Below are 230,686 nucleotides of genomic sequence, written 5' to 3'. Positions count from 1 at the left end.
TCACCGCACGGATACGCGCCAGCAACTCGCGCGCCGAAAACGGCTTGACCACGTAGTCGTCGACGCCTGCTTCCAACCCGCCGACACGGTCGTTTTCTTCGCCACGCGCGGTCAGCATGATGATCGGAATCTCGCGCGTCAGCTGTTCCTTGCGCCAGCGCCGCGCCAGATCCAGCCCGCTGGTGCCCGGCAGCATCCAGTCCAGCAGGATCAGGTCGGGGACGCGGTCGGCAATGGCGGTCTGTGCTTCGCGCGCGTCGCCGGCATGGATGGGCTCGAACTCGCCTTTGCGCAGCGCGAACGCCACCATGTCGCGGATCGCGGGTTCGTCATCGACGATTAGAATGCGTTTTTGCACGCGGGGCTTACCGTCTGGCTTTGGTGATCGCCAGTAGACTACGGTTTTGTGACTCTAATGTGACATCGCTGGCGCTGCTTGTAGACAGGCTGCCATTTTGCGAAGCGGGCTGAGCCGTTGCGAGCGGCTCCAGGCCCGGGCGCCGCATGCCGCCGTCGGCGCCAATGCGGTGCCAGCTGTCAACGCGTGGAAAGGTCCGGGTCGCGAATGCCCTGGCGACGCAGCTCCAGCACGGTGGGCGTAATCGCAGCGATGCGCGCATCCACACGCGCCCGCGTCACATAATCCAGATCCTTCTTTTTCAGTGCTTCCAGCTGGATCAGGGCCTGCTCCGGGCGCCCGTTTAACGATGCCGATTCGGCATAGGCTTCGCTGGCGCGCAGATGGTCGCCAGCGAGTTCGCAGGCGCGGGCGTAGGTCTGCTGCAGCAACGGGTCTTCGCCGTTGCGGTAGAGCAGGGGTTCCAGCACCTGGCGCGCGCGCTGACCGGATTCCTTGCTGGCTTGTTCGTTGAGCGCGCCGGCATAGGTCAACGCCACCGCACGGTTGTTCGGCAGCCGCTTGAGTAGCGCATCGAAGCGCGCATTGGCCGCCTCGCGCTGCCCCACGCGCGCCTGCGCCTCGCTCAGGCCCAACGCCAGCCACAAGTTGTCCGGATGCGCCTCCAGCAGGCCGGCCAGCTCGGCCACCGGCTCGCTCGGCCGGCTTCCGCTGTTGCGCAGCTGTGCCAGCGCCAGCCCGTAACGCTGCGCATCGGTCAGGCCTTGCTTGGCACTGCGGCGCAGGTTTTCGTATTCGCGAATGGCCGCATCGGGCGTGCTCGCACTGAGCACGCGCAGACGTTCCTTGGCCCAGTCGAAACTCTGTTGATCCCCGCCACGGCTCAACGCATCCACCGGCAGCCGCAGCGCATACGGCAGCAGCGCGTTGCCATTGCGGCTCAATGGTTCCGACAACGACGGGTCGGCCGGGTCCACGCGCTCCTGGCGCGTTCCGCCCGGCACAGAGGTGGTCAACACCACGGTGTTCTTCTTCATCTGCTCGGCGCGCGCCTTGGCCTCGCTGATGCGCGTGGTGGTGACCGGGTGGGTCTGCAGGAAGTCCGGCGCGCTATAGCCGCCCTCGTTGGCGCGCATCGCCACCGACATGCGCTCGAAGAAGCCGGCCATCGCGTCCACGTCGTAGCCGCTGCGCACCAGCGTACGGATGCCCAGTCGGTCGGCTTCGGATTCGTTGGAGCGGGTGTAGTCGATCTGGCGTTGCTGCATCAGCCCCATCGCACTGGTGATGGTGGCCATGGTGGCATCGCCTTTGGAATTGCCACCGGCCTGCTGCGCCGCCACCACCGCCGCCAGCATGCCGAGCAAGATCGGAATCTGGTCGCGCTGCGCCCGCTCCACTCCGCGCAGCACGTGCTGCTGGGTGACGTGGGCGATTTCGTGCGAGAGCACCGCCGCCACTTCATCCTCGCGCTCGGCGGTCAGCACCAGCCCGGCGTTGACCGCGATATAGCCGCCCAGCGTGGCGAACGCGTTGATCTGGCGGTCGCGCAGCATGAAAAAGGTAAATGGCTGCTGCGGTTGGTCGCTGTTGGCGCCCAGGCGGGTGCCCATGGTCTGCAGCCAGTCGCCGATCAACGGGTCGTCCAGCACGTAGTCGTAGTTGCGCAACTCGGCCAGCATCATCTTGCCGTACTCGGCCTGACGGGCCGGGGTCAGCAGCTCGCCCGCCGACGAGCCGATATCGGGCAGGCGGCTTTCCTGGGCAGGTGCCACGCCCATGGCAAGGGCCAGGGTGAGGGCGGTGGCGAGCGGAAGCAGGCGCAAGTGAAACTCCCAGGTGGTGCGCGGAGCATGCGGGCAGCGCAGCGCAGCGGTGTGAATCGGCAATTAATCCACAGTGTTGCGGTGACGACATGGAAATTCCAGTCGCCCGCTACCATGTATCAAACCTCAGACCCACCACGGAGTTTCCTGTGAGCCAAGACCACACCGGGCAGGACGCGGCCACCGGCCCGCAGATCACCCTGTATTCCACCGCCATCTGCCCTTACTGCGTGGCGGCCAAGAACTTCCTCAAGAGCAAGGGCCAGACCTGGACCGAGGTGCGGATCGACCTCGACCCGGTCGAGCGCGACAAAATGGTCGCCCTGGCGCGACGCACCAGCGTGCCGCAGATCTTCGTTGGCGACACCCACGTGGGCGGCTACGACGACATGATGGCCATGCACCGCGCGGGCAAACTCGAACCGCTGTTCTCCGCTGCGGGCGGCCAGGCATGAGTGGTTCCGACGACGGCAGCGCCGATCGCCTGCGCGAGTTCACCGACTTCCGCCAGCGCATGAACCAGCGAATCCTGGCCGAGCCCAATCAGGTCGTGCGGCGCTTTTTCGCGCTGGATACCCAGACCTACCAGGCCGGCGCGCTGGATGTGAAAACCAAGGAGCTGCTCGGCCTGGTCGCCTCGATGGTGCTGCGTTGCGACGACTGCATCAGCTACCACGTGGCGCAATGCAAGGAGGCCGGCGTCACCCGCGAAGAGTTCTTCGAGACCTTCTCGGTTGGCCTGGTGGTCGGTGGCTCCATCGTGATCCCGCATCTGCGCCGCGCGGTGGATTTCCTCGACCAGCTCGAAGGCGGCGCGCCTGCGCCGGCCGAACACAGCCACGGCTGATCCACCGCTGCTGTGGCTTCAGTGCGCCGCCCACCGAGGCGGCGCGCTGCGTTTTTGGGCCTGGTGGCCATCCGGCGCATGGGATCTGGTTCGCGCTGCCGCGCGGGCTGTCGTGGAGAGCCTGCAGGGGTTGGGAGGACACGCACCGGTTCGGCATCCGTCCGGGGCCACGTGCGCTGCGGCCGCTGCCCCTGTTGCCGGCCCCTTAGACGATGGTCGGTTTGGGCGCGGTCACCGGCATCGGGCATAATTGCCGGTGAAACCTCCTTGCGCCGCTCTGCCGGGTTTGACGGCTGGCGCTCCCCCCTTCAAGTTCGGAACCCCAACCTTATGACGCAGACAATCACGGTCATCCGCGGCGACGGTATTGGCCCGGAGATCATGGATGCCACGCTGTTCGTGCTCGACGCGCTGCAAGCTGGCCTGACCTACGAGTACGCCGACGCTGGCCTGGTCGCGCTGGAAAAGCACGGCGATCTGCTGCCCGAGTCCACCCTGGCCTCGATCACCAAGAACAAAGTGGCGTTGAAAAGCCCGCTGACCACGCCGGTTGGCGAAGGTTTCAGCTCGATCAACGTCGCCATGCGTCGCAAGTTCGACCTGTACGCCAACGTGCGTCCGGCCAAGTCGTTCCCCAACACCAAATCGCGTTTCGCCGATGGCGTTGACCTGATCACGGTGCGCGAAAACACCGAAGGCGCGTATCTGAGCGAAGGCCAGACCGTGTCCGAGGATGGCGAGACCGCATTCTCCGGCGCCCGCGTCACCCGCAAGGGCTCCGAGCGCATCGTGCGCTACGCCTTCGACCTGGCGCGCGCCACCGGCCGCAAGAAGGTCACCGCGGTGCATAAGGCCAACATCATCAAGTCGACCTCGGGCCTGTTCCTGAAAGTCGCCCGTGACGTCGCCACGCAGTACCCGGAAATCGAATTCCAGGAAATGATCGTCGACAACACCTGCATGCAGCTGGTGATGCGTCCGGAACAGTTCGACATCATCGTGACCACCAACCTGTTCGGCGACATCATCTCCGACCTGTGCGCCGGTCTGGTCGGTGGCCTGGGTCTGGCCCCGGGTGCCAACATCGGCCTGGATGCGGCGATCTTCGAGGCCGTGCATGGCTCGGCACCGGACATCGCAGGGCAGGGCAAGGCCAATCCATGCGCGCTGCTGCTTGGCGCCGCGCAGATGCTGGACCACATCGGTCAGCCGCAGAACGCCGAGCGCCTGCGCGAAGCGATTGTCGCCACGCTGGAAGCCAAGGACTCGCTGACCCCCGACCTGGGCGGCACCGGCAACACCATGGGCTTCGCCAAGGCCATCGCCAGCCGCCTCTGAGCGCGCGGGTAGATCGCACAAAAAGAAAGGGCGCCTAGGCGCCCTTTCTTTTTGGTGGAAGCGGATTGCTTAACGTCGGTGTCAAACCATCAGGCCAAGCGATCGCTGTTGCGATTCCCCAATCCCGATTCCCCGTTTAATTGCGCGACTGCAGCTTCGACAGCAGGCGCAAAAACTCGATGTATAGCCACACCAGCGTCACCATCAGGCCGAACGCGCCGTACCACTCCATGTGCTTGGGTGCACCCTGCTCGACGCCGCTTTCGATGAAGTCGAAGTCCAGCACCAGATTCAGTGCTGCCACCACCACCACGAACAGACTGAAGCCGATGCCGATCAGGCCCGAGTCGTGGATGAAGGGAATGCGCACACCGAAGAAGCCCAGCACGATGGTGGCCAGATACACCAGTGCGATGCCGCCGGTGGCCGCGACCACACCCAGCTTGAAGTTCTCGGTGGCCTTGATCAAGCCGCTGCGATACGCGAACAACAGCGCGAACATGGTGCCGAAGGTCAGCAGCACCGCCTGGAACACGATGCCGTTGAAACGTGCCTCGTACACGGCCGAGATCGAGCCCAGGAAAAAGCCTTCAATCAGCGCGTACAGCGGCGCGGTGACCGGTGCCCAGGTCGGCTTGAAGCTGGTCGCCAGTGCAAACACCAGCCCGCCGATCGCACCGGCGATCATGTACAGGCGTGCTGCCGGCAGCGGCGCGCCGTCCGCGCCGATCGATTGCGACCAGGCAAACGCAGCGGTGGCGACGGCCATCAGCAACAGCAGGCCGGTCTTGTTGACGGTGCCGTTGAGTGTCATTGCCTGACCGTCGCGGGTGACCACCGAGCCGGAGCCGAGGTCGAGGAACGTGGATTCCCGAAGAGCCGGGTTACCGCTGCGCATGCGTGTTCTCCATGAAAGTGGTGCTCGCCGTACCGGTGAGCGTTGCTGCGAGGATACCGGATCGCCGAATTTACACAGAGTGATTGACAGCGAGGCCAATCGTTCCCAAAATAGCCGACCTTTCCAGCCTTCGGGATGGAAAGGTCCCGCCGGGGTATAGCGCAGTCTGGTAGCGCGCCTGCTTTGGGAGCAGGATGTCGGGGGTTCGAATCCCTCTACCCCGACCATTCCGAGCTCTTGACGGCGTGGGAATGCGAAGTTCGGTCCGGGCGCCCGTAGCTCAACCGGATAGAGCACCGGCCTTCTAAGCCGGCGGTTACAGGTTCGAGTCCTGTCGGGCGCGCCATCGGCGGTGCGGTAGGAAGTAGGTTTTCAGTGGTGGCTGTAGCTCAGCTGGTTAGAGTACTGGATTGTGATTCCAGATGTCGGGGGTTCGAGTCCCCTCAGCCACCCCACTGATTGCAGGAAAGTTCGACCCGATGCATCGCGGGGTGTTGCAACGAAGCAAAAATGCACATACAATGTGCGACCAGTTTCAGGGCCGTTAGCTCAGTTGGTAGAGCAGTTGACTCTTAATCAATAGGTCCAAGGTTCGAATCCTTGACGGCCCACCAGACAGGCAGCCACTCAGCGTAAGTTGAGTGGCTGTTTTTCTTTGTGCCGATGTCTGGTCCGGGCGCACTGCATTCCCAGCATCGCTGCGTAGCCATCTACGCGTTCATCGCAACGCTTGGTGCCCAAGTCGGTGCGCGAAGTCGATCGGATCGCCACTTCGTCATCTTGGAGATGACGAAGTGGCGATCCGAAGGCGGCGACAATGCTCCGCGTACCGCCTGATGCGTTGTCGCCTCGCCTCGCAGCGATGCATCACGCGCCCTGGCTTTAGCGCTGCTTGTCCAGCAGTTGCTGGCGCACGGCGATCATGCAGCTCTCCTTGATGATCAGGTGCTCCAGAGCGCTGTTGTCGTCGCTGTTGCCGCTTCCCAGATCCAGCACCGAAACCTGCGTACTGCCGTGTCGCCTGAAGCTGTCGATGGCGGTGGTGGCGTTCTTCAGTGGCACGGTGGCGTCATTGGACGAGCCGCACAGCAGCGTGCGTGTGTGTGGCGTCCAGTCCAGTAGATCGTTGCGCGCCAGATCCTTGCGGAACGGGTTGTTCGGATTGCGTGGCACGTCCTTGTAGAAACTCGGCTGGAAATAGCTGCCGATCTTGTCGATGCCCGGCAGCGCGTCGCCGATCGCAAGATCGGTCAGCTCATCCTTACCCGGAAAGTAACCCTCGACCTTGCTCGCCCACGGGTCCTGAAAGACCTGCGACGGAGCGAGATAGATGTTGTGATAAGCATGCTGCATGCCGACCAGCGCGTAAGTGGCCAGCACCAGGCCGAAGGTGCTTTCGCCAACCGCATTGGTTCCGCTCCAGCTGTCCAGGAAGGTCTGACTCAGCGCATACGGCCCGGAGATCGGCGCGCTGGCAACCAGATTGAATTCCTTGGAATCGTGCGCCTCGATCTCGCGCTGGGTCGCCATCGCGGCATGCCCGCCTTGCGAATATCCCGACAGCATGACCTTGCTCGATAGTGGCGTGTGCAAACGTGCCAGAACCTGGCGTGCGGCGCGCATCGCGTCGATGCTCGCACTGGCCTCGGTGGCCGCGTGCAGATAAGGATGGAACGGATACTGCGACTTGCCCAATCCCAGATAATCGGTGCTGACCACCACATAGCCCTTGCCTGCCAATCGAGTGACAAGCGGGTCGTCGCCCTTTGCATCGCGGATGTCCTTCGCCTGTTCCGCAGTACGTTTGGGTTGGGTGCCCTGGTTCCAGCTCAGCAACGGGTATGGGCCTGTGCAGCGTGTGCCGCCCGGCACCAGCAGAACGCCCGACGCGGTGGTCGGCTCTCCCTGGACACCGATCGTGGCGTAGGTGAACTCGGCCACGCGAACATCGCATGTCGGAAGGTCGCTGGCCTTGTCGTCGGGCAGCAAGGCGGCAAGTGCCGAGCGGGTATAGCTGGTCAGGAAGTTACTGTTGAGCAGGGTGCCGCGCGCAGGCGATGCCATTGCGATCATCGGCAGAAAAGCCAGTGCAGTGCCAATGGCAGTGAACAGGCGTGACGCATTGCGATTCCGTATCTGGACCATGGAGTGGTGTCTCATGTGTAGTTACCCGAGAAGTGCGGATTGCGTGGGGAGCGACCGGGAACTCGAAAGCTTCCGCTGCGACGCAATCCCTTGCTGGCGTTGGTGCAAGTTTTGTATCCGATAACGACGTGCAGTCGGGTGCGTATCGGCCAGTGGGCTTTCAAAAAAAGCGGCACGCGATATGCCGACAATGCGAGTGCGAGTTAACAGCGCCAGATGATGTGCTTGTGGGGCAGGCCAGGATTTCCCAACAACGAAGCCCGCACTCCCAGCGCGAACGCGCGCGGTCTGACGCGATTAATCGCCGCTCCGCGTTTATCGGGTGTTTGACGCAATAGATTCGCAGAGTGATGGAAGGTGGCAGAGAGGTGCGCGACGCCTGGTTCCCTGCTTGTAACTCACTATGGCGGCGACTGCATGCAGTCGCCCGGTAGGCAGCGCGACATATCTATGTCGGAACGACCTGCATGGGCATTAAGTAAGAAGTATCGAATACCGAATGGATGCTGCTGCATCACTGGATCAGCAGGCTACCAACTGCCGCCTTAGATATTCGAAACTTCCCTTTACCTCGATTAAGGCAAGGGTGTTGCCGATATGTTGCAGGCAGTGGTGAAAGAAGTCTGCAATTACAACGCCGCGTGCAATCGACGCAATTAGCGATTTACGTCAATTTACCTGCACCGCGCGCGCATGCAGCCGTGCATGTCTGCATTCGCCAACCGAGTGTTACGCCTGGTCCACGCGCGGAAACGCAAGCAGGAAACGCGCGCCCTTGCCCGGTGCCGATGTCACGTCGATAAAGCCGCCTGCCTGGCGCACCGCGCTGTAAACCTGCGCCAGGCCCAGCCCGGCTCCCTTGTCTGCGCTCTTGGTGGTGAAGTACGCCTCGAATAGACGCGACTGCACATGGCTGTCCATGCCATGCCCGTCATCGGCAACCGCGATGGTGGCGAACTCGCCAGCGGGTTTGGTCAAGGTTGCATCGGCCTTGGCGACCTGCGTTTGGCCGGTCTCCACACGGATGACGCCACCGCTTGCGCAGGCATCGCGTGCATTGATGACCAGGTTCAAGATCGCGCGTTCCACCGTATGCCGGTCGACCATGGCGCAGCATCCGCCCGCAGCAGTGTTCACCTGCAAGCGCAGGTCTGTGCCGATGACCTGTTCCAGCAACGGATTGAGCTGGTCGGCTAGTGCGGCAAGGTCAACAGGTTCGGGGCTATACGGATACTGGCGCGAAAATCCAACCAGGCGCTGCGCCATGACCGAGCCATGTTGAAGCGCGGCATCGGCCACGCCGAGCAGTTTGGTGTCCTGTGCGTCGATCTGCCCACGCTGGACCACCAGGTCGATCGCCGAGGTGGCGGCTTGCAGCACATTGTTCAGATCGTGCACCACGCCGGCCAGCAGTTGCCCGACCGCCTCGCCTTTCTGTGCCTGTTCGGAAATTCGTTCGGCAGCACCTTGTGCGGCGCGCGCAATGTCCAGATCGTCCTCGATGCGCTCTTGCAGATCGCGCAGGCTGTGCAGCTCGGTCGATAGAGAATTCTCGCGCGTGCGTGCCAGCATCAATGCGCCCGTGGAGAACTCGCGCTCTGCCTTCAAGGTACGATCCAGTGTATGGAAGGCAGCTTCCAACGCACGGCGGTCGGAAATGTTCTTGCTGACCGCCAGGATCGCCTCGACGTTGCCGTCTGCGTCGAACAACGGACTGGTGACCACCTGCCAGGTCTGGCGCACGCCAACGAAGTTGACGCAGCTGGCCTCGAACTCGTGCACCGCGCCCGCGAGCGATGCAGTAAGTGCCGTATCGATCAAGCCGACGGCTCCCGCAGGCCAGAAGTCCCGCCACGGGCGAGAAAGCAACTGCTCGGGGCGACTGGCGCCCAAGACTGTCAGTCCATTGGCATTGATCGCCGTGATCCGCCCGTCGAGGTCGATCTCTTTGATGCAGTCTCGCGACAGTGCCACGATCTGACGGTATCGGTCTCTCATTGCGACGGCGCGCTCTCTCGACTTGGGCTTAACGGAATTTTCGCAAATATTGACGCAGTCATGTACACGCAAAAGCATCAGGTTTGGGCTGGGATCAGGCTGTGGGGTGAATCGTTCACTTGAGTTCGGTTGGCGGGCACCTCCGGAGCGCCGATTTGGCAGGTGCATGCCTGCCATGCCTGCCTGAACCCGGCGCGCGGCCTTGGCAGCCCGTTCGCGGCGCTTTTTCTTTGCCGGCATCCCTGCAACAATGCGCACGCACCTGCGACATCGCGAAAGTGGCGGAATTGGTAGACGCACCAGATTTAGGTTCTGACGCCGCAAGGCGTGGGGGTTCGAGTCCCCCCTTTCGCACCAATGCAGTGCGGCCGTGAGTGCTCCGGCCGCTGCCGCTCCGGCAAAACCGTCTTTTCCGCTGCAAACGCCAGTGCGCTCGTTCCGCTGGCAGCCGTCGCCGTTATCGGCGAAACTACAAGGCTCGGCGGCATTCTCGCCATCCGTCAACCCGTCTCTTCCATCTCGTGCCGACGCTTGTGCTGTCGGTGGCAGGAGTCAACATGCAAGCATCGATCGAATCCACCGGCAATCTGGAACGCCGCCTGACCTTCACCCTGCCGCAGGAGCGTCTGGAGACCCACGTCGGTGGCCGCCTGCGCGAACTGGCGCGGACCACGCGCATCAAGGGCTTCCGTCCCGGCAAGGTGCCGACCAAGGTCATCGAGCAGCGCTTCGGTCAGCAGGTGCGTGCCGAGGCGATGGAAGGCCTGCTGCGTGAAACCTTCGACTCGGCCGTGCGCGAGCACTCGCTGCGTCTGGCCGGCAACCCGCGCATCGATCAGGGCGAAAGCGATTTCGACTTCGTCGCCACCTTCGAAGTGGTGCCGGACTTCGGCGATATCGATGTGGCCAAGCTGTCAGTGGTGCGTCACACCGCCGACGTGACCGACGCCGACATCGACCAGATGATCGAAAATCTGCGTCTGCAGCGCCGTACCTGGAACCCGGTCGTGCGCGGCGCGCAGGTTGGCGATCTGGTGGCGCTGGAGACCTGGTCGCAGGCCGGCGACGAGCGTCTGCCCGCCGAAGGCGTGGAAACCGGCAGCAGCGTGTTGGGCTCGGGCGTGATGTTCGACCAGATCGAAAAGGGCCTGGAAGGCCTGGCCAAGGGTGAAGACAAGGCCCTGACTATCGATTTCCCGGCCGAGTGGCGCGTGCCGCAGCTGGCTGGCAAGACCGTGCAGGTGCATGTCAAAGCAGTTGAAGTGTCCGAGCCGGTGCTGCCGGTGGTGGACAAGGAGTTCATCAAGAGCTTCGGCGTCAAGAGCGGCGATGCCGAGCAGTTCCGCGCCGACATCCGTACCAACCTGGAGCGCGAGCTCAAGGGTGCGCTGATGAACCGCCTGCGTCGCGAAGTGGGTGAGCAGCTGATCGCCGCCTACGCGCACGTCGAGATGCCGCCCCGTCTGGTCGAGAACGAGGCCCGTTCGATGCTGGCCCAGCAGGTCGAGCAGGTGCGCCGCAGCGGTCGCGATCCAGGCCAGGTGCCGGACGATGCACACCAGGGTTTCATGGATGCCGCCGCCAAGCGCGTGCTGGTCGGTCTGCTGGTCGGTGAAGTGGCACGCCGCAACGAACTGCGGCTGGAGTCCAAGCGCGTCAGCGAAACGCTGCGTCTGATCGCCTCGACCTACGAAGAGCCGGAACAGGTCATTGAGATGTACCGCAACGATCCCCAACTGATGGGTGGGCTGCAGAGCCGTGTGATGGAGGAGCAGGTGATCGACTGGATCGCCGAGCGCGCCCAGCACACCGAGCAGCCGCTGTCGTTCCAGGACGCGATCCGCGTCTAAAAGCGGCGGTGTGACACCAACCCGCATCCCGCTGGCTGGGATGCGGACGTCAAACCCGGTTATCGGCGCAAGCTGGTGCCACAACAGGAAGACCGATGAGCATTGTGACCAAAGCCCTGAATCTGGTGCCGATGGTGGTCGAACAGACCAGCCGTGGCGAGCGTGCGTATGACATCTACTCGCGTCTGCTCAAGGAGCGTCTGATCTTCCTGGTCGGTCCGATCGACGACCATATGGCCAACGTGATCGTGGCTCAGTTGCTGTTTCTGGAAGCGGATAATCCGGAAAAGGACATCAGCATCTACATCAATTCGCCCGGTGGCGTGGTCACCGCCGGCATGGCGATCTACGACACCATGCAGTACATCAAGCCGGACGTGGCCACCATCTGCGTCGGCCAGGCCGCCTCGATGGGCGCGCTGCTGCTGGCATCGGGCGCGGCCGGCAAGCGCTATGCGCTGCCGAATTCGCGCGTGATGATCCATCAGCCGCTGGGCGGTTTCCAGGGCCAGGCGACCGATATCGACATCCATGCGCGCGAGATCCTGACCCTGCGTTCGCGCCTGAACGAGATCCTCGCCAAGCACACTGGCCAGTCGTTGGAGACCATTGCGCGCGACACCGAACGCGACAACTTCAAGAGCGCGGTCGATGCACAGGCCTATGGTCTGGTGGATCAGGTGCTGGAGCGTCGTCCGGAAGAGTCGATCCAGCCGTCTTGATCGCCAGGTCGCTGAAATTGCAGGAAAAACCGGCAGGGTCGGGCGGGGCGAACGTCCTCCCGACCCTGTGCTATTCTCGAAATCGAACCCCCGTGCATCGGGTGGGGTAACTGGGTAACAGAAGCATGAGCGAAGACCGCCAAGGTCGTTCCGGCGACAGCAACAAGATTCTCTACTGCTCGTTCTGCGGTAAGAGTCAGCATGAAGTCCGCAAGCTGATTGCCGGTCCCAGCGTATTCATCTGCGATGAATGCGTTGAGCTGTGCAACGACATCATCCGTGAGGAACTCGAAGAGAAGGCGCAATCGGCACGTTCCAGTCTGCCCAAGCCGCGCGAGATCCTCGAAGTGCTGGATCAATACGTGATCGGGCAGCTGCGCGCCAAGCGCACGCTCGCCGTGGCGGTGTACAACCACTACAAGCGTATCGAGAGCCGCAGCAAGAACGACGAAGTCGAACTCGCCAAATCCAACATACTGCTGGTCGGTCCGACCGGTTCGGGTAAGACGCTGCTGGCCGAAACGCTGGCGCGCCTGCTCAATGTGCCGTTCACGATCGCCGATGCCACCACGCTGACCGAGGCCGGCTATGTCGGCGAGGACGTGGAAAACATCATCCAGAAGCTGCTGCAGAAGTGCGACTACGACGTCGAAAAAGCGCAGCAGGGCATCGTCTATATCGACGAAATCGACAAGATCTCGCGCAAGAGCGAGAACCCGTCGATCACCCGCGATGTGTCCGGCGAAGGTGTGCAGCAGGCGCTGCTGAAGCTGATCGAAGGCACGGTTGCCTCGGTGCCGCCGCAGGGTGGGCGTAAGCATCCGCAGCAGGAATTCCTGCAGGTCGACACCAAGAACATCCTGTTCATCTGCGGCGGCGCGTTCGCCGGTCTGGATAAGGTCATCCAGGCGCGCTCTAACGACGCTGGCGGCATCGGCTTCGGTGCCAAGGTCAAGAGCAGCGAGCGCAAGCAGGAAGTCGGCAAGATCCTGGCAGAGGTCGAGCCGGAAGATTTGATCAAGTTCGGTCTGATTCCCGAGTTCGTGGGCCGCCTGCCGGTGGTCGCCACGCTTGAGGAGCTGGACGAGCCGGCACTGATCAAGATTCTGACCGAGCCCAAGAACGCCATTACCAAGCAGTTCAAGAAGCTGTTCGACATGGAAGGCGTGGAACTTGAGTTCCGCCCGGACGCACTGTCTGCGATCGCCAAGAAGGCGCTCAAGCGCAAGACCGGCGCGCGTGGTCTGCGCACCATCGTCGAATCGGTGCTGCTGGATACGATGTACGAGCTGCCTTCGCAGGAAAATGTGAGCAAGGTCGTGGTGGACGAGTCGGTGATCGAGCACAAATCCGAGCCGTATCTGATCTACCAGGCGCAACCGGCCCCGGCCAAGGCTGCGTCCGGCGATTGAGCTCCGCATTCGCGTTGCCAGGCCTTGGCCCCGCTCGCGGATAAAGGGTTTCCGACAGCTACTTGCAACACCTCGCCGATGGCCCCATAACGGGGCCATCGGCTTTTTTTACGCCCTAATTTCCCCGATTCCTGCGGAGCGCCCCATGGCCCAGTCCCAACCAGAAGTTCTCGATCTGCCGGTGTTGCCGCTGCGCGACGTGGTGGTGTTTCCGCACATGGTGATCCCGCTGTTCGTCGGACGTGACAAGTCGATGCGCGCGCTGGAAAAGGCCATGGAGGCGGACAAGCGCATCCTGCTGGTGGCGCAGAAGTCGGCTGAAACCGACGACCCGGCGGCCGGCGATCTGTACACCGTCGGCACCCTGGCGCAGGTGCTGCAACTGCTCAAATTGCCCGATGGCACCATCAAGGTGCTGGTCGAGGGCTTGTCGCGGGTCACCGTCGACAAGGTCGTCGAACTGGACGGCGCACTGCAGGGGCAGGGCACCGAAGTGGAGGCCAGCGATGGCCGTGAGCCGCGCGAAGTCGAAGCGATCGCACGCTCGCTGATGTCCCTGTTCGAGCAGTACGTCAAGACCAACCGCAAGCTGCCGCCGGAGTTGCTGCAGACCCTGGCCGGCATCGACGAGCCGGGCCGTCTGGCCGACACCATCGCCGCCCATATCGGTGTGCGTCTGGCCGACAAGCAGCGCCTGCTGGAGATCACCGAGATCGGTGAACGCCTGGAGCTGCTGGTTGGGCTGGTGGATGGCGAAATCGACGTGCAGCAGCTGGAAAAGCGCATTCGCGGCCGCGTGAAGTCGCAGATGGAAAAGAGCCAGCGCGAGTATTACCTCAACGAACAGATGAAGGCGATCCAGAAGGAGCTGGGCGATCTGGACGATGCGCCGGGCGAACTGGAAGAGCTTGCGCGCAAGATCGCCGAGTCCGGCATGCCCAAGCCGGTCGAGACCAAGGCCAAGGCCGAGCTCAACAAGCTCAAGCAGATGTCGCCGATGTCTGCCGAGGCGGCGGTGGTACGCAACTATCTGGACTGGTTGCTGGGCGTGCCGTGGAAGAAGCGCACCAAGGTCCGCAAGGATCTGAAGGTTGCCGAAGACACGCTGGACGCCGATCACTACGGCCTGGACAAAGTCAAGGAGCGCATCCTCGAGTACTTGGCAGTGCAGTCGCGGGTGAAGCAGATGAAGGGTCCGATCCTGTGCCTGGTCGGCCCGCCTGGCGTGGGCAAGACCTCGCTCGGCCAGTCGATCGCCAAGGCGACCAACCGCAAGTTCGTGCGCATGAGCCTGGGCGGCATCCGTGACGAGGCCGAGATCCGTGGCCATCGCCGGACCTACGTCGGCTCGATGCCGGGTCGCCTAGTGCAGAACCTCAACAAGGTCGGCAGCAAGAACCCGCTGTTCCTGCTGGACGAGATCGACAAGATGTCGATGGACTTCCGCGGCGACCCGTCGTCGGCGTTGCTGGAAGTGCTCGATCCCGAGCAGAACCATTCCTTCAACGACCATTATCTGGAAGTGGATCTGGACCTGTCGGAAGTGATGTTCGTCGCCACCTCCAACTCGCTCAATATCCCTGGCCCGCTGCTGGACCGCATGGAAGTGATCCGCATCCCCGGCTACACCGAGGATGAAAAGCTCAACATCGCGATGCGTTACCTGGTGCCCAAGCAGATCAAGGCCAACGGCCTGAAGCCGGAAGAGATCGAAATCGGCAGCGACGCCATCCAGGATGTGGTGCGCTATTACACCCGCGAATCCGGCGTGCGTAATCTGGAGCGCGAAATCGCCAAGATCTGCCGCAAGGTGGTCAAGGAAATCGCGCTTGCCGGCCCGCAGCCGGCAGCGAAGAAAGTGGTCGCCAAGAAGGGCAAGCCGAAGGCGTTGATGACGGTCGGCTCGAAGAATCTCGACAAGTACCTGGGCGTGCGTCGCTTCGACTTCGGTCGCGCCGAAGAAGAAAACGAAATCGGTCTGGTCACCGGTCTGGCCTGGACCGAAGTCGGCGGCGAGTTGTTGCAGGTCGAATCGACGTTGGTGCCGGGCAAGGGCAACCTGATCCTGACCGGTCAGCTTGGTAACGTCATGAAGGAGTCTGCATCGGCTGCGCTGTCGGTGGTACGTTCGCGCGCCGAGCGTCTGGGCATCGATGTGGATTTCCTGCAGAAACAGGACGTACATGTGCACGTGCCCGATGGCGCCACACCGAAGGACGGCCCCAGCGCAGGTATCGCGATGGTGACGTCGTTGGTATCGGTATTGACCAAGGTGCCGATCCGCGCCGATGTGGCGATGACCGGCGAGATCACGCTGCGCGGTCGTGTGTCGGCAATCGGCGGCTTGAAGGAGAAATTGCTGGCGGCACTGCGCGGTGGCATCCGCACCGTGTTGATCCCGGACGAGAACCGCAAGGACCTGGCCGATATCCCGGCCAACGTCACGCGCGATTTGAAGATCGTGCCGGTCAAGTGGATCGACGAAGTGCTGGATCTCGCCCTGGAGCGTCCGCTCGCACCGAAGAAGGCAGGCAAGGAAAAGGCCCGCAAGACTGCGTCGCGCGTTGCCGTGCGCGGCAAGTCGCGTACTACCCCGGGTACCCGCGTCAAGCACTAACGTGCGCTGTCTAAGACGTCCCGAAACAAGCCAAAACCCGCGTCGTTATTGGGTTTTGGCTTGCGCGCTGTTGGGGGCGCTGGTATAAATGCACGACTCGTGGGCGCGGCAAAATGTGATGCGTCACGCGATACCACTTGTGTCGGGTTCTTCGCTAACGGCAAGAGCGCCGATTGTCGATTCCGCGGCATCTGCCGCAAAGGGAGTTTCAAGAATGAATAAAACCGAATTGATCGATGGCGTTGCCGCTGCCGCTGACATCTCCAAGGCTGAAGCTGGCCGTGCTGTCGACGCGGTTGTGAGCGAAATCACCAAGGCGCTGAAGAAGGGCGACGCTGTCACCCTCGTTGGCTTCGGCACCTTCCAGGTCCGCGAGCGCGCTGAGCGTACCGGCCGCAATCCGAAGACGGGCGACAGCATCAAGATCGCTGCTTCGAAGAATCCTGCATTCAAGGCTGGCAAAGCCCTGAAGGATGCAGTAAACTAATCGACTCGCTAGGGTGCTTAGCTCAGCGGTAGAGCGTCTCCCTTACACGGAGAGGGTCGGGGGTTCGAAACCCTCAGCACCCACCACTAAGCACCAAGCAAAGTTTTAAGCGCGGAGCGGTAGTTCAGCTGGTTAGAATGCTGGCCTGTCACGCCGGAGGTCGCGGGTTCGAGTCCCGTCCGCTCCGCCAGTTACACCGAAGCCCCTGAGCGATTGGGGGCTTCGTTTTCTCCACAGCATTTGCAATGCGAATGCCGTGGGGTAGATGTCTAAGTTTAAAGCGGAGCGGTAGTTCAGCTGGTTAGAATGCTGGCCTGTCACGCCGGAGGTCGCGGGTTCGAGTCCCGTCCGCTCCGCCAGTTACACCGAAGCCCTCGGCCTTGTGCCGGGGGCTTTTTTTTGGAGCGTTTGAACCTTGTCCCATGACGCGATAGCGCATGGGTCTGCGGTGAATGGAGCGCAGGCTGTGCGCGGCGGTAAGTCAATGCGCCGACTCCATGGCGCCTGTGAGGTGCGGCGATCTTCACGTCTCTTCCATTCACGACTGCACTTTTCTGCATCTTGACCCGCGCCTGACGGGCGTCGGGCTGGGTGCATGGCGTCAAGCGGGTTACACTGCCCGGCTCGCCCACAGGCCGTGATTTGCCAATGCTGCAGAAACTTCGCGACAAGACGTCAGGCTGGATCGCTACCGCCATCCTGGGGTTGCTGATGATTCCGTTCCTGTTCGTCATCGACAACAGCTACCTGGGCGGCATTGGCGCCAACAATGTGGCCAAGGTGCAGGCGCCGCCGACGTGGTGGAAATCCGCGCCGACCTGGTGGCCGATCTCGCTGCTGTGGCAGCACCACGAAATCAGCACGCAGGATTTCCGCGCACGCTTCGAACAGGCGCGCATGCAGGAGCGCCAGCGTCAGGGCGAGAACTTCGACCCGCGCACGTTCGAATCCCGCGAAAACAAGCTACAGGTGCTCGACCAGCTGGTGGACGAGCAAGTGATTCGCCTGGGTGCCGAAGATGCCGGTATCGTGATCGGCGACGCCACGGTGCGCGATTACATCACCAATATTCAGGCGTTCCAGGTCGATGGCAAGTTCAGCCCTGACCAGTACCGCGCCGCACTCGCACAAGGCACACCGCCGCGCACGCCGGCGCAGTTCGATGCGCTTGTGCGCGACAGCTTGCAGCAGTCGGTGATCCCGCAGGCCGTCGCCGAATCGGGTTTTGCAACCAAGGCCGAGTTCGAGCGCCTGCTCAAGCTGATGGGCGAAACGCGCGATGTGGAGTTGGCGATGTTGCCGGCGCCGGCCGCCGATACCGCGCCGGTCAACGATGCGCAGATCAAGCAGTGGTATGACGCGCATACACAGGATTTCCGTCAGCCGGAGACCGTGAGCATCGAATACGTCGAGCTCAATGCCGCCACGATGCCGCCGGCCACGGCAGCTGACGAGGCGACGTTGCGTAAGCGCTATGAAGAAGAAAAGGCGCGCTTTGTCGAGCCGGATCAACGGTTGGCGTCGCACATTCTGATCAGCGCCGGTAGCGATGCTGCTGCGCAAAAGGCTGCCGAAGCCAAGGCGGCCAAGCTCGCGACGGAGGCCAAGCAGCCAGGTGCCGATTTCGCAGCGCTGGCCAAGGCCAATTCGCAGGATCCGGGCTCCAAGGATGCCGGTGGCGATCTGGGTTGGGTCGAGAAGGGCACCATGGTCAAGCCGTTCGAAGACGCGCTGTTTTCGATGAAGGCTGGCGATGTGGTCGGGCCGATCAAGACCGAGTTCGGCTATCACGTGATCCAGCTGCGTGAGGTCAAGGGCGGGCAGGGCAAGTCGTTCGAGCAGGTGCGCGACCAGCTTGCTGCCGAGCAGCTCAAGGCCGATGCCGACAAGGCGTATGCCGATATCAGCGGCAAGCTGGTGGACCAGGTCTACAAGAATCCGACTGCGCTGGAGCCGGCGGCCAAGCAGGTCGGTCTGCCGGTGCAGACCCTCGGCCCGTTCTCGCGCACCAACGCCAGCGGTATTGCGGCCAATCCGGCGGTGCTGCGTTCGGCGTTCTCCGAAACGTTGGTGCAGGACGGCACGGTGAGCGACCCGATCACCATCGCTCCGAACCACAGTGTGATGTTGCGCGTGACCAACCACACCGCCGAGCAGGCGTTGCCGTTGGACAAGGTGCGCGACAAGGTGATTGCGGCGGTACATGCCGACCGTACCGAGAAGGCTGCAGCCGCGGCCGCCGATGCGCTGCTGGCACGCGTGCAGAAGGGTGAAACCCTGCAGGCGCTGGCGGCGAGCGAGAAGCTGCAGGTGCAGCCGATCCCGGGCCTGCCGCGCACTGCGCCGATTCCGACGCCGGCCGCAAATCGGACAATCTTCAGCGCGCCGCGTCCGACCGAGGGCAAGCCGTCGGTGGGTAAGGTGGAGCTGGATGGCGGCCGCTTTGCGGTGTTCGTGATCAGCAAGGCCACGCCGGGCGACCTGAAGCAGATGCCGGCCGAGCAGCAGACGATGCTGCGCGAGCAGCTGAGCCAGATCGACGGCAACAACGCCGCGCAGTCCTACGTCAAGGAGATGCGCAAGCGTTACAAGATTCAGATCGAAGAAACACAGCTGTAACGGCGTGTTGTCGACGGATGAAAAGAGCGAGCCCGGGCGACCGGGCTTTTTCTTTGGGGCTGTTTACGGTGTGCAGCGGAGTGGCGCTCGTGTTGTGCCATCGATGCGACGTGGGACGTAGTCGAAGCTCACGCAATCTGCGATTGGGTATGCACTGCGCGGTAAGAGCGGCTAATAAACCACCGCGTAGCCGCCAGACGGGCACGGCCTGTATGCGGTGCGGCATGTTCCGCTCCTAGGCTCCGGTTCCGAGTGCTCCGTCTACGCCCTCCTGACGATTACGCGCTACGTTCCTTTAGCCGCTCTTAGCGGTAAAGAGACGCGTTGCTTTCGTCGTGGACATGCGGCTTGGATGTTGGCCGCGAAGATGCGGCCAGCGCTGCTCCAGCCGCTCTTGGACCATGCGGGCGCCTCGTTCTCAAGTTCGGGCAGCTGAAATCAGTGCAGGAAGCTGAAGTCCGATGACTTGTTCACCGATGCACTACGTTGCTGTGTCGACCAGCGCGCTATCAAAGCGCACGCGATGCCATGCAATGCAGAGGTCAAAGCGCTCTCGAGGCCTGGATGTGTTCTTAAACGACAGTTATCGAGACAGCGAAGCTCGTGATAAGCAGCCGCTGGCGCGGCTGATCAAGCGGCTTGCTCAGGGAGTGTCGTTGAACGACAGCACCATGCCCGGCTTCAACACGGCCTGCTTGTCCAGGCCGTTGCTGGCGAGCAGGGTGGCGACCGTGATGCCGTAGCGCCGTGCGATGGCCCATGCAGACTCGCCGTTGCGTACGGTGTGAGTGGTGCGGGCGGGCGAAGAGCGGGATGCCTTGGTAGGTGTGATGGTGGCGACCGCTGTTGAACGGCCAGCCGTGTCGGCGTCCATGTTCACGGAGGTGAGCGCGACCACTGCACCGCTGGAACCAGGTTGGGCCGCCGCGACAGGGGCCAACACGTGGACACCCTTGGGTGCCGCGCGGGCGCCTGCCACTGCAGGATTCAGGCGCGCTAACAGTTGCGGCTCGATCGCACGCTGCCCGGCCCACGTATTGAGGCTGGTGCCGGCCGGAAGTGCATGTTCGGTCAGTACCGGGACTGGGCGATCCAGCGATGTCAGCAGCGTGCCCTGTTGCTGCGCATGATCGAGCACGCAGGCCAGTGCATGCAGCTTTTCGACATAGTCGTAAGTGACCTTGGACATGCCCGGTAGCTCAGACGGACGCGCGTTCTGCGCGTTCATGCCGGCACTGCGCATTGCCTGCAGGACGCGGTACTCGCCGGCGTTGTAGGCCATCAGCGCCAGGCGCCAGTCGCCGCCGAACATGCCGTACAGCGTTTTGAGATAACGCACCGCTGCGGTGGTGGAATCCACTGCCGACAGGCGGCCGTCGTACTGCGCGCCGACCGGCACGTGGTGGTTGCGCGCGGTGGTGGCGATGAACTGCCAAAGGCCAGCCGGGCCGCTGCCGTTGCGCGCGCCAGGGCGATAGCCGCTCTCGACAAACGGAATCAGCGCAAATTCGGTCGGCATGTCGGCAGCACGCAGTTCGTCGACCACATACCCGAACAGCGGCAGGACATCCTGCGCGTCATCGGCTAGGCGGGCCGGAGCGCGCGAGAAATGCTGTTCCCAGCGGGTATCGCTGTGTTCGCTGTCGCAGCCCGGGTCGGCACGGCCTTCCAGGAACGACGAAAAGATCTCACGTCCATTGCGCATGCTGGGAGCGTTGGACGCGACAGCGGTGCTGTCGACGGATGTAAGGCGGCTTGCGTCGTTGGACGAGGCGGCTGCCGGTGCGATGGCCGCGCAGGCGGCCAACACTGCCAGAACCAGGCGCCTCATGCGCGAAATTCGTCTTTCCAGCGCCGAAGTTCGGCGAAAACATCTACGTCAGAGGAAAGTGCGCCGGCTGCGCGCGGTGCGACTGCGGCGCGAATTTCGGAACGGCTGGTACGTAAGAACGGATTGGTGGCCAGTTCACTCTTGAGCGAAATCGGCAGGGTAGGACGGGCTGCTTGACGCATGGCCTGGGCTTCCTGTTGACGGCGCTGCAAGGCAGCGTTGGTGGGATCGACGTGCAGCGCAAAGGCCGCGTTGGCCAGGGTGTATTCGTGGCCGCAGCACACAAGCGTTTCGCCGGGCAGAGAGGCCAGGCGCTGCAACGAGTCGAACATCTGAGGAGCGGTACCTTCGAACATCCGCCCACAGCCTAGGCTGAACAGGGTATCACCACTAAACAGGTGGCGGTCTGTCACAAAGGCGATGTGGCTGCGGGTGTGGCCGGGCACCTCCAGCACATCGAAGCGGGTGTCCAGCAGTCGCAAGCGCTCGCCCTGGCCGACGCGGCGGGCGTCTGCGGGGATGCGCTCGTCGTCCGGGCCGAACAGTTCAAGCTCGGGCCAACGCTGCTGCAGCGCTGCCACGCCGCCGATATGGTCGGCATGATGATGGGTGAGCAGCACCGCGCTGGGCGTCCAGCCTTCGCGCGCGGCGGCGGCGATCACCGGCTCGGCCTGGCCCGGGTCGACAATGACGGCACGGCCCTCTGCGGCGACCAGTGCCCAGATGTAGTTATCGTCGAATGCGGGCAGGGCGGTCAGTCGCATAGAATTGGGACCATGCCTGCCGCCCCATTCTCCCGTCAAGCTGGCGTCTCATCCTGGTTTGATACGGATGCGGGGCGCAGCCTGCTCCAGTCCGAGCGCCGCCTGGCGTTGGAGGCGCTGCAGACGCGGCCATCCCAGCCCTGGTTGTGGGTGGCGCCGACCAAGGAGTTGCCGCCACGCGAGTTGCTCGATGGCCGCGGGCTGCGCCTGTTTCGCAGTGCCGGACGCTTTGCCGGCGATGCCCGGTGCGCGATGCCGTTTCCGTTGCCCACCGAAAGCCTGCAGGCCATCGTGGTGCAGCATGCGGTGGTTGGCGGTGCGGCGGAGTTTCTGGCCGAATGCGAGCGGCTGTTGATGCCAGGCGGGCGGCTGTGGTTGTTCACGCTCAATCCGCTGAGCCCGTACCGGTTTCATTGGGCGCGCCGCGGCCCGGTGGCATTGCGCCCGGATCGCTGGCGATCGCTGGCGCAGCAGGCCGGCTTGCAGTGCGTGGAAACCGAGCGCTACCTCGGGCCGATCTGGCGGACCGGGCGCGGTTCCTCCGATCCTGGCCGTGCCCCATGGCGCGCGGTGTATTTACTCGAAGTGGAAAAACGCGCCTCCGCACCGATTGCGCCGACACCGATTGCGCGGCCAACGCGCTGGCCGCAACCGGTGGCTACGATCTGACCTTAGTACGCGACAACTCTGGAAGCTGATGAAATCAATTGAAGTGCATACCGATGGCTCGTGCCTCGGCAATCCGGGGCCGGGCGGTTGGGCGGCCCTGCTGCGTTACAACGGCCGCGAAAAGGAATTGGCTGGCGGTGAAACGCTGTCCACCAACAACCGCATGGAATTGATGGCCGCGATCATGGCGCTGGAAACGCTCACCGAGCCGTGCCAGATCGTGCTGCATACCGATTCGCAGTACGTGCGCCAGGGCATCACCGAGTGGATGTCCGGCTGGGTGCGACGCGGCTGGAAAACCGCTGGCGGCGACCCGGTCAAGAATCGCGAACTGTGGGAGCGGCTGCACGCGGCCACCCAGCGCCACACCATCGATTGGCGCTGGGTGAAAGGCCACAATGGCGACCCGGACAACGAGCGCGTCGACGTGCTTGCCCGTCATCAGGCCACCATCGCCCAGCGCGGCGGCGCTGCAACTGCGTAAGAGGATTCATGCGTCAGATCATTCTCGATACAGAAACCACCGGCCTGGAATGGCGCAAAGGCAACCGCGTTGTCGAAATCGGTGCGGTAGAGCTGCTGGAGCGGCGCCCGAGCGGCCACAATTTTCATCGCTATCTGAAGCCGGATTGCGATTTCGAGCCGGGTGCGCAGGAAGTCACCGGGCTGACCCTGGAATTTCTGGCCGACAAACCGTTATTCGGCGATGTGGTCGAGGAATTCCTCGCCTATATCGACGGCGCGGAATTGATCATCCACAACGCTGCGTTCGATCTGGGTTTTCTAGATAACGAACTGTCGCTGCTGGGCAATGGCTACGGCCGCATCATCGACCGCGCCACCGTGGTCGATACCTTGATGATGGCGCGCGAGCGTTACCCGGGGCAGCGCAATTCGCTCGATGCCCTGTGCAAACGCTTGGGCGTGGACAACGCGCATCGCCAGTTGCACGGGGCCTTGCTCGATGCGCAGATCCTGGCCGATGTGTATATCGCGCTGACGTCGGGTCAGGAAGAGATCGGCTTTGCCAGCGCCGATGCCGGCCAGAACAGCAATGAGGGCAACGGCATGATCGCGTTCGATCCCGCGTTGCTGCTGCCGCGCCCGCGCGTGGTGGTGACCGCGTCGGAATCGCAGGCCCACGAGGCGCGGTTGGCGCAGTTGCGAAAGAAGGCCGGCCGCGCGCTGTGGGATGCGCCTGTCGAAGAGAGTGCAGTCGCCGGCTAGGTCGGCGGTGGCGGCGCTGCCGCCCGTTGCTTGCAGCACATGCCATCGACGGCATGTGCCGCGCTTGGTCAGGGCGCCAGCAGGTCTGCGGCGGACTCGAAGGCTGACATCCGACATCGACGCTGCGCAGCCTTGCTCAGTAGCTGCGCACCAGGATCGCGGTGATGTTATCCGAGCCGCCGCCATCCAGTGCCGCGGCGACCAGGCATTCCACGCATTCCTGTGCGCTGCAATCGGCCTGCGACAGGGTCGCCGCAATCGTCGCATCGTCCACTTCTTCGGTCAGCCCGTCGCTGCACAGCAACAGCTGCATACCGGATTTGAGCTCGCCCTGCATGGTGGCGACGTTGAGGTGCGCCGGGTCGGTGACGCCCAGTGCCTGGGTGACCACGTTGCGATGCGGATGCGCGCGCGCTTGCTCGCTGGTGAGCGTGCCTTGGGCGATGAGTTCCTGCACGTAACTATGGTCCTGGCTCAGTTGCGCCAGCCGCCCGTCGCGCCACAGATACGCACGGCTGTCGCCGACCCAGGCCACTTCGAAACGCTGGCCCAGCACGCGTGCCGCGACCACGGTGGTGCCCATCGGCAAGGTGTCGTTGCAGCGGCGCGAGGTCTTGATGATCTCTTCGTCGGCGATGCGCACCGCCTGCGCGAGCGGGGTGCCGGCGCGGACTTCGCGCACGATGGTTTCGCGTGCCAGCGCGCTGGCCACCTCGCCGCAGGCGTGCCCCCCCATGCCGTCGGCCACCAGCCACAGCCCCAGTTCGCTATCGCCGTAATAGGTGTCCTCGTTGAGGTCACGGCGCAGGCCGACGTGGGTGAGGTGTCCGAATTCGAGCATGGGGCCGGGTCGCCAGGGAGAAGATGCGTGCCCATCATCGCGGCCCGACCGGCCGGCAGCAACACGGCGATCGCGCCAGTCGCAGTGCCGGTTCACGCCGGGCCGGCGGCCGGGCCGCCCGGCGCTGGCCCAGGCCGCTTGTGGCCTGGCGCGTGTGCCCGTATGATGCACGGCCCCAGGACACTGGGGACCATCTGGAGAGGTGGCAGAGCGGTTGAATGTACCTGACTCGAAATCAGGCAGGCGTTTATAGCGCCTCGGGGGTTCGAATCCCCCCCTCTCCGCCAGATTGAGGCGACAAGGTGTGCCAGTGCCGCGTGAGTTTTGCCGGCGTCATTGGGGGGTGAAAAGCCCCGGATTCGACAGACAGCATCGCTGTCTGCACGGCGAAGCCGCCCGCAGGGCGAAGGCACGTAGTGCCGAGTGAATCTTCCCTCTTCGCCAGATTCGCATCAGCCCCCGCAAGGGGGCTTTTGTTTATGTGTCGCAGTCGGTTGTCGTTGCGATGACTACAATCCGTTCGATCCCCGTTGGAGGCTTGTCATGTCCGAGATCCTGGTGCCCGTGTCCTTTGGTGAGCTGCTCGACAAGATCGCGATCCTGCAGATCAAGTCCGAGCGCATGCGCGATGCGGCCAAGCTGGCCAATGTGCGTAACGAGTTGTCTGCGCTGGAAACCAGCTGGATGGCGCATCCGGCTGCCGGCCACGACATCGTGCGGCTGCGTGCCGAGCTCAAGGCCGTCAACGAGCGGCTGTGGGTGATCGAAGACGACATCCGGCTCAAGGAGCAGGCGCAAACCTTCGACGACAGCTTCGTGCAGCTGGCGCGCAGCGTCTACATCGAAAACGACGAGCGCGCGCGGATCAAGAAGGACATCAACCTGGCGCTGGGGTCTTCGTACGTGGAAGAGAAGTCCTACCAGGACTATCGCGCGACTGGCGCCTGAGCGGAGTGATGGGCCGAGTGCGCCAGTACCAGTACCAGTCGGCGCACGGATGCGAGGGCCGTCTTTCATCGCGATAGACGGCTTGCGCAATGCAGGTTGCATCGGCCTGAGGGTTTGCTGCCAAGTCACTCAGTCTTTGCGCGGACGAAGAACGGCGCGACGCGTCATTCGCCAGACGGATCCGGCCATCATTTGGATAGATCCAGTCGCCGGCCGTTAGCGTAGATGATCTGCCCGATAGCGCTCGAACGCAGCAATCGCGTCGTCGACGGTAATCAGCGTCATCACATCGTCGAACTCGATCTTGGTGCCCCAGCTGAGCTGATCGGCCGGCTTGTGCAGAAACTTGCGCGCCGCCGTGTCGTAACGGTCCACGCAATAGCGCACGTCCGAATACGGGCCGCTGCGTCGTGGATTGCTGGCCGCGTGCAACCCCAGCACCTTGCTGCCCATCGCGTTGGCGATATGCATTGGTCCCGAATCCGGCGTGACCACGAGGTTGGCGCGGGCGAGCAGCGCAGGCAGCTGCTTGAGGGTGTCTTTGCCGACCAGATCCAGCACCGGGGCATGCGCAGTCGCCACGATGGCATCGGCGGTGCTGCGTTCCAGTTCGCTGCGGCCGCCGCACAGCACCACGCGCCAGCCCTGCGCCGCCGCATGGTCGGCAAGCGCGGCGTGGCGGTCGGGATACCAGTTGCGCCGCACGTGACTGGAGCACGGGGAAATCATCAGTACCGGGCGGCCATCGTCGTCCCATTGCGCGTTCGCCCAGGCGTGCGCAGCGTCGGGCACCGGCAGGTCCCAGCGCACCTGGGTCTGGCGCAGGCCCAGCGGCTCGGCGAAGCTGCCGATGGCGTCGAGCACGTGGATGCCGGGGCGGTCGGCAATGCGTTCGTTGACGAACAGGCCGTGCAGATCCTTGGAGCGGCTGCGGTCGTAGCCGATGCGGCGGCGCGCCGGCACGAATGCCGACAGCACATTGGCGCGCAACGCCACCTGCATCTGCAACAAGGCGTCAAAGCGTCCCAGCGGTGCCAGTGCCTGGCGCAGCGCGCGCATGCCGGCCACGCCGCTGCGTTTGTCGTAGGCATGGAAGTGCACGCCGGGCAGGCCGTCGAGCAGCTTCAGGCCGGCATTGTCGATGATCCAATGCAGCTGCTTCTGCGGGAAACCCGCCTGCAGCGTGCGCACCAGCGGCACCACATGGGTCACGTCGCCCAGGGCGGACAAGCGCAGCAAACACAGCGATGCAGGCGTTACAGCCATGGTGTTGTTAGACTCGATAGATGGTTTCTTTCGACGCCACCGAAGCGCTGACGCCGTACCGCGAGGGCCGCGGCTATGGCGCCATTCTGTTCGACCGCGAACGGCTGCGGCAAGCCGACGCCGAGCTGTTTTCGCCGCAACACTGGGGCGACAGGGCGCGGCCGGTCGACGAAGGTGGGCGCGGCGGTGCCTGGTTTGTGGATGCGCCGTTCGGCCGCAGTGTGTTGCGGCAGTATCTGCGCGGCGGCATGGTCGCGCGCGTCAGCCGCGACCGGTATGTGTGGAAAGGCGCGGGGCGCACACGCAGTTTTGCCGAGTTCCGGCTGATGCGCGAACTGATCACACGCAAGCTGCCAGTGCCACGTCCACTGGCGGCCTGCTATCTGCGCGAAGGCCTGGGCTATCGCGCGGCACTGTTGATGGAGCGGCTGGAAGACGTGCGCTCGCTGGCCGACCATGCACAGGTGGCTGGGCGTGGCGCGCCGTGGGAAGCGACCGGGCAGTTGATTGCGCGTTTCCATCGCGCCGGCCTGGATCACGCCGATCTCAATGCGCACAACATCCTGTTCGATGCCGGCGGGCATGGTTGGCTGATCGATTTCGACCGTGGCGTGCTGCGCATTCCGGCCACGCGCTGGCGCGAGCGCAACCTCAAGCGGCTGCATCGCTCGCTGTTGAAGCTGCGCGGCAATCGCAGCCGCGAAGAGGTCGACAAGGATTACGAGCGGCTGCATCGCGCTTACGAGCTGGCCTGGGGCCGGGGCTACTGATGCAGTGGGCGTTGCGCGTGCAGGGGGTCGGCAATGCGTCGGCAGTGGCGCTTGGTTCGCCGATGGCCACGCTCGAGCGTGCTGGCGCGCCGTGGCTGACCATCGATTGCGGCAGCGAGGGGTTGACCGCCTATCAAGCGCATTACGGCCACCTGCCTCAGGCCATTTTCATCACCCATGTGCATCTGGACCATGTTGGCGGGCTGGAGCGAGTCTTCGTCGACAGCTATTTCTCCGAGCGACGCGGGCGCACGCGCCTGTATGTGCCGGCGCCGGTAGTGCCGCTGCTGCAGCGGCGCATCGCCGACTACCCCAACGTGCTGGCTGAGGGCGGGGCGAACTTCTGGGATGCGTTCCAGCTGGTGCCGGTCGGCGATGCCTTCTGGCACGACGGGGTGCGGCTGGAGGTGTTCCCGGTGCGCCACCACTGGCCGGAGACGGCCTATGGACTGCGTCTGAAAGGGGCGCTGGTGTGGACCGGCGACACCCGGCCGATCCCGGAAATGCTGAAGCGTTATGCGGACGACAACGAGCTCATCGCGCATGACTGCGGTGTTCACGGCAACCCGTCGCATACTGGCGTGGATGATCTGGAGCGGGAATACCCGCAGGACCTGTTGAGCCGCATGCTGCTGTACCACTACGCCAGCGACGCCGACGGCGACGTGCTGCGTGCACGCGGCCATCGCGTCGCCGTGCCTGGGCAACACCTGACGCTGGCGGACCCGACCGCCGAAACGGTGCGCTGATGGGCGCCTTGTCGCTGCCGACCCTGACCGGTGCCCCGATGCAGGACCGCTACGGTCGCCCGCTGCGCGATCTGCGCCTGTCGGTGATCGAAGCCTGCAATTTCCGCTGCGGTTATTGCATGCCGGCCGACCGCGTGCCCGACGATTACGGCTTCGATGCGCAACAGCGGTTGAGCTTCGATCAGCTGGAAACGCTGGTGCGGGCGTTCGTGTCGGTGGGTGTCACCAAGGTGCGCCTGACCGGTGGCGAGCCGTTGCTGCGTCGCGATTTGCCGATCTTGATTGCGCGACTCACTGCCATCGACGGCATCGAGGATCTGGCGCTGACCACCAATGGCACCTTGCTCGCGCGCCAGGCCAACGCGCTGCGCCAGGCTGGGTTGCGCCGTATCACGGTGAGCATGGACGCGCTCGAGCCGGCGCTGTTCAAGCGCATGAGCGGCGACCGTGGCGACATCGCGCAGGTACTGGCCGGCATTGCCGCCGCCGAACAGGCCGGCTTCAAACGGTTGAAGATCAATTGCGTGGTCCAGCGTGGCGTCAACGAAGATCAGGTGCTGCCGCTGGTGGAGCACTTCCGCGGCACCGGGCATGTGTTGCGCTTCATCGAATTCATGGACGTGGGCAGTTGCAACGGCTGGACGCCGGATGCGGTGGTGAGCTCTGCGCAGTTGCACGCGCGCATTCACGCACGCTGGCCGTTGATGGCACTGGACGCCAATTACACCGGCGAAGTCGCGCAACGCCACGCGTTTGTCGACGGCGCGGGCGAGGTGGGATTTGTCAGTTCGGTCAGCGTGCCGTTTTGCGGCGACTGCCAACGCGCGCGCGTGTCGGCCGACGGGCATCTGTACACCTGCCTGTTCGCCAGCCAGGGTCACGATCTGAAGCCGGCGTTGGCCGACGGCGAGCAAGGGTTGGCGACACACTTGCGTCAACGCTGGAGCATGCGTGGCGACCGCTACAGTGAAGTACGTGCATCAGCGGAGCCGCGTCGCGGCAAGCCGGTCGAGATGTTTTTGATCGGCGGATGAGTGAGCGCACGCTTCTGCGGCAGGTGCGTGCTGGAGCCGTGCTTGCTCGATCTATAGGTACGAGACGACAGGAACGCGCTAGAAGCACGGTTCTATCCTGAATTTTTGAATTCCTGAAGTCCGCCGCGTCCGCGCGCCACTGCACGCGGCGCGACGTCATCGCCGCGCCGCGTTCCAGTGCCGCTGTTGGCGGTTGCCACGCAGATGCCTTCGCGTGCGTGCTGCAGGCGCCGGATCTCGCGCAGCTGCGGTGCCCCACGGTCGATGGTAGCGGTGGGCTCGAACGGCATGCGTTGCGCAGCTCGTTATGGCGCAGGGGCCCGGATGATCACGGCGGCTGTTTCATCAAGGCACCCCATTCACCGACAATGCCGCATCCTGATCGCCTATCACCATGTCGTTTCCCATGCCTGCCAAGTCCCGTTCCACGCGCCTGACCCACCTGGATGATGCCGGGCTGCCCACGATGGTGGATGTCTCGGACAAGGCGGTCACCGCACGCAGCGCCACGGCGATCAGCCGGGTGCGGTTTCCGGCGTCCGTCGCCGCGCAGTTGCGCGCCAACGGCCTGCGCAGCGCCAAGGGCGGCATCGTCGAGACGGCGGTGATCGCCGGCACCATGGCCGTCAAACGCACGCACGAGCTGATTCCGTTCTGCCATCCCTTGCCGATCGATGGCTGTCGTTTCGAGATCGACTGGGCAGGCGAGCAGGTGCTGGAGATTCACTGCACCGTGCGCTGTGTGCATCGCACCGGTGTGGAGATGGAGGCGCTCACCGGCGCCAGCGTGGCGGCGCTGACGGTCTACGACATGTGCAAGGCGTTATCGCACGGCATGACGATCGGGCCGACCAAATTGGTGTCCAAGCGCGGCGGCAAGCGCGATATCGGAGTGGCGCAATGACTGCAACGGTGACGGTGTTGTATTTCGCCAGTCTGCGCGAAGCGGCCGGGATCGCCGATGAGCATGTGCAATCCAGCGCGCCGGATCTGCGTGGCCTGTATGCCGAACTCGACGCGCGGCACGGCCTGCGCTGGGCGCCTGCGCAGTTGCGCGTTGCCGTCGACGGCGCCTTCGCGCGCTGGGACGATGCGCTGCGCGATGGCAGCGAAGTGGTGTTTATTCCGCCAGTGTCGGGAGGTTGAGCGTGAGCGATGACATCGTGTCCATCTTTGCGCTTTCCGATCTGCCATTGCCGGTGGAGCAGTTGCGTTCCGGTGCCGCGCATCCGCATGCCGGTGCGTTTGCCAGTTTCGAAGGCTGGGTGCGCAATCACAACGAAGGCCGTGGCGTTGCCGGGTTGCGCTACGAAGCCTACGCCGCGCTGGCGCAGGCCGAAGGTCAGCGCGTGCTCGACGAAGCGACGCGCCAGTTCCCCATCGTGCATGCGCACTGTGTGCATCGGGTGGGCGAGCTGCAGATCGGCGACATGGCGGTCTGGGTGGGCGTCAGTGCGGCGCACCGCGGCGCCGCGTTCGACGCATGCCGCTACATCATCGACGAGGTCAAGGCGCGCGTGCCGATCTGGAAGCACGAGCATTACCTGGAAGGCGACGCGGGCTGGTTGCATCCTGAGTCGCAGTGACGTCCTCAACCGCGTGTGTGCGGTGGCGCGATGAACTGCTGGGGCTGCCGGTTTGGCGGGCGCCATCGTGTTCGATCATGCCGCGCCAAAAGTTAGCTGGTGTGGCCTAAGACGCTGCCGCAGCTACGCTGAAGCGCGCACCGCAATGGTCCGCGCGCTGAGGCATGCAGGAAGGTTAGGAAAGGCTCCGACGGTTGACCTCGGCGCCCGCATCGATCAATGCGTGTCGAGCATGGTGTTCCCGTTGCGGAGATGTCTGGCGCTGTCGTTACGGGCGTCAGTAATGCAAGCGAAGATCTTGGGCGTGGCGTGGCGTGGCGCACAGCACGCTCCGTGACGGATGCGGCTGAGTGCAGGCAACGGCATGCGCCTGTGGCATCGACCAGGTCGATCCAGCGCGTGCACAGACAAGTAGGGTGGTGTCCCCGCCGGTTGACCTCGGCGCCCGCATCAATCGATACCGTTGCTGCCTTCCGGCCCTGGCGGGATTTTCGATCTAGCGTCGCGAGGGACCGACGGGGCCACCATAAGACGTGGGCCACTGGCATGGCCCTGCGATTTGCGACGTTGGTGTCATTGCGCAAATCATGAAACTGGCGGAGAGAGGGGGATTCGAACCCCCGAAGCGCGGTTTAGACGCTTACACACTTTCCAGGCGTGCTCCTTCAACCACTCGGACACCTCTCCGTACCTGTACGACCGGGGTCTAACAGGGCCGCAAATTCTAGCGGTCGCCGGCCCGTACCACAAGCTGAATCTTTCCGGCGCAGTCGGTGAGACGGGCCGTGGCACAATATCGGCTCAGAACAAGCTGGTTGCCCGATGTCTTATCTCGTTCTTGCCCGCAAGTGGCGCCCGAAGCGTTTTGCCGAACTCGTGGGCCAGGAACACGTGGTCCGCGCGCTCACCAACGCGCTCGACAGCGGGCGCGTGCACCACGCGTTTTTGTTCACCGGCACGCGTGGCGTGGGCAAGACCACCATTGCGCGCATTTTCGCCAAGTCGCTGAACTGCGAGACCGGCACCAGTGCCGACCCGTGCGGCACCTGTCCGGCCTGCCTGGACATCGATGCCGGCCGCTATATCGACCTGCTGGAAATCGACGCCGCCTCCAACACCGGCGTGGACGATGTGCGCGAAGTGATCGAGAACGCGCAGTACATGCCCTCGCGCGGCAAGTTCAAGGTCTACCTGATCGACGAAGTGCACATGCTCTCCAAGGCGGCGTTCAACGCGCTGCTCAAAACCCTGGAAGAGCCGCCGGAACACGTGAAATTCTTGCTCGCCACCACCGACCCGCAAAAACTGCCGGTGACGGTGTTGTCGCGCTGCCTGCAGTTCAACCTCAAGCGCTTGGACGAGGACCAGATTCAGGGGCAGATGACCCGCATCCTGGCCGCCGAGGAGATCGAATCGGATCCGTCGGCGATCGTGCAGCTGTCCAAGGCGGCCGATGGCTCCCTGCGCGATGGCTTGTCGTTGCTGGATCAGGCGATCGCCTATGCCGGCGGTGCGCTGCGTGAGGATGTGGTGCGCACGATGCTGGGCACGGTGGACCGCACCCAGGTCGGGGCGATGCTGCAGTCGCTGGCCGACGGCGATGGCGCGCGCCTGCTGCAGGTGGTCGCCGCACTTGCGGAATTTTCGCCGGACTGGAGCGGCGTGCTGGAAGCCCTTGCCGAGGCTTTGCACCGCGTGCAGGTGCAGCAGCTGGTGCCGTCGGTAGCGTTCGTCGGCGACGGTATCGACCCGACCCCATTCGCCGCGCAGCTGCGGCCGGAAGTGGTGCAGCTGTGGTACCAGATGGCGCTCAACGGGCGCCGCGATCTGTATCTGGCGCCGAGCCCGCGCGCCGGCTTCGAGATGGCCGTGCTGCGCATGCTGGCGTTCCGCCCCGCTGCGGCGGTGCCGGCCGGAAGCAGCGACGATGGCCGCGGTGCCAGTGCGGGTGGCGGCGCACGCGCGTCCGCTGCGGGCGTACAGACGGCTGCACCGGTGACAGCGGCGGCTGCAGTGCCTGTCAGGCCGGTCGAGGTGGTTGAAGCGGCGTCGGGCGTGGGTGTTGCTACGGCGCCGGTAGCCACGGCAACGTCGGCTTCAACATCGGCACCAATAGCAACATCGGCACCGACACAAACACCACCGACACCAACGGCAACACCAGCCGACGCAGCCTCGGCGCCGGTTGTGGTGCTTCCTGCAGCAGAGCCGTCGCTCGATGGTCGCTCGTCCTCTGCTGCGCGCACTGACGACACGCCGCCGTGGGCGGTGGACGATGCGCCGGTGCGCACGCATGCTGCGCCAGCGTCCGTGTCCGACACGGCGGTTGTGCTGGCACCCGAATCTGCAATGGCGCTGCCGCCGGAAGCTGCTATTGCGGCGCCGATCATGGCGGTGCCCGAACTTGTGCCTGCGCTTGCTGCCGCCGCTGCTCCCGTGCCGACAGAGACGGCTGCAGATGCGCTCTCTGCTGGTCCTGCGTCTGCCGAAGCTTCGCCAGCTTCAGCATCGCTATCCGCATCGGCGCCCAGCAACGATGCGAGCACGCTGATCGAAGACAGCCGCATTGCCGACGCCGAACAGTGGCTCGAGTTGGTCACGCGTAGCGGGTTGAATGGCCCGTCGCGTCAGCTCGCGGCCAATGCGGCGTTTATCGGCCATCGCGATGGCGTGCTGCGGCTGGCGCTGGCGCCGGGCTTCGAATATCTCAACTCCGAGCGCTCCATCGCCAACCTGGCGCAGGCGTTGGCGCCAGTCCTCGGAGACACGCCGCGCATCGTGATCGAAACCGGCAGCGCCGATGTCGAGACCTTGCATGAGCGCGCCAACCGGCAGAAAGGCGAGCGCCAGAGCGCAGCCGAAACCGCTTTCATGAACGACCCGAATGTGCAGCAGCTGATCCAGCAGCAGGGCGCGCGGGTCGTTCCCGATTCCATCCGCCCTTACGACGAGTAACGACCATGCGTGGAAACATTGCCCAATTGATGCAGCAGGCGCAGAAGATGCAGGAAAACCTGCAGCGCGCCCAGGAAGAACTGGCCAAGCTGGAAGTCACCGGCACTGCCGGCGGCGGCATGGTCAGCGTGACGCTGACCGGCGCCAAGGAGTGCCGCAAGGTGCGGATCGACCCCAGCATCCTCTCCGACCAGGAAATGGCCGAGGACCTGATCGCCGCCGCCTTCAACGACGCCTCCAACAAGATCGATGCCGAATCCAAGGACCGCATGGGTTCGGCTACCGCCGGCATGCAGCTGCCGCCGGGCATGAAGTTGCCGTTCTAAGAATCAGGGATTGGGCATTCGGGATTGGAGATTGGCAAAAGCGAGATGGCTTTTGCCTTTGCGTATCCCGAGTCTCCATTCCCGAATCCCGGCCACGCGATGTCCTCCTTACTCGAACAATTGATCGAAGCCTTCCGGGTGTTACCGGGCGTGGGCCAGAAATCGGCGCAGCGCATGGCCTATCACGTGCTCGAGCGCGAGCGCGAGGGTGGGCGGCGGCTGGCGACGGCGCTTGCCAGTGCGGTGGAAAAGGTCGGCCATTGCGTGCAATGCCGCGACTTCACCGAGGCGGAAATCTGCCCGATCTGTGCCAATGCCAGCCGCGACCGGCAGCAGCTGTGCGTGGTGGAATCGCCAGCTGATCGTTTGGCGATCGAGCACGCTACCGGCTACCGCGGGGTGTATTTCATTCTGCAGGGACGGCTGTCGCCGCTGGATGGTATCGGCCCGCGCGAGCTGGGGTTGGACCAACTCGGCGAACGTCTGGCTGCCGGTGAAATCACCGAAATGATCATCGCCACCAACGCCACGGTGGAAGGCGAGGCCACCGCGCATTACCTGGCGCAGTTGGCGCGCCAGCATGGCGTGCGCCCCAGCCGGCTCGCGCAAGGCATGCCGCTGGGTGGCGAGCTGGAGTATGTGGATCGCGGGACGCTATCGCACGCCTTCGGTACCCGCAGTGAGGTGGTTTGAGCGCGGGGATTGGGGAGTCGGGATTTGGGATTGGTCAAAGCGGCCTGGCTGCGCGCTTCAGATTCTACGAAGCCCGAATCACCAATCCCGAATCTCGAATCACCAGCCGGCTGACCGCTGGGAGCATCCAGCTACCGCGTTGACAAAAACGGCGGAGGCGCCGGCCCTCTAAAAGAGGTGATTGCTGCTGGGCACGGATCGAGGATGCACAAAAGCTGCCAGACCACGCGCGCGGTAAGCTCTTATCAATCCCAAATGACCAATCCCTAATCTCCGCCATGTCCGACACCATCTTCAGCAAGATCATCCGTCGCGAAATCCCGGCCACCATCGTTTACGAAGACGGCGAGGTGCTGGGCTTTGAAGACATCGCGCCGCAGGCGCCGGTGCATGTGCTCTTCATTCCCAAGCTGCACGCCATTCCCACCCTGGACGACGTCCCGCCGGAGCAAGCGTTGCTGGTCGGCAAGTTGGCGCTCGCCGCTGCCGCGTACGCACGTGAGCAGGGCCTGGCGCAGGACGGCTACCGCATCGTGATGAATTGCCGCGAGCATGCCGGGCAGACGGTGTTTCATATCCATCTGCATCTGCTGGCCGGTGCACCGCTGGGCCGCTTCGGCACGCCTTGACGGAAGCGCTGGGCCTTGCCACCGATGTGACCAAACAGGTTCTCGAGCGGAAAGGGCAGGCCAGAGTTGAGCATCGCTGATTGCCAGTTCTGCGGTTGCGAGCCGATGTACACAAGCCGGCGCTCACAGCATCCGCGCAGTCGCGGTTCCAGCAGGGCTTGTTGCGCCCGCGCAGCGCCGGGCTGGCGAAATGGCGAAATAAGAATCCAGCAAAAACGCGCTAATGCCGGCGGCTTGCCCGCACAAACAAAAACGCCGCTCCTTCAAGAACGGCGTTTTGCATCACAGTTGACTCAGCAGTCGATTACCACCAGCCGCGGCCCCAGCCCCAACCGCCGCCCCAGCGCGGACCCCACGGGTCGCCCCAGGGGCTGTACGGGTACGCCTGAATCACGTCGACGTCGCGCACTTCCGGCCACAGGTAGACCACATCCGCCGCCACCTTGGGCAGCTTGTAGTCGTACTCGCCGATCTTGGTGGTCTCATAGCCTTCGATCTTGCCGATGAAGGTGACTTCGCGGCCGGGTTCGAACACCGCCGGGTCATAGAAGCCCGAGCGGCAGGCCAGGAAGCGGCCATCGCTGGCATCCACGGCATTGCGGTCCGGGCGGCCGCTGGCGTTGAGCGGGCGCGAGATCAACTCGAAGCAGGTCTGGCCCTGGCTCGGCTTGGTCTGGATGATCTTGCCGCCCCAGCGCACCGAAGTGCCGAGCTGCGCGCTGGCAGTGGAATCGCTCGGGCTGACCGTGGGGAACTGGCCCTGCAGCGGCTTGGGCGCGGTGGCGCAGGCTGCGAGCCCGAGCACGGCGACAATGGGAAAAAGAAAGCGGGTACTCATGAGGAAACTCCGGTTCGCGGGCGATGCTGCTGCAGATCTTTGAGGAGTGAGGCGCTGTCCGAATCAGCGCCAGCGTAGCGCGCGGCAGCGAAACGTTGGCTGAGTGCCAACAGTGTGGTGTCGGGGTGGGTGCGGGCGACGCGTTGCGCCCAGGCGATGGCCGGTTCGTGCAGTTCGCGAGCAAGACCCAGCTTGCCGTAGCGCCGGCTCAGCCGGTGCCAGGCGCGCAGCAGCGGGTCGCGTTCGCGTTCGCCGCGCGCCAGCAACCAGCTCATCCACGCCAGTGCGCTGACCGCGAACACGCCGAAGATGGCGGCCAGTTGGGTGGGCTCCAGGCGGTCGATGCCAAACGGCTGCAGCAGCCGTTGTTGGCGGTCAGCATTGAAGGACAGCACCAGATCGTTCCAGCCGCGCCGCAGCCAGTCGCTGACCTGGCCCAGGCCGGCCCAGGTGCCGAGCTGGGCAAAGTTGTTCCCATCGGTTTGCAGGCGATCTTCCAGCGTGTCGTAGATGCGTTCCGGCGCCACGGCGGCAGTGGGGTCCACACGCACCCAGCCGCGGCCGGCCAACCACACCTCGGTCCATGCATGCGCATCCATGCGGCGCACCACCCAGTAGTTGCCCAGCCCGTTGTAGGTGCCACCCGCATAGCCGGTGACCACGCGCGCGGGGATGCCGGCGGCGCGCATCAGCACCACGAACGAGGAGCTGAAGTGTTCGCAAAACCCGGCTTTCTGCTGGAACAGGAATTCATCCACGCTATTGCGGCCAAGCAGTGGCGTGTCCAGCGTGTAGGCGAATTCGCGGGTGATCCACCCCAGTGCGCGCTGCACCACGGCATCGTCGTTGTTGCCGGCTTCGGCCCGCCATTGCCTGGCAAGCGCAACGGTGCGCGGATTGAAGCCGGGCGGCAGCGCGAGTGCACGCTTGCGCAACTGATCGGGCAGGTCGGTATCGAAACGTGCCGGTGGCGCCGATTGCAATTCCCAGCGGGTCAGTGCGCTCAATGGCCGCTGCGCGAACAGTTCGTAATCGGGCGACAGCTCGGCGTCGGCCACGCCCTGGGTCGGCAGGTCCAGCGACACCAATTGGCGACGATCGGTGGGCTCGTAATCCAGTCGATAACGATAGGTCTGCGGGCCGGGCGTGACCGACGCGGGTTGGCCACGACCGGTCCAGCGCGCGCGCTGCCAGGTGCGGCCGTCGAAATCCCACATCACCGGCCCACGCCAGTAGCGCTGCGGCGGCGGTGGCGCCTTGCCGGTGAATTGCACGCGCAAGGCCGGGCTGTCGTCGGCCATCAGGTCGATCCATTCGCCCGGCGACATGTTGTCCGAGAGTCCTGGCCGGGACAATGCGCGCTCGGGCACGCCCCAGAGCGGCGAACTCAGACGCGGCAGCAACCAGAAGGTGGCCAGCGCCAGTGGCACCCCGATGGCCACCAGCTTGCCGATCCCACGCAACTGCAGGCGTAGCGAAGGCGTGCGGGTGCGATGCTCCTCGTCGGTCAGCCGCTGCATGCTGAGCAAGGCGCTGACCACTGCCAGCAGGGCCAGGCCCATGGTTGCCGGGCCCTGGTCGAGCAGGAATGCCGCAAACGGCGCGAACAAGGCAAAGCCGAGCAGGCTGCGCGCATCGCGCAGGGTGCGCAGTTCGGAGGCCTTGATCGCCAGCATTGCCGCCAGCACTGCACAGCCGGTATCGCGGCCAAAGCGCATGCCGATCTGCCAGTAAACCGCCGCCAGCATTGCGATCACCAGCAATACCCGCACCGGCGCCATCACGGTGCCGCGCCAGCTCAGCACGCCGACCAGGACCGCGGCTACCGCAATGGTGATAGCGAGCAGGCCGGGCAGCTGCAGCAATAACGGTGCCAGTGCCAGCCAGCTGGTGGCCAGGACCCAGCCGCGGCTGGGCTGGCTGATCGGGAGGGATGGCTCAGTCATGAGGAAGCAGCGCCAGGGCGCGCAGGCACAAGTGCTGGTGGGACGGGCCTTGCGCAGGCCCCAGTGGTGGCTGGCCTGGCAGCAGCAGGCGATAACGCCGCCCGTCGCGCTCGGCCAGATTGACCCAGCGGGCAAGCCGCGCGATGCGGCGTTCGTACGGCAGCGCGTGCAGCGTGCGCCAGTCCAGCGTCACTTCGATGCCCAGCGGCTGTTCGTATTCGCGTACCAGCAAGGTGTCGCGACGCGCGGAATGCTTCCAGGAAATCGTGCGCGGCGCATCGCCGGCGCGATATGGACGCAGCTGATGCAGTTCTTCGCCTTGCGCGTGCAGGCGGGTCTGGTTGGGCGAACCGGCGCCGTCGGGCAACGTGGGGCCGTGGTCTTCGGGTTTGGGGTAGGCCAGCAGCGGGGTTTCCGGCCACACCCATGACCAGGCCCGCACCAGGCCCAGCGGCTGAGTGCTCGACAGCCGGATGCGTTCGATGTCCTGCCAGCCGCGCTGCGTGGTGGGCACCAGCAGGTCGACGTCGGCCATCTCGTGCTCGACCAGCGAACAGAAACCGCTACTTTGCAGATGGTCCAGCCGCAGCCCGCGCCGCACGCGGGTATCGCGACGTGCCAGCGACACCCGCATCCGCAGCGGTTCGCCGGCCACCACAGGTTCGGCCGAGACCGCTTCGATACGCAGCGCCGACAACTGCAGATGCGCCATGATGCTGCTGGCGATCCCGGCGGTGGCCAGCAGCAGGGCTAGCAGCAACGCCGGGTTGTTGTTGTAGTTCAACGCGCCCATCAGCATCGCCAGCAGCAAGCCGGTGATGAACAACCCGAAGCGGGTCGGCAACACATAGATGCGCCGCCGATCCAGCACGATCGGCAACGCTTCCGCTCCCCGCGGACGGGCCAGCAGGCTGAGCCGGCGGCCGATGCCGCACAAGGGTGCACGCACGTGTGTCAGTCCACCGGCACGCTGTGCAGCAGCGCCTTGGCCAGCGCCGGCCCGGAGGACGATTCTGCTTCCGGCACCAGCCGATGCCCGGCCACGGCCACGAACAGCGCCTGCACGTCTTCCGGCAGCACATGCTCGCGTCCAAGCAGCAGCGCATACGCCTTGGCGGCGCGCAGCAGCGCGATGCCGGCACGCGGCGACAGGCCAACCCGCACGCCGGCGTGCTGGCGGCTACGCAGCAGCAGCGCTTGCACGTAGCCGATCAAGGCATCGCTGGTGTGGATCTGATTGACCCCCGCACGCAGCGCGACCACCTCGGTATCGCTTAGCTGCGGTGCGGCCTGGGCGATCAGTTCGCGTCGGTCCACCCCGGACAGGAGCGCGCGCTCGGCATCTGCGCTGGGGTAGCCCAGGCTGAGCCGCAGCAGAAAGCGATCCAGCTGCGAGTCCGGCAACGGAAACGTGCCGGACAGGTCGACCGGATTCTGCGTGGCGATCACGAAGAACGGTTCCGGCAAGGCATGCGTCACGCCATCCAGGGTGACCTGTTGTTCGGCCATGGCTTCCAGCAGCGAGCTCTGCGTGCGCGGCGGCGCGCGATTGATCTCATCGGCCAGCAGCACATGGGTGAACACCGGGCCGGGGTGGAACTGGAACTGGCGCGAGGCCGCGTCGTACACCGACACGCCCAGCACATCGGCCGGCAGCAGGTCGGAGGTGAACTGCACGCGCTGGAACCCCAATCCCAGGCTGGAGGCCATGGCGTGGGCCAGGGTGGTCTTGCCCAGGCCGGGCAGGTCTTCGATCAACAGATGTCCCCCGGACAGCAGCGCCACGAACGCCAATCGCACTTCCTGCGCCTTGCCCAACAACAGCGAATTGACCTGGTCTTGCGCGCGCCGCAGCGATTGGCGCAGCGCATCGGTTAGCATTTCCGTGGAACGCAGCGGTGTCGACATCACAATTCCGTAGGTGAAAAGAAGAGTGCACAGGGCAATGCAGGGGGACCAACGGGCACATCGCACCTTCGTGATCCTGTGGACACTGGCGACGGCCGTCAAGCTGTTGATTGCCGCACGGCTGCCGCTGTTCGTGGACGAAGCGTTTTATTGGCAGGAAGGCCAGCACCTGGCCGCGGCCTATTCGGATCTGCCGGGCATGACTGCATGGCTGGCGCGCCTGGGTGTGGAGGTTGGCGGGCACCATCTGCTGGCGTTGCGGCTGCCGTTTCTGGCCATCGCCGCGCTGCTGCCATGGTTGATCGCGCACATCGCCACGCGCTGGTTCGGCTCCACGCTGGGCTGGCAGGCGGGCAGTTTGACGCTGCTGATGCCGCTATCGGCCACGCTCGGCATCCTGGCCGTGCCGGACGTGCCGATGGCGTTGGCGGCGGTGTTGTGCATGGATGCCGGTGCGCGGTTGCTGCGCGAGGTCGATGCCACCAGCGCGCTGGAGCTGGCGATCGGTCTGGTCATTGGCGCGCTCAGCCACTACCGCTTCGTCGGTGTGATCGGCATGGGCTGCATCGCGTTGCTGTGCATTCCGCAGGGGCGCGCGGTGCTGCGCGACCCGCGCATCTGGCTGGCGCTGACCGTGGGTGCGGTGAGCTGGCTACCGCTGCTGTTCTGGAACACCGACCATGACGAGGCCGGGCTGCGCTTCCAGTTGGTCGACCGGCATCCGTGGCGGTTCCAGATCAGCGGGCTGTGGTTCTTGCTGATCCAGACGGTGGCGATGACGCCGCTACTGGCCTGGGCGATGGTCAAGGTCAGTCTGGCCGGCACGCGTGCCGGCGGCGGGTCGCGTGCGCAATGGCGCTATTTCGGCTTGCTGGGCGGCATCTCGACCGTGGCGATCTTCGTGCTCGGCTTCTTCAGCGATGCCGAACGGATCAGCTTCCATTGGCCGTTGCCTGGCTACTTCGCATTGCTGGTGGCGGTGCCGGTGATCCTGATGCGCTGGCCGCATTCGCTGCGCCGTGCCGCATGGCTGATCGCGCTGCTCGGCACACTGGGTGCCTACGGCTATTACCTGGCGGTCTCGGTGCCGTCAATCCGTGCGCATGCGGCTGGCGAAAAATACTACCCGCGCAATTTTGCCGGCTGGAACGGTCTGGCGCGTGCGGTCAAACGCCAGTTGGCGCAGATGCCGCCGGGCACGCGCGTGCTGGCAGAAAATTTCAAGGTGGGCGCCGAACTCGGATTTCAATTGCGCGATGCGCAGATCGAGGTGTTGCGCGCCGACTTGAATGACAAGCACGGGCGCAGCGCGCAATTGCAGCAATGGGGCCTGCTCAGCGACGGACGCCGCGATGGCCCGCGTCTGCTGGTGCTGTCGCCCAGCGATCAGCGTTACCGCGATCTGCTCAAGCGTTATCACGCCATCTGCGACATGGTCGGGCCGTTGCCACCGCCCACGGTGGTGTCCACCGATCACGGGTATCAACGTTTTCTGCTGTTCGCACTGCCGGCGCAACGCGCGCCCGGGCCGTGCATCGCCCCGGCGATGGCCTGGATCGATACGCCGCTACCGGATGTGCGCGTGGCTGGCCAGGTCCAGGTGCGCGGGTGGGCGTTCAAGGACGGCGTTGGACTGGCCGATGTGGAGTTGCTGCTCGATGGCCGCCCGGTCGCGCAGGCCGACTACGGCAGCCCGATGGACGTCCGCCCGTACTGGAAGATTTCCACCGACCCGCAGCACCCCAATGTCGGCTTCTCCGCCACCCTCGACACGCACGCGCTGCCGCCCGGCACGCATTGGCTGGGACTGCGCCTGCACGGCCGCGACGGCAGCGTCGAGGACTGGTGGGAGCAGCCCGTTACCGTTTCCGCACCTTAGATCACGCAATGACTGACGCCTTGCCCGTTGTCCATTCCGCACATCTGTCCGGGTTTCGAATCGCTGTGCTGGTGCCGTGCCATAACGAGGCGGCAACCGTTGCCGACGTGGTCGGCGATTTCGCCGCGGCATTGCCGGGGTCGGTGATCCATGTGCTGGACAACAATTCCAGCGACGCCACCGCGTCCAACGCCGCGGCGGCGGGCGCGCAGGTGTGCCGCGTTGCGCTGCAAGGCAAGGGCAATGTGGTGCGGCGTGGATTTGCCGATATCGAAGCCGATATCTATGTGCTGGTGGATGGCGATGCGACTTACGACGCGGCTGCCGCACCGGCGCTGGTGCGCAAGCTCATCGACGAACGGCTGGATATGGTGGTCGGCGCGCGACGCGATCAACAGCAGGCCGCGTATCGGCCAGGGCACCGGCTCGGCAATGTCCTGCTGACGCGCTGCGCGGGGTTGCTGTTCGGGCGCAGTTTCGACGACATGTTGTCCGGGTACCGGGTGTTTTCGCGGCGCTACGTCAAATCCTTTGCGGCGCACGCGCAGGGATTCGAGACCGAAACCGAGCTGGCCGTGCATGCCTTGCAGTTGCGCATGCCGGTGGCCGAGGTCGAAACGGCCTATGGCGTGCGCCCGGAAGGGTCGCAAAGCAAGTTGAATACCTGGCGCGACGGCTGGCGCATCCTCACCACGATTGCAAAATTGTTCAAGGCCGAGCGGCCGTTGTTGTTTTTCTCGATCGGTTTTGCGCTTAGCGCCGCACTGTCGATCGTGCTGGCGATCCCGTTGTTCGAGACCTATCTGCAAACCGGTTTAGTGCCGCGCTTTCCGACCGCGATCCTGTGCGTGGCGCTGATGCTGCTTGGCTTTCTGTTGCTGGCCTGCGGGCTGATCCTGGATACGGTCACGCGTGGACGCGTCGAAGCAAAACATCTGGCCTATCTCGCCGAGCCGGGCGTAGGCAATCGTGTGGCCGCTTCGCATGGCAAGGAAGTGCGCTGATGACATCGGTGAGCATGTCGAAGTGGGCGACGCGTCGGCAGCGTGTGTTGCGCTGGGCGGATGGCCGTTTCGGCTTTCATTCGCAGCGCCAGGTCATCACTGCGGTGATGGCCGTGCTGCTGCTGGGCGCGCTGCTTTCGCTCGGTCTTGGCCAGGATGCCAACTGGGATTTACGCAATTACCACCTGTACATCGGTGATGCGTGGACCCACAACCGTCTGGGCGTGGATCTGGCGCCGGCGCAGATGCAGAGCTACTTCAGTCCGCTGCTCGATAGCCTGCATGCCTGGTTGATGTTGCAGCTGCCCGGGCCGTTGGTCGGGGCGTTATTGGGCGCGCTGCATGCCGTGGTGTTCATTCCGGTGGCAGCGGTGGCGTGGCGTGTCCTGTCCAATGAATCGCGACGCGCGCAGTGGACGCCGCTGTTCGTGCTGGCCGGCATGTGCAGTGCGGTGTTCCTGTCCGAACTGGGCAACACCATGGGCGATACCGCCAGCGCGATCCCGGTGCTGGCGTCGTTGGCGGTCGTGCTGTTGGCGCAGGCCAACGCGCGGCAGGACCGACGTGTCACGTGGTTATGGGTCATCGCCGGCGCACTGATCGGTCTGGCAATCGCGCTCAAGCTCACCAACGCGCTGTACGCGCTGGCCCTGGCGCCGGCGGTGCTTTGCGACGGTGGACGCATGCGCTCGAGGGTTCTGGGGTTGGGCGTGCTTGCTGGTGTCGCCGTGCTCGCCTTGCTGCTCGCGGCCGGGTCCTGGTACTGGCAGGTCTGGCAACATCTGGGCAATCCGCTGTTTCCGCAATTCAACGGCGTGTTCAAGTCGGCGCTGGCTCAGCCGGTATCGATTGCCGATGTTCGCTGGTTGCCGCGCAGCATTGGCGAACATCTGATCTGGCCGCTGCTGTTTACACTCAAACCGCAACGCATCGGCGATCTCGGTCTGGTGCAGGCGGGGTGGGCGGTGTTGTACGCGGTCACGCTGATGGCCGCAGGACGCACCGTGCTGCGTCGTCGCGTGCCCGCAACGAATCGCGATCGCGCAGCGGTTGTGCTGTTGGTGTTCTTCGGTATTGCCTACGCGCTGTGGCAAGCGGTCTTCAGCATCCATCGCTACCTGCTGGTACTGGAGCTGCTTGCGCCCTTGGTGCTGTGGGTCGTGTGCCGGCGCGCCTTCGCGGTGAATGCAGATCGCAAGGCTGGGTGGTTGATCGCTGCGTGTGCGCTGGTTGCGGTGGTTGGATGGAAGGACTGGGGGCATGAGGCATGGGCGCGCGACAGTTTCCAGGTCGAGCAACCGGCGCTTGCCGATCCTGCGGCATCCACGGTGCTGCTGGTCGGCGATGAGCCGCAGTCCTGGCGTGTGCCGCTGTTGCCGCAGCAGGCGCGCTATATCGGTGTTGCGACCAATCTCTCCGAGACCGATCAGTACCGCGAGCGGGTCAGATCCTTGATCGCCGAGCGGTCGCAGCTGTATGCGATGTTGGGTGCGACACGCGACAAGCAGCAATTGCGGATCGATCGCATGAACGGCTGGGCGCAGCAGATTGGCTGGGACATCCAGCCTCAGTGCACGCGGTTGCGCTGGTTGATCGCGCGCGGTCTGCGTGCGGAGCTGGAAGTGTCGCCGGGGCGCTGCGTGCTGCAGGTGCCCAAGGGCAAGGCGCTGGATACCGCCGCTGCAGATCGTGCGGTGCGCGAGTCCGCGCAGCAGCGCCTGGCTGCGTATGGGCTCACCCTGGATCCGTCACGTTGCCGCACCTTGTCCTCGCATGTCGGACAAGCCCAATACCCCTACCAGTTCTGCGCGCTCGCTCGCCCGCAGTAGCGCAAGCGGCCAGGCGTTGTGCGGCCGGGCAGCTGTGTATGGTCATGCGCGGCTTCATTGGCCGCATCCGCACCATCGTGGCTGGAGGTCTGTACTGTCACGGCCGACTTTCGATCGATGCGCCTGAACAGCGTCGCCGCACTCGAAAGCGAGGAACTGGCCTCGGGGCCTCACGGAATCGCAAACCCCGCTTGCCGCAACAGCCGCGCCAGCGCGATCAGCGGCAGGCCGACCAGCGCGGTGGGGTCTTCCGAGCGAATCGCATCGAACAGGCTGATGCCCAGACCTTCGCATTTGAAGCTGCCGGCGCAATCCAGTGCGGGCTCGGCGGCCAGGTAGCGTTCGATCTCCACCGGTGTCAGCGGGCGCAGCTGTACCTCGGTCACGTCCAGCGCGTGCAGGTGGTGATCAGGGCCGATCAGGCTGACGGCGGTGTGGAAGCGCACAACGCGCCCGGACATGGCGCCTAGCTGCGCGCGTGCCTGGTCCAGGGTTCCCGGTTTGCCCAGGGCACGCCCGTCCAGATCGGCGACCTGGTCCGAGCCGATGACCCAGGCGTCGGGCGCATGCGCGGCCACTGCGGCGGCCTTTTCGGTAGCCAGGCGGCTGGCCAGCGCGCTCGGTGCTTCACCCGGCAGCGCCTGCTCGTCGACCTCCGGGCGGGCGGTGGTGAAGTCCAGTTGCAGACGGCCGAGCAGCTCGCGCCGGTAGACGGAGGTGGAGGCAAGGATCAGGCGTGGCATCATGGGCGCCGAAAAGGAGGGGCAGGGGAGTCTGCCAGCCCGCACGCCGCGCAGCACATGTGAATGGGTGCATTTGACATGGCTACTGCGGGTCTTTAACATTCTGCGGCTTATGTCCGCGAACGTACCCGAAATGCTGGATGCTTGGCGGATGGTCGCAGCGCGCAGGCGCTTCGATGGCCGCATCCCGCTATCTGCGATGACCCGCTTGCAGGGGAGTCTGGTCGATACCGATGGCGAATGTGTTTATTCGCTTCAGTTCGATCAGGACGATCTGCTCAAGGTCGCCTATGTCGAACTCAGCATCGATGTCGAGCTGCCGCTGGCCTGCCAGCGCACCTTGCAGCGTTTTCTGTATCCGGTGCAGATCAGGCAGCGTCTTGGCCTGATCCGCAACGAAGACGAAGAGTCCGCGTTGCCACTCGATTACGAAGCCTTGCTGGTGCCCGATGACGGCATGCTGCGGGCGGTGGATCTGGTGGAAGACGAACTGGTGCTGTCGGTGCCAGTGGTGCCGATGGCGCCGGGCAGCGAGGCCGTCGAGGCGGAGTGGGTGCCGAGCCAGGAAGAGCAAGACAAGGCCAGTCCGTTCGCGGCGCTGGCAGCGTTGAAGAAACAGTAACCGCCGCTGTTAAGGGCGGAAAGACAGGTCGACGCGGGCGTAGAGCGTGCTGTTCGACTCAACAGACAAGTTATCGAACTAAAGTTGGAGCAATCCCATGGCTGTGCAGAAATCCCGTGTCACCCCGTCGCGTCGCGGCCAGCGTCGTTCGCACGATGCCCTCACCGCCAAGCAGCTGTCGACCGATCCGACCAGCGGCGAGATCCATCTGCGCCACCACATCACCGCTGACGGTTACTACCGCGGCAAGAAGGTGATCACGACCAAGTCGTCGGCCGTCCAAGAAGATTGATCCGTGGCGCCCGCCGCAGTTTTGTTGGCGGGTGACCCTCGATACTTCCGGAGCCGCCAATCACCGCGGCTCTTGCACCAGGAAACAGCATGAGCAAGCGGATCTATTCCAGAATCGCGGGCACGGGTAGCTATTTGCCCGAAAAGGTGTTGACCAACGACGACATGTCCAAGATCGTCGACACCAGCGATGAATGGATCTTCTCGCGCACTGGTATCCGTGAGCGTCACATCGTCGCCGACGACCAGACCACCAGCGATCTGGCGTATTTCGCCTCGCTGAAGGCGATGGAAGCGGCCGGTGTCACCGCCGACGAGATCGACCTGATCGTCATCGGCACCACCACGCCCGACCTGATCTTCCCGTCCACTGCCTGCCTGCTGCAGGCGCGGCTGGGCAACGTCGGTTGCGGAGCGATGGACGTCAATGCCGCCTGTTCGGGCTTTGTCTACGCGCTCAGCGTGGCCGACAAGTTCGTGCGCAGCGGCGATGCAAAAACCGTGCTGGTGGTAGGTGCGGAAACGCTGACCCGTATCGTCGACTGGACCGACCGCACCACCTGCGTGCTGTTTGGCGACGGCGCTGGCGCGGTGATCCTCAAAGCCGACGAAGAGACCGGCATCCTCAGCACCCATCTGCATGCCGACGGCAGCAAGAAAGAGCTGCTGTGGGACCCGGTGGGCGTATCGGTCGGTTTTGGCGAAGGCAAGAATGGTGGCGGTACGTTGCTGATGAAGGGCAACGACGTCTTCAAATATGCGGTCAAGGCGCTGGATTCGGTGGTCGATGAGACCCTGGCGGCCAACGGCTACGACAAGCACGACCTGGATTGGCTGATTCCGCATCAGGCCAATCTGCGCATCATCGAAGCCACCGCCAAGCGGCTGGATCTGCCGATGGAGCAGGTGGTTGTCACCGTGGATCGCCACGGCAACACCTCGTCGGCCTCGGTGCCGCTGGCGCTGGACGAAGCGGTCCGCTCGGGTCGCGTGCAGCGTGGCCAATTGCTGCTGCTGGAAGCGTTCGGTGGTGGATTTACCTGGGGCTCGGCGCTGCTGCGCTACTGAGTTCCGCAGACCCTGCCGCCTCGGCGGACAGGGTCTGGCGCTGTCAGGGCGATGCGTCCTGCAGAAACGACGTCAAACGCGCTGTGATCGCTGGACCGTGCTCCGGCGTAAGCCGTCTGCCGCTGCAATCGGCCGGTCTCGCTCGGTCTCTTCATCTTTCCATTCTCTTCGCATGCTGCTGGGGCTTGGGTGTTGTCCGCCCTGGGTCGCACCGTGGCGGCAATTCCGCGCGCGGTCCTGCATGTCTGGCGGATCGGCGAGTTGCATGCGTATCCGGTCAATAGTCCGCGAGTTGGCTTGGCTGTAACCAAATTGCGCTGATCCCCAGCGACAACGCTCGCTTGTTTTGAGGCAGCCTTGCGATGCCGATACGCCCATGCGCGACCATCGTTGGGACACTCTGCAAGCCTCTGCCGCACGCAATGCAGGGTCCGACTTGAGCAGTGTGTTTGCTCTGACGCTGGTATTGGCCGGTCTGCCTGGACCGGTTTACCGATGGCCATCTCGGCCTGCGGCGGGGGTTGTTCCTGCCCGGCCAAGTGTTGCCGCAGGCCGGGCTGCATACGCGGCAGTACAGACGCTAGAGCGATTTCGCACGTATCATCCCGGCTCGATTTTTGCTGGCAGCCGCGCGTGACTGAATCCACTCTCGCCTTCGTTTTCCCCGGTCAGGGGTCGCAGTCTTTGGGGATGCTGGCCGAACTGTCCGAATTGCATCCGCAGATTCGCGAAACGTTTGCCGAAGCCTCGGAGGGTGCTGGTGTCGACCTCTGGGCGTTGTCCCAGGGCGGCCCGGAAGAAATGCTCAACCGCACCGAGTACACCCAGCCGGCGCTGCTGGCGGCGGGCGTGGCGGTGTGGCGGCTGTGGACTGCGCAGCGTGGCGCGCGCCCGGCTGTGTTGGCTGGGCACAGCCTGGGCGAATACACCGCGTTGGTCGCTTCTGGTGCCTTGTCGCTGCATGACGGCGCGCATCTGGTGCGGTTACGCGGGCAGTTCATGCAGGCCGCAGCGCCGGCCGGTGTCGGTGCGATGGCCGCCGTGTTGGGCGCCGAAGACGCCCTGGTGCTGGAAGTCTGCGCCGAGGCGGCAGGCAGCCAGGTGGTGGTGCCGGCCAACTTCAATTCGCCCGGCCAGATCGTGATCGGCGGCGATGCGGCGGCGGTGGATCGTGCGCTGGCCTTGCTGGCCGAGCGCGGCGTGCGCAAGGCGGTCAAGCTGGCGGTGAGCGTGCCGTCGCACACTCCGCTGATGCGCGATGCGGCCAATCAACTCGGCGAAGCGATGGCCGGGTTGGCCTGGCACGCTCCGCAGATTCCGGTGGTGCAGAACGTCGATGCGCGCGTGCACGAGGGTAGCGCGGCGATTCGCCAGGCCTTGGTTGAGCAGCTCTACCTGCCGGTGCAGTGGACCGGCTGCGTGCAGGCGCTGGCGGCCCAGGGCATCACCAAGATCGCCGAATGCGGCCCGGGCAAGGTGTTGAGCGGGCTGATCAAGCGGATCGACAAGAGCCTGGACGCCCGCCCGCTGGCCACGCCAGCCGATTACGCCGGCGCGCTCGACGCGTGGGTGCACTGATCCGACGCACATGCCGGTGGTACCGGCATCCCTCGACGCTTGCGGCACTGATCGCAGCGTCCCCCTTCGAGGAACAGTAGTCATGAGCAAGCCTATGCAGGGCGAAATCGCCCTCGTCACCGGCGCCAGTCGCGGAATCGGCGCGGCCATTGCCGACACCTTGGCCGCCCAGGGCGCCACCGTGATCGGTACCGCCACCTCGGCCTCCGGTGCCACGGCCATCGGCGAGCGGCTGGCGGCCCATGGCGGCCACGGTCGCGAACTCAACGTCACCGATGGGGCGGCGGTCGATGGCCTGATCGAGGCGATCGGCAAGGAATTCGGCGCCATCTCGATTCTGGTCAACAACGCCGGCATCACCCGCGACAACCTGTTGATGCGGATGAAGGACGACGACTGGCAAGCCATCATCGACACCAATTTGACCAGCGTGTTCCGCACCTCCAAGGCGGTGATGCGCGGCATGATGAAGGCGCGCAAGGGCCGCATCATCAATATCGCCTCGGTGGTCGGTGTGACCGGCAATCCGGGGCAGACCAACTACGCCGCGGCCAAGGCCGGCATCATCGCGTTCTCCAAGTCGCTGGCCAAGGAAATCGGTTCGCGCGGGATTACCGTGAATGTGGTGGCGCCCGGTTTCATCGATACCGACATGACCAAGGCGTTGCCGGAGGAGGCCAAGGCCGCCTTGCTGCAGCAGATCGCGCTCGGTCACCTGGGTGCGCCGGAGGACATCGCCAACGCGGTGGCGTTCCTGGCCGGCCCGACCGCCCGCTATATCACCGGTGAGACCCTGCACGTCAACGGTGGCATGTACATGCCGTGAGCGTGCGCCGCCGGGAGGCGCTAAGTGGCTGATCGGCCGGGACTTGTGATGCAATGCAAGGCTCGGGCGCTTCCACTACACTATCCAACGCGGCCATCGCAGCGGCGATGGCGTTTTTTTCGTACCACCACTACTCCAGCTGGAGCGATATCCCCAATGAGCACCATCGAAGAACGCGTCAAGAAAATCGTCGTCGAACAACTCGGCGTCAAGGAAGAGGAAGTCACCACCAGCGCATCGTTCGTCGATGACCTGGGTGCCGACTCGCTGGACACCGTCGAGCTGGTGATGGCGCTGGAAGAAGAGTTCGAGTGCGAGATCCCGGACGAAGAGGCCGAGAAGATCACGTCGGTCCAGCAGGCGATCGACTACGTCAAGGCTCACGTCAAGAGCTGATGCGTTGTTCCTGACTGCGGTGGCGTGCATTACGCCGCTGCTGCGTCAGACATTCCATGGGGCCGCTGATGCGGCCCTGTGTTTTTCAAGCGTCACCCGCAAACCGCAAGCACCGTCCGTTCCGTGGTGAGGAGATCTGCAATGAGTCGTCGTGTTGTCGTTACCGGCATGGGCATGGTGTCGCCGCTGGGCAATGATCTGGCCAGCAGCTGGGATGGGATCATCCACGGGCGCTCAGGCATTGGCCCGATCACGCAGATCGATGCGTCGCAGTTCACCACCAAGATCGCCGGCGAAATCAAGAATTTCGACCCCACGCTTTTTGTGTCCGCCAAGGACGTCAAAAAGATGGATTCGTTCATCCACTACGGTGTCGGTGCGTCGTTCATGGCGCTGGACGACTCCGGCCTGGTCATCGACGAAAGCAATGCCGAACGCGTTGGCGCCATTCTTGGCTCCGGCATCGGCGGGCTGCTCGGTATCGAAGAGCAGACCATCAAATTTCATGAGGGCGGCGCGCGCAAGATTTCGCCGTTCTATGTGCCCAGTACCATCATCAACATGCTGCCGGGCCAGGTCAGCCTGATCAAAGGCCTGAAGGGCCCGACGTTCTCGGCCGTGTCGGCGTGCGCCACGTCCAATCACTCGATTGGCACGGCGATGCGCATGATCCAGTACGGCGATGCCGACGTGATGCTGGCCGGCGGTGCCGAGCGCGGGTCCTCGCCGAGCTCGGTGGGCGGGTTCTGCGCGATGAAGGCGATGTCCACCCGTAACGACGATCCCATCGCTGCATCGCGTCCCTGGGACAAGCAGCGCGACGGCTTCGTGCTGGGCGACGGCGCCGGCGTGCTGGTGCTGGAAGAGTACGAACACGCCAAGGCGCGTGGCGCGCGCATCTATGCCGAGCTGGTCGGCTTCGGCGCCAGCTCCGACGCGTTCCACATGACCGCCCCCAGCGAAGACGGCGAAGGCGCGGCGCGCAGCATGGTGGCCGCCATGCGCGATGCCAAGCTCAACCCCGAGCAGATCGGTTACCTCAACGCGCACGGCACCTCCACGCCGCTGGGCGATCTGGCCGAAACGTTGGCGATGAAGCGCGCGTTGGGCGATCACGCCTACAAGACCATGGTCAGCTCGACCAAGTCGATGACCGGTCATCTGCTCGGCGCGGCCGGCGGTGTGGAAGCGATCTTCTCGGTGATGGCGCTGCACACCGGCATCATCCCGCCGACCATCAACCTGGAAGAACCCAGCGAAGGCTGCGACCTGGATTACGTGCCGAACGTGGCGCGCGAAGTCCAGGTGGATGCGGTGATGTCCAACGGCTTCGGCTTTGGCGGCACCAACGGCACACTGGTGTTCAAGCGCGTCTGAGTCGGCGCGTCTGCGCGCTCGCACGGCGCGTCACGCAACAGTCCTTGGCCGCCGCGCGCACTGCGTTCGTGCGGCCAGCCGGACAGTGTTGGCTTGACCTATTCCTGATCCACGCACCGCGCGCGCTGCCTTTTAGAAGGCGGCGCGCTTTTGCATCTCACGCCACCCCGGACCGATGACGCTCACCCGATCACTGCACGCGGACATCGATTTGCTGGCGCTGCATCGGTTGGCGCCGCAGCGGTACCCGGCGTTGCTGGAATCCACCGCTTCCGGTACCGAGCATGGGCGCTGGGATGTGCTGTTGCTGGCAGATGGCTCCAGCCTGCGGCTGGATCCGGATGGCGTGACGCGCGATGGCGATGGTCAAGCGCTCGAATGCAATTTTTTGGACGCGCTGGATGCCGCCTGGCACGCCGAACGGCTGCCGCGCGATGCGACCAGCGCATTGCCGTTTCGTGGCGGCTGGGCGGTATTGCTGGACTACGAATTGGCCGCGCAGGTCGAGCCGATCCTGCAGCTGCCTGCGCGGACCGACCGCCTGCCGAGCGCGCTCGCCTTGCGTGCGCCGGCGGCGGTGTTGCGCGATCGCGTGGACGGGCGCTGCATCGCGCTGGCCGAACCGGGGCGCGAGGATTTGCTAAATCGCATCGACGACGACATTTCCGCCTGCGCTGCGCTGCCGCCGTTGCCGGCCTGGGTCAGGCCGGTTGCGGTGGACGAAGACGTGCCCGAGCGCTTTACCAATGCGGTGCAGCGGGTGCTCGATTACCTGCGTGCCGGCGATGTGTTCCAGGCCAATATCTCGCGCGCCTGGAATGCACGCTTTGCCGCGGCGGTGGATCCGGCGGCGCTACACGCCCGGTTGCGTTCGGCCAACCCCGCGCCGTTCGCCGGCGTGTTTGTGGCGGCCGGGCGCGCGGTAGTGAGCTCGTCGCCCGAGCGGCTGGTGTCGGTGCACGGCGATGCGGTGCAGACGCGCCCGATCGCCGGAACGCGCGCGCGCTTTGCCGGTGACGACGATGCGGCGCGCATCCGCGAGCTGGTCGGCCACCCGAAAGAACGCGCCGAGCACGTGATGCTGATCGACCTGGAGCGCAACGACCTGGGCCGGATCTGCGTGCCGGGTACGGTGGAGGTGGACGAGCTGATGGCGGTGGAAAGCTATGCCCACGTGCATCACATCGTCAGCAACGTGCGTGGCCGTCTGCGCGCCGGGGTCACGCCGGGCGAGGTGATCGCGGCGGTGTTTCCGGGTGGCACGATTACCGGCTGCCCGAAGGTGCGCTGCATGCAGATCATCGCCGAGCTCGAACAGACCGCGCGCGGCGCCTACACCGGCGCGTTCGGCTGGCTCAACCGCGACGGCGACATGGATCTGAACATCCTGATCCGCACCGCGGAGGTGGCGGGTGCGCAGGTGCGCTTCCGCACCGGCGCCGGCATCGTGGTGGACTCGGACCCGCAACGCGAGCTGGACGAAACCCGCGCCAAGGCGCGTGGGGTGCTGCGTGCGATCGAGCCGACATGAGCGCTTCAACGGGACATCACCGGCGCGCGGTATCCTGCGCGGCGCTAGGGCAATGACGAGGTGGGTGTGGCGGTGACTGGCAAACGCGGATGTCTGGCCGTGCTGGGCACGGCATTGCTGCTCGTAGCGCTGCTGGCGATTGCCGCGCTGGTGGCATGGCGGCATTACCTGCACTTCGCGCAGACGCCGGTGAGTGCCACGGCGCCCAGCGTGGTGATTGCGCCGGGCGATTCGCTCAGGGCCACCTTGCGCAAATTGCGCGAGGCCGGCATCGCGCAAGGCACCGATCTGGAATGGCAGCTGCTGGCGCGTCAGGTCGATGCGGCCGGCAAACTCAAGGTGGGCGAGTACGCGTTGGCGCCGGCCCTGTCGCCGCGCGAATTGCTCGGCCGCATGCGCCAGGGGCGGGTGATCCAATACCGTTTCACGATTGTGGAAGGCTGGAATTTCCGCCAGTTGCGCGCCGCGCTGGCCACCGCCACGCCATTGCAGCAGACCATCGGCAACCTGGATGATGCCGCGCTGATGGCGCGGGTAGGTGTTGTCAATCAGCATCCGGAAGGCCGCTTCCTGCCGGAGACCTATCTGTATCAACGCGGCGACAGCGATCTGGATGTGCTCAAACGCGCCCATGCGGCGATGGACAAGGCGCTGGCGCAGGCCTGGGAGCAGCGCGCCGCCAACTTGCCGCTGACCTCGCCAGAGCAGGCGCTGATCCTGGCGTCCATCATCGAAAAAGAAACCGCGCTGGGCAGCGAGCGGCCGTTGATCGCCGGGGTGTTCCTGCGCCGCCTGCAGCTGGGCATGAAGCTGCAGACCGACCCCACTGTGATCTACGGCATCGGCAGCAGCTACGACGGCAACATCCGCCGCCGCGACCTGACCACCGATACCCCGTACAACACCTATACCCGCACCGGCCTGACCCCCACGCCGATCGCCATGCCCGGCCGCGAGGCACTGCTGGCAGCGGTGCGCCCGGCACCCGGTGATGCGCTGTATTTCGTGGCCGTTGGCGACGGTACCGGCGCGCATGCGTTTTCGGCCACCCTGGCCGACCATAACGCGGCGGTGGCGCGCTACCTGCAGCGTCGCCGCCTGCCGAACATGCCGCAACCGGAGCCCACGCCATGACCGCCGTGTTTTCGCCCTGGCAGCAGCGCGCCTTCGACCAGACGGTGGCAGCGCTGGATGCCGGCCGGCTCGGACACGGACTGCTGATCTGCGGCCCGGAAGGATTGGGCAAGCGCGGCGTGGCATTGGCGCTGGCCGAACACGTGCTGGCCAGCTCGCCGGACCCGGCGTTGGCCCAGCGCACGCGGCAATTGATCGCCGCCGGCACCCATCCGGATCTGCAGCTGATTTCGTTCATTCCCAATCGCACCGGCGACAAGCTGCGCACGGAAATCGTCATCGAGCAGGTGCGCGAGGTGTCGCAAAAGCTGTCGCTGACGCCGCAGTACGGCATCGCCCAGGTGGTGATCGTCGACCCGGCCGATGCGATCAATCGCGCCGCCTGCAACGCCTTGCTCAAGACCCTGGAAGAGCCCTCGCCGGGCCGCTACCTGTGGCTGATCAGCGCGCAGCCGGCGCGTTTGCCGGCCACCATCCGCAGCCGTTGCCAGCGTCTGGAATTCAAGCTGCCGCCTGCGCACGAAGCACTGGACTGGTTGTTGGCACAAGGCATCAGCGAGCGTGCCGCGCAGGATGCCCTGGACGCCGCACGCGGCCACCCCGGGCTGGCCGCACAGTGGTTGCGCGAGGACGGCCTGACGGTGCGTCGCGCGGTGGCGCAGGACCTGGAGCAGATCGCCAGCGGCCGCGCCGGTGTGGTGGAGGTTGCGCAGCGCTGGACCAACGACGGCCAGGCCGATCAGCGCCTGCGGCATGCCGCCGACCTGGCGTTGGCGCAGGCCTCGGCCGGCTTGACCGATCCATCGCGGTTGCACAAGCTGGCGACCTGGTTCGACGCCGCCAATCGCACACGCGATTTGCTGCGCACCACCGTCCGCGCCGACCTGGCAGTGACGGAATTGCTGCTGGCCTGGCGCGATGGAGCGCACCAGACACGTTCTAGGGGAACTCGATGAGTGCAATGAATGCACGCCAAGGCATTTTGTCGCTGGCGTTGAAAGACAAGCCGGCGCTCTACAGCGCGTACATGCCGTTCGTCAAAGGCGGCGGCATCTTCGTGCCCACGCCCAAGCGCTACATGCTGGGCGATGAAGTTTTCCTGCTGCTGACCCTGCCCGATTCCAGCGAGCGCCTGCCGGTGGCCGGCAAGGTGATCTGGACCACGCCTGCGGGCGCGCAGGGCAACCGCGCCGCCGGCATCGGCGTGCAGTTTCCGGACGGCCCGGAAGGCGAGGCGGTGCGCAACAAGATCGAAACCCTGCTGGCCGGCCTGACCACCTCGGACAAGCCGACGCATACGATGTGATGCGGTTGTTGTTGGACATGCGGCCGGCCGCCGGCCGCCGCAGAACTGCAGCGGCAGGGGTGCCACTGGTTGCAGTGCGCTGACTGCGGTGTAGGTGAGACTCCTGCCAGGTGGGAATGAGCCATCAGGAGCCAGGCAAGTGATCGGCTTGGCGCTACGGCCAGCCAGTTAACGTGCGTGATGCCGGGCAGAGAGGGGCAGCGCCGCCGGCTGGCGGGAGGAGGCCGGCGTCTGCAAACTGCCTTGGTTTTCAGTAGGCATCCACCGGGTCGAACGCGGCTGTTGACGATTACTGCAGCTGCCCTATAATGTGCGGCTCGCGTCACCGGGCGGTTAGCTCAGCGGTAGAGCATTGCCTTCACACGGCAAGGGTCACAAGTTCGAACCTTGTACCGCCCACCATGAATTCATAGTCAGATGAAAACCGGCGAAAGCCGGTTTTTTTCTTTGCCGCAGTGTCGTAGCGGCTACATGGATGGGTGATGCGATAGCGCCGCAGTCCTCATTCTTATGCAGCACTCGGCAGCAACTGCCACTCATTCAGCGGCATGCATTCTGTGCAGTGGTTCGCGTTGGCGCGAGACATCGCGGTTTAGCGTTTCTTGCGCGTTCGATCAGGACTCGCCATCTGCAGGGCTTGGACGCTGCGGTTAATCGATTGCGCCAGTGATGAATCCGTGTGCCAGGGTCGCTGTCTCACATTTGGTAGTGGCGCTGCATTGCATTTCGAGAAGCGGTGCACGTAAGCACTTTTCGCTAGGGTCGGCGCCTTGCGAGCTCGACAGGGACTTGCCATCCTGCAAGGCCCCGGATCGAGATGGAGTGGCGATGAAGACGCTGCTTGGAAGTGCGCTGGTTGCGATGTTGTTGTTGGCCGGGTGCGCGCGCGATGTTGGCGAGCAGTACGTGGGCAAGTGGGTCAATGTGAAGTCGCAGAAGAATGTGCTGAGCATCGAGCACAATGGCGAGAGCTTCATCATTCGCGACACCACGCCGGAGCTGTTCGGCAGTGGCGTGAGGACCCGAAATTATCCGGCGCTGCTGACCAAGGGTGTGCTGCAGGTGTCCAGCGGCAGCGGTACGGTCAATTACGCGATCGACGAGGCGACGGGTCGACTGAGCACGGGCGATACCGAGTACACGCGGATCAAGTAATCGCTGCATCGGCGCGTGCGTGCTGATTGTCGCGCTCAGCAGCATCTCGTGCTGCTGCATGCAGTAGTGCATCACCCGATGTACGGCATCGCTCGTGTCCTACCTGCGCTGAAAGCCTGGCCAACGTGCAGTGTTCAACGCTGTGGCGCCATGGCCTGTGCCTGCATCCAGCGCCACAAGGTGGTGCGCGAAACACCGAGTGCTTGAGCGGCGAGGGCACGGTTGCCGTTGGCGCGTTCCAGTGCCGTGCGCACCGCTGCGGCGGTGAGTTGCAGGCGCGATGCTGCAAGCTCGGTGTGCGCCTGTGGTGCAGGGTCGCTGGCGTGTGCGTCGAACAGTTCCGGCGCCCAGCGTTGGAGTTGTTCCAGGCTCAGGTGGTCATGCGCTTGTGCTTTCCAGTGAATGCATAAGCGTTCAACCAGGTTGCGTAGTTCGCGCACATTGCCCGGCCATGCATGCTGTTGCAGCCGTTGTAGCGCTGCGGGCGACAATGGTGATGCGATGCTGCCCAATTGCTGAAAATAATGCGTCAGTAGCATCGCAATGTCGTCGGGGCGGTGGCGTAACGGCGGCAGTGCGATGCCTAGTGCGTTCAAACGGTAGAACAGGTCGCGACGAAAACGCCCTTGCTCGACCAGGGAATGCAGATCCTGCAGGCTGGCAGCGATCACGCGCACATCCACCGCAATTGGCACGGTGGCGCCGACGCGCAGCACTTCGCGCTCTTCCAACACGCGTAGCAGGCGCGTCTGTAGTGGCATCGGCAATTCGCCGATCTCGTCGAGAAACAACGTGCCGTCCTGCGCGGCTTCGATCAGGCCGGTGTGGCCGCCGCGGCGTGCGCCGGTGAAAGCGCCATCGCTGTAGCCGAACAATTCCGCTTCCAGCAGCGATTCGGTGATGGCGCCGCAATTGATCGCGACAAAGCGGCCGCGCCGGCGACTGCCGGCATGCAGTTGTCGGGCGACCAACTCCTTGCCGGTCCCGGTCTGGCCGCTGATCAACACGGTGCCCGCGTGCGGCGCATACAACTGCACCAGCTCGCGGACGTGCACCATTGCCGTGTCGTCGCCGAGCAGCGCGTCGCTGCGGCGTGTCCGTCGTGCGTTGCTGCGGGCGGCTGGGCGTTCCTGGCTGGAAGCAGTGCCTAATGCGATGGCGTTTTCCAGCGCGTGACGGACCGAATCTGCCGAGTACAGCAGCACGCCGGGCAGGCCGGCCTGCTCGGCGAAATCGATCGCCATGCCGGTGCCCACGATGACCTGGATACCGCCGGCACGCAGGTCGGCAATGCAGTCGCGCGCGTCTTCGGCGGTGACGAAGCGGCGATGTTCGATGTCCAGGTCGAAGCTGCGCTGGAAGGCGTGAAACGAGGGAACGTCGCTGGCATGGGTCACCACGCCGATGCGTGGCGCGATGCGGCGCGCACGCGCCAGCGCTTCCATCAGGTCGAAGCCGGTGGCCTGGATCGGCGCCAGCGGCAACGCGAGCCGGCTGCGCAGGTAGGCGGCGTTGGAGCCGCCAGCGACCAGGACGTCGCAGCGCTCGCGGCGCAGGCGCTGGCCGATGACGTCCACGGCGTCGGCAAAGCCGAGGTTGATCTGCTCGATCCGCGCGCGCTGGTCGAATTCGGGGATGACGTCGGCAAGCAGGCCGGTCAGTCGCGACACGCTGACGGTCCAGATCACCGGTGACGATGTGTCTGCCGGATCGGCGGGGGAGGGGTTACGCATCGATGTTGGCGTGTTCCATGGGTGTTTCATGTTGCGTCAGGCGTTGCATATTCGCAACGATTCGCTGACGGTGCCCAGTGGAATCAAGCGCTTGCGATTGGCACGACGTTTGCGAACTATCCACTATCCCATCCCAGGAATCGCCATGACGTCCTCGCCCCTTTCTTCCGCCGGTACCCGCTTCCGCGCGGCGCTGGCCGCCGAGTCGCCGCTGCAGGTCATCGGTGCGATCAATGCCAACCATGCCCTGCTGGCCCAGCGTGCCGGGTATCAGGCCATCTATCTGTCGGGCGGCGGCGTGGCGGCGGGTTCGTTGGGGCTGCCGGACCTGGGCATCAATACGTTGGAAGATGTGCTGATCGATGTGCGCCGCATTACCGATGTGTGCGGGTTGCCGCTGCTGGTGGACGTGGACACCGGCTTCGGGCCGAGCGCGTTCAACATCGAGCGCACCATCAAATCGTTGATCAAGGCGGGCGCGGCCGGTTGCCATATCGAAGACCAGGTCGGCGCCAAGCGCTGCGGGCATCGGCCGGGCAAGGAGATCGTCAGTCAGGGCGAGATGGTGGACCGGGTCAAGGCGGCGGCCGATGCCAAGACCGACCCGGCGTTCTTTTTGATCGCGCGGACCGATGCCATCCAGATGGAAGGCGTGGACGCGGCGATCGAGCGCGCCATCGCCTGCGTGGAAGCGGGTGCCGATGGCATCTTTGCCGAGGCCGCCTACGACCTGGACACCTACAAGCGCTTTGTCGATGCGGTGGGCGTGCCGGTGCTGGCCAATATCACCGAGTTCGGCAAGACGCCGCTGTTTACGCGCGACCAACTGGCCGCTGCCGGCGTGGCGATCCAGTTGTTTCCGCTGTCGGCATTTCGTGCGGCCAACAAGGCCGCCGAGGATGTCTACACCGCGATCCGGCGCGATGGCCATCAACAAGCGGTACTGGAAACCATGCAGACGCGCGAAGAACTGTACGAACGCATCGGCTACCACGATTACGAACAACGCCTGGATGCACTGTTTGCACGCAAAGGCGCATGATCGCCGCTTGCTGCGTCCACCTGGTCACTCCTCCGTGACACCGCAACACGCCACAGCTTGGGAGCTCATCGCATGAACGACACCACCATTCCCGGTTTCAAGCCGAAAAAATCCGTTGCCCTGTCGGGCACTGCTGCAGGCAACACCGCGCTGTGCACCGTGGGGCGCAGCGGCAATGATCTGCACTATCGCGGTTACGACATTCTGGATCTGGCAACCACCAGCGAGTTCGAAGAAATTGCGTATCTGCTGGTGCACGGCAAGTTGCCCAATAGCGGCGAATTGCGCGGTTACAAGACCAAGTTGCGGTCGTTGCGTGGTGTGCCGGCCGCCGTGAAAGCGGCGCTGGAGCAACTGCCGCCGTCGGCGCACCCGATGGATGTGATGCGCACCGGCGTCTCGGTGCTGGGCTGCCTGCAGCCGGAAAAAGACGACCATAACCATCCGGGCGCGCGCGACATCGCCGACAAGCTGATGGCGTCGTTGGGCTCGATGCTGCTGTATTGGTATCACTACAGCCATAACGGCAAGCGCATCGAAGTGGAAACCGATGACGATTCGATCGGCGGGCATTTCCTGCATCTGCTGCACGGGTTTGCGCCGAAGGATTCATGGGTGCGTGCAATGCACACCAGCCTGATCCTGTATGCCGAGCACGAGTTCAACGCGTCCACGTTTGCATGCCGGGTGATCGCCGGCACCGGCAGCGATATGTACAGCGCCATCGCCGGTGGCATCGGCGCGCTGCGCGGACCCAAGCACGGCGGCGCCAACGAAGTGGCCTTCGAAATACAGAAGCGCTACGACACCCCGGATGAAGCGGAAGCCGATATCAAGGCGCGCGTGGAGCGCAAGGAAGTGGTGATCGGCTTTGGCCACCCGGTGTACACGGTGTCCGACCCGCGTAACAAGGTGATCAAGGACGTGGCGCGCGAGCTGTCCGATGCGCAGGGCAGCCGCAAGATGTACGACATTGCCGAGCGCCTGGAAACGGTGATGTGGGACATCAAGAAGATGTTCCCCAACCTCGATTGGTTCAGTGCGGTGAGCTACCACATGATGGGCGTGCCGACGGCGATGTTTACGCCACTGTTCGTGCTGGCACGCACGGCCGGTTGGAGCGCGCACATCATCGAGCAGCGCGTGGATGGCAAGATCATTCGCCCGTCGGCTAACTACACCGGGCCGGAAGATCAGGTCTTCGTGCCGTTGGATCAGCGCGCCTGACTGTGTGGGCGGCGCTGGCCCTCATCCGCCCTTCGGGCACCTTCTCCCGCTTGCGGGAGAAGGGCGCCGCAGCCGCACCGTAGTAGCAGCGGCACCGGATAGCAGCACCGCAACCGCACCGCAATCGCAGCACTGCAACCGCACAGCAATAGCAGTACCGCAACCGCAAGAAACCTCGCCCGCCTTGTGATATCGCCAGCCATGAACAGCCAGTACCGCAAGCCCTTGCCGGGCACCTCGTTGGAGTATTTCGATGCACGCGCCGCAGTGGATGCGTTGCAGCCGGGCGCGTATGCAACGCTGCCGTACACCGCGCGCGTGCATGCCGAAAACCTGGTGCGGCGCGCCGAGCCGCAGATGCTGGAGGCCTACCTGCGCCAGCTGATCGAGCGCAAGCGCGACCTGGATTTCCCGTGGTTTCCAGCGCGTGTGGTCTGCCACGACATCCTGGGGCAGACCGCGCTGGTGGATCTGGCCGGCTTGCGCGATGCCATCGCCGAGCAGGGCGGCGACCCGGCGCAGGTCAGTCCGGTGGTGCCGGTGCAGTTGATCGTCGATCACTCGCTGGCAGTGGAATACGCCGGTTTCGACAAGCAGGCCTTTGCCAAGAATCGCAGCGTGGAAGATCGCCGCAATGCCGATCGCTTTCACTTCATCGAATGGACCAAGCGTGCGTTCGAGAACATGGAAGTGATTCCGCCGGGCAACGGGATCATGCATCAGATCAATCTGGAGAAGATGTCGCCGGTGATCTACACACTGGATGGCGTGGCGTTTCCGGATACCTGCGTGGGCACCGACAGTCACACCCCGCACGTGGATGCATTGGGCGTGATCGCCGTGGGTGTGGGCGGGCTGGAAGCGGAGACCGTGATGTTGGGGCGTGCATCGTGGATGCGGTTGCCCGACATCATCGGCGTGGAATTGTTGGGCCGGCCGGCGCCGGGCATCACCGCCACTGACATCGTGCTGGCCTTGACCGAATTCCTGCGCCAGCAGCGCGTAGTCGGTGCGTATCTGGAGTTTTACGGTGCCGGCGCCAGCGCGCTGACCATCGGCGACCGCGCTACCATCTCCAATATGACGCCGGAATTCGGCGCGACCGCGGCGATGTTCTACATCGACCAGCAGACCATCGACTACCTGCGGCTGACCGGCCGCGAGGACGTGCAGATTGCGCTGGTGGAAACCTACGCACGGCATACCGGCTTGTGGGCCGACGCTCTGGTCACCGCGCAATACGAGCGTGTGCTGCAGTTCGACTTGTCGAGCGTGGTGCGCAACATGGCCGGCCCGTCCAACCCGCACAAGCGGGTGGCGACCACCGAGCTGGCAAGCCGTGGCATCGCCGCTGCGTGGGAAGACGTGCCAGGGCAGATGCCCGATGGCGCGGTGATCATCGCGGCGATCACCTCGTGCACCAACACCTCCAATCCACGCAACGTCATCGCGGCTGGCCTGCTGGCACGCAACGCCAATGCGCGTGGCCTGACCCGCAAACCGTGGGTGAAAAGTTCGCTGGCGCCCGGCTCCAAGGCGGTGCAGCTGTATCTGGAAGAGGCCGGCTTGCTGAGCGAGCTGGAGCAACTGGGCTTCGGCATCGTGGCGTTTGCGTGCACCACCTGCAATGGCATGAGCGGCGCGCTGGACCCGGTGATCCAGCAGGAGATCATCGACCGCGACCTGTATGCGACGGCGGTGTTGTCGGGCAATCGCAATTTCGATGGGCGCATTCATCCGTATGCCAAGCAGGCGTTTCTCGCTTCGCCTCCGCTGGTGATCGCCTATGCCATCGCAGGAACGGTGCGCTTCGATATCGAAAAGGATGCGCTTGGCATCGATGCGGATGGCACACCGATCACGCTGAAGGATCTGTGGCCGAGCGATGCGGAGATCGATGCGGTTGTGGCGCGCAGCGTCAAGCCAGAACATTTCCGCAGCGTGTACGACCCGATGTTCAAGCGCAGCGTTGGGCAGGGCGCACGCGTGAGCCCGCTGTACGACTGGCGCCCGACCAGCACCTATATTCGCCGTCCGCCGTATTGGGAGGGCGCGTTGGCCGGTGTACGCACGCTGCATGGCATGCGCGCGCTGGCGGTGCTGGGCGACAACATCACCACCGATCACCTGTCTCCCTCCAACGCCATCATGGCAAGCAGTGCGGCCGGCGAATACCTGGCGCAAATGGGCGTGCCGGAAGAAGACTTCAATTCTTACGCCACCCATCGCGGCGACCATCTCACCGCGCAACGCGCCACCTTCGCCAACCCGAAGTTGGTCAACGAAATGGCCGTGGTGGATGGGCAGGTCACCGCCGGTTCGCTGGCACGGTTGGAGCCGGACGGGCAGGTCGTGCGCATGTGGGAGGCGATCGAAACCTATATGACGCGCAAGCAGCCGTTGGTCATCATTGCCGGCGCCGATTACGGGCAGGGTTCCTCGCGCGACTGGGCGGCCAAGGGCGTAAGGCTGGCGGGCGTGGAAGCGATCGTGGCCGAAGGCTTCGAGCGGATCCACCGCACCAACCTGATCGGCATGGGCGTGCTGCCGCTGGAATTCAAGCCGGGCACCGATCGCAAGACACTAGGTATCGACGGTAGCGAAACATTCGACGTGATGGGCGAGCGTACGCCAGGCGCAACGCTGACGTTATCGATCCATCGCCGCAACGGCGAGCAGCTGCAGGTGCCGGTGACCTGCCGTCTGGATACTGCGGAAGAAGTGGCGATCTATGAAGCCGGTGGCGTGTTGCAGCGGTTTGCGCAGGATTTTCTGGAAGCGAGCAAGGTGGCGTAGGCATCGGTATGTCTTCGACACCACGATTGATTTTTATGTTGAAGCCGCCGCCGGACGTGCTTGACCTGATGTCTGGCGTGGTTGCTGCTCATGGCTTTGACACGGCACTTGGGGGAACACTCTTCGAAGTGTGTAATTGGCATCAATCGCTGAGTGACAGATATGAGGGCGTGGATGCGCGTGCGGCCATGCTGCGCGCTGGGAGCCGCGTCGATGCCGCCGCAGTGACGTTGCGCTTGAATCGCATCACCACCTCCGGCGCAGGTCCAATGCATTGCGCGTTTCGGGCATATGGCGTGCCTTCCGAGTTCACCGCGCTGCTGAAGGCGGTTGCTATGGCGCTGCAGGCAGAGCAGCTACCGCCTGGAGGCGGACATACCCCGCATATCACGATCAGCTACAAGGCGCCCACAAAGCTGGACGCGCGTATTCCGGCGATCGTCTGGCACAGCGACACCTTGCTGCTTGTCGAAGCTGGGGGAGCGCCGTATCGCTACACCCCCATCGCGCAATGGCCATTGTGTCCTGCTGCCGGCTTGGGTGAGCAGGCGCAATGTTCGCTGCCGTTCTGAACGTCGAAAGACGGATCAGGCGTCAGCCACGCTCTCGGCTGCGCTAGCCATGCAAGGCGATACTGGCCCGCGTTGCGCTGCCTGTCTTGCTACTTCGTTGCTTTCAAGGACCCTCCATGTCATTTGTTCCCCAACTCCGCATCCCCGCCACCTACCTGCGCGGTGGCACCAGCAAGGGCGTGTTTTTCCGCCTGCAGGATCTGCCGGTTGCCGCACAACAGCCGGGGCCGGCGCGCGATGCGTTGTTGCTGCGGGTGATCGGTAGCCCCGATCCGTATGCCAAGCAGATCGATGGCATGGGCGGGGCCACGTCCAGTACCAGCAAGAGCGTGATCGTCTCTGCCAGTGCGCGCGACGGGCATGATGTGGACTATCTGTTCGGGCAGGTGTCCATCGATAGCGCGTTCGTGGATTGGAGCGGCAACTGCGGCAACCTGTCGGCGGCGGTGGGGCCGTTTGCGATCGCCAATGGCCTGGTCGATGCGGCGCGGGTGCCGCATGATGGTGTGGCGACGGTGCGGATCTGGCAGGCCAATATCGGTAAGACCATCGTGGCGCATGTGCCGATGAGCGACGGCCAGGTGCAGGAAATCGGCGACTTTGAGCTGGATGGGGTGACCTTTCCCGCCGCCGAAGTGCAGCTGGAATTTCTCGACCCCGCCGATGCGGCCGAAGGCGAGGGCGTTGCGATGTTTCCCACCGGCAAGCTGATCGATCAGCTGGAGATTCCTGGCCTGGGCACGATCGCCGCCACGCTGATCAATGCCGGCATCCCGACCATTTTTGTCAACGCGCATGACCTGGGTTACACCGGCACCGAATTGCAGGACGCGATCAATGGCGATCCGCGGGCGCTGGCCATGTTCGAAACGTTGCGCGCGCATGGCGCGGTGCGGATGGGGTTGATTGCCAGCATCGACGAAGCCGCCACGCGCCAGCACACCCCCAAGGTCGCCTTCGTTGCGCCGCCCGCCGACTACACCGCCTCCAGCGGCAAGCCGGTGCTTGCTGGCGAGATCGATCTGCTGGTGCGTGCGATGTCGATGGGCAAGTTGCACCACGCGATGATGGGCACTGCCGCCGTCGCCATCGGGACCGCAGCGGCCGTTCCCGGCACCCTGGTCAATTTGGCCGCAGGCGGCGCGACGCGCTCGGCAGTGCGCTTCGGCCATCCGTCCGGCACCTTGCGTGTCGGTGCGGAGGCGACACTGGTGGACGGGCAGTGGCAGGTGACCAAGGCGCTGATGAGCCGCAGTGCGCGCGTGCTGATGGAAGGTTGGGTGCGCGTGCCGGGTGATGTTGCCAAGGTCAAGTGAACGGAAAACGGATGCATGTGGGTGGATGTCTCCGGTGGCGGGCGGAGCGGGGGCGTCTACGCCGGTTTAGAAATCTGCGGGCGGTCCATTGCGGCTTGTCTATGCGCTCGTCAATCGTTGCAGGGGACAGTCGTCGTGTAGGTGCTCATGGGGCTTGAGCGCGTGCGCGCCGCGCCGCGTGCCGCCGCCGGGCTCAGTGCGGCCAAGGCTGTTAGTGCTGCCGATGTGCTGAACACTGCCTGCTGAGACCCGTAACGCTCCAGCGCACAAATTGCACGGGGGTGTTGCATTAATTAGAACGCCATTTCTAATTATGAAAACTTTTTCGCACGGGCTCTGCCAAATTTGTGTAAATCGTGTTAATTCTGTTGCAACGCGGCATGGAAAGCAGGCCGCTCCGCCAACCGAATTCGGAGTCTTCCCATGTCAGCCAGCCGGTCGCTCAAGATCAGCGCGCTTGCCGTTGCCGTCGTTTCCCTTCTCCCGCTCTACGCCGCCGCCCAGCAAGCGCCCAGCGCCGACGGTGTCGTGCGTCTGGATGCGGTCAAGGTCACGGTCGAGCGTCGCTCGGAAGACTCCAAGGATGTGCCGGTGTCCGCCAGCGTGTTGCGCCCGGAATTTCTGGACGCCATTTCCACCAGCGGCTCGGACATCCGCGTGCTGGCCGGCAAGGCGCCGAGCCTGAATATCGAATCGTCCAACGGCCGTGTGTTCCCGCGCGTGTACATCCGCGGCTACGGCAACACCGACTTCAATACCTACGCCTCGCAGCCGGTGTCGCTGATCTATGACGACGTGGTGCAGGAAAACGCCTTCCTGAAGGGCTTCCCGATCTTCGATCTGGAAGGCCTGGAAGTATTGCGTGGCCCGCAAGGCACCTTGTTCGGCCGTAATACGCCGGCCGGCGTGGTCAAGTTCAACTCGGTCAAGCCGACCATCGGCTCCAATGACGGCTACGCCAGCCTGTCCTATGGCACCTACGGCACCATGACGCTGGAAAGCGGCCTGAGCATCGCGATGGGCGAGCATTGGGCAGCGCGTCTGTCCACCCTGGGCCAGCGCCGCGACGACTGGGTGGAAAACCGCGACGGCCGCGATCTGGAAGGCTATACCGACTCGGCCGTGCGCCTGCAGTTGCTGTACCAGGCCAGCGATGATTTCAGCGCATTGTTCAACGCGCATGCGCGCCATCTGGACGGCACCGCGCGCCTGTTCCGCGCCAATATCATCCAGCCCGGCACCAACCAGTTGGTGGATGGCTTCGACGCCGAAAAATCCTTCATCGACGGCGCCAACACCCAGGAACTGCAGACCTATGGCGGCAGCGCCAATCTGACCTGGGACCTGGGCGACATCGCGCTGCACTCGATCACCGCCTATGAAGGCATCGGCAAGTACTACAGCCGTGGCGATATCGACGGCGGCTTCGGCGCGGTGTTCGCACCGCCGTCCGGCCCGGGTGCGATTCCGTTCCCGGTGGAAACCGCCGGCGGCATCAAGAGCCTGGACCAGTACAGCCAGGAACTGCGTGCCGAATCGCAGTACGAAGGCCCGCTCAATTGGCAGGCCGGCCTGTACTACTTCCACGACGATGTGGAAGGCGAAAACTACACTTACAACACCTTCAGCGGCGGCGATCTGGCCAGCTACCAGCTGACCCGCCAGCGCAATACCTCGTGGGCAGCGTTCGGTTCGTTGAACTATGCGGCGACCGATCGCCTGAACCTGCGCGCCGGCATCCGCTACACCTACGACAAGAAGACCTTCGACGTGCTGGCGCTGGATCGCGTCACGCTGGTCGAGCCGTCCAGCGGCGAGACCGATAACTCCAAGGTCACCGGCGACCTGGCCGCGACGTTCTCCATCAACGACGACGTCAACGTGTATGCACGTGCCGCACGTGGCTTCCGCGGCGCCAGCTTCGGCGTGCCCTCGGGCACCGCGCCGCTGACCGTGGCCGAGCCGGAGACGGTGGATTCGTTCGAGATCGGCATCAAGTCGGATCTGTTCGACAACCGCGCGCGTCTGAGCTTCGACATCTACGATTTCCGGGTGAAAAACCAGCAGCTCACTGCGGTGGGCGGCGCCTCCAACGATGTGCGTCTGCTCAACGCCGACAAGACCAAGGCACGCGGCGCCGAGTTCGATTTCGAAGCGTTGATCACCCAGAACCTGCGCGTCACTGCCGGTGGCGCCTATAACTGGACCCGCATCGACGACCCCAACCTGTCGGTGGGCGTCTGCCGCACCTGCACCGTGACCGACCCGCTCAATGCGGCCGGCCGCGCGCTGATCGACGGTAACGACCTGCCGCAGGCGTCCAAGTGGATGGCCAACGCCACGCTGCGTTACGGCATCCCGATGGGCAACGACGGCGAGCTGTTCTTCTACACCGACTGGTCCTACCGCAGCGAAGTGAATTTCTTCCTGTACGACTCCAAGGAATTCACCGGCCAGCCGCTGGTCGAAGGCGGTGCCAAGATCGGTTACAACTGGGGCGCCGGTGCGTACGAGTTGTCGGTGTTCTGCCGCAACTGCACCAACCAGATCCGCGTGACCGGTGCGATCGATTTCAACAACCTCACCGGCTTCATCAACGACCCGCGCATCGTTGGCGCGCAGTTCCGCGCCAACTTCTGATCGGCGTCGTTGTACGGTAGAACGCGAACCGCCGGCCAGCATGCCGGCGGTTTTTTTTTGCGGTAGGAGAGAACAGATGCAACACAGATGGCAACGCACCTGGAGCATGCTGGCGATGTGGTGCCTCTGCGCCGCCGCGTGGGCGCAGACGCCCGCAGCGGCGATGCAGGGCACAGCTGCGCCTGCGCAGGCCGACATGGTGGTGGTGTCCACCGATATCGGCGATGACATCGACGATGCGTTCGCACTGGCACTGCTGTTGCGTCGCCCGCAGGTGCAGGTGTTGGGCATTGCATCGGCGTGGGGGGATACCACGCTGCGTGTACAGCTGTTGCAGCGTTTGTTGCAGCAGGCCGGGCGCAGCGACATCCCGTTGGCGGTGGGCAAGCGCACCACCAGCACAATTGCCTTCAGTCAGGCGAACTGGGCCGCGAAAGGGCAGCTGCCGAGCGGCTTGCCCGATGCGGCGACGATGATCCTGCAGCAGGCGCAGCGCCATCCGGGTGAGGTGACCTTGCTGGTGCTGGGCCCGATGACCGACGCCGCACTGGCGCAGCAACGCGACCCGGCAGGCTTTGCCAAGCTCAAGCGCATCGTGGCGATGGGCGGGTCGGTGCGGGTGGGCTACGGCAAGTCCGCGTATCGCCCGGCCAGCGCGCCGGCCGCCGAATACAACATCGTGTCCGATGTGGCGGCCGCGCAACGCGTGTTCGCGGCCGGCGTGCCGATCGTCCTGCTGCCGCTGGATGCCACCCAGATCACCCTGGAAGAGCCCGAGCGTATCGCGCTGTTTGCGCACGGCGACGGCCTGACCGACGCGCTCACCCAGCTCTACTACCAGTGGCGCAACACCGACCAGCCCTGGGCGAGCGCAACGCCGACCTTGTTCGATGCCGTGCCGGTGGCCTGGTTGCTGCGCCCCGAACTGTGCCCGACCACGCCGCTGCGTTTGGACGTCGATGCGCAAGGCTATACGCGCGAGGTGCCGGGCACGCCGAACGTGCAGGCCTGTCTGCGTGCGGACAAGCCGGCGTTGATCGACCTGTACATGCGCACGGTGTTGCAGTTGCACTGAGAGCAGCGAACAAAAGGACTGCGCAACCGTCAGGCGGGCGCGGCCGGTGCTCGGTGCGGCATGTATCACTTGTGCATTCCGGTGCTGAGTGCGCCGTCCACACCTGCCTGACGACTGGTCGTTACGTTTGGCTCGCCGCTCTAAGAGCAGCGAGTAAACGGAGTTAGCGCATGCCTGGCGGTGAGCGCTGTGGTTTTGTTGGCTGCACTTTTGGGATGCAGTCAAACGCCTGGTTGGTCGAAGGCGCGGTGCCCTCACCGCTTGCGGGACACGCCGTACATCCGTCCGTGGAGGCTCGGTGGCGGCATCCATGCCGCCACACGGTCCCGCAAGCGGCGAGGACACCGCACCCGGAACGTTTGCAGGTTGCTTTGTTCAACGCCTGCCTGTTGCTCTGCTTGCGATGGGACGTTTGTCGGGCGCACCGCTATCCAGACAGCGCATGTCATGCCGTGCTTGTAATCATGCACACCAACACTCTCGACTGGTCCTTGGCCGCCCACCGTCGTGGGACCTTACGCGTCATGGATGCCGCATAAGAGCTCACATCGAAGTACTTGCGGCGTGTCCCGCGCCGGTGGGCGGCCAAGGGCCCTGCAGCCACGTCGCAGCTCAGCGGCCCTGCAATAGACCGGCGTCAAACCACTGGGCTCACCTCAGCTCCGGCACGCCGGTGCCAGCGCGGCATGCACACAGCCGCGCACGATCACCGCCCATCGGCAAGTTCACGACCGGCCACACATCCGACATCGGCGGCGTGAAGCACGTCGCTATACTGGCCGCCTCAGTCATGGGGTAGCGCGAATGGACAGGCAGCAATCAGGGATGAAGTGGTTTGGCGCGCGGCGCATGCTGCTATGGGTGGTACTGCTGACCGTGGCGATCGGCGGGGTGGCGTGCAAACGCAACGAAAGCGGGCAGCTGCCCACCGCCAGTGGCGAGGCGATCAAGGCCGACAAGCAGGCGATTACCGGGTTTGCGCTCGCGCGTGCCTATCCCGACCAGACCGGCGACGGCCTGTCGCTGGCGCTGGAATTCTCGCGTCCGCTGGTGGGCACGCAGGATTTCGATGCGCTGGTGCGCTTCGAAGAAAAGGTCGGCACCGGCGACAGCAGCTGGTCGCTGTCCGACGACGGCAAGACGCTGCGTTACCCGTACGTGGAAGCCGCCAAGGACTACACGGTGCTGGTCGACGCCAATCTGCTGGCCGCCGATGGCAGCCGCCTGGGCAAGCCGCTCAAGCAGAAGGTCTATACCGGCGAACTCAAGCCGGTGGTCGGGTTCGCTTCGCAAGGCAGTGTGTTGCCGGCGCGCGAAAGCCGCGGCCTGCCGGTGGTGTCGGTCAACGTGCCGGAAGTGGACGTGGAATTTCTGCGCGTGCGCGAGAAGTCGCTGCCGGCGTTCTTCCAGCAGTTTCAGCGCGGCGGCCGTCGTGGCAGCTGGGAGCTTGAGAGCGAATACAACGACAAACAACCGCTGTCCAAGCTGGCCGACCCGGTGTACGTCAACCGTTTCATCCTGGGCGGCAAGCAGAACGAGCGCGTGCTGACCTACCTGCCGACGCAGGACATCAAGGAGCTGCAGGAGCCTGGCCTGTACTTTGCGGTGATGAAGCGCGCCGGCAGCTTCGAGAACGAACAAGAGACCGCGTTCTTCACCGTCAGCGACATCGGCCTGCACACGCGCGCCTACAAGGACAAGTTGTTCGTGCACACCGCCTCGTTGCAGAGCGGCGAGCCGCTCAAGAACGTGGAAGTGCGCATCCTCGATGCCAAGGGCGAGCTGTTCCTCAAGGGCGCCACCGACGGCAACGGCAATGCGCTGCTCAACTACACGCTCGATGCCGGCCACGTGCTGGTGGCGCGCAGCAAGACCGATGTCTCGTTGCTGCCGTTCAACCAGCCGGCGCTGGATCTGAGCGAATTCGCGGTGGCTGGACGCCAGAGTGCCTGGTTCGACGTGTTCGCCTGGGCCGGCCGCGATCTGTATCGCCCCGGCGAAACCATGCGTGTGTCGGCGATCCTGCGCGACAACGATGGCAAGCCCACGAACGGGCCTTCCAAGGGCGGGCAACCGGTCTTCCTGCGCCTCAAGCAGCCGGACGGCAAGACCTTCCGCGAAACCAAACTGCAGCCGGGCGAGCAGGGCTACTTCGAATTCACCCAGCAGATTCCTGCCGATGCCGCGACCGGCCGCTGGCAGGTGGAGTTCCGCACCGACCCGGCCAGCAAGGATGCCGTGCAGGGCATGACCGTGCGCGTGGAAGAGTTCCTGCCCGAGCGCATGAAGCTGGACCTGGATGCCGCGCAAAAGACCTTGAGTGCCGGCCAGCCGTTCAAGCTGGTCGCCACTGCCGCGTATCTGTATGGCGCGCCGGCCGATGGCAACCGTTTCACCGCCAAACTTGCGGTCAGCGTCGAGCAGCATCCGCTGGAGTCGTTGCCGGGCTGGTTCTTCGGCGACCCCACCCTGGAGCTGCCGCGCGAAGCCAAGGACGTGATCGATACCGAGTTCGGTAGCGACGGCATCCTGCGCGAAGACATCGCGCTGCCCAGCGAAGCCAAGCCGGTCAGCACGATCGCCGCAGTGGTCTCCGGTAGCGTGTACGAAACCGGCGGACGCACGGTGACCCGCACGGTCAAGCGTGTGCTGTGGCCGGCCAAGGCGCTGGTTGGCGTGCGCCCGTTGTTTGACGACGAAGATGGCGCCGATGCCAACGGCAGCGCGCGCTTCGAACTCACCCGCGTGGATGCCGACGGCAAACCGCAGCCGGCCAAGGGCCTGAAAGCCACGCTGGTGCGCGAGCTGCGCGACTACCACTGGAACTACAACGACAACCACTGGGATTACGACTTCACCCGCCGCTTCGAGAACAAGGACACGCGCACGCTCGATGTGGGCAGCGCCAACGCCAAGCTCGATTTCCCGGTGGAGTGGGGCGAGTACCGCCTGGACGTGTTCGACCCGGCCACCGGGCTGACCACGCGTTACCCGTTCCGCGCCGGTTGGAGCTGGAACGACGAAAACCGCGGCCTGGATGCGCGTCCGGATAAGGTCAAGCTGGCGCTGGACAAGACTGGCTACCGCGCCGGCGACACGCTCAAGGTCACGCTGACTCCGCCGCACGCCGGCAAGGGCGTGCTGCTGGTGGAAAGCGACAAGCTGCTGTACGTGCAGGATATCGACGTCAAGCCGGGCAGCACGCTCGAAATTCCGGTGACAGAAGCCTGGGAGCGCCACGACGTCTACGTCACCGCGCTGGTGTTCCGTGGCGGTACCGCGCCCAGCAAGATCACACCCGCGCGTGCGGTGGGCGTGGCGCATGTGCCGATGGATCGCAAGACGCGGCGCGTGGCGGTGGGCTTGTCCGCACCCAAGCAGATGCGTCCCGAGCAATCGTTGCCGGTGACGGTGAGCGTGCCGGAACTGGCGGGCAAGGCGGCGCACGTCACCATCTCGGCGGTGGACGTGGGCATCCTCAACATCACCCGCTTCCCGGTGCCCGATGCCAACGCGCAGTTCTTCGCGCAACGTCGCCTGGGCACCGATGCCTATGACATTTATGGCCGCGTGATCGAAAGTTTCGAAGGCGCCAGCGGCAAGCTCAAGTTCGGCGGCGACATGGCGCTGGAAGCGCTGCCGCAGGCCAAACGCCCGACCGCCCGCGTGCAGACCGTGGACCTGTTCTCCGGATCGGTGACGCTCGATGCCAAGGGTAATGCGCGCGTGCAACTGCCGGTGCCGGATTTCAATGGCACCTTGCGGGTGTCGGCGCTGGTGTATTCGGACACGCGTTACGGCAATCGCGATATGGAAACGGTGGTGCGTGCGCCGATCCTGGCCGAAGCCAGCATGCCGCGCGTAATGGCGCCGGGCGACCGCAGCACGGTGACGCTGGATGTGCAGAACTTCACCGGCAAGCCGGGTGAGTTCAACGTGCGTGTGGACGGCATCGGCCCGCTGGCCATTGCCGAGGCGTCGCGCAGCATCAAGCTGGGCGTGGATGCCAAGCAGACGCTGAGCTTCCCGCTCACCGCCACCGAAGGCTATAGCGTGGCCAAGGTGCGCGTGCGCGTGGACGGCAATGGCTTCAAGGCCGACCGCAACTACGAGCTGCCGGTGCGTGCCGGGTGGCCGCAGGTGTTGCGCACGCAGACGCGCGTGCTCGACCCGCTGGCGCCGATCACCCTGGACAGCAGCTTTGCCGACGGTCTGATGGCTGGCTCGGTGACTGCGCGCATGGTGGTCAGCCCGCTGCCGCCGATTCCGTTCGCCAGCGCCATGCAGGGCGCGCTGGATTACCCGTATGGCTGCGCCGAGCAGACCACCAGCAAGGGGTATGCGGCGCTGTTGCTCGACGAGGCCACCGCCAAGGCGCTGGGCACCAAGGGGCTGGATGCGGCCACGCGCCGCGAGCGCATGGAAGGCGCGTTCGGCCGCCTGGCGTCGATGCAGATCGCCAGCGGGCATTTTTCGATGTGGGGCGACGACGGCTACGTCAATCCGGGCCTGACCCCCTACATCGCCGAGTTCCTGCTCGACGCCAAGGACGCCGGCTTTGCGGTGCCCGATAACGTGCTGCAGAAGGCACTCAATCGCCTGAGCGAAGATCTGCTCTCCGGCGGCAACGAGTTCTATGGGCAGGACCGTCGCGACAACCTGAAGTTCGCCAACCAGGCGTGGTCGGGTTACGTGTTGGCACGCGTCAACCGCGCCCCGCTGGGCACGCTGCGCGCGCTGTACGACAACCAGCGCGACAAGGCGTTGACTGGCCTGTCGCTGGTGCATCTGGGCGCGGCGTTGTCGCTGCAGGGCGACACCAAGCGCGGTGACGCGGCGATCAAGGCCGGGTTTGCCAAGGACAGCGCCGAGCGTCCGCGCTATCTGAGCGATTACGGCAGTGTGGTGCGCGACGATGCCTTGATGATGGCGTTGCTGCACGAACGTGGTTTGTCCAAGCCCGAGTACGACACCCGCGTGGTGGCCCTGGGGCAGGCACTGGATGCACGCCGCGCTGGCGGTGTGTTGTGGCTCAGCACCCAGGAGCAGATCGCGCTGGCGCGGCTGGGCAAGGCGTTGATGGTGGGGCAGGGCAAGCAGGTCTCGGGCAGTTTGACCGTCGGCGATGAGGTGCAGCAGATCGCACCGGCCCGCGTGTTCGGACGCAGCTTCGACAGTGCGGCGCTGGCCCGCGGCGTGCAGTTCGCACCGCAGGGCGAAGCGCCGATGTATGCCAGTCTGGAAGTGGCGGGCATCCCGCGCACTGCACCGGAAGCAGACACGCGCCACCTCAGCGTGGAGCGCAGCTGGTACACCACCGACGGCAAGCCGTGGACGCCGCGTGCACTGAAGGAGGGCGAGGCACTGATCGTGCGCGTCACCATCACCGCCAACGAATCGATGCCCGATGCGTTGCTCACCGATCTGTTGCCGGCCGGCCTGGAAATCGAGAATTTCAATCTCGGCGATGCCAAGCAGTGGGCCGACGTGGTGGTGGACGGTATCGGCGTCAGCGAGCGTTCCAGTGCCGCCGACGTCAAGCACGAAGAGTTCCGCGACGACCGTTATGTGGCCGCGCTGGCGCTGTCGTCGGGCAGCAAGGCGCAGGTGTATTACCTGGTGCGCGCGGTGACGCCGGGCACCTACACCGTTCCGCCGTCGCTGGTGGAAGACATGTATCGCCCCGAGCTGCGTGGCGTGGGCCGCACCACCCCGGCGACGATCACGGTGGTGCAGCCCTAAAGGTAACAAGGTAGGAGCGCGCTCGCGCGCGATGGAGCTTTCCCGGCAATCCCCCATCGCGCGCAAGCGCGCTCCTACGGTCGGAGTTTCCTCACCGAAGTGAGCGCCCGACCCCGATGCAAGGATTTGCGTGGGCGGGCCAGCATGCATCGATGATCAGCCCCATCTCCGCAGGACATCGTGCACGACGTCGTGGCCGGTGCTCGCTCGCAAAGTGCTGCTATCTACTCACCGTGACAACTGTCCAGCGGCGACGTGTGTTCGACGATTTTCAGCTGGCCGCGTCAGCGTGCCGCGCGTTCATCGCCGCGCAGCCAGAAGATGCCACCTTACTTGCCTGGGTGCTGATGCCGGACCATGTTCACTGGCTGGTGCAGCTGGGGGACGTCATTCCGCTGGCGCGCACGGTGTCATGCATGAAGGCAGCAAGCACCCGTGCGGTCAATCAGCAGCGCGGGGTGCCCGCCGCAGTTTGGGCGCGGGCCTACCACGATCGCGGCTTGCGCAATGAAGACGATCTGCGCAGCGTGGCTCGCTACCTGATCGCCAATCCGCTACGCGCCGGATTGCTGGACCGGGTCGGTGACTATCCATTCTGGGATGCAATCTGGCTGCCGTAGGAGCGCGCTTGTGCGCGATGGGACTACACCGGGAGAGCCGCATCGCGCGCAAGCGCGCTCCTACGCGCGGTTGGACGTCAGCGGGAGAGCCGCATCGCGCATAAGCGTGCTCCTACGCGCAGTTGAACGTCAGCGGGAGAGCCGCATCGCGCGCGAGCGCGCTCCTACGCGCGGTTGGACGTCAGCGGGAGAACCCAATCCCGCGCAATGGCACCGCGGCTTCGCATGTGGCGACATCGCTGCGCATTGTCTTTTCGATGCGATGCAAGCGACACGCAAGGGTCATTTTTACTGGATAGGGTGGCCTGCTTTCTCACCGGCGCGGCGCCTTTGCTGCGCGATCTCGGGATTCCATGCAGCGCTCCGATTCGTACCGTTTGCACTTGTCCGTTCTCGCCGTCGCCATCGCGGCATGTTCCCCAGCGCTGCAGGCGCAGACCAACGCGGCTTCTGTTAGCGCAGAGCGCACTGTTCCATCGTCGCCTGTAGTCTCTGCAAATCCAGCAGGCGCTATGGCGGCACCGGGCGACGCAGCAGGCACTGACTCCGTCGCGTCCTCAGGTGGAACAGCCAACGCCGACGCACCGCGCGACGCCAACACCGGCGTGCAAACTCTCGATGCCATGCAGGTCACCGGCGTGCGTCGCGCCAATGCGGCAGCGGTGGAGAGCAAACGCGCAGCGACCAACATCACCGATGTCATCAGTGCCACCGATGTGCGCGCGCTGCCGGACAGCACCATCGTCGAAGCACTGCGTCGCGTGCCGGGTTTATCCGTGTTGCCGGCCACCGACAACGAACATCCGCGCGACGAAGCGGCCACGCCGGTGTTGCGCGGCTTGGGGCCGTCGTACAACAACGTCACCATTGATGGCTTGACCATCGCCTCGCCCGGCACGCCCAACGGCACGCTCGGCTCGATCACCCGCGGCGTGCGGCTGGATCTGTTGCCGGCCTCGATGGTCAGCGAGTTGCAGGTGATCAAGACGTTTACGCCGGATCTGGACCCCAACGCCACCGGCGGCGCGATCAATCTCAAGACGCGCAGTGCGTTCGAGAACGGCGGCAAGCCATTCTTCAGTGCCGAAGCAGCGCTGGGCCATGCCAACGATGTCGGCAAGCCGCGCGATCAGGACGACCCGGGCTATCGCTTGAATGCCACCGGCAGCCGCACCTTCGGCAGCGAACAGCAATACGGCTTCACGCTGTCGGCCAACTACCAGACGCTGAGCAGCTACACCGAAACCCATATGACCACCGACACGGTGCACTACGGGTTCTATGACAACAACGGCGTGCTGCAGACCGGCGCCAATCTCGGCAATGGCTGGGCGGTGCCGCAGCAGGACAAGTATTGGTACGTGCAGAATCAGCGCGACCGCTATGGCGTCACCGGCAAGTTCGAAGTGCATCCCAGTGCGGCGCTCGAAGCGTATGCCATGGCCGGTTACTACTATTTCAAGGACAACATGGAGCGCAACGAGGTCATTATCGACCCACGCAACCGCAACCAGGTGTTCAACCAGACCGCTACCTCCGGTAGGTATCCCGGTGGCGATATCGAAGTGGGATATTCCAACCAGATCGTCACCACGCGCACCAAGGTCGCGCAGTTGGGCAGCATCTGGCGGCCGACCGATCGGCAGCAGTTTTCCGCGCGCGGGGCGTGGTCGGATGCGACCTACGACGAGCCGATCCGCATGATCAAATACGCCACCGGCATTACTCGGGCCGCGCCGGTGCCGGTGGGCCAGACCGGCAGTGGCGTGACCCTCAATGCCACGCCCAACTATGCGTTCAACTACGACACCTCCGGGTTCGATCAGCGCTTCGGTGTGTCGCCGCAGGCCTATAACAACCTGGATAACTACAGCCTGTCGTACTGGCGTCCGGACTACAAACGTACCGCGGCCGACCGCATTCTCACCGGACGGCTCGATTACGGCTTCAATCAGGGCGAGAGCGATCAGGGCATTGGCTTTGCGGCGGGCGTGTCGTACACCACCGACAAGCCGTCCTACGACATCTATCGTGTCGAGTATCAGCCCAACACCAGCGCGCCGGCCTTAGGCCTGGCCGATGTGGCCGGCACCGGTAGGGCGCCGATGCGTTACGCCGGCTTGAACCTGATCACCATCGATCCGGACAAGGCCAACCGCGTGCTGGCGGCAACGCCGTTGAGCGCATTCAACAGCACCGACCAGCAGGCTTTCAGCAACCAGGACAACTTCACCCATACCGAAAAGACCTTCGGCAGCTATGGGCTGGTGAGCTATCGCAGCGATCGGCTCAACGTGCAGGCCGGTGTGCATTTGGATAGCACCAAGCTGGACACGGTGGGCCGCCAGCGTCAGCTGGATACCGCGACCAATCGCTACGTCTACGTCGACAATCCGACCAGTGCCGATTACGACTATCTGCTGCCGTCGGCCATCATGACCTACCATCTGACCGACGCGCTGGACCTGCGCGCCGGCGCCAGCCGAACGCTCGGCCGCCCGCCGTACGATGCGTACGCAGCGCGTACCTCGATCGGCTTCGTCAACACGACCGACGCCGGCAACCCGAATGCGCAAGGTGTCACCGTCACCATCGGCAACCCGGACATCAAACCGCGCGTGTCGAACAATCTGGATCTGTCGCTGGAATGGCGCCTGCCCGGCGATTTCGATGCGTTCGCCTCCGCTGCCGTGTTCGACAAGCGCATCCAGGACGAGATCTTTACGCTCTCGCGCACCGACAGCTTCAGCTTCGACGGCACCACTTATGCCAATGCCTTGATCAGCACCCCGGCCAATGCCGCCAAGGCGCGCATTCGCGGCGTGGAGTTCAACGGCATCGTCAACACCTTGGCGCCGATTGCGCCGTGGCTCAGCGGTGTGGGCTTCAGCGCAAACCTCGCCATGCTCGATGGCAGCCTGGATGTGCCGTATAGCGTCGGCAGCGGCAGCAACGTGAGCCAGCGCGAGCGCAAGCTCGACAACCTGGTTGGCCAGCCCGACTACACCGCCAACGCCACGCTGTTTTACAACACCGGCGGCCTGGAGCTGCGTGCGGCCTACAACCGGCAAGGCAAGGCCTTGCGTGCCATCGTCAGCAATATCGATTGGCAGGATCTGTACTGGTCGCCGCGCTCGCAACTGGATTTCACCGCCACCTATGCCATCAGCAAGCAGCTCAGCTTGATCGGCCAGGTCAGCAACATCACCCACAGCCGCATCACCAGCGTGACGGGCCCAGGGCAGAACCTGCTCAAGGACAGTTATTCGGTGCCCACCACCTATTGGTTTGGTCTGCGCTTTACGCCGACGTTTTGAGCGTAGCGCTCGAAATAAAGCCGCCGTGGGCCGGATGCCCATGGCGTGCTGGATCGGACGTGCGAGCAGTTGCTAACTGCACCCAGCTTGCATGTGCTTCGCCTGGCGCAGACGCCGTCGGGCGATCAGTCACCCACTTGAGAGTTGTTCAATGACATTACGTTCTGTTGCCACTGTCGCCGCCATGCTGTGCGCGACCCTCGCCAGTCCTGTGAATGCAGCACCCACCGGTGTCGCGGCGATCCAGGCGCGTTTGACCAACCCGCAGGGCGGCATCGTGGTGGTGGCCCATCGCGGTTGCCACGCGGCCGCGCCGCAGCATGGCTTCACCGACACCGCGCCGGAGAACTCGCTGGCAGCGCTGCAACGGTGCATCGCCATCGGTGCCGATGTGATGGAAACCGACGTGCGCCGCGCCGCCGATGGCACGCTGGTGATGTTGCACGACGCCACCGTGGATCGCACCACCGATGGCACCGGCAAGCTGTCCGAGCTCACGCTGGCCGATCTACAAAAGTTGCGGTTGCGCAGCGACGAAGGCGGCGCGCAGGCAGCGCTGACCGACCAGCGCGTGGTCACGTTGGAGCAGATGCTGGCCGCCGCCAAGGGCCACATCCTGCTCAATCTGGACGTCAAGGATGCGATCTACGTGCAGGTAGTCGATGCGGTCACGCGTGCCGGCATGCAGCACCAGGTGATCGTCAAGGCCGAAGCCGGCATTGCGACCCCGCCGCTGGCGGCGATGCAGCCGTTCGACCGCGTGTATTTCTTCCCGATCCTGATCAACGCTCACGGCACGGCCGATCTGGCCGCGATCGCCACTGCACAAACCCGCAATGCGCGCCCGATGGCCTTCGAACTGCCCAAGATGGCCGCGTCGCAATTACCGGCCTTGGCGGCAGTGAGCAAGGCCCACAACGTGCGGCTGATGGTCAACTCGCTGTGGGAAGGGTTTATCGCGGGCTACGGCGGCGACGCCGATGCCGAACGCGACCCGGACAAAGTGTGGGGGCGTCTGTACCGCGATGGTGTGTCGATCATCCAGACCGATGCGCCGGAAGCGTTATTGCGCTATCGCGCCACACTCGAAAAACGCTGAGCGCACTGCATCAGTGGTTGCAGGCAAGTTTGCTGGATCACGATTAACAATGGTACGTGGGATCGCGCCCGCGATTGGCGAGAGACGCGACTACTTGCCAGTTGGTGGGGAGGGTGAGTACACGCCATCGCCTTGCTTGATACCTGCCGCTGTCAGCGATCGCGAGCAGCTGCCAGACGACAAGCACGATAGCCCGCTGTCTTGCCCTCAAACCGTTGTGGGCGTTGGTGTGTAACGGGTACAGTGAATCTCTGACAGGTGCGCTCAAGGATGTCGGCATGTCGCTCAGGTTTCGCCCTCAGCAGGTTGGCAGGCATTTCACGTGGCTGGCAGTGCTGCTGGTTGCTCTACAGATCCGCGATATCGCCAAGGCCATCGGTTGGCCGATTCCGAGGATCCCTGTGCCCTATGGCGGCGCAATCCTCGACAATGTGCTCAGCGTCATCCTCGTCGTGATCGCAGCCGCGCTGCTCTACCGCAGCACGCCTGGCGATCTGCGCGCGCGCCTGGGGCTGCGCTGGAATGGGGTGCGTGGGCCGTTGTTGACGTTGCTCGCCACGTTGCCGTGCTGGGTTGGGTTATGGACGCAGGCCAGCGCGATCCGTATCGACGATCTGCTCAGCCTGCTATGGCTGGCGTTATTGTTTCCGCTGGCCGAAGAGATCGTGTTTCGCGGGTTCGGCTTCGTGTTCGCCTGTCGCGCGCTGGCTTGGCGTCCCGCACTGGCCGCGCTGGTGCAGGCGCTGATCTTCGGTGGCGTGCATTGGCTCGGAGCCGGCGGCGGCAGCGGGGGCGAGGCACTGCTGATCTTTGCCATCACCGGGATCGGTGCACTGCTGTTTGCCATCGTCGATGCGCAGGACGGCTACACGATCTGGAGCGGCTGGGTGCTACATGCGTCGCTCAACGCAGCTTGGACTGTGTTCGCGGTGTCCGACTCTGCGGCCAGTGGTTGGCTTGGCATGGTCTTGCGCCTGTCTGCCGTGTTTCTGACGATGGCCTTGTTGCGGGTCTTCGTGACGCCGCGTGGCCCGGCCCCTCCCGTGGTCGCGGCGAACGCGCGTCGAACTTCCTAGAGCACCGATGCGCAGGAACGTCGGGCGGTATCACGTGATTCGATCTGTGCCAGTGGCCGAAACGCGTTTTGCCCTGCATGCTTGGCACGATGGATGAGCAATCGCAGGCGCAGACAGGGACAGAGCGGACGCAGCAGCGCCCGCAAGTGCCGAACCCACAGGTCCGAAACGGACGGCGCTGGCTGAGCTGGCTACGCTGGAGCACAGCGGCGGTGCTGGCCATGGTGCTGGTGCTGGACCTGGCCTTCCCGCTGCCGCTGCCCAAATCGCGCGACACCTCCACCCTGGTGGTGGCGCGCGATGGCACGCCATTGCGCGCGTTCGCCGATCGCAATGGCGTGTGGCGCTATCCGGCCAGCCCGGACACGGTGTCGCCGCTGTATCTGCAGGCCTTGCTGAACTACGAAGACCGCTGGTTCTGGCGGCATCCCGGCGTCAACCCGTGGGGTTTGTTGCGTGCCGGCGGGCAGTGGCTGGGGCAGGGACGCATCGTCTCCGGCGGTTCGACCTTGACCATGCAGGTGGCGCGCATCCTGGACCCGCATACGCGCACGCCGTGGGGCAAGGCCAAGCAGTTGCTGCGCGCGCTGCAGCTGGAAGCGCATCTGAGCAAGCGCGAGATTCTCACCCTGTATCTGGAGCGCGCGCCCTACGGCGGCACCATCGAAGGCGTGGAAGCGGCCAGTTGGGCGTATCTGGGCAAGCCGGCCACCGCGTTGTCGCAGGCCGAAGCAGCGTTGCTGGCGGTGTTGCCGCAATCGCCCAGCCGGCTGCGCCCGGACCGCCACCCGGAAGCGGCGCAGCGTGCACGCGACAAGGTGCTCGATCGCATGGTGGAGCTGGGCGTGTGGTCGCGCGCGCAGGTCGACGATGCCCGCATCGAACCGGTGGTGACGCGCGCGCTCAAACCGCCCTTGCATGCCGCGCTGCTGGCGCAGCGGTTGCATAGCGCGCAACCGCGCGCTGCACGCATCGTCACCACGCTGGATGCGGAATTGCAGCGCACCCTGGAAGAGCGCGTGGCCACGTATTTTTCGCAATTGCCCGAGCGCACTTCGGCCGCACTGCTGGTGATCGACAACGCCACGATGGAAGCGCGCGCCTATGTCGGCTCGGCCAGCTTCGGCGATCGCAAGCGGCTTGGCCATGTGGACATGGTGCAGGCCTGGCGCTCGCCCGGCTCCACGCTCAAACCGTTTTTGTACGGTATGGCGTTGGACGATGGCTTGATCCATTCGGAAAGCTTGTTGGTGGATGCGCCGCAGAGCTTCGGCGACTACCGGCCCGGCAACTTCGATGCCGCCTTCAACGGACCGGTGAGTGCCGCCACCGCGTTGCGCTTGTCATTGAATGTGCCGGCGGTGGACCTGCTTGATCGCATCGGCCCGGCACGTTTTGCCGCACGGCTGTCCAATGCCGGCATTGCGCTGCACTTCCCGCGTGGCAGCACGCCATCGCTGGCGTTGATCCTGGGCGGCACCGGCGCGCAATTGCAGGAATTGGTCGGCGCGTTCGCGGCGCTCAATCGTGGCGGTATCGCCGGGCGCGTGCGCTACACGCCGGACGATGCACGGATCGATCGACGGTTGATGTCGCCGGGCGCGGCCTGGATCGTGCGCGAGATTTTGCAGAGCAATCCGCGCCCCGGCTACGGCAGCGGCACCTTCGATACCGCCGCCCGCCCTGGGGTGGCCTGGAAGACCGGCACCAGTTACGGCTACCGCGATGCCTGGGCCATTGGCGGCACGCGGCGCTATACCGTGGGTGTGTGGGTTGGCCGCCCGGATGGCACACCGTTGCCCGGCCAATACGGTGCGGTAACCGCATTGCCGCTGATGTTCGAAGTGATCGATGCATTGCCGCGCAACGCCGGCGATAGCGCGCCGCTGCCGATACCGGCCACGGTGCAGGCCAGGGAGATTTGTTGGCCGCTCGGCGGCGCGTTGGAGCAGACGCCGCCGGCACTGTGCGCACGCCGTGCCGAGGCCTACGCACTGGATGGCGCGCTGCCGCCCACCTTTGGCGAACGCGACGCGCGGTTGTGGCAAAGCGGGCGGTTGCAGTTCGAGGTGGACGCGCACAGCGGCCAGCGCCTGTCGCAGGAGTGCACGCAGCCACATGCGCGCACGCCACGCGCATTGGCACGCTGGCCGGCACTGGTGTCGCCCTGGCTCAGCGCGGCAGAACGCACCGCCGCGCAGCTGCCGCCGTTGGCACCGGACTGCCTACCGGACGGGCGCATGACCGGCGGGGGCGTGCTGCGCATCGACGGATTGAGCGACCGCGCCACGTTGGCCCGCGCAAACGACACCGCACGCCCGGTGCGCCTGCAGTTGCGCGCGCTGGGCAGCGAGGCGCGCATCGACTGGCTGCTGGACGGTCGTTGGATTGCACAGACCAACGGACGGCAGGGATTTCAGCGCGACTTTGCGGACGTGGGAGAGCACACGCTCACCGCCATGGCCAGCGATGGCGCCTGGACGCAAGTGCGGTTTCGCGTCTTGCGTTGAGTGGTGTAGTAGCCGCTCTCGTAGGAGCGCACCCGGGCGCGATGGGGCGTTACCGGTAAGGCTTCATCGCGCCCAGGTGCGCTCCTACGCGGACCATGGTTTCTGCCACCGTTTGCACCAGGCCACAAACACAAACAAGGCGCCCGGCGGCGCCCTGTTTGTATTGCGTCTTCGGTGCTGCAGTCGCATCTGAGCAATCAGCAAGGCCGGGCAAGCCAGCACCCGCTCACCGCAATGGCCGGCGACAATGCTTCGACGTAGTTGCCGGCATACCGACGTGCACGTAGGAGCGCACCCGGGCGCGATGGGGCGTTACCGGTAAGGCTTCATCGCGCCCAGGTGCGCTCCTACGGAGACCATGGTTTCTGCCAGCGTTTGCACCAGACCACACACACAAACAAGGCGCCCAGCGGCGCCCTGTTTGTGTTGCGTCTTCGATGCTGCAGTCGCATCGGCGCCATCAGCACCGACGCAACACAGTCACTCGCCGATCCAGCCTTCCAGCATGTCGGCAAACTCATCGGCGTGCTCTTCTTCCTGGGCCAGAATGCTTTCCAGGATGCGCTTGGTGGTGGTGTCCTTGTCGCCGATGAAATCGATCATCTCGCGATAGCTGTCGATGGCGATGCGCTCGGCGATCAAGTTCTCCTTGACCATGTCGCGCAGATCGGTGCCTTCCTTGTATTCGGCATGCGAGCGCTTGGTCAGCGTGTCCGGGTTGAGGTCCGGTTCGCCGCCCAGCTGCACGATACGCTCTGCCAGTTTGTGCGCATGCGCCTGCTCCTGCTGCGCATGCTCAAGAAACTCGCCCTTGACCGCGTCGGCCAGCATGCCCTTGGCCATGAAGTAGTGGCGGTAGTAGCGCAGGGTGCACACGTACTCGGTCGCCAACGCGGTGTTGAGCAGCGCGATCACTGCCTCGCGGTCGGCGTGGTAGCTCTCGGTGATGGCGCCGTCTTCGATGCTCTGGCGTGCGCGTGCGCGCAAGGTGGCGGTATCAGTGATACCGGCGGGGATGTTGGTGGCTGGCTGATCAGACATGGCTGGCCGTTTTCCTTCTGAGTGGACGGGGGAATCGCTTTTTCAATCGGGCAGATGCTGCAGCACGTAATCGGCCGCAGACACCTTGAACTCGCCGGGTTCTTCGACAAACAAGGCCTTGACCACGCCGTCGTCGGCATACAACGCATAGCGGCGCGAACGCAGGCCCATGCCCGAACCGCTCGCATCGATTTCAAGGCCCAGTGCGCGAACCAGTTCGGCGTTGCCGTCGGGCAACAGGTGCAGACCATCGGGAACCAACTGGGCGCGGCCCCAGGCCTGCATCACGAACGGGTCGTTGACGGCGGTGCACAACACGTCGATGCCGCGTTTGCGGAACTCTTCGAAGTGCTCCACATACCCCGGCAAGTGTTTGGCCGAGCAGGTCGGCGTGAATGCGCCCGGCACTGCAAACAGCAGCACCTTGCGGCCGGCGAACAAGCGATACGTGTCGACCGCTTCGATGCCTTCGCGCATGCGCTTGAGCACTACTTCGGGAATGCTGTCACCAACGGCGATGGTCATGGGGCTGGTCTCTGTGTGGCTGAACGAAGTCTAGAAAAGGGCAGGGCAAAAGCGCGTCAACGCGCTTGAAATTCGCACGGGCACGCCTATCTGACGCACATGGCCGGCGCGGTGGTGCATGCCGCCGTCGCCGGCCCCTCACCCAACCTTTTGGAGGCTTGCAATGAACATCGTTCGTTATCCCCAGTGGCCCACGCACGCGCTGCAAAACGAGATCAAGCACGTGTTCGATCGTTTCTTCGAACAGAACAGCGATACCGACGAATCGGCCGTGGTCACCGCCCAATGGGTGCCGCGTGTGGACATCACGGAAGAGCCCAACCATTTCGTGCTGTATGCCGATCTGCCAGGCATCGACCCCAGCCAGATCGAGGTGCAGATGGACAAGGGCATCCTGTCGATCAAAGGCGAGCGCAAGAGCGAGTCCAGCACCGACACCGAGCGCTTCTCGCGCATCGAGCGCCGCTACGGCAGTTTCCATCGGCGTTTCGCGCTGCCCGACAGTGCCGATGCCGATGGCATCACCGCCGCCGGTCACAACGGCGTGCTGGAAATCCGCATTCCCAAGCGGCCGGCAGCCACCCCGCGTCGCATTCAGGTGGGCAACGGGCAGGACACCGGCGGCAGCACGGTGCAGTAAGCGCCATCGCAGCCGCCGCATGCGCGGCGGATGCCGGACAGGACTGTGGCCGGGGTGTGCATGACACCCCGGCCCGGCTCGCCAGTCGCCGCCGACCGGCATCGCGGCGTGCTGCGGGACACGTGCTGACAAGTCATGGACCTGGAGCGAAGTCACCGACTTCGCTCCCCGGCGACGGCCGCGCCGTAGAATAGGCACGGTCGCCCGCCCGGCTGCGAAGAGATCGGCCAGCAACCCTGTTGCGTGACCGCCACGCGGGCGCGGTTGGTGTCTGGAATCGGCAGGGACGGCATGTACCCACGATTCCCACCGCCGCGCCATGCATGGCCGTCCCACATGGTGTCTGCCTCTCGAACTGGCTCGTGGCCCTGGCTGCGGGCCGTTTTTTTTCCAGAGGTGAATAGATGGAATTCAAGGATTACTACGCAACGCTGGGCGTGGAGCCCAGCGCAGGCGATGCGGAGATCAAGACCGCGTATCGCCGATTGGCGCGCAAGTACCACCCCGACGTCAGCAAGGAAGCCGGCGCCGAAGACAAATTCAAGGCGATCAATGAAGCCTACGAGGCGCTGCGCGATCCGCAAAAGCGCAAGGCCTACGACCAGTTGAAGGCGCAGGGCTATCGCCCGGGCGACGAGTTCCAGGCGCCGCCCAGCCACGGGGGCGGGCAGGGCTTCGACTATGAAGAGGTGTTCGGCAACGGGGGCGCCGGTGGCGGCTTCAGCGACTTCTTCGAAAGCCTGTTCGCCGGCCAGCGCGGCGGCCGCCCGCGCGGCCCGGGTGCCGGTCCTGGCGCAGGGCCGGGGCCGCAGGCGCGTGGTGACACCCGCGCCAAGCTGGCGGTCCCGCTGGAAGCGGTGCATTCGGGCGACAGCGTCCGTATCACCATCAACGGCAAGCAGCTGGACGTGCGCGTGCCCAAGGGCGTGCAGCCCGGCCAGGTGATTCGCCTGAGCGGGCAGGGCAACGGCGGCGGCAATCTGCTGCTGGAGATCGAATACGCCGCGCATCCTCAGTTCGAGGTGGACGGGCGCAACATTCTCTACTTCCTGCAGGTCATGCCCTGGCAGGCGGCGCTGGGCACCACCATCAGCGTGCCGACCCTGGGCGGATCGGTGGAATTGAAGGTGCCCGCCGACTCGGATGCCGGCCGCAAACTGCGCCTGCGCGGCCGCGGCCTGCCGGGCACTCCCCCGGGCGATCAAATCGTGGAGCTGGAAATCCTGGCCCCGGCCCCCACCGACGACGCGCAGAAAAAGGCCTACCGCAACCTGGCCAAGGCCTTCGGCGAGACGGTGTGAGGTCCACAGGCGCCTCTCTTCGTAGAGGCGGCGCTGAGGTCCAGACGTCTCGCCCGTCGCAACGCGCGAGCCTCCCAATATGAGAAGGCGCGAAAGCCCCTCTCCTGCGGGAGAGGGGTTGGGGTGAGGGTACGGCCGCCCCGTGCCGTTGCCGGCGTCAGTCAACTTCGGCCGGGCGCCACTTCAATGGCGGACGTTGCGTCCAGCGAGCGAAGCTGGATCCAAGCGTCCCTCCAGCAGTCAGCGCCAGCAGCCTCCTTAGCCGAAGCGCGACGCATCGCCTGCACCTCGCTTCCAACCCCTCACCGCCCACCACGGCGCACAGGAGTGCGAAGGCGAGCACCGTGTGCACCGCAGCGCAGCACAGCCTTCGACCATCGCGCTATTGCCCCCAGCTACCGAAAGCGCAGCTGGCGCACTACACTCGCCGCGCACACTAGGGGAAACACATGGCACGCATTTTGATCGTCGACGACTCGCCGTCGCAGCTGCTGGGGATTCAGCGCATCGTCGAGAAGTTGGGACACGAAACCATCACCGCCACCGATGGCGCCGCCGGCGTGGAAGCGGCCAAGGAGTCGTTGCCGGATCTGGTGCTGATGGACGTGGTCATGCCCAACCTCAATGGCTTCCAGGCCACGCGCACGCTCAAGCGCGAGCCCACCACCCAGCACATCCCGGTGATCCTGGTGACCACCAAGGATCAGGACACCGACCGCATGTGGGGCATGCGCCAAGGCGCGCGCGCCTATATCACCAAGCCGTTTTCCGAAGACGAGCTGCTGGAAGTGATGGAGCGGGTGTTCAACCAGAAGGACGAACCGCCCAAGGCGTGATCGCTGACATCCGCGGCAACTGCGCCGGGAGTCGCGCGCGAGCAGGCGATGACTTCCAGCGTCATCGCCGTAGCGAATGGCAATCGCCTCACTGCGAACCGGCAATTGCCAACGGTCTGCGCGCATGCGTGCTTGCCATCGGGCGCGTCCGGTGCGGCAACGCCCGATGGGGCGGCTTCGTTGTTTCGCCGCTCCGCTGCATGGCAGCACGCAGTTCTCCGCCGCTGCCCACGATATCGATGGCAGCGCGCGACAGACCGCAGCTAATCATCGCTGCCGTGCCATCGCAGCATCGAGCCCGAAGCGCGCCTGCGCGATGGCACTCGCGACGCCTGGCTGCCGCGCGGGTCAGCGCGCCGGTTTAGTAGGCGCCGCCTAATCAGTCAGGTGGTCGATCGTCGGTCACATGCCTGCAAGCGTGACATTGCATGCGCTGTCAAAGCGCAGCGCAATACGAGCGATGCGCCACGGCAGTGCTGTCCTCGATCAACAGCCGTCCATTCCAGCACCAGCCGTCCCTCCTGGCCGATGTGCCAGTGCGCGTGAGTGCACCAACCCCGTCCTCCTACCATTGATTGGCGCGGTACAGCCGCTGTCGTCACGGTGCGTGCTGGTGCTGGTGCCGGTCACGGTCTCGAAGTGCCCATGTCGAGCGCAGGAGCGCCGAGGGCGCGTCGGCCGCGCTGGGTCGGCTCGGCCAAGCCTCCCGGTAGCGAAGCGGTCGGCTCCGCGCCTTCGATCTCGGCACCCGTTTTGCGCATTGAGGGCTCCTGCCGACCTATAACCTGGCGCCGCTACCTCGTCTCCACCCCGCCAAGAACTGCCAACCCCTTGATTCATCCCGCCGGCTAAACCGCCGATGCACCAATCAGGGCCTTTCAAAACGGCCGGTCTGCCCCATCTAGTAGAATCGGCGAATCAAACAACACGGCGGCACTGCGGGACTGGCCCGCACAGCCCCTCGATCATGGAGCGTGCATGGCCTGGAACACACCCGGCAACAAGGGCGGAGACGGCCCGGATCCCAACCGTCGCAGGTCCTGGGGCCCGCGCGGTGGTGGCAACGGTGGTGGCTGGGGCAATCTGCCCGCCCCGTTGAAGGAGCTGTTCGACGGCGGCGTGGGGCGCTGGATTCTGGTCGCGGTGGTGCTGATGGTGCTGTTCTCCAGCTTCCAGCTCATCGGCGAACAGCAGCGTGGCGTGGTGCTGCGCTTCGGCCAGTTCTCGCGCATCCTGCAGCCCGGCCCGAGCTTCAAGCTGCCCTGGCCCATCGAGTCGGTACGCAAGGTCAATGCAACCGAGATCAAGACCTTCAGCAATCAGGTCCCGGTGCTGACGCGCGACGAGAACATCGTCAACGTCTCGCTCAACGTGCAGTACCAGATCAGCGACCCGCGCAAATACCTGTTCGGCTCGCGTAATGCCGATCTGGTGCTGGAGCAGGCCGCGCAGAGTGCCGTGCGTGAGCAGGTGGGTCGGTCTGACCTCAATACCGTGCTCAACAATCGCGGCCCGCTGGCGATCGCCTCCAAGGACCGTCTGCAGATGGCGCTGGATGCCTACAACACCGGATTGGCCGTGACCGGCGTGACCCTGCCAGACGCGCGTCCGCCGGAAGAAGTGAAGCCGGCCTTCGACGAGGTCAACGGTGCCCAGCAGGTGCGCGAGCGCCTGATCAACGAAGCTCAGGCCTACGCCGCCAAGGTGGTGCCCGAGGCACGCGGCCAGGGCGCACGCACCCGTACCGGTGCCGAAGGTTACAAGGAAGCGGTGATCTCCAAGGCCGAGGGCGACGCCGACCGCTTCACCCTGCTGCAGGAGCAGTACGCCAATGCCCCCGAGGTCACGCGCAAGCGGCTGTGGCTGGAAACCGTGCAAAAGGTGTTGTCGGAGAACCGTAAGGTGATCGGCAGCGATGGTCGCCAGGTCATCTATGTGCCGCTGCCAGATGCTGGCAAGGCTGCCAACGCCGGCGGCAACGCGGGCAATGGCGGCATGCCGTCGATGGTGCCGCAGGACGTGTTGTTGAATCCGCCGCAAAGCGCCAGCAGCGAGGCCATCCGCAACCCGGAACGCGGCCCGCGCCCGACCGGCCGTGAGGGAACCGAACAATGAAAAATTCGCTAGTCATCGGCCTGATCGTCGCCGTGTTGCTGACCCTGATGGGCTCGGTGTTCGTGGTGCGCGAAGACCAGACCGCCATGGTGCTCAACCTGGGCCGCGTGGTGCGTGCCGACCTCAAGCCCGGCCTGCACTTCAAGATTCCGGTGGTGGAATCGGTGCGTGTGTTCGATCGCCGCTTCCAGGTGCTCGATACCGCCCCGGCGCGGTATTTCACCGCCGAGCAGAAAGACGTGAGCGTGGACTTCTTTGCCATCGGCTACATCTCCGATGTGCGTGCGTTCTATCGCGCCACCGGTGGTGAAGAGTCGGTGGCCAATTCGCGCCTGGCACCGATCATCACCGACTCGCTGCGCAACCAGATCAACTCGCGCACCTTGCAGCAGCTGGTCTCCGGCGACCGCAGCGAATTGATCGCCAGCCAGCTCAAGGGCATCAACGGCGCCATCAAGGGCTTAGGGATGCAGATCACCGACCTGCGCATCAAGCAAATCGACCTGCCGACCGACAGCCAGGTGATCACCGACGTCTACGAGCGCATGCGCGCCCAGCGCAAGCAGGAAGCCAGCAAGCTGCGTGCAGAAGGCGAAGAGCAGGCACTGACCATCCGTGCGCAAGCCGACCGCGAAAGCACGGTCATCAGGGCCGACGCCGAGCGCGATGCACAGAAGCTGCGTGGCGAAGGCGATGCCGACGCGGCCCGCATCTACGGCCAGGCCGGCGCAAAGGATCCTTCGTTCTACGCCTTCTACCGCAGTCTGGAGGCCTATCGCGAATCGATGGCCGACGGCAACGGCGTGATCGTGCTCGACAAGAACGACCCGTTCCTGCAGTACCTCAAGAGCGATCGTTGATCGCTCAGTGTTGAATTGCTGATCACCTTGTACCGAGGTGATCAGTGTTGAACTGAAAACGCCCGCGCAATGCGGGCGTTTTTTTGTGCCCGTCACGGCCAAACAGTTGCATGCTCGCCCAACGAGCCCGTCACGTAGGAGCGCACCCGGGCGCGACAGGCATTCCCAGCAAAGCGTCGCGCCCAAGGTGCGCTCCTACGCGTTGCGCTTATCGTGGGTGTGCGTTTCGGGGTGTTGAAGCATGCGTCAGGAGCCGCAGTTACCTGGCAAGTCTCTAGCCCAATGCCAGCCGTAGGAGCGCACCTGGGCGCGACAGGGCCTTGCCGGCATACCCAACCGACTGTCTTCAAATTTCAACCAGCCAGCTAAACGTAGATTTCCTAAAGCAAAACCAGGCAACCCCCGATATCCCCCATGCTGCGAGGCCATCAGCATTGCCGCATGACCAACGTCCACTCACCCGGGCATCGCGCGCTGCGCCGCGGCAGACAGTCTTTGCCCAACGGCGGTTACCTGTTGACCACCACGACATGGCAGCGTCGCGTTGTGTTTGCAGATTTTCTGCTCGCCGCCGCGGCCTGTCGGGCGTTCACTGCAGCAACGCCACCCGATGCCAGGCTGCTGGCCTGGGTGTTGATGCCTGATCATGTGCATTGGTTGGTGCAACTCGGCAGCGCCACATCGTTGGCCGACACCGTATCGCGCATGAAAGCGTGCGCAGCGCGTGCGGTGAACGATCAGCGTCAACATCGCGTGCCGGTCTGGAGCCGCAGCTACCACGACCACGCGTTGCGCAAAGACGCCGACCTGCACGCAGTGGCGCGTTACCTAGTCGCCAATCCACTGCGGGCCGGACTGGTTACCCGCCTCGGCGATTACCCGTTCTGGCACGCAATCTGGCTGTGAGACCGGGCAGCGTGGGGCGCATTTGGGCGCGACTCGGTTTCTGAGTAATGCCCGTCGCGCCCAGGTGCGCTCCTACGATGCAGGCCTGCCTGCCGGGTGGATTGTCTTTTGTAGATTCCCAGGGTGTCTATCGCGCCCGGGCATCCCAGATGACGAGTGAGGCTTGCTTGGTTTTTATGAGCCAGACCCAGCCGAGTAGGAGCGCATCTGGGCGCGACAGCTTTACCGGTAATGCCCATCGTGCCCGGGTGCGCTCCTACGATGCAGGCCTGCTTGGCCTACCTGCCTGGTGGATTGTCTTTTGTAGATTCCCAGGGTGTCGATCGCGCCCGGGCGTCCCAGATGACGAGTGAGGCTTGCTTGGTTTTATGAGCCAGACCCAGCCGCGTAGGAGCGCACCTGGGCGCGATAGCTTTACCGGTAATGCCCGTCGCGCCCGGGTGCGCTCCTACGCTGTAGGCCTGTTGGTTGCCGAACCGGCACACTGCAGATCCCCACGTTGTCCTGGTGTTGTTGATGCACGAATTTCTGTCAGCGTTGTGCTTGATCGCCGTCATTGAAGGCTTGCTGCTATTTGCGGCGCCCACCGCCTGGAAGCGCATGGTCGAGCAACTGTTCAGCCTGCCCACCGCCCAACTGCGCGCTATCGGCGGCGTCACCCTGGTCATGGGGGCGATCGCGCTGTGGATCGTGCGGCACTGAGCGGGCCGTCCATTCCGGCAGCGTAGGAGCGCACCTGGGCGCGACAGGCATTCCTAGCAAAGCGTCGCGCCCAGGTGCGCTCCTACGGCCCGAGGGAATTGGAGATTTTCGACGGCCAGTGTAGAGACCGGCAGCATTCGGCAGCACCCACCAACCGACGGCCAGCCGCAATCTGACCAGCCCCCGATCCGCCGCCTCGCCAGGGGTAGTGCACGTCACCCGAAACCCGGATAATGCACAAAAGCCGGCCGGGCACGCTCCAACCAGAGCACTCCGTTCGGCTTTTTCCGTGTCCGGGTTGGTCGCTGCTGCAACGCTCCCCGATGGAGCCGCGCGCAAGGTGGCGCCGCCAGCCCCGAACCGGTCCCATCCCGCGGCCCCGATGGCCGCAGCAAAACTCAGGAGTCCACCCGTCATGGGTCAGTCAGTTGTCGTGCTCGGTGCCCAGTGGGGCGATGAAGGCAAAGGCAAGATCGTCGATCTGCTTACCGAAGAGATCGGTGCGGTCGTCCGCTTCCAGGGCGGCCACAACGCCGGCCATACCCTGGTCATCAACGGCAAGAAGACCGTCTTGCATCTGATCCCGTCCGGCATCCTGCGCGATGACGCGCTGTGCCTGATCGGCAATGGTGTGGTGATCTCCCCGGCTGCGCTGATCAAGGAAATCAGTGAGCTGGAAGGCGCCGGTGTGGAGGTGCGTTCGCGCCTGAAGATTTCCCCGGCTGCCCCGCTGATCATGCCGTACCACATCGCCCTGGATCAGGCGCGCGAAAAGGCCGCCGGCGGCAAGGCCATCGGCACCACCGGTCGCGGCATCGGCCCGGCGTATGAAGACAAGGTGGCGCGTCGCGGTATCCGCATCGCCGACCTGCATTACCCGCCGCAGCTGGAAGAACTGCTGCGCACCGCGCTCGATTACCACAACTTCGTGCTGACCAAGTACCTGGGCGTGGAAGCGGTCGATTTCCAGAAGACCTACGACGAAGCGCTGGCGTTCGGCGACTACGTGCAGCCGATGAAGTACGACGTGGCCGGCATCCTGCACGACCTGCGCAAGCAGGGTAAGCGCGTGCTGTTCGAAGGCGCGCAGGGCGCGTTGCTGGACATCGACCACGGCACCTATCCGTACGTCACCAGCTCCAACACCACCGTGGGCGGCGCACTGGCCGGCACCGGTGTTGGCGCCGATGCGATCGACTACGTGCTGGGCATTGCCAAGGCCTACGCCACGCGCGTGGGTGGCGGCCCGTTCCCGACCGAACTGGACGACGAAGTGGGCCAGGGCATCCGCGACCGCGGTGCCGAGTACGGCGCCTCCACCGGCCGCCCGCGTCGTTGCGGCTGGATGGACATCGTCGCGCTCAAGCGCGCGGTGGCCATCAACGGGATCTCTGGCCTGTGCATCACCAAGCTCGACGTGCTGGACGGCATGGAAAAGCTCAAGGTCTGCATCGCGTACGAATACCGCGGCAAGCGCACCGAATACGCGCCGCTGGATGCACAAGGCTGGGAAGAGTGCACGCCGGTGTACCTGGAGTTCCCGGGTTGGAGCGAGAACACCCACGGCATCACCGTGTGGGACGAGTTGCCGCCTGCTGCACGCGCCTACCTGCGCGCGCTGGAAGAACTGGCCGGCTGCCCGATCAGCATCGTCTCCACCGGCCCGGACCGCGACCACACCATGGTGCTGCAGGACCCGTTCGCCTGATCGGCTGATGCGTCATTGAAACAAGAGAGCCCTGCGAAAGCGGGGCTTTTCTTTGTCACGCTATCGCACGTCGCCTTAGGTAGCGGAGTAATGGTGTACGTGCCGGCAGCTGATTGCAGTCCAACCCGGACCGCGACCACACCATGGTGCTGCAGGACCCGTTCGCCTGATTGGCTGATGCGTCATGGAAACAAGAAGGCCCTGCGAAAGCGGGGCTTTTCTTTGTCACGCTATCGCGCGTCGCCTTAGGCAGCGGAGTAATGGTGTACGTGCCGGCAGCCTGATTGCAGTCCAAGGCCCGCTTGCGCACGCAGTGCAGCCGATCAGGCAGGCCGACTGCGACTACGGCGGATGTGTAGCGTCGGCATCATGCCGAGTGGTGCTGGAGGTATTGGGCGCGCGACGCATCACCGCCATTACCAACTGCGCATCAGCCGCCTTGATACGAGTCGTGTTCACCGCTGGCCTGTAGCATGGCCCCGCCATCCGGTGTCCGTTCGCGCCGGCTTGCTTTGATTATCATCGGCAGCATCAACGCTTCTTTTCCACGTCTACGTTTTCGTGCTCGCAAGGCGTGGACGTGACTTTCGGCTGTGTTGGGGTATCTGCGTTGACGCGATGATTCTGCACGGACAACTTCCATCACGTTAGGAACCTCATGCGCCATATTTTGGTGACTGCAATTGCACTGGCGCTGGCCAGCACGTCCGCCGCCACCGTGGCGCATGCTGCCGCTGCTCCCGAGACGGGGGCTCCATCGACCTCGCAGGTCACTACCCAGCTGCCGCGAACCGCCAGGCCGACGCATTACGCGGTGGAGATCACCCCGCATGCCGACAAGATGACCTTCGATGGCAAGGTGCGCATCGATCTCCAGGTGCTCACCGCCACCGATGCCATCGTGTTACAGGCGGCCAATCTGCGCTTTTCCAAGGCTACGCTCGCATCAGCGGGCGGCAAGCCGGTAGCGACCAAGATCGCCACCGACGCCGATGCGCAGACCGCGCGCTTCGATACCGGCACACCGCTGGCACCGGGCAACTACGTGTTATCCATCGACTACAGCGGCATCATCAACACGCAGGCCAATGGCTTGTTTGCGCTGGATTACACCACGCCGCAGGGCCAGCGCCGCGCGCTGTTTACCCAGTTCGAAAATTCCGATGCGCGTCGCTTCATTCCGTCCTGGGATGAGCCTAATTTCAAGGCCACGTTCGACCTGACGGTGAATGCGCCGGCCAAGCAGATGGCCGTGAGCAACATGCCGGTGGCGCGTTCCAGCGCAGCGGCGGGCGGAATGAAGAAGGTCGTTTTCCAGACCACGCCCAAGATGTCCACCTACCTGCTGTTCATGAGCCTGGGCGACTTCGAGCGCGCCACGGTCAAGGCCGATAACGGCACCGAGATCGGTGTGATCGCGCAGGCCGGCAAGGTCGATCAAGCCAAGTTCGCACTGGAATCCAGCCGCGATGTGCTGCATGCGTACAACGATTACTTCGGCGTGCCGTATCCGCTGCCCAAGCTGGACAACATTGCTGCGCCCGGGCAGAGCCAGTTTTTCGGCGCGATGGAGAACTGGGGCGCGATCTTTACGTTCGAGTACGTGTTGCTGCTCGACCCGGCGGTGGCCGACATCAACAGCAAACAGGCCGTGTTCACCATCGCTGCGCATGAAATCGCCCACCAGTGGTTCGGCAATCTGGTCACCATGGCGTGGTGGGACGACCTGTGGCTCAACGAAGGTTTCGCCAACTGGATGGAATCGCGAACCACCGCGATGCTTCACCCGGAATGGGATATCGACAAGACCAGTGCGGCGTTCAAGAGCCGTGCAGCGATGCGGCGCGATGCCTATGCCACCACCCATCCGGTCGTGCAGCACGTGGACACCGTGGAGCAGGCCAGCCAGGCATTCGACGTGATCACCTACGACAAGGGCGAAGCGGTCATCGGCATGCTCGAAGACTACGTCGGCGCCGAGCAATGGCGCGCCGGCGTGCGCAGTTACATCAAGCAACATCAGTACGGCAACGCGGTGACCGATGCGTTGTGGCAGCAGGTCGATGCGATGGCACCGGGCACGCAATTCACCCAGGTCGCACACGACTTCACCACCCAGCCCGGCGTGCCGTTGATCAATGTCGCCTCCACATGTGTGGACGGGCAGACCAACCTCACCCTGCAGCAGGGCGAATACACGCTCGATCGCCCCGACAAGCAGCCGCTGCGCTGGCATGTGCCGGTCGCCGTGCGTGCCGGCAACGGCGCGCCGGTACGCGTGCTGGTGGATGGCAGCGCACAGCTGCAATTGCCCGGCTGCGATGCACCGGTGGTTGTCAACGCCGGGCAGAAAGGCTACTTCCGTACCCGCTATGCACCTGCACAGTTCAAGGCGCTCAGCACTGCATTTTCCAGCCTGCCGGTGGTGGACCAGCTTGGCTTGATGATGGATACCAGTGCGCTTGCCATGGTTGGCCTGCAACCGCAGGCAGATGCGCTGGAGTTGACCACCAAGGTGGCGGTGGGCGCTTCGCCGGACCTGTGGGAAACGGTGGCCGGCACTGTGGACAGCGTCGACGACATGCTCAAGCAATATCCGGCCACCCGTGCCGCATGGCGGTCGTATGCCACCTCGCGGCTGGCACCGCAATTCGCCACGCTGGGCTGGGACGATCGCGTTGGCGATTCGGCGCAGATCAAGCAACTGCGCACGCGGCTGATTGGCAGCCTCAGCGACATGGGCGACGCGCAGCTCATTGCCGAAGCGCGCCGCCGTTTTGCCGCCTTCCAGGCCGACCCGGCGTCGCTGTCGCCGGAGCTGCGCACCAGCGTGCTGAGCATCGTCGCGCGCAATGCCGATGCCGCCACCTGGGACGCGCTGCATGCGATGGCGAAGAAGGAAACCTCTTCGATGATCCGCGACCAGTACTATGGCCTGCTGGCGGCAACAAAGGACCAGGCCTTGGCCAAGCGTGCACTGGAGCTGGCCTTGACCGCCGAGCCAGGCGCCACCACCGGTGCCAGCATGATCGACATGGTGGCGAGCGAACATCCGGACCTGGGCTTCGACTTCGCCGTGGCGCATCGGCAGCAGGTGGATGGCCTGATCGACTCTACCTCGCGTGCCCGCTATTACCCGAGTCTGGGTTCCGGCTCGGTCGACCCGAAGATGGCTGACAAGATCAAGGCCTACGCAGACCAGTACCTGGCTCCCACCTCGCGCCGCGATGCAGAAACCGCCATCACCGGCATCCAGACCCGGATCAAGCTGCGCGCGGCATTGGTGCCGCAGATCGAGGCGTGGTTGAAGGCGCGCAAGGGCTGAGCATTGCCGGATGTGAGTTAACGAAAAAGCCCGGCAACCGCCGGGCTTTTTCGTGTCGCGTACTGGAGGTGAGTGCCTGTTTGCAGTCTGCCGATTCGCGCAAGGGCGTATGGCACTGGAGGGGCAAGCAGTTGTGCGTTTGAGCTTAGTGCGACTTTTGGAGTTGCGCGGCATGCAGCATTTGTTGAGCGTTTCAACATGACCACTTGCATCACGAAGCGACGCTGGTCGTCTACGCGCAATCCGTATTACACGGCGAAGATGCCTCGCAACGCTGCGTTATGCAAGATTGCACTCAAGCCATCCGCATTGCCGGAGCCTCACGTGAGCGGTTGTCCATCTCCTGCTGTTGGCTCTGCGGCGCTGCCTGCTGACGATCCACTGTCGCAATTTCCAGCTGCTGCAGCGATTGTCCCACCGGTGTGCGCACCGCCTCATCGGTGGGCATCGATGCACGCAGGTGTGCAGGGTCGTTCAATGCACCTTGCACCACAAACACCGTGTATCCGGCCGGGTGTTGCGCGGTCTGCGTGCTCAGCGCCACATGATCTACACGGTCCATATTGTTCTGGCGGGCCAGGTTCATGGCACTGGCCACCAGGCGTTCGCTGCTTTCGTCCGGTGTGCGCCCGGCTTGCGCGTCGATCGCGCTCACGCCAGCGCTTACCTGTTGCAGCAACGCGTAGTCGCGGTGGCCCGGGCCGATATCGGCCAGCTTGGTAGGTGCTTGCGTCCGATCGGGCACGCCATCGACCGATGCCGTGAACGGGCTGCGGGTGATGGAGCGGTGCTGATCGTCCTCATGAAATTGCGTCGCTTTCTGCTGGCGCTCCATGCGGACTTAGCGTGTATCGTTGAGTTCTGCAAGGCGCGCGGGATTGGTTTCTTCGCGCATGGAAGGATGCCCGCCACCGACGCTGACATTCATCCACTTCTGTTCTTTTTCGAAGTACATCGCATAGAAACTGTTGCTGCCGATGACGTTCGGATCGATCGCAGAACGGCCCTCCAGCATCTGGATCGCTTCGGTCGCCCCCAACTTGGCCAGGTACTGGCTACCGTCCACCAAGCCCATCTGCGCAAAGGTCTCGTAGCCGGTATTGCTGATGCGAGCGGCACCGACGTAATCGTTGTCGAGCATGTTGGACCAGATCTGTTCCAGCTTCTGGGGGCCGCTTTTTTCTAGGGCCGCTTGCAGGAGCACGCGGGGTGTCCAGCAGTTGGGGTCGAGCTCATGGTCCAGGAAGGCTTGATCGTGTGCACGCATGACGTCCTTGCCAGGAAGGTTCAGCGCCATATCCGGACGCTCTTTGTCGAACCAAGATTGCCGAAGCTCAAGATCTTTCTTGAGCAGCGTTTGTCCGAACTCTTCCCACTGGCGTTCGCTCAATTCAGCATTGGCAAAGCGCGAGCCATTATCGTGCTGTGTTTTGGCGTAATTTTGTGCGTAACTGTTAGCCACTTGCCCTGGCAAGCTGTCGTTGCGCACTACGCCTAACGCCAATGTCCCATAGCCGTCTGCGCCATCAAGCTGCGAAAGATAGTTCCAATACAGCGCTCGGTTGCCTTTATTTGCGTAGTCGGAAAGGATTTCCAAGTCTTGCTCAGTCAGTCCGCTCATCGGTTACTCCCTGTAAAAACACTAATCACTGGACTTTAGTGCGGGCTAATACCTTCCTCACCGCATCTTCCATGCGCTTCCAGTCCTTTAAAAAAGCACGCTTGTAATTGAGGCTGATGGAAAGCTTGTTTTCGATGTCAGAGAAATAGTGGACGCAACTTGCTGCAGTCGCTCCTTTTTCATGAATCACTTCAGATCCTTCCAGACGAACGCCATCTCCTCGAAATTTGGTGCTGTCGCATTTGATGAAAGTAGTTAAGTTGCCGCCCGAGTCGCGCGCGACATACCAATCGTCCTCAAACGCAGGGTTGCGTGTCGGAGGTTCGCCGTGGTGGGCTTGATACGCTTTGACGTATGCCGCCATCTTCTCCTCATCAATGGCATAGGGCGTTAATCCGAGTGTTTCAGGCTGTGCAATGCGAAGGTCGAGCCTGTCGACAGGATTGCCCCGTTCAACCGAGTCGGTCTCGGTACGCCTATCGTTTGACGAGAAACGCCCCAGCAATGTCTCTACGGAGACACGGTCGACATAGTCGATCGACACCGAAATTTCGTTCCGAAAATCGTTAGTTCGCGGGTTCGCGCGCGCACCGGGCGGGGTGGGGGTCATGTCCGGCCACTCGATGACAAGCGTCACGCCTTCGCCCGGCCACGGTGCGATCTGGCTGTCCAGGTAGTTGGCGGGAATCCGGAAGGTGTTTGGCCCCAGCTTCACATCCACAGGCGCATCCGAATAGGTGTGCCCGTTGATGGTGCGGCCTGTGGTGACGGTGTCCGACATGGGGGTAGTCCTTTTTTGTTCGGGTGATGGCGTCCGTGCACAGGCACTGCCGCTCACAGCGACGGCAAGTGCAAGCGTCAGGCACCGGCCGGTTGACATCATGTGCATTGGTCAATCCATTGCAGGGTTTGGCGAGAACTATAGGCAAATCAGTGCCGGCGGGACAGGTTGACCACATCGATGACCGGCGTTCGACTCTCTTTAGGTATCAACAAGATCGATGCCAATTTCGGCTAGCGCTCGCAGTCACTTCTGGATCGAAGCACAAGCACTGATCGGCTGTGCGTATCAAGAAAATGCAACGAGCACAGAAGGGTGGCGGTGACTTCCGCGAGTGGATATGCAGACCTGCAGCATTGGGCGCGCCTTGATGTACGACCGGGAGGAACTGACCTCCGGTACTCAATAGAGCCGCGAGATGTCGCACTGCCCCCATATGCTGCACAGGTTGTTACAGGCCTTCTGTTACAGGCGTTGCCAATCTATGGGCCAGATCAATCAATGCCATGCCGATGCTTGACCTCACCCCGTTACGCGGCCACAGTCCGGAGCGTCTGTTCTCTCTGCTCAGGGGATGCTCGTGAAGAATCTGATGCGTTGCCTGGTAGCCACGGCGCTAATGCCCATTATGACGCTTGGGTGTGCACGACTTTCGACAGAAGATGCTGCAGCAAAGCCCTTGCGCGATGCCCAGGAAGTGTCCTCCTTTCCTCAGGCACCCGCTGCTTCGCCCACACCCTGGATCCCCTTCAAGTTGGAGCGGCAGATGGGGGCTGCCTGTGTTGACAGGATGCAATCGCAGGGCGCTGCACCTGCACCGCTGTTGAGGGACGCGTTTTGCCGAGGCCCGGCACCCGCGCACATGGCGCGCGCATTGCTGGCTCTGCGTGCAGACGCCGTCGATACTTCGCAGCAGGCGCGCGAAGCCAGTCTGCGCAATGCGGTCTACGTGGCCGCACCTGGGTTGGGACGACGTGCGGATTTCACTGTGGCCGCGGGTGAGCTCACGATTCGTTCGTTCGAAAGTGCCGATCCCGACAAGACGGTGTATCTGGTCTGGCCAGTGAAATGCAGTGCGGGTGACGCAGGCCTTGCATGCCAATCAGGCCAAGGGCGCAAAGCTTATCGCCTCGATAAGGACGGCAATGCATCCGACGTCAGCGCGTCGATCTTCCCGCCAGCACCCAGCCTTATTGGTGAAGATATTGCCAGGCAGAACGAACACGGCGGTTCGGAGCTTTTTCTGTTCGACGACAAGTTACCTATGGCGTCTACCATGCGATGGCTAATGGAGTTTGACCCCGACCAGCCGCTTGCCGCCGATGACCCAAGGCGGGTCGGCGCTTATGCGCATTTTGGCTTTCTCCGATGGACGGGCGAACGCTTCGAGCGCGTCGAACGGGTTACAAGAGCGCAGTGGCCGTGTCGTCAACAACGCACGGGCGAACCAGCATGTTCTGATTATCCAGATGGTGAGGACCGATTCATTAGCGAGTGACCACTTCTGCAAGGAGCATCGAAATGGCGAGATCCAACGATTTAGATATCCGGGCAACTGCAGATCAAATTTCTGCTCTCTTCAATGCCAATCGTTCCGCTGAGGCACTAGAAATGCTTGGTGAGCGCCGGCAAAACCAGTCAGAGGTTGTGCGCGACGCATTGGATCGTTATGTCGGAGTAGCGTCCGCCAATGCGATCAACACCCAGCAGCAAGGGCCAATCTCCGCTGCGGACGCCGGTGTACTGCAACGCCTGCAGCAATCTGCGTCGAGTCAGCCGGCAATTCCGCCGCAAACGCAAATGGCTGCCTTAAACGACGCACAGCGGTATGACGTCTACGCCAGCATCGTACAGGTGAGAGGTAACGATGCGGCGCACGACGCACTTTCTCGACCAAACGAGCGCGTGGTGCTGGGCCTTCGCCAGGAAAACTCAACGCTTGCGGCCATGCAGGATCGCGCGCATCCCGCAAGCCCGCGCAGCGACGATCCGGCAACCCCTGCCATCAACGAAGCTCAGGGCGGTACGGGTGTCTACAACGATCGCCTGGTTGTGTTGTGGAAGGATGCCGATGGCACCCGTCACACGCAGGTCGCTCAGCAAGCAAATACCGAGCCGACTGCACAATACGATCATCATGCTGGCAACACGGGACGTCGCCCGCGTGCAGAGGGTGGGGTAGAGAACAGAATATTTGCTCCGTCGCCCGAATTTGAGAGCATCACCAGGCCAAGAAAAATCGAAGGCGAGGACGTGAATGCCGATGGCATCAGGGATCTCGGCCGCCTAAGCGAGGGCACCATCGAAATGCGGATGGGTCAGCACCCTAACCCGATCCGGCCAGGTACGCAGGACAACGCGTTACGCCCGAGCCAAGCTGCGGTGGATGCAGGGCATGGCGGGGTACAGCGAGATAGCAATGCGGACGGATGGTTCGATCACGCTGATCTCAACGGGGTGAAGGATCTCAACGACACCTTCAAGATTCATCGCGGTTCTAGCGGCAGTACCGATTCGGCAGGTTGCCAGACAATTCATCCAGCCGAGTACGATGGTTTTATCGGCGCTGTTCAAGGCAACCCTGCGCAAACACGCTGGCAATACGTGCTGACCAGCACGACCCCCGGCCCCGTGCGAGAGCAGCAGCTAGACCAAGGACTTCAGCAGGAGAGAGCAAGGCCCGGCCCTCAGCCGCGTGGCAATCAACCGCCTCATCCCCAACGGCAAGAAGGTGGGCCGGCAGAGCCGGTGCACGGAAGGCAGCGACAGGCAGACCTAGAACCCACGCCGCAGGCACCTCACCCCCTGCATGCACAGGCAACGACTCTTGTTGGCAAGTTGGATGCCGGCATGGGACGGAGCAGTGATGCGCACAGCGAGCGGATGAGTGCCAGCTTGGCGCATCTGGCAAAGGAGCACGGGCTTGAGCGGATTGACCATGTGTCGCTGAGCAACCAGACACCGCGTGCAGCGGCCGGCGCTACCGTGTTCGTGGTGCAGGGCCAGCCCAGTAATCCGGCCCATCTGCGTGCCAGCATGCCCACTGACGTGGCCGTCAGTACGCCGGTAGAGCAATCGCTGACAAGGCTGCAAGAGCTCGACGCGCGTACCTTGGCGCACAGCCAAATCCAAGCGCAGGAGAGATCGTTGGCGCAGGAGGAGGCGGTTAAGCCGCGGAGCATTGGGTGACAGTGTCTGGCTTCCGCCTTCGAGCGGTAGATCCTCGTTTAGGTCGGCGTGTAGCAAAGACTGCTTACAAAAACAGTTTGTTCGTCGGATGTTCCATATTCTGGAATATGGAATATGGAATAAGGCGGGCTTGGTTGTGGAACTGAAGCCGCAGGATCTGGTGGTGCTGTACAAGCAGGTCGCCCAGGCGGGCCAGGCCTGGACCTATGCCTCTCTTGGAGAAGCGCTAGGCATGAGCGCCTCTCAGGTGCATCGCAGCGTCAAGCGCGCGGTGGCATCCGGTTTGGCGCTGGAAAAAAGCCGCAGCGAGTGGGAGACGGTGCGCACGGCGCTGCACGAATTTGCGGTTCACGGCGTGCGTTATGCCTTTCCTGCCGTCATCGGCCCGCTAAGGCGTGGCATTCCTACGGCTTTTGGCGTGCCCCCACTGTCCACCGCGATTGCCAGTTCCTCAGGGGAGGCACCGGTGTGGCCAAGCGCGCAGGGCACGGCCAAAGGCCCCGGCTTGTCGCCGTTGTCGGCTGGTGCGCCCAACGCTGCGCTGGCCGACCCTGCCTTGCACCAGCTGCTGGCGCTGCAGGACGCCCTGCGTAGCGGGCGCGCCCGCGAGCGCACGCTTGCTGCGCGCTATCTCAAGCAGTTGCTGGAGCTTGGCGATGCGCTCTGACGATCGTAACTACCGCATCTGCTTGTGATTGCGGATGCACTGGGCGAACTTTGCGACCACGTGGTCTTCCTCGGCGGGGCAGTCGTTGGCCTGCTGGTGTCGGATCCATTGGCTGAAAATGTCCGCGCCACCTATGACGTCGATGCGGTGGTCAATCTTGATTGGTCCCGATTCCGCGGCATCGAGGCGCGTGTGGAATCGCAGGGCTTTGCGCGCGAGATGCAGAGCGGCGTCGTCTGCCGCTGGGTACACGAAGCCTCGGGCGTCCTCTTCGACCTGATGCCGGTGGATGCCGGCGTGCTTGGCTTCTCCAACCGCTGGTCCGCCCATGCTGTAGAGACGGCGCAAGTGGTTGCCTTGAACGATCGCCTGTCCATCCGCTTGGTGACAGCGACAGCATTCCTCGGGACCAAGCTCGAAGCCTTCGCTACGCGAGGCAACAGCGACTTCCTTTCCAGTCACGACCTGGAGGACGTGCTCAATGTCGTCGATGGCCGGGCTGAGCTTGTGGAAGAGTTTGCCGTGGAGCATGCAGACCTTCGGTAGTGGGTCGCCGATGTGTTCGTGGGGCTAATAGACAACCCGGCTTTTGTGAACGCGTTGCCGGGATTGGTCGCCGAACCGGAGCGCGCAAACGTCGTGCTTCAGCGTCTACGTAACATCGCATCAGCGTAGCTGCGCCATCGTCGGCTTAGGTCTGCAAAGAAAACCTTGAAGCACCGTCGCCCGCTTGCGATGATGCATCGCAATTGCAACGCACTGGGCCTGCCATGAAATCCGCATCTCTTCCATCGCTCCGGGTAGACCCGGCGCTGCGCGAAGCGGCCGAAGCCGTGTTGCAAGAGGGCGAGACGCTTTCCAGCTTTGTCGAGCACTCCGTACGTGCCCAGGTGCAGCAGCGGCAGCAGCAGGAAGCCTTCATTGCCCGTGGGCTGGCGTCGCGTGACAGCGCCAAGGCGTCGGGGCGGTACATCGACGCCAAGGATGTGCTGACCGGGCTGCAGTCCCAGCTGGACCAGGCGCGCAAGGGCTGATCCAGGGTGCGCTTCTACGTCCGTTTTACCGAGGAGGCGCGTGATGATCTTGCGCGGCTCTACGACGATTTATTGCAGCGCGCTGGAGCCGATTTCGCTGTGGCCGAGCGCGCTTTGCAGTTCATTGGTGATGGCATCACCGTGCTTGAAGTGGCACCTCTGAGCTGTCGTAAAGTTCTTCAAAGCGACCCTTTCCAGCGTGAACTGGTGATTGGCTTCGGCCCAACTGGCTATGCGCTATTGTTCGAAGTCCTAGACAAGCAGACGGTGCTTGCGTTCGCGGTGAGGCATCAGCGTGAAGATGACTGGTGCTAAGGTCTTACGACGAAGAATGTATAGAACGTCTTGAATTAAAAAAAGAAGGCAGTGATGGCACGGATGTGGATGGTGCGCGGTGAGGGCGGGAGCTTGTACGAAGCATTTCGCGAGCAAGGCGTGGTCGCAGTAGGTTGGACTCAGCTCGCGGCTGAGGCCAAGCCAGGTGTCGATCGGAAGCAATTGATCGCGATTTATCAGGCTGCTGAGCCATTGGCCAGACCTGGCACCGTCATTTCCGGCGCCTCGCAGGTATGGCGTTTCGTAAATGAAATTCAGCAAGAAGATTGGGTCATTACTTACTCGCCAGCGAATCGCCTCTACGCAGTTGGCACTGTGGCGGGGCAGGCGGAGTACCTCCCCGAGTCGGCCGAATCAGGCATAGCACTTGCGCGCAAGGTGCAATGGCTGCAGCAGGAGCTTCCCCGCGATCACCTGGGCATCTCCACCAAGAATAGCCTTGGCTCCACACTGACATTGTTTGAGGTACCGCCCAGTGCCGCCGATGAGATATTGGCAGTACTCAAAGGTAAGCCGGTACAGGAGATCGAGGAAGCGCTGGACGAAGCCGTTGCCGACCCTCTTGCAGGTATCGAATCCCAGGCGCTTGAGCGCATCAAGGATCTGGTCAGCGAGCTTGGCTGGAATGACATGCAACAACTTGTGGCCGGCATTCTGCGAGCGATGGGCTACAAGACCCAGGTTTCGCCTCCCGGCTCGGACCGTGGGAAAGACATCGTTGCATCGCCCGACGGGTTTGGCTTTGAGCATCCGCGCATTGTCGTGGAGGTCAAGCATCGTAAGGGGCAGATGGGCAGTCAGGACATTCGCAGCTTTCTCGGTGGCCGCCACAAGGATGATCGCGGTTTGTATGTCAGTACCGGCGGCTTCAGCAAGGATGCGCAGTACGAAGCAGATCGCGCGTCCATTCCACTGGCGCTGTGGACGCTGGACCATGTGGTGCGCGCGCTGATCGAGCACTATGCGGCTACCGACGCCGAGACAAAACGCATTGTGCCGCTGAAGCGGCTTTACTGGCCCGCCTGAAGCCAGAGGAATAACAAGTGACATCTACTGAACAAAAGATCGAACGCTTCATCGCCGCGTTGACTTCGCTTGGCGGCAGCGCGGGCAATCAACGCCTGCGTGAGGAACTGGGCTGGCAGGACAGTACCTACCAACGCATCAAGCAGCAACTGATCGACGACGGCCGCATCCGCGCTGGTCGGGGGCGAGGCGGATCGGTTGCCTTAACGGCGGCGACCCAAACGCCGGCTGCGCCCAATGTTGCACCCGAGCCCAAGCCGGCACGGGCCAAACCCGCGCCTGCACCGCTCAAGAAGGAATCTGTGTCCGAACTCGACTACGCCGACAAGCTCTGGAAAACCGCCGACAAGCTGCGCGGCAACATGGAGCCCAGCGACTACAAACACGTTGTGCTCGGTCTGATTTTCCTCAAGTACATCTCGGACGCCTTTGAAGCTCGGCACGCAGCATTGCTGGCCGAAGATCCACAGGCGGCAGAGGACAAAGACGAGTACCTTGCCGAGAACATTTTCTGGGTTCCCAAGCAGGCACGTTGGTCGCACCTGCAGGCAAACGCCAAGCAATCGAGCATCGGCACGCTGATCGATGACGCCTTGCGCGCCATCGAGAAGGACAACGAATCGCTGAAGGGCGTGCTGCCCAAGGACTACGCGCGCCCCGCGCTCAACAAGGTGATGCTGGGCGAACTGATCGACCTGATTTCTGGTATTGCGCTCAACGACAAGGGCGGCAAGTCCAAAGACGTGCTGGGCCGCGTGTATGAATATTTTCTCGGCCAGTTCGCCGGCGCCGAAGGCAAGCGTGGCGGCGAGTTCTACACACCGCGCAGCGTGGTGCACACCCTGGTGGAGATGATCGAGCCTTACAAGGGCCGTATCTACGACCCCTGCTGCGGCAGCGGCGGCATGTTCGTGCAGAGCGAGAAGTTCGTCAACGAGCACGGCGGGCGCATTGGCGACATCGCCATCTATGGGCAGGAAAGCAATTACACGACCTGGCGCCTGTGCAAGATGAACCTCGCCGTGCGCGGCATCGACAGCGACATCCGCTGGAACAACGAGGGCAGCTTTCACAAGGACGAACTACGCGACCTGAAGGCCGACTTCATCCTGGCCAACCCCCCGTTCAATATCTCCGACTGGGGCGGCGAGCGCCTGCGCGACGACGTGCGCTGGGCGTTCGGGCCACCACCGCTTGGCAATGCTAACTACGCCTGGTTGCAGCACATCGTCCATCACCTCAGCCCGCACGGCTTTGCCGGCGTTGTCCTGGCGAATGGCTCGATGAGCAGCCAGCAAAGCGGCGAAGGCGACATCCGTAAGGCAATGATCGAAGCCGGCGTGGTCGATTGCATGGTCGCCCTGCCAGGGCAATTGTTCTATTCCACGCAGATTCCGGCCTGCCTGTGGATTCTGGCCAAGGACCGCAGCAACGGACTGGTGCTGCAGAGCAAGCTGCGCGACCGCCGTGGCGAAATCCTGTTCATCGACGCCCGCAACATGGGCACACTGGTTGACCGTACCCGGCGCGAATTGAGCGATGCCGAGGTGGCCAGGATCGCGGCGACCTATCACGCATGGCGTGGCGAGCAGGATGCCGGCGACTATGTTGATATCGCCGGGTTCTGCAAGTCCGCCTCTCTGGACGAGGTACGCAAGCACGGCCATGTACTCACGCCGGGTCGCTATGTCGGCGCAGCGGCGCAAGAGGATGACGGCGAACCGTTTGCGCAGAAGATGCAGCGCCTGGCAACGCTGTGGCGGGAACAGCAGCAGGAAGCGGCGAAGCTTGACGCAGCGATCGAGATGAATCTGAAGCACCTGGGGTTCTGACAGGAGAGACATGATGAACGAGAAACTCGACCTCACAGCATTGCGCAATGCGGTGTCTTCGCTGGAAGACAGCCTGGGCGTGGTCAGCGACAGCGCCTGGTTCAACCAGCAATCCAAGCAGGTGAAAAACACGCTGGTGGCAGGCCTCATCCAGAATTTCGAGTTCGTCTATGAAATCGGCATCAAGATGCTCAAGCGCCAGATCGAGGCCGAATCCGCCAGCCCGGAGGAGGTGGATGAAACCAACTTCCGCGAAGTGCTGCGTGTGGCTGCCGAAAAGGGCTTGATCGCCGACGTGGAGGCCTGGTTCAAGTATCGGCAGATGCGCAACATCACCGCGCACACCTACGACCACGAAAAGGCGAAGAAGGTGTACCAGGGCACCCTGGACTTCATCGTCGATGCACGCGACTTGTTGCAAAAGCTGGAAGCACGCAATGTCTGACACGCCCAATATCGACATCCGGCCGGATCATTGGCAGATCGTGCGCGACATTCTGCGTAAGCACGTGCCGCAATGTGCAGTATGGGCCTTCGGTTCGCGGGCCAAATGGCTGGCCAAGCAGTATTCCGACCTGGACCTGGCCATAATCACCGATCGGCCCTTGTCGCTGGCGGTGAGCGCGGCGCTGGCTGATGATTTTTCCGAATCGGACTTGCCGTGGAAGGTTGATGTGATTGATTGGGCGACTGCTGGTGAGTCGTTTCGCAAGATCATTGGACGTGAAAATGTGGTGGTGCAGGAGGCGGGGCGTGACAGCTTTTCTGATACTGGTAATTTGACCCTTCGGCCCCTTGAAGAATGCCTCGATGCATTGATTGACTATCGCGGAAAGACGCCCCGAAAAGTTGATTTCGGTATTCCTTTGATTACTGCAAAAGTGGTCAAGGCTGGGCGTATCGAAACTCCAGATGAGTTCATAGCTGAAGACGATTACGAAAAATGGATGACGCGTGGACTTCCTGAAATCGGTGATGTAGTACTAACTACTGAAGCGCCGCTTGGTGAAGTTGCGCAAATTAAGTTCTTGCCTGTTGCGTTGGCTCAACGCATCGTTACCCTCCGCGGAAAACGCGACGTGCTCGATAGTCGTTATCTTTTGTATCTGCTTCAGTCGCATGACATGCAGAAAAAGCTGCTTGGCCGTAGTTCTGGTACTACAGTCATTGGTATCAAGCAAAGCGAGCTTCGTAAGATTGAGTTGACAGTGTTGCCTCTCAAAGAGCAATGTGCCATCGCTCACATTCTTGGGACACTGGACGACAAGATCGAACTCAATCGGCTTATGAACCAGACGCTGGAAGAGATGGCCCGCGCCCTGTTCAAGTCCTGGTTCGTGGACTTCGACGGCATGCCGCCAGAGTGTATGCAGGAGTCAGACCTGGGCTTGATTCCGCAGGGGTGGCGGGTTGGTAGGCTTGACGAACTTTTAATCTTGCAACGTGGATTCGATCTGCCAGCACAGATACGGGTAGCTGGCAAGTTTCCGGTGGTAGCCGCTGGCGGGATTAATGGAATGCACCATAAGGCTATGGTCAAAGGGCCGGGAATTATCACGGGCCGCTCTGGCGTGTTGGGTAACGTTTTTTTTGAACTTAGTGATTTCTGGCCGCTGAACACCACGCTGTGGGTTAAGGAGTTCAGAGTCGCGAAGCCTTGCTATGCATACGAATTGTTGCGCGGATTAAATTTCAAGCAATTTAACTCGGGATCGGCAGTTCCCACTCTCAACCGAAATCACGTTCATCAATTGCCACAAATCATTCCCCCTTCCGAAGTCATCAAGAAATTTGAGGAAGAGGCTATGTCTTTGCGTAAACGCATCGTCAGTAGCGAGCGTGAGTCTCGAACTCTTGCTCGTCTTCGAGACACCCTGCTCCCCAAACTGCTCTCCGGCGAACTGCGGGTAAAGGATGCGGAAAGAATGGCGGAAACTATCTGATGGCCTTTCTATCCGAAGCCGCCATCGAGCAAACTTTACTCGAACAACTTCGTGGGCTGGGCTACGCCGTCACCTCAGACGAGGCCATCGGCCCGGACGGCAAGGCGCCGGAACGCGAAAGCCACGATGTCGTGGTGCTGCACCAGCGATTGGCCGATGCCGTCACCCGGCTCAATCCGCAGCTGCCGCCGGAGGCGAGGGAAGACGCCATCCGCAAGCTCACCCAAAACGAATTGCCGAACCTGCTGGAAGAAAACCGCCGCATCCACGCGCTGCTGACCGAAGGCGTGGATGTCGAATACTACGCAGAGGATGGTGTGCTGACAGCGGGCAAGGTTTGGCTGCTCGACTTCGATCGCCAGGAGAACAACGATTGGCTGGCCGTTCAACAGTTTGTCGTCATCAGCGGCCAGACCAGACGCCGGCCGGACGTGGTGCTGTTCGTCAACGGCCTGCCGCTGGCGGTGATCGAACTAAAAGCACCCGGCAGTGCAGGTGCAAACCTGGTGGGTGCATTCAACCAGTTGCAGACCTACAAACAGCAGATCCCCGCGTTGTTCCATACCAATGCGGTGCTGGTCACTTCCGATGGCATTGCCGCGCGGGTCGGCTCGCTGTCCGCCGATCTGGAGCGGTTCATGCCGTGGCGCACCACCGACGGCAGGCAGGTGCTGCCCAAGGGGCAGCCGGAGCTGCCCACGCTGATCGAAGGCGTGTTCGCGCCGCAGCGGTTTCTGGAGCTGCTGCGCTGGTTCACCGCTTTTGGCGAAACTGGTGGCGGGCTGGTCAAGATCATTGCCGGTTACCACCAGTTCCATGCGGTCAACCACGCGGTGGAATCGACAATTCGCGCTTCACGCAGCGCCGTTGCCGAAGATCCAGCCAAGTACGGTTTGGCCAGCGTTAAAGCGCAGCCGGCAGGCGACCGCAGGGCGGGGGTGATCTGGCATACGCAAGGCAGCGGCAAGAGCCTGCTGATGGCCTTCTACGCCGGGCGGCTGGTGCAACACCCGGCGATGCGCAACCCGACGCTGGTGGTGCTGACCGACCGCAACGACCTGGACGACCAGTTGTTCGGCACATTTTCGATGTGCAAGGCGCTGCTCCGGCAGACACCGGTGCAGGCCGACAGCCGCGAGGATCTGGCGCGTCTGCTTGATCGCGCAAGCGGCGGTGTGATCTTTACCACCTTGCAGAAGTTCGGCGAAGTGGATGCGCCATTGACCGCTCGCCGCAACGTGGTGGTCATTGCCGATGAAGCGCACCGCAGCCAGTACGGCCTGAAAGCCAAAGTGGACACGAAGACCGGCGTGGTCTCGTATGGCTTTGCCAAATACATGCGCGATGCGCTGCCCAATGCCTCGTTCATTGGCTTCACCGGTACGCCGATCGAAGCCACCGACGTAAATACTCCGGCGCTGTTTGGCCATTACATCGATGTCTACGACATCAGCCGCGCGGTGGAAGATGGTGCAACTGTCCCGATCTATTACGAATCGCGGCTGGCGCGCATTGAACTGGATGAAGACGAAAAGCCTAATCTGGATGCAGAGGTCGAGGCCCTGTTCGAGGGGGAAGGCACAGATGAAAAGGAAAAGCTGAAAGGGCGGGCAGCGGCGGTGGAGCGGCTGGTCGGCAGCCAGAAGCGGCTGGCCATGGTGGCGCAGGACCTGATAACGCACTTCGAAGAGCGTGTGGCTGCGCTGGATGGCAAGGCGATGGCGGTGTGCATGAGTCGCGAGATCTGCGTTGACCTTTACACCGAAATCGTCAAGCTGCGCCCGCATTGGCACAGCGACGACGACACGCTGGGCGCGGTCAAGATCGTGATGACCGGCGCGGCCAGCGACCCGCCGCAATGGCAGCCACATATCGGCAACAAGGCCAGGCGTGATGCATTGGCCCGCCGCGCCAAGGATCCTGCCGACCCGCTGAAGCTGGTGATCGTGCGCGACATGTGGCTGACCGGCTTCGATGCGCCTTCCATGCACACCATGTATGTGGACAAGCCGATGAAGGGTCACGGCCTGATGCAGGCCATCGCGCGGGTCAACCGCGTGTTCCGGGACAAGCCGGCCGGATTGATCGTTGACTACATCGGTATCGCGCAGAACCTGAAATCCGCACTGGCGCAGTATTCGCTCCAGGACAAACAGAACACCGGCATCGACGAAGCGCAGGCGATCGCCGTGATGCGGGAGAAGTACGAAGTCGTGCGGGACATGTACCACGGCTTTGACTACCTCACTGCACTAAATGGCACGCCGCAGCAGCGCTTGGCGATGATGGCCGGTGCGATCGAGTGGATCCTCGATCAGCAGCAGCAATGGATGGCAGCGGCAAGCAGCGACGATGGCAAGAGGGCGGCGCAACGTCGCTACCAGGACGCAGTGCTGGCCTTGTCCACGGCCTATGCGCTGGCCTCCGCCTCGGATGAGGCGCTCGTGGTGCGTGAGGAGGTTGGCTTCTTCCAGGCTATCCGCGAAGCCTTGGTCAAAAGCGCGACGGGTTCAGGCATCAGCTCGCAGGAGCGCGATTTCGCCATCCGCCAGATCGTGAGCCGTGCGGTGGTCTCCACCGAGATCGTGGATATCCTCAAGGCTGCCGGCATCCAGTCGCCGGACATTTCCATCCTGTCCGATGAATTCCTTGCCGAAGTGCAGCGGATGGACAAGAAGAACCTGGCATTGGAAGCGCTGCGCAAGCTCATCAACGATGGCATCCGTTCGCGTAGCAAGCGCAACATTGTAGAGACCAAGGCATTTTCGGAACGGCTGGAAGACGCGATTGCGCGCTACCACACCAATGCCATCACCACTGCCGAAGTCTTGCAGGAACTGATCCGCATCGCCAAGGACATCCGCGCGGCACGTGCGCGTGGCGAAGAGCAGGGATTGAGCGAGGATGAAGTCGCCTTCTACGATGCGTTGGCAGAGAATGATTCTGCAGTGCAATTGATGGGCGACGATGCACTCAAGGTCATCGCACATGAGCTACTAGTGAGTCTTAAGGGCAGCGCCTCGGTGGATTGGGCACGCCGCGACTCGGCGCGTGCGCGCATGCGCGTGCTGGTGAAACGCATCCTACGCAAGTACGGCTATCCACCTGATTTGCAGGATGCTGCGGTTCGCACGGTATTGCAGCAGGCAGAAGCACTCTCTGCTGCCTGGTCTGCATGAGTTGCGCTATTGACGCCAGACGATAGCAGTAGCAGGATTTCACTACGGAGCCTCGGAACTCCTCGTACAGCGGCTTGCCACCTCCGAAAATGGTGGTTTCTCTTGATGCGAGAGATCCTATGACCGAGGCTCATCGTCAACCCAACGCCGAAGCTGGCTACTTTTTGCCAGAAAACGCGCAATACCGCCTGCAGCAACTAAGCGACCACATGCGGTTTTTGGCGCGCCTTGCGCAGCCGCGTACGCAGGCCGAAGAGCAGGCGAGGCAGCCGGCCATCTGCATGGATGAGTTGGCGTTTTGTCTGGAGCTGCTTGCCGATCAGATGACCCATGCGTTGAAGCAGGTGCAGTGGCCGGCGAGTCTGGAAGACCAGGCGGAAAGTAGCTGACCCTACACCGGCGCAGACTTCAAAATCCCCGACAAACTCTCGCGCAGAATCAGCTGCAGATGCATGCGGTTGAGTTCCATGCCGCTGGTCATCACGCTGTGCAGGCCGCCGCACATGGCGGCGACGGCGAAGACGCGGGCCTGGAATTCCTGTTCGCTGCTGGCCGGGTCGGCGTGGCCGCGCAGTAGCCGCTTGAGCAGGGCGCTGAGGTGTTCGATCAGCGATGCGCTCTGGCGGCGCATGAAGGCGGCCAGCACTGGGTCGCGCAGGGTGGCCAGGTGCAGCTCAAGGTCGATGCGGGTGCGCTTGATGTTGATTTCCTGCAACAGCCATTCTTCGAGCAGGCCTGCAATGAAATCCACCACGTGCACGTTGGTCGGGCGGTCCACCAGCCACATCTGGCGGATGGCGCGCATGTAGTTGCGCTCCAGCAGTGCGCGCACCAATGCGTCTTTGTCTTCGAAGCGTTGCAGCAGGCTGCCGCAAGAGACCTTGGCGCGTTCGGCAATCAGTTCGAAGCTGGTGGCATTGAGGCCGATCTCGTCGATGCACTGTTCGGTGGCGTCGAGCACCTCTTCCAGCAGCAGTTCTTCGCGCTCTTTCGCCGTGCGTAGCAGCAGAACGTTGGACATGGGGAGCAGGCAGGCGGGGGGCTGCAGTATAGCGGCGTTGCGTTAGCCATCCGTTGCGTTCGCTGGGCTGTAGGCCATTGGTCATGGGTGCTGCGTGCGCTGCGTTGCAGTTCGTGCAGATGCGCTGATCGACCGTTTTTTCACGGCCGCTGTGCGACATGTGGGGCTCGTTGCAGGAGATGCATGTGAGTGAGAACAGTGCGGTTGCAGGGGTGTCGGCGCAGTGGCCGGCGCGGTTGTGGGTGGTGCGGCATGGGCAGAGCGCAGGCAATGTTGCGCGCGATGTGGCCGAGGCCAAGGGAGCGGCGCTGATCGAGCTGGAGCACCGCGATGCGGATATTCCGCTTTCGCCGCTGGGTGAGCGCCAGGCGGAGGCCCTGGGTGCGTGGATGGCAGGCCTGCCAGAGCACGAGCGGCCGACCTTGATCCTGAGTTCCACCTATGTGCGTGCACGGCAGACCGCCGCGGCGGTGGCGCGGGCGCTGGGCCAACCCGCCGGTGCAGTGAGCTTGGACGAGCGGCTGCGCGAAAAGGAATTCGGCGTGCTCGACCGCTACACCACGTCCGGTATTCGAGATGCATTTCCTGCGTTGTTTGAGCAACGTAACTTGGTGGGCAAGTTCTACTTCCGCCCGCCCGGTGGCGAAAGCTGGTGCGATGTGATCTTTCGCCTGCGCAGCATTGTGGGCGATTTGCAGCGTAATCATGTGGGTGCGCGCGTGTTGATCGTGGGGCATCAGGTGATCGTCAATTGCTTCCGCTATCTGATCGAGCGGATGGACGAGGCCACCATTCTGGGCATCGACCGCGAGGGCGATGTGCCAAATTGCGGGGTGACCGAGTACGTGGCCGCAGCCGATGGGCAGTCGCTGGAGCTGGTGCGCACCAAGTTTGTGTCGCCAGAGCTGGCGCAGGAGCCGGTGACCACCGAGTCCGATCGGCCGGCAGGAGCGCGCTGACATGGCTTCGGCACGCGTGCGGATGCTCACCGCAGCGGCATTGCGTGCGATGCCGCTGCCATCGCCCGGTGGCGACAAGGAGCAGCGTGGGCGCGTGCTGATTGTGGGTGGATCGATGCGTGTGCCAGGCGCCGCGTTGTTGGCTGGCGAGGCGGCATTGCGGGCGGGTGCAGGCAAGCTGCAGATCGCCACCGCGGCGAGCGTTGCACCGGGGATGGCGTTGGCGGTGCCGGAAGCCTTGGTGCTGGGGTTGGGGCAGAACGCGCAAGGAGAAATTGTGCGCGGGCACCGTGCGCTCGATGCGGCCATGGCGTCCTGCGATGCGGCGGTCATCGGGCCGGGCATGGCGTCGACCAACACCACTGCGGCGTTGGTCAAACGTGCGATTGCGCAGGCGGTGTGCACGCTGGTGCTGGATGCGGGCGCGTTATCGCCACGCTTGCGTGCGCCGGTGGGCCGCCCGTTCGTGTTGACCCCGCATGCCGGCGAGATGGCCACGCTGGCCGGCGACGACAAGGCGGCGGTGGAAGCGGCGCCTGGCGACTACGCGTTGGCGTTTGCGAAGACGATGCGCAGCGTGGTGATCGTCAAGGGCGCGAACAGTGTTATTGCCGGCCCGGATGGCGTGCTGTGGGTGCATCGCGGCGGTGCGTCCGGGTTGGGCACCTCCGGCTCTGGCGATGTCCTGGCGGGATTGATTGCCGGTTTTGCCGCGCGCGGCTGCGACGCGTTGAGCGCTGCGTTATGGGGCGTGTTGGTGCATGCGGCCGCGGGCAGGCAGTTGGCCAAGAGAATCGGGCCGGTGGGGTTTCTGGCGCGGGAGCTTGGAGTGGAAGTGCCTGGGATTCTGGATCGGTTGGCAAGGTCTGCGCTGTAGTGGACTTGCAGATGATTTGCGTCCTGCATCGGTCCGGGCGAAATACAGCCTGCACACGACTGGCTGACGTGTTTTGGAGCGCTTGCGCCGCAGGATGGGGCCGGGGCATGAGTAAGGGTGCTGCGAATAACGGACGTGCTGTCCCGGTTGGCATCTGTGTTGTTGCGTTGATTGATGGACTGGGCACCAATCCGTGCAGACGTACCCTCATCCGGCCCTTTGGGCCACCTGCTCCCGACGGGAGAAGGCTGAGACTGCGTCGTTGATTGACTGGCTTGGCCATAAGCTCAGCCGACATACTTTCATGCGCTCCCCGGGCACTTGTTCAATGGGGAGAGGCAATCCGCGCTTGCGCTCGTTTGTCGGGGCATTTTGCGGCGCGTCGGTCGGTTAGGCTGTGCGACCAACCTGGGAGGGTGCACGGTGAAGCGAGCAATTGCGTGGTCGGTGATGGGAGTGCTTGGCGTTTGGAGCGCTGCGACTGAAACAGTGTTGGCATCTGCAGCGTCCGCAGCAGCAACGCCGATTCCGAGGCCGGCATCAACGGCATCATCTGCCTCTACTCCCTCGGCGAATAAGCTAGAAGCCGCCGTTGTAGATGCTGCTACTCCGCCAGCAGCACCCGCCGGCGCACTACGCGTCTACACGTCCGCCCAAGGCGCACCGCAGCAGATGCGTGTCAGCACCGCCGATGCGCCCAGGGTAGGGCATGCGCTGACCGAAAAAGAGAACTCCATCTTCGTCAATCCGCAGCGCCAGTTTCAGGAGCTGCTGGGCATTGGGGGAGCGATTACCGACTCCAGTGCGGAGACCTTTGCCAAGCTACCCAAGCCTGCGCAACGCGCGCTGCTCACCGCGTACTACGACCCACAAAAGGGCATCGGCTATACATTGGCGCGCACCACCATCCATAGCTCGGATTTCAGTAGCGGCAGCTACACCTACATCAAGGAAGGCGATGCAGCGCTGAAGAGTTTTTCAGTCAAGCACGATGCGAAATACCGCATTCCGATGCTGCGCCAGGCCATCGCTGCGGCCGGAGGCACGCTCACCACGTTTGCGAGCCCATGGAGCGCACCGGCCTTCATGAAAGACAGCAACAACATGCTCAAGGGCGGCAAGCTGTTACCGGAGTATGCGCAGGTCTGGGCCAGCTACTACACCCGTTTTATCGCTGCCTACGAAAAGGCCGGCATCCCGATCTGGGGCATCAGCCTGCAGAACGAGCCGATGGCGGTGCAGACCTGGGAGTCGATGCTGTTTTCGGCCGAGGAAGAGCGCGACTTCTTGAAGAACCATCTTGGCCCGACTATGGCGAGCGCCGGCTATGGCGAACGCAAGATCATCGTGTGGGACCACAACCGCGACATGATGGTGCACCGCGCGCACGTGATCTTCGACGACCCGGACGCGGCCAAATACGCGTGGGGCATGGGTTTTCATTGGTACGAAACCTGGGCTGGATTCGAACCGATGGTGGAGAACGTGGCAGCAGTGGCGCAGGCATACCCGGACAAGCATCTGCTGCTCACCGAAGCGGCGGTGGAAAAGTTTGACCCCGCGAAGTTGCAGCACTGGCCCAATGGCGAGCGCTATGGCACCGCCATCATCAACGACCTCAATCATGGCGCGGTGGGTTGGACCGACTGGAACATCCTGCTCGACCAGAACGGTGGGCCCAATCATGTGGGCAATTACTGCTTTGCACCGGTGCACGCCGACACGCGCACGGGTGAGGTGACTTATACGCCGAGCTATTGGTATATCGGCCACTTTTCCAAGTTCATCCGGCCGGGTGCGCGGCGGGTGAGTGCGGCCAGTAGCCGCAGCAATCTGATGACGACTGCATTTGCCAACCGCGATGGCTCACTGGCGACGGTGGTGATGAATGCCAGCGACGTGGCAATCCGCTATAACCTGTATGTGGGTGAGGCGTCGAGTGAATTGGAGATTCCGGCGCATGCGATCCAGACGGTGGTGATGACGCAGTAAGCGTGGATGGTGCTCGGAGTGTTGGTGGAGCTTGCGTACCCTCATCCGCCCTTCGGGCATCGTCTCCGGGCTGGAGAAGGGGAGGCTTTGGTGTGATCGAAGCCGGCAGTGAGTCACCACGGGTGGATCGACGCTGCTCAAATGTTGTGCGCCATATGTACGTGTAACGCAGGACAGGCGCTGTTGCATCACATGGCAGTCAACCGATGCAATCCTTTAGCGAGAACCGGTACGTGAAACGACACCATTGTGTAGGCGTGGACGGTGCACGCAGCGGCTGGATTGCGGTGTGGGAGGTGGACGAAGCGCTGGCATTTGCGTATTACGCAACGGTGGCCGAGCTGACGGTGGCGTTGCGCGACGTGGAGGTGCTGGGTGTCGATATTCCGCTGGGCTTGAGTGAGCACGCCTCACGCGCGGCAGAGGTACAAGCGCGCCGCTTTGTGGGTGGGCGCCGTGCGTGCAGCATCTTTGCGGCGCCGTTGCGCGACATCTTGCAGGCTGAAACACAAGCAGAAGCATCGGCGTTGCATCGCGTGCTGGATCATGAAAAGCAACGCGGCTTTGGTGTGCAGTCGTTTGCGTTGCTGCCCAAGATTCGCGACTGGGACAGCGCGTTGCGTGCAGACCCCGCATGGGCGGAGCACGTATTTGAGGTGCATCCGGAAGTGTCGTTTGCAGCGCTTGCCGGCGGGCAAGGCCTGGCGGCACCCAAGAAAAGCAGCGAAGGACACCGACAACGGCGCACCTTGTTAGGCGATCACTACGGTGCGGAGCGCGTTGCGTCGCTGCTGGAGCGCGTGCCGCGCGCATGTGCCCAGCCAGACGATGTGCTCGATGCCCTGGCGGCCCACTGGAGCGCGCAGCGCATTGCCGCAGGAACCGCTGGCAGTCTGCCAGCGGTGGTGGAGCGCGATGCCTGCGGGTTGCGGATGGGCATCTATTACTGAGCCGACGCCGGTGCCGACATCGAATACGGCCGCTGCGCCGGGTCGGTGGCCCATTGTGTGTTCGGTGTTGCCTGCATGCGCACGCGCAGTTCGCCGCCGGCCTGAATCTCCTGATGGGTCAGGTAGGCGCGGGTCAGCGGCTGTCCGTTGAGGGTGGCGCTGCCGATATACGGGCGCGCTTTGCTCACGCCGTCTGCGATGACGCTGAAATGCTTGCCGTTGGGCAGGTTGAGCGTGGCGCGCGGCAGGAACGGGCGGCCGATGATGTATTGGTTGCTGCCCGGCGCGACCGGATAGAACCCCAGTGTGGTGAACACGTACCAGGCCGACATCTGGCCGAGGTCGTCGTTGCCGGCCAGGCCTTCCGGGCCGGCATGGTATTGGCTGTCCATGATTTGGGTGAGGCGCGCCTGCGTGCGCCACGGCTGGCCAGCGTAGGCGTACAGATAGGCGACGTGGTGGCTGGGTTCGTTGCCGTGTGCGTACCAGCCGATCAGTCCGGTGATGTCTTCCATGTGCTCAAACACCTTGGGGTCGACCTTGGCGTCGAACACCGCGTCCAGCCGCGTAAGCAGCTTGTCTTCGCCGCCATGCGCGGCGGCGAGCCCGGCGACATCCTGCGGCACGTACCACGAGTACTGCCACGCATTGCCTTCGGTGTAGTCGCTGCCGTAACCGCTGGCCGAGGGGTCGAACGGTTCGCGGAATGCGCCGGCGCGGGTGCGGGCCCGCAGGTAGCCGGTGGCCGGGTCGAAGGCATGCTTCCAGTTGCCGGCGCGTTTGGTGAATTCGGTGGCAATCTCCCGCTTGCCGAGCGCACCGGCCATGCGCGCGATGGTCCAGTCGTCGAAGGCGTATTCCAGTGTCTTGGATGCGGCTTCGCCTTCTTCGTCGATGGGTACGTAACCCAGCTCGCGGTATTGCGCGATGCCATCGTAGGGGCCGTAGTTGGCGCTGGCGACCATGGCATCGAGCGCTTCGTTGGCATCGAAGCCGCCGATGCCTTTCATGTAGGCATCGGCAATCACCGGCACCGCGTGGTAGCCGATCATGCACCAGGTTTCCAGGCCGTGGAATGCCCAAACGGGAAGGATGCCGTAGGCACTTTCGCGGCGCGACGCGAGCAGGGAATTGACCACGTCGCTTGTGCGTTGCGCTGGCTGCACCAGGGTCAGTAACGGATGCAGTGCGCGATAGGTGTCCCACAGCGAGAAGGTGGAATAGTTGGTCCAGCCAGTGGCCTGATGCACGGCGTTGTCCGGCCCGCGATAGCGGCCATCGCTGTCCATGAACAGCGTGGGCCCGAGCAGGGTGTGATACAGCGCGGTGTAAAGCTGGGTGCGCTGTTGCGGCGTACCTTGCGCATCGATCGCCGACAGCGCCTGGGTCCATTGCGCGCGCGCATCGGCGCGGACGCGGTTGAAATCGAAGTCCGGCACTTCGGCCTGCAGATTGGCGATGGCGCCATCTTCGCTGACCGGCGACAGCGCCACGGTGACCACCAGCGGTGTGCCGTCGTTGGCGACATCGAATACGCCGACCAGTTGCCGGCCTTCGATCTGCGCGCGTTGCGCGGGGTGCTTGTCGCCCGGCGGCGGGAAGCCCTTGTACGGGATGTCCTGCTCGGTGTCGTGCAGCTGGGTGGCGGTGAGCGGGCGCGAAAAACGCATGGCGAAATACAACTGCCGCCCCGGTGCCCAGCCGCGTGTTTCGCGAAAGCCGGTGACGGTGCCATCGCTGCGCACACGCAGCCGCGACCACTGCACCTTGCCCGGATAGTCGTACAGGCTGGTGCGCAGATCCACCAGCACATGTGCCGGCTTGCCCTTGGGGAAGGTATAGCGGTGCACGCCCACGCGTGCGCTGGCGGTGAGCTCGGCACGGATGGCGCGGTCTTTCAGCGTCACTGCGTAATAGCCGGGTTGCGCCTGCTCGCTGGCGTGATCGAACTGCGCGGTGTAGCCGCTGCCGGGCTTACTGGCATCGCCGCGCTCCAGCTTGACCTCGCCAACTTGCGGCATCAGCAGGATGTCGCCCAGATCCGAATGCCCGGAGCCGGAAAAATGCGTGTGCGAGAACCCGACGATGGTGCTGTCGCTATGCCGATACCCCGCAGCCCAGCCGTATGCCTCCTTGCGCGGTTTGATCTGCGTATCCGGGCTCAACTGCGCCATGCCGAACGGCACCGTGGCACCGGGATAGGTGTGTCCTTCGCCGCCGGTGCCGATGAACGGGTCCACCGCGTTGAAGGCAGACTCGGCCGCGCGTGGCGCTGCGCTGCCGGCAGTGACAGCAAGGCTGGCAAGCAGCACCAGCCAACGCAGAGGCGAGGATGCGATCGATCTATGCGGCATGCGAAACGTCTCCGGCGGATGCAGCGCCGGACCGTAGCACAGCGGCGTTGCCTGCCACAGGCGTCGCGCTGTGTGCGACGGATTGATCGTTGTTGGGGTCGCTAGGTGCTTATGGGATGGCGATGCGCCGTTAAGCGAGCACGCAAGCAGCGGTGCAGCAGCCATACCGTGCGAGGTGGACGCGCGACATGCGGCTCCCTCGTAGACGACTACGCGTTGCGATGCTTCAACGTGTGCGTCTGCGTAAATCAGCATCTGATATTCAACGACGTCGCACGTCGCACGTCGCACACCGCACACCGCACACCGCCATCGTCAATCGATCTGCGCGATGAAATGTTGCGCGCTGCCCGCCTGTGCCTTGACCTGCCCGGCTTGCTTGCCACTGATATGTACGAGCAAGGACTTTTATGATGCGTACGCCAGCTGTGCCGCTGCACGCGGTAGCTGCATGCAACACCACCTCGCTGTGTGCGGCCAACACGATGTGCGCCACTTGCTCGGCAACGTCAACGGCAACGGGTTTGTCAGCAGCTTGGTCAACGCAGCTGGACACACCGCAAACCACGGCCTCGGCGGGAGAGCTGCAATACACAGAATGACGCTACAGCTTCCAGACACCCACGCGCAGTCCATGGCGTGAACGACACGCAGGGTATTTGCGTCCCGCAGCATGAAACTGAACTGGTCGGGTGGGCGCACTACGTAACGGCAACGCGCAGCTGAAATCCTTGGCATTCGCCCGCATATGACGCAGATGGATTTGTTCGATACCCCCGTCGCACCCTTGCAGGTGCTGGACGATGCCGAAGGCGGCGTGCGCTATTGGCCGCAGCTGCTGACGCCTGCACTGGCGCTGGAGTGCTTTGCGGCACTGCGCGAGCGCGCCGACTGGCACAGTCAGCGGCGTGAGATGTACGACCGCGTGGTGGCGGTGCCGCGGTTGCTGGCCTCTTACCGGTTGGACGCGGCCTTGCCGCCCGGCCTGCCGTTGCAGCGCCTGCTCGATACGGTGCAGGCGGTGTTGCCCGCCCCGTACAACACAGTGGGGTTGAATCTGTACCGCGATGGGCACGACAGCGTGGCGATGCATCACGACGCGCTACACACGCTGCTTGCGCCACATCCCATCGCGCTGCTGTCGCTGGGGGTTACAAGGCGCATGCATCTGCGTGCGAACGATGGCCGCAGCCGCACCATCGGTGTGGAGTTGGCATCGGGCAGCCTGTTGGCGATGAGCCATGCCTCGCAGCTCACGCACACGCATGGCATTCCCAAGACCAGCCGGGCGGTGGGCGAGCGCATGAGCGTGGTATTTCGTGTGCGTCCGGCCGAGCGCATGGCGGCAGGGCAGCACGGCCCGCATTGGCAGCCGGCGCAGCGCTGATGCACATGCGGGCAGTCGATTGGCCGGTGGTGCTTGGCTGAGCGAGGGTGGTTTTACAGCGACCTGCACGCGCGTCTCTGGCAGCTGCCTGCGCTCGCGTGCGCTTTCCACTGCGTGTCGTCTGGTATGCCTGACATTGCCTATTTCGGGTGATTGCCATTGCCGTCACCACTGGCCATGCTTGCATGCACCCCCCCTCAAATGCTGCCGATCCATGCCTCTGGACGATACCCGTCACCATCAGATGTTTCCCGAGCTGGACGCGGGCCAGTTGGCGATCACGCGGCGCTTTGCCAGCGGGCCGGCGCAGCGGTTCGACGCCGGCGAGATTGTGTTCGAGGTCGGCGATGCGCACGCACCGGTGTGGGTGGTGCTGGAAGGCGCCATCGAGGTGGTGCGCCGCGACGGGCTGGGCAACGAAAAGCCGATCACCCGGCACACGCCAGGCCAGTTCACCGGTGAGGTGAGTCAGCTGGCCGGTCGCGCATCGCTGGCGGCCGGACGGGCCGGGACCGACGGCTGCCTGGCGCTGCCCTTCGACACCGCGCATCTGCGCGCGCTGATGATCAGTTCGGCCGAAGTGGGCGAGGTGGTGATGCGTGCGTTGATCCTGCGCCGCGTGGGCCTGATCGAAGGCGATGCGTCGGGGTCGGTCTTGATCGGCGCGCCGGACGATCCGCATCTGACCCGTTTGCAGGGGTTCTTGACCCGTAACGGCTATCCCAACACGGTGATGGATGTGTCCGATGCCGAGGGCCGCGCCCTGGTCGAGCGGCTGGGCATCCAGAAGCACGATCTCCCGGTGATGGTCTGCCCCAGCGGCCGCGTGCTGCGCCAGCCCAGCGATGCCGAAGCCGCGCATTGCCTGGGCATGACGCCGGACATCGACCCGGACAAGCGCTACGACGTGGCGATTGTGGGCGCCGGCCCTGCGGGTCTGGCGACGGCGGTCTACGCCGCGTCCGAAGGCTTGTCGGTGCTGGTGATGGACCAGCGCGCCATCGGCGGGCAGGCCGGCGCATCGGCACGCATCGAAAATTATCTGGGCTTTCCGACCGGGATTTCCGGGCAGGCGCTGGCCGGCCGCGCCTATAACCAGGCACTGAAATTCGGTGCAGAGTTGGCCATCCCGATCGAAGCGGCAACGCTGGAGTGCAGTCGCGACGACGGCGCGCTGCGTCTGGATCTGGCCGACGGCAAGCAGCTGCTGGCCAGCACCGTGGTGATCGCCTCGGGCGCGCGCTATCGACGCCCGCAGATCGAAGGGCTGGACCGCTTCGAAGGCCACGGCGTGTCGTATTGGGCCTCGCCGGTGGAAGCGCGCCTGTGCGCGGGCGGCGTGGTGGCGCTGGTGGGCGGTGGCAATTCTGCAGGGCAGGCGGTGGCGTTTTTGGCGCCGCGCGTCAAGGAGCTGCACCTGATCATTCGCGGCACCGGGCTGGAAGCCTCGATGTCGCAATACCTGATCGAGCGCATTGCCGCGTTGCCCAACGTGCACCTGCATACCGGCACCGAAGTGACCGCGCTGGAAGGCGACCACGATCGCGGCTTGCAGGCTGCTGTGCTGCGTACGCGCGGCGACGGTGCAACCACACGCGTGGAGTTGCGGCATCTGTTTTTGTTTGTCGGCGCCGATCCCAATACCGCGTGGGTGCAGCAATGCGTGGACACCGATGCGCGTGGCTTCGTCATTACCGGCACCGCGCGCGGCGACGGCGTGCCGGCGTGTCTGCCGCTGGAAACCAATCGCCCGGGCGTGTTCGCCATCGGCGATGTGCGTGCCGGCTCGGTCAAGCGCGTGGCGGCTGCGGTGGGCGAGGGTGCCGCCGTGGTCGCACAGATCCATCAATATCTCGCCCATCAGGCCAACCCGGTGCCGGCCTCCGAACTTGCCAGCGCCCATCAGGAGTCGACCACCGCATGAGCCACCAGTGCACCCACACCACGCAGATTGAAGAGGTCACGCCGAGTGCGCGTGGCTGCGAAGAGTGTCTTGCCATCGATAGCGCCTGGGTGCATCTGCGCCTGTGCCGCATCTGCGGCCACGTGGGCTGCTGCGACGATTCCCCGCATCGCCATGCCACCGCGCACTATCACGCCACCGGCCATCCCATCATCGAAGGCTACGACCCACCCGAAGGCTGGGGCTGGTGCTATGTGGACGAAGTGGAGGTGGAACTGCCGGACCAGACGCCGCAGCTGGGGCCGATTCCGCGGTATGTGTGAGCGGCGCGTCGGGTTGGTGGGGTGCTGATGGTTGGCTGGGGCGCCGCTGGAAATCGGGAATCGGGAGTGGGGAATCGTTGGAGCGGTTTGTGTGCTGCTGAGGTCTTACGTGTTTGGGTGGTGTGTTGCTGATGGTTGATGGGGCGGGATGATGGGTGTGCCGCTTCGCCCACTTCACTCATGCCGCGCACGCAGCGTTGCTCACTCCGGCCACTGCACCTGCGGTAGCAGGCCGATCTGCGGTCTGGCGAACAGGTAGCCTTGCTGCAGGTGGATGCCCATGTCGCGCAGGGTGCGGTATTCCTCGGGTTCTTCAATGCCTTCGGCGATTACGGCGATGCCGAGTTCTTCGCACATACGGGTGACGTGGCGCACGATCGCCTGGCGGCTGCGGTCGGTGTCGATGCCGCGGATCAGGGCGATGTCCAGCTTGAGCAGGTCCGGCTGGAAGTCGGCCAGCAGGCCGAGCCCGGCATAGCCGGCGCCGAAGTCGTCGATGGCGGTCTTCATGCCGCGCGCTTGGTAGGTTCGCAGGATGTCCAGCAGATGCGCGGGATCGGTGAGATGTTCCTGCTCGCTGACCTCGAAGATGATCGCGTCCAGCGGCCAGCCATGTTGCGCAGTGGCCGAGAGCGTGGCGCGCAGGCAGTGCTCGGGGTTGTAGACCGCATTGGGCATGAAGTTGATCGACAGCAGTGCCGGTAGCGCGATCTGCGCGGCGCATTCGATCGCCTTGATACGGCAGGCCTGGTCGAAGGCATAGCGGTTGCGCTCATCCACGGCGGCCAGGATGCTGCCGGCCGACTCGCCGTTGACGCCGCGCACCAGTGCCTCGCCGGCATATATGCTGCGCGTGGAGACGTCCACGATCGGCTGGAAGGCCATGGTGATGGCGGTGGGAAAGTCGCGGCCGTCGCGGCAGGCGTTGCAAACAGGAAGTTGGGTCATGGCGTAGAGAAAATCGTACGGCGTGGATCGAGCTTAGAGTGGCTAACACAACATAGCGAGCAGTCGCCAGGTGGATGTGGACCGCGCGCTCAGAACCGGAGTGTACGAGTGGTACATGCTGATTCCGAGCACCGGCCGCGCCCGCCTGGCGGTTGCACAATCCTTTTGCTTGTTGCTCTTGATCCTATCGGCCGCAATGGCGCGTCATTGAGCCTAAATTGCGCATCGCAGCATCCTCACCCTGCGCGTGGTCGGGCTCGGCGATAATGTGCCATCGCTCGCATCGGACGCCCAATGACCGCTCTCACCGAACGTTACGCCCAGGCCGTGGATTACGCGCGCATCGCCCATGCCGGACAGGTGCGCAAGGGGACGCAGATTCCGTACCTGAGCCATTTACTCGGCGTGTCTACGCTGGTGCTGGAATGCGGTGGCGATGAAGAGCAGGCCATTGCCGGTTTGCTGCACGATGTGGTGGAAGACTGCGGCGGCGGGCACGAGGCCTCGATCCGCGCGCAGTTCGGCGATACCGTGGCCGACATCGTGATGGCGTGTACCGATGCCACTGCCGAAGACAAGGCGGAGGTGGACAACACCGAGCGTGCGCGCAAACGCGATTGGCGCGAGCGCAAGCAGGCCTACCTGGAGCACCTGCGCAAGACACCCGAGCGTGCGCTGCTGGTGTCCGGCTGCGACAAGCTCTATAACGCGCGCACCATTGTGCAGGACCTGGAAAACCCCGCCGTGGGTCAGGACATCTTCAACGTGTTCACTGCCGGGCGCGAAGGCACGTTGTGGTACTACGGTGAACTGGAAGCCATCTTTCGCACCCGCAATGCCGCCACCGCGCGGCTGTTTAGTGGCGTTGTCATGCGCATGCAGGCGTTGGCCGATACCGGCGAGCAGCCGGTGCCGGCGCATGCGTTGGGATGAGCGGGTTGTAGAGCAGCCGGCAACACGACTGCGCTCATCGCCAGGGGCGCGCTGCCGAGGTGTGGTTCCCATCGATACACGGCCAGGTTGCTAGGTGCGATTTACGGTGTGGATGCGTCGATTGCAGAGCGGCTGAGTTGCGGCCTGGCTGCAGGGCCCTTGGCCGCCCACCATCGCGGGACACGCTGCAAGTACGTCCTTGTAAGCTCTTACGCGGCATCCATGCCGCGTAAGGTCCCGCGACGGTGGGCGGCCAAGGACCAGTCGAGATGGTCCTTGTGCAGGGTTGCAAGCAATGCATGGTGTGCCTCTGACTCGCTAGCTCACCTGCAGTTCTGCGACCCTCATCAGCAAGCCACAATTCACAAGACCACCAGCTTTTTACTTAATTTACCGACCAGCTCTCTGGCGCGGTGTCCTCGCCGCTTGCGGGACCGTGTGGCGGCATGGATGCTGCCACCGAGCCTCCACCGAAGGATTCACGGCGTGTCCCGCGAGCGGTGAGGGCACCGCGCCTTCGACTAACCAGACTTTTGATCCGAGCATCTGCCTGCATCTAAACGACGCTACGATGTTGCAACGACATCGGCTGCATGCATGCCGCGCTAGGCTAGGGCGCTGTCGAATGTCGGTTCGCTAGTCATGTCTAACGCAACGTCGTCTTCCTCCGGCCTGGTGTGCGTGCGCGGTGCGCGCGAGCACAACCTCAAGAATGTGGACGTGGACATTCCGCGCGATGCGCTGGTGGTGTTTACCGGGGTGTCCGGCTCGGGCAAGTCGTCGCTGGCGTTCGGCACTATCTTTGCCGAGGCGCAGCGCCGCTATCTGGATTCGATTTCGCCGTATGCGCGTCGCCTGATCGACCAGGTGGGCGTGCCGGAAGTGGATGCCATCGATGGGCTGCCGCCAGCGGTGGCCCTGCAGCAGGCACGCGGCGCACCGAGTGCGCGCTCGTCGGTGGGCAGCGTCACCACCATCTCCAACTCGCTGCGCATGCTGTATTCGCGTGCGGGCAGTTATCCGCCTGGGCAGGAGATCATCTATGCGGACGGGTTTTCGCCCAATACGCCGGCCGGCGCCTGTCCCACCTGTCACGGCCTGGGCCGCATCTACGACGCCACCGAAGCCACCATGGTGCTCGACCGCAGCCTGAGCATCCGCGAGCGTGCGGTGGCCGCCTGGCCGGGCGCCTGGCATGGGCAGAACCAGCGCGACATCCTCACCACGCTGGGCCACGATGTAGATGTGCCGTGGCACACGCTGCCGAAGAAAACCCGCGACTGGATTTTGTACACCGATGAGCAACCGGTGGTGCCGGTGTATGCCGGCTACAGCCTGGACGAGGTCAAGCGCGCACTCAAACGCAAGGAAGAGCCCAGCTACATGGGCACCTTTACCAGTGCGCGGCGCTATGTGTTGCACACCTTTGCCAGCACGCAGAGCGCGCAGATGAAAAAGCGCGTGGCGCAGTATCTGGTCAGCACGCTGTGCCCGCAATGCGATGGCAAGCGGCTGCGACGCGAGGCGTTGTCGGTGACCTTTGCCGGGTTGGATATCGGCGAGTTGTCGCGCAGGCCGCTGGATGAAGTGGCCGAGCTGTTGCGCCCGGCCGCCGATGCCGATGTGCGGATGCAGGCAAAGAAGAAGGGCGCCACGCAGCACCCGGAACAGGTGATCGCCGCGCAACGCATTGCCGAGGATTTGCGCGCGCGGATCGCCGTGGTGCAGGCGCTGGGCCTGGGTTATCTCAGCCTGGAGCGCAGCACGCCCACGCTGTCGCCGGGCGAGCTGCAACGCCTGCGGCTTGCCACGCAGATCCGCTCGCAGTTGTTCGGCGTGGTGTATGTGATGGACGAGCCATCGGCGGGCTTGCATCCAGCCGATGCGCAGGCGTTGCTGGGCGCGCTGGACCAGTTGAAGGCGGCGGGTAACTCGGTGTTCGTGGTCGAGCACGAGGTGGATGTGATCCGCCATGCCGACTGGATCGTGGACGTGGGCCCTGCGGCCGGCGTCCATGGCGGGCAGGTGCTTTATAGCGGGCCGCCAGCGGGTCTGGACGCGGTGGCGGCATCGTCCACGCGGCGTTATCTGTTCGGCACGCCACCGGCGGTGCTAAGTCATGCGCGCGCCGCGACCGGCTGGCTGCAGCTGCGCGGCATCACCCGCAACAACGTACGCGCGCTGGATGTGGATCTGCCGTTGGGCGTGTTCACCACGGTGACCGGTGTGTCCGGCTCGGGCAAATCGTCGCTTGTGAGCCAGGCGCTGGTGGAATTGCTGGCCGCGTATCTTGGTCATGCAGAGTCTGAAGAGGACGACGCACTGGACCCCTTGGAGCGCGACACGCAGGTGCCGCTGGGTGGTGCGATCGTCGGCGGGCTCGATCGCGTGCGCCGGCTGGTGCGGGTGGATCAGAAACCGATCGGCCGCACGCCGCGCTCCAACCTGGCCACCTACACCGGCTTGTTCGATCCGGTGCGCAAGTTGTTTGCGGCCACGCCCACTGCGCGCCGTCGTCGCTACGACCCCGGGCAATTTTCGTTCAACGTCGCCAAGGGCCGCTGCGCCACGTGCGAAGGCGAAGGCTCGGTGTCGGTGGAACTGCTGTTCATGCCCAGCGTGTACGCACCGTGCCCCACCTGCCACGGCGCGCGCTACAACGCCAAGACGCTGGAGATCGAACTGCGCGGGCACACCATCGCGCAGGTGTTGGCGATGACAGTGGATCAGGCGGCGGCATTTTTTGCCGACGACGCCAGCGTGTTGCGGCCGTTGCAAGTGTTGCGCGAAGTGGGGCTGGGGTATCTGCGTCTGGGCCAGCCGGCCACCGAGTTGTCCGGTGGCGAAGCGCAGCGCATCAAGCTGGCCACCGAACTGCAACGCGCACAGCGGCGCGACACCGTCTACGTGCTGGACGAGCCCACCACCGGCCTGCATCCGTCCGACGTGGATACTTTGATGACCCAGCTGCAAGGACTGGTGGACGCCGGCAATACGGTGATCGTGGTCGAGCACGATATGCGCGTGGCCGCCAGCAGCGATTGGGTGCTGGACATGGGGCCGGCCGCGGGCGGTGCCGGCGGCAACGTGGTGGTTGCCGGCACGCCGGATGCGGTTGCGCGGCACCGTGCCAGCCGCACCGCGCCGTTCCTGGCACAGGTGCTGGCCGGAGCGTAAAGCGCAGCGACATCCGGTGCGCCGCGGTTGTCCAGCACTCGCAACATCAGCCGGTGCAGCGGCGGTCTCAGCAGCGGCGTGCTTGGAGCAACCGTCGAAGCGACTGCGCCGGCAGCGAACGCGCGCTGCCTGTGCTCGACGGTGCCATGTACCTCGGCTGCCCCGCGGCGCCTGTGCGCCGTCCACGACCTATTGGCAGCGGCACGCTGTGTTTTGTTGATTACTCAGCCCAATAACTCGAATTGCGCATGCACGCCATCGGCTTCGGCAGATGGCGCAAGCCATACATCGAACAGGCCCGACTCCACGATCGGGGTCATTGCCTGCCCGACAAACACCAGATGCGCGCGACGCAGCTCGAACTGCACGCTGACGCTACCGCCGGCAGGCACCCTGACCTTGCGGAAGTCCTTGAGCTCACGCACCGGGCGGGCAATGCTGGCGGTGCGGTCGCGCAGATAGAGCTGCACCACTTCGTCGGCGTCGCGGCTGCCATGGGTGCTGATGCGTGCGGTGATCTGCAGGCTGCCGGTCGCCGTCATCTGCGGCGCGCTTAGCTGCAGATCGGTGTAGGCGATGCGCCCGTAGGTCAGGCCATGGCCAAACGGGAACAGGGCCGTGTTGGGCACGTCGCGGTCATGCGTGGTGTACCGCTGCAAGCCGTGCAGATCCAGGTTGGGGCGGCCGCTGGGCGGGTGCGCACAGGTGTAGGGCACCTGGCCTGCGGCATGCGGAAAACTCACCGGCAAACGGCCAGAGGGCGCCTGCACACCGCACACGATATCGGCAATTGCATTGCCGGCTTCCGAGGCCAAAAACCAGGTGACCAGGATCGCCGCGCTTTGCAGCGCCGGGCCTTGCAGCGCGAGCGCAGGGCCGGTGCTCAGCAGCAGCACGACCGGCGTGCCGGTGGCCGCCACTGCGGCCAGTCAGCGCAGCCTCTTGCAGCTGCCGATGCCAGCGCACGTTGGCGCCGCTGAACACGCCGGTTAGTTGCCCGGCCCGCGCCGCGGCCAACTGGTTGCGCCCGGCGCCGTCCTTGCTCGCCGGATTGGCGTTAATCGCTTTGTCGACCTGTTCTGCAGAACCGAAAAGACTACTAAGCTGGCCGGCCTTTTCTTCCACGCTCATGCGCGCGATCAACGCCTCGATGAAGGCCGGCCCACGCGATGGCCCCGGTGGCAGCGCCCAGCCGCTGGGAATACGCGACAGCACTGCGAGCGTGGCCGCACCACGAAGCAACTCACGACGTGTAGTGCGCGCAGGCATGCGGGAACCTTGCTGGGCAGAAGATGCGCTCACGCTACATCAGCGCGATGCCCTGCGACCGGTTGGGTTCGCATCGGATGTTGGGCTTGGGGAAGGCCGGTTCGCGCATCGGGCTGACGTTGCAACGAAGCGATGCAATGCCGGCACGCGCACCGGCCGCGCCGGCATTGCGCGGCTGTCCGCTTACAAGGCCGATGCTTGCAGATCGATCACAAAGCGGTAGTGCACATCGTTGTTGTGGACGCGCTCGAATGCGGCGTTGATGTCCTGCAGTTTGATCAATTCGATATCGGCCACGATGCCGTGCTGCTGGCAGAACGCGAGCATGCTGTGGGTGTCGGCGGTACCGCCGGTGCCCGAGCTGGTGACCTTGCGGCGGCCCATGGCCAGCAAGACCGGGCGGAAATCCAGTTGGTCGGGCAGGCCCAGCGTGCACAGCGTGCCGTCGAGATTGAGCGCCTTGAGCATGTCGTTCATGGGGTAGCTGCGCGAGACGGTGTCGAGGATGAAATCGAAGCGGTAGGCCTGCGCCTGCATTTGCGCCGCATCGGTGGAGACCACCACCTCGTGCGCGCCCAGGCGGTGCGCTTCGGCGGCTTTCTTCGGCGAGGTGGTGAAGGCGACGACATGTGCGCCCATGGCACGGGCGAACTTGATGCCGAGATGGCCAAGCCCGCCGATGCCGACCACGCCGACGGTGTGGCCGGGGCCGATGCCGTAGCGGTGCAGCGGCGCAAAGCAGGTGATACCGGCACACAGCAGTGGCGCTGCTGCCGCCGGGTCCAGGCCGTCGGGCAATGGGTAGACGAAGCGGGCGTCGGACACGTAGTACTCCGAATAGCCGCCGCGCGTGCGGCTGCCGTCCACGCGATCCACGCCATCGAAGGTCAGGGTGGGGAAGGCGTGGCAATACACTTCGTCATGCGCCTGACACGGCGCGCAGTGCCGGCAGGAGTCGACGATGGTGCCGATCATCACGCGCTGGCCCAGCGTAAAGCCTTCGACCTCCGCGCCCAGCTCGATCACTTCGCCAACGATCTCATGGCCCGGCACCAGCGGGTATTCGCTTGCCCACTTGTTCACCGAGTGCAGGTCCGAATGGCAGACGCCGCAGAACAGTACCTTGATTGCGACATCGGTGGCGCGTACCGCGCGGCTTTCGAACTGCCACGGCACCATGGCGCCTTCTTTTTCGAGCGCTGCATAGGCGCGGGTGGTGCGGCTGGCGCCGCTGGTGCGCGGATTGGTAGAGGTCATGGCGGTCGCTGTGCTTTACAATTGGCGGAACGTGTAAGATTTACGTATTTACAAACAATGTCAAGTGTAAAGCAATCGAAGGAGGCGGCTATCCCCGCCACAGCGCCTGCCGAAAGCAAGGAGGCGCGTGTCATGGAGACCGCGCTGCAGCTGTTTTTACGGCATGGCTACCGCAAGGTGAGCATGAGCGACATCGCCCAGGCTGCGCAGATGTCGCGGCCGTCGCTGTATGCCGCGTTCCCCAACAAAGAGGCGATCTTCGCCGCGCAGGTCGTGCGTCAGCGCGATATTTGCGCGGCCGCAACGGCGCAGCGCGTACGCGATACGCAGGACCTGCACACCCAGTTACGGCAGTTGTTCGATATCTGGGTGCTGGAGCCGGTGGCTGCGGTGATCGACTCTGAAAACGGGCTGGATCTGGTTGCCAACTGCGGGGTGTATGCGCCCGATGCGCTGGATGCGCTGTACCAGCAGATGGAAGACACGCTGGTGCAGCTGCTGCGCCCGCATGTGCGCGACAACAGCGCGATGTCGGCAGCCGATCTTGCCTACATCCTGCGGCTTGCCACCACCAGCCTCAAGGCATCGGCGGATAACGAAGCGGTGTTGCGCCGTTTGATCGCCGGTCTGATCACCATGGCCTTGTCCACGGTGCAGGCGGGCAGTGCGCAGACGCCGGGCAAGAAGAAGGCCGTACGGAGACGGTGATGCCGGTGGCGTGCAGGTGAGAAGGTTGGTGCGGCGTGTTGATCTGGAGTGGTCATCGCGTTTTGACGTCAGTCGTCAGTCGTCAGTCGTCAATCGGCACTGTGTCGTGTGCTCAACGGCAATAGATGGCGCGTGCTGGATGTCGGCGAGCTATGCGGTGTGCATCTGTTTGAGTGATTGAGCCTGGTTAGCTTGTGCTTGCAAGGCGCGTTCGCAATCACGCAGCGGGCCCGACATCGTGCAATGTCGAGCCCGTGGGGAGACGCCATCATCCCTGACTGCGAGATCCTGAGATCCCGCAGCAGGTCGCTCAGTCTGCCATCACCTTGTCCGGCGTCATTGGCGTGCTGCGGATGCGTTTGCCGGTGGCGTGGAAGATGGCATTGCAGATGGCTGCCGACACACCCACCTGGCCGATCTCGCCGACGCCTTTCGCCCCCAGGCTGCTGACCACGCGGTCGTCTTCATCGGCAAAGATCACCTCGATGTCGTGGATGTCGGCATTGGCGGAGACGTGATACTGCGCCAGATCGTGATTCATGAAGCGGCCGAAGCGGTGATCGGCCTGGGTATGTTCGTGCAAGGCCTGGCCGATGCCCCACACCACGCCGCCGATGATCTGGCTGCGCGCGGTGGTCGGGTTGAGAATGCGCCCCGCAGCAATCGCGCTGACCACGCGCGTCACCCGCACGCTGCCGAGCTCTTCGTCCACGCGCACTTCTACGAACACCGCAGCGTGCGTGGCACGGGTGTATTTGCGCTGTTTGAGCACGTTGGGCAGCAGCAGGAACTTGTCTTCGATCTGCTCCAGTTCGGCTGCACGCAACAATGCAGGTAACGCAATCGCGCTGCTGGCATCGGCACGCAATGCAATCGTGCCATCGGCAAACACCACATCGTCCAGCTTGACCCGCGCAAAGCGCGAGTTGGGCAAGGCCTGAGCCAGGCGCAGCAGGCGCGTGCGCAACTTGCCGCATACACCGTCCACCGCCGAGCCGATCGTGGTGACATGCGAGGAGCCGCCTTCGATAGGTGCGACAGGCAGGGTCGAGTCGCCAAGCTGGAAGGTCACCTGTTCCAGCGGCAGGCCCAGCGCTTCGGCAGCGATCATCGCCATCACCGTGTAGGTGCCGGTGCCGATATCGCTGGCGGCACTGCTCACCACCAGTCGGCCATCGGCGTGCAGCACGGCATGGGCGCGCGCAAACATCTGCATCGCATCCCATTGCCCGGTGGCCATGCCCCAGCCGACCCACTCGCGGCCTTCCTTGCGTGCGCGCGGCTGCGGCGGACGCTGTGCCCAGCCAAAGCGCTCGGCACCTTGCTGGTAACACTCGCGCAACGCCTTGCTGGAAAACGGCTTACCGTCAGCTGGATTGACCTCGGCGTAATTCTTCAGCCGCAGCGCCAGCGGATCGATGCCGACCTCGTAGGCCAGCTCGTCCATCGCCACTTCCAGCGCATGCATGCCATGAGTGGCACCGGGCGCGCGCATGTCCATCGGGCTGTACTGATCCAGGCTGACCAGGTTGTAGCCAAGATGCACGTTGTCGCAGGCGTACAGCTGCCCGCTCCAGTTGACCACCACCTCGACGTAATCTTCGATGCGCGAGGTCTCGGCGATGGCCTCGTGCCAGATGGCGCGCAAGCTGCCATCGCGGTCGGCACCGAGCTTGAGCCGCTGCACGGTTTCCGGGCGATGGCCGAAGGTAAACATCTGTTGCCGCGTCATCACCACACGCACCGAGCGGTCCAGCTTGATCGAGGCCATCACCGCCAGCGCCAGCTGATATTGCGGCCGCAGGCCGGAGCCGAACGCGCCGCCCACATACGGGTTACGCACGGTGACCTTGCGCTTGCTCAGGCCGAACACATGCGACACATACCAACGGCTGTTCTGCGAGCCCTGGGTCTTGTCGTAGATGGTGAAGTGGCCGTCTTCCTCGCGGATCACGGTGGAGGCGAACAACTCCATCGGGTTGTGGTGCTCCACACCGCTGTAGTAATCGGCCTGCACCTGACAGGCGGCATTGACGAAGGCGGTGTCCGGTTCGCCCCTGTCCTTGGGCGGTGGCGAAAATCCTGCCTTCAACGCCTTGGGTTTGTGCGCACGCTCCAGATTGGTCATCAAGTTGGTTGCGTGCGGCTCTTGCGCGTACTCCACCTGCACCAGATGCGCTGCATGGCGCGCAGCCTCGAACGTGTCTGCCACCACTAGTGCCACCGGCTGCCCGCTGTAGCGCACGTTGTTGTCGTACAGGGGGCGAAATGGCGAACCGGCCGGCGCTGTCATGTCCTTGTAGAACAGATCCATGCCACGCATGTGCGGGCGATTGTCGTGGGTGATGATCTCCAGCACACCCGGCACCGCGCGTGCGGCAGCCAGATCGAAGCCGACAATCGTGCCCTTGGCGATCGTGCTGCTGACCACCACGCCATAGGCCAGATCCGGCACCGGCCACTCCGCGGCATAGCGCGCCTGGCCTGTGACTTTTGCACGCCCATCGATGCGCGGTACACCGGTGCCGGTGGGGCGGAAGCCGGTGCCTTGATCGGCAACCGGCGGCGTCAATTCGCTGTTGGATAGATCGGTGTTGCGTGCGTTCATGGCGCTTGCTCCAGCGCACTGGTGCGCCCGCGGTTGTCAGTGGTGCCCTCGCGTGCGACCTCGAGTGCGCGCACGATGGCGCGGCGCGCCATTGGCAGCTTGAAGGCGTTTTCGCCCTGCGCTTGTGCACCTTGCAGCAAGACATCGGCCAGAGCTGCGAACGTGTCTGCGGTCGCTGGCAATCCCACCAGTTGCGCTTCTGCATCGGGATTGCGCCACGGCTTATGCGCCACCCCGCCCAGTGCGACACGCACCTCGCCAATGCTGCCGTCGTCCTTCAAATCCAGCGCAGCAGCCACCGACACCAGTGCAAACGCATACGACAGGCGCTCGCGGATTTTCAGATAGGCGCTATGGGCGACAAAGCGCTGCGCGTCGGGCAGATCGATATGCACGATCAACTCGTCCGGCGCCAGCGTGCTGTCCAGTTCCGGATGATCGCCAGGCAACCGATGAAAATCGGCAAAGGCAATATCGCGTTCGCCTTGCGGGCCTTGCACATGGACCACTGCATTCAGCGCCGCCAATGCCACGCACATATCCGACGGATGCGTGGCGATGCAGTGCGCGCTGGTGCCGAGAATGGCGTTGTACTTGGTCAGCCCGCCAATGGCCGAACACCCGCTGCCCGGTGCACGCTTGTTGCAAGGTGTGGCGTGATCGTAGAAATACAGGCAGCGCGTACGTTGCAACAGATTACCGCCGTTGCTGGCCATGTTGCGGATCTGCGGCGACGCGCCTGCCAGGATTGCCGCGCTCAGCAACGGGTAACGCGTCTCGACCTCTGGGTGATAGGCAGTGTCGGCATTGCGCGCGAGTGCGCCCAGGCGCAGGCCGCCCTCCGGCAGCGTGGTAATGCTGTCCAGCGGCAGGCGATTGATGTCGACCAGGCTGCTGGGGCGCATCAGCTGCAGCTTCATCAAGTCGGTGAGGTTGGTGCCGCCGGCGATCAGGCGCACGGATGCGTCGGAGGGCACCGGCTGCGGGTCGTTGCCGCGCGATGCGATGGCAGCGAGTGCGGCATCCACGCTGTCTGGGCGCGTGTAGTTGAGCGGGATCATGCCGGCACCGTCCCGGGCGTCCACGGCGTGGCAGCGCTGTCGCTGCTGTCGCTGGGCTTGCCCATCACTTCCATCACCGCATCGGTGATCTGCGGATACGCACCACACCGGCACAGATTGCCGCTCATCAATTCGCGTACCTGATCGCGGTCGTGCGCTTTTCCTTCATTGAGCAGGCCAACCGCAGAACACAGTTGCCCCGGCGTGCAATACCCGCACTGAAACGCATCGTGCGCGATGAAGGCGCGCTGCAGCGGATGCAGCTGGTCGCCATCGGCCAGACCCTCGACGGTGGTGATGTCGGCGCCGTCCTGCATCACCGCTAACGTCAGGCAGCTGTTGATGCGGCGGCCGTCGACCAGCACCGTGCATGCACCGCATTGGCCGTGATCGCAGCCCTTTTTGGTGCCGGTGAGATCGAGCCGATCGCGCAGCAGATCGAGCAGGCTGATCCAGGCTTCCAATTGCAATTGATAGGGCTGACCATTGATGCGCAGGTTGACCGGGTAAGTCGGCGCAGCGGTGGCGATTGCCGGCGCCGTGTGATCGGCAGTGGCGGGCGTGGCATTCATGCGAACCCCGTGGCGATGGCTGGGAGGAGGGGACTCACCTTGACGCGCGTAGGGTCAAGGTGCGGTGTAGGGACGGTGTAGATGTAGCGATGCTCGGTCGCGCTTGCGCATGCCAATCGCAATGCTGTGGCGTTCGCTCAGCTGCATTGCGATGGCGTGCAATGGGCAATTGGTTGCGTAGCGCAGTGGACCGCTTTGCAGGTGCGTTGCGCGTTGCGCGTCATCGTGGTGTCACCTGAATTGGCCAGGCTAGCCCACCCAGCGCAAGGGGAGCGCGCACGATGAAAGCCAACGCCAGCCGCGCGTGGACCCAGGTGTTCACGCAGCACGGATCTGTGCTGCGCGGTTTTTTTGTGCGCCGCGGTGCCAAGGAGGACGCCGAGGACCTAGTGCAGGAAACCTATCTACGCCTGTTGCGCGCGCAGCAGGACCAGGGCGAGGGCATCGCCAATCCGGAAGCCTATCTGTACACGGTGGCGCTCAATCTTGCGCGCGAGCAGGCGGTGCGCCGCAAGCAGGCGCCGTTGCAGATCGAAGAAATGGAACAGTTTTCGCAATTGCTGGCTGCAGGCGAGGATGTGGAAGACGCCGCGCACCGTCAGCAGCGCCAGCAACGGTTGCAGGCCTTGCTGGCGACCTTGCCCGAGCGCACCTGCGCGGTGCTGGTGATGCAATACCGCGATGGGCTCAGCTACAAACAGATCGCCGAGCGCATGGGCGTGTCTGCGCATATGGTCAAGAAACATGTGGTACGTGGGTTGTCGGCGTGCAGGCAGGCGGTTGCCGACAGCGGGGAGAGCTGGTGAGTACGCGTCTTTGGGCCACCCGCAGGGCTGCGAGCGAGGCCGCGCACTGGCATGCACTGCAACGCATGCAGGCGCTGGATGCACAGCAGCAAGCCAGCTTCATGCAATGGCTGACCGCATCGCCGCTGCATGTGCGCGAATACATGGCCGTGCTGCGCATGGCCGGTGAGCTGGGCGATGCCTTGCGTGGCATGCAGCTGGATGTGGATGCCTTGCTCGATGGCGATCGCCGTACGCGTGCGGCTGCAGCGTCGCGCAATGTGATCGTGTTGCCGTTGCCGTCGCGATTACCACAACCACAACAGCCTCGACATGCGCCGCCGCCGGGCCGCACCGATGGTCAGCGCAGTGCGCGTGTCCGCGGCTGGAGCCTGGGTTTGGCAGCAGCGGTGTGCGGTGTGGCGGTCTTGACCGGCTGGGCATGGCCGCGCACGCAGACCTATGCCACCGCGCATGGCGAGCAGCGCCGCGTGCAATTGGCCGATCGCAGCGTGGTGCATCTGAACGCGCTGAGCAGCGTGCGCGCGACCATGACGCCGTGGAGTCGTCGCCTGCAATTGCTGAAGGGTCAGGCCAGCTTTGAAGTGGCCCAGGACCGCCGTCGGTTGCAGGTGTATGCGGGCCGTCTGCGTGTGGAGGATATCGGCACCACCTTCGATATTGCGTTGTATCGGCAGCAGGCGCGCATCGAAGTCACCGAGGGCCGCGTGCACGTGTGGCGCGATGACCGCAAGCAGCAGCCGATGCTGGCGAACCTGGGCGCCGGGCAGAGCGCACGGATCGACGCTGTGTCCGGCCGGGTCGACGTGTCCAACGAGGATGTCGCCGCGATGCATGCGTGGTGGCAGCGGCGCATCGTGTTCCGCGACGCACCGCTGACCACCGTGGCCGAGGATTTCAATCGGCTCAATCGCACCCGCCTGCTCATCGACGATGCCGCCGCCGGCGCGTTGCGGCTCACCGGTAATCTGCGTGGCGACGATGTCGCCTCGCTGCGCGCGTTTCTCGACGACCAACCCAACCTGCTCGTGGTCGCTGCACCGGGCGTGTTGCGCGTGAGCAGCCGACCAGCGCAGGGCGCCGCTGCGCACTGACGACAGCGGCGGGGAGTGGCACCAATAGCACCGTCGTGGCCCACCTGACATCCCCGAGCCAGGCGCGCCCGGCTGAGCGGCATCGTGTGCATGCCGCGCTCCGACAGCTGCCATGTCCCTCTCAAGATTGGCCAGCCTGCGCACGCGCCCAGATGCACCCGCATCGCTCACTCAGCGTCGTGCGCCTGCGTGCATGCGCGCCGGCACCAAGTACGTGTCACAGAAAATTCATCAAAAACCGGTGCCCGATCGTCGCTGTCGTCCCTCGTAGTCCGGGTACAACGCAGCATTCCCGCCTGTGCGTGGCGCTGCGCATTGCTTCCTCCCCTACTGGATTCCACGATGCGTCGTACGTTGGTTCTTTCGATTGCTCTCGCGTTGCATGCCGGTACTGCCGGTGCCCAGACCACGCCGGTGGCCGTGTCGGTCGATGCGATTCCCGCCCAGCCGTTGGCACGTGCACTCAATGCCTTGTCGCGTCAGACCGGTCTGCAATTCGTGTATGCCGCAGGCGTTGCCGGCAACCCGCAGACCCGTGCCACCACTGCCGGCATCGCGCCGGAGCAGGCCTTGCAGCAATTGCTTGCCGGTACCGGCCTGCGCTATCGCTATCTCAATCCGACCACGGTGACCATCGAAACAGCCCAGGACGCGCCTGGCGCGCAGCCGCAGGTGTCCCCGACGTCGGCGGCAGTGGCGAACGCGCCAGTACCACGCGCAGACGCACCGGTGCAGGAGCTGGACAGCATCCAGGTACTCGGCAGTTATGCCGGCAGCCTCAGCGCCGCGTTGCGGCAGAAGCGCTATGCCGACAGCGTGGTGGATGTGATTGCGGCAGAGGACATCGGCAAGTTGCCGGCACAAAACGTGGCCGAAGCGTTGCAGCGGGTGCCTGGCGTGTCGATCGTGCGTGACCGCGGCGAAGGCGTGTATGTACGCGTGCGTGGCCTGGGCCCGAACTTTCAGGTCACCACGCTCAATGGCCAGACCATGGCGGTCAACGAAAACGTGCGCACCTCCGGCCAGACCGGGCGGCAGTTTCGCTACGACACGCTGCCGGCCGAACTGGTGTCCGGGCTGGATGTGATCAAGAGCCCCACTGCGGATCTGGATGAAGGCGCCATCGGCGGCATCGTCAATGTGCGCACGTTCCGCCCATTGGAACTGGGCAAGACACTGGCCAATGTGTCGCTGGAATCGAGCCAGGCGCAACGCACCCATGCCAACGATCCGCGCGTGTCCGGCCTGTTCAACTGGGTCAATGCCGAAGGCACCTTCGGCATGCTGATCTCTGGCGCGTATGCGCAACGCACGCTGCGCCAGGACCGCGTCAACGAGGTGAGCTGGGACTACTACCGCAGCGGTGTGCCGGGCGTACCCGGTGCCAATTACGTGCCGACCGGTCTGCGCCCGACGCTGGAGCTGGAAGAGCGCGAACGCACCGGCGTTGCGGCGTCGCTGCAATGGAAGCCCAGCGCGCAGTGGGAAACCACGCTGGATCTGCTCTACGCCAAGCAGACCGTGCATTACGACGAATACAGCATGGGTGTCGGCTTCGACAATCTGTCCAGGATGAGCAACCTGCGCGTGGAAAACGGCGGTATCACTGGCTTCGACTACCGCAATGGACAGGTGCAGATCTCGCGCGAAACCTCCGGTATCACCGACGACAACCGCAGTGCGCGCCTGTCCAGCACCTGGAGCGGCGACCAGTGGACGCTGGGCGCGGTGGCGTTCCACTCGCAGGCGCATAGCTACGATTCGGACCCGATCCGACGCACACGCCTGCGCAGCGGCACCAACCTGTCGATGCGCGTGGACATGCCGCAAGCCGATGGCGATAACGTGCCGGATTGGAGCTTCACCAACGGTTTTGATCCGACCAACCCGGCCACCGTGGCAGGACGCCGCCTGGAATGGCGGCAGATCGATGCGCGCGACAAGGAAGACGCACTGCAGTTCGATGCCAAACGTACGCTCGACGGCAGCTTCTTCCGCGACATCAAGGTAGGCGCCAAATATCGCGAGCGCTCACGCACCTATGACCGTGCCGACCTGCTGCTCAACAGCATCGCCGGGGTGCGCTTCCCGGCCACTAACTTCACCGCATTGCCGGTCAACGACATGCTGGCTGACGCCAACGGCAACCTGCCGCGGCAGTGGCTGGCACCGGTCGAATCCGCGTTCTGGGGCAATTGGCCCACCAGCGCCGATCTGCGCAATACGCCCAACAGCGCGGATCTGCAGAATTCCTATGAGGTGCAGGAAAAGATCGCTTCGGCCTACGCGATGACCGATTTCGGTACCGATCTGGCCGGCCGCGAGCTGCGCGGCAACCTCGGTGCGCGCGTGGTGCGCACCGAGCAGGCCACCGATGGTCATGCCGATGTCAACGGCACGGCCCAGCCAGTGCATTTCGAGCGCAGCTATACCAACGTGCTGCCGTCGTTCAATGCGGCCTGGGATGTGCGCGATGACATGGTGTTGCGCACCTCCGCAGCGAAGGTGATCACACGCCCGGACCTCACCGACCTGTCGTCCAAACTCACTTTCAATTCCAGTGGCGAAATCCTCACCGCCAGTGGCGGCAATCCCGCGCTGCAACCGTTCGAAGCATGGCAGTACGACCTGACCTTCGAGTGGTACATCGATGGGACCTCGGCGCTGACCGGCGGGCTGTTCTACAAGGATATTTCCAGCTTCATCCAGACTCAGATGTCCAACCTGGTCTACGAAGGCCAGACCTATCTGCTGTCGTCCAAGACCAACGGCAGCAAGGCGATGGTGCAGGGTGCAGAGGTGGCGTATCAGCAGGTGTTTACCGGCTTGCCGTCGCCGCTGGATGGCCTGGGCATGCAGCTCAACTACACCTGGACCGACAGCAAGGCGACCTATCACGACGGTAGCAGCAGCTTTACCGACAGCCTGGAAGGCGTGGCCAAGAATACCTACAACGCCGTGCTGTTCTACGAGAAGGGCCCGTTGATGGCGCGTGTCAGTTACAGCTGGAGCGACGAGATTCTCAATGCCGTCGGCACCGCCAATGTGGCCACGCTCAACAGCGACAAGTTCGGCAGCCTGGATGCCAACGTGGCTTACAAGGTCAACGACACGCTGTCGGTGTTCGTCAACGCGATCAACCTCACCGGTGAAGTTCAGCGCCAGTTTGTGGGCGATCATCTGTTCGGTGGCTATACCGACTACGGCCGCACCTGGTCGTTGGGGCTACGCGCGCGTTTCTGAGTGTGGCCAAGGCAGGCCGGTGCGCTGGAATTAATGGGCCGAGGACGCTGCGCTCGATCTGGCACGGGTGCAGCGCGACATGCTGCAGCCGCCGTCTGGTGGCGCAGCCGTTCCGATCACCGATCCAGCGTTGCCGGCAACCACTGAGGCCACAACCGGGCGCCTTCCAGCAAGGCGTCCTCTGCACCTGCAACGGCGCCCGCTGTGGCGTTGTTGCCACTGCACGCTGCGCCCTATCGCGTCATGCGTGGCGCGCCACGATCGAGATCGAATGCATGTCATCACTGCCGCGTCTGTGTTTCGGATTTTTTGCTGCTGTCGTTGCTGCGCTGGTTCCACTGGGAACCGTGCACGCCGCCGCAGTGCCGGAGACGCTTGAAAAAGTCGTCATCCTCAAACGCCACGGCGTGCGTGCGGCGATGTCCAGCCCGGAAGCATTGGGCAGGTATTCCGCACGTCCCTGGCCACGCTTCGGCGTGCCGGCCGGTCACCTGACCGAGAACGGCGCACGTCTGGAAGCATTGTTCGGTAGCTACTATCGCGCCCATTACGCACCGCTCGGCCTGTTCGATGGCGATGGCTGCGACAGCGTGTATTACTGGGCAAATCGCACCCAGCGCACCATCGCCTCGGCACAGGCGCTGGCACGTACGCTCACGCCGGGGTGCACGAACACGGTGCACCACGTTGCCGATGGTGCGTCCGATCCGTTGTTCGATGGCGCGCCGGCGGTGCGCCAACCTGCTGCCGCCGACCTGATGCGCGCGGCCATCGCTGGCCGCGTCGGTGGCGATGTCGCGGGCTGGAATGCGGCCCAGCACGATGCGATCGACACCTTGCAACAACTGCTATTGCAGTGCGCGCAACGGCCGTGCCCGGCGCAGGCCGGTGCCGGCAAGCGACGCCTGGATGCAGTGCCCGCACGTATGGGCGATGCACATGACGGCATTGCCGGAGTCGAAGGCCCGGCACCGGCCGCATCGGGTATCAGCGAGAGTCTGTTGATGGGCTGGGCCGACGGCCAGGACTTTGCCGCACTGGGTTGGCAAGGCCTCGACGAAGCCAGCCTGCTGCGCGCATTTGCACCGCATCAAGCCGAGTTCGCGTTGCGCCTGCGTGCGCCGACGGTGGCGCGTATGGCCAGTTCGCCATTGGCGGCGCGGCTACTGGCAACCTTGCAGCAAGGCAGCGATCCCAATCGCAGCGCACACACCAATACCGCGCACGCCACGCCGATTGGTGGGGATGCACGGCTGGTGGTGCTGTCCGGTCACGACGGCACGCTGACCTTGCTGGCCGGCATGTTCGATCTGCATTGGCAGCTGCCGGGGTATCAGCCCGACCAGACCGTGCCCGGTGGTGCGTTGGTGTTCGAGCGTTGGCGGCGTGCCGACGGGCAACGCGTGATCCGCGTGCGCTACACCGCGCAGACCCTGGCGCAACTGCGCGAACGCCGCACGCTCACAGCGCAGGCGCCACCGCCGTCCTCGCCGGTCTTCATTCCCGGCTGCAGCAGTGCCACGCCGGAATACGACTGCCCGCTACCGACCTTGGCGACATTGATCGACGCGGCGATCGACCCGCAGTACCTGAGCGAATGACGCTGCGTGCGCCGGCCAATGGCCGGCGCACGTGGTCGCATCGGCGTCGTGGACGCCGCTTTTCTGGCCGCTGTGCCAGCCGTTTTTCCTTTCTGCAAGAGGTGATCCATGCTCCAGCATTTAGGCACACTCGTCAGTCTCGGAATCGCTCTAAGCCTTGCCTGCGCCAGCACTGCCCAGGCACAAACAACCGTCGGCGTGCTCGACGTGCTGACCTACAACGTCGCCGGTCTGCCCGAAGGGCTGTCCAGCGGAACGCCGGCCACCAACACCGCACTGCTGGCACCAAAACTGGCGTCTTACGGCCTGGTCCATGTGCAGGAAGACTTCAACTACCATGCCGCGTTGTACGCCGGCGATGCGCATCCGTATCGCACCGCCACCAGTGGTGGCGCCGCGTTGGGTGATGGGCTCAATACGCTCAGCAACTATCCCTTCAGCGACTTCACGCGGGTCAAGTGGAAGCAGTGCAACGGCACCGACTGCCTGACCCCGAAAGGTTTCAGTTACATGCGCGTCCGCCTGGCCGATGGCGTGTTGCTGGACGTCTACAACGCGCACCCCAATGCCGGTGTCGAAGCGGGCGATCTGTCCGCACGTCGCGCCAATATCGGTCAGCTCTCGCAGTTCATCCAGACCTGGTCGGCCGGTAACGCGGTGTTGGTGATGATGGATTCCAACACGCGCTACACCCGCAGCGACGACAACATCCGCGAACTGATCGCCTCCAACGGGCTCACCGATGCGTGGGTGGAATTGATCAAGGGCAGCGCACCGGCGTCCGGTGCCACGCCGCTGCTCTGCGGCACGCCGCCCACCAATAGCTGCGAGGTGGTCGACAAGATGTTGTACCGCGATGCACCGCAACTGACCCTGGTGGCCAATCGCTATCAGCTCGATGCTGGCGGCTTCTATGACAGCGCCGGCAAGCCCTTGTCCGATCATTACCCGGTGTATACGCAGTTCGGTTGGGCGGTGGGCGATCAACTGCGCACCAGCGATCAGTTCGGTGGCCCGCACGGCATTCCGTTCAACGACCTGGCCGGCAATCCCGGCGCTCGCCGACTCAGTGGCGTGACCTTGCGCGGCGGTGAGCGCCTGGATGGCGTAGGTGTGATCCTGGACAGCGGCAAACTGCTGGCGCATGGCGGCAGTGGCGGGCAGGCAACGACCTTGTCGCTGGGTGCCAACGAAACGCTGTCTTCGGCCACCTTCAGCGTGGGCAAGTACAACGACAGCACCCGCGTGTTTTCGCTGAGCCTGCGCACCAACACCGGCCGCAGCGTACAGGTGGGCACCCCGAGCAACGAGCGCTATACGCTGACCGCTCCCAGCGGCTGGCACATCGCCGGTTTCACTGGCCGTGCCGGCGACGAGATCGATAAGTTGGGTGTGGTGTATGCGAAGGATTGAGTAGCCAACAGAACGACTGTGCTCACCGCCAGGCGGGCGTGGCCGGTGCTTGGTGCGGCATGTACCACGCGTACACGCCGCTTCCGAGTGCGCTGTCCACGCCCACCTGGCGACTGCTCGCTACGTTTTTTGAGCCGCTCTTCGGCGCGTTGTCAGGCAGACATCACGCAGCTGCAACTTGGCGATGCACGGCCATGGAGGGCCACGATGCGCAAGCTGCCAAGCGATGCCGCAGGCGATGGGTCGCGGCGTCGCTGTTCTTGTGTAGAGAGATACAGTTGTGCATGCAAAACGTCGCAGCTGTAGGGAAGGTCAGTACACCCATCGCATGCGACCCGCATGGCGCCGACAACGCATCAACCGTACTGACCCTGCGGCTCATGTACCTGCGTGTCTGCACGCAAGCGCACACGTGGGCGCAACCAGTGAGCAAATTCGGCTTCGCTCCACGCGCCATCTGCTAATCCCATCATGGCGACATACTTCTCTTCCTGCGACGCCATGAGCTCGGCACCATTGAGCATCAGGAACACGCGATAGCAGACATGGGCAGTGCGCTTGTTGCCATCGACGAAGGGGTGATTGCGCGCCAGCCCGTAGGCCAGGCTTGCGGTCAACTCCACCAGGTCCGGTGGAGGATCGCCGTAGGAAAATAGCTGTTGCGGACGTGCCAATGCCGAATCCAGCAATGCCTCGTCGCGCACGCCAGCAGCGCCGCCGTGTTCGCTCAATTGACGCTCATGGATGGCCGAGGCAAGTCCGCGCGTGATCCACACGACCATGCGCGTGTTCATTTGGCCAGCTTGTTGAGCACCTGACGATCCTCGCGCATCACTTGCTCGGCCACTTCCATTTGCGCGGCCAGGGTGGGGTCGAAGGCGGTCAGCTTGATGCCGTCGGGCGTTTCCAGCGCATACAGCTCGTCGCCTTTGCCCAGGCGCAAACGCGCAAGCAGATCCTTGGGCAGGATGACGCCGGCGGAGTTGCCGATGGCAGTGATCTTGAGTTTCATGGCAGCCCTTTTGCGTTATTACATAAGTTATAACTCTTTGATCGTACGCTCGCAAGCAGCCGTGCTGAGCGGCTCAGCAACCTGCACCAGCCAATCTCGCCTGCTGCGACCGATAAGTGTACAAATGTACACCTTGTCCCGCGCAGTCCTTGTTCTCCATGACGCCCTTGTCCCCCAAACGTGCTGCGGTGCTGGCCTTCCTGCAGCAGCAGGCCCAGGCCGGCGTATCGCCCAGCCTGGCCGAGATCGCGCAGGCGTTCGGCTTTGCCTCGCGCAATGCCGCGCAAAAGCACGTGCAGGCATTGGCCGAGGCCGGGTTGATCGAATTGCTGCCCAACCAGAAGCGCGGCATCCGCGTGCCAGGCGGCGCCGGGCGCGATGCTTTGCTGGCCTTGCCGGTGCTGGGTCGGGTGGCGGCCGGTGTGCCGATCGGGGCGGATATCGGGCTGGAGCGACAGCTGTGGCTGGACCGCACGCTGTTTTCGCTGCGCCCGGATTACCTGCTGCAAGTGCAGGGCGACTCGATGATCGACGACGGCATCCTGGATGGCGACCTGGTCGGCGTGCATCGCAGCAACGACGCGCGCGATGGGCAGATCGTGGTGGCGCGGGTGGATGGCGAAATCACCATCAAACGCCTGGAACGCGGCGCCGAGCGCATCCGGCTGCTGCCGCGCAACCGCACGCATGCGCCGATCGTGGTGGCGGCCGACGCCGACTTCGCGATCGAAGGACTGTACTGCGGCCTGATCCGGCAGGGTTGAGATGAGCGAGCCCGTCCAGCTGCGACACCACGGCAATGCCGCGCTGGCCATGCCGCTGGATGCCTTGCTGGCCGCGCGCACGGTATGGCGTGCAGGCCAGGGCACCGCCACGGCCAATGGCGGCGAATCCACCGGGCATGCTGCACTGGATGCGCTGCTGCCCGATGGCGGCTGGCCGCGGCGGGCGCTCACCGAGTTGCTGTTGCCCGCACATGGCATCGGCGAGATCGCCTTGTTGTTGCCCACGCTGGCGCGGATGACCGGCGCCAGCAGCCGGGTGGTGCTGGTGGCGCCGCCCTTCATCCCGTACGCGCCGGCCTGGCAGGCGGGCGGGGTGGTGCTGGAGCATCTGGAAGTGGTGCAGGCCGAGCCGCGCGACGCCTTGTGGGCATTTGAACAATGCCTGCGCAGCGGCGCCTGCGCGGCGGTGTTGGGCTGGCCGCAGACCGGCGATGCGCGCGCCTTGCGGCGGCTGCAGGTCGCGGCCGACAGCGGCAATTGCTGCGCGTTTGCGTTGCGCGATCGTCGCCACGCGGTCAATGCATCGCCGGCGGCCTTGCGGCTGGAATTTCTGCCCGAGCGCGATGCCTGGCAGGTGCGCAAGTGCCGCGGCGGCCAAGTGCCCTCGCAGCCGTTGCGGCTGGCGCATTGAGGCGCGCGCATGTTGTGGGCCTGCATCTTATTGCCGCAGCTGGCACTGGACGCCGTTCTACGGCGGCTTGAAGAGCCGCAGGCGCCGCTGGTGCTGGTGCAGGGGCCGGCGCAGCTGCGCAGCCTGCATTCGGTCAATGCCGCCGCTGCCGCTGCGGGATTGAAACCAGGCATGCGCCTGTCTGCGGCACACGCCTTGATGGCGCAGGTACGCACGATCGATTACGACGCGCAGAACGAAGCGCGCACGCAACGCTTTCTTGCGGCCTGGGCGTACCGGCACAGTTCGTTGGTGAGCCAGCAATGGTCGCGCGCCATCGTGCTGGAGGCGGGCGCGAGTTTTCGCTTGTTCGGCCCGTGGCCACGTTTCGAGCGCCGCCTGCGCGACGAGTTGCAGGCATTGGGATTTCAGCACCGGCTTGCGCTGGCACCCACGCCACGCGCGGCGCGCGTGCTGGCCGGGTTGCGCGATGGCATGGCGGTGACCCAATTGCCGGACTTGCACAGCACCCTCGACAAGGTGCCGGTGCGCCGTGCCGCCTTGCCCGGCGATGCCGGCGAGCGCCTGCAGCACATGGGCGTGCGCACGCTCGCCCCGGTACGTGCCTTGCCGCGCGACGGCCTGCAGCGGCGTTTCGGTGCCGGCCTGCTCGATCATCTGGACCGGCTCTACGGTAACGCCGATGACACGCTGGAGTACTACGCCCCTCCGGACCACTTCGACCAACGCGTGGAGCTGGGCTACGAGGTGGAAACCCATCCGGCCTTGCTGTTCCCGCTGCGCAGGTTGATCGGCGATCTGTGCACCTATCTGTCCATTCGCGATGGCGGCGTGCAACGTTTTTTGCTGCGTCTGGAACACGAACAGGGCGCCACCGATGTCGAGATCGGCCTGCTGACGCCGGAGCGTGCGCCAACGTTGTTGTTCGAGCTGGCCCGCAACCGGCTGGAGCGGGTGGAAATTCCGCGGCCGGTAGTGGCGATGCGGCTGTTGGCGCGCCAGTTGCCGCCGTTCGTGCCGGCGATGCGCGACTTGTTCGACCAACGTGCGCAGCAGTCGGTGGACTGGCCGCAACTGCGCGAACGGCTGCGTGCGCGCCTGGGCGATGAGGCGGTGTACCGCGTGCTGCCGGCCGATGACCCGCGCCCGGAACGCGCCTGGCGCCGCGCCATCGGTGATGCGGTGCGCGAAACCGCAGCGCCGCCACGTCCGCCGCGGCCCACCTGGTTGCTGCCGCAGCCGGTGCCTCTGCACGATCCGCACCTGCGCATCGTCTCCGGCCCCGAGCGGCTGGAAAGCGGCTGGTGGGACGACGACGAGGCGCGTCGCGATTACTACGTGGTGGAGACCGCACGCGGCCGACGCGGCTGGGTCTTTGCCGCGCCTGGCCATGTCCAAGGCTGGATGCTGCATGGGTGGTTCGCGTGATCCGGCGCATGCCACTGCCAGAGCGCAGCGTGGGGTGCCTGGGGGGGGCATCGCAGCGCTGCCGCAAGCGTCCGATGCAGCATGACGCGAAGGGCTGCTGTAACCCAACGATCTGCCGCGCATTGCAAAGACGCTGCGGTGGCAGCGCTATGGTTGAAGGGATGCGCGCATGAGCTGGGATGACGCTGTCGATGGCGTGGACCGCGACACGCCGGGCGGGCGCATGCCGCGCGCCTGGAATGTCGCAGCACGGCTGCGCGCGGCCAACGACGACATCACCCATGCGCAGCTCGCCGATGGCCTGCCTGCCTATGCCGAGCTGCATTGTCTGTCGGACTTTTCGTTTTTGCGTGGCGCCTCCAGTGCCGAACAGTTGTTCGTGCGCGCGCAACACTGCGGGTACAGCGCACTGGCCATCACCGACGAATGTTCGCTGGCCGGCATCGTGCGTGGCCTGGAAGCGGCGCGCGCCACCGGCGTGCGGCTGATCGTCGGCAGTGAATTCACCCTCGTCGATGGCACCCGCTTTGTGCTGTTGGTGGAGCATGCGCAGGGGTATCCACAGTTGTGCAGCTTGATCACCACCGCACGGCGCGCTGCGGGCAAGGGCGATTATCGTTTGGGGCGTGCGGAGGTGCAGGCGCAGTTCCGCGATGTTGTGCCCGGTGTCTTTGCGCTGTGGTTGCCTGGCGCGCAGCCGCAGGCAGAGCAGGGCGCCTGGTTGCAACAGGTGTTCGGCGCGCACGCGTTTCTGGCAGTGGAACTGCATCGCGAGCAGGACGACGCGGCGCGTCTGCACGCCTTGCAACAGTTGGCGCAGCAACTGGGCATGACCGCCTTGGCCAGCGGCGATGTGCACATGGCGCAGCGCCGCGAGCGCATCGTGCAGGACACCTTGACCGCCATCCGCCACACCACTCCGCTGGCCGAGTGCGGTGCGCATCTGTTCCGCAATGGCGAGCGCCATCTGCGCACGCGGCGCGCCTTGGGCAACATCTATCCGGTTGCGTTGTTGCAAGCCACGGTGGAGTTGGCCGCACGCTGCACCTTCGATATTTCCACCATCAACTACGCTTATCCGCGCGAACTGGTGCCCGAAGGCCATACGCCCGCCAGTTATCTGCGCCAGCTCACCGAAGCCGGCATGTGTGAGCGGTGGCCGGAGGGAGTGTCGGCCAAGGTGCGCGAAGACATCGAAAAAGAACTTGCGCTGATCGCCAAGAAAAACTACGAGGCGTTTTTTCTTACCGTGCAGGATGTAGTGCGGTTTGCACGGTTAAAGCACATTCTTTGCCAGGGGCGTGGTTCCTCGGCCAATTCGGCGGTGTGCTATGCGCTGGGGATCACCGCAGTCAATCCCGACGAAACCCGTCTGCTGATGGCGCGCTTCCTCTCCGAAAAACGCGACGAGCCACCGGACATCGACGTGGACTTCGAGCACGAGCGCCGCGAAGAAGTGCTGCAATACGTCTACAGCAAATACGGCCGCGAGCGCGCCGCGCTTGCCGCCACGGTGATCTGCTACCGCGGCAAGAGCGCGGTGCGCGATGTGGCCAAGGCATTCGGCCTGCCACCGGACCAGATCGCCTTGCTGGCCAATTGCTATGGCTGGGGCAATGGCGACACGCCGATGGAACAACGCATCGAAGAGGCCGGGTTCGATCTGGCCAACCCGCTGATCAACAAGATTCTTGCGGTCACCGAGCACCTGCGCGATCACCCGCGTCATCTGTCGCAGCATGTCGGCGGCTTCGTGATTTCCGATGAGCCTTTATCGATGCTGGTGCCGGTGGAAAACGCCGCTATGGCCGACCGCACCATCATCCAGTGGGACAAGGACGATCTGGAAACCATGAAGCTGCTCAAGGTCGATTGCCTGGCGCTGGGCATGCTGACCTGCATCCGCAAGACGCTGGACCTGGTGCGCGGGCAGCGTGGTCGCGATTACAGCATCGCCACGCTACCGGGCGAGGATGCGCCCACCTACAAGATGATCCAGCGCGCCGATACCGTTGGCGTGTTCCAGATCGAATCGCGCGCGCAGATGGCGATGTTGCCGCGGCTCAAGCCTGCGGTGTTCTACGACCTGGTGATCGAAGTGGCGATCGTGCGGCCCGGGCCGATTCAGGGCGATATGGTGCATCCGTATCTGCGCCGGCGACAGGGCCGCGAAGAGGTCAACTATCCCTCGCCGGAAGTGGAAGACATCCTCAAACCGACCCTCGGCGTGCCGCTGTTCCAGGAGCAGGTGATGGAGCTGCTGATGCATGCGGCCGATTACACCGAAAGCGAAGCCGATAATCTTCGTAGATCGATGGCCGCCTGGCGACGCGGTGGCGACATGGAACAGCATCGCGCGCGGGTGCGCGAGCGCATGCAGGGCAAAGGCTATGCCTCCAGCTTCATCGACCAGATCTTCGAACAGATCAAAGGCTTCGGCTCCTACGGGTTTCCGCAAAGTCATGCCGCCTCGTTCGCCAAACTTGTCTATGCCAGCTGTTGGCTCAAACGCCACGAACCGGCGGCATTTGCCTGCGGGCTGCTCAATGCGCAGCCGATGGGGTTTTATTCGGCCAGCCAGATCGTGCAGGACGCACGCCGCGGCAGCCCCGAGCGCGCGCGCGTGGAGGTCTTGCCGGTGGATGTGCTGCACAGCGACTGGGACAACACCTTGGTGGGCGGCCGCGCGTGGTGCAGCGATGCCGACCCCGGCGAACAACCGGCGATCCGGCTGGGCATGCGCCAGGTCAGTGGCGTGTCGAAAATTGTGGCCACCCGCATCGTGGCCGCACGCACGCAACGCGCCTTCACCGACATCGGCGACCTGTGCCTGCGCGCGACACTCGACGAAAAGGCGCGCCTGGCCTTGGCCGAAGCCGGTGCTTTGCAGAGCCTTGTCGGCAATCGCAATGCCGCGCGCTGGGCGATGGCTGGCGTGGAAGCACGCCGGCCCTTGCTGCCTGGCAGTCCGGAAGAACGCGCGGTGGAGTTCGCAGCGCCACGGATGGGCGAAGAGATTCTGGCCGACTACCGCTCGGTCGGCCTGAGCCTGCGCCTGCATCCGATGGCGCTGCTGCGCCCGCAGATGCAGCAACGGCGCATCCTGGGACTGCGCGACCTGCAGGGCCGTCGCCACGGCAGCGGCGTGCATGTGGCCGGGCTGGTCACCCAGCGGCAGCGCCCGGCCACTGCCAAGGGCACCATCTTCGTCACCCTGGAAGACGAGCACGGCATGATCAACGTCATCGTCTGGTCGCATCTGGCGCTGCGCCGACGCCGTGCATTGCTCGAATCGCGCTTGCTCGCCGTGCGTGGCCGCTGGGAGCGCGTGGACGACGTGGAGCATCTGATTGCCGGCGACGTGTACGACCTCAGCGATCTGCTCGGCGAGATGCAGCTGCCATCGCGCGACTTTCATTAGCGCTGCCGAAGCAAGCCCGCAGCGACAATGCAACGATGCGTCATGTCAATGCGCCTGATGCGGCTGCGCGCAGTACAACCGTGCAGCGCTGCGCGCCCGTCACCCCCACTGATCCACAGCCAAACCGCATCCCGACTGGCATCTGCGCAATCGCCTGCGCATCACTGTCGAGTTCGCTGGCGGCCGTGATCACCGCCCGGTGGCGTGCGGGATGCCGCCTCAAGCGCAAAAATCCACACGCATGCATAAATAAGCCCGGCCTCGGTCACCGACAGCCAACCGGTCTGTGCTACACCATGCAGGTCTGCGCAACCGCGCTGGCTTATCCGTTCACCCACGAGGCGATCATGAAGTTGGAGGCGTTGTTCGACCAGTTGCACACCTTGCCCACCGTGCCCAAGGTGGCGCAGGACCTGATCCGTCAATTCGACGATCCGCAAACCGATATCGATGCACTGGCGCACACCATCGAGCGCGATCCGGTGATCGCTGCCAAGGTGTTGCGCCTGGCCAATTCGGCGCGATTCCACGGCTTGCGCGATTCCACCAGCGTGGAAGACGCCGCGATGCGCCTGGGCTTCAACACGCTGCGCACCCTGGTGCTGGCCTCGGCCATGACCGGTGCCTTCCGCGCCGGCCCGGGCTTCGATCTCAAGGCCTTCTGGCGGCACAGTTTCGAGGTGGCCGGTATCTGCCGCCTGCTGGCGCGCCAGCACGGCCTCGACCCGGAAACCGCCTTCACCTGCGGGATGATGCACAACATCGGCGAACTGCTGATCCAGTCCGGCGCACCGGATTACGCCAGTCGCATCAATCACGACACCTCATCGGCCGGCCATGCTGCCGAAGAAACCCTGCAACTGGGCTTCGGCTACCCGGAAGTGGGCGCCGAGCTGGTGCGTCGCTGGCAATTGCCGGTGGTGATCCAGGAAGCCATCGCCTACCAGGTTCGCCCGGCCGCCGCGCCCGAAGGCGCACGGATGCCGTTGCTGGTGGCCCAGGCGGTGCAGGTTTCCGACGCACTGCACGCGCACGGCGGTGCCACCCCGCAGGCATTGGACGCGCTGCGCGCACCGCTGATGGACGGCGTCGACCTGGAGGGCTTGTTCGCCACCTTGCCGGACGTCATCGAGGCCGATCGCGCATTCGCCGAACTGCTGCACTGAGGCTAGACAGTGCGTGCCGCTGCGTCATTCCTCCAGACGCAGCGGTTCGAACGCGCAGTCCTCTGCACTCCGAACGCATGTGTAGAACTGGACCGTTCCTGCTACCGGCGGCTGATCGAGTTGCCAGTGCGTCGGGTGTCTGGGGGTGACGAACAGGTTGCGTTGCATCTGTGGCGTGCGACTGTCGAAATACGCCAGGTCCACTTCCTTGCCGCCGCGCATGGAGTAAGTGCAGTTGACCAGCACGCCCATGCTGGACGCTGTCTCGGGTGACTCGCCGTAATAGAGCACCGAGGCCAAGTGCCGCGGCTTGCCATTGTTGGCTTGTAGTGTGCTGGACCAAGCCCCGCTTCCTGACGCCACCCCGAGTCGTACGTTGGCGCGATAGCGGCCCGCCTCGTAACGCACCTCTGCTGGGTCAGGGCATTGCGCGCCGTGCTCGGCGGGTGGTGTGGCGAAGGTGGCGGCTGACGATAACGACAGCAGCATGCCGGTCATCAGGGCGGCGGTCAGTGGATGTTGCATGGTCTGCACCTCTGGTTACATGGCGGTCTTAGAGCAGCTAACAAAACGACTGTGCGGCTGCCAGGCGGGCGTGGCGGGTGCTCGGTGCGGCATGGTCCCCTCGTACACGCCGGTTCCTCCGCGCCGTCCACATCCACCTGACGCCTGTTCGCTACGCGTTGTTAGCCGCTCTTGTGTGTGTATGGCGCTTGCCCAAGGGCTTTACTCAGCACAGACAAAAAAGACTGAACACGGGGATGCGTTCCCCGTAGTGCGCGGCGATGTGACAAGGATGCGTGGTCGTCACGATCTTGGTGAGGTTTAAAGCGCATTGATGCTGACGTAAACGCACCGATGTAGCCGCACCGCTGTCAAACCGTCGTACCACCCGCAATGGCAGTCGCACTGTCACGCCGCGCCGCAGCTGGACTCGCATCGGCGCAGGCGCTAGCGTGGTACGGATTTTTTGCCTACAGGGGAATGCCCAATGAGCCAAGACGCGCAACCGCGCCAGCTCACCTTCCGAGCCATCGTGCTGGCCATCGTGCTGGCGGTGGTGCTTTCGGCCGCCAACGCCTACCTCGGCCTGTTTGCCGGTTTGACCATCGCCACGGCCATCCCGGCAGCGGTGGTGTCGATGGGCGTGCTGCGCTTGTTGGGCGGCGGCACCATTCTGGAGAACAACATCGTCCAGACCGGCGCCTCGGCCGGTTCGTCGATCGCCGCCGGGGTGATCTTCACCATCCCCGCGCTGGTGATCATGGGCTACTGGCCGGACTTCAAATACTGGTGGGTGCTGGGCATCGCCGGCATGGGCGGGCTGCTGGGCGTGCTGTTCTCGGTGCCGCTGCGGCGCTCGATGATCGTCGAAGACCCGCTGCCGTTCCCCGAAGGCAAGGCCGCCGCCGAAGTGCTCAAGGCCGGTGAAAACCCCGGCCCGGGCCTGAAGATCCTGGCCGCCTCCGGCGCCATCGGCGCGCTGGTCAAACTCGCTGCCGCCAGCGGCTTGCGGGTGATCCCGGACACCTGGGCGCAGGCCACCTACCTGGGCAGCAGCCGCCTGGTGGGGTATCTGGGCACCAACCTGTCGCCGGCATTGCTGGGCGTGGGCTACATCGTCGGCTTGAACGTCGGCATCGTGGTGTTGTCCGGTTCCATCCTGTCCTGGCACATCGCAATCCCGCTGTATCAGCAGTTCTTCATGGGCTCGGACCCGGCCCTGGCGCAGAGCCTGGTCGGTGCGCCGGCGGCCGATGCGGCCTTCGGCATCTGGGGCGCGAAGATCCGCTACCTGGGCGTCGGTGCGATGCTGATCGGCGGCGTGTGGACCTTGTTCTCGCTGCGCAAATCGCTGTTTTCCGGCGTCAAGAGCGGCTTTGCCGCTGCGCGCAAGAGCGGGGGCGGCGTGGTCGCCGAAACCGAGCGCGATCTGCCGATGAAGTGGATGCTGGTGGCACTGGTGCTGTGCACCTTGCCGCTGCTTGGCCTGTATCAGGCCATCGTGCAGCAGTGGCATGTGTCGATCCCGATGACCATCATCATGATCGTGGCCGGCTTTTTGTTCGTCTCGGTGTCCGGGTATCTGGCCGGCTTGATCGGCTCGTCCAACAACCCGGTGTCGGGCATCACCATCTCCACCATCCTGTTCGCCTCGGCGGTGCTGGTGCTGTTGCTGGGTAAGGACGGGCTGGTGCCGGTGGGCATCGGTGCCGCACCGCTGGGTGCGGTGGCGGCCATCATGATCGGTGCGGTGGTGTGCTGCGCGGCGGCGGTGGGCGGCGACAACCTGCAGGATCTCAAGGCCGGTTATCTGGTCGGCGCCACGCCGTGGAAGCAGCAGCTGATGCTCGGCATCGGTGCGTTCTCGTGTGCGTTGATCATGGCGCCGGTGCTGAACTTGCTGGCGCAGGCGTATGGCATCGGCCCGGCCACCCCGCAGCACCCCAACTCGCTGGGCGCGCCGCAGGCCACCTTGATGGCCTCGGTCGCCAAGGGCCTGTTCGGCGGCCAGTTGCCGTGGACCATGATCGCCATCGGAGCGGTGGTGGGCGCGGCGATCATCGCATTGGACGAATGGTTGAAGGCCACCGGCAAGCGCTTCCGCGTGCCGGTGCTGGCCGCAGCGATCGGTATCTACCTGCCGCTGGAGCTGATGGTGCCGATCTTCATCGGTGGCATGATCGCGCATCTGGTCGAACGCTTCCACAACATCCGCGCCGACGACGAAGATGGCCGCGACCGGGTGCATCGTCCGGGCGTGCTGTTTGCCGCCGGCCTGATCACCGGCGAAGCGCTGATGGGCATCGCCATCGCGGTGCCGATCGTGCTGTCCAGCCGCGCCGATGTGCTGGCACTGCCAGCTGCCTTGCAGCTCAATCAGTGGGTTGGCCTGGCCATCCTCGCCGTGGTCGGCTGGCTGCTGTATCGCGTCGGCAAGCGCGGCGAACAGGCGGCCTGAGCCTGACGACAGACACGGCGCATGCGATGCATGCGCCGTTCTGGCAGGCGCGCAAGGCGACCTGCCCGCAGCGCATGCCGCTGCCATCTGCACCATCCCCACGCATCGCCGCCGCAGACCCCGTCGACCGTCCGTGACGGCACTTCCTTGTCTGCAGCCCGTCTTTGCGCCGGCTTTATGCCAGGTCCAGCGCTCATGCATAGCGCCTTTATGCCGCCGCTCCGTATCGTGCCGTCTCCCGCACGGATGATGCGTTACGGCTGCCGCATGCCTCGATCGACCCCGCTGATCTCCACGCCCTAGGCCATCGCGCCGCCGCTGCTGCCAACAAAAACGTTAGCCCAATCACACTGCGCCGCTTCCAAGGTGCGGTTGCGGTCGCTTTTTGTCTGGCGAGCTCGACAGTTCGATAGGATCGAGCAGACGCCGATTTTCCAGCGTCATGCAGTCGATCCACCTCTCCACGCGCATTCCCCCTCCCTCACTGCTGGCCTGTCGTGTCATCGGTCCAGCGCTCTGCCATGGAGTTCCTGCAATGCTGACTGTTATTCCCCGTTTCCCGTCCCGTGTACGGCGCATCCCCCTGCTGACCATCGCCATGGCCGGCGTGCTGTGCGGCCTGGCGACGCAAGCGCAGGCACAAGACGCCACCGAAGCGGCGCTGTGCACCGATCGGCCGACCAAGGCCAATTCCACCTGTACCGTGCCGACCGGTGCCTGGCAGCTGGAAAGCGACATCGGTAGCTACACCCGCGACAGCCAGCCCGGCACACGCATCGAAACCTCGGTGTTCACCAATCCCACGCTCAAGTACGGCGTCAGCGACCGGATCGATCTGCAGCTCAACTGGGCGCCGCAACTGCAGGTCAAAACCACCGATCGTGCCACTGGCGCACGCAGCAGCCTGAGCGGCGGTGGCGACATCTATCTACGCATGAAGGCGCGGTTCTACGAAAGCGACACCGCCACCGTCGCGGTGCTGCCGTTCGTCAAGGCGCCGACCGCGCGCACCGGTCTGGGCAACGACGAGTGGGAAGGGGGCGTCGCGTTGCCGATCAATTTCGTATTGCCCAATAGTTTCTCGCTGACCTTCGGCCCGGAGGTGGATTGGCTGGCCGACAGCGATGGCAGCGGCAAGCATGTCGCCATCGTCAATGCGATCAACCTGGCACGTCCGCTGACGCCGAAGTTGTCGATGGCAGTGGAAGTGTGGTCTTCGATCAATCGCGACCCGGCCGAGACCATCGAACAGTATTCGGCCGATATCGCGGCTGCGTATCTGATCAATCCGCTATTGCAACTGGACGTGGGCGCCAACTTCGGGCTCAACGACCGTACCCCGGACGCGCAGGTGTATGTGGGCATGGCGCACCGCTTCTAAGTCGTGTGGTGAGCCAGGGTAGGGTGAGTTGCCGTAGCTGCCCTACATGCACACCCCCGCTTTGTAGAGAATGGTCAAGGTTGCGAGGCGCCAGGTCGACTGGTGCCTCGCAACGTCCATCCGCCGCACGCCAAGCGTTGCGGATACGTGAGCAACGCTGAGCTGCTGACGTCGCATGGGAAGCTCGCCTCGGCGTAGCGACGACCAGTGGGCACACTGTTGCAATCATCTGTCCAACGTAGCGTGCATTCCTCAAGCGGACCTGGGCGGTGTGATCAGCCTTGTTGGCCGCATGAGCCATGCCACCACACGCGCGGGCCGTCCGCGTTCGACAGCACGTACCTCAGGTTCTGGTCGCCGTATTGCGACGCGCAATTCCATCCACAAGGCGACGCCCATGCAACTGCGCAGGCAGGCGCAAGCGCAAGCCTTTGCGCGTGCGCCGCAGCAACGCCTACCATCGACGTTTTGCCGTTGCAGGAACTCTCGATGAAGCTGCGTCACGCCGTGCTGCCCCTGTGTCTATTGGCCGCCTTGCCAACCCTTGCCGCCGCGCGCGGTTTCGATGTGCGCGACATGGTCGCGCTGGATCGAGTGTCCTCGCCCACGCTCAGCCCCGATGGTGGCGTGGTGGTGTTCGCCAAGCGCCAGGCCAAGACCGCCAACGGCAAGCCGGCCACCGGTCTGTGGATGCGCAACCTGCGTACCCGCGATTTGTCGCCGCCCAAGCGGCTCACCCCGGAAGGCTGGAACGTCAACAGCCCGGCGCTGTCGCCCGATGGCAAGACGGTGTACTTCCTCAGCAGCAAATCCGGCATCCAGCAGCTGTACGCGCAGCCGCTGGCCGGCGGCACTCCGCAGCAGCTCACCGCGTTTGCGGTGGACCTGGACAGCTACAAACTCTCGCCAGACGGCAAGCGCATCGCCTTCAGTGCGGGCGTGTTTCAGGACTGCGGTTCTGACCTGGACTGCACCAAGAAAAAGCTCGCCAGCGTGAAGAATGCCAAGGCCAGCGGCGTGGTGTACGACCAGCTGTTCGTGCGCCATTGGGACACCTGGAACGATGGCCGTCGCAACACCTTGTTCGTCTCCGAGCTGCCCGCAACCGGCGCCAAACCAGTAGTCGGCGCCTCGGCGATCAGTGCCACGCTGGCCGGCGATGCGCCGTCCAAGCCGTTCGGTGGCAACGACGATTACACCTGGTCGCCAGACGGTGCCAGCGTGGTCGCCAGCGTGCGTATCCCGCAACCGCATGGCCCAGAGGCCGGTAAGAACGCCAAGGCCGCCACCAAGCCGACCGGCAACGACGAGCCGTGGCAGACCAACTTCGACCTGTATCGCCTGGATGCGGCCGGCAAATCCGCGCCGGTCAATCTGACCGCCGCCAACCCCGCCTGGGATGCCGGCCCGGTATTCAGTGCCGATGGCAAAACCCTGTACTACCGCGCGATGAAACGCCCCGGCTTTGAGGCCGACCGCTTCGGCCTGATGGCGATGGACGTGGCCAGCGGCAAGACGCGCGAGATCGCGCCGAAGTGGGATCGCTCGGCCGGCGAAATCGTGCTGGGCGATAACGGCAGCAGCATCTACACCAGTGCCGACGACCTAGGCGAACACCCGCTGTTCAAGATCGACATCGCCAGTGGCGACGCGACCAAGCTGGTGGGCGAGGGCAGCGTGCATGCACCGACGCTGGCTGGCAGCACGCTGGCATTTACCCGCAACTCGCTCAAGAGCGGCGATCAGATCTTCGTCAGCGATGTGCAGGGCCAGAACTTGCGTGCCATCACCCAGACCGCTGGCGAGCAATTGCCCGACGTGCAGTTTGGCGATTACGAGCAGTTCCAGTTCAAGGGCTGGAACAACGACACCGTGCACGGCTATGTGGTCAAGCCGTACAACTATCAGGAAGGCAAGACCTACCCGGTGGCGTTCCTGATCCACGGCGGCCCGCAGGGCAGCTTCGGCAATGGCTGGAGCAACCGCTGGAACCCACAGACCTACGCCGGCCAGGGCTATGCGGTGGTGATGATCGACTTCCACGGCTCCACCGGTTACGGCCAGGAATTTACCGATGCGATCAGCCAGCATTGGGGCGACCGACCGCTGGAGGACCTGCAAAAAGGTTGGACTGCCGCGCAGAAGCAGTACGGCTTCCTCAACGGCGACAAGGCCTGTGCGCTAGGTGCCAGCTATGGCGGCTACATGGTCTATTGGATGGCTGGCAACTGGCATCAGCCGTGGAAATGCCTGGTCGATCACGACGGCGTATTCGACAACCGCACCATGGGCTACGCCACCGAAGAGTTGTGGTTTTCCGAGTGGGAAAACGGCGGCACGCCATGGCAGAACCCGGCTGGCTACGAGAAGTTCAATCCGGTGCTGCACGTGGACAAGTGGAAGGTGCCGATGCTGGTGATCCATGGCCAGCAGGACTTCCGCATCCCGGTCGAACAAGGCCTGGCTGCCTTCACCGCACTGCAGCGCAAGGGTATCGATTCCAAGTTCCTGTACTTCCCGGACGAGAACCACTGGGTGCTCAAGCCGGACAACAGCATCCTGTGGCACGACACCGTCAACGGCTGGTTGAAGCAGCATATCGGGCAGTAATGCATTAGAAAAAACGGCACGCCGCCTTGCAGCGGCGTGCCGTTTTTTTTTTGTGTGGCGTTCTTCGGTCAGCAGCAGGCAAGTGCTGAGGGCGATCGAAGATTCGGCAACTGCACATCGCGCGGAGACGCATGGTGTTGCGCAAGACAGCTGGAAATACGCGTTGTTGTCGCGCTCGCTCAAGTAACCGGGGTGTGCGGTCGATAACCACGTAGTCGAGTGCGCTTGCGGTGTGCCGTTGGATAACCGGCGATGAAATGGCGGCTGATCGGGCGCCGGCATCATCGCCCGGGCGTCATGTCGACGTGTCAAAATAGCGCTTCTTTAACTTTCCCAATCCCTGCCAGGATCGCAAGGATCTTTCGCATGCGCACGTTCGTCCGCCCGGCCTTGCTTGGGCTTGCCCTCATTTTCAGCCCTGCCTGGAGCGCAGCACCGCGGCCCACGGCGGCTGTGCCTGCACGTGCGCCGGTAGCCACTGCGCCTGTGCCTGCCAGCGCGACAGACGCCGCCAATAGCGAGCTGCTGGTGCCGTTGCCGGCGACCCTCAAGCCGGGCATGAGCTATCGCGCGTTTTCGCAGGCGATTGCCGAGCAGGGCTGGCAGCCGGTCGACCCGCTGGCAGCGGACAGCTGCATGGCCGCAGGCGATTGCGAAATCGAATTCGTGGCGCCCACAGCCGGTGCGCGTCTGCGCGTACAGGTGGGGTCGCAATCGGGTGCGGCAGTGGTGCAGACCTGGGCAGCGCGGCGCACGCCGGCCGATCGCATGGGCGCCACCAGTGCTTCCATCGACGCTCCCAAGGACGGCCGGGCTGCAGTCACCGCTACCGTGGCCGAACAGCCGCGCTGAGCGCCTGCAAACCGAGCGACAGGCGCGGCGTATCATGACGTTGCGCAGCGGTGGTGTGTGCAGACGCTGATGCGTCACTGCACCGCTGCGCCTCTCCTGGCCCCGAGTCCCTCGCACTGCATGAATCCTCTCGCATGAAGAGCATCGATCCTGCCGATCTGGAAGCGTTGTTCGATGCTGTGCCGGACGTGCTGTTTTTCGTCAAGGACCGCGAGGGTCGCTACACCCACGTCAACCAGACCATGCTGCGGCGCCTGGGCCTGAAGTCGCGCAAGGAACTGATCGGCAAGCGTGTCGCCGAGGTCTACCCGAGCGGTCTTGGCGCCAACTACGCCAATCAGGACGAACAGGTGCTGGCGGGTGAGGTGATCGACAACCTGCTGGAACTGCATCTGTTCGCCAACCGCGAGCCGGGCTGGTGCCTCACCTGCAAACGTCCGCTGCTGGTCGACGGCAAGGTACAAGGCATCATCGGTATCTCGCGCGATCTCGGCCCGCAGGACGGGCACGAATCGCAGTACGAAAAACTCAGGCTTGCGCTGGCGTACCTCAATGCCAATTACGCGCAAAACGTGCGCATGCAGGCATTGGTGGAGATCACCGGGTTTTCGATGTCCAAGCTGCAACGCTCATTTCGCAAGGTGTTCCAGCTCACCCCGCAGCAGGTGCTGGCCAAGTTGCGTCTGCAGATGGCCATGCATTTGCTGCACGGAAAAAAGAGCCTGACCGAAATCGGCCATGCCTGCGGCTTCAGCGATCAGAGCGCGTTTGCGCGACAGTTCAAGCAAGCGGTGGGTATGACGCCGCGCGAGTACCGCGCGCTGGCGAGCACGACGCCGTTTCCTGCCGAACCGTCTTAGAGCAGCTAGCAACACTACTGTGCAGCCGCCAGGCGGGCGCGGCCGGTGCTCGGTGCGGCATGTACCACTCGTACACTCCGGTTCTGAGCGCGCCGTCCACACCCACCTGACGACTGCTGGCTACGTTTTGTTAGCCACTCTTAGCGCATCTGACAAAACGACTGCTCAACAGCGGACTTGCTCGAGCACGCGCTTGTCTTGCCGCTTAGGGGGAGCTGCGTGAGTCCATCGAGCTCGAATTCCGGCGTCGTTTAGTGGAGTCGGGTAACAGCCGTGTAAGTCGAGCGCACGGTGCCCTCACCGCTTGCGGGACACGCCATGAATCCGTCCGTGGACGCTCCTTGGCCGCATCCATGCCGCCAAGGGTCCCGCAACCGGCGAGGGCACCGCGCCAGGAAGTTTGCAGGTTGCTTTGTTGAAAGCCCGCCTGCTGGTCGGCTTGCGATGGGAGACGTTTGTCGGGCGCTCCATTATCCGAACAGCACGCGTCATGATCTTCTCTTGACCATGCACACCGACCATCTCGACGGGTCCTTGCCCGCTCACCGTCGCGGGACCTTATGCGGCATGGATGCCGCATAAGAGCCTCCAGGGACGGATTCACGGCGTGTCCCGCGATGGTGGGCGGGCAAGGGCCTTGCAGCCAGGCCGCAGATCAGCCGCTTTGCGCCTGATCTATCCGCAGTGTCTAGGACCCAGGGCAACACGCCCGACGCAATCGAGACTTCAAACCATGCAGCGCTTAGGCGCGATCAGCTACCTAAGCCAAAGCTCTCAGTGAGTCGAGCGCACGGTGCTCTCGCCGCTTGCAGGACATGCCATGAATCCGTTCCTGCAGGCTCCCTGGCGGCAAGACCTGCAAGCGATGAGGGCACTGCGCCAGCACGTTGGTGGGTAGATGAATGAAAAAGCTGGCTGCCCTGTCGGAGACCTTGGTTTACTGCTGGTGAAGAATTGCTGCGTGCAGAAGCGACTTGGGCGCGAAACGACGTAAACGTCGCTCGCGCCCAAGCCTGCGCAGGCTGTGCGAATCCGCTTACGCCAACATGCGCACCTTCGGCTCGCGTGCCCACTGGCGGGTTTTTGCTGCGGCGATGAAGGCCTTGGTATCGGCCGCGGGGACAATGCCTGCATCCTTGCCGACATTGCCGGCCTTGAGCAGCAGTTGCGCGCCGTCGTCGAAGGCAATTGCTTTCAGATGCGCCCAGGCATTGCTGACGAAGTCCAGTGCCGCCGATTCGTTGGTCAGCAACTTCGCCGCTTCCGACGACAGCAGCACGGCCACCGCATCGAACACGATCGACGGCGTGCCGGCCAGCTGGCCATCGGCGGCCAATTGCTTGCCATCGCTGAGCTTGGCGCCACCGCGTTTGGGCGCGACGATTTTTACTGTGGCGCCGGCTGCTTCGGCAGCCTTGCGCACGGCCTTGATCGCTGCGGCATCCGAGCCGTCATGGATCAGAATGCCCACCGTGCGGCCCTGCAAGGTGTCCTTCATCTTGCCGATCAATTGCAGCGCAGGCGACAACGGCATGTCGGTGGGCGCCACCGCTGCCGGAGGTGCGGGCGGCAGCTTGCTCATACCCATCCCGTCGGCCACGCGCTGCGCCAGTGCCGGATCGACATGACGCAGATGACCCACGATGGCCTCGCGCACATGCGCGGTGTCGACCTTGGACAGTTCAAACACTAGCGCCGAGGCCAGATGCGCCTGTTCCGGTGCGCTCTGGCTGCGGTAGAACAAGCGTGCCTGGCTGTAATGATCGGCAAAACTCTCTGCGCGCACGCGGCCCTTTGCGCCATCTTCGGCAGGCGTTGCATGGCTGGGGAATCCACGCAGCGCTTCGCGCGGCGCATCGGTCTGCAGCGAGCTGGGTTCGTAGGCGACGCGGCCCTTCGGCACACCCATTTGCATATGCCCATCGCGCTGATTGTTGGCGAACGGACACTTGGGTGCGTTGATCGGGATCTGATGGAAATTCGGCCCGCCCAGGCGGCTCAACTGCGTATCCAGATACGAGAACAGCCGGCCTTGCAGTAGCGGGTCGTTGCTGAAATCGATGCCCGGGACGATGTTGGCTGGGCAATACGCCACCTGTTCGGTTTCGGCAAAGAAGTTGTCCGGCCAGCGGTCCAGCACCATGCGGCCGACAATCTGCAGCGGCACCAGTTCTTCCGGAATGACCTTGGTCGAATCCAGATGGTCGAACGGAAACGCCTCGGCCTCCGCGTCGGTAAACAGCTGCACGCCAAGCTCCCACTCGGGGAAGTCGCCGTTTTGAATCGACTCGAACAGATCGCGCCTCTGGAAATCCGGGTCGGCACCGGCCAGCTTCACGGCCTCGTCCCAGATGGTCGATTGCAGGCCCAGCTTCGGGCGCCAATGGAATTTGACGAAGGTGCTGTCGCCGGCAGCGTTGAGGAAGCGGAAGCTATGAATGCCGAAGCCTTCGATCATGCGCAGCGAGCGTGGGATGGTGCGGTCGCTCATCGCCCACATGATCATGTGCATCGATTCGGGGGTGAGCGAGATGAAATCCCAGAACGTGTCATGCGCGCTGGCGGCCTGCGGAAAGCCACGGTCCGGCTCCATCTTCACCGCATGGATCAGGTCCGGGAACTTCATCGCGTCCTGGATGAAGAACACCGGGATATTGTTGCCCACCAGATCCCAGTTGCCTTCCTTGGTGTAGAACTTTACCGCAAACCCGCGCACATCGCGCGGCGTGTCCACCGAGCCGGCACCGCCTGCAACGGTAGAAAAGCGCGTAAACAACGGTGTCTTTTCGCCCACTTCGGTGAAGATCTTGGCGGTGGTGTACTGACTCAGCGATTTGGTCAACTCGAAGTAGCCATGCGCGGCGCTGCCGCGTGCATGCACGATGCGCTCGGGGATGCGCTCGTGATCGAAGTGGGTGATCTTCTCGCGCAGGATGAAGTCTTCCAGCAACGTCGGTCCGCGCGGCGTAGCGCGTAGCGAGTTCTGGTTATCGCCAACCGGGATGCCCTGGTTGGTGGTCAATTGCGGATGCGAGCCGCCGGCTTTCTGATGCAGTTCGTCGCCAGTGCCGCGCAGTTCCTGCGCGCTGGCGGAACTGCCGACAGAAGGAACCTGTGCGGCTTTACTTGGGGACTTGGCCATGGGGGACTCCACGTTGGCGGGCTGGGATGCTAGCGATCCAGCCGAGCCTGGGAGTGGCGCTGTTAAACGAGTGTGTCTACATGCGAACGAACACTCACACACACACGTCGCGCAACGCAAAGCGTGCGCTACCGCGCGCTGTGCAATGCCAAACACACCACGCGCGTGCTGCGAACATCGCCACATCCGCGATGTGCATTAGGCCGCGTGTGGTGTTTGATCTACAGCAGATCCAGCGGCTGTCTACGTGTTGGTGGCGGGAACGCGCTATCCAGCGTTGCAAGATCCTGCGCGTCCAATTGCAAAGTGCACGCCGCCGCGTTCGCGCTCACATGCGCAGGTGTACCCGATTCGGGAATGGCGATGACCTGGCCGCTGCGGATCGCCCACGCCAAAGCCACCGCGGTGGCGGCCACGCCACGTCGTGCACCGATGGCATGCAACACCGGGTGATCGAGCAATGCGCGGCTACCCAGTGGCGAGTACGCCATCACCGTCACCTCATGCTCGGCGCACCACGGCAGTAGATCGAATTCGATCCCGCGGCTGCCGGCGTGATACAGCACTTGATTGACCAGGCAGCGCTGCCCGCCATCGATACGCCACAGATCCTGCATATCGTCCACATCGAAATTCGAAACGCCCCAATCGCGGATCTTGCCGGCGTCGCGCAAAGCTTCGAACGCAGCGACCACTTCGGCAAGATCGCTCCCACCGCGCCAGTGCAGCAGATACAGATCCAGGGTGCGCACGCCAAGCCGCTGCAGGCTGGCTTCGCAGGCGCGTGCGATGCCGCGCGCGCTTGCATTGCTCGGCAACACCTTCGACACCAGATACGGCGGTTGTGCGCTGTCGATGGCCTGGCCGATCAACTGCTCGGAACGGCCATTGCCGTACATCTCCGCAGTGTCGATCAGCCGCATGCCCAGCTGCTGGCCGGTCTGCAGTGCTTCGATCTCCTGCTGCGGCGGATGCCGGCCCTGGCCCAGGTTCCAGGAGCCCAGGCCAAGCGCTGCGACGCGGCGCCCAGTGCGCAGCAGCACCTGGGGGCAAGGGGATGACGTGGATGTGGACATGGAGCACTCCCGTAACGGTGATTGCATGCAACTGAGCGAAGGCCGGCACCTGAGGCCAGTGACATCTGCGTCATCGGCGTGTCTGGATGCAGCTACGGCCTCGTCTAGGCAGGCTCATCGTTGACCATCGCGTGTGAGGTCCTGCTGATGCTGTTGCAAACGCGCAGGCAGTGGAGCTGCAGCGGCCTGCGCCTGTGCATCCCAGAACGCGCATCGGTGCCGCTGTACGAAGTCGGGCGTAGCGCCGATCCTGTGTGGCGACACCGTCAACGGTGTGTCGCCATCGAAGCGCGGCCACGGCGGTCGCCCGCCACCATTGGGATCGCCAGTACGGGCAAACGCGCCCCAATAGTCCTGCAAAGTGTCGGAAAACGCCTGTTGCGCGGCACTGAACTGCGGGTCGCCACTGAGCACCCAGGGGCGTTGAAACAGATACGCCAGTTCGGAGGCGTGAAACGCGCCCAATGGACGCGAGAACGGCAAGCGCCACAGGCCGTACGGCGCCTGCGGATCGTCGAACTCATACGCATACACCGCAGCATGCGTGCGCAACGCTTGCCCAAGCCGGCGCGTGGGGCAGGCGAAGCCGCCGTCGGTGACGATGTCGGCAAACGCTTCCCAGCGCGACTGCGCCGCGACATCTGCGTAGTGCGCCATGATCGGTGCTGGCGCCGCATACATGCGCTGGATGCGTGCTTCATAACCGCTGCGCAGCGTGAGCTTGCCGATGTAGGACAGCAGTTGGGCAAACAAGCGCCCTTCATCGCGGTTGTTGCCGATCAGGACCGGGACTTGCGCATGCTGCGCGTTGGCAATCGCTTCGGCGGGCATTACCGGCAGTACATCGCCGCCGGCCATCGGCGCCCACGCATCGCTGCCGGTCAAGCCGCGGCGCTGCGGTGTTGCATCGGCCAACGCCTCGGCAGGAAGGTCGCGCAGGCACGCGGCCACATCGCTTGCCCGCTCGCAGCCAAGCGTCTGTGCCATGCGCGTACCGCCGCGCTCGGCCTCGGCGCGCGTCACGCTAGAATCGGATGCAAGACAGCTACCGCTCTGCAGAATCGCGCGCTGAAACAGGCCGCGCGCGCCTGGCGACGCGAGCTGGTAACAGATGCTCCACGCGCCGGCGGATTCACCGAACACGGTGAGGTTGTGCGCATCGCCGCCGAATGCAGCGATATTGCGGTGTACCCAGCGCAATGCGGCCTGTTGATCCAGTAGCGCATACGCGCCTTCTCCTTCGCCACGCAGACTCGGGTGCGCGAAGAATCCGAAGACCCCCAGCCGATAGTTGGGTGCCACCACGATGACATTCTGCCGCGCCGCCAATGCACTCAGGTCGTAGTCGGCATTGCTGCCCAGCTCCAATGCTCCACCGTAGATCCACACCATGACCGCGCGCGGGTGTGCCGGCGCAGGGCCGGGCGGTGCGTAGATGTTCAGCGTAAGGCAGTCTTCGGAGACCTGCTTTTGCCCGAAGCGATACCGCGGCAGGCAGGCGGGCCCGGCCTGCGTTGCATCGCGAACATCCTTCCAGGCCGCTGCCGGTTGCGGTGCATGGAAGCGCAGCGCGCCCACCGGCGGCGCGGCGAACGGCACGCCCAAAAACGCCTTACCGTGTGCGCTGGCCACACCGCGCACCACGCCCGCATCGGTCCGCACCAGCTCGGCACGCGCATCGGGCGCATGCACCAGCGCCGGTACCTCGCCGGGGCGACGTGGCGCGCAGCCGAGTAGCAGGGTGGCTGCCAACAAAAAGGTGCCGAGATGTTTCAGTGCAAGCATGCGCAAGGTTCTGCCATAAGGGGAGGCGTTCGCCATCATGCCCAGCGCATGTGTAGGCGAGGCAAACGCGCGCGCAGTGCGCGCGTGGCATCCGTTGGTAGCTGCGATCGGCGATGGCTCTGAAGCAAAACAATGCAGACGCACACTCTTTGCAAATGCAGTTGCAATACAGGGCGGTAGCTCCAGCAGCGGCTCTGGTAGCGAGCGTGTCGTGGAGACCGCGCGCTCATTGGTCGTGCTGCAACCGGCGTGCAGTCGCGATGAATGTTGCCCCTCTCGCGCATCTGGCCCGCATCGCATGACGCAACAAAAAACCCGGCTGTTTCACCAGCCGGGTTTGATGGTTACCGCGTCTGTCATGCCACTCAGACCTCGGCGTCTTCCTTGTACGCATCCACCGGGATGCAGGCGCACATCACGTTCTTGTCGCCATAGACGTTGTCCACGCGCGCCACCGGCGGCCAGTACTTCTGCTGCTTGAGGCTCGGCAGCGGGAAGGCGGCCAGCTCGCGCGGGTAGGCATGGGTCCACTCGCTGGCCGACACCTGCGTGGCGGTGTGCGGTGCGTGCTTGAGCGGGTTGTCGTCGCGGTCCAGGCGGCCGTCTTCGATGGCGCTGATCTCTTCGCGGATCTGGATCATCGCGTCGATGAAGCGGTCCAGTTCGTGCTGCGATTCGCTTTCGGTCGGCTCCACCATCAAGGTGCCGGCGACCGGGAAGCTCAGCGTCGGCGCGTGGAAGCCGAAGTCGATCAAACGCTTGGCGATGTCTTCGGCGCCGATGCCGCTGGTCTTTTCCAGCGGCCGCACATCCAGGATGCACTCGTGCGCCACCAGACCATTACGGCCGGTGTACAGCGTCTTGTAATGCGGTGCCAGCCGCTTGGCGATGTAGTTGGCGTTGAGCAATGCCACCTGCGTGGCCTTGCGCAAGCCGCCACTGCCCATCATGGTCACGTACATCCAGCTGATCGGCAGGATGGAGGCCGAGCCATAGCTGGCCGCGCTGACCATGCCCACATCGCCTTCGCCGCCCAGCGTGCGCGGCAAAAACGGCGCCAAATGCGATTTGACCGCACACGGGCCCACGCCCGGGCCGCCGCCGCCGTGCGGGATGCAGAAGGTCTTGTGCAGGTTGAGGTGCGACACATCCGAGCCCCATTTGCCGGGCTTGGCCACGCCGACCAGGGCATTCATGTTGGCGCCGTCGGTGTAGACCTGGCCGCCATGCGCATGCACCGCTTCGCAGATCGCCACCACGTCTTCTTCGAACACGCCGTGCGTGGACGGGTAGGTGATCATCAGCGCGGCCAGACGATCGGAATACTTCTCCGCCTTGGCGCGGATGTCTTCGACATCGACATTGCCGTTGGCATCGCACTTGGTGACCACCACCGTCATGCCGCACATCTGTGCAGAGGCCGGGTTGGTGCCGTGCGCGGATTCGGGAATCAGGCAGATGTCGCGATGCGCCTCGCCACGCGAACGGTGATAGGCGCGGATCGCCAGCAGGCCGGCGTATTCGCCCTGCGCGCCGGAGTTGGGCTGCAGGCTCACCGCGTCGTAGCCGGTGCACTCGACCAGCATCGCTTCCAGCTCCTCGATCAGCTGCGCATAGCCGGCCGATTGTTCTGCCGGCGCCAGCGGATGGATCGCGCCGAATTCCGGCCAGGTCACCGGGATCATTTCGGCGGTGGCGTTGAGCTTCATGGTGCAGCTGCCCAGCGGAATCATGGTGCGATCCATCGCCAGATCCTTGTCGGCTAGCGAGCGCATGTAGCGCAGCAGTTCGTGTTCGCTGTGGTGGGTATTGAATACCGGGTGTGTCATGAACGGGCTGGTGCGTAGCAGGCCTTGCGGCAACGCATCGGCGGTGGCCGCGTCCAGTGCATCGATGTCCGCCTGGGCACCGAACAACTGCGCCAGCGCCACCACATCGGCGCGCGTGCTGGTTTCGTCCAGGCTGATGCCGACCGCTTCGCTGTCGATGGCACGCAGGTTGATGCCGGCCGCACGCGCACGTGCATGGATGGCATCGGCATCGATCGCCTTGACGTGCAGCGTGTCGAAGAAATGCTCGCCGACGCTCACGCCAGCGCTACGCAGCGCGGCAGCCAGGATCGCGGCCAGGCGATGGGTGCGACGGGCAATGCGGGTCAGACCATCGGGGCCGTGGTAGACGGCATACATCGAGGCCATCACTGCCAGCAGCACCTGCGCGGTGCAGATGTTGGAAGTGGCCTTTTCGCGGCGGATATGTTGCTCGCGCGTCTGCAGGGTCAGGCGATATGCGGGGTTGCCGGCGGCATCGATCGATACGCCGATCAAGCGGCCCGGCATCGAGCGCTTGTACGCATCGCGGCAGGCCATGAAGGCCGCATGCGGGCCGCCAAATCCGAACGGCACGCCAAAACGCTGCGAGTTGCCGACCACGATATCCGCACCCCACTCGCCGGGCGCAGCGATCAGAGTCAGGGCGAGCAGATCGGTGGCCACCGCCACCAGGCCGCCCTGCGCATGCACCGCATCGGCCAGCGCGGCGTGGCCGCCGATCGTGTCGAAGTGGAGCCGGCCAAAGCTGTCCGGGTACTGCAGCAGCACGCCGAAGCACTCGGCCTGCAACGCTTCGTCCGGGGTGCCAACGCGCAACACGATGCCCAGCGGCTCGGCGCGCGTGCGCAGCAGTTCCAGCGTCTGCGGGTGCACCGCGTCGTGCACGAAGAAGATGTCGGATTTGGATTTGGCCGAACGCTTGGCCAGCGTCATCGCTTCGGCGGCGGCGGTGGCTTCGTCCAGCAGCGAGGCGTTGGCGATCTGCATGCCGGTCAGATCCGCGCACAGGGTCTGGAAGTTGATCAACGCTTCCATGCGGCCCTGCGAAATCTCTGCCTGGTACGGCGTGTACGCGGTGTACCAGGCCGGGTTTTCCAGGATGTTGCGCAGAATGACCTTGGGCGTGTGGGTGCCGTAATAGCCCTGGCCGATAAAGGTGCGCTGCACCTGATTCTTGCTGGCGATGGCGCGAATCTTGGCCAGCGCTTCTTCTTCGGTGATCGACTCGGGCAGCGCCAGCGCAGCCGGCGACTTGATGTTGCCCGGCACGATGGCGTCGGTCAGCGCATCCAGCGAGGCATGGCCGACCACGTCCAGCATCTGCGCGATTTCTGCGTCATTGGGGCCGATGTGGCGTTCGACGAACGCGCTGTGGTGTTCGAGGTCGCGCAGGGAAGACGAGGTCTGGGACATGGCGGGCATCCGGGTCAGGGGGCAGACGAATGGTCGACACGTCTCCCGGCCGGCCCGGCGCGCACAGCGCACCGCGACCCGCCGCAGCGACGGTCTTCCTCGCGCCCCTCTGTCCTTTTGCCTGAGAGTTTAAAAACGCGGCCTGGCCATTGGCCTGCCTGCGTTCCGTGCCCCTTCGGCGCCGGCATCGGCCGGTCTCTCCAGAGTTGTACTGCGGATGGTATCGGGCCTGAGCGATTACGGGCTGTTGCGCCTTCGGCAGCGGCAGTGCCGCTTCTCCCACCGTGTTGCCGGGCCGATTATAGCGTGGGCCTGCGCCACCTGGCGCAACCCCTGGGCCGATCGCACCCAGGCTGCCGCACTTGCGTCTGCTTAACCTTGCAACGGCGAGCGCCTATCATCTTCTCCCTTGTGCTCATCCCGGCGCCGCAACTCGCGGATGCCGGCGTGCGTCCCCCGATGCACCACGTTTCGGATTCCTGCATGACCCCCACCACGCCCTCCACCCGTCGCATGGCGCTGCTGCTCGCCGGGCTGGCGATGTTCGGCCCGTTCTCCATCGACACCATCTTCCCGGCGTTCTCGCGGCTCAGCCGCAGCCTGGCGGTGGACCAGGTGGCGATCCAGCAGACCATCAGCGTCTACCTGCTGGCTTACGGGGTGATGAGCATCGCGCATGGGCCGCTCTCCGACGCCTGGGGCCGCAAGCGGGTGATCCTGGGCGGGCTGGTGCTGTTCATCGCCGGCTCGATCGGCTGCGCGCTGTCGCAGGATCTGCCCACGCTGCTGGCCTTCCGCGCGTTGCAGGGCCTGTCGGCCGGCGTGGGCATGATCGTCGGCCGTGCGGTGATCCGCGACCTGTTCCATGGCCCGGACGCGCAACGGCTGATGAGCCAGGTGTCGATGATCTTCGGCATCGCGCCGGCCATCGCGCCGATCATCGGCGGCTGGATCCTGCTCAGCGGCGCCGGCTGGCCGCTGATCTTCTGGTTTCTGATGGTGTTCGGGCTGGTGCTGCTGATCGCGACCATGCTCTGGCTGCCGGAAACTCACCCGTTGGAAGCGCGCACGCCGCTGCAGCTCAAGCGCTTGCTGCATGACTACGTGCGGATCGGCTTCAACCCGCGCTTCCAGCGCCTGGCGGCGGCCGGTGCGTTCAACTTCGCCGGCATTTTTTTGTACATCGCTTCGGCGCCGGTGCTGATCATGCAGCACCTGCATCTGGGCGAAGGCGACTTTGCCTGGTTGTTCATTCCCACCATCGGCGGCATGACGCTGGGCTCGTTTTTGTCCGGGCGCATGGCCGGACAGATGAATCCGGTGCGGCAGATCCGCATCGGATTCATCTGCTGCGGCGTGGCCGCGCTCGCCAACCTGGGCTACACCTTGTCGGTGGCGCAGATCGCGCTGCCATGGGCAGTGCTGCCGATCTTTCTGGCCGGTGTCGGCATGGCGTTGATCTTCCCGATCCTGGCGCTGGCGGTGTTGGACATGTACCCGCAGCAGCGCGGCCTGGCGTCGTCGCTGCAGGCCTTCACCCAGCTCATGACCAACACGGTGGTGGCCGGCGTGCTGTCGCCGCTGCTCAGTGAACACCCCCGGCATCTGGCGATCGGCATGACCGGTTTTTTCCTGCTGGGCTGGCTATTCTGGCGCTGGGAGCGCCGCAGCGGCCGCCGTCTGCGGCACCGCCAGGCCACCGAGGCAGTGCCTCTGGAGCCGGCCAACCATCTTTGACCCTACAGGAGCCTGCATGTCCACCGATTCCAAGTTGCGCCGCGATGCCCGCAAGCGTGCAACCGAGCGCCAGCGCAACCAGGCCGCCGCCAAGGCCGCGGCCGAATCGCCGATCGAAGCGCATGCCGAACTGCGCGACCAGCAACGCACGCTGCTGGCCGGCATCGTCCGCCGCGACGGCGAATGGGTGCTGGGCATGGATGGCCGCATTGCTGGCGAAAGCACCAGTGCCGCGCAGGTGTTGACGTTGATCATGCGCGCCGCCGAACTGCACGAACGCCAGGGCACCCCCGTGCGCCTGACCTACTCGGACGCGCTGAAAGATGCCGCGCATGCCGAGGCCCAGGCCGATGGCATGGAGTTCGAACAGTTCAAGGCCCGGTTGAGCGAGCGCTTGCAGGGTGGCGCGAAGCTCAATTGAGTCACCCGCGCGGCGTGCCTTGGCTGGCGCGTGGAGGTACGCGGCGTTTTGGGCGGCCACCACCGAGCTGCGGTGCCTGCCAAGGGTGTTCAGCAGGTAAGCCTTCGGTCTTGTGCGTACGCGCTGCCCGGTAGGTGGGTCGCGCATCATCACTGGCTACCCATGCGCCCATCGTTCCCGATCCAGCGCACGTGGCCAACTCAGTGGTCGGCCACATATGTGATCGAACGCGTTCGATCTGGGAATTCAGGTGCAACCACCCAGCGCGTTCTCAGCGCGCCTGCGCCTGTCGCTGCGTTTCCTGCTGCGACACCTGCGCCTGCGCAGCAGCATCGCGCTCCGTGCCGGGTTCCAGCGCCTGCAGGCGCTGCAGGCTGGCGGCCACGGGCTCTTCCTGCGCGGCCTTGGCATCGAAGCTGCCCCGTAGATGCGCTGGCGAGTCGAGTGCTCCCTGCACCACGAAGCCACGCGCAGGATCGTTGCCAAGCACCACGTGATCGACCCGTTGCAAGCCATGCTCGCGCGCGGCCACCACCGCCCCTAAGGCCAAGCGTTCGCTGTCCATTCCTGCGGCTGGGCCGGGTGCGGCTTGCAAGCGTTCCACTGCCGCGGTGGATTGCTGCAGCAGGGCATGATCCGCATGCGCTGGATCGCGCGGATCCGGCAGCGCCTGGGCGACGTCCGCCGGCCGCGGCAGCACGGTGGCATCGACATGCTGCAGCTGGCCGTCGTATTTCCCGTCGGCGCCGTCGGCGATACGCTGCAGCCGCTCGGCGAACCCATAAGGCGATCCACCCACATTGCGGGCCATCGCGATCGCAAACTGCTCGGGCGACTGCGCCGGGGCGTTGCTGTCGCCGACCAGTGAGGTCAGCGCGCTGCCGCCGATCTTGCTGGCGTCGGCGCTGGTGCGCGTCTGTTCCAGCAGCGCCTGCATCTGTGCCTCGCTGAATTCCAGCGTGGTCTTCTGCCCTGGCGCGATCGCGCCGGTGCCTGTCATCTCGCCGCTCAACGCGCTGTTAAGCGTCTGCGCGATCGCCTTTTCCTCACTGGTCTCGTTGCGCCCGCCCAGGCGCTGCAACCAGCCAGGCGCCGCCACATCGCCATCGATCTCGAAACGGTAGCTGCGCTGCTCCACGCGTTCGGTCTCGTTGCCGTCGTAGTGGCGCACGATCGTCAGCGGCACGTTGTCGCCGTATTGCAACTGTTGCACCACGGTGTAGCCGTCCTGGCCCGGTGTGCTGATGCGCACCTGGCTGCCTTGGTTGCGGTTGCCGGCAACATCGGCGCTGAGCGGGCCCAGTTCCAGCTGCAGACGCTGCTGCGAACTGAAATTGATGCGCTCCAGCGTCTGCATCTCATCGACGCCGGGCACGCCCGGTGCAAGCTTGCCTTCGCGTACGAACTCGCCCATGGCCGCGCGCGCACGCGGATCGGCCAGATCGAACTGCGCGCTGTTCACTTGCGACTGGCCCAGGGAGTCGGCGCGCCCGAGCAGGGCCTGCGCCGGTCCGGCTTTGACGCCGAGTGCATTCACCGCCTCGATGGCCGCGTTCGGCCCGGTCACCACACGCACGTGGCGCTCGTCGACGCGTTCGATCATGTAGCTGCGGCCGCTGGCTTCGGTGATCTTGCTCTGCGTGGTGAGCCCTCGCAGACTCGCCGAAGATTCGCGCTGCACAAAGGTTTGGGTGTCCATCACCGCGCGCGCGCCGATCGGAAGGCTCTCCGGCTGCAGCGGATTCACCTGTCTGGCGGCCTCTAGCGGCTGATCGACACCCGGCAGCGTCAGTGCGTAGCGCATGCGCTGCCCGGCACTGGTGCCGGCCTCGATGCTCAGCTTGCTGTCGCCAAGCGTGGATTGCAGCCGCTGTTGCTGGCCGGTCTGCGCGTCGGCCTCAAGGCTGAAAGTGGTGGTCTTTGCGTCGGCATCGCTGAGACTGCCTGCGCTCAGCGAGCCGCCGCCACGCAGGCTGGTCTGGCCTAACGGCTGCGTCGGGCTGCCGCTGCTCTGCTCGCTGGTCTGCGCATACTTTGCCGACTGTTCTGCCGGGTTGACCGAGACGGTGCTGCTCCCAACTTTCGCCGCGTATTCGCTATTGGAGCTGCTATAGGTCGGGTTGAATGCGCGATCGTTCGCGTCGTCGATGACCTGCTTGTTGCGGTCCACATCGCGCGCGTCCGGGCCGGTGGAGGCGTTGCTCATTGGGATGCTTCCTGCATGCTGCGCCTGGGCAGCGGGCGCGCAGTATATCGGCAGCGTTTCAGGCGTTTATCAAAGGAATGTTATGCGGCGGCCTGGGTGATGGCCGCCGCATGCCGCAGGCAAAGTGGCGCGTCAGTGCAATGCGGCAGGCGCAGGCGCATTGCTCGCGGCAGCAGGCGCGGTTGCCTGCCAGCCGCACAATTGGCCCTGATTCTGCTGCTTGAGCCATTCGCTCATCGGTGCGAAGTAGTCCAGCATCGGGCCGGCGTCGAGTTTCTCGCTGCCGGTGAGTTCCTTCAGCGTGGTCTGCCAGGGCTGGCTCGATCCACGTTGCAACATCGACCAGAATTTCTGCCCTGCATCCTTGTTGCCGTAGAAGCTGCACTCGTACAGCGGGCCTTGATGCCCGGCCGCATCGCACAGGCCCTTGTAGAACTGAAACTGCAGGATATGCGCCAGAAAATAGCGCGTGTACGGCGTATTGCCCGGCACGTGATATTTGGCGCCGGCATCGAAGAAGTCTTCGCCGCGCGCGGTCACTGGTGCTACGCCCTGGTACTTGGCTTTGAGTTCCCACCAGGCCTGGTTGTAGCGCTCCGGCGGAATCGAGCCATCGAACACGCCCCAGCGCCAGCGGTCGATCATCAAGCCGAACGGCAGGAAGGCGACCTTGCTCAAGGCCATGCGCATCTGCGAGTTGATCAACGCTTCGCGCCCGGCCTGCTGTTCGCCGACCATGCCGATCGACTGCAGGTACTTGGGTGTCATCGCCAGCACGATGGTGTCGCCGATCGCTTCGTGGAAGCCGTCGTTGGCGCCGTTCTGAAACAGCGGCGGCAGCGGGTTGTAGGCCAGGTCGTAATAGATGTGGCCGAGCTCGTGATAGATGGTGGTGAAGTCTTCTTCGGTGGGCTTGATGCACATCTTGGTGCGCACATCGGCGCCGATGTTCTGGTTCGGCTCGCCGCCCATGTTCATGTCCCACGCGCTGGCATGACAGACCACATCGCGGTCCAGCGGCTTGATGAACTGCGAACGTTGCCAATAGGTGTCGGGAAGCTTGGGCATACCCAGCGAGGTGTAGAAATCCTGCGCGCGCTCGGTCATCTGTTTGGCGGTACGCAGTTGCGCCTCGCGCTCGGCACTGAAGCGTGCCGCCGTCCCGCCGTCGCCGCCGGTGTTACGCGCCAGTACCGCGCTCAGATTGCCCTGGTACTGTTTTTCCAGCGCAGAGGTGATGTCCAGATCGCCGGCGCCGGGGTAGGGCTGCAGCAGATCCCACAGATTGCTCCAGTCCTGCTGCCACATATTGCCCATCAAATGCGCCGGCAACAGACCGCCGGCCACTTCGCCCTTGTCCTTGCCGTACTGCGCATCGAGCTTGCCGCGCGCGTAGCACTGCAGCTGCGCATACAGCGGTTTGACTTGCTCCCACAACCGGTCGGTCTCGCTGGCCAACTGCGCCGGCGGCATGTCGTAGCCGCTGCGCCACATCACCCCGACATCGGCAAAGCCGTTGCCGCGCGCGCCTTCGTTGGCCAGCTCGACAAAGCGCTGGTAGTCCTTGCGCATCGGCTGGGCGGTGCTATGCCAGCCCTGCCAGGCATCGAGTTGTTCGGTGTAGTCGCGGCTGCTGGCCAGCACCTGTTCCAGCTCACCGAGCTGGCGGCAGCGGCGTTGTTCGCCATCGCCCACGCAGTAACTCCCGGCGCCGTAGTCGCCTTCCATCTTGGCGGCGATGCGGGTGAGTTCGGCCAGTTTGGCCGGGTCGCGCGGCGCCGGCAGGGCGCTCATCAGTTTGAGCAGCTGCAGTGCGCGTGCGCTGTCTGCCGACATCGGCGTACCGACGTACTGCTTGGATTGTTCGATCCAGCGATCCAGCTGCGACAGCGAACGCTCGTTGGCCTTGGCGGCCAGCAGCTGCGAGTCGCCGTTGATGTAGGTCGACGACAGCCACTGCGCGGCAGTGACTTCCGGGTAGGCGGCCTTGTACTCGGCGCTGATGCGTGCGACGAACTGGTCGGCGCTTTCGGCAGGCGCGGTGTTGGTCGCGGCCGGTTTGGCTGGCGGCGGGGCGTCCTTGCGGCAGGCCGACAGCGATAACGTGCCGGCGGCCACAGCCAATGCCAGCAACAGCAGACGAGGATTCACGGGTGGTCCTTGCAGTGAAGTCCGGCGAAGGCTAGAGCGCGCGAGGCTTCAGGGCAAGCGGTGCTTCATGGGCAAGCGGTGCCGGTGCGGATGCCACGCAGCGGCAATCGATCCCGCTGTTGGCGGTCCGGAACGCTCAGCCTTTCCCCGTGCACTGCGCAAACACGTCGCGTTCGCGTGCATACACGCTGGTCTTGACCTGCATCAGGCCCAGCACCGAGGGGAACAGCGCATCCTGATCGGTGTATTGCCCGGCGCGATGGCGCAGGCAGGCCTCATCCAGGCCACGGTCGCGCGCAAACTCCGGCGAGAACCACATCACCATCGGCACGTGGGTCTGCTCCTTCGGTGCGATGGCATATGGCACGCCATGCAGATACAGGCCCTTCTCGCCCAGCGATTCGCCGTGATCGGAGAGATAGATCATCGCGGTGTCGTAGTCGGACAAGCCACGCAATGTATGGATGGCCTGATTGAGGAAGTGATCGGTATAGCCGATGGAGTTGTCGTAGGCGTTGACGATGCTCTGGCGGCTGCAGCTGCCCAGGTCGGCGGTCTTGCACACCGGCTTGAAGCGCTCGAACTGCGCCGGGTAGCGTTCGAAATAGCTGGGGCCGTGGCTGCCGAGTTGATGCAACACCACCACGCGGTCGCCGGGCTTGGCACGCACTTGCGCCGCCAGATCGCGCAACAGGATTTCGTCCATGCAACGGCCATCGGCGCACAGCTCCGGCGTGGTGGCATCGTCCAGCTTCTGGATCTCCAGCCCCTCGCACACGCCCTTGCAGCCGGACTGGTTGTCGCGCCACAGCGTGGAGATGCCGGCGTGTTCAAGCACGTGCAGGAACGACTGGTGGCCGCGGATCATGTCTTCGTTGTAATCGCGGCGTCCGAACGGCGAGAACATGCAGGGCACCGACACTTCGGTGCTGGTGCCGCACGAATGCATGTCCGGGAAATTGATCACGCCTGCCTGCGCCAGCTCCGGCGTGGTCTGGCGCGCATAGCCGCTGAGGCCCCAATTCTGCGCACGTGCGGTTTCGCCCAGCACCAACAGCAACAGACGCGGGCGGCTGCCAGCAGCGCGCGGCGTGGCAATGGCATCGTGTTCGATCGGCTGCTTGGGCGCACGCTTGATCGGCGAATCGGACTTGAGGTTCTGGCGCAGTGCGACGATGTAGTTGATCGGCGTGGCCAGGTAACGCACTTCGCGATGATTGCGCATCAACGCCGAAATATCCTGCGACGACAGCATGGTGCCGGCGGCACCCACCACCGCCACCGCCAGCAAGAATCCCACCCGCACCAGCAGCGACTTGCCCGTGCTGCGTGCACGCAAGCGCGTACGCCACAGCAGCACGGTGGGAATCAGGAAGTAGCACACCAGCGGAAAAATCAACCCTGGCGTGAGCAGCTCGCGCGATTCCTTGTGGTCGGTATGCAGCACGTTGCGCAGCATGTCCGCATCCAGATAGACGTTGTAGCTGTCCATGTAGTGCGCAGCCAGCGCGGTGGTGAACAGCAGCAGGGTCAACAGCGGTTTGGCGTTCCAGCGCCACACCAGCAGACCCAACAACAGCGCGTGCACGGCGACCAGTAGCGCCATCAACGAAATGGCAAACCCGATGCTGCCCGGGTGCGTGGCCATTGCCGTGCGCCAGAACAGCTGATTGCAGACCAACGCGAAAAATACGCTCGACAGCAACACCAGCGCTTCGGTCGACACGGTCGGCCGGGTACTCCATGTCAGCGCGCGCGCGCTGGTGCGCCCACGCGGTTCCGGTAACCAGGTGCTCATGCTGCATCCCCCGATGGCAACATCGAATCAGACGTGCGATGTGGCCGAGCCAGCATCACGCAGTACAACCCCAGTGCCGTCAGCCAGCACACTGCCAGCGACCATACATCGTGCGAGAGGAAATGCGCGCCGCGCAGTTGCTGCGCAACGCCGAAAATGAGACCTGCCACCAACCCTATAAACAAACCTGGGAAGCGCCACGCAGGACGCAGCGACAACGCACAGAAATACAGTGCGACCCACGCATACCCGGCACTGGCATGGCCGGCCGGAAAACAACCGGAGGCGGCAATGCCCTGGCGCGATTCGAACAAGCCGATCATCGCCTGCGTGCCGCCATATCGGCTCAGATCCCACGGGCAATCCATAGCGGTCCACGATTTGAGCAACGACACCAGCGAGGTCGACAACGCGATCGATGCGGCCAGATAGGTGAGCGGCCAACGCAGCACGCGCAAACGCGGCCTGCACCAGGCAGCCACCGCCAGAATCACGACGCTGACACCCGCAGAGGTACTCAACCCTCTGCCGATGCGATGAATCACGCCACTGGTAAACCAGTGGTCCTTGAGCAGCCAGTGGCCGCCTTCCAGTCGATACAGCGCATCGGCAATCCATTGGTCGCCGCCCGCGCCCATCAACAACGCGCTGACCAACAGCACACCTGTCAACGGCATCCACAGATGGCGAATAAAAAAGCGCGCCTGCACATCACGGGCGGTGTGCGCCAAAACTGGCGCGTGGACGGGAAGCGTGCTCATCGAGATGTCGGTCTGTGTCATTGCCCGGCATCTTCGAAACCCGGATGTCGGAGAGCGGTCGGACTGAAGTTGCCCAGTCGTTAACCCGACCCCGAGCGTTCAGTCTGTGTCGCCGTCGCTACCGGTTTGTTCGCTGTCGGACGCCGTGGTGATGCAACCGGCGTGCCACGCGGTGCCTGGCACCAATTGCCATTGATTGCGATTGGATTCGCCGATATCGATGCGTTGCGCCGGATCGATACAAGCCGGTACAGCCTGCTTGAGCACGAACAACCAACGTTTTTCTGGCGCCTGCGCAAGCCACGGGCCTGCCTTGTCCCACTGCTGCTGCCAACTCGCCTTGAAGCCGAAGTCGGTCACCGCGCGGTCGGCCTGCAGCAGGTTCTGCTCTCGCCAGGCCAGCATGCCCAGCTCCGCATCCGGGCCGATACGCTGGCCGACGCGCTGCATCAGCCGCGCGGACGAACTGTAAGGGTCCAGCGCGGGCATCAAGCCCAGGCCGTACACGCTCCACAGTGCCGCCGTCATGACCACCACCGCGGTGCCAGCGCGACGACCGCGCGACCACGCCAGCGCCGCCACGCCGACGATGCCAAGGCCGATCAGCCAGAACCCCACCGACTGCAACGACGCCAGCTCCATGCCGCGCTTCAGCGCGGTGTTTTCGGCCCAGTGCAGATGCAGCGCAATGCCGGCACCCAGGATCAGGCCGGCAAGTGCGAGCAGCAGCACATAGCCGGTGAGCAGCACGCGGACACCGCGACGGCGCAGCAGCCCGGCCAGCAACGGTGCTGCTGCCACGCACAGCGCGGGCAGCATTGGAAAGATGTAGACCTCGCGCTTGCCCGGGCTGGCACTGAAGAACAGCAGCACCAGCACGCTCCACGCCAGCAGCAGCACATAGCGCGGGTCGCCGCGACGCAGCCGCCGCCACCACGCCGGCAGCAGCCACGGCAACAACAGGCAGCCCGGCAGCCACAGCGTGGCGATCACTTGCAGGTAGTACCAGAACGGTTTGACGTGATGCCAGGCATGCGCGTAGCGCGTGCCGGTTTGCTTGAACAGCAGCTCATGCGCGTAAGCGTGCAATTGCGGGTCGTCGCTGTGCAGCAGCGCGATGCCCAGCGGCCCCAGCCAGACTGCGGTGCCAGCCAAAAACGCCGGCAGTACCAGCAGCCAGCTACGCCCGGCCTGAGCACGCGCCGGCAGCACGCTCCAATGCCGGCGCGGCAACGCCATCCACGGCAGCAACAGCAGCAGCGGCAGGAAGCCGACGCCCTTGGTCACCGTGCCGACGCCGGCGGCAAACAACCCCAGCGTCCACGCGCGCCAGTCCGGCCCGCGCAGCACATGCCGCAGCAGCCCCCACAGCGACAGCGTGGTCAGCGCCACCAGCACCATGTCGATCTGCGCACGCTTGGCCATCAGGCCGAATTGCAGCACCGCAAACAACGCCAGCACCGCGTAGCCGGCCACGCGCCGGTTCCACAGCCGGCGCGTCATGTCCCAGGTCAGCCACAGCGTTGCCAGCGCGGCCAGCAGCGAGGGCAACAGAAACGCGACCGGCCAGTGCGGCACCAGCTCATAGCTTGCCGCCTGCAGCCACATGAACACCGGCGGCTTTTCCGCGTACAGCTCGCTGCCACGGTGCGGCAGCAGCCAATGGCCGCTTTCGACCATGGTGCGTGCGGCCAGCACAAAGCGCGGCTCATCCGGCGGATTGGGTTGGCGTAGCCCGAGCCCGGCCAGCAGGCTGACGACGATGAGCAGCAACGCGGCAAGCAACGCGCGCCGACGAGGGAGAGAGGCAGAGCTGGCAGGCGACACGTGCATGCCCCGATTAAAAGGGGCCGAACGATAGCTGGCAAGCGGGTCGGAGTTTTGTCGGAGCGCGCGCCGAGCCGCCTGGAGCGGTCGGGTTCGGCTCGGCTCGGTTAGGATGCGCACACCGTCCCTGTCGGGCTGTTCTGGAAACCGCCATGCGGCTGCTGGTCATCGAAGACAACCGCAACATGGTTGCCAACCTGTTCGACTATTTCGAAGCGCGCGGGCACACACTGGACGCAGCGCCCGACGGCATCACCGGCCTGCATCTGGCCACCACCCAGCAGTACGACGTGCTGGTGCTGGACTGGATGATGCCGCGCATGGACGGGCCGGAGGTGTTGCGCCGCCTGCGCGAGCAGCATCAGTCCGAACTGCCGGTGATCATGCTGACCGCACGCGACGAATTGCCGGACAAGATCGCCGGCTTCCGTGCCGGGGCGGACGATTACCTGACCAAGCCGTTCGCGCTGCCCGAGCTCGAAGTGCGCATCGAGGCCTTGCTTGCGCGTGCACATGGCCGTCGTCGCGGCAAGCTGTTGCAGGTGGCCGATCTGCGCCTGGATCTGGCCACCCTGGAGGCCACCCGCGACGGGCAGGTGCTGCACCTGTACCCGGCCTGCCGCAAATTGCTGGAAGTGTTGATGCAGGCCAGCCCGGCCGCCGTCACCCGGCAGCGCCTGGAGCAATCGTTGTGGGGCGACGACCCGCCCGACGGCGACATGCTGCGCTCGCATATCTACGAGCTGCGCCGCAGCGTGGACGGCCCGTTCGCGCAGAAGCTCATCCATACCCTGCCACGGCTTGGCTACCGTTTGGCAGAACTCGATGGCGCCAGCGAACCGACGAGCAGCGATCGCGCCGATGGCTAAGCCGCGCCCGTTGGGACGTCGGGTCATGGTGTGGTTGTTCGGCTACACCTTGCTGATGACGTTGGCGGTGTTCGGCACCGCGCAATACCTGCACGAGCGCGCCGAGCATGGCGTGTGGCGCTCGCTGCTCAACTCGGAACTGGACAGCATCCTGGACAGCAGCGCGCAAAGTCCCGGTTACCACTGGCAGGATTCGGACACCTTGCGGTTGTATCGTCTCGATGGCAGCAAGCCCGTGCCGCCGGTGTTACGCACCTTGCATCCCGGCCTGCATGAGCGTGACGTCGATGGCCGCCCGAGCGCGTTGATGGTGCGCGACACGCCGCATGCGGGTCGCCTCGTGCTGGTGCTGGATATCACCGACTTCGAAGCGCTGGAAAAATTCCTCACCCGCTGGATGCTGGCCGCCGGTATCGCGCTGATCGGCATCACCTTGCTGATGGGCGCTTACGCAATGGCCCGATTGGTGAGCCCGCTGGTGAAGCTGGCCCGCGACATCGGTGCGCTGCGTCCGGAACGCCGTGCGCAACAGATTGCCGTGGGCGCGCAGGGCAGCGCCGAGTTGTACGTCATCGCCGATGCGCTCAACGATTATCTGGAGCGCAACGGCCAGTTCGTCGAGCGCGAACGCGCTTTCATCGACAGCGCCAGCCACGAGCTGCGCACGCCGATCGCGGTGATCGGCAATGCGGTGGAATTGGCCTTGGAGCAACCCGGCACGCCGCCGGCGGTGCGCCATCAATTGCAGCGCATCGCACAGACCAGCGCATCGGTAGAGCAACTGATCACCTTGTTGCTGGTGCTGGCGAAAGACCCGAGCCGGCTGGTGGGCAGCAGCGATACGTTGCGGCTGGATCATCTGATTCCGGACATCGTCGCCGACCACGCGCATCTGTGCGCAGACAAGGATCTGCAGCTGGTCATCGACCCGCTGCCGCCGTGCAGCCTCACCGCCCCGGTTGCCATCGTGCAGACCGCCATCGGCAATCTGCTGCGCAATGCGATCGAAAACAGCGACCGCGGCATTATCCGCATCACCCTATCGGCGCCCGGCATGGTACGCATCGCCGACCCGGGCCACGGCATGACGCCGGAAGAAATCAGCGCGATCTACGCACGCCTGGCGCGCGGCAATGCACGGCAGGGCAACGGCATCGGTCTGGAACTGATCGGGCGGCTGTGCGAGCACCTGGGCTGGAAACTGAGCCTGGAATCCGATGCAGGGCAGGGCACTGTCGCGACGCTGGATCTGTTCGGTGCCGTGGCGGCGATCGAGCCCACACACGCATAGCCATCAGCGTGCGCACTGCCTGCATCGCAAGACGGTGCAGTGCACGGGGCACGCTGCGACGGCATGCTGATCGCGCACGGTGATCTGCAGGCACAGGCAATAGTCCTCAGCCTGCACCCCAAGCCATGCAAGCATCTTGTCCCTTGGTGGGCGCCACAGCGCGCACCGCACCATCATGCAGCCAGCTCAGACCGGCAGCAGCCCGCGTTCGTGCAACCAGCTGCGCGCGTTCTCCGCATCCTGCTCGAACCAGGCACGGGTGGACCCCCGTCGATAGGTATAGCCCCAGGCATCCATGTCGGCCATCAGCCGCGCACTGCCCACGCCCGGTAACTGGTCGGCCAGCAGAATCTGCAGGTAGCAGGTGGCGTCTTCTTCATCCACCGAATCGGTGGCATCGGTATGTACGGCGGCGCGTTTGTCGGCAGGCAGCACGATCAGGTGCCCGGCTTCATGCAGCATCGAATGCACCGGCGTGTCGTCGCGCACATAGACATCGCAGCCGATGATGCCCGCTTCCGGTTCGCCCCAGAAACTGCCTGGAATCGGCGCGTCAGCGTCCACGCGATGCAGGCGCAGGCCATACCGGCCCAGCAAGGCTGCCGGTGCGTCCAGGCCGATATCGGCCACGCACAGCACAGCGGAAGCATCGGATGCGGAAGCAGGATGTGGAATCACGCGCAGTGGCTCGCGGTCGGGCGCGCCGCAAGGCGCGCAGTGGGGCAGAAACCAAAACGGTACCGTGCGAACACGGTACCGTCAGGAGGACAATGCGGCGACCGCCACACAGCGCGTAAGCGTCTACGGGCTGCACGCTGGCGGCAATGACCGCGTTACTTGTCGCCGTCTTCCGGCAGGGCGACTGAAATATCCAGCACGTCGTGCTCGCCGTCCTTGACCAGATCCACCCGCACCGCATCGGCGTCGATGTTGACGTACTTCTTGATCACTTCCAGCAATTCGCGCTGCAGCAGCGGCAGGTAATCCGGCCCGCCACGGTGGTTGCGCTCCTGCGCAATGATGATCTGCAGGCGGTTCTTGGCCGTCTCGGCGGTGTTCTTCTTGCTCTTGAGAAAATCGAGCAGGCCCATGCTTAGCCTCCGAACAGCTTGCTGAAGAAGCCTTTCTTCTCCACGGATATGAATCGCATCGGGCGCTCTTCGCCCATGATGCGGGCGACCGCGTCGTCGTAGGCCTGGCCGGCCGGGGACTCGCCATCCAGGATCACCGGCTCGCCCTTATTGGAGGCGTTGAGCACGTCGCCGGACTCGGGAATCACACCGATGGCCTTGAGCCCCAGCACTTCTTCCACGTCGGTGATGCTGAGCATCTCGCCGCCTTCCACGCGGCCCGGGCTATAGCGGGTCAGCAACAGGAACGCCGGCACCGTCTTGCCTTCTTCGGCCTTGCGGGTCTTGGAATCGAGCAGGCCGATGATGCGGTCGGAGTCGCGCACCGAGGACACTTCCGGGTTCACCACCACTACGGCGCGGTCGGCGAAATACATCGACAGGAACGCGCCTTTTTCGATGCCGGCCGGCGAATCGCAGACGATGTACTCGAAGCCGTCGGCGGCCAGGTCCTTGAGCACCTTTTCCACGCCGTCCTGGGTCAGCGCATCCTTGTCGCGGGTCTGCGAGGCAGCCAGCACGTACAGGTTGTCGAAGCGCTTGTCCTTGATCAGCGACTGCTTGAGCGTGGCTTCGCCATGCACGACGTTGACGAAGTCGTACACCACGCGCCGCTCGCAGCCCATGATCAGATCCAGGTTGCGCAAACCGACGTCGAAGTCGATGACGGCGACCTTCTTGCCGCGCCGTGCCAGCCCGCAGGCCAGGCTCGCGCTGGTGGTGGTCTTGCCGACGCCGCCCTTGCCGGAGGTGACTACGATGATTTCAGCCAAAGGATTTCTCCGAATATTTCTGTGGTTGGGCCGCGTCAATCAAGCGCAGCGATCTTGATCTGATCCTGCTCCAGCCAGACCTGGACGGCCTTGCCACGCAGGTCCATGGGAACATCGTCCAGCACCTTGTAGTGGCCAGCGATGGCGACCAGTTCGGCGTGGAAGTCGCGGCAGAAGATGCGCGCGTCCGGGTTGCCCTGCGCGCCGGCCAGAGCGCGGCCACGCAGGGTACCGTAGATATGGATGCTGCCGTCGGCGATGACCTCCGCCCCGGCGCCGACCGTATTGAGTACGGTCAGGTCGCAGTTTTCCGCATACAGCTGCTGGCCCGAACGCACCGCATTGCGTTGCATGCGGCCCGGCGCCGGGCGCGCGGCCGGCGCTGCGGGTTCGGCGCGTGCCGCCGGCGGTGGTGGAGGCGGTGGGCTGACCGCGGTCGGCTCGTATTGCGCGCGGAACTTTGCCAACAGCGGCACGCCGAGTTGCTGCGACAGCAGGTCGATCTCGCTGGTGCCGTAAGCCAGCGCCACCGGCAGCACGCCGGCATCGCGCAGCCCATCCAGCAGCGCCTTGGCGGTGGCCACGTCCGGCACCTGCGACAGGCCGCCGAAATCCAGGATCACCGCCGCCCGCCCGAACAGCTTGGGTGCGCGGGTCACGCGCTCGCGCATTTCCTGCACCAGGCGCGGCACATCCAGCGTCCGCACGCGCAGGTTGGCAATGCCCACCTGGCCAATCTTGAGTTCGCCGGCCTGTTCAAAATCCACATTCACACTCGACACGCTCAGCTCCCCGTCGATGGGTTGTCGGTGGCGGCGGCATGCCGCGGCCGGCCGACCCACGGCAATTCTTCGGGCAACTTGCCGCCATAGGTCTCCTTGACCCACGGATAGCTGCTCATGTCTTTCATCAGCATGCTCGCGCGCACTTCCACGTCGGGCATGGTGTTCTGGCCGACCTCGCGGAAGCCGAAGCTGCCATGGAACAGCAACGCCGCATCGGCGCCGTGGTCCAAGAACACCTCGCAAGCCAGCTGCGGGTAGCGCAGCTCGGTGTAGCTCTGCACATCGGCATAGAACGCCCGCCCGACGCCACCGCCGCGACGGCGGCTGGCGACCACGATGCGGTCGATATAGAAAAATTCCGGATGACGGTCCCGGAACCAGGCGAAGTTGCTGCTGTCATGGGCACTGCCGCTACCGAACCCGACCAGGAAACCGGCCAGGTTGCCGTCGCGCTCGGCGACGCGGAAATATTCGGCCTGTTCGTAGAAGCGTTGCAGCTTGTTTGAATCCAGCGGCAGGATCGCCAGTCCGGCATTGTTGTTCAGGGCCAGGACGGAATCGAGCTCGTGCTCGCGCACGTCGCGGATGACGATCGACATTGGGACTCCGTGGGGTAACGCTCTCGATCCGAAATCGGATCTGCGTCGGATTATTACATGCGTGGCCTGAAGCGGCGACCCGCCGCGTGCGCCCCGGCGCGCAAGTCGCCTTCGCGCAGGGCACCGCGCATGCGCAAACCCGGCCCTGCTGCCAGGTGCTTGCAGGCGAACACGTGCATGCATGACTTCCGGCAAGAGGGCAGCGGCGGCGCTTGGGCCTAAGATGCCAGCATGTTGGGATACCTCAGTCATACGCGCGTCCTGCGCTTCGCCGGCCTGTTCACCTGGGCGATGATCGCCATGCCGTTGGTGTACACGTATTGGCCCGCTGCCGAAGAGGGCGACCACCGCAGTGCGGCGGAAGGTCTGCTGATGTCGACGGTTTTCGTCGGCTTTGGCGCCAGCTACTTCTGGCTGACCCGTGGATTGAGCGGCGGCGGACACGCCCATTGGTACGATCGGCTGATCCTGCTGCTGCTTACGATCTTCGCGCTGGCGGTCAGCTATCTAAGCGGAACCGGGCTGGGCAGCATCCTGATGATGGTGGCCGCCGGTGTGATCCCGTGGTTGCTGCCGCTGCGCATTGGCGTGGCTTGGTTGGTGCTCAGCCAGCTGGCTGTGCTGCCGGTCTTCTATTACTTGCGCCCGGATTTCACTTTGTTCGCTGCGCTGATGCAGTCGTTGTTGTACGGCGGTTTCTCGATGTTCATTTTCGTGACCAGTCTGGTGGCGCGCCAGCAGACCGATGCACGAGAAGAGCAGCGCCGGCTCAACGCCGAACTGCGCGCCACCCGCGCGCTGCTGGCCGAGAGCGCACGCATCAACGAGCGCACCCGCATCTCGCGCGAACTGCACGATCTGCTCGGTCACCATCTCACCGCGCTTAGCCTCAACCTGGAAGTGGCCGGCCACATCACCGAGGGCCAGGCGCAGGAACACGTGCGTCAGGCGCACACCCTGGCCAAGCTGCTGCTCACCGATGTGCGCGAGGCGGTCAGCCATTTGCGCGACAGCGGCGCCATCGATCTGGAAGCGGCGCTGCGCCCACTCGTGACCCAGGTCCCGTCGCTGGACATCCATCTGGATATCGCCCAGCCGCTGACCCTGGACGACCCCGAGCGGGCGCACGTGCTGCTGCGCTGCACCCAGGAAATCATCACCAACGCGGTGCGCCACGCCGGCGCGCGCAATCTGTGGATCCAGGTGCGGCGCGATGCGGATACCGTGCTGATCGACGCCCGCGACGACGGCCATGGCGCCGATGCGGTGGCGCCCGGCAACGGACTGCGCGGCATGCGTGAACGGCTCAACCAGTATGGTGGCAAGCTGGAAATCCAAACCCGGCGCGGCGACGGCTTCGGCCTGCGCATCTGCGTTCCAGGCGCGCCGGCACTGATGCCTGCGGCCGTTACTCAAGGAGTGTTCTGATGATCCGTGTGTGCCTGGTCGACGACCAAACCCTGGTGCGCCAGGGGATCCGCTCGCTGCTGGCGCTGGACAACGGCATCGAGGTGGTGGCCGAGGCCTCGGACGGCAAGCAGGCGGTGGAGCAGATTCCGCAGATCCAGCCGGACGTGGTGCTGATGGACATGCGCATGCCGGTGATGTCCGGCCTGGAAGCCCTGCAGATGCTCTCGCGCAACGGCACCCTGCCGCCGACCATCATCCTGACCACCTTCGACGACGACCAACTGGTGCTGGCCGGGCTCAAGGCTGGCGCCAAGGGCTATCTGCTCAAGGACGTGTCGCTGGAACAGCTGGTCGGTGCGATCCGCACCGTGGCCGACGGCGGCTCGCTGGTGCAGCCGGCGGTCACTCAGCGCCTGCTCTCTGGCCTGGAGCACATGCGCAACGAGTTCGTCAGCCTGGACCGGCCCGATCCGCTCACCGATCGCGAGACCGAGATCCTGCGGTTGATGGCGAGTGGCTTTTCCAACAAGGAGATCGCCAATTCGCTGGGCGTGGCCGAGGGCACCATCAAGAATCACGTGTCCAACATCCTGTCCAAATTGGGCGTGCGCGACCGCACCCGCGCGGTACTCAAGGCATTCGAGCTGCAGCTGGTCTGACAGCAGGATGTCCCGCCCGGCGCAGCGCGCCGGGCGTTCGCGGGCGCGCAAGCCTGCGGCTTGCAGTCAGCGCCTGCTCACCCTGTCCAAGTTGGGCGTGCGCGACCGCACCTGTGCGGTACTCAAGGCATTCGAGCTGCAGCTGGTCTGACGGCAGGATGTCCCGCCTGGCGCAGCGCGCCGGGCGTTCGCGGGCGCGCAAGCCTGCGGCTTGCAGGCAGCGCCTGCTCACCCTGTCCAAGTTGGGCGCGCGCGACCGCACCTGTGCGGTGCTCAAGGCATTCGAACTGCAGCTCGTCTGACGGCAGTGCCGTCGTAACTCAATGCCGCCCTGCACGGCGATTGCTGCCCGATGCGGCATCGCCGTCCTGCACGCATGTTTATGCGATTGCGTTGCGCCGAGTGGGGCGGTAACACACCCCTAAATGCCTTTGGCTAACGCGGCATCACACGCACGCAGCGCGCGATGTGCATGATGACTGCGCGCAATTGGCGCAAGCCCTTGTACAGACTGGGATTGCGCAGTTCCGCAACAGCGCCGCGTGCGCTAAATGACACCGCAAGACCGCGCTACCCGTCGCACAACTGAACATCTTTCTCGAAGCCTGCTAGGATGGTGGCTTCGCTTCACTCAACCCGGCCGTGGGATCGGCCCCGGAGACCTCCTGAATGACCCGTATTATCGAGTTCCTGATCGCCTTGGGGATCGTGGCTGGCTTGTTTGTCGTGGTGGGCTTGGTGTTGCCCTCGGAGCGGCAGATGTCCGAGAGTGTTGAGACCAACCGCAGAATGACGATTGTTTACGACACCGTGAACAGCTTCCGTCGTTTCAAGGATTGGAACCCGCTTGTGCTGCGTGACCCGAAGATCCAGCTGAAGCTGGCCGGCCCGGAAGAGGGCAAGGGTGCACGCGTCGAATACAGCTCCACCGAGGGCTATATCGGCAGCGGCAGCTGGGAAATTAAAAACACCGTCAAGAACGAGCGTGTTGAGATCGCGATCGAAGATCCCACCAAGGGCTACGACAAGGTCACCAATTTCACTCTGGCTCCGACCGGCAAGAACAACAAAAACGTCAAGATCACCCAGGATTACAGTGTCAAGTACGGCTGGAACCTGTTTGGTCGTTATGCGGGCTTGTATGTCAGCCGTCACGTGGGCGACGACCTGAAACTGGGCCTGTCGCGTCTGGCAACTGCATTGGCCACCGTGCCGAACTTTGACTACCGCGCGCAGCTGGACGGCAAGCCGGTGTTGAGCGATCTCAAGATCGTCGATGTGCCGGCCGAGGACCTGTTGGTCGTCACCGCGGGCAACATCGATCGTGATAACGAGACGATCAAGAAGTCGATCAAGGACAACCAGGAGTGGATCAAGCGCGTGATGGACGCCAATGGTCTGGAAGCTGCTGGTCCGGTTCGGATCGTCACCACCGACTTTGCCAGCGACAAGTACGCGTTCGACGTCGTGCAGCCGGTCCGCAAGCGTGCCGGTGGCGCGCCGAAGGCCGATGCCAAGACTGACACCGCCAAGACCGACGCCAAGAAGGACGACGCCGCAGCAGCTGCTGCACCTGTCGATGCGACACCGGTTGCCGCAACGGGTGAAGAGCTGAAGCTCAACATCCCGTCCGAAGCCCCGGTGAAGTACGAGCGCACCAAGGCGCACCGTTCGGCATTTGCTACCTACGCAGGCCATATGGCCGGCCTGGATGCCGTCCGCAGCTCCCTGCGTGCCTGGTCTGCCACTGGCGGCAACGACGTCACCGAACGTCCGTACGAGTCCTGGAAGGGCGGCGTGGACAAGTCGTTTACGCAGGACGGTACCTATGACGTCTACTGGGCCATCAAGTAATCGTTTCACAACGATGATCTGATCCAGACGAAAACGCGCCGCAGTCTTGCGGCGCGTTTTTTTTTGCGCCACGGCGCCGCAACGGAAACTGCCCGCATGTCTTTAATCGAACGTCGCAAGAAACATCCCTCGTTGCTGGCCTTTTGCGGCGGCTTGCTGGCCGCCATCGCGGTGGGGCTGTCTGCCTACGCCTCGCACGGCGTGACCGACGCGCTGGTGCAGTCGCGGCTGCAGTTGGCATCGCTGTACGCATTCGGGCACGGCGCCGTGCTGGTCGTGCTGGGTGCCACCGAAACGCGTGCGCTCGCGCGCGTCGGGTTGTATCTGTTGTTGCTCGGTACGTTGCTGTTTGCCGGCAGCCTGGTCGGCGGCGCCTTGCTGCACTGGCCGACCAGCCTTGCACCGATCGGTGGGGTCGGCCTGATGCTGGGCTGGGTGGTGTTGGCGATCGGCGCGTTGAGGCGCTGAGATGCCACGGCATGCCCGCGGATTCGATGTAGAGGCGGCGTTCGCGCAGTTGAGCCGGCGCGACCGTGCGTTGGGCGCGTGGATGAAGCGCATCGGCCCCATCGCTCCGCAGCCAGGTTGGCGCAAACCGTTCGACCCGGTGGACGCGTTGGCGCGTGCCATCTTGTTTCAGCAACTCAGTGGCAAGGCCGCATCCACGATCGTGGCGCGGGTGGAGGTGGCGATCGGATCGAGCCGTCTGCATGCCGACACCCTGGGGCGCGTGGACGATGCGGCGCTGCGCGCCTGCGGCGTCTCTGGCAACAAGGCGCTGGCACTGCGCGATCTGGCGCGGCGTGAGCTGGATGGAGAAATCCCCTCGTTACGCAGACTGGCCTTTATGGAAGACGACGCCATCGTCGAAGCACTGGTGCCGGTGCGTGGCATCGGCCGCTGGACGGTGGAAATGATGCTGATGTTCCGCCTGGGCCGCCCGGACCTGCTGCCCATCGACGACCTGGGTGTGCGCAAGGGCGCCCAGCGCGTGGACAAACAAGAGCAGATGCCCACGCCGAAGGAACTTGCCGAGCGCGGACAACGCTGGGGCCCATACCGCACTTACGCCGCGTTCTATCTATGGAAGATCGCCGACTTCAGCGTCGCGGCGAAAGTGCCGACCCCGCGCTCGCAGGAATAGGTGCACTCGGTGCACGCCGGATTGCGGCATGCATCAGCCCGCGTGCCAACACCAATGCCAGGGTTCGTAGACGATGCCGTGCGGGTTGTCGCGCGGATAACTCAGGCGGTAGCCGAAGTGCGGCGCGTGACTGCGCAGCCACGCAAACGCGGTGGTGGCCTCGAACGATTCCTCGGCCGGTGGTTCGCCCGGAGTGCCGATATCGAGTGCATCGCCGCTGTGATGTTCGCTGAAGCCCGGTGCGGCGTTGACCGCCAGAATCTGGTCCAGCGTCAGCCCGCGTGCAAACTTGCGTTCGAAGATGCCCAGTTGGTAATCGTGGCTGCGGTAGCCGGAGATCGCATCGAGCACGATGTCCGCACGCAGCGCAGCCGTACGCATCTGATGCCACGCACGCACGGCACCTGCGCTGAGCCAGAGCGGCCGGCCGAAGCGATCGCGCCCGGCGAACTGCAACGTTGCCGGTTCGGCGATCAGGCGCAGGCCGGTCTGTTCTACATAGTCATCGGCAACAAGCCCGAGCTGTGTGAGGCGATGTTGCAAGCCGTCGACCGCAAGGACGCCCGCGTAGCCTTGGCTGGAACGCGCAGTGGCGCCCTGCAGCCGGTCCAGTGCCTCGTCCAGGCCAGGTTCGCGCGCCAGTCGCGGCACCAGCGGCATTAGCCCGTGCGGCAGCTGCGCGGCCAGATAGCGCCCATCGCGTTTGCGCCGCAGTAGCCAGTCGGCCTGCGCCAGTACGCGCGCATCGGCATTGCTGCGCGCGCGCAAGAGGGCAGCTGGCACCAGTTCGATGGCGGTGGTGTTGAGCAGCAGGGACAGTCTTGGGCGCATCGCGACAGGGTAGGGCTAAGCGCGTTGCGCGGCCAGTTGCTGTAGATCCTGCAGCAGCTGGCGCGGCTGTTCGGGACTGAGCACGACTACGCTGCCGTCCTTGAGTGGGAGGGTCAGCACGCGGGCCGATTGGGTGATCAGATAGAACCCCGGGCCTGCCTGTCTGCTGCGGTAGTACCCGGAATGGAAACCCGGATAGCCAAAGCCCAACGACTTTCGGCCTGGCTTGAAGGCCGGGTGCTCGGCCAGATCGACCACGCTCGCGGTGTCCAGCCGCATCTGGTCGACGGACACTTGCTTGGTGAACAGTGTCGAGCGCACGATCAAGCGATCGTCCTGCAGCCGGATACCGCGTCGCGCATGCGCGGCGGTGCAGCTCACTGCGATTGCCAGCAGCAGTGCCAGGTGGGCGTACAGGGCGGCAGGATGCCCATGACGGACATTGTCCGCATGTACCACGACGATCACGCACGCGACAGCCAGCAACGGAAGCCACAGCCACAGCGCAAGCCCCCAGGGCGCGACAGGTGCGACGGCGTACTCGCGTCGGTGCGGTGGCTGGCGGTGACCGGTGTGTGCCGTGTGCTGTGCAACGTTGCCGTGGCGTTGGCCGGATCGCGTCGTCATCGGGCTTCCTTGATCGGCACCCGTGGCGTGACGCTTGGCGATACGTGTGGGCGCCTGACAGCGAGCATGCCGGGCTTGTTCGGTAGGGCCGCCGCGACCTGGATGTCATCGCCGTTGACGGCGTGGAGACATGACGGCGATGCGGCGACGCTTCGCCCGTTGCAGCGCCTGCTCATGTCTGCGGCTCCTTGTCGCCCTGCGGCTTCGGCAAGCGCCCTGCCTTGCGTAGCGCATCGCGCAGCACGTATTCGATCTGCGCGTTGAGGCTGCGTAGCTCGTCGTCGGACCAGCGCTGCATGGCAGCCAGTACATCGGCGTTGATGCGCAGCGGGTAGGCCTTCTTTTCGCTCACTCGTGCTCACCGCGGCCGCTGTGGCGGCGCAGGTGCATGACCATTGAGACGATCAATACGTTGACGCCGATGATCATGCCGATCACCACCGCATAGATACCGGCGCGGTTGTCGCCGGCCCAGTACAGGCAGGCAGCGCCGATCAGGATCACCAGGCTGATCAGCGCCCAGCGCAGGCCCAGACCGCGTGCGCGGTCGTCGTCGTCCGCACCGATGGAGGCGGCGATCGCCAGCGCGGGCAAGCCGGATAGAGCGACCACCAGCGGCACCATGACATTCATTGTTTCACCTCAATAGAGCGAGCCGGCGTTGACCACCGGCTGGGTGCCGCGATCAGAACACAACACGGTGAGCAGGTTGCTGACCATATGCGCCTTGCGCTCTTCGTCCAGCTGCACCACGCCGTTTTTCTGCAACTCGGCCAGTGCCATCTCCACCATGCCCACGGCGCCCGCCACGATGCGCGTGCGTGCGGCGATCACTGCATTGGCTTGCTGGCGCTGCAGCATGGCTTGCGCGATTTCCGGTGCGTAGGCGAGATGGCTGATGCGCGCTTCGATCACATCCACGCCGGCTTGGGTCAGGCGCTCGTCGAGATGGCGCTTGAGCTGTTCGCTGATTTCGGCCGGATGGCTGCGCAACGAAATCTGACCATCTTCGTGCTGATCGTAGGGATAGCTGGTGGCCATGGCGCGCAGCGCCGCTTCGGACTGGATATGCACGAAGCTTTCGTAGTCGTCGACGTTGTACACCGCCTCCGATGCATCCATGACCTGCCACACGATCACGGCAGCAATTTCGATCGGGCTGCCATCCAGTTCGTTGACCTTGAGCCGGCCGCTTTCGAAATTGCGCACACGCTGGCTGACCCGGCGCTTGGCGTAAAAGGGGCTGTTCCAACGCAGGCCAGGGTCCTTGACCGTGCCTACGTACTTGCCGAACAGGCTGAGCACGGCGGCCTGGTTGGGTTCCAGGGTGTACAGCCCGGCCAGGAAGAAGATGCCGACGGCAACCACCACGATGGTGGCGATCAACGCGAGCGGAATCGCCTCGGCCGAGGCCGCCACGGTAAGCAGCATCCAGGCGCTGGCTGCGAACGCCGCACCCACGGCGACGATGACGGGGATGCCAGGCAGTGAGTTGATCGGCTTCTCTTTCATGAGCGGATGTCCTTGAGTTTGGAATAAAGATATCAAAGTGATATCAGGTGATGCAAGATTTGCGGGCAGCGTTCGAGGGGAAGGCCCAGTTAGAATGGCCGCCCCCTTCCGATCTGGACCCGCGCTCATGACTACTCTCGGCACGCCGTTATCGCCTTCCGCCACCCGGGTGCTGCTGCTGGGGTCGGGCGAACTGGGTAAGGAAGTGGCGATCGAACTGCAGCGCTTCGGGGTGGAAGTGATCGCGGCCGATCGCTATGCCAATGCACCGGCGATGCAGGTGGCGCACCGCTCGCATGTGCTGGACATGCTCGATCCCGCCGCGCTGCGCGCGCTGATCGCCGCCGAGCAGCCGCACCTGATCGTGCCGGAGATCGAAGCCATCCATACCGAAACCCTGGTGGCGCTGGAGCGCGATCAGGGCCAGCGCGTGATTCCCACCGCGCGCGCCGCACGCCTCACCATGGACCGCGAAGGCATCCGCCGCCTGGCTGCCGAAACCCTGGGCCTGCCGACCTCGCCGTATCGCTTTGTCGACACCGCTGCCGAGTACCGCGATGCGATCGCCGCGGTGGGCCTGCCGTGCGTGGTCAAGCCGGTGATGTCGTCCTCGGGCAAAGGCCAGAGCACCTTGCGCAGCGAGGCCGACATCGATGCGGCGTGGGACTACGCGCAGACTGGTGGACGTGCCGGCGCCGGGCGCTGCATTGTCGAAGGCTTTATCGATTTCGATTACGAGATCACCTTGCTGACCGTGCGGCACGCGGGCGGCACCTCGTACTGCGACCCGATCGGCCACTGGCAGCAGGAGGGCGACTACCGCGAAAGCTGGCAGCCGCAACCGATGTCGGCTGCCGCATTGCAGCGCTCGCAGGAGATTGCGAAAGCCATCACCGACGATCTGGGCGGCTGGGGCTTGTTCGGCGTGGAGTTGTTCGTCAAGGGCGACGAGGTGTGGTTCAGCGAAGTCTCGCCGCGTCCGCACGACACCGGCCTGGTAACGCTGGTGTCGCAGGAATTGAGCGAATTCGCGCTGCACGCCCGCGCAATCCTCGGCCTGCCGGTCGGTGCTGAAAACGGCGGCGTCATCCGTCAGAGCGGCCCGTCGGCGTCCTGTGCGCTGCTTGCGCACGGCAATGGCGTGCCGGTGTTCGACAACGTTGCCGATGCATTGCGCGACCCGGACACCGCGCTGCGCCTGTTCGGCAAACCGCGCGTAGACGGCCACCGCCGTGTCGGCGTCACGTTGGCGCGTGCTGACAGCATCGATGCAGCACGCGAGAAAGCGCGCGTAGCGGCTGCGGCGTTGACGATTCAGTTGAAAGACTGAGCAGCGCCTTGCTTGAAAGAGTGCAGCTTGGTGCTGCACTTCTTTCGGAACGCCAGCTGCAAGCATGTGTCGACGCGCTTGCCATCAACAGCGATGGCAAGCTGTGCGAGCAGTCACTCGCCGAAGTGCAGCTGTCGTCAGCTCTCTACAGCGCCAGCGCAAGCGATGCCTGCGTCCATGGGCCTGTCATCGCAGGCTTGGGAAGTACGGCAGATTCCAGAACGCGACGTTACCAATCCCAACTCCCTCATCGCTAATCCCGGCTACAAACCAACATCCACCCACACCGCATGATGGTCGCTGCCATCGGCAATTGCCGCTTCCGGGGCGGTGCTGGCCGGCCAGAAGATGCCGCTGCCGATCAGGGTGAACTGGTGCGATGGCAGCACGTAGTCCAGGCGCATGGTGCCGGCTTGCGGGCCGAAGTCACCGCTGACCTGGTACGGGTCGCCGGTGTGCACGATGCCTTGCGCGGCGTATTCGGCGGTCTTTTCCGGGCCGCCGTCGCTGCGCGGGGTAGGGTATTGCAGCACGCTCGGATGATTGATCAGTGCGCGGATCGCGTCGTGGCGGCCTGCGCCATCGATCGGATCGTTGTTCAGATCGCCCAGGATCACAAAGTGCGCATCGGCCGCCAAGCCGCCGCAGATCCCCTTGTCATCGCACAGCCAGCGCTTGCTGTCGGCGGCGTTGTCCAGGTACGCACGCCACAGCGCGAGCTCGTCGTGGTTGCGTGCGGCGTTGCGCTTTTCCGCACCGTCGAACACCGGTGGCGTCGGATGCGAGACCAGCGCATGCACGACGCCGAGCGGCGTGCGCACCGGCACGTCCCAATGCGATTTTGACGATAGGCGCAGTTGCGGCCAGATCGCATCGCTATAGAACGACTGCCCGGTACCCGGATCCAGCGGCCGCAATGCGCCCGGCAGTGCGTTCCATTTCAGCAATTGAAAACTGCGCACAGACTGCGCATCGATCGGATACCGCGACAGCACCAACATCCCGTACTGACCAGGATGCAGCCCATAGCCCCAGGCATCGTTACCACGCGAGCGGCCATCGCCACCGACGGTGCCGTTGCTGTCCAGATCCAGGCCGCTCGGCACGCCGGTATTGACCGGTGCCAGATACCGATACGGATAACGCAACGGCTCGCCGCCGCCTGGCTGGGCGACCTGCAGGTAGCGCTGCTGGAACAGATCGGCAGCGCGGTGGTCCGGGTCGAAATCGAATTCGTTGAGCAACACCAGATCCGGACGTACGCGCTGCAGCACCGCGGCGATCTTGCGTGCATGCGCGCTGTCGCCCTGCAGTTCGCGCACCAGGCCGCCGGCCTCGTCGGAGTACAACGAGGTGTTGTAGGTGGCGATGCGCAGCTGTGTCGGCACAGGGTCGCCGGTGGCGCTATCGGAGGTAGCGGCCGATGCCGGCGTGCGATGGGTACAGGCAGCGCAGAGCGCGGTCAGCACAAGCAACAAAAGAGGTCTGATCATCTCGCGATTCTCGCATGCTGGATGCGACAGGCCGATGTCGCGCGCTGCGATTCACGGTGCCGATGCGGTCGCGGGTAATCCGCGCCACTGGCGGCCGTCGTAGGCTTCCAGTGCGCTGAAACGACGCTTGTAATTCATCTTTGCATGGCCGTCGATCCAGTAGCCCAGATACACATGCGCGCGTCGCTCGCGCTGAGCCCATTGAATCTGCTGCAGGATCGCGAAAGTACCCAGGCCGCGCGCGGCCGCCTCCGGCGCGTAGAACGTGTACACCGCAGACAACGCATGCTCGGTGACGTCGGTGACCGCAACGGCGAGCAGCCGCCCAGGTGCATGCGCCACCGCCGGTTCGCGAATCTCCAGAAACCGCCCATGCGACCAGCCGCCGATCAGGAACTGATCGAATTCGGTGCCGCCATGCTCGTCCATGCCGCCACCGGGGTGTCGGGATTTGAGGTACTGGCGATACAGGGCGAGTTGCTCGTCGGTGCGTTCGGCTGCGACCACGCGCACGACCAGATCCTGATTGCGCGCAAGGCAACGGCGTTGACTGCGATCGGGTCGAAACGCATCCACTGCAATGCGCACCGGCACGCACGCGCGGCAGCGTTCGCAATGCGGCCGGTAGACCAGATCGCCGGAGCGACGAAACCCCCACGCCAATGCCTGCGGATAGATCGTGCCCAGGCGCGGGTCATGTGGGTCCAGCACCAGATCGCGCGCACGACGCTCGGGCCAGTAGCCGCAGGCATGCTCGCCGGTCTGGAACAGGCGCAGGTCGTCGTGGGTGTCGGCGTGGATGGCCATGCGCGCAGGATAGCGCCTGTGCGTCGCAACAGCGGCGACTGTCCGCCGGATGAATACGCCAGGTGTGCGCGTCAACGTGTGCGCCGATGGCTCGTTGATGTGGGTGTTGGTGGCAGCGCACGGCCTCTCCGGATGCGCCACCCACGCGATGCGGCCCATGCAGGTGCCGCGTGTGGTTCCCACAATCAGGAGTTTCTCATGACGTCTCGCAAACCTTTCCTCGCCCTGGCCGTGCTGGCTGCGCTGTCCACCGGCGTCGTGTTCGCCGCCACTCCGCCTGCTGCCGGCGATGCGCCGCGTCCTGGCAAGCTCGACAGCAATAACGATGGCGTCATCGATCGTAGCGAAGCCGCCGCTGACCCCAAGCTGGCTGCGCAGTTCGACACGCTGGACACCAACAAGGACGGCAAGCTCTCGCGCGATGAGCGCCCGCGTCATCGCGGTCCGGGTCGCGAGGGGCGTGGCGAGTGGATGGCTAAACTCGACACCAACAAGGACGGCCGCATCAGTCGTGAGGAAGCCAAGGCCGACCCGAAGTTTGCCGCGCGCTTCGATCAGATGGACGTCAACAAGGACGGCTTTGTGGATCGCGCCGACCGTGAGCTACGCATGCAGCAGCATCGCGATGCGTGGTTTGCCAAGGCCGACACCGACAAGGACGGCAAGCTGAGCAAGGCCGAGTTCGACGCCGCATCCAAGATGCGCGGCGAGCGTGGTCCGCGTGGCCCGGGTGAGCACGGCGACCGTGGCGATCACGGCAAGCGTCCGATGCCGGCCAAGCCTGCCGCGGGCAACTGAGTTCCTGTAGTGGCTGGAGCATTACCCGGTCGCCGTGCTGCGAACGGGGCAGCGCTGTCGTCATACGCAGCAGGTAAACAGCAACACGCAACAAGGCGCCGATCGACCAACGGCCTCCCGCGCAAGCAGGAGGCCGTTTTTTGTTGATCGGAGTGTTCGCGATTGGTGCTTGCGCCGGTGACGTTACGCCAGAATCAGGGCACGCCCAGCTTCATGTAGTGCTGCACGATGGGCAGCATGAGGGCCGCGGTGCTCACCAGCGTCGCGCCTGGACTGAACATGCAGCGATACAGCAGCGGTGCCCGCGTGGCGCGGCGTCGTTGCGCATCGCGTTCCAGCATGGGGCGCATGACGCGTGGCAGCACCCGGAGGGATTGATAGTTGAGCACCGCCATGCCCGCGAAGAGCATCAGCAGCGATGCCCAGGCGCCCGCATCCAGATGTTTCAACAGCAGCGTGCCGCCCACCACCAGCACCGAGGTCAGCGTGGCGATGCGCATGAAACGACGAATCGCGGCTGCCTCGGCGGCGGTCTGCGCAAAGCGCAGCAGATACCAGCACGACCAGTACGTGCCGAATCCAGCAACCAGCACGGCGCCAGCAGCGAACAGCGCCGGCATGCCGAGCCAGACGCTCAGTGCGCCCGCCGCGCTGCCACCGCTGACGGCAGAGCCGGTCAATCCGCCCATGCCCAGTTTGCTCGCGCCACCGATGCCGCCCAATGCGATGGCCGCGCTCGCGGTTCCCGGCGCTGCCAGCATCGTTGCCGAGGTGACGGCGGTGGCGAAGGCAACGCTGGGCGCGCTGCCACGGGCGAACTCGCCGAAACGGCGCAGCAGCTCGCCGCGCACGCTGGCACGTGCGCGCGACAGGCGCTTACGCACGGCCGCATCGCTCAGACCGAGCAGCGAGGCCACCTGCTGCGAGCTCTGGCCTTCGCGGTAGTACAGCAGCAGCGTTTCGCGGCTTTCTTCGGGCAATGCAGAAATGATGTCGAGTGCGGCGATCTCTTCTTCCACGTGCAGCAGGCGGTCTGCGGGCGAGGGGGCCGGGTCGGCTGCCATCGCGATGGCGAGGTCGGCCGCTTCGCCGTTGAGCGCGCGGTGCCGGTTGGCGCGCAGCCAGTCGCGCGCCAGGTTGCGGGTAATCTGCCGCAGCCACGGCAGGAAGCTGGCCGGCTGATGCAATTGCGCGAGCCGCTGCCAGGCGCGCAGAAAGGCTTCCTGGGCGATGTCCTCGCTGGCGGCGATATCGCGGGTGATCGCCAGCGCGATGGCGGTTACCGTGTTCTGGCAGGCGCGCACGATGCGGCCGTAGGCCTGCTGGCAGCCGGCCGCGGCATGCGGCAGTTCGCGTTGCAACATCAGGTCCAGCGTGTCGGTGTGCATCGGCGCAATCCCTGTCCTGGTCCCAGCATGACGCATGGGAGCGGCGGATGTGACTGCTGCGATGCCGGTTGATGCAGGTGCTGACGTCAGCTGCTCAGCGTACCGGCTGGATCCGCACGCGCACTTCTTCATCCTCTGCCGCAGGCGGTGTCGCGGTGGCCGGCGTCGCTTGCTGCGATGCCGGCTGAGCCACTGGCGCCGGCGCATTGCGATGGCGCAGCACCACGAACATCGCAACCGCGCCGATCACCAGCAACAGCACCAGACGGATACGCCAGGCCCAGCTGCGCGCGGTGGTGCTGGATCCGTTTTCGCCTTCGCGGAAGGTGTATTCCACATTCGGCAGATCGCGGCGGGTGGTGTCGAGCAGGCGTGCATCGCGCAGCAGGTCGCGCGCGCGCGGCTGGTCGTCGGCGTGCACGATCCACACGGTGGGATACGCCTGCGCGTTGCCTTGCTCCAGGTAGCTGAACTGCCCGGTGCGCTTGCTCTCATACGAGCGGCCATTGCTCATGCGCACATCGATGCCGGCGTTGCGCAATAGATTGGCCACGCCCTCGGCGGTTTCGATACGTTGACTGCTGAAGATCTTGCGCATGTTGGTGGAAACCGCCGTTGGGTCCCGAACAAATGGCGCCAGTGCTGCGCCGGTTCAAGATGAAAAGAAGGATGTGGGTGATGACTGTGGCTAAGCGGCTGCACGCGCGCCGGTGAGCTGGTCGGCGCGTCGCTTGCATGCTGCGCGACGAACCGGCCGCATGCCCGCCATCTGCGCCATCGATTGATGAGTCCGCGACACGGTAGCGCCACCCATCTACGCCTAGCCCTTGGCCGGCACGGCAATCGCGCTGCCCTCGGGCACCACGCGGATCAGGCCTTCCTGCGTGGTGCTGGCGACCAGCACGCCATCGCGGGTGAAGAACTGCCCACGTGCCAGGCCGCGTGAGCCTTGCGCGGTGGGGCTATCCAGCGAGTACAGCAACCAGTCGTCGGTGCGGAAGGGGCGGTGAAACCACAGCGCATGGTCGAGCGAGGCCATCTGCACATTCGGCGTGTAATAACTGATGCCGTGCGGAAACGTGGAGGTGCCCAGCAACTGAAAATCCGAGGCGTAGGCCAGCAGCACTTGGTGCAGGCCGACATCGTCGCCGATCGGGTCGTTCAGGCGCAGCCACATCTGTTGGAACGGTGGGCGCTTGGGCGGCTTGAGTTCGTCGCGCGGAAACACGTGGCGAAACTCGAATGGGCCACCGCGCGAGAGCCAGCGCTGCACCTTGGCCGGCAGGTTCGCCAGCACCTCCGGCGCAAGCGGTGCGGCCGGTTCGATGTCTTCCGGCGGTGGCACCACTGGCATCACCGACTGATGCTCGGCACCGTCTTCGTGTTCCTGGAACGAGGCCGCGCAGAAAAAGATCACTTTGCCGTGCTGGATCGCAGTGACCCGGCGGACCGAGAAACTGCCGCCATCGCGGGTGCGGTCGACGTCGTAGACGATCGGGTGGTCGATATTGCCGGCACGCAGAAAATAGGCATGCAGCGAATGCGCCTGGCGGCCGTTTTCCACCGTGGCCTGCGCGGCCGACAACGCTTGGCCCAGCACCTGTCCTCCGAACACGTACTTGGTGCCGATGTCGCGGCTCTGGCCGCGAAACAAATTGTCTTCCAGGCGCTCCAGCGACAGCAGGCTGGTCAGTTCGGAGACGACGGGTTCGGCGGTGGCGGACAAGGGGCTGGCCTGGGCGTGCGACGGACCGCGATTATAGCGGGCCGCCTGCGTACCACCGTTCAGGCCTTTTGCAGGCGTTCGACCAAGCCACGCAACGCGGCCTGGGCATCGGGCGCGTACCAGCCGTCGACGAAGCGCTCCAGCTGGATCAGCTCCGGCTGGAGCGCCGCGCGCAAATCCGCCCTTGCCACCGCACGCGTGGCCAGCATTGGCTGACGCGGTAACTGTTGCAGCTCCTGCAGCCACGCCACTGCGCGCGCGGTGACCAGCTCGCCGTCGACCAGCTCATCGACCAAGCCGATCTGGGCGGCCTGTTCGGCTGGTAGCAACTGGCCGGAAATCAACAAGCGTTCGGCACGATGCGCACCGACCACGCGGCGCAACAGCCGCTGGATACCTTCCGGCGCCGCCAACCCCACTTGCACTTCGTTCAGGCCGATCGTGTACGGCCGGGCGGTATCGGCGCTGCGCGCCATCACCCGGTAGTCGCAGCACAGCGCCAGCACGCAGCCACCGGCCGGTGCATGGCCGCCGATTGCCGCGACCACCGGCACCGGGCAGTTGGCCAGTGCTTGCGCCGCATCGAAGAAGGCGGTCCAGCTGGCCAGCAGTGCAGCGCGGTCGGTGCCATGCGACAGCAGGTGCGGTACATCCATGCCACCGGAAAAAATGCGTGCGCTGCCCGATAGCACCACGCCGTCGACCGTGGCGTCCAGCTGCTGCACGGCCGCGCTCAGTGCCTGGCAGAGCGCGGTATCCAGTGCATTGACCGGCGGGCGCGCCAGACGGATTTCACGAATTCGGCCGTGGTCTAAGATCTGGATGCTCATTCGGGGCTCCTGGAGGTCGGGTCATGATAGACGGCAGTGACAGCAGGCGGCGCGTGCGGCGCAGCGTCATTGGTGCAGTGGCGCTACTGGTCAGTGCAGGCGCATCTGCGCAATGCATGCCGACCTTCAAGGACGGTTGGGTGCGGATTCCGCCACCGGGTGGTATGGGCATGGCGGCAGGATTTGGCAGCTTTCACAACGACTGCCCACATGCAGTGCGGATGACCAGGATCAAGAGCGCCGCCTTTGGCGAGGTGTCGCTGCACCAGACCCTGCAGACCGATGGGGTCAGTCGCATGCGTGCCGTACCCGAGTTGTTGTTGTTGCCTGGCGCGATGGTGACGCTGGCGTCAGGCGGGTTGCACCTGATGCTGATGCGGTCGCAGGCACCGTTGAAGGAAGGCGCACAGGTGCCGGTGGTATTTATCTTGCAGGATGGCCGGCAGGTACAGACCACGCTACAGGCACGGACGCGCGCGCCGAAGTAGTAACCGTCTCGCCCCGAGTTGCGGATCGGGCGCTGCACAGCAACCTGCGCTGTGTGCTTGCAGTACGTAAGTGCAGCGCGAAGTAAAGCCAGGCGCCGACGAAATCGTACGCGCCCACATCGCATCCAGAGCCCCAAGGCTTGCAGTCACTCGCAGCCGTGGACGCCACCAAAAACAAAAACGGCGGCTCCGCTAAGGAAGCCGCCGTGCATCACTGACCTGCGTCTGCACAGATGTGCGTCAACTGCTCGCTGCGCGCACCGGCTCCGGCAGCGCGGCGCTCTTGCCGGTCTGCGTATCGATCCACACCACCACCACGTTGCCGTCCGAATACAGCACGCTGTCGTCCTTCTGGTCGACGATGCGATGGCCGATGGTGATGCTGCTGCTGCCCAGACGCTCGACAAACAACTCCACCGTGATGTCGTTGGGCCACACCAGCGGGCGTTTGTAGTTGACGTTGGTGGCGGCAACGACCGGCGCGATGCGGTCGGTCATCGAGACGCCTTGTACGCCCAGCATCCAGCGCACGCGCGCTTCTTCCAGATACGAAATGTACTTGGCGTTGTTGACGTGGCCCATGCTGTCCATGTCGCGCCAGCGCACGCTGATCGGGATGCGTGCCAGGATCTTGTGTTCGCTCATCAGCTTGCCTTCTTCTTTGCAGTTTTCTTGGTGGCGGACTTGGCGGACTTGGCGACCTTGGCCACCTTCTCCGGTTTGACCTTGCGCGGTGGGCGCGCATCCGGCTTGTTGGCCATTGCGGCCGGGCGGGTCTCGCGTGCCTTGACCGACGGCAGCATCTTGGCCAGGAACTGCCCGGTGTAGGACGCCTCGTGCGCGGCCACGTCTTCCGGTGTGCCGGACACCAGGATGGTGCCACCACGATGGCCGCCTTCCGGGCCCAGATCCACGATCCAGTCGGCGGTCTTGATCACATCCAGATTGTGTTCGATCACCACCACCGTGTTGCCCTCGTCGCGCAGCTTGTGCAGCACGCCGAGCAGCGCTTCGATGTCGTGGAAATGCAGGCCGGTGGTCGGTTCGTCGAGGATGTACAAGGTGCGCCCGGTATCGCGGCGCGACAGTTCCTTGGACAGCTTCACACGCTGCGCCTCACCGCCAGACAGCGTGGTCGCGCTCTGGCCCAGCTTGATGTAGCTCAGGCCCACATCGATCAGCGTTTCCAGCTTGCGCGCGATCGACGGCACCGGCTCGAACAAGCGCAGCGCGTCTTCGACGGTCATCTGCAACACGTCGCTGATGTTGAAACCCTTGTAACGGATCTCCAGCGTCTCGCGGTTGTAGCGCTTGCCGTGGCAAACATCGCACGGCACGTACACGTCGGGCAGGAAGTGCATCTCCACCTTGATCATGCCGTCGCCCTGACACGCCTCGCAGCGGCCGCCACGCACGTTGAAGCTGAAACGCCCCGGCGAATAGCCGCGCGCACGCGACTCGGGTACCTGTGCGAACAGCTCGCGCAGCGGGGTGAACATACCGGTATACGTCGCCGGATTGGAGCGCGGGGTGCGCCCGATCGGCGACTGGTCGATATCCACGACCTTGTCGAACAGGTCCAGATTTTCTACTTCGCGATGCGGTGCCACCGTATGCGAGGCACCGTTGATCTCGTTGGCGGCCAGTGTGAACAAGGTATCGTTGATCAGCGTCGACTTGCCCGAGCCGGACACGCCGGTGATGCAGGTCAACAGGCCGGCCGGAATCTCCAGGTCGACATTCTTGAGGTTGTTGCCGGTCGCCCCGCGCAGATGCAGCATCATCTTCGGGTTGGGCTTGTGGCGCTGCTTGGGAATTTCGATGCGGCGCTTGCCGGACAGGTATTGGCCGGTCAGCGAGCGTGGCGAATCCAGAATGTCCTGCAGCGTGCCCTGTGCGCAGATTTCGCCACCGTGCACGCCGGCGCCGGGGCCGATGTCCAGCACGTGATCGGCCAGTCGAATCGCGTCTTCGTCATGCTCGACCACGATTACCGTATTGCCCAGGTCGCGCAGCCGCGTCAGCGTGCCGAGAAGGCGTTCGTTGTCGCGCTGATGCAGGCCGATCGACGGCTCGTCCAGTACGTACATCACCCCGACCAGGCCGGCGCCGATCTGGCTGGCCAGACGAATGCGCTGCGCTTCGCCGCCGGACAAAGTGTCGGCCTTGCGTTCGAGGGTGAGGTAATCCAGGCCGACATCGACCAGGAATCCCAGGCGCTCGGCGATCTCCTTGACGATCTTGCTGGCGATCTCGCCGCGCCAACCCGGCAGCGACAAGCCGCGGAAAAAGTTCAGTGCTTCGTTGACCGGCAGCACCACCAACTCCGGCAACGGGCGGTCGGCCACAAACACGTTGCGCGCAGCGCGATTCAGGCGTGTGCCGTTGCAGGCAGGGCAGGGCTGCTGGCTGACGTACTTGGTCAACTCTTCGCGCACGGCCGGCGATTCTGTCTCGCGGTAGCGCCGTTCCAGATTCGGCAGGATGCCTTCGAAGCGATGCTTGCGCGTGGTGCGCCCGCCCGCATCGGTGAAGTAGGTGAAGCTGATCACCTCATCGCCGCTGCCGAACAAGACTGCCTGGCGCACCTTGGCCGGCAGCGTGTTCCACACCGCATCCACGTCGAACTTGTAGTGCTTGGCCAGCGAGGCGATCAACTGGAAGTAGTAGGCATTGCGCCGATCCCAGCCGCGTACCGCACCCGCAGACAACGATAGTTCCGGATGCACCACCACCCGGTCCGGGTCGAAGAATTCGGCCATGCCCAGACCATCGCAACTGGGGCAGGCGCCCACCGGTGCGTTGAACGAAAATAGCCGCGGTTCCAGCTCCGGCAGCGAGTAATCGCAGACCGGGCAGCTGTACTTGGACGAGAACAGATGCGGGGCTGCGGCCGGGTCGTCCAGCGACTGCACCGCCACCATGCCTTCGCCGAGCTTGAGCGCGGTTTCGAAACTTTCCGCCAGCCGCTGCTTGATGTCTTCGCGCGGACGGAAACGATCGATCACCGCTTCGATGGTGTGCTTCTGGCGCAGCGCCAGTGCCGGCACCGCATCGATCTCGTACAACTCGCCATCCACGCGCACGCGCACGAAGCCCTGCGCACGCAGTTGTTCGAACACCTGCGCATGCTCGCCCTTGCGGTCGCGGATCACCGGCGCCAGCAACATGTAGCGCTGTTCCTGATCCTGGGTGAGCATGTGGTCGACCATCTGGCTGACGGTCTGCGCTTCCAGCGGGAAACCGTGATCCGGGCAACGCGGCTGGCCGACGCGTGCATACAGCAGGCGCAGGTAGTCGTAGATCTCGGTGATCGTGCCCACGGTGGAGCGCGGGTTGTGCGAGGTGGACTTCTGTTCGATCGAAATCGCCGGGGACAGCCCTTCGATATGGTCCAGGTCCGGCTTTTCCATCACGCTGAGGAACTGGCGCGCATACGCCGACAGCGACTCGACGTAGCGGCGCTGGCCCTCCGCATAAATGGTGTCGAACGCCAACGACGACTTGCCCGAGCCGGACAGGCCGGTGATCACGATCAGTTTGTCGCGAGGCAGGTCGAGGTCGATGTTCTTGAGGTTGTGCGTCCGCGCGCCGCGGATGCGGATGAAATCCATCGCCATGGGGGATCCGATGTCGGGCCGGCGAACCGGCAGTGGTGCGAGCGTGCTCAGCAGGAATGAGTGGCAGTCGATCAGCCTACCCGCCGACCTAGGTGAGGGCAATTGCCCCAAATGCCAGTCTGACCGGGCCGTTGTGGCGACCGGATGATGCGTTGCACCGGCCCGATTCCGGTGCGCGGCGGTTGACCTGCTTGCAGGTTGACCCGAAACCGGCTAAGCCAGTACAATCCCGCTCCTGTCTGCCCTAGGGCACGTCAGTGCGACCATAATAACTACAGAGGAAAACCTGGTCATGTACGCAGTTCTGGTAACCGGCGGTAAGCAATACCGCGTCGCGCAGGGCGAAACGCTCCGCGTGGAAAAGCTCGAAGTCGAAGCAGGCAACGAGATCAAGTTCGACACCATCCTGATGCTGGGCGATAGCGATGGCATCAAGCTGGGCGATGCGCTGAAGGGCGCCTCGGTCACCGCCAAGGTCGTGGCTCATGGCCGCGCCGACAAGGTGCGCATCATCAAGTTCCGTCGCCGCAAGCACCACATGAAGCGTCAGGGACACCGTCAGTACTACACCGAAATCGAGATCACCGGCATCGCCGGTGGCGACAAGAAGTAAGGAGAACCAGTCATGGCACATAAAAAAGGCGTAGGTTCCTCGCGCAACGGTCGCGATTCCAACCCGAAGTACCTCGGCGTGAAGATCTTTGGTGGCCAGGCCATCGACGCCGGCAACATCATCGTGCGTCAGCGCGGCACCCAGTTCCATCCGGGCGCCGGCGTCGGCCTGGGTCGCGACCACACGCTGTTTGCGTTGGTCAACGGCAAGGTCGAGTTCTCGGTCAAGGGTGCGAAGAAGCGTCGTACCGTCAGCGTGGTTGCCGAGGCGTAATCGCCCGCTCCATGCAGGCCAGTTCTTAGCCGCGCCAGCGCGGTTGCGAACGACACGGAGAGCCCCGCTTCGGCGGGGTTTTTCGTTTGACGGCTGGGAATCGGGAATGGGGAATAAGGGGTCGGAAAAGCCGGCTCCTGACTCCGTTTCGCTCTCTGTTGTCGTGCCGGTGAGTGCGCTCGCTGGCAGGAGTCACGCCGCTTTCCTGTGGCCGATTCCCCACTCCCTATTCCCAATTCCCGGTTGTAAGCTCATGAAGTTAGTCGACGAAGCAGAAATCCTGGTGACCGCTGGTAACGGCGGCAATGGCTGTGTCGGCTTTCGCCGCGAGAAGTTCATTCCGCTTGGCGGGCCCGACGGTGGCGACGGCGGTGCCGGCGGCAGCGTCTGGATCGTCTCCGACGAGAACGTCAACACCCTGGTCGATTTCCGTCATGAGCGCACCTTCAAGGCGCAGCGCGGCGAGAACGGCATGGGCCGCCAAGCCTATGGCAAGGGTGGCGAAGATCGCATCATCGTGGTGCCGGTCGGCACCATGGTCGTCAATGTGCAGACCGATGAAGTGATCGGCGACCTGACCCAGCACGGCGATCGGCTGCTGGTCGCCAAGGGCGGCAAGGGCGGCCTGGGCAACATGCATTTCAAAAGCTCGGTCAACCGCGCGCCGCGCCAGTCCACCACCGGTGAAGAGGGCGAAGAGCGCCTGCTCAAGCTGGAGCTCAAGCTGCTGGCCGATGTTGGCCTGCTGGGTTTCCCGAATGCCGGCAAGAGCACGCTGATCCGCGCGGTGTCCTCGGCAACGCCCAAGGTGGCCGACTATCCGTTCACCACGCTGTATCCGAATCTGGGTGTAGTCAGCGTCGAGGCCTACCGCAGCTTTGTGATCGCCGACGTGCCGGGCCTGATCGAAGGTGCCGCCGATGGCGCCGGCCTGGGTACGCAGTTTCTGCGCCATCTGCAGCGCACGCGCCTGCTGCTGCATCTGGTGGACATTTCGCCGATGGATGGCGGTGTGGATGTGTCGCCGGTGGATCAGGTGCGCACCATCGAGCGTGAGCTGGAGCGCCACGACCCCGAGCTGCTGAAGAAGCCGCGTTGGCTGGTGCTCAACAAGGCCGACCTGATGTTCGAGGACGAGGCGCGTGCCGCTGCCGAAACCATCGTGGCCGAGCTGGGCTGGACCGCGCCGTGGTACCTGGTGTCCGCGCTGGGTCGCGATGGCACCTTCCCGATCATGAAGGACGTCATGGCATTCTTCGACCGCCAGCGCGAGGACGAGCTCGAGGCGCGCAATGCGGGCTGAGTGCACGGACAGGCACACAAAAAACCCGGCCGAGGCCGGGTTTTTCTGTGCTACCGGAAGCCAGGCTTCCGGTAACGTCGCAGCTGATCGCTTACGCGGCCTTGATGGCCTTGATGCGAGCGGTCAGACGGCTCTTGTGACGCGCAGCCTTGTTCTTGTGAATCAGGCCACGGGCGCTGAAACGGTCGAGGATGGGCTGAGCAACGGCGAAAGCAGCTTCGGCGCCTGCAGCATCGTTGGCGTCAAGGGCCTTGATCACCTTCTTGACGGCGGTGCGCAGCATCGAGCGCTGTCCGGTGTTGCGCTCATTGCGCACAACGGTCTGCTTGGCGCGCTTCTTGGCGGACTTGATATTGGCCACGGTGGTGGGTTCCTGAAGAATCGGTATGGTGGAAAAAGCAAGCGCGAAAGTATGATGGACCTGGATATGTACGTCAAGTCAGTTGTCAAGAGGGATGCAGCGTGAGCAAGCCTGGCATGTTGAGAGGCCTGCTCTCATTCAGCAGTATGACCATGGTGTCGCGGGTGCTGGGGCTGGTGCGCGACCAGGTCATCACCACCACCTTCGGCACCAATGCGTTGACCGATGCGTTCTGGACGGCCTTCCGGGTCCCCAATTTCCTGCGTCGGCTATTTGCCGAAGGGTCCTTCGCCACCGCCTTCGTGCCGGTGTTCACCGAGGTCAAGGAAACCCGGCCGCATGCCGATCTGCGCGAACTGATGTCGCGCGTGGCCGGCACCCTGGGTGGAGTGCTGCTGCTGGTCACCGCGCTGGCGCTGATCTTTGCGCCGCAGTTGGCCTCGCTGTTCTCCAGCGGGGTGGGGACCGACCCCGCCAAGCACGGCCTGCTGGTGGATCTGTTTCGTCTGACCTTCCCGTTCCTGCTATTCGTCTCGCTGACCGCGCTGGCCGGAGGGGCGCTGAACAGTTTCCAGAAGTTCGCCATGCCGGCGCTGACCCCGGTGATCCTTAACCTGTGCATGATCGCCGGCGCCGTGTGGCTGGCGCCGAAGCTGGGCGGCACGCCGGAAAAGCAGATCCTCGCGCTGGGCTGGGCGGTGCTGGCGGCAGGCATGCTGCAGTTGCTGTTCCAGCTGCCTTCGCTGAAAGGCATCAACCTGCTGACCCTGCCGCGCTGGGGCTGGCAACATCCAGGCGTGCGCAAGGTACTGACTCTGATGGTGCCGACCCTGTTCGGCTCATCGATCGCGCAGATCAACCTGCTGCTGGACACCGTCATCGCGGCCAAGCTGACCGATGGCTCGCAGTCGTGGCTGTCGCTGGCCGACCGCTTTCTGGAATTGCCGCTGGGCGTGTTCGGGGTGGCGCTGGGGACGGTGATCCTGCCGGCGCTGGCGCGGCATCACGTCAAGACCGATCGCGCGGCGTTTTCCGGTGCGTTGGACTGGGGATTCCGCATCACGTTGGTGATCGCAGTGCCGGCGATGCTCGGCTTGCTGCTGCTGGCCGAGCCGCTGGTGGCGACGTTGTTCCAGTACGGCCAGTTCACCGCCTTCGATACGCGGATGACCGCGATGTCGGTCTACGGCCTGAGCTTTGGTCTGCCGGCCTACGCCATGCTCAAGGTGGTGCTGCCGGCGTTCTACGCCCGCCAGGACACCCGCACCCCGGTGCGTGCCGGCGTGGCGGCGCTGATCGCCAACATGGTGTTCAACTTTGCGTTGCTGGCGGTGGTCTACCAGATCATGGTGCCGCCCGAACTCAAGGCGCAGGGCGTCATGCAGGCGCTGGGCAAGCAGCCGGGTCTGCACCTGGCGCTGGGCATAGCGAGCGCGCTGTCGAGTTATCTCAACCTGGGTTTGCTGTGGTACTGGCTCGGCAAGTCCGGGGTGTACCAGCGCCGGCCAGGGTGGGGCGGCTATGCAGCACGCCTGCTGCTGGCATGCGCGGCGATGGTGACGGTGCTGTTGGGCCTGCTGTGGTGGCTGCCATCGTTCACCGTGATGGAGAAGTGGGATCGCATCGGTTGGTTGGCGGTGCTGGTCGGCAGTGGCGGGCTGACCTATGTGGTCGCGCAACTGGCGTTGGGCTTGCGGCCGCGGCATCTGCGCGAGAGCTGAGTCGCGGATGCCGAACGCTGCAATGGCCCCCTGGCGAGTGCAGCCGGTGTCTGCAGTCGGCAAGGGCCGCACAGCCGTGGCAGGTCTGCCGCGGTCTGTGCCGGCGTTGCGGCCAGGGAGCGATTGCAGGCCGCCGCCTGCCTAGGCTGCGGTCTCTGCCGACGCTGCGCGCGTCCGGTGCGCGGCCATGCGGCTTGACAGGCACGGCTATACTTGCAGGTTATGTATCAGCGAGGGCCGGCCGCCAAGCCGGCATCTGTTTGGATCGAGGAATGAGCAGGCTGTTTAGAGACGTCGAGGGCGGGACGCTGTTCCCGCACGGAAGCGTGGTCTGCATCGGCGCCTTCGATGGCCTGCACCTGGGGCATCGGACGTTGGTGCAGCACGCCGTCGCGCGTGCGCGTGCGCTGGGCGTGCCAGCGGTAGCGTTGAGCTTCGAGCCGCTGCCGCGCGAATTTTTCGCCCCGGCCGCGCCGCCGCCGCGCCTGACCCTGGCGCGCGCCAAGATCGAAGGCCTGTACGACTTCGGTGCCGACAGCGTTGGCCTGATCCGTTTCGACGGCCGCTTGTCGGCCATGCGTGCAGAAGATTTCGTACGCCTGGGGCTGGTTGGCCGGCTGTGTGCGCGCGAAGTGTGGATCGGCCCGGAATTCCGTTTCGGTCATCGGCGTGGCGGCGATATCACCTTGCTGCGTGCGTTGGGTGAGCAGCATGGATTTGTGGCTGGCGAAATCACGCCCGTGCACCTGCATGGCGAACGGATTTCTGCCACGCGCATTCGCGAGCTGCTGGGTGCCGGCGAGTTCGTGCCCGCCGGCGAATTGCTCGGCCGCCCGTATGCCATCGGTGGGCGGGTAGTGCGCGGCAAGCAATTGGGGCGCACGCTGGGCTATCCCACTGCCAATCTGCGTTTTCCGCGCACCCCGGCGTTGTCGGGCATCTACGCGACCTGGGTGCATGGCGTAGCCGAGCGGCCGTGGCCATCGGTGTCCAGCTTCGGAACGCGGCCCACCGTGGCCGGTGTGGAGCCGTTGCTGGAAGCGCACCTGTTCGATTTTCAGGGCGATTTGTATGGCCGGCATATCGAAGTGGAATTCGTCGCCAAGCTGCGCGACGAAGAAAAGTTCGATGGGCTCGATGCGCTCACCGTGCAGATGCACCGCGATGCCGAGCAGGCGCGCGCCGTGCTCAAAGCGAGCCCCTCGCGACTGCTTGCTGCCGATGAGAGCGTTGCACGCTCCGCCGGTCTTTCCGTGGAGGGGCAACACGGCGGTTCTTCGCACCGCTCTGCAGACGCAGATGCCGTCGATGCCACTCCCTCGCAACATCCCCGTACATCACCTCACGCAGCGCAACGGTAGATTCCTGTGACCCAAGACTACAAAGCCACTCTCCATCTGCCTGCGACGGAATTTCCGATGCGCGGCGACCTGCCCAAGCGCGAGCCGGCGATGCTGGACCGCTGGGAGCGCGAGGGGCTGTATGCGCAGCTGCGCGCCAACGCGGCAGGGCGTCCGCTGTTCGTGCTGCACGACGGCCCGCCGTATGCCAATGGCCAGATCCATCTGGGCCACGCGGTCAACAAGATCCTCAAGGACATCATCGTCAAGTCGAAGTATCTGGCTGGCTTCGATGCGCCGTACATCCCGGGCTGGGATTGCCATGGCCTGCCGATCGAGATCGCGATCGAAAAGAAATACGGCAAGGTCGGCGTCAAGCTCGACGCGGCCGAGTTCCGTCAGAAGTGCCGCGAATACGCGACCGAGCAGATCGATCTGCAGCGGCGCGACTTCAAGCGCCTGGGCGTGGTCGGCGATTGGGACAACCCGTACAAGACGCTGGATTTCCGCTTCGAAGCCAACGAAATCCGTGCGCTGGCCAAGGTGGTCGATAACGGCCATCTGACCCGCGGCGTCAAGCCGGTGCATTGGTGCTTCGATTGCGGCTCGGCGCTGGCCGAGGCCGAGATCGAATACGCCGACAAGGTGTCGCCGACGGTGGATGTGGCCTATCCGGCACGCGATCCGGCGGCGGTCGCTGCTGCGTTCGGCGCCAGCCTGCCGTCAGGCACCAGCGTGGCGGTGCCGATCTGGACCACCACGCCGTGGACGCTGCCGGCATCGCTGGCGGTGAGCCTGGGCGCAGAGCTCGATTACGTGCTGGTTGAAGGCCCGGCCGATCGCGGTCAGCCGCGCTGGCTGGTGGTGGCCGAGGCCCTGGCGGCCAGGGTGCTGGCGCGCTATGGCGTGGACGACGTGACGGTGCATGGCCATGCCAAGGGCGCCGTGCTGGACCAGATGCTCCTCAATCACCCCTTCTATGCCGAGCGCGAGATCCCGCTGCTGCTGGGCGAGCACGTCTCTGCCGAGGAGGGTACCGGCGCCGTGCATACCGCGCCCGGTCATGGTCAGGAGGACTATCAGGTGTCCAAGCAGTACGGCCTGCTGGAGCGCTACAGCGCCGCGCAGATCAATCCGGTGGACGGGCGTGGCGTGTATCTGCCCTCCACGCCGCCGCTGGGCGACACCGTGCTGGCCGGCCTGCATATCTGGAAGGCCAACGACGTCATCATCGAGGCGCTGCGCGACACCGGTGTGTTGCTGGCGGCCAGCAAGATGGAGCACAGCTACCCGCATTGCTGGCGCCACAAGACGCCGATCGCGTTCCGCGCCACGCCGCAGTGGTTCATCTCGATGGAGCAGGCCAACCTGCGTGCCGATGCGCTCAAGGCCATCGAGCAGGTGACCTGGTACCCGGCGTGGGGCCAGGCGCGCATCGCCGGCATGGTCGAAGGCCGCCCGGATTGGACCATCTCGCGCCAGCGCACCTGGGGCGTGCCGATCGCCTTGTTCGTGCATCGCGAAACCGGCGAGCCGCATCCGCGCAGCACCGAATTGCTGCGCCAGGTGGCCGACCGCGTAGAGCTGGGCGGCGTGGACGTGTGGTACACGCTGGACGCGGCCGAACTGCTGGGCGATGAAGCGGCCGACTACGACAAGATCACCGACATCCTGGATGTGTGGTTCGACTCCGGCGTGACCCATGAAGCAGTGTTGGTGGACCGCGGCCTGCCCAAGCCGGCCGATCTATATCTGGAAGGCTCCGACCAGCACCGCGGCTGGTTCCAGTCCTCGCTGCTGAGCGGCGTGGCGATGGATAAGGCGGCGCCCTACAAGCAGTGCCTCACCCATGGCTTCACCGTGGACGAGCACGGCCGCAAGATGTCCAAGTCGTCCGGCAACGGCATCGAACCGCAGGAGATCATGAAGACCCTCGGCGCGGACATCCTGCGCCTGTGGATCGCATCGGCCGATTACAGCAACGAGATGTCGCTGTCGCAGGAGATCCTCAAGCGCAACGCCGATGCCTATCGCCGTCTGCGCAATACCGCGCGCTTCCTGCTCGGCAATCTGCATGGCTTCGACCCGCTGCAGCATCTGGTGGCGCTGGACGACATGGTGCTGCTGGACCGCTGGATCGTGCATCGCGCGCATGAGCTGCAGGAAAAGATCGTCGCCGCGTACGCGCGCTACGACTTCGCCGAGATCGTGCAGGCGCTGCTGAATTTCTGCAGCGTGGACCTGGGCTCGTTGTACCTGGACGTCACCAAGGACCGTCTGTACACGATGGCCGAAGACGCGCGCGGTCGCCGCTCGGCGCAGAGCGCGATGTATCACGTGGCCGAAGCGTTCGTGCGCTGGGTGGCGCCGGTGCTGACCTTTACTGCCGAAGAGTTGTGGGCGTATCTGCCGGGCGAGCATGTCGGCAACGTGTTGTTCGCTACCTGGTACGACGGGCTGGCGCCGCTGCCTGCCGCTGCCGCGCTCACCAGTGCGGATGTCGACAAGTTGCTGGCCCTGCGCGAGCAGGTGTCCAAGGTGCTGGAGCCGATGCGTGCCAATGGCGCCATCGGTGCGGCGCTGGAAGCGGAGATCACCGTGGCCGCCGATGCGCAGACCGCCGCGCGCTGGCAGCCGCTGGCCGAGGAGCTGCGCTTTTTGTTCATCAGTGGCGACGTCACCGTGACTGCGGCCAGTACCGACGACATCTTCGTCAGCGCGCAGCCGACCACCAAGGCCAAGTGCGTGCGCTGCTGGCACCACCAGGCCAGCGTGGGCAGCGATGCGCGTCACCCGGAACTGTGCAGCCGTTGCGTCAGCAATATCGAAGGCCCTGGCGAGGAGCGTCGCTGGTTCTAGCGTCGCTGGTTCTGATGTCGTGATTGCTTCTCCCGCGAGCGGGAGTCCGTTTCAATACACCTTCTCCCGCAAGCGGGAGTCCGTTCCAATTATTCCTTCTCCCGCAAGCGGGAGAAGGTGGCGCGCAGCGCCGGATGAGGGCCGCGATGGCGCATTCGGCGTTGCTTGCCGATTTGCCCGCCGGGCAGCTTCTCCCGAACCCGGGAGTAGCAACAGTTAAGGTGATTCCATGACCGCAAGACCCAAACCCTCTGCCTTGATCTGGCTCGTGCTGTCAGCCGTCGTAATCGGACTGGACCAGTGGAGCAAGGCCTGGGTGCTGTCCAGCCTGCCCGAGTACACCCCGGTGCCGGTCATCGACGGCTTCTGGAACTGGTACCGCACCTATAACACCGGCGCAGCCTTCAGCTTTTTGAGCGATGCCGGTGGCTGGCAGCTGTGGTTCTTCACCGCGTTGGCGGTGGGCATCAGCGGCCTGCTGGCGTTCTGGCTGTCGCGCACCGCCCGCGGCGAATGGCGCAGTGCGCTGCCCTACGCGCTGGTGATCGGGGGGGCGATCGGCAATGTGATCGACCGGCTGATGCACGGCCACGTGGTCGATTTCATTCAGTGGTACATCGGCAGCCATATCTGGCCGTCATTCAATATCGCCGACTCGGCCATCGTGGGCGGTGCCATCGGGATTGCCGTGTTCGGGCTGTTCGACAAGGGCGGCAAGCGCGAGCCGGGAATCGGGAATCGCCCCTGAAGCCCGGTTGCCGACGCGCCCCGCTTGCTCCGACCCTCTTTCTCCATTCCCGTAGAATGCTCGCCATGGATGTCCTGCTCGCCAATCCCCGTGGTTTTTGTGCCGGTGTCGACCGTGCGATCGAGATCGTCAAGCGCGCGATCGAGACGCTGGGCGCGCCGATCTATGTACGCCATGAAGTCGTGCACAACCGCTTTGTGGTCGACGACCTCAAGCAACGTGGCGCGATTTTCGTCGAAGAGCTCGACGAGGTGCCCGATAACGCCACGGTGATCTTCAGCGCACACGGCGTCTCGCAGGCGGTGCGTCAGGAGGCCGAGCGCCGTGGCTTGAAGGTGTTCGACGCTACCTGCCCGCTGGTGACCAAGGTGCATTTCGAGGTCGCGCGGCACTGCCGGGCCGGCCGCGATGTGGTGCTGATCGGCCATGCCGGACACCCGGAAGTAGAAGGCACCATGGGGCAGTGGAGCCGCGAGCGCGGCCCGGGCACGATCTATCTGGTGGAAGACCTCGATCAGGTCGCCACGCTGCAGATCAATCAGCCGGAAAATTTGGCGTACACCACCCAGACCACGCTGTCGGTCGACGACACCATGGGCATCATCGAGGCGCTGCGCGCACGCTACCCGGCGATGCAAGGGCCGCGGCATGACGACATCTGCTACGCCACCCAGAACCGCCAGGACGCGGTACGCGATCTGGCGCGGCAGTGCGATCTGGTGCTGGTGGTCGGCTCGCCCAATAGCTCCAATTCCAACCGGCTGAGCGAACTCGCCCGCCGCGACGGTGTGGAGTCGTATCTGATCGATAACGCCAGCGAGATCGATCCGGCCTGGATTGTCGGCAAGCAGAATATTGGCCTCACCGCCGGTGCGTCTGCACCGCAGGTACTGGTCGATGGCGTGCTGGCCCGGTTGCGCGAGCTGGGTGCGGGTAGCGTGTCCGAACTGGAAGGTGAGCCCGAATCGATGGTGTTCGCACTGCCCAAGGAACTGCGGCTGCGTCTGGTCAGCTGACTGCGCGTCGATGGCCAACGTTGGCCGCTGCAGAGTGAGCAGCGTTTGGGTGCCGCCACGTCGCTGACGCCGGCGCCCGCCCCTGGGGCGATTGACCAGCCCCCGGCTACGCTCCTACAATGCACGGCTCGCCGGAATAGCTCAGTTGGTAGAGCGGCGCATTCGTAATGCGTAGGTCGTAGGTTCGATTCCTATTTCCGGCACCATCGCTTCAGTACTGGGTCGGCCCTTGGCCGGCCCAGTTGCGTTTTTGGCCTCTGCAGGCGCAATTTCACCCAGTTGTCGCATGCATTGCAGTGCGATTGCAGGCCGCAACGACGGCCATCGCTGCACCCATCTTGGCTTACGCTGCGCTGCGACAACATGTCGCACGATTTTGCGCGCATTTATTGCGGCAGATCATTGCCAATGGGTTTCGTGCAGGTGCAGCAAAGACTAAAATTAGCGCGCTAACTCGTGTCTTCGGTCTGCGCGGGCCCGCCTTCAACAGGGAAGGGCATCGTCGGACATCTCCCTTGCCGGAGACGATGCGCGCGGCTGGCGTTCCTTCGCACTTGGATCGACCGATGATTCCGCTGAAACATCTCGGGCGTTTACTTCGTCCAGGTCTGATGTTGCCCTTCCTGCTGTTGGCAGGGTGCAACTCGGCCATCCTCAATCCGAAAGGCCAGATCGGCCACGACGAGAAGCAACTGCTGATCACTTCCGTGGTGCTCATGCTGATCGTGGTCATCCCGGTGATCGTGATGACGATTGCGTTCGCGTGGAAATATCGCGCATCCAACACGAAGGCGCGCTACGAGCCGGATTGGTCGCATTCCACCGCCATCGAAGTGGTGGTGTGGTCGATTCCATGCGTGATCATCCTGGTGCTGGCGGTGCTGACCTGGCGCTCGTCGCATGCGCTGGACCCGTACCGGCCGCTGGATTCGGACGTCAAGCCGCTCAACATCGAAGCAGTGTCGCTGGACTGGAAGTGGATGTTCATCTACCCGGATCAGAACATCGCCACCGTCAACGAGATCGCGTTCCCGGTGCACACGCCGCTGAACTTCAAGATCACCTCCGATACGGTGATGAACTCGTTCTTCATTCCGCACCTGGGCACCATGATCTACGCGATGGCGGGCATGGAAACCAAGCTGCATCTGGTGGCCGACGAGCCCGGCGAATACTTCGGCCTGTCGACCAACTACAGCGGTCACGGCTTTTCGAAGATGAGCTTCAAGGCGCATGCGGTCGATCAGGCCGGCTTCGACGCGTGGGTGGCCAAGGTCAAGGCATCGCCGACGTCCTTGAATGCCGCCGAATATCAGGTGTTGGCTGCCAATCGCAACGACAAAGAACAGTATCCGGTCACCTACTACTCGTCGGTGCAGGACGGCATGTTCCGGTCGCTGGTCGACAAATACATGAATGGTCCGGGCCATAGCAAAGGCCACGGCGACCATGAGGCATCGGCTGTAGAGCCGGTCGCCATGTGCACTTCTGGAGACAAGTGATGCTAGGCAAACTTACCATCGAGGCGGTTCCGTACCACGAGCCGATCATCATGATCGCGCTGGGTGGTGCAGGCCTGCTCGGCCTGCTCATCGCGGGCGCCATCACCAAGTACAAGCTGTGGGGCTACCTGTGGAAGGAGTGGTTCACCTCGGTGGATCACAAGCGCATCGGTGTGATGTACATCATCGTGGCGCTGGTCATGTTGCTGCGCGGTTTTGCCGATGCGGCCATGATGCGTACCCAGCAGGCATTGGCGGGTAACGGTGGCGAAGGCGTCCTGCCTCCGCACCATTACGACCAGATCTTTACCGCGCATGGCGTGATCATGATCTTCTTCATGGCCATGCCGTTCATGACCGGCCTGTTGAACCTGATTGTGCCGCTGCAGATCGGTGCACGCGACGTGGCGTTTCCGTTCCTGAACTCGCTGAGCTTCTGGCTGTTCGTGGCCGGCGCAGCGTTGATCAACATTTCGCTCGGCGTCGGTGAATTCGCGCAGACCGGTTGGCTGGCGTATCCGCCGTTGTCGGGGCTGGAATACAGTCCAGGGGTCGGTGTCGATTACTACATCTGGGCGTTGCAGGTCTCAGGGTTAGGTACGTTGCTGACCGGCGTGAACTTCTTCGTGACGATCATGCGGATGCGCGCGCCGGGCATGACCCTGATGCGCATGCCGATCTTCACCTGGACCGCGTTGATCACCAACATCCTGATCATCGCTGCATTCCCGATCCTCACCGTGGCGCTGGCGCTGCTGGGTGCCGACCGTTACCTGGGCACGCACTTCTTCACCAACGACGGTGGCGGCAACGCCATGATGTACGTCAACCTGATCTGGATCTGGGGTCACCCGGAGGTCTACATCCTGATCCTGCCGGCGTTCGGCATCTTCTCCGAATTGATCGCCACCTATAGCCGCAAGCGCTTGTTCGGCTACACCTCGATGGTGTACGCCACCTCGTGCATCGGCGTGCTGTCGTTCGTGGTGTGGTTGCACCACTTCTTCACCATGGGCTCGGGTGCCAACGTCAATGCCTTCTTCGGCATCACGACGATGATCATCTCGATTCCGACCGGCGTGAAAATCTTCAACTGGTTGTTCACCATGTTCCGCGGTCGCGTGCACATGACCTCGCCGGTGTTGTGGACCATCGGCTTCATCATCACCTTCACCATCGGCGGCATGACCGGCGTGATGTTGGCGATTCCGGCCGTGGACTTTGTGTTGCACAACAGCCTGTTCCTGATCGCGCACTTCCATAACGTGATCATCGGCGGCGTGGTGTTCGGCTACCTGGCAGGTCTGACCTACTGGTTCCCGAAGGCGTTCGGCTTCAAGCTCAACGAGAAGATCGGCAAAGCCTCGTTCTGGTGCTGGATCATCGGTTTCTTCGTGGCCTTCATGCCGCTGTACGTGCTCGGCTTCATGGGCATGACCCGTCGCATGAGTACCTACAACCATCCCGAGTGGGCGCCGTGGCTGTATGTCGCTGCGGCCGGTGCTGCGATCATCGGCATGGGTATCTTCCTGAATCTGCTGCAGATCGTTTACAGCGTGTGGAAGCGCAAGGAGCACATGGACTACACGGGCGATCCGTGGGATGGCCGTACGCTGGAGTGGGCAACCTCTTCGCCGCCGCCGTTCTACAACTTCGCCGTGCTGCCGCACATCGACGACCGCGATCAGTTCTGGGCCGACAAGCAGAATGGCAAGGGCTGGGTGCGTCCGTCCAAGTACGAGCCGATCCATATGCCGCGCAATACCGGTGCAGGCGTGTATATGGGTGCCTTCAGCGTGCTGATGGGCTTCGGTCTGATCTGGCACATCTGGTGGCTGGCCATCCTCGGCCTGGTGGGCATGATCGGTAGCTTCATCGTGCGCACCTTCGATGACGACATCGATTACTGGGTGCCGGCCGATGAAGTGGAGCGCATCGAAAACGCGCGCTTCGCCCTGCTCGAACAGCAACAGGCGGCGCAGGCCGCGAAGGTGGTATGACCATGGCTTCCTCGACCACGCTTGACCACGCCGCCCACGCGGGCGGCCACGATCACGACCACGAGCATCACGACGGCGGTGGCAACACCGTCTTCGGATTCTGGGTCTATCTGATGAGCGACTGCCTGCTGTTTGCCGGTCTGTTCGCCACCTATGCGGTGCTCTCCGGCGCCACGGTGGACGGGCCGACCGCCAAGGAGCTGTTCGATCTGAAGTTCGTGTTGGTGGAAACCTTCCTGCTGTTGTTCAGCAGCTTGAGCTTCGGCTTCGCGATGATCTCTGCGCACAAGCGCAGCATGACCGGCCTGTATGGCTGGCTGGGCGTGACCGCGCTGCTGGGTATCGGCTTTCTGTGCATGGAAGTCTGGGAGTTCAATCACCTGATCCATGAAGGTGCCGGCCCGGGGCGCAGCGCGTTCCTGTCCGCCTTCTTCACCCTGGTCGGAACCCACGGTTTGCACGTGGCGTCGGGCCTGTTGTGGATGGCAGTGCTGGTGATCCAGATCTCCAAGAACGGCCTGACTGCGCGCAACAGCACGCGTCTGGCCTGCCTGAGCCTGTTCTGGCACTTCCTGGACATCATCTGGATCGGTGTGTTCACCGTCGTCTATCTGCTGGGAGCGCTGTAATGGCCAATCACCACCACACCGAGACCGCGGCCGATGCGCATGCCGGCGGTTTGAAGTCCTACCTGATCGGCTTCGTCATGGCCGTCATCCTCACCGTCATCCCGTTTGCGATGGTGATGAGCGGGGCGTTCTCCAAGGGCGTCACTATCGTCGTGATCTCGGTCATGGCTGCGGTGCAGATGCTGGTGCACATGGTGTACTTCCTGCATATGGATCGCACGCCCGAGCAGCGCTCCAACGTGCAGGTGGGCCTGTTCTCGCTGCTGATCATCGGCATCGTGATCGTCGGTTCGCTGTGGGTGCTGCACAACATGAACGTCAACATGATGCATTGAGACGGCGCCACGCCGGATCGCGTCATGCTGTTATGAAGAAGGCCGCCAGCGATTGGCGGCTTTTTTTTTGCGCATGAATTTGCCTGCGGCATGACCAATGGCATACGGGGAAGCCGTGGTGGGCGCTTAGCATCGTAGGCTTGCCTGTTACAGGTCACCCGCGGAGTTGCGATGAAGATGCCCACCCTGTTGTCCGTGTCGTTGCTGGCAGCGCTGTCGTTGCCCGCCGCCGCGCAAACCGCGCCGCCGCAGGACGTGCCGTTCGACGGCACCTTGAAGATCGACGTCGATGCCACCGATCTGGCGCACCGCATCTTCAAGGTCAAGACCACCATGCCGGCAAAGCCCGGCCCGATGACGCTGCTGTATCCGCAGTGGATTCCCGGCAACCACTCGCCCACCGGTCCGATCGACAAGCTGGCCGGTCTGGTGATCAAGGTCGATGGCAAGGTGGTGCCATGGACTCGCGACCAATTCGACGTCTATGCGTTCAAGGTGGATGTGCCCCAGGGCGGCACCGAACTGGTGGCCGAGTTCAAGTTCCTTTCTCCGCAGGCCCCCAACCAGGGCCGGGTGATGATGACTCCGGAGATGCTCAATCTGCAGTGGAACACCACGGCGCTGTATCCGGCCGGCGTCTTCGCACGCAACATCAAGGCGCAGGCCAGCGTGACGCTGCCAGCCGGCTGGAGCTATGCCACGGCGCTTGAAACCGAGCGCCGCGTCGGCGACACGGTGACCTTCAAGCCGATCGATTTCGATGATCTGGTCGATTCGCCGATGTTCGCCGGCAAGTACTACAAGCGCGTGGAGCTGAGCGCCGGCAAGCAGCCGGTCTACCTCAACGTATTCGCCGACGAAGCCAAGTCGCTGGACGCCAAGCCCGAGCAGATCAAGGCGCATGCCTCGCTGGTGCAGCAGATGGACAAGCTCTACGGCGCGCGGCATTTCGATCACTACGAATTCCTGCTGGCGCTGACCAAGAAGTTGGGCGGCATCGGCCTGGAGCATCATCGCTCCAGCGAAAACAGCGGTGTGCCCACTTACTTCACCGAGTGGGACAAGAGCTGGACCGGGCGCGACCTGCTCGCACACGAGTTCAACCATTCCTGGAACGGCAAGTACCGCCGCGGCGCCGATCTGGCCACGCCCAACTTCAACGTGCCGATGGGCGACAGCCTGCTGTGGCTGTACGAGGGCCAGACCCAGTTCTGGGGCGAAGTGATGTCCGCACGTTCGGGCCTGTGGACGCAGGATCAGGCGCGCGAGATGCTGGCCGGCGTGGCGGCGAGCTATGAGCGTGGTCGCCCCGGCATGGCCTGGCGTACGGTGCAGGACACCACCAACGACCCGACCATGTCGATGCGCCGTCCCAAGGCATACCGCAGCTATCAGATGGCCGAGGACTATTACTCAGGCGGCCAGATGATGTGGCTGGAAGTGGACAGCAAGCTGCGCGCGCTGACCAACAACAAGCGCTCCATCGACGATTTCGGCAAGGCGTTCTTCGGCATGAAGAACGGCGATTGGGACGTCAATCCGTACACCTTCGACGACATCGTCGCCACACTCAACGGCGTGGCCGCCTACGACTGGGCGAGCCTGTTGCGCAGCCGCATGGACGGGCATGGTTCGTTGAACGGCGGCATCGAAGCCAACGGCTGGAAGCTGGTCTACAACGAGGAGCCGAATCTGGCCACCAAGGCCGACGAGAGCGACGACAAGGACGCCAGCCTGACCTATTCGCTTGGACTGTCTTTGAAGGCCTCGGGCGATATCAGCGATGTGCTGTGGGACGGCCCGGCCTTCAACGCCGGCTTGATCGCCGGCAACACGATCATGGCGGTCAACGGCCGCGCCTTCAGCAGTGAGGTGATCAAGGACGCGATCAAGGCGGCCAAGGGCACTACCGCGCCGATCGAGTTGCTGGTCAAGCGCGGCGATCGTTACGACACCGTGCGCATCGATTACCACGGCGGTCTGCTGTATCCGCATCTGGAACGCATCGCCGGCACGCCTGACCGTTTGAGTGAGTTGTACAAGGCCAGGTAAGTGCATGGCTGATGTGCGCGCGTAGGCGCATGTCGACAACGCAGCCGCAGGGGCGACGGACGTCGATCCTGCGGCTTTTTTGTGCTGCAGAATCAGAATTCCCCGATCGCGTGCCGGTCGCGCGATGCAGCGCCGTCGCGCATGCTGAGACCGTCAGCCACTATCCTGTCGCATCAACGACAACAGGCAAGACGACGATGGCGAAGGCGAAGACGGCCTATGTCTGCGGCGAGTGCGGCGCCGAGTACTCCAAATGGCAGGGGCAATGCACCGAATGCGGTGTGTGGAATACGCTCAGCGAAATCGTGCTGGAAAGTGCCACCCCTGGCGGCAAGGCCTCGCCTGCGGCGTCGCGTCGCAGTGGTTGGGCCGGCAAGACCGAGGCACCCAAGATCACTGCGCTCAAGGATGTGCAGCAGTCCGAACAGGCGCGCGTGTCCACCGGCATCGGCGAGTTCGATCGCGTGCTGGGCGGTGGCCTGGTCGAAGGTGCGGTGGTGCTGATCGGCGGCGACCCGGGGATTGGCAAGTCGACGCTGTTGTTGCAGGCGCTGGCCAGCATGGCCTCAACGCTGCCGGTGCTGTACGTCACCGGCGAGGAATCGCTGGCGCAGGTAGCCGGGCGAGCGGTGCGGCTCGATCTGCCGCTGGAAGGCTTGAACGCCCTGGCTGAAACCGGCATCGAAAACATCCTGCAGCACGCCAGCGTGGCGCGGCCGAAACTGATCGTGGCCGACTCGGTACAGACCTTGTGGACCGAATCGTTGACCGCAGCACCTGGGTCGGTCAGCCAGGTGCGCGAGAGCGCGGCGCGGCTGGTGCGTTATGCCAAGGAGACCGGTACGGCCGTGTTCCTGGTCGGGCATGTGACCAAGGAAGGCGGCATCGCCGGCCCGCGCGTGCTCGAGCACATGGTCGATGCGGTGCTGTATTTCGAAGGCGAAAGCGGCAGCCGGTTCCGCCTGCTGCGCGCGTTCAAGAACCGCTTCGGCGCGGTCAACGAGCTGGGCGTGTTCGCGATGGGTGAGAAGGGCCTCAAGGAGGTCTCCAACCCGTCGGCGATCTTTCTGTCTGGCGGCAGCACCCAGCAGCCTGGCAGTTGCGTCATGGTGACCCGCGAAGGCACCCGGCCGCTGATGGTGGAGGTGCAGGCGCTGGTGGATGCCTCGCCGCTATCCAATCCACGCCGGGTGGCGGTGGGATTGGAGCAGAACCGGCTTGCGATGTTGTTGGCGGTGCTGCATCGGCATGGCGGCATCGTGGTGGGCGACCAGGACGTGTTCGTCAACGTGGTCGGCGGCATTCGCGTGCAGGAGACCGCGGCCGATCTGCCGGTGTTGCTGGCGGTGCTGTCCTCGCTGCGCGACCGGCCGTTGTCCGAGAAGACGATTGCCTTTGGTGAAGTCGGGTTGTCCGGCGAGATCCGTCCGGTGCCCAATGGCGAGGACCGTCTGAAGGAAGCCGCCACCCATGGCTTCAAGCGCGCGATCGTGCCGCGTGCCAACGCACCGAAGACGGCCAGCATCAAGGGGATGGAGATCATCGCGGTGGAGCGGCTGAGCCAGGCGCTGGAGGCTGCGGCCGACTGAGGTGTGCGACGGGGGCGGGGGCAGGGGTGGAGCAGGCTGTCCGGCCAAGCGCGGGGTTCGCGCAGTGGGCGTTACCAGCAGGCAGCGTCAAACATTGCCATCGCCTGACGCTCCCCAGCGGAGCCGGCGACCGTCCGTCGGCTGGCGCCCGGCAATTTGCATGTGGGCGTGAAGAAAGCGTTTTCACCAGAGTACGGCTATGGCACCATGCGCGGCCCGTTGCACTGTGCACCGGATCACAAACACTGCTGACTGCTCGTACTGGAGAACCACGATGGAATGGATGTTGTTGCCGCTCAAGCGTTACGCCGACTTCGAAGGTCGTTCGCGTCGCAAGGAATACTGGATGTTCATGCTGCTGCAGGTGATCGTTCTGGTCGTGCTGGGCATCATGTTTGGTATCGCAGCGGCGGTGATGGGGGGCGAGAACGGCCCCGGTCCGCTGGCATGGGTGGTCGGCGCCATCATGGCAATCTTCGTGCTGGCGCTGATCGTGCCCAGCATTGCAGTGACCGTGCGCCGGCTGCACGACCAGGACAAGTCGGGCTGGTTCTATCTGATCAGCTTGGTGCCTTACGTCGGCGGGTTTATCGTGCTCGTGTTCATGTGCCTGGATGGCACGCCGGGCCCGAACCAGTACGGTGAGAGCCCGAAGCAATAATCGCTTTGCACGAAGTGGATTGAACGATGGCGCAGGGATTCCTGCGCCATCGTCGTTTATGCGGCTTGGAGCGACCAGGCAAGCGTCGCGAGCGGTGATCAGGTCAGGTCGCGTAGACCGCGCAAAGAAGTCGCAATGTCGCGTGGTACCTGCTGATCTCCAGCACGGGCTGCGTCGCCGCGTTGATCGCATGGCGTACCGAGCACGCCATCGCCGGGCGCAATCACGGCGGCGCGCTGTGGCCGCATCGAGCCGGTTGCCGCCCGATGGTTGCGCAGTCGTTCTGTCAGTTGCTCTTTTTAGGCGTCTGCACTGGGCTAGCTGCTCCAGCGGAGCGGCCCTAAGCGCAATCGGTTGTACCTCGGCCAATGCAGGTGCTTATTGCGCATGCAAACGGGCGAACTGCATTCCACAAGAGGACAAGGCAGCAAGCCTGCAAGGCGCCTCACTTGGCTGATTCCCAGCGTGGGGTAGCGCATGAGCAGCGCAGCGGCCTGCAGTCTATCTGCGCCGATGGAACCCTGTCGGTTCCTGTTTAAGTCAGCCTAAATAGTTCGAAAATGAAGTTAATCGGATAACTCAAGTGCGCTGAAAATCGCAACTAAGACCGCATGACGCCGTCGCTAGTGAATGCACGTCGCTACCGTCGCTATCCGCAATGCTGTTACTTCGATACGTGCATCAGTCTGGCCTGATCCCGAAAGCAGCGTTCAGCAGGCGGCGGCATGATGTCCGGTACTCGAACCCACGCTTTTGCCAAGCATTGGCGGGTCCCTGTCCTGCAGCGCGAGCTCAAGCTTGTAGCCATGCGAATACACGGTTCTGATGCGGACCACTCCACTGTGGTTGCACAGCTGCAATTTCTTGCGCAGCTTGTAGATGTGTTGCTCCATCGTGCGATCGGTGAACTCGGTGTGGCTACCCCAGACCGCCTTGGCGAGCTGGCAGCGGCGGAAACAGACGCCGGGGCTGGAAAACAGCATCCAGGCAATCGAGAACTCGCGCGCGGTGAGCACGATCGGCTTGCCGTGCAGATAGACGGTGTTTTCTTCGCGTATCAGCTGATACGGGCCGACGGTGAGGTGCTGCGATTCCTGGCAGGTCTGGGGTGCAGGGGTAATCGCCAATGCCGCGCGCACCTGGAGTTCGCACGAATTGAATGGGAGCGCTAACACTTCTTGTGCGCCGGCTTGGTACCAGGCCAGGATGTCGTCGGGGCAGTCGAAACGTCCCAGCACGATCAGCGGCGTGGGATGACCGCTGTGGCAGCGCTGCCAGGCCAGGACCGAGCTATCGTCCGAGGCTACGCAGGTCGCATCGAAAATCAGGAGTTCGCAGGGCGAATGCCGCAAGGAGCGCAACAGCTCCAGCTCATCGGAAAACACTGCAAATTGTGGCCCCAGCGGGGCAAGGCTCGCGTTGACCTGCGATGCCAGACGCGCGTCCTGCGTCAACAGGAAAGCCGATCCATGCTTGCCGGGAGGATTGCCGTGCATCAGCCAGCCTTCCCATGACGGCACACGTACCAGTCGTGCGTGCGGTGCCGATCACGGGCCGCAGGCGTCGCCACAAAATCCACAGAGAGAGATAAGTGCATTGCCATACCATCCGGCTGCGAAGGGGGGGGGGAGGGTCTGACCGAGGTCGGACGAATGGTATGTACCATTCCAGCGGCAGAAAGTTTCACTGCTACGCACTTTTCTTCGGGTTTGGGTCGGTGCGCTTTAGCTTGCGCTCATCTATACGCAACGCAGCTCTTACATCTTGGGTATGTATAAGCCGATGCATGCATATCCACGCGCCGTGTCTGGACATGTTTGTCCGGATGGGCAGTAGAAAATTGGTTTGGAAAGGTCTAGACCAAGGTATTGCGATTACGGCGAATCCGCGGCGCTTAGGGAATAGGTTCACCTGGGCAGGTAACACGAAAGTTACTTTCGTTATGAGCGGGACGTGCCCGCAGCTGCGTGACTATGGTGTGCCTGTCGCGCATGCCGAATTCGACTCAAACACCCCAGAATCCGCATCGAGACCGTGCGTTGGCAGACGTTACAGGACGGCGCTGCGCTATCCGGGAGCAGCGCGACGTCCGTACGTGTTCGGATGGTGGGAAATGTCCTGCGCTAGACAATGTGCACGCTCTGCAGAAAAGAATGCCGCATATGCAAAACGCACGGCAGAAGCGTTGGAAGACAGAGTGAGGTTTTTTGATTTTTGCGGTGCTTGCAGGTGGGAAATTCCATTGGATCCGCTGCATACAATCGTTTGCGCCAGTGAGAGCTGCGCATTGTTTGTTTTTGCTCGTCCCCCCAAGAGAGAGCCCGGCATGATCCTTTCAACCTACTTCGCAGCGATTTCTGCGTTGTCTTACGCAGATCGTCTTCCTACCTATACAAGCAGGATGCTGGTTGGTGCCTGGCCGCAAGGTCTGCAACATCTTCAACAACGCCGTGATGGCCAGGGAACACCCGATGGCCCCGACGATGAGGTCAGCCTGCTGGGCGCCAGCGGCGATGCCCTATTGATTCTCGAATACCAGGAAGAAGCCGAAGATGCATACCGACATGCGCTGAAGGCAATGCGCGGCCAACAGCGGCAGCTGCGGCTGCTCTCGTGCCGCAATACCGCCTGGTTGATGCTGAGCCAGCGTCGTCTGAGTGCGGCGTTGAACTGCTTCGCGCAGCTTGCGATGGACCGCGATACGCCGGCCTGCCTATGCGGCGAAGGTCTGCTTGGCAAGGCGCTGACCCACTTTCACCTCGGCCAGAGCACGTTGGCCTTGCAGACGCTGGAGCGTGCGCGCGAGTCGCTGTCCGAGCTGGAAACCGGTGCCTCGGAC

184 protein-coding genes, 12 tRNA genes, 6 other RNA genes, 3 pseudogenes and 1 riboswitch (2 of these 206 only partly in view) are annotated in these 230,686 nt (G+C 64.1%); of the genes and pseudogenes, 142 read left to right on the top strand and 63 right to left on the bottom strand.

All coding sequences use genetic code 11. From position 1 onward, the window contains the following. Together phoB and RQH86_RS06305 are read right to left on the bottom strand one after the other, a co-directional pair. Nucleotides 1–358: the 5' portion of a phosphate regulon transcriptional regulator PhoB gene (gene phoB / locus RQH86_RS06310; protein ID WP_002806631.1), read on the bottom strand. Its footprint begins 332 nt before the window's first position; 358 of the gene's 690 nt are visible here — the first part of the coding sequence; its start codon is at nucleotides 356–358; the stop codon falls past the left edge of the window. A gap of 179 nt (nucleotides 359–537) precedes the next feature. After that, nucleotides 538–2,184: a M48 family metalloprotease gene (locus RQH86_RS06305; protein WP_115559910.1), complete on the bottom strand. Its 1,647-nt coding sequence runs from the start codon at nucleotides 2,182–2,184 to the stop codon at nucleotides 538–540. 149 nt (nucleotides 2,185–2,333) lie between these two features. Between RQH86_RS06305 and grxC the strand changes: the two genes are divergently transcribed. The 3 genes from grxC to RQH86_RS06290 all read left to right on the top strand — a co-directional run bounded on the left by grxC (nucleotide 2,334) and on the right by RQH86_RS06290 (nucleotide 4,369). Then, nucleotides 2,334–2,639 (top strand): glutaredoxin 3, encoded by a 306-nt coding sequence (grxC, locus tag RQH86_RS06300; RefSeq protein WP_055845990.1) that lies wholly within the window; start codon nucleotides 2,334–2,336, stop codon nucleotides 2,637–2,639. Further along, a complete protein-coding gene (locus tag RQH86_RS06295; protein WP_011036180.1) occupies nucleotides 2,636–3,031 on the top strand; it encodes a carboxymuconolactone decarboxylase family protein in 396 nt (131 codons plus the stop codon). The genes grxC and RQH86_RS06295 overlap by 4 nt, the downstream gene beginning before the upstream one ends. Before the next feature lie 330 nt (nucleotides 3,032–3,361). Beyond that, nucleotides 3,362–4,369 carry an isocitrate dehydrogenase gene (locus RQH86_RS06290; RefSeq protein ID WP_006451741.1) on the top strand — a complete coding sequence of 336 codons (1,008 nt, stop codon included), beginning with the start codon at nucleotides 3,362–3,364 and terminating at the stop codon, nucleotides 4,367–4,369. Between the two features lie 136 nt (nucleotides 4,370–4,505). Here RQH86_RS06290 and RQH86_RS06285 read toward each other — a convergent pair whose 3' ends face one another. Continuing rightward, a complete protein-coding gene (locus RQH86_RS06285; protein WP_115512378.1) occupies nucleotides 4,506–5,267 on the bottom strand; it encodes a Bax inhibitor-1/YccA family protein in 762 nt (253 codons plus the stop codon). Between the two features lie 150 nt (nucleotides 5,268–5,417). On the opposite strand from RQH86_RS06285, the gene RQH86_RS06280 reads away from it, so the two are divergent. The 4 genes from RQH86_RS06280 to RQH86_RS06265 all read left to right on the top strand — a co-directional run bounded on the left by RQH86_RS06280 (nucleotide 5,418) and on the right by RQH86_RS06265 (nucleotide 5,881). After that, nucleotides 5,418–5,494: transfer RNA gene (locus RQH86_RS06280), tRNA-Pro, on the top strand. Nucleotides 5,495–5,536: 42 nt separating this feature from the next. Beyond that, nucleotides 5,537–5,613: transfer RNA gene (locus tag RQH86_RS06275), tRNA-Arg, on the top strand. A 32-nt stretch (nucleotides 5,614–5,645) separates the two neighbouring features. Next, nucleotides 5,646–5,722: transfer RNA gene (locus RQH86_RS06270), tRNA-His, on the top strand. A gap of 83 nt (nucleotides 5,723–5,805) precedes the next feature. Then, a tRNA-Lys gene (locus tag RQH86_RS06265) sits at nucleotides 5,806–5,881 on the top strand. 268 nt (nucleotides 5,882–6,149) lie between these two features. Here RQH86_RS06265 and RQH86_RS06260 read toward each other — a convergent pair. Both RQH86_RS06260 and RQH86_RS06255 read right to left on the bottom strand, forming a co-directional pair. Next, on the bottom strand, nucleotides 6,150–7,412 hold the full coding sequence (locus RQH86_RS06260) for a lipase family protein (protein WP_311239713.1): 1,263 nt from the start codon (nucleotides 7,410–7,412) through the stop codon (nucleotides 6,150–6,152). A 729-nt stretch (nucleotides 7,413–8,141) separates the two neighbouring features. After that, nucleotides 8,142–9,410, bottom strand: coding sequence for a PAS domain-containing protein (locus tag RQH86_RS06255; protein WP_311239712.1), 1,269 nt, complete (start codon nucleotides 9,408–9,410; stop codon nucleotides 8,142–8,144). A 272-nt stretch (nucleotides 9,411–9,682) separates the two neighbouring features. Between RQH86_RS06255 and RQH86_RS06250 the strand changes: the two genes are divergently transcribed. From RQH86_RS06250 to RQH86_RS06205, 10 genes are all read left to right on the top strand, one after another. Beyond that, nucleotides 9,683–9,767 (top strand) — tRNA-Leu (locus RQH86_RS06250). Between the two features lie 200 nt (nucleotides 9,768–9,967). Further along, nucleotides 9,968–11,260 (top strand): trigger factor, encoded by a 1,293-nt coding sequence (gene tig / locus RQH86_RS06245; RefSeq protein WP_311239711.1) that lies wholly within the window; start codon nucleotides 9,968–9,970, stop codon nucleotides 11,258–11,260. Between the two features lie 95 nt (nucleotides 11,261–11,355). After that, a complete protein-coding gene (clpP, locus tag RQH86_RS06240; protein WP_055845978.1) occupies nucleotides 11,356–11,982 on the top strand; it encodes an ATP-dependent Clp endopeptidase proteolytic subunit ClpP in 627 nt (208 codons plus the stop codon). A gap of 125 nt (nucleotides 11,983–12,107) precedes the next feature. Then, complete coding sequence (gene clpX / locus RQH86_RS06235; RefSeq protein WP_055845975.1) at nucleotides 12,108–13,394, top strand: ATP-dependent Clp protease ATP-binding subunit ClpX; 1,287 nt, start codon at nucleotides 12,108–12,110, stop codon at nucleotides 13,392–13,394. A 145-nt stretch (nucleotides 13,395–13,539) separates the two neighbouring features. Further along, nucleotides 13,540–16,011 carry an endopeptidase La gene (gene lon, locus RQH86_RS06230; RefSeq protein ID WP_055845973.1) on the top strand — a complete coding sequence of 824 codons (2,472 nt, stop codon included), beginning with the start codon at nucleotides 13,540–13,542 and terminating at the stop codon, nucleotides 16,009–16,011. Nucleotides 16,012–16,225: 214 nt separating this feature from the next. Further along, a complete protein-coding gene (locus RQH86_RS06225; RefSeq protein WP_002806049.1) occupies nucleotides 16,226–16,498 on the top strand; it encodes an HU family DNA-binding protein in 273 nt (90 codons plus the stop codon). A gap of 11 nt (nucleotides 16,499–16,509) precedes the next feature. Next, nucleotides 16,510–16,584 (top strand) — tRNA-Val (locus tag RQH86_RS06220). Nucleotides 16,585–16,611: 27 nt separating this feature from the next. Continuing rightward, a tRNA-Asp gene (locus RQH86_RS06215) sits at nucleotides 16,612–16,688 on the top strand. Between the two features lie 92 nt (nucleotides 16,689–16,780). Further along, a tRNA-Asp gene (locus RQH86_RS06210) sits at nucleotides 16,781–16,857 on the top strand. Between the two features lie 289 nt (nucleotides 16,858–17,146). Beyond that, entirely contained in the window at nucleotides 17,147–19,117 is a 1,971-nt protein-coding gene (locus RQH86_RS06205) for a peptidylprolyl isomerase (RefSeq protein WP_311239710.1), read from the top strand. Between the two features lie 643 nt (nucleotides 19,118–19,760). On the opposite strand, the gene RQH86_RS06200 is transcribed toward RQH86_RS06205, so the two are convergent. Together RQH86_RS06200 and gloB are read right to left on the bottom strand one after the other, a co-directional pair. Further along, entirely contained in the window at nucleotides 19,761–20,948 is a 1,188-nt protein-coding gene (locus RQH86_RS06200; RefSeq protein ID WP_115527231.1) for a lytic transglycosylase domain-containing protein, read from the bottom strand. Further along, nucleotides 20,945–21,712 (bottom strand): hydroxyacylglutathione hydrolase, encoded by a 768-nt coding sequence (gene gloB, locus RQH86_RS06195; protein WP_311239709.1) that lies wholly within the window; start codon nucleotides 21,710–21,712, stop codon nucleotides 20,945–20,947. Before gloB ends, RQH86_RS06200 begins: the two co-directional genes overlap by 4 nt. Nucleotides 21,713–21,724: 12 nt before the next feature. Here gloB and RQH86_RS06190 point away from each other — a divergent pair, with 12 nt between their 5' ends. The 3 genes from RQH86_RS06190 to dnaQ are packed head-to-tail and all read left to right on the top strand — an operon-like array spanning nucleotide 21,725 to nucleotide 23,608. Then, nucleotides 21,725–22,381, top strand: coding sequence for a hypothetical protein (locus RQH86_RS06190; protein ID WP_311239708.1), 657 nt, complete (start codon nucleotides 21,725–21,727; stop codon nucleotides 22,379–22,381). 28 nt (nucleotides 22,382–22,409) lie between these two features. After that, nucleotides 22,410–22,865, top strand: coding sequence for a ribonuclease HI (gene rnhA / locus RQH86_RS06185; protein ID WP_055845957.1), 456 nt, complete (start codon nucleotides 22,410–22,412; stop codon nucleotides 22,863–22,865). Nucleotides 22,866–22,873: 8 nt separating this feature from the next. Next, nucleotides 22,874–23,608, top strand: coding sequence for a DNA polymerase III subunit epsilon (gene dnaQ / locus RQH86_RS06180; protein ID WP_115512371.1), 735 nt, complete (start codon nucleotides 22,874–22,876; stop codon nucleotides 23,606–23,608). A gap of 136 nt (nucleotides 23,609–23,744) precedes the next feature. Here the strand turns inward: dnaQ and RQH86_RS06175 are convergent, their stop codons facing one another. Beyond that, nucleotides 23,745–24,449 (bottom strand): PP2C family serine/threonine-protein phosphatase, encoded by a 705-nt coding sequence (locus RQH86_RS06175; RefSeq protein ID WP_055845953.1) that lies wholly within the window; start codon nucleotides 24,447–24,449, stop codon nucleotides 23,745–23,747. Nucleotides 24,450–24,645: 196 nt separating this feature from the next. On the opposite strand from RQH86_RS06175, the gene RQH86_RS06170 reads away from it, so the two are divergent. Together RQH86_RS06170 and RQH86_RS06165 are read left to right on the top strand one after the other, a co-directional pair. Beyond that, nucleotides 24,646–24,736, top strand: a tRNA-Ser gene (locus RQH86_RS06170). Between the two features lie 256 nt (nucleotides 24,737–24,992). Continuing rightward, nucleotides 24,993–25,397, top strand: a complete 405-nt coding sequence (locus tag RQH86_RS06165; RefSeq protein WP_055845950.1) for a DUF6165 family protein — start codon at nucleotides 24,993–24,995, stop codon at nucleotides 25,395–25,397. Between the two features lie 216 nt (nucleotides 25,398–25,613). Here the strand turns inward: RQH86_RS06165 and RQH86_RS06160 are convergent, their stop codons facing one another. Next, entirely contained in the window at nucleotides 25,614–26,663 is a 1,050-nt protein-coding gene (locus tag RQH86_RS06160) for a glycosyltransferase family 9 protein (RefSeq protein ID WP_311239707.1), read from the bottom strand. A gap of 20 nt (nucleotides 26,664–26,683) precedes the next feature. On the opposite strand from RQH86_RS06160, the gene RQH86_RS06155 reads away from it, so the two are divergent. The 6 genes from RQH86_RS06155 (at nucleotide 26,684) to RQH86_RS06130 (ending at nucleotide 30,802) form a co-directional block, all read left to right on the top strand. After that, nucleotides 26,684–27,433: a 3-deoxy-D-manno-octulosonic acid kinase gene (locus RQH86_RS06155; protein ID WP_115512369.1), complete on the top strand. Its 750-nt coding sequence runs from the start codon at nucleotides 26,684–26,686 to the stop codon at nucleotides 27,431–27,433. Further along, entirely contained in the window at nucleotides 27,433–28,182 is a 750-nt protein-coding gene (locus RQH86_RS06150) for an MBL fold metallo-hydrolase (RefSeq protein WP_115558931.1), read from the top strand. The genes RQH86_RS06155 and RQH86_RS06150 overlap by 1 nt, the downstream gene beginning before the upstream one ends. Continuing rightward, nucleotides 28,182–29,216, top strand: coding sequence for a GTP 3',8-cyclase MoaA (gene moaA / locus RQH86_RS06145; RefSeq protein ID WP_311239706.1), 1,035 nt, complete (start codon nucleotides 28,182–28,184; stop codon nucleotides 29,214–29,216). Before RQH86_RS06150 ends, moaA begins: the two co-directional genes overlap by 1 nt. A 406-nt stretch (nucleotides 29,217–29,622) precedes the next feature. Continuing rightward, nucleotides 29,623–30,120 carry a cyclic pyranopterin monophosphate synthase MoaC gene (gene moaC / locus RQH86_RS06140; RefSeq protein ID WP_311239705.1) on the top strand — a complete coding sequence of 166 codons (498 nt, stop codon included), beginning with the start codon at nucleotides 29,623–29,625 and terminating at the stop codon, nucleotides 30,118–30,120. Beyond that, a complete protein-coding gene (locus tag RQH86_RS06135; RefSeq protein ID WP_311239704.1) occupies nucleotides 30,117–30,362 on the top strand; it encodes a MoaD/ThiS family protein in 246 nt (81 codons plus the stop codon). The genes moaC and RQH86_RS06135 overlap by 4 nt, the downstream gene beginning before the upstream one ends. Further along, nucleotides 30,359–30,802: a molybdenum cofactor biosynthesis protein MoaE gene (locus RQH86_RS06130; RefSeq protein ID WP_311239703.1), complete on the top strand. Its 444-nt coding sequence runs from the start codon at nucleotides 30,359–30,361 to the stop codon at nucleotides 30,800–30,802. The genes RQH86_RS06135 and RQH86_RS06130 overlap by 4 nt, the downstream gene beginning before the upstream one ends. 422 nt (nucleotides 30,803–31,224) lie before the next feature. Here RQH86_RS06130 and ffs read toward each other — a convergent pair. Both ffs and RQH86_RS06120 read right to left on the bottom strand, forming a co-directional pair. Beyond that, an RNA gene (ffs, locus tag RQH86_RS06125) (signal recognition particle sRNA small type) lies at nucleotides 31,225–31,321 on the bottom strand. 75 nt (nucleotides 31,322–31,396) lie between these two features. Then, a tRNA-Ser gene (locus tag RQH86_RS06120) sits at nucleotides 31,397–31,489 on the bottom strand. 135 nt (nucleotides 31,490–31,624) lie between these two features. Between RQH86_RS06120 and dnaX the strand changes: the two genes are divergently transcribed. From dnaX to RQH86_RS06100, 4 genes are all read left to right on the top strand, one after another. Continuing rightward, complete coding sequence (dnaX, locus tag RQH86_RS06115) at nucleotides 31,625–33,757, top strand: DNA polymerase III subunit gamma/tau (RefSeq protein ID WP_311239702.1); 2,133 nt, start codon at nucleotides 31,625–31,627, stop codon at nucleotides 33,755–33,757. Nucleotides 33,758–33,762: 5 nt separating this feature from the next. Continuing rightward, nucleotides 33,763–34,083: a YbaB/EbfC family nucleoid-associated protein gene (locus RQH86_RS06110; protein ID WP_005913896.1), complete on the top strand. Its 321-nt coding sequence runs from the start codon at nucleotides 33,763–33,765 to the stop codon at nucleotides 34,081–34,083. A gap of 99 nt (nucleotides 34,084–34,182) precedes the next feature. Then, on the top strand, nucleotides 34,183–34,776 hold the full coding sequence (gene recR, locus RQH86_RS06105) for a recombination mediator RecR (protein ID WP_055845864.1): 594 nt from the start codon (nucleotides 34,183–34,185) through the stop codon (nucleotides 34,774–34,776). Between the two features lie 278 nt (nucleotides 34,777–35,054). Next, nucleotides 35,055–35,405 (top strand): histidine triad nucleotide-binding protein, encoded by a 351-nt coding sequence (locus RQH86_RS06100; RefSeq protein ID WP_311239701.1) that lies wholly within the window; start codon nucleotides 35,055–35,057, stop codon nucleotides 35,403–35,405. A gap of 304 nt (nucleotides 35,406–35,709) precedes the next feature. Here the strand turns inward: RQH86_RS06100 and RQH86_RS06095 are convergent, their stop codons facing one another. From RQH86_RS06095 to RQH86_RS06080, 4 genes are read right to left on the bottom strand one after another with little or no spacing between them, the layout of a single operon-like run. Beyond that, entirely contained in the window at nucleotides 35,710–36,243 is a 534-nt protein-coding gene (locus RQH86_RS06095) for a Slp family lipoprotein (protein WP_311239700.1), read from the bottom strand. Beyond that, nucleotides 36,240–38,189 carry a DUF3488 and transglutaminase-like domain-containing protein gene (locus RQH86_RS06090; protein WP_311239699.1) on the bottom strand — a complete coding sequence of 650 codons (1,950 nt, stop codon included), beginning with the start codon at nucleotides 38,187–38,189 and terminating at the stop codon, nucleotides 36,240–36,242. The genes RQH86_RS06095 and RQH86_RS06090 overlap by 4 nt, the downstream gene beginning before the upstream one ends. Continuing rightward, nucleotides 38,182–39,138, bottom strand: a complete 957-nt coding sequence (locus RQH86_RS06085) for a DUF58 domain-containing protein (protein WP_311239698.1) — start codon at nucleotides 39,136–39,138, stop codon at nucleotides 38,182–38,184. Before RQH86_RS06085 ends, RQH86_RS06090 begins: the two co-directional genes overlap by 8 nt. A gap of 5 nt (nucleotides 39,139–39,143) precedes the next feature. After that, on the bottom strand, nucleotides 39,144–40,097 hold the full coding sequence (locus RQH86_RS06080) for a MoxR family ATPase (protein ID WP_055845849.1): 954 nt from the start codon (nucleotides 40,095–40,097) through the stop codon (nucleotides 39,144–39,146). A gap of 37 nt (nucleotides 40,098–40,134) precedes the next feature. Between RQH86_RS06080 and RQH86_RS06075 the strand changes: the two genes are divergently transcribed. Genes RQH86_RS06075 through RQH86_RS06065 form a run of 3 tightly spaced genes read left to right on the top strand, consistent with a single transcriptional unit; the run spans nucleotide 40,135 to nucleotide 44,809 of the window. Next, nucleotides 40,135–41,976: a glycosyltransferase family 39 protein gene (locus tag RQH86_RS06075; protein ID WP_311239697.1), complete on the top strand. Its 1,842-nt coding sequence runs from the start codon at nucleotides 40,135–40,137 to the stop codon at nucleotides 41,974–41,976. 8 nt (nucleotides 41,977–41,984) lie between these two features. Further along, the gene (locus RQH86_RS06070; RefSeq protein WP_311239696.1) at nucleotides 41,985–42,980 is read left to right on the top strand and encodes a glycosyltransferase; all 996 of its coding nucleotides are present in this window, start codon (nucleotides 41,985–41,987) and stop codon (nucleotides 42,978–42,980) included. Continuing rightward, complete coding sequence (locus tag RQH86_RS06065; RefSeq protein ID WP_311239695.1) at nucleotides 42,980–44,809, top strand: hypothetical protein; 1,830 nt, start codon at nucleotides 42,980–42,982, stop codon at nucleotides 44,807–44,809. Before RQH86_RS06070 ends, RQH86_RS06065 begins: the two co-directional genes overlap by 1 nt. Nucleotides 44,810–44,979: 170 nt before the next feature. On the opposite strand, the gene RQH86_RS06060 is transcribed toward RQH86_RS06065, so the two are convergent. Further along, nucleotides 44,980–45,555 carry a Maf family nucleotide pyrophosphatase gene (locus RQH86_RS06060; protein ID WP_311239694.1) on the bottom strand — a complete coding sequence of 192 codons (576 nt, stop codon included), beginning with the start codon at nucleotides 45,553–45,555 and terminating at the stop codon, nucleotides 44,980–44,982. A gap of 109 nt (nucleotides 45,556–45,664) precedes the next feature. Here RQH86_RS06060 and RQH86_RS06055 point away from each other — a divergent pair, with 109 nt between their 5' ends. The 13 genes from RQH86_RS06055 to RQH86_RS05995 all read left to right on the top strand — a co-directional run bounded on the left by RQH86_RS06055 (nucleotide 45,665) and on the right by RQH86_RS05995 (nucleotide 56,836). Next, on the top strand, nucleotides 45,665–46,174 hold the full coding sequence (locus tag RQH86_RS06055; RefSeq protein ID WP_055845836.1) for a YceD family protein: 510 nt from the start codon (nucleotides 45,665–45,667) through the stop codon (nucleotides 46,172–46,174). 97 nt (nucleotides 46,175–46,271) lie between these two features. Then, nucleotides 46,272–46,466 carry a 50S ribosomal protein L32 gene (rpmF, locus tag RQH86_RS06050; RefSeq protein WP_010368401.1) on the top strand — a complete coding sequence of 65 codons (195 nt, stop codon included), beginning with the start codon at nucleotides 46,272–46,274 and terminating at the stop codon, nucleotides 46,464–46,466. 89 nt (nucleotides 46,467–46,555) lie between these two features. Further along, nucleotides 46,556–47,533 (top strand): beta-ketoacyl-ACP synthase III, encoded by a 978-nt coding sequence (locus tag RQH86_RS06045; RefSeq protein WP_055845834.1) that lies wholly within the window; start codon nucleotides 46,556–46,558, stop codon nucleotides 47,531–47,533. Nucleotides 47,534–48,166: 633 nt separating this feature from the next. Beyond that, nucleotides 48,167–49,111: an ACP S-malonyltransferase gene (fabD, locus tag RQH86_RS06040; protein WP_115512333.1), complete on the top strand. Its 945-nt coding sequence runs from the start codon at nucleotides 48,167–48,169 to the stop codon at nucleotides 49,109–49,111. Nucleotides 49,112–49,193: 82 nt separating this feature from the next. After that, entirely contained in the window at nucleotides 49,194–49,937 is a 744-nt protein-coding gene (gene fabG, locus RQH86_RS06035; protein ID WP_311239693.1) for a 3-oxoacyl-ACP reductase FabG, read from the top strand. A 156-nt stretch (nucleotides 49,938–50,093) separates the two neighbouring features. Next, complete coding sequence (gene acpP / locus RQH86_RS06030) at nucleotides 50,094–50,333, top strand: acyl carrier protein (RefSeq protein ID WP_002814322.1); 240 nt, start codon at nucleotides 50,094–50,096, stop codon at nucleotides 50,331–50,333. A gap of 141 nt (nucleotides 50,334–50,474) precedes the next feature. Further along, the gene (fabF, locus tag RQH86_RS06025; RefSeq protein WP_115512332.1) at nucleotides 50,475–51,710 is read left to right on the top strand and encodes a beta-ketoacyl-ACP synthase II; all 1,236 of its coding nucleotides are present in this window, start codon (nucleotides 50,475–50,477) and stop codon (nucleotides 51,708–51,710) included. A gap of 175 nt (nucleotides 51,711–51,885) precedes the next feature. After that, on the top strand, nucleotides 51,886–53,241 hold the full coding sequence (locus tag RQH86_RS06020) for an aminodeoxychorismate synthase component I (protein ID WP_311239692.1): 1,356 nt from the start codon (nucleotides 51,886–51,888) through the stop codon (nucleotides 53,239–53,241). A gap of 60 nt (nucleotides 53,242–53,301) precedes the next feature. Beyond that, nucleotides 53,302–54,375: an endolytic transglycosylase MltG gene (mltG, locus tag RQH86_RS06015; protein WP_311239691.1), complete on the top strand. Its 1,074-nt coding sequence runs from the start codon at nucleotides 53,302–53,304 to the stop codon at nucleotides 54,373–54,375. Then, entirely contained in the window at nucleotides 54,372–55,331 is a 960-nt protein-coding gene (locus RQH86_RS06010) for a DNA polymerase III subunit delta' (RefSeq protein WP_311239690.1), read from the top strand. The genes mltG and RQH86_RS06010 overlap by 4 nt, the downstream gene beginning before the upstream one ends. Then, nucleotides 55,328–55,681, top strand: coding sequence for a PilZ domain-containing protein (locus RQH86_RS06005; RefSeq protein ID WP_003483889.1), 354 nt, complete (start codon nucleotides 55,328–55,330; stop codon nucleotides 55,679–55,681). The genes RQH86_RS06010 and RQH86_RS06005 overlap by 4 nt, the downstream gene beginning before the upstream one ends. Before the next feature lie 327 nt (nucleotides 55,682–56,008). Continuing rightward, nucleotides 56,009–56,083 (top strand) — tRNA-Val (locus RQH86_RS06000). Nucleotides 56,084–56,509: 426 nt separating this feature from the next. Then, complete coding sequence (locus tag RQH86_RS05995) at nucleotides 56,510–56,836, top strand: hypothetical protein (RefSeq protein WP_104617099.1); 327 nt, start codon at nucleotides 56,510–56,512, stop codon at nucleotides 56,834–56,836. A gap of 134 nt (nucleotides 56,837–56,970) precedes the next feature. On the opposite strand, the gene prpR is transcribed toward RQH86_RS05995, so the two are convergent. Beyond that, nucleotides 56,971–58,569 (bottom strand): propionate catabolism operon regulatory protein PrpR, encoded by a 1,599-nt coding sequence (gene prpR, locus RQH86_RS05990; RefSeq protein WP_311239714.1) that lies wholly within the window; start codon nucleotides 58,567–58,569, stop codon nucleotides 56,971–56,973. 145 nt (nucleotides 58,570–58,714) lie between these two features. Here prpR and prpB point away from each other — a divergent pair, with 145 nt between their 5' ends. The 8 genes from prpB to RQH86_RS05950 all read left to right on the top strand — a co-directional run bounded on the left by prpB (nucleotide 58,715) and on the right by RQH86_RS05950 (nucleotide 69,374). After that, nucleotides 58,715–59,611, top strand: coding sequence for a methylisocitrate lyase (gene prpB / locus RQH86_RS05985; protein WP_311239689.1), 897 nt, complete (start codon nucleotides 58,715–58,717; stop codon nucleotides 59,609–59,611). A 72-nt stretch (nucleotides 59,612–59,683) separates the two neighbouring features. Further along, a complete protein-coding gene (prpC, locus tag RQH86_RS05980) occupies nucleotides 59,684–60,838 on the top strand; it encodes a 2-methylcitrate synthase (RefSeq protein ID WP_311239688.1) in 1,155 nt (384 codons plus the stop codon). A 201-nt stretch (nucleotides 60,839–61,039) separates the two neighbouring features. After that, the gene (gene acnD, locus RQH86_RS05975) at nucleotides 61,040–63,634 is read left to right on the top strand and encodes a Fe/S-dependent 2-methylisocitrate dehydratase AcnD (RefSeq protein WP_311239687.1); all 2,595 of its coding nucleotides are present in this window, start codon (nucleotides 61,040–61,042) and stop codon (nucleotides 63,632–63,634) included. Between the two features lie 8 nt (nucleotides 63,635–63,642). Next, nucleotides 63,643–64,206: a hypothetical protein gene (locus RQH86_RS05970; RefSeq protein WP_311239686.1), complete on the top strand. Its 564-nt coding sequence runs from the start codon at nucleotides 63,643–63,645 to the stop codon at nucleotides 64,204–64,206. A gap of 116 nt (nucleotides 64,207–64,322) precedes the next feature. Continuing rightward, a complete protein-coding gene (prpF, locus tag RQH86_RS05965; protein WP_311239685.1) occupies nucleotides 64,323–65,522 on the top strand; it encodes a 2-methylaconitate cis-trans isomerase PrpF in 1,200 nt (399 codons plus the stop codon). A 423-nt stretch (nucleotides 65,523–65,945) separates the two neighbouring features. Next, nucleotides 65,946–68,162: a TonB-dependent receptor gene (locus tag RQH86_RS05960; RefSeq protein WP_115527257.1), complete on the top strand. Its 2,217-nt coding sequence runs from the start codon at nucleotides 65,946–65,948 to the stop codon at nucleotides 68,160–68,162. Between the two features lie 76 nt (nucleotides 68,163–68,238). Further along, complete coding sequence (locus RQH86_RS05955) at nucleotides 68,239–69,237, top strand: nucleoside hydrolase (RefSeq protein ID WP_311239684.1); 999 nt, start codon at nucleotides 68,239–68,241, stop codon at nucleotides 69,235–69,237. A gap of 60 nt (nucleotides 69,238–69,297) precedes the next feature. Then, a non-coding RNA gene (locus RQH86_RS05950) (sX9 sRNA) lies at nucleotides 69,298–69,374 on the top strand. A 26-nt stretch (nucleotides 69,375–69,400) separates the two neighbouring features. Here the strand turns inward: RQH86_RS05950 and RQH86_RS05945 are convergent. Next, nucleotides 69,401–69,613, bottom strand: a pseudogene (locus RQH86_RS05945) (hypothetical protein); the annotation flags it as partial. 473 nt (nucleotides 69,614–70,086) lie between these two features. Here RQH86_RS05945 and RQH86_RS05940 point away from each other — a divergent pair. The 6 genes from RQH86_RS05940 (at nucleotide 70,087) to pbpC (ending at nucleotide 83,601) form a co-directional block, all read left to right on the top strand. After that, on the top strand, nucleotides 70,087–74,979 hold the full coding sequence (locus RQH86_RS05940) for an alpha-2-macroglobulin (protein WP_311240594.1): 4,893 nt from the start codon (nucleotides 70,087–70,089) through the stop codon (nucleotides 74,977–74,979). 152 nt (nucleotides 74,980–75,131) lie between these two features. Then, complete coding sequence (locus RQH86_RS05935) at nucleotides 75,132–75,599, top strand: transposase (RefSeq protein WP_311240593.1); 468 nt, start codon at nucleotides 75,132–75,134, stop codon at nucleotides 75,597–75,599. A 353-nt stretch (nucleotides 75,600–75,952) separates the two neighbouring features. Continuing rightward, nucleotides 75,953–78,916, top strand: a complete 2,964-nt coding sequence (locus tag RQH86_RS05930; RefSeq protein WP_311240592.1) for a TonB-dependent receptor — start codon at nucleotides 75,953–75,955, stop codon at nucleotides 78,914–78,916. Nucleotides 78,917–79,067: 151 nt separating this feature from the next. Further along, nucleotides 79,068–80,015: a glycerophosphodiester phosphodiesterase family protein gene (locus tag RQH86_RS05925; protein ID WP_311240591.1), complete on the top strand. Its 948-nt coding sequence runs from the start codon at nucleotides 79,068–79,070 to the stop codon at nucleotides 80,013–80,015. A 278-nt stretch (nucleotides 80,016–80,293) separates the two neighbouring features. Continuing rightward, a complete protein-coding gene (locus tag RQH86_RS05920) occupies nucleotides 80,294–81,091 on the top strand; it encodes a CPBP family glutamic-type intramembrane protease (protein WP_311240590.1) in 798 nt (265 codons plus the stop codon). 89 nt (nucleotides 81,092–81,180) lie between these two features. Further along, nucleotides 81,181–83,601, top strand: coding sequence for a penicillin-binding protein 1C (pbpC, locus tag RQH86_RS05915; protein WP_311240589.1), 2,421 nt, complete (start codon nucleotides 81,181–81,183; stop codon nucleotides 83,599–83,601). Nucleotides 83,602–84,081: 480 nt separating this feature from the next. Here the strand turns inward: pbpC and RQH86_RS05910 are convergent, their stop codons facing one another. Beyond that, nucleotides 84,082–84,642, bottom strand: coding sequence for a ferritin-like domain-containing protein (locus RQH86_RS05910; RefSeq protein WP_055845761.1), 561 nt, complete (start codon nucleotides 84,640–84,642; stop codon nucleotides 84,082–84,084). A 42-nt stretch (nucleotides 84,643–84,684) separates the two neighbouring features. Continuing rightward, nucleotides 84,685–85,167 carry a peroxiredoxin gene (locus RQH86_RS05905; protein WP_311240669.1) on the bottom strand — a complete coding sequence of 161 codons (483 nt, stop codon included), beginning with the start codon at nucleotides 85,165–85,167 and terminating at the stop codon, nucleotides 84,685–84,687. 163 nt (nucleotides 85,168–85,330) lie between these two features. Between RQH86_RS05905 and RQH86_RS05900 the strand changes: the two genes are divergently transcribed. From RQH86_RS05900 to RQH86_RS05860, 9 genes are all read left to right on the top strand, one after another. Further along, complete coding sequence (locus tag RQH86_RS05900; protein ID WP_055845757.1) at nucleotides 85,331–85,807, top strand: Hsp20/alpha crystallin family protein; 477 nt, start codon at nucleotides 85,331–85,333, stop codon at nucleotides 85,805–85,807. 404 nt (nucleotides 85,808–86,211) lie between these two features. Continuing rightward, entirely contained in the window at nucleotides 86,212–87,108 is an 897-nt protein-coding gene (locus tag RQH86_RS05895; protein ID WP_115512318.1) for a DnaJ C-terminal domain-containing protein, read from the top strand. 449 nt (nucleotides 87,109–87,557) lie between these two features. Continuing rightward, entirely contained in the window at nucleotides 87,558–87,944 is a 387-nt protein-coding gene (gene pilH / locus RQH86_RS05890; RefSeq protein WP_008578169.1) for a twitching motility response regulator PilH, read from the top strand. A 978-nt stretch (nucleotides 87,945–88,922) separates the two neighbouring features. Further along, nucleotides 88,923–90,059: an FtsH protease activity modulator HflK gene (gene hflK, locus RQH86_RS05885; RefSeq protein WP_055845750.1), complete on the top strand. Its 1,137-nt coding sequence runs from the start codon at nucleotides 88,923–88,925 to the stop codon at nucleotides 90,057–90,059. After that, a complete protein-coding gene (locus RQH86_RS05880) occupies nucleotides 90,056–90,919 on the top strand; it encodes a protease modulator HflC (RefSeq protein ID WP_055845747.1) in 864 nt (287 codons plus the stop codon). The genes hflK and RQH86_RS05880 overlap by 4 nt, the downstream gene beginning before the upstream one ends. 441 nt (nucleotides 90,920–91,360) lie before the next feature. Then, on the top strand, nucleotides 91,361–91,825 hold the full coding sequence (locus RQH86_RS05875; RefSeq protein ID WP_311240670.1) for a transposase: 465 nt from the start codon (nucleotides 91,361–91,363) through the stop codon (nucleotides 91,823–91,825). Between the two features lie 516 nt (nucleotides 91,826–92,341). Beyond that, nucleotides 92,342–92,527, top strand: a complete 186-nt coding sequence (locus RQH86_RS05870; protein WP_055846303.1) for a DUF2065 family protein — start codon at nucleotides 92,342–92,344, stop codon at nucleotides 92,525–92,527. Between the two features lie 415 nt (nucleotides 92,528–92,942). Then, nucleotides 92,943–94,235, top strand: coding sequence for an adenylosuccinate synthase (locus tag RQH86_RS05865; protein WP_055845741.1), 1,293 nt, complete (start codon nucleotides 92,943–92,945; stop codon nucleotides 94,233–94,235). A gap of 658 nt (nucleotides 94,236–94,893) precedes the next feature. After that, nucleotides 94,894–97,560 (top strand): M1 family metallopeptidase, encoded by a 2,667-nt coding sequence (locus RQH86_RS05860; RefSeq protein WP_311240231.1) that lies wholly within the window; start codon nucleotides 94,894–94,896, stop codon nucleotides 97,558–97,560. A gap of 295 nt (nucleotides 97,561–97,855) precedes the next feature. On the opposite strand, the pseudogene RQH86_RS05855 reads toward RQH86_RS05860, so the two are convergent. After that, nucleotides 97,856–99,181: pseudogene (locus RQH86_RS05855) on the bottom strand (XVIPCD domain-containing protein). A gap of 25 nt (nucleotides 99,182–99,206) precedes the next feature. Continuing rightward, nucleotides 99,207–100,070, bottom strand: a complete 864-nt coding sequence (locus RQH86_RS05850) for a hypothetical protein (RefSeq protein WP_311240230.1) — start codon at nucleotides 100,068–100,070, stop codon at nucleotides 99,207–99,209. 472 nt (nucleotides 100,071–100,542) lie between these two features. Between RQH86_RS05850 and RQH86_RS05845 the strand changes: the two genes are divergently transcribed. The 12 genes from RQH86_RS05845 (at nucleotide 100,543) to RQH86_RS05790 (ending at nucleotide 113,557) form a co-directional block, all read left to right on the top strand. Further along, nucleotides 100,543–101,460, top strand: coding sequence for a hypothetical protein (locus tag RQH86_RS05845; RefSeq protein WP_311240229.1), 918 nt, complete (start codon nucleotides 100,543–100,545; stop codon nucleotides 101,458–101,460). Between the two features lie 23 nt (nucleotides 101,461–101,483). Next, complete coding sequence (locus RQH86_RS05840) at nucleotides 101,484–103,151, top strand: XVIPCD domain-containing protein (RefSeq protein WP_311240236.1); 1,668 nt, start codon at nucleotides 101,484–101,486, stop codon at nucleotides 103,149–103,151. An 88-nt stretch (nucleotides 103,152–103,239) separates the two neighbouring features. After that, on the top strand, nucleotides 103,240–103,818 hold the full coding sequence (locus RQH86_RS05835) for a MarR family transcriptional regulator (RefSeq protein ID WP_311240228.1): 579 nt from the start codon (nucleotides 103,240–103,242) through the stop codon (nucleotides 103,816–103,818). A 147-nt stretch (nucleotides 103,819–103,965) separates the two neighbouring features. Next, nucleotides 103,966–104,364 (top strand): hypothetical protein, encoded by a 399-nt coding sequence (locus RQH86_RS05830; RefSeq protein ID WP_311240235.1) that lies wholly within the window; start codon nucleotides 103,966–103,968, stop codon nucleotides 104,362–104,364. Between the two features lie 224 nt (nucleotides 104,365–104,588). After that, a complete protein-coding gene (locus RQH86_RS05825) occupies nucleotides 104,589–104,852 on the top strand; it encodes a YlcI/YnfO family protein (RefSeq protein WP_311240227.1) in 264 nt (87 codons plus the stop codon). Nucleotides 104,853–104,858: 6 nt separating this feature from the next. Next, nucleotides 104,859–105,167 carry a type II toxin-antitoxin system RelE/ParE family toxin gene (locus RQH86_RS05820; RefSeq protein ID WP_311240226.1) on the top strand — a complete coding sequence of 103 codons (309 nt, stop codon included), beginning with the start codon at nucleotides 104,859–104,861 and terminating at the stop codon, nucleotides 105,165–105,167. A gap of 54 nt (nucleotides 105,168–105,221) precedes the next feature. Then, nucleotides 105,222–106,214 (top strand): restriction endonuclease, encoded by a 993-nt coding sequence (locus RQH86_RS05815; protein ID WP_311240225.1) that lies wholly within the window; start codon nucleotides 105,222–105,224, stop codon nucleotides 106,212–106,214. Nucleotides 106,215–106,516: 302 nt separating this feature from the next. Beyond that, nucleotides 106,517–108,046, top strand: a complete 1,530-nt coding sequence (locus tag RQH86_RS05810) for a class I SAM-dependent DNA methyltransferase (protein ID WP_311240234.1) — start codon at nucleotides 106,517–106,519, stop codon at nucleotides 108,044–108,046. Nucleotides 108,047–108,059: 13 nt separating this feature from the next. Further along, nucleotides 108,060–108,491, top strand: a complete 432-nt coding sequence (locus tag RQH86_RS05805; RefSeq protein ID WP_311240224.1) for a nucleotidyltransferase substrate binding protein — start codon at nucleotides 108,060–108,062, stop codon at nucleotides 108,489–108,491. Further along, the gene (locus RQH86_RS05800) at nucleotides 108,484–109,989 is read left to right on the top strand and encodes a restriction endonuclease subunit S (protein WP_311240223.1); all 1,506 of its coding nucleotides are present in this window, start codon (nucleotides 108,484–108,486) and stop codon (nucleotides 109,987–109,989) included. The genes RQH86_RS05805 and RQH86_RS05800 overlap by 8 nt, the downstream gene beginning before the upstream one ends. Beyond that, the gene (locus RQH86_RS05795) at nucleotides 109,989–113,168 is read left to right on the top strand and encodes a type I restriction endonuclease subunit R (RefSeq protein ID WP_311240222.1); all 3,180 of its coding nucleotides are present in this window, start codon (nucleotides 109,989–109,991) and stop codon (nucleotides 113,166–113,168) included. The genes RQH86_RS05800 and RQH86_RS05795 overlap by 1 nt, the downstream gene beginning before the upstream one ends. Before the next feature lie 119 nt (nucleotides 113,169–113,287). Continuing rightward, nucleotides 113,288–113,557 (top strand): hypothetical protein, encoded by a 270-nt coding sequence (locus RQH86_RS05790; protein ID WP_311240221.1) that lies wholly within the window; start codon nucleotides 113,288–113,290, stop codon nucleotides 113,555–113,557. A gap of 2 nt (nucleotides 113,558–113,559) precedes the next feature. Here RQH86_RS05790 and RQH86_RS05785 read toward each other — a convergent pair whose 3' ends face one another. Then, nucleotides 113,560–114,189 carry a TetR/AcrR family transcriptional regulator gene (locus RQH86_RS05785; protein ID WP_311240220.1) on the bottom strand — a complete coding sequence of 210 codons (630 nt, stop codon included), beginning with the start codon at nucleotides 114,187–114,189 and terminating at the stop codon, nucleotides 113,560–113,562. A gap of 179 nt (nucleotides 114,190–114,368) precedes the next feature. Here RQH86_RS05785 and RQH86_RS05780 point away from each other — a divergent pair, with 179 nt between their 5' ends. The 4 genes from RQH86_RS05780 to RQH86_RS05765 all read left to right on the top strand — a co-directional run bounded on the left by RQH86_RS05780 (nucleotide 114,369) and on the right by RQH86_RS05765 (nucleotide 118,967). After that, nucleotides 114,369–115,148, top strand: coding sequence for a histidine phosphatase family protein (locus RQH86_RS05780; RefSeq protein ID WP_055846294.1), 780 nt, complete (start codon nucleotides 114,369–114,371; stop codon nucleotides 115,146–115,148). A 1-nt stretch (nucleotide 115,149) separates the two neighbouring features. Next, nucleotides 115,150–116,025 carry an NAD(P)H-hydrate dehydratase gene (locus RQH86_RS05775; protein WP_311240219.1) on the top strand — a complete coding sequence of 292 codons (876 nt, stop codon included), beginning with the start codon at nucleotides 115,150–115,152 and terminating at the stop codon, nucleotides 116,023–116,025. A gap of 450 nt (nucleotides 116,026–116,475) precedes the next feature. Continuing rightward, nucleotides 116,476–118,017 carry a glycoside hydrolase family 30 protein gene (locus RQH86_RS05770; protein WP_311240233.1) on the top strand — a complete coding sequence of 514 codons (1,542 nt, stop codon included), beginning with the start codon at nucleotides 116,476–116,478 and terminating at the stop codon, nucleotides 118,015–118,017. 233 nt (nucleotides 118,018–118,250) lie between these two features. Further along, on the top strand, nucleotides 118,251–118,967 hold the full coding sequence (locus tag RQH86_RS05765; protein ID WP_311240218.1) for a DUF429 domain-containing protein: 717 nt from the start codon (nucleotides 118,251–118,253) through the stop codon (nucleotides 118,965–118,967). Here RQH86_RS05765 and RQH86_RS05760 read toward each other — a convergent pair. After that, complete coding sequence (locus tag RQH86_RS05760) at nucleotides 118,961–121,321, bottom strand: GH92 family glycosyl hydrolase (protein ID WP_311240217.1); 2,361 nt, start codon at nucleotides 121,319–121,321, stop codon at nucleotides 118,961–118,963. The two genes, RQH86_RS05765 and RQH86_RS05760, sit on opposite strands and share 7 nt — an antisense overlap. 757 nt (nucleotides 121,322–122,078) lie before the next feature. Between RQH86_RS05760 and RQH86_RS05755 the strand changes: the two genes are divergently transcribed. The 3 genes from RQH86_RS05755 to RQH86_RS05745 all read left to right on the top strand — a co-directional run bounded on the left by RQH86_RS05755 (nucleotide 122,079) and on the right by RQH86_RS05745 (nucleotide 124,934). Continuing rightward, on the top strand, nucleotides 122,079–122,708 hold the full coding sequence (locus RQH86_RS05755) for an alpha-ketoglutarate-dependent dioxygenase AlkB (RefSeq protein ID WP_311240232.1): 630 nt from the start codon (nucleotides 122,079–122,081) through the stop codon (nucleotides 122,706–122,708). A 214-nt stretch (nucleotides 122,709–122,922) separates the two neighbouring features. Further along, the gene (locus RQH86_RS05750) at nucleotides 122,923–124,632 is read left to right on the top strand and encodes an FAD-dependent oxidoreductase (protein ID WP_311240216.1); all 1,710 of its coding nucleotides are present in this window, start codon (nucleotides 122,923–122,925) and stop codon (nucleotides 124,630–124,632) included. Beyond that, the gene (locus tag RQH86_RS05745) at nucleotides 124,629–124,934 is read left to right on the top strand and encodes a UBP-type zinc finger domain-containing protein (RefSeq protein WP_115512307.1); all 306 of its coding nucleotides are present in this window, start codon (nucleotides 124,629–124,631) and stop codon (nucleotides 124,932–124,934) included. The genes RQH86_RS05750 and RQH86_RS05745 overlap by 4 nt, the downstream gene beginning before the upstream one ends. A gap of 201 nt (nucleotides 124,935–125,135) precedes the next feature. On the opposite strand, the gene RQH86_RS05740 is transcribed toward RQH86_RS05745, so the two are convergent. Together RQH86_RS05740 and RQH86_RS05735 are read right to left on the bottom strand one after the other, a co-directional pair. After that, nucleotides 125,136–125,882 carry an EAL domain-containing protein gene (locus tag RQH86_RS05740; RefSeq protein WP_311240215.1) on the bottom strand — a complete coding sequence of 249 codons (747 nt, stop codon included), beginning with the start codon at nucleotides 125,880–125,882 and terminating at the stop codon, nucleotides 125,136–125,138. Nucleotides 125,883–125,922: 40 nt separating this feature from the next. Next, nucleotides 125,923–125,999: non-coding RNA, sX9 sRNA (locus RQH86_RS05735), on the bottom strand. Between the two features lie 177 nt (nucleotides 126,000–126,176). Between RQH86_RS05735 and RQH86_RS05730 the strand changes: the two genes are divergently transcribed. Together RQH86_RS05730 and RQH86_RS05725 are read left to right on the top strand one after the other, a co-directional pair. Next, nucleotides 126,177–126,815 carry an HD domain-containing protein gene (locus RQH86_RS05730; RefSeq protein WP_311240214.1) on the top strand — a complete coding sequence of 213 codons (639 nt, stop codon included), beginning with the start codon at nucleotides 126,177–126,179 and terminating at the stop codon, nucleotides 126,813–126,815. A gap of 642 nt (nucleotides 126,816–127,457) precedes the next feature. Beyond that, a complete protein-coding gene (locus RQH86_RS05725; protein ID WP_311240563.1) occupies nucleotides 127,458–129,992 on the top strand; it encodes an excinuclease ABC subunit UvrA in 2,535 nt (844 codons plus the stop codon). A gap of 224 nt (nucleotides 129,993–130,216) precedes the next feature. Here the strand turns inward: RQH86_RS05725 and RQH86_RS05720 are convergent, their stop codons facing one another. Together RQH86_RS05720 and RQH86_RS05715 are read right to left on the bottom strand one after the other, a co-directional pair. Further along, on the bottom strand, nucleotides 130,217–130,912 hold the full coding sequence (locus RQH86_RS05720; protein WP_311240564.1) for a fibronectin type III-like domain-contianing protein: 696 nt from the start codon (nucleotides 130,910–130,912) through the stop codon (nucleotides 130,217–130,219). A 532-nt stretch (nucleotides 130,913–131,444) separates the two neighbouring features. Then, nucleotides 131,445–132,518 (bottom strand): NAD(P)-dependent alcohol dehydrogenase, encoded by a 1,074-nt coding sequence (locus RQH86_RS05715; protein ID WP_311240565.1) that lies wholly within the window; start codon nucleotides 132,516–132,518, stop codon nucleotides 131,445–131,447. 132 nt (nucleotides 132,519–132,650) lie between these two features. On the opposite strand from RQH86_RS05715, the gene RQH86_RS05710 reads away from it, so the two are divergent. After that, nucleotides 132,651–133,226 carry a helix-turn-helix domain-containing protein gene (locus RQH86_RS05710; protein WP_311240566.1) on the top strand — a complete coding sequence of 192 codons (576 nt, stop codon included), beginning with the start codon at nucleotides 132,651–132,653 and terminating at the stop codon, nucleotides 133,224–133,226. A 310-nt stretch (nucleotides 133,227–133,536) separates the two neighbouring features. Here the strand turns inward: RQH86_RS05710 and RQH86_RS05705 are convergent, their stop codons facing one another. From RQH86_RS05705 to RQH86_RS05695, 3 genes are read right to left on the bottom strand one after another with little or no spacing between them, the layout of a single operon-like run. Beyond that, nucleotides 133,537–135,834, bottom strand: coding sequence for a xanthine dehydrogenase family protein molybdopterin-binding subunit (locus RQH86_RS05705; protein WP_311240567.1), 2,298 nt, complete (start codon nucleotides 135,832–135,834; stop codon nucleotides 133,537–133,539). Then, the gene (locus tag RQH86_RS05700; RefSeq protein ID WP_311240568.1) at nucleotides 135,831–136,919 is read right to left on the bottom strand and encodes a xanthine dehydrogenase family protein subunit M; all 1,089 of its coding nucleotides are present in this window, start codon (nucleotides 136,917–136,919) and stop codon (nucleotides 135,831–135,833) included. The genes RQH86_RS05705 and RQH86_RS05700 overlap by 4 nt, the downstream gene beginning before the upstream one ends. Continuing rightward, complete coding sequence (locus tag RQH86_RS05695) at nucleotides 136,892–137,467, bottom strand: 2Fe-2S iron-sulfur cluster-binding protein (protein WP_311240569.1); 576 nt, start codon at nucleotides 137,465–137,467, stop codon at nucleotides 136,892–136,894. The genes RQH86_RS05700 and RQH86_RS05695 overlap by 28 nt, the downstream gene beginning before the upstream one ends. A 281-nt stretch (nucleotides 137,468–137,748) precedes the next feature. On the opposite strand from RQH86_RS05695, the gene RQH86_RS05690 reads away from it, so the two are divergent. The 6 genes from RQH86_RS05690 (at nucleotide 137,749) to RQH86_RS05665 (ending at nucleotide 145,760) form a co-directional block, all read left to right on the top strand. After that, complete coding sequence (locus RQH86_RS05690; protein WP_115512300.1) at nucleotides 137,749–138,273, top strand: RNA polymerase sigma factor; 525 nt, start codon at nucleotides 137,749–137,751, stop codon at nucleotides 138,271–138,273. Further along, nucleotides 138,270–139,367: a FecR domain-containing protein gene (locus RQH86_RS05685; protein ID WP_311240570.1), complete on the top strand. Its 1,098-nt coding sequence runs from the start codon at nucleotides 138,270–138,272 to the stop codon at nucleotides 139,365–139,367. The genes RQH86_RS05690 and RQH86_RS05685 overlap by 4 nt, the downstream gene beginning before the upstream one ends. Before the next feature lie 342 nt (nucleotides 139,368–139,709). Then, nucleotides 139,710–142,610, top strand: coding sequence for a TonB-dependent receptor (locus RQH86_RS05680; protein WP_311240571.1), 2,901 nt, complete (start codon nucleotides 139,710–139,712; stop codon nucleotides 142,608–142,610). 275 nt (nucleotides 142,611–142,885) lie between these two features. Continuing rightward, nucleotides 142,886–144,211, top strand: a complete 1,326-nt coding sequence (locus RQH86_RS05675; RefSeq protein WP_311260577.1) for a histidine-type phosphatase — start codon at nucleotides 142,886–142,888, stop codon at nucleotides 144,209–144,211. Nucleotides 144,212–144,319: 108 nt separating this feature from the next. After that, on the top strand, nucleotides 144,320–145,624 hold the full coding sequence (locus tag RQH86_RS05670; RefSeq protein ID WP_311239927.1) for a jacalin-like lectin: 1,305 nt from the start codon (nucleotides 144,320–144,322) through the stop codon (nucleotides 145,622–145,624). A gap of 59 nt (nucleotides 145,625–145,683) precedes the next feature. Beyond that, nucleotides 145,684–145,760: non-coding RNA, sX9 sRNA (locus tag RQH86_RS05665), on the top strand. Nucleotides 145,761–145,980: 220 nt separating this feature from the next. On the opposite strand, the gene RQH86_RS05660 is transcribed toward RQH86_RS05665, so the two are convergent. Both RQH86_RS05660 and RQH86_RS05655 read right to left on the bottom strand, forming a co-directional pair. Beyond that, a complete protein-coding gene (locus RQH86_RS05660; RefSeq protein ID WP_055846280.1) occupies nucleotides 145,981–146,406 on the bottom strand; it encodes a type II toxin-antitoxin system death-on-curing family toxin in 426 nt (141 codons plus the stop codon). An 8-nt stretch (nucleotides 146,407–146,414) separates the two neighbouring features. Further along, on the bottom strand, nucleotides 146,415–146,636 hold the full coding sequence (locus RQH86_RS05655; RefSeq protein ID WP_055845667.1) for an AbrB/MazE/SpoVT family DNA-binding domain-containing protein: 222 nt from the start codon (nucleotides 146,634–146,636) through the stop codon (nucleotides 146,415–146,417). A 158-nt stretch (nucleotides 146,637–146,794) separates the two neighbouring features. On the opposite strand from RQH86_RS05655, the gene lexA reads away from it, so the two are divergent. The 5 genes from lexA to RQH86_RS05630 all read left to right on the top strand — a co-directional run bounded on the left by lexA (nucleotide 146,795) and on the right by RQH86_RS05630 (nucleotide 154,067). Then, complete coding sequence (lexA, locus tag RQH86_RS05650) at nucleotides 146,795–147,400, top strand: transcriptional repressor LexA (protein ID WP_311239928.1); 606 nt, start codon at nucleotides 146,795–146,797, stop codon at nucleotides 147,398–147,400. A gap of 1 nt (nucleotide 147,401) precedes the next feature. Further along, on the top strand, nucleotides 147,402–148,052 hold the full coding sequence (gene imuA, locus RQH86_RS05645) for a translesion DNA synthesis-associated protein ImuA (RefSeq protein ID WP_311239929.1): 651 nt from the start codon (nucleotides 147,402–147,404) through the stop codon (nucleotides 148,050–148,052). Between the two features lie 9 nt (nucleotides 148,053–148,061). Continuing rightward, complete coding sequence (locus RQH86_RS05640) at nucleotides 148,062–149,480, top strand: DNA polymerase Y family protein (RefSeq protein ID WP_311239930.1); 1,419 nt, start codon at nucleotides 148,062–148,064, stop codon at nucleotides 149,478–149,480. Between the two features lie 169 nt (nucleotides 149,481–149,649). After that, nucleotides 149,650–152,901, top strand: coding sequence for an error-prone DNA polymerase (locus RQH86_RS05635; protein ID WP_311239931.1), 3,252 nt, complete (start codon nucleotides 149,650–149,652; stop codon nucleotides 152,899–152,901). Between the two features lie 347 nt (nucleotides 152,902–153,248). Further along, a complete protein-coding gene (locus tag RQH86_RS05630; protein WP_055846276.1) occupies nucleotides 153,249–154,067 on the top strand; it encodes an HDOD domain-containing protein in 819 nt (272 codons plus the stop codon). Between the two features lie 24 nt (nucleotides 154,068–154,091). On the opposite strand, the gene RQH86_RS05625 is transcribed toward RQH86_RS05630, so the two are convergent. Continuing rightward, nucleotides 154,092–154,592: a DUF3757 domain-containing protein gene (locus tag RQH86_RS05625; protein WP_311239932.1), complete on the bottom strand. Its 501-nt coding sequence runs from the start codon at nucleotides 154,590–154,592 to the stop codon at nucleotides 154,092–154,094. Nucleotides 154,593–154,683: 91 nt separating this feature from the next. On the opposite strand from RQH86_RS05625, the gene RQH86_RS05620 reads away from it, so the two are divergent. From RQH86_RS05620 to RQH86_RS05590, 7 genes are all read left to right on the top strand, one after another. Next, nucleotides 154,684–154,759, top strand: a non-coding RNA gene (locus RQH86_RS05620) — sX9 sRNA. A 299-nt stretch (nucleotides 154,760–155,058) separates the two neighbouring features. Next, the gene (locus RQH86_RS05615) at nucleotides 155,059–157,029 is read left to right on the top strand and encodes an oligopeptide transporter, OPT family (RefSeq protein WP_311239933.1); all 1,971 of its coding nucleotides are present in this window, start codon (nucleotides 155,059–155,061) and stop codon (nucleotides 157,027–157,029) included. 598 nt (nucleotides 157,030–157,627) lie between these two features. After that, nucleotides 157,628–158,410 carry a transporter gene (locus RQH86_RS05610; RefSeq protein ID WP_311239946.1) on the top strand — a complete coding sequence of 261 codons (783 nt, stop codon included), beginning with the start codon at nucleotides 157,628–157,630 and terminating at the stop codon, nucleotides 158,408–158,410. Nucleotides 158,411–158,899: 489 nt separating this feature from the next. Then, the gene (locus RQH86_RS05605; protein WP_115512292.1) at nucleotides 158,900–161,020 is read left to right on the top strand and encodes a S9 family peptidase; all 2,121 of its coding nucleotides are present in this window, start codon (nucleotides 158,900–158,902) and stop codon (nucleotides 161,018–161,020) included. A 366-nt stretch (nucleotides 161,021–161,386) separates the two neighbouring features. Beyond that, nucleotides 161,387–161,872 (top strand): hypothetical protein, encoded by a 486-nt coding sequence (locus tag RQH86_RS05600; RefSeq protein WP_115512291.1) that lies wholly within the window; start codon nucleotides 161,387–161,389, stop codon nucleotides 161,870–161,872. Nucleotides 161,873–162,006: 134 nt separating this feature from the next. After that, nucleotides 162,007–162,732 (top strand): AraC family transcriptional regulator, encoded by a 726-nt coding sequence (locus RQH86_RS05595; RefSeq protein WP_311239934.1) that lies wholly within the window; start codon nucleotides 162,007–162,009, stop codon nucleotides 162,730–162,732. A gap of 59 nt (nucleotides 162,733–162,791) precedes the next feature. Next, nucleotides 162,792–162,868, top strand: a non-coding RNA gene (locus tag RQH86_RS05590) — sX9 sRNA. A 900-nt stretch (nucleotides 162,869–163,768) separates the two neighbouring features. On the opposite strand, the gene RQH86_RS05585 is transcribed toward RQH86_RS05590, so the two are convergent. From RQH86_RS05585 to gcvP, 4 genes are all read right to left on the bottom strand, one after another. Then, the gene (locus RQH86_RS05585; RefSeq protein ID WP_311239935.1) at nucleotides 163,769–165,874 is read right to left on the bottom strand and encodes a catalase; all 2,106 of its coding nucleotides are present in this window, start codon (nucleotides 165,872–165,874) and stop codon (nucleotides 163,769–163,771) included. Nucleotides 165,875–166,095: 221 nt separating this feature from the next. Continuing rightward, a complete protein-coding gene (locus tag RQH86_RS05580) occupies nucleotides 166,096–166,950 on the bottom strand; it encodes an aldo/keto reductase (RefSeq protein WP_311239936.1) in 855 nt (284 codons plus the stop codon). Nucleotides 166,951–167,064: 114 nt separating this feature from the next. Beyond that, on the bottom strand, nucleotides 167,065–168,735 hold the full coding sequence (locus tag RQH86_RS05575) for a carboxylesterase/lipase family protein (protein ID WP_311239937.1): 1,671 nt from the start codon (nucleotides 168,733–168,735) through the stop codon (nucleotides 167,065–167,067). A gap of 365 nt (nucleotides 168,736–169,100) precedes the next feature. Next, nucleotides 169,101–171,989 (bottom strand): aminomethyl-transferring glycine dehydrogenase, encoded by a 2,889-nt coding sequence (gcvP, locus tag RQH86_RS05570; RefSeq protein WP_193552845.1) that lies wholly within the window; start codon nucleotides 171,987–171,989, stop codon nucleotides 169,101–169,103. Between the two features lie 90 nt (nucleotides 171,990–172,079). Beyond that, nucleotides 172,080–172,194, bottom strand: a riboswitch (glycine riboswitch). 269 nt (nucleotides 172,195–172,463) lie between these two features. On the opposite strand from gcvP, the gene RQH86_RS05565 reads away from it, so the two are divergent. Next, the gene (locus RQH86_RS05565) at nucleotides 172,464–173,717 is read left to right on the top strand and encodes a multidrug effflux MFS transporter (protein WP_311239938.1); all 1,254 of its coding nucleotides are present in this window, start codon (nucleotides 172,464–172,466) and stop codon (nucleotides 173,715–173,717) included. 16 nt (nucleotides 173,718–173,733) lie between these two features. Further along, nucleotides 173,734–174,138 carry a hypothetical protein gene (locus RQH86_RS05560; protein ID WP_311239939.1) on the top strand — a complete coding sequence of 135 codons (405 nt, stop codon included), beginning with the start codon at nucleotides 173,734–173,736 and terminating at the stop codon, nucleotides 174,136–174,138. Between the two features lie 271 nt (nucleotides 174,139–174,409). On the opposite strand, the gene RQH86_RS05555 is transcribed toward RQH86_RS05560, so the two are convergent. The 5 genes from RQH86_RS05555 to RQH86_RS05535 all read right to left on the bottom strand — a co-directional run bounded on the left by RQH86_RS05555 (nucleotide 174,410) and on the right by RQH86_RS05535 (nucleotide 182,887). Continuing rightward, on the bottom strand, nucleotides 174,410–176,344 hold the full coding sequence (locus tag RQH86_RS05555; protein WP_311239940.1) for an XVIPCD domain-containing protein: 1,935 nt from the start codon (nucleotides 176,342–176,344) through the stop codon (nucleotides 174,410–174,412). Nucleotides 176,345–176,476: 132 nt separating this feature from the next. Then, a complete protein-coding gene (locus RQH86_RS05550; protein ID WP_311239941.1) occupies nucleotides 176,477–178,495 on the bottom strand; it encodes a M2 family metallopeptidase in 2,019 nt (672 codons plus the stop codon). Between the two features lie 136 nt (nucleotides 178,496–178,631). Then, nucleotides 178,632–180,293 carry a phosphoethanolamine--lipid A transferase gene (locus tag RQH86_RS05545; protein WP_311239942.1) on the bottom strand — a complete coding sequence of 554 codons (1,662 nt, stop codon included), beginning with the start codon at nucleotides 180,291–180,293 and terminating at the stop codon, nucleotides 178,632–178,634. Beyond that, a complete protein-coding gene (locus tag RQH86_RS05540) occupies nucleotides 180,290–181,054 on the bottom strand; it encodes a phosphatase PAP2 family protein (protein ID WP_311239947.1) in 765 nt (254 codons plus the stop codon). The genes RQH86_RS05545 and RQH86_RS05540 overlap by 4 nt, the downstream gene beginning before the upstream one ends. Nucleotides 181,055–181,153: 99 nt before the next feature. Continuing rightward, the gene (locus RQH86_RS05535; RefSeq protein WP_311239943.1) at nucleotides 181,154–182,887 is read right to left on the bottom strand and encodes a glycosyltransferase family 39 protein; all 1,734 of its coding nucleotides are present in this window, start codon (nucleotides 182,885–182,887) and stop codon (nucleotides 181,154–181,156) included. A 146-nt stretch (nucleotides 182,888–183,033) separates the two neighbouring features. Between RQH86_RS05535 and RQH86_RS05530 the strand changes: the two genes are divergently transcribed. After that, nucleotides 183,034–183,750 carry a response regulator transcription factor gene (locus RQH86_RS05530; protein ID WP_311239944.1) on the top strand — a complete coding sequence of 239 codons (717 nt, stop codon included), beginning with the start codon at nucleotides 183,034–183,036 and terminating at the stop codon, nucleotides 183,748–183,750. Then, the gene (locus RQH86_RS05525; protein WP_115527305.1) at nucleotides 183,743–185,041 is read left to right on the top strand and encodes a HAMP domain-containing sensor histidine kinase; all 1,299 of its coding nucleotides are present in this window, start codon (nucleotides 183,743–183,745) and stop codon (nucleotides 185,039–185,041) included. The genes RQH86_RS05530 and RQH86_RS05525 overlap by 8 nt, the downstream gene beginning before the upstream one ends. 186 nt (nucleotides 185,042–185,227) lie before the next feature. On the opposite strand, the gene RQH86_RS05520 is transcribed toward RQH86_RS05525, so the two are convergent. The 5 genes from RQH86_RS05520 to RQH86_RS05500 form a co-directional block, all read right to left on the bottom strand. Further along, nucleotides 185,228–185,725: a hypothetical protein gene (locus RQH86_RS05520; RefSeq protein WP_311239948.1), complete on the bottom strand. Its 498-nt coding sequence runs from the start codon at nucleotides 185,723–185,725 to the stop codon at nucleotides 185,228–185,230. A gap of 149 nt (nucleotides 185,726–185,874) precedes the next feature. Further along, complete coding sequence (minE, locus tag RQH86_RS05515) at nucleotides 185,875–186,132, bottom strand: cell division topological specificity factor MinE (protein ID WP_005994583.1); 258 nt, start codon at nucleotides 186,130–186,132, stop codon at nucleotides 185,875–185,877. A 2-nt stretch (nucleotides 186,133–186,134) separates the two neighbouring features. Further along, nucleotides 186,135–186,944 (bottom strand): septum site-determining protein MinD, encoded by an 810-nt coding sequence (gene minD, locus RQH86_RS05510; protein WP_055845610.1) that lies wholly within the window; start codon nucleotides 186,942–186,944, stop codon nucleotides 186,135–186,137. 35 nt (nucleotides 186,945–186,979) lie between these two features. After that, on the bottom strand, nucleotides 186,980–187,726 hold the full coding sequence (gene minC, locus RQH86_RS05505) for a septum site-determining protein MinC (RefSeq protein ID WP_055845608.1): 747 nt from the start codon (nucleotides 187,724–187,726) through the stop codon (nucleotides 186,980–186,982). A 2-nt stretch (nucleotides 187,727–187,728) separates the two neighbouring features. Continuing rightward, nucleotides 187,729–188,328: a GNAT family N-acetyltransferase gene (locus RQH86_RS05500; protein ID WP_055845605.1), complete on the bottom strand. Its 600-nt coding sequence runs from the start codon at nucleotides 188,326–188,328 to the stop codon at nucleotides 187,729–187,731. A gap of 231 nt (nucleotides 188,329–188,559) precedes the next feature. On the opposite strand from RQH86_RS05500, the gene RQH86_RS05495 reads away from it, so the two are divergent. The 7 genes and pseudogenes from RQH86_RS05495 to RQH86_RS05465 all read left to right on the top strand — a co-directional run bounded on the left by RQH86_RS05495 (nucleotide 188,560) and on the right by RQH86_RS05465 (nucleotide 193,395). Further along, entirely contained in the window at nucleotides 188,560–189,756 is a 1,197-nt protein-coding gene (locus RQH86_RS05495; RefSeq protein WP_115553258.1) for a sensor histidine kinase, read from the top strand. Then, the gene (locus RQH86_RS05490; protein WP_005990002.1) at nucleotides 189,756–190,397 is read left to right on the top strand and encodes a response regulator transcription factor; all 642 of its coding nucleotides are present in this window, start codon (nucleotides 189,756–189,758) and stop codon (nucleotides 190,395–190,397) included. Before RQH86_RS05495 ends, RQH86_RS05490 begins: the two co-directional genes overlap by 1 nt. A gap of 82 nt (nucleotides 190,398–190,479) precedes the next feature. Next, a pseudogene (locus RQH86_RS05485) lies at nucleotides 190,480–190,548 on the top strand (DNA-binding response regulator); the annotation flags it as partial. A gap of 7 nt (nucleotides 190,549–190,555) precedes the next feature. After that, nucleotides 190,556–190,699, top strand: coding sequence for a transcriptional regulator (locus RQH86_RS05480; protein WP_311260578.1), 144 nt, complete (start codon nucleotides 190,556–190,558; stop codon nucleotides 190,697–190,699). 367 nt (nucleotides 190,700–191,066) lie between these two features. After that, nucleotides 191,067–192,251 carry an SRPBCC family protein gene (locus tag RQH86_RS05475; RefSeq protein WP_055845596.1) on the top strand — a complete coding sequence of 395 codons (1,185 nt, stop codon included), beginning with the start codon at nucleotides 191,067–191,069 and terminating at the stop codon, nucleotides 192,249–192,251. A gap of 96 nt (nucleotides 192,252–192,347) precedes the next feature. Continuing rightward, nucleotides 192,348–192,719, top strand: coding sequence for a DUF423 domain-containing protein (locus tag RQH86_RS05470; RefSeq protein WP_055845594.1), 372 nt, complete (start codon nucleotides 192,348–192,350; stop codon nucleotides 192,717–192,719). 1 nt (nucleotide 192,720) lies between these two features. Further along, complete coding sequence (locus tag RQH86_RS05465; protein WP_311239466.1) at nucleotides 192,721–193,395, top strand: DNA-3-methyladenine glycosylase; 675 nt, start codon at nucleotides 192,721–192,723, stop codon at nucleotides 193,393–193,395. Nucleotides 193,396–193,428: 33 nt separating this feature from the next. Here RQH86_RS05465 and RQH86_RS05460 read toward each other — a convergent pair whose 3' ends face one another. The 5 genes from RQH86_RS05460 to RQH86_RS05440 all read right to left on the bottom strand — a co-directional run bounded on the left by RQH86_RS05460 (nucleotide 193,429) and on the right by RQH86_RS05440 (nucleotide 196,365). After that, nucleotides 193,429–194,226 carry a D-alanyl-D-alanine carboxypeptidase family protein gene (locus RQH86_RS05460; RefSeq protein WP_311239467.1) on the bottom strand — a complete coding sequence of 266 codons (798 nt, stop codon included), beginning with the start codon at nucleotides 194,224–194,226 and terminating at the stop codon, nucleotides 193,429–193,431. 15 nt (nucleotides 194,227–194,241) lie between these two features. Next, the gene (locus tag RQH86_RS05455) at nucleotides 194,242–194,853 is read right to left on the bottom strand and encodes a PH domain-containing protein (RefSeq protein WP_311239468.1); all 612 of its coding nucleotides are present in this window, start codon (nucleotides 194,851–194,853) and stop codon (nucleotides 194,242–194,244) included. A 172-nt stretch (nucleotides 194,854–195,025) separates the two neighbouring features. Further along, nucleotides 195,026–195,205, bottom strand: coding sequence for an Arc family DNA binding domain-containing protein (locus RQH86_RS05450; protein WP_311239469.1), 180 nt, complete (start codon nucleotides 195,203–195,205; stop codon nucleotides 195,026–195,028). Further along, nucleotides 195,202–195,486 (bottom strand): hypothetical protein, encoded by a 285-nt coding sequence (locus RQH86_RS05445; protein ID WP_311239470.1) that lies wholly within the window; start codon nucleotides 195,484–195,486, stop codon nucleotides 195,202–195,204. Before RQH86_RS05445 ends, RQH86_RS05450 begins: the two co-directional genes overlap by 4 nt. Before the next feature lie 9 nt (nucleotides 195,487–195,495). Beyond that, nucleotides 195,496–196,365 carry an SPFH domain-containing protein gene (locus RQH86_RS05440; protein WP_311239471.1) on the bottom strand — a complete coding sequence of 290 codons (870 nt, stop codon included), beginning with the start codon at nucleotides 196,363–196,365 and terminating at the stop codon, nucleotides 195,496–195,498. Nucleotides 196,366–196,492: 127 nt separating this feature from the next. Here RQH86_RS05440 and purT point away from each other — a divergent pair, with 127 nt between their 5' ends. Next, on the top strand, nucleotides 196,493–197,695 hold the full coding sequence (gene purT / locus RQH86_RS05435; protein WP_311239472.1) for a formate-dependent phosphoribosylglycinamide formyltransferase: 1,203 nt from the start codon (nucleotides 196,493–196,495) through the stop codon (nucleotides 197,693–197,695). Between the two features lie 263 nt (nucleotides 197,696–197,958). Here the strand turns inward: purT and RQH86_RS05430 are convergent, their stop codons facing one another. Both RQH86_RS05430 and RQH86_RS05425 read right to left on the bottom strand, forming a co-directional pair. Next, nucleotides 197,959–199,188 carry an endonuclease/exonuclease/phosphatase family protein gene (locus RQH86_RS05430; protein WP_311239473.1) on the bottom strand — a complete coding sequence of 410 codons (1,230 nt, stop codon included), beginning with the start codon at nucleotides 199,186–199,188 and terminating at the stop codon, nucleotides 197,959–197,961. A gap of 51 nt (nucleotides 199,189–199,239) precedes the next feature. Then, nucleotides 199,240–200,154, bottom strand: coding sequence for an arginyltransferase (locus RQH86_RS05425; RefSeq protein WP_115527318.1), 915 nt, complete (start codon nucleotides 200,152–200,154; stop codon nucleotides 199,240–199,242). Between the two features lie 39 nt (nucleotides 200,155–200,193). On the opposite strand from RQH86_RS05425, the gene RQH86_RS05420 reads away from it, so the two are divergent. Then, nucleotides 200,194–200,793, top strand: a complete 600-nt coding sequence (locus RQH86_RS05420) for an EF-hand domain-containing protein (protein ID WP_311239474.1) — start codon at nucleotides 200,194–200,196, stop codon at nucleotides 200,791–200,793. Nucleotides 200,794–200,987: 194 nt separating this feature from the next. Here the strand turns inward: RQH86_RS05420 and RQH86_RS05415 are convergent, their stop codons facing one another. The 4 genes from RQH86_RS05415 to RQH86_RS05400 all read right to left on the bottom strand — a co-directional run bounded on the left by RQH86_RS05415 (nucleotide 200,988) and on the right by RQH86_RS05400 (nucleotide 204,737). Next, on the bottom strand, nucleotides 200,988–202,181 hold the full coding sequence (locus tag RQH86_RS05415) for a sigma-70 family RNA polymerase sigma factor (RefSeq protein ID WP_311239475.1): 1,194 nt from the start codon (nucleotides 202,179–202,181) through the stop codon (nucleotides 200,988–200,990). A gap of 94 nt (nucleotides 202,182–202,275) precedes the next feature. Beyond that, nucleotides 202,276–202,779 (bottom strand): DUF2007 domain-containing protein, encoded by a 504-nt coding sequence (locus RQH86_RS05410; RefSeq protein ID WP_115527320.1) that lies wholly within the window; start codon nucleotides 202,777–202,779, stop codon nucleotides 202,276–202,278. A 222-nt stretch (nucleotides 202,780–203,001) separates the two neighbouring features. Beyond that, nucleotides 203,002–203,907, bottom strand: a complete 906-nt coding sequence (gene tesB, locus RQH86_RS05405; RefSeq protein WP_311239476.1) for an acyl-CoA thioesterase II — start codon at nucleotides 203,905–203,907, stop codon at nucleotides 203,002–203,004. A 59-nt stretch (nucleotides 203,908–203,966) separates the two neighbouring features. Then, nucleotides 203,967–204,737: an enoyl-CoA hydratase/isomerase family protein gene (locus tag RQH86_RS05400; protein WP_311239477.1), complete on the bottom strand. Its 771-nt coding sequence runs from the start codon at nucleotides 204,735–204,737 to the stop codon at nucleotides 203,967–203,969. Between the two features lie 23 nt (nucleotides 204,738–204,760). On the opposite strand from RQH86_RS05400, the gene RQH86_RS05395 reads away from it, so the two are divergent. Continuing rightward, nucleotides 204,761–205,225 carry a copper chaperone PCu(A)C gene (locus tag RQH86_RS05395; RefSeq protein ID WP_311239478.1) on the top strand — a complete coding sequence of 155 codons (465 nt, stop codon included), beginning with the start codon at nucleotides 204,761–204,763 and terminating at the stop codon, nucleotides 205,223–205,225. 240 nt (nucleotides 205,226–205,465) lie between these two features. Here the strand turns inward: RQH86_RS05395 and RQH86_RS05390 are convergent, their stop codons facing one another. Together RQH86_RS05390 and uvrA are read right to left on the bottom strand one after the other, a co-directional pair. Beyond that, on the bottom strand, nucleotides 205,466–205,870 hold the full coding sequence (locus RQH86_RS05390) for a thioesterase family protein (protein ID WP_311239479.1): 405 nt from the start codon (nucleotides 205,868–205,870) through the stop codon (nucleotides 205,466–205,468). After that, nucleotides 205,870–208,845: an excinuclease ABC subunit UvrA gene (uvrA, locus tag RQH86_RS05385; RefSeq protein WP_311239480.1), complete on the bottom strand. Its 2,976-nt coding sequence runs from the start codon at nucleotides 208,843–208,845 to the stop codon at nucleotides 205,870–205,872. Before uvrA ends, RQH86_RS05390 begins: the two co-directional genes overlap by 1 nt. Before the next feature lie 292 nt (nucleotides 208,846–209,137). Here uvrA and rplU point away from each other — a divergent pair, with 292 nt between their 5' ends. From rplU to obgE, 3 genes are all read left to right on the top strand, one after another. Beyond that, on the top strand, nucleotides 209,138–209,458 hold the full coding sequence (rplU, locus tag RQH86_RS05380) for a 50S ribosomal protein L21 (protein WP_005989959.1): 321 nt from the start codon (nucleotides 209,138–209,140) through the stop codon (nucleotides 209,456–209,458). 12 nt (nucleotides 209,459–209,470) lie between these two features. Further along, entirely contained in the window at nucleotides 209,471–209,731 is a 261-nt protein-coding gene (gene rpmA, locus RQH86_RS05375; protein ID WP_002807880.1) for a 50S ribosomal protein L27, read from the top strand. 253 nt (nucleotides 209,732–209,984) lie between these two features. After that, nucleotides 209,985–211,034: a GTPase ObgE gene (obgE, locus tag RQH86_RS05370; RefSeq protein WP_311239481.1), complete on the top strand. Its 1,050-nt coding sequence runs from the start codon at nucleotides 209,985–209,987 to the stop codon at nucleotides 211,032–211,034. A 91-nt stretch (nucleotides 211,035–211,125) separates the two neighbouring features. Here the strand turns inward: obgE and rpsT are convergent, their stop codons facing one another. Further along, complete coding sequence (gene rpsT / locus RQH86_RS05365; RefSeq protein WP_002807888.1) at nucleotides 211,126–211,395, bottom strand: 30S ribosomal protein S20; 270 nt, start codon at nucleotides 211,393–211,395, stop codon at nucleotides 211,126–211,128. A gap of 116 nt (nucleotides 211,396–211,511) precedes the next feature. On the opposite strand from rpsT, the gene murJ reads away from it, so the two are divergent. From murJ to RQH86_RS05300, 13 genes are all read left to right on the top strand, one after another. Beyond that, nucleotides 211,512–213,116: a murein biosynthesis integral membrane protein MurJ gene (gene murJ, locus RQH86_RS05360; RefSeq protein ID WP_311239498.1), complete on the top strand. Its 1,605-nt coding sequence runs from the start codon at nucleotides 211,512–211,514 to the stop codon at nucleotides 213,114–213,116. Between the two features lie 272 nt (nucleotides 213,117–213,388). Next, entirely contained in the window at nucleotides 213,389–214,477 is a 1,089-nt protein-coding gene (locus RQH86_RS05355; RefSeq protein ID WP_311239482.1) for a bifunctional riboflavin kinase/FAD synthetase, read from the top strand. Between the two features lie 6 nt (nucleotides 214,478–214,483). Further along, the gene (ileS, locus tag RQH86_RS05350; protein WP_311239483.1) at nucleotides 214,484–217,315 is read left to right on the top strand and encodes an isoleucine--tRNA ligase; all 2,832 of its coding nucleotides are present in this window, start codon (nucleotides 214,484–214,486) and stop codon (nucleotides 217,313–217,315) included. Between the two features lie 229 nt (nucleotides 217,316–217,544). Further along, nucleotides 217,545–218,063: a signal peptidase II gene (gene lspA / locus RQH86_RS05345; RefSeq protein ID WP_055845533.1), complete on the top strand. Its 519-nt coding sequence runs from the start codon at nucleotides 217,545–217,547 to the stop codon at nucleotides 218,061–218,063. A 65-nt stretch (nucleotides 218,064–218,128) separates the two neighbouring features. Then, nucleotides 218,129–219,079 (top strand): 4-hydroxy-3-methylbut-2-enyl diphosphate reductase, encoded by a 951-nt coding sequence (ispH, locus tag RQH86_RS05340; protein WP_115514419.1) that lies wholly within the window; start codon nucleotides 218,129–218,131, stop codon nucleotides 219,077–219,079. Nucleotides 219,080–219,209: 130 nt separating this feature from the next. Further along, a tRNA-Thr gene (locus RQH86_RS05335) sits at nucleotides 219,210–219,285 on the top strand. A 360-nt stretch (nucleotides 219,286–219,645) separates the two neighbouring features. Then, a complete protein-coding gene (cyoA, locus tag RQH86_RS05330; RefSeq protein WP_055845531.1) occupies nucleotides 219,646–220,581 on the top strand; it encodes a ubiquinol oxidase subunit II in 936 nt (311 codons plus the stop codon). Continuing rightward, a complete protein-coding gene (gene cyoB / locus RQH86_RS05325; protein ID WP_055845528.1) occupies nucleotides 220,581–222,581 on the top strand; it encodes a cytochrome o ubiquinol oxidase subunit I in 2,001 nt (666 codons plus the stop codon). Before cyoA ends, cyoB begins: the two co-directional genes overlap by 1 nt. Further along, nucleotides 222,578–223,210: a cytochrome o ubiquinol oxidase subunit III gene (gene cyoC / locus RQH86_RS05320; protein WP_181112921.1), complete on the top strand. Its 633-nt coding sequence runs from the start codon at nucleotides 222,578–222,580 to the stop codon at nucleotides 223,208–223,210. The genes cyoB and cyoC overlap by 4 nt, the downstream gene beginning before the upstream one ends. After that, nucleotides 223,210–223,545: a cytochrome o ubiquinol oxidase subunit IV gene (gene cyoD / locus RQH86_RS05315; protein ID WP_005989936.1), complete on the top strand. Its 336-nt coding sequence runs from the start codon at nucleotides 223,210–223,212 to the stop codon at nucleotides 223,543–223,545. The genes cyoC and cyoD overlap by 1 nt, the downstream gene beginning before the upstream one ends. Before the next feature lie 171 nt (nucleotides 223,546–223,716). Further along, entirely contained in the window at nucleotides 223,717–225,597 is a 1,881-nt protein-coding gene (locus tag RQH86_RS05310; protein ID WP_311239484.1) for a tetratricopeptide repeat protein, read from the top strand. Between the two features lie 197 nt (nucleotides 225,598–225,794). Further along, complete coding sequence (gene radA / locus RQH86_RS05305; RefSeq protein ID WP_115527328.1) at nucleotides 225,795–227,186, top strand: DNA repair protein RadA; 1,392 nt, start codon at nucleotides 225,795–225,797, stop codon at nucleotides 227,184–227,186. Between the two features lie 274 nt (nucleotides 227,187–227,460). After that, the gene (locus RQH86_RS05300; protein ID WP_311239485.1) at nucleotides 227,461–227,847 is read left to right on the top strand and encodes a DUF805 domain-containing protein; all 387 of its coding nucleotides are present in this window, start codon (nucleotides 227,461–227,463) and stop codon (nucleotides 227,845–227,847) included. 710 nt (nucleotides 227,848–228,557) lie between these two features. On the opposite strand, the gene RQH86_RS05295 is transcribed toward RQH86_RS05300, so the two are convergent. After that, complete coding sequence (locus RQH86_RS05295; protein WP_311239486.1) at nucleotides 228,558–229,343, bottom strand: response regulator transcription factor; 786 nt, start codon at nucleotides 229,341–229,343, stop codon at nucleotides 228,558–228,560. Nucleotides 229,344–230,248: 905 nt separating this feature from the next. Between RQH86_RS05295 and RQH86_RS05290 the strand changes: the two genes are divergently transcribed. After that, on the top strand, nucleotides 230,249–230,686 hold the start of the coding sequence (locus RQH86_RS05290; protein ID WP_193552548.1) for a helix-turn-helix transcriptional regulator. The gene runs 918 nt beyond the window's last position; 438 of the gene's 1,356 nt are visible here — the first part of the coding sequence; its start codon is at nucleotides 230,249–230,251; its stop codon lies beyond the right edge, outside the window.

It is taken from the genome of Xanthomonas sp. WCS2018Noco2-27, assembly GCF_031843525.1.
In the GTDB taxonomy this organism is placed as follows: Bacteria; Pseudomonadota; Gammaproteobacteria; order Xanthomonadales; family Xanthomonadaceae; genus Xanthomonas.
Note: the sequence above shows the minus strand (reverse complement) of the source record. Positions and strands in the feature narration are given on the sequence as shown.

Coding starts and splice junctions, on each gene's coding strand:
- rnhA (WP_055845957.1), top strand. CDS start 22,410: ATGAAATCAATTGAAGTGCATACCGATGGCTCGTGCCTCGGCAATCCG.
- RQH86_RS05960 (WP_115527257.1), top strand. CDS start 65,946: ATGTCAGCCAGCCGGTCGCTCAAGATCAGCGCGCTTGCCGTTGCCGTC.
- RQH86_RS05955 (WP_311239684.1), top strand. CDS start 68,239: ATGCAACACAGATGGCAACGCACCTGGAGCATGCTGGCGATGTGGTGC.
- RQH86_RS05940 (WP_311240594.1), top strand. CDS start 70,087: ATGCTGCTATGGGTGGTACTGCTGACCGTGGCGATCGGCGGGGTGGCG.
- RQH86_RS05925 (WP_311240591.1), top strand. CDS start 79,068: ATGACATTACGTTCTGTTGCCACTGTCGCCGCCATGCTGTGCGCGACC.
- RQH86_RS06135 (WP_311239704.1), top strand. CDS start 30,117: ATGACTGCAACGGTGACGGTGTTGTATTTCGCCAGTCTGCGCGAAGCG.
- RQH86_RS05805 (WP_311240224.1), top strand. CDS start 108,060: ATGAACGAGAAACTCGACCTCACAGCATTGCGCAATGCGGTGTCTTCG.
- RQH86_RS05530 (WP_311239944.1), top strand. CDS start 183,034: ATGCGGCTGCTGGTCATCGAAGACAACCGCAACATGGTTGCCAACCTG.
- RQH86_RS05535 (WP_311239943.1), bottom strand. CDS start 182,887: ATGCACGTGTCGCCTGCCAGCTCTGCCTCTCTCCCTCGTCGGCGCGCG.
- RQH86_RS05880 (WP_055845747.1), top strand. CDS start 90,056: ATGAAAAATTCGCTAGTCATCGGCCTGATCGTCGCCGTGTTGCTGACC.
- moaC (WP_311239705.1), top strand. CDS start 29,623: ATGCCTGCCAAGTCCCGTTCCACGCGCCTGACCCACCTGGATGATGCC.
- RQH86_RS05635 (WP_311239931.1), top strand. CDS start 149,650: ATGAGCTGGGATGACGCTGTCGATGGCGTGGACCGCGACACGCCGGGC.
- RQH86_RS05670 (WP_311239927.1), top strand. CDS start 144,320: ATGCTCCAGCATTTAGGCACACTCGTCAGTCTCGGAATCGCTCTAAGC.
- rplU (WP_005989959.1), top strand. CDS start 209,138: ATGTACGCAGTTCTGGTAACCGGCGGTAAGCAATACCGCGTCGCGCAG.
- RQH86_RS06010 (WP_311239690.1), top strand. CDS start 54,372: ATGACCGCCGTGTTTTCGCCCTGGCAGCAGCGCGCCTTCGACCAGACG.
- RQH86_RS05300 (WP_311239485.1), top strand. CDS start 227,461: ATGGAATGGATGTTGTTGCCGCTCAAGCGTTACGCCGACTTCGAAGGT.
- murJ (WP_311239498.1), top strand. CDS start 211,512: ATGTTGAGAGGCCTGCTCTCATTCAGCAGTATGACCATGGTGTCGCGG.
- RQH86_RS06175 (WP_055845953.1), bottom strand. CDS start 24,449: ATGCTCGAATTCGGACACCTCACCCACGTCGGCCTGCGCCGTGACCTC.
- radA (WP_115527328.1), top strand. CDS start 225,795: ATGGCGAAGGCGAAGACGGCCTATGTCTGCGGCGAGTGCGGCGCCGAG.
- obgE (WP_311239481.1), top strand. CDS start 209,985: ATGAAGTTAGTCGACGAAGCAGAAATCCTGGTGACCGCTGGTAACGGC.
- RQH86_RS05760 (WP_311240217.1), bottom strand. CDS start 121,321: ATGCCGCATAGATCGATCGCATCCTCGCCTCTGCGTTGGCTGGTGCTG.
- RQH86_RS05895 (WP_115512318.1), top strand. CDS start 86,212: ATGGAATTCAAGGATTACTACGCAACGCTGGGCGTGGAGCCCAGCGCA.
- cyoD (WP_005989936.1), top strand. CDS start 223,210: ATGGCCAATCACCACCACACCGAGACCGCGGCCGATGCGCATGCCGGC.
- RQH86_RS05395 (WP_311239478.1), top strand. CDS start 204,761: ATGATAGACGGCAGTGACAGCAGGCGGCGCGTGCGGCGCAGCGTCATT.
- RQH86_RS05445 (WP_311239470.1), bottom strand. CDS start 195,486: ATGAATGTCATGGTGCCGCTGGTGGTCGCTCTATCCGGCTTGCCCGCG.
- RQH86_RS05935 (WP_311240593.1), top strand. CDS start 75,132: ATGATCAGCCCCATCTCCGCAGGACATCGTGCACGACGTCGTGGCCGG.
- RQH86_RS06090 (WP_311239699.1), bottom strand. CDS start 38,189: ATGACTGAGCCATCCCTCCCGATCAGCCAGCCCAGCCGCGGCTGGGTC.
- prpR (WP_311239714.1), bottom strand. CDS start 58,569: ATGCGTAACCCCTCCCCCGCCGATCCGGCAGACACATCGTCACCGGTG.
- RQH86_RS05605 (WP_115512292.1), top strand. CDS start 158,900: ATGAAGCTGCGTCACGCCGTGCTGCCCCTGTGTCTATTGGCCGCCTTG.
- cyoA (WP_055845531.1), top strand. CDS start 219,646: ATGATTCCGCTGAAACATCTCGGGCGTTTACTTCGTCCAGGTCTGATG.
- RQH86_RS05465 (WP_311239466.1), top strand. CDS start 192,721: ATGCCACGGCATGCCCGCGGATTCGATGTAGAGGCGGCGTTCGCGCAG.
- RQH86_RS05475 (WP_055845596.1), top strand. CDS start 191,067: ATGACCCGTATTATCGAGTTCCTGATCGCCTTGGGGATCGTGGCTGGC.
- RQH86_RS06005 (WP_003483889.1), top strand. CDS start 55,328: ATGAGTGCAATGAATGCACGCCAAGGCATTTTGTCGCTGGCGTTGAAA.
- RQH86_RS05595 (WP_311239934.1), top strand. CDS start 162,007: ATGAAGAGCATCGATCCTGCCGATCTGGAAGCGTTGTTCGATGCTGTG.
- RQH86_RS06110 (WP_005913896.1), top strand. CDS start 33,763: ATGCGTGGAAACATTGCCCAATTGATGCAGCAGGCGCAGAAGATGCAG.
- ispH (WP_115514419.1), top strand. CDS start 218,129: ATGGATGTCCTGCTCGCCAATCCCCGTGGTTTTTGTGCCGGTGTCGAC.
- RQH86_RS05310 (WP_311239484.1), top strand. CDS start 223,717: ATGAAGATGCCCACCCTGTTGTCCGTGTCGTTGCTGGCAGCGCTGTCG.
- RQH86_RS05470 (WP_055845594.1), top strand. CDS start 192,348: ATGTCTTTAATCGAACGTCGCAAGAAACATCCCTCGTTGCTGGCCTTT.
- RQH86_RS06165 (WP_055845950.1), top strand. CDS start 24,993: ATGTCCGAGATCCTGGTGCCCGTGTCCTTTGGTGAGCTGCTCGACAAG.
- RQH86_RS05730 (WP_311240214.1), top strand. CDS start 126,177: ATGACCGCTCTCACCGAACGTTACGCCCAGGCCGTGGATTACGCGCGC.
- RQH86_RS06055 (WP_055845836.1), top strand. CDS start 45,665: ATGTCCGCGAACGTACCCGAAATGCTGGATGCTTGGCGGATGGTCGCA.
- RQH86_RS06095 (WP_311239700.1), bottom strand. CDS start 36,243: ATGAGTACCCGCTTTCTTTTTCCCATTGTCGCCGTGCTCGGGCTCGCA.
- RQH86_RS05455 (WP_311239468.1), bottom strand. CDS start 194,853: ATGACGACGCGATCCGGCCAACGCCACGGCAACGTTGCACAGCACACG.
- RQH86_RS05995 (WP_104617099.1), top strand. CDS start 56,510: ATGAAGACGCTGCTTGGAAGTGCGCTGGTTGCGATGTTGTTGTTGGCC.
- RQH86_RS05690 (WP_115512300.1), top strand. CDS start 137,749: ATGAAAGCCAACGCCAGCCGCGCGTGGACCCAGGTGTTCACGCAGCAC.
- RQH86_RS05560 (WP_311239939.1), top strand. CDS start 173,734: ATGTCCACCGATTCCAAGTTGCGCCGCGATGCCCGCAAGCGTGCAACC.
- RQH86_RS05410 (WP_115527320.1), bottom strand. CDS start 202,779: ATGCGCAAGATCTTCAGCAGTCAACGTATCGAAACCGCCGAGGGCGTG.
- RQH86_RS05420 (WP_311239474.1), top strand. CDS start 200,194: ATGACGTCTCGCAAACCTTTCCTCGCCCTGGCCGTGCTGGCTGCGCTG.
- RQH86_RS05695 (WP_311240569.1), bottom strand. CDS start 137,467: ATGAATGCCACGCCCGCCACTGCCGATCACACGGCGCCGGCAATCGCC.
- RQH86_RS05840 (WP_311240236.1), top strand. CDS start 101,484: ATGGCGAGATCCAACGATTTAGATATCCGGGCAACTGCAGATCAAATT.
- RQH86_RS05500 (WP_055845605.1), bottom strand. CDS start 188,328: ATGTCGATCGTCATCCGCGACGTGCGCGAGCACGAGCTCGATTCCGTC.
- cyoC (WP_181112921.1), top strand. CDS start 222,578: ATGACCATGGCTTCCTCGACCACGCTTGACCACGCCGCCCACGCGGGC.
- RQH86_RS05600 (WP_115512291.1), top strand. CDS start 161,387: ATGCGCACGTTCGTCCGCCCGGCCTTGCTTGGGCTTGCCCTCATTTTC.
- RQH86_RS05795 (WP_311240222.1), top strand. CDS start 109,989: ATGGCCTTTCTATCCGAAGCCGCCATCGAGCAAACTTTACTCGAACAA.
- RQH86_RS05295 (WP_311239486.1), bottom strand. CDS start 229,343: ATGCACGGCAATCCTCCCGGCAAGCATGGATCGGCTTTCCTGTTGACG.
- RQH86_RS06100 (WP_311239701.1), top strand. CDS start 35,055: ATGTCCGACACCATCTTCAGCAAGATCATCCGTCGCGAAATCCCGGCC.
- RQH86_RS05740 (WP_311240215.1), bottom strand. CDS start 125,882: ATGACCCAACTTCCTGTTTGCAACGCCTGCCGCGACGGCCGCGACTTT.
- RQH86_RS05875 (WP_311240670.1), top strand. CDS start 91,361: ATGACCAACGTCCACTCACCCGGGCATCGCGCGCTGCGCCGCGGCAGA.
- lon (WP_055845973.1), top strand. CDS start 13,540: ATGGCCCAGTCCCAACCAGAAGTTCTCGATCTGCCGGTGTTGCCGCTG.
- RQH86_RS06190 (WP_311239708.1), top strand. CDS start 21,725: ATGCCTGCCGCCCCATTCTCCCGTCAAGCTGGCGTCTCATCCTGGTTT.
- RQH86_RS05870 (WP_055846303.1), top strand. CDS start 92,342: ATGCACGAATTTCTGTCAGCGTTGTGCTTGATCGCCGTCATTGAAGGC.
- recR (WP_055845864.1), top strand. CDS start 34,183: ATGTCCTCCTTACTCGAACAATTGATCGAAGCCTTCCGGGTGTTACCG.
- RQH86_RS05930 (WP_311240592.1), top strand. CDS start 75,953: ATGCAGCGCTCCGATTCGTACCGTTTGCACTTGTCCGTTCTCGCCGTC.
- imuA (WP_311239929.1), top strand. CDS start 147,402: ATGAGCGAGCCCGTCCAGCTGCGACACCACGGCAATGCCGCGCTGGCC.
- gloB (WP_311239709.1), bottom strand. CDS start 21,712: ATGCGACTGACCGCCCTGCCCGCATTCGACGATAACTACATCTGGGCA.
- RQH86_RS05770 (WP_311240233.1), top strand. CDS start 116,476: ATGGGAGTGCTTGGCGTTTGGAGCGCTGCGACTGAAACAGTGTTGGCA.
- RQH86_RS06285 (WP_115512378.1), bottom strand. CDS start 5,267: ATGCGCAGCGGTAACCCGGCTCTTCGGGAATCCACGTTCCTCGACCTC.
- RQH86_RS06295 (WP_011036180.1), top strand. CDS start 2,636: ATGAGTGGTTCCGACGACGGCAGCGCCGATCGCCTGCGCGAGTTCACC.
- RQH86_RS05430 (WP_311239473.1), bottom strand. CDS start 199,188: ATGATCAGACCTCTTTTGTTGCTTGTGCTGACCGCGCTCTGCGCTGCC.
- RQH86_RS05480 (WP_311260578.1), top strand. CDS start 190,556: ATGTCCCGCCTGGCGCAGCGCGCCGGGCGTTCGCGGGCGCGCAAGCCT.
- RQH86_RS05755 (WP_311240232.1), top strand. CDS start 122,079: ATGGATTTGTTCGATACCCCCGTCGCACCCTTGCAGGTGCTGGACGAT.
- fabF (WP_115512332.1), top strand. CDS start 50,475: ATGAGTCGTCGTGTTGTCGTTACCGGCATGGGCATGGTGTCGCCGCTG.
- RQH86_RS05790 (WP_311240221.1), top strand. CDS start 113,288: ATGACCGAGGCTCATCGTCAACCCAACGCCGAAGCTGGCTACTTTTTG.
- tig (WP_311239711.1), top strand. CDS start 9,968: ATGCAAGCATCGATCGAATCCACCGGCAATCTGGAACGCCGCCTGACC.
- rpmF (WP_010368401.1), top strand. CDS start 46,272: ATGGCTGTGCAGAAATCCCGTGTCACCCCGTCGCGTCGCGGCCAGCGT.
- RQH86_RS05815 (WP_311240225.1), top strand. CDS start 105,222: ATGGCACGGATGTGGATGGTGCGCGGTGAGGGCGGGAGCTTGTACGAA.
- RQH86_RS05710 (WP_311240566.1), top strand. CDS start 132,651: ATGGAGACCGCGCTGCAGCTGTTTTTACGGCATGGCTACCGCAAGGTG.
- clpP (WP_055845978.1), top strand. CDS start 11,356: ATGAGCATTGTGACCAAAGCCCTGAATCTGGTGCCGATGGTGGTCGAA.
- RQH86_RS05900 (WP_055845757.1), top strand. CDS start 85,331: ATGAACATCGTTCGTTATCCCCAGTGGCCCACGCACGCGCTGCAAAAC.
- lspA (WP_055845533.1), top strand. CDS start 217,545: ATGACCGCAAGACCCAAACCCTCTGCCTTGATCTGGCTCGTGCTGTCA.
- RQH86_RS05425 (WP_115527318.1), bottom strand. CDS start 200,154: ATGGGCCGCATCGCGTGGGTGGCGCATCCGGAGAGGCCGTGCGCTGCC.
- RQH86_RS05660 (WP_055846280.1), bottom strand. CDS start 146,406: ATGGTCGTGTGGATCACGCGCGGACTTGCCTCGGCCATCCATGAGCGT.
- RQH86_RS05540 (WP_311239947.1), bottom strand. CDS start 181,054: ATGAGCACGCTTCCCGTCCACGCGCCAGTTTTGGCGCACACCGCCCGT.
- prpF (WP_311239685.1), top strand. CDS start 64,323: ATGTCATTTGTTCCCCAACTCCGCATCCCCGCCACCTACCTGCGCGGT.
- RQH86_RS05970 (WP_311239686.1), top strand. CDS start 63,643: ATGTCTTCGACACCACGATTGATTTTTATGTTGAAGCCGCCGCCGGAC.
- RQH86_RS05865 (WP_055845741.1), top strand. CDS start 92,943: ATGGGTCAGTCAGTTGTCGTGCTCGGTGCCCAGTGGGGCGATGAAGGC.
- RQH86_RS05640 (WP_311239930.1), top strand. CDS start 148,062: ATGTTGTGGGCCTGCATCTTATTGCCGCAGCTGGCACTGGACGCCGTT.
- RQH86_RS05825 (WP_311240227.1), top strand. CDS start 104,589: ATGAAATCCGCATCTCTTCCATCGCTCCGGGTAGACCCGGCGCTGCGC.
- RQH86_RS05775 (WP_311240219.1), top strand. CDS start 115,150: ATGGCTTCGGCACGCGTGCGGATGCTCACCGCAGCGGCATTGCGTGCG.
- RQH86_RS05400 (WP_311239477.1), bottom strand. CDS start 204,737: ATGAGCATCCAGATCTTAGACCACGGCCGAATTCGTGAAATCCGTCTG.
- RQH86_RS05495 (WP_115553258.1), top strand. CDS start 188,560: ATGTTGGGATACCTCAGTCATACGCGCGTCCTGCGCTTCGCCGGCCTG.
- RQH86_RS05860 (WP_311240231.1), top strand. CDS start 94,894: ATGCGCCATATTTTGGTGACTGCAATTGCACTGGCGCTGGCCAGCACG.
- RQH86_RS05585 (WP_311239935.1), bottom strand. CDS start 165,874: ATGGCCAAGTCCCCAAGTAAAGCCGCACAGGTTCCTTCTGTCGGCAGT.
- acnD (WP_311239687.1), top strand. CDS start 61,040: ATGAACAGCCAGTACCGCAAGCCCTTGCCGGGCACCTCGTTGGAGTAT.
- RQH86_RS05850 (WP_311240230.1), bottom strand. CDS start 100,070: ATGCACATGATGTCAACCGGCCGGTGCCTGACGCTTGCACTTGCCGTC.
- purT (WP_311239472.1), top strand. CDS start 196,493: ATGACTACTCTCGGCACGCCGTTATCGCCTTCCGCCACCCGGGTGCTG.
- prpB (WP_311239689.1), top strand. CDS start 58,715: ATGACGTCCTCGCCCCTTTCTTCCGCCGGTACCCGCTTCCGCGCGGCG.
- RQH86_RS05460 (WP_311239467.1), bottom strand. CDS start 194,226: ATGCGCCCAAGACTGTCCCTGCTGCTCAACACCACCGCCATCGAACTG.
- RQH86_RS05525 (WP_115527305.1), top strand. CDS start 183,743: ATGGCTAAGCCGCGCCCGTTGGGACGTCGGGTCATGGTGTGGTTGTTC.
- prpC (WP_311239688.1), top strand. CDS start 59,684: ATGAACGACACCACCATTCCCGGTTTCAAGCCGAAAAAATCCGTTGCC.
- RQH86_RS05800 (WP_311240223.1), top strand. CDS start 108,484: ATGTCTGACACGCCCAATATCGACATCCGGCCGGATCATTGGCAGATC.
- RQH86_RS06150 (WP_115558931.1), top strand. CDS start 27,433: ATGCAGTGGGCGTTGCGCGTGCAGGGGGTCGGCAATGCGTCGGCAGTG.
- dnaQ (WP_115512371.1), top strand. CDS start 22,874: ATGCGTCAGATCATTCTCGATACAGAAACCACCGGCCTGGAATGGCGC.
- RQH86_RS05680 (WP_311240571.1), top strand. CDS start 139,710: ATGCGTCGTACGTTGGTTCTTTCGATTGCTCTCGCGTTGCATGCCGGT.
- RQH86_RS06080 (WP_055845849.1), bottom strand. CDS start 40,097: ATGTCGACACCGCTGCGTTCCACGGAAATGCTAACCGATGCGCTGCGC.
- fabG (WP_311239693.1), top strand. CDS start 49,194: ATGAGCAAGCCTATGCAGGGCGAAATCGCCCTCGTCACCGGCGCCAGT.
- RQH86_RS06045 (WP_055845834.1), top strand. CDS start 46,556: ATGAGCAAGCGGATCTATTCCAGAATCGCGGGCACGGGTAGCTATTTG.
- RQH86_RS06255 (WP_311239712.1), bottom strand. CDS start 9,410: ATGAGAGACCGATACCGTCAGATCGTGGCACTGTCGCGAGACTGCATC.
- lexA (WP_311239928.1), top strand. CDS start 146,795: ATGACGCCCTTGTCCCCCAAACGTGCTGCGGTGCTGGCCTTCCTGCAG.
- RQH86_RS05780 (WP_055846294.1), top strand. CDS start 114,369: ATGCATGTGAGTGAGAACAGTGCGGTTGCAGGGGTGTCGGCGCAGTGG.
- RQH86_RS05750 (WP_311240216.1), top strand. CDS start 122,923: ATGCCTCTGGACGATACCCGTCACCATCAGATGTTTCCCGAGCTGGAC.
- RQH86_RS06070 (WP_311239696.1), top strand. CDS start 41,985: ATGACTGACGCCTTGCCCGTTGTCCATTCCGCACATCTGTCCGGGTTT.
- RQH86_RS05625 (WP_311239932.1), bottom strand. CDS start 154,592: ATGCAACATCCACTGACCGCCGCCCTGATGACCGGCATGCTGCTGTCG.
- acpP (WP_002814322.1), top strand. CDS start 50,094: ATGAGCACCATCGAAGAACGCGTCAAGAAAATCGTCGTCGAACAACTC.
- RQH86_RS05725 (WP_311240563.1), top strand. CDS start 127,458: ATGTCTAACGCAACGTCGTCTTCCTCCGGCCTGGTGTGCGTGCGCGGT.
- rpmA (WP_002807880.1), top strand. CDS start 209,471: ATGGCACATAAAAAAGGCGTAGGTTCCTCGCGCAACGGTCGCGATTCC.
- RQH86_RS05580 (WP_311239936.1), bottom strand. CDS start 166,950: ATGTCCACATCCACGTCATCCCCTTGCCCCCAGGTGCTGCTGCGCACT.
- gcvP (WP_193552845.1), bottom strand. CDS start 171,989: ATGCCCGCCATGTCCCAGACCTCGTCTTCCCTGCGCGACCTCGAACAC.
- RQH86_RS06065 (WP_311239695.1), top strand. CDS start 42,980: ATGACATCGGTGAGCATGTCGAAGTGGGCGACGCGTCGGCAGCGTGTG.
- RQH86_RS05555 (WP_311239940.1), bottom strand. CDS start 176,344: ATGAGCAACGCCTCCACCGGCCCGGACGCGCGCGATGTGGACCGCAAC.
- RQH86_RS05440 (WP_311239471.1), bottom strand. CDS start 196,365: ATGAAAGAGAAGCCGATCAACTCACTGCCTGGCATCCCCGTCATCGTC.
- RQH86_RS06060 (WP_311239694.1), bottom strand. CDS start 45,555: ATGATGCCACGCCTGATCCTTGCCTCCACCTCCGTCTACCGGCGCGAG.
- RQH86_RS05355 (WP_311239482.1), top strand. CDS start 213,389: ATGAGCAGGCTGTTTAGAGACGTCGAGGGCGGGACGCTGTTCCCGCAC.
- RQH86_RS06205 (WP_311239710.1), top strand. CDS start 17,147: ATGCTGCAGAAACTTCGCGACAAGACGTCAGGCTGGATCGCTACCGCC.
- RQH86_RS06260 (WP_311239713.1), bottom strand. CDS start 7,412: ATGGTCCAGATACGGAATCGCAATGCGTCACGCCTGTTCACTGCCATT.
- RQH86_RS05575 (WP_311239937.1), bottom strand. CDS start 168,735: ATGCTTGCACTGAAACATCTCGGCACCTTTTTGTTGGCAGCCACCCTG.
- RQH86_RS06200 (WP_115527231.1), bottom strand. CDS start 20,948: ATGAGGCGCCTGGTTCTGGCAGTGTTGGCCGCCTGCGCGGCCATCGCA.
- pilH (WP_008578169.1), top strand. CDS start 87,558: ATGGCACGCATTTTGATCGTCGACGACTCGCCGTCGCAGCTGCTGGGG.
- RQH86_RS06020 (WP_311239692.1), top strand. CDS start 51,886: ATGACGCTCACCCGATCACTGCACGCGGACATCGATTTGCTGGCGCTG.
- dnaX (WP_311239702.1), top strand. CDS start 31,625: ATGTCTTATCTCGTTCTTGCCCGCAAGTGGCGCCCGAAGCGTTTTGCC.
- RQH86_RS05745 (WP_115512307.1), top strand. CDS start 124,629: ATGAGCCACCAGTGCACCCACACCACGCAGATTGAAGAGGTCACGCCG.
- RQH86_RS05545 (WP_311239942.1), bottom strand. CDS start 180,293: ATGAGCACCTGGTTACCGGAACCGCGTGGGCGCACCAGCGCGCGCGCG.
- RQH86_RS06075 (WP_311239697.1), top strand. CDS start 40,135: ATGCAGGGGGACCAACGGGCACATCGCACCTTCGTGATCCTGTGGACA.
- RQH86_RS05675 (WP_311260577.1), top strand. CDS start 142,886: ATGTCATCACTGCCGCGTCTGTGTTTCGGATTTTTTGCTGCTGTCGTT.
- cyoB (WP_055845528.1), top strand. CDS start 220,581: ATGCTAGGCAAACTTACCATCGAGGCGGTTCCGTACCACGAGCCGATC.
- minE (WP_005994583.1), bottom strand. CDS start 186,132: ATGGGCCTGCTCGATTTTCTCAAGAGCAAGAAGAACACCGCCGAGACG.
- RQH86_RS05910 (WP_055845761.1), bottom strand. CDS start 84,642: ATGTCTGATCAGCCAGCCACCAACATCCCCGCCGGTATCACTGATACC.
- RQH86_RS05920 (WP_311240590.1), top strand. CDS start 80,294: ATGTCGCTCAGGTTTCGCCCTCAGCAGGTTGGCAGGCATTTCACGTGG.
- RQH86_RS06160 (WP_311239707.1), bottom strand. CDS start 26,663: ATGGCTGTAACGCCTGCATCGCTGTGTTTGCTGCGCTTGTCCGCCCTG.
- RQH86_RS05390 (WP_311239479.1), bottom strand. CDS start 205,870: ATGAGCGAACACAAGATCCTGGCACGCATCCCGATCAGCGTGCGCTGG.
- RQH86_RS05615 (WP_311239933.1), top strand. CDS start 155,059: ATGAGCCAAGACGCGCAACCGCGCCAGCTCACCTTCCGAGCCATCGTG.
- RQH86_RS05715 (WP_311240565.1), bottom strand. CDS start 132,518: ATGACCTCTACCAATCCGCGCACCAGCGGCGCCAGCCGCACCACCCGC.
- RQH86_RS05565 (WP_311239938.1), top strand. CDS start 172,464: ATGACCCCCACCACGCCCTCCACCCGTCGCATGGCGCTGCTGCTCGCC.
- pbpC (WP_311240589.1), top strand. CDS start 81,181: ATGGATGAGCAATCGCAGGCGCAGACAGGGACAGAGCGGACGCAGCAG.
- RQH86_RS05630 (WP_055846276.1), top strand. CDS start 153,249: ATGAAGTTGGAGGCGTTGTTCGACCAGTTGCACACCTTGCCCACCGTG.
- RQH86_RS05415 (WP_311239475.1), bottom strand. CDS start 202,181: ATGCACACCGACACGCTGGACCTGATGTTGCAACGCGAACTGCCGCAT.
- uvrA (WP_311239480.1), bottom strand. CDS start 208,845: ATGGCGATGGATTTCATCCGCATCCGCGGCGCGCGGACGCACAACCTC.
- RQH86_RS06225 (WP_002806049.1), top strand. CDS start 16,226: ATGAATAAAACCGAATTGATCGATGGCGTTGCCGCTGCCGCTGACATC.
- RQH86_RS05835 (WP_311240228.1), top strand. CDS start 103,240: ATGTTCCATATTCTGGAATATGGAATATGGAATAAGGCGGGCTTGGTT.
- RQH86_RS05785 (WP_311240220.1), bottom strand. CDS start 114,189: ATGTCCAACGTTCTGCTGCTACGCACGGCGAAAGAGCGCGAAGAACTG.
- RQH86_RS05490 (WP_005990002.1), top strand. CDS start 189,756: ATGATCCGTGTGTGCCTGGTCGACGACCAAACCCTGGTGCGCCAGGGG.
- RQH86_RS05610 (WP_311239946.1), top strand. CDS start 157,628: ATGGCCGGCGTGCTGTGCGGCCTGGCGACGCAAGCGCAGGCACAAGAC.
- RQH86_RS05905 (WP_311240669.1), bottom strand. CDS start 85,167: ATGACCATCGCCGTTGGTGACAGCATTCCCGAAGTAGTGCTCAAGCGC.
- RQH86_RS06155 (WP_115512369.1), top strand. CDS start 26,684: ATGGTTTCTTTCGACGCCACCGAAGCGCTGACGCCGTACCGCGAGGGC.
- moaA (WP_311239706.1), top strand. CDS start 28,182: ATGGGCGCCTTGTCGCTGCCGACCCTGACCGGTGCCCCGATGCAGGAC.
- clpX (WP_055845975.1), top strand. CDS start 12,108: ATGAGCGAAGACCGCCAAGGTCGTTCCGGCGACAGCAACAAGATTCTC.
- RQH86_RS06290 (WP_006451741.1), top strand. CDS start 3,362: ATGACGCAGACAATCACGGTCATCCGCGGCGACGGTATTGGCCCGGAG.
- hflK (WP_055845750.1), top strand. CDS start 88,923: ATGGCCTGGAACACACCCGGCAACAAGGGCGGAGACGGCCCGGATCCC.
- RQH86_RS05655 (WP_055845667.1), bottom strand. CDS start 146,636: ATGAAACTCAAGATCACTGCCATCGGCAACTCCGCCGGCGTCATCCTG.
- RQH86_RS05705 (WP_311240567.1), bottom strand. CDS start 135,834: ATGAACGCACGCAACACCGATCTATCCAACAGCGAATTGACGCCGCCG.